Raw genomic sequence first — 224,197 nt, 5'->3', positions numbered from 1 at the left:
CCGGCATCGGCGGCGCCACGATCGCCTCCGGTCTGGCCGGCAGCGGCGCCTCGATCCTGATGCTGGAGCGCGGCGAGCCCCTGCCCGCAACGCCGCATGCGCGCGACACGCGCTCCATCTTCGTCGACGGCCACTACCGGCCGAAGGAGATGTGGCGCGAAGCCGGCGGAGCCGCCTTCAATCCTGGCAATTACTATTATGTCGGCGGCAATTCGAAATTCTACGGGGCGGTGCTGATCCGCTACCGCAAGGAAGATTTCTCCGCCATGGAGCATTTCGGCGGAGTCTCTCCGGCATGGCCGTTTTCCTATGACGAGTTCGAGCCCTGGTATTCGAAGGCAGAGCAGCTCTTTCGCGTGCGCGGCACGCTGGGGGAAGACCCGACCGAGCCGTTCCACTCGATCCCCTACGCCTACAAGCCGGTGCCCGACGAAGCGCCGATCGCCCGCGCCCGCGCCGAACTCAAGGGGCTGGGCCTGCATCCGGCCTCGCTGCCGCTCGGCGTCGACATCGACACCTGGCTGAAAGGAGGCAGAACCGGCTGGGACGCTTTCCCAAACACCGGTCAGGGCAAGATGGACGCCCAGACGGCACCGCTCGCGGCAGCGTTGAAGGACAGCAACGTCCGGCTCGAGACCGGCTGCTATGTCGAATATCTCGAAGCGGCGCCCGATGCTAAAAACATCGCCGCCATTCATTACCGGCAGAATGGCGAGGCGAAGAAAGTCACGCCAAAACTGGTCATCCTGTCCGCCGGCGCGGTCAATTCCGCCGTCATCCTGCTGCGTTCGCCGTCAGCCAACAACGGCAAGGGCGGCAAGGGCCTTGCCAACCGCTCCGACCAGATCGGCCGCAATTTCATGAACCACAATTCCAGCGCCATGCTGGCCATCGACCCGCGCCGCAGAAACGATGCCGTCTACCAGAAGACGCTGATGCTGAACGACTACTATCTCTCGGACGGCAAGGGCGGCAAACCACTGGGCAATGTCCAGTTGCTCGGCAAGATCGACGGCAACATGCTGAAGGCCAATGTCAAGACGATGCCGAGATTCGCGCTCGATTACATGGCCGGCCACGCTGTCGACTGGTACCTGATGTGCGAGGACCTGCCGGATCCCGAAAGCCGCATCATGGTCGACGGCAACGACATCGTCATGCAATGGCGGCGCTCCAACATGCAGTCGCTTGACGGCCTGACCAGGGTGATGCGCGAAAACTTCCGCGCCTGCGGTTATCCCATCGTGCTCTCGCGCCCCTTCGACAAACGCACCCCCTCGCACCAGTGCGGCACGGTCAAGATGGGCGACGATCCGGCGACTTCACCGCTCGATCCGTTCTGCCGGTCGTTCGACCACCAGAACCTGTTCGTCGTCGACGCCAGTTTCCTGCCCAACTCGGCTGCCGTGAACCCGGCGCTGTCGATCGCAGCTCAGGCGCTGCGCGTGGCCGACCATATCCGCAAGTCGGACCTCGTGGCATGACCCGCCCGTCGGCCATCGTCACGGGCGGTGCGCGCGGCATCGGGCTAGCCTGCGTCGAGGCGCTGGCGGATTCAGGTTTCGACATTCTGGTCGCTGACCTCGCTGAACAAGCGCCGGACAGGCTTGCCGCCGACATCGCCGGGCGTGGTGGGAAGTTCGCCTACATCAAATGCGACATCGCAAACCTCAACGATCACCCTGTGTTGGTCGATGCCGCCATGCGCGCCTTCGGCCGCATAGATTGCCTTGTCAACAATGCCGGCGTCGGTGCCGTGGTACGCGGCGACCTGCTGGAGCTGAAACCGGAGAATTTCGACCGTACGCTCGGCATCAATCTGCGCGGCACGGTGTTCCTCAGCCAGGCGGTCGCCAAGGCGATGCTGGCCGCACCGGGCGATCACAAAAGATCGATCATCACCATCACCTCGGTCAGCGCTGACATGGCCTCGCCGGAACGCTCCGACTACTGCATCTCCAAGGCCGGCCTTTCCATGTGGGTGAAGAACCTGGCGCTCAGGCTTGCCCCGGAGAACATCGGCGTGTTCGAGCTGCGGCCGGGCATCATCCGCACCGACATGACGGCAGGCGTGAGCGCCAAATACGATGCCTTGATCGAGGCCGGGCTGGTGCCGGCCAAGCGCTGGGGCGAAGCAACCGACATCGGCGCGGTGGTGGCGACGCTTGCCGCCGGCAAGCTCGGCTTTTCGACCGGCTCGATCATCAATGTCGACGGCGCGCTCTCCGTGCCGCGATTGTAAGTGGAAACGACATGACCGATTACATCATCGTGGGCGCCGGCCCGGCCGGCTGCGTTCTGGCCAACCGGCTGAGCGAGGATCCGGCGAATTCGGTGCTGCTGCTCGAAGCCGGCGGCAAGGACTGGCATCCCTACATCCATATGCCGGCGGGCTTCGCCAAGATGACCAAGGGCATCGCGTCCTGGGGCTGGTCGACCGTGCCGCAGAAGAACATGAAGGACCGCGTCTTCTGGTACACGCAGGCCAAGGTGGTCGGCGGCGGCTCCTCCATCAACGCCCAGATCTACACGCGCGGCAACGCCCGCGACTACGACGCCTGGGAGAAGGAAGAGGGCCTCGCCGGCTGGGGCTATCGCGATGTGCTGCCCTACTTCAAACGCGCAGAGAACAACCAGCGCTACGCCAACGATTTCCATGGCGATCAGGGGCCGCTGGGCGTATCGAATCCGATCTCGCCGCTGCCGATCTGCGAGGCCTATTTCCGCGCCGGCCAGGAGATAGGTATTCCCTTCAATCCGGATTTCAACGGCGCCAGCCAGGAAGGCGTCGGCTATTACCAACTGACGCAGAAGGACGCCCGGCGCTCATCCGCTTCGGTCGCCTATCTCAAGCCGATCCGCGCGCGCAAGAACCTCACCGTCCGAACCGACGTGCTGGTGACCCGCATCGTTGTCGAGAAGGGCCGCGCCATTGGTGTAGAGGTCGTCGACCGCCCCGGTGGCGAGAAGAAAATCCTGCGCGCCGATCGCGAGGTGATTGTCTCGTCCGGCGCCATCGGCTCGCCGAAACTGTTGATGCAATCGGGCATCGGTCCGGCCGATCATCTGAAATCGGTCGGCGTCACGCCGGTGCACGACCTGCCCGGCGTCGGCTCCAACATGCAGGACCATCTCGATCTGTTCGTCATTGCCGAGTGCACCGGCGACCATACTTACGACAACTACGCCAAGCTGCACCGCACGGCCTGGGCTGGCCTGCAGTACCTGCTGCTCAAGAAGGGGCCGGTAGCCTCCAGCCTGTTCGAAACCGGTGGCTTCTGGTACGCCGATCCGACCGCCGCCTCGCCCGACATCCAGTTTCACCTGGGTCTCGGCTCCGGCATCGAGGCCGGCGTCGAGAAGCTGAACAATCCCGGTGTCACCTTGAACTCGGCTTTCCTGCGGCCGCGCTCGCGCGGCACGGTGCGGCTGAAGAGCGCCGACCCGGCCGACCATCCGCTGATCGACCCGAACTACTGGTCCGATCCCTACGATCGGGCCATGTCGCTCAAGGGGCTGCGGCTGGCGCGCGAGATCATGCGGCAGAAGGCGCTTGCCCCTTACGTGCTGCGCGAAGTGCTGCCCGGCCCGTCGCTGGCCAGCGATGACGAGCTGGTCGACTATGCCTGCCGCACCGCGAAGACCGATCACCATCCTGTCGGCACCTGCCGCATGGGCCACGATGACATGGCCGTGGTGACACCGGACCTGCGGCTGCGCGGTATCGAAGCCTTGCGCGTCTGCGACGCCTCGGTGATGCCGCGCGTGCCCTCCTCCAACACCAATGCACCCACGATCATGGTCGGCGAAAAGGGCGCCGACCTGATTCTCGGTCGCGAACCGCTACCGCCGGCGGTGTTTTCCGGAAACCGGGCTGCTTGAAAGGAAAGAAATGATCAGGCACTGTGTCTTCGTCAGGTTTCGCGATGATGTCCCCGACAGCGAGCGCGCGGCGATCCATGCCGACCTGGAAGCGTTGCGGCAGGTGATCGACGGCATGGACACCGTCCACTTCTGCGCCAATGTCAGCCCGGAGCCTTTCGGGCGCGGCTTCAATCATGGCTTCACCATCGATTTCCGCGATGCCGCCGCGCGCGACGCCTATCTCGTGCATGAAGCGCACCGGCGTGCCGGCGCGAGACTGGTCGCCGCACTTGAAGGCGGCACCGATGGATTGATGGTCTTCGATCTCGATCTTACGAAAAAGTGACCAGCGGCTCTTCGAAAGCCGGCTGATCGCTGTTCTCTTTTGCGAGCAGGGCGACATATCGTTCCTTTGGGGGGACCAAAGGAGGATGCCTTGAATCTCACTGCCGAGCAGAAGAAAACCGTTCTGGCCTCATTTCTGGGCTGGACGCTCGACGCTTTTGATTTCTTCCTTCTGACATTCCTGCTCACCGATATTGCAAGTGAATTCCACACGGATGTCCCGGCAGTCTCAAAGGCACTGTTCCTGACCTTGGCGACGCGCTTCATCGGCGCGTTCTTCTTTGGCATGCTCGCCGATAAATATGGGCGCAAACCCATGCTCATGCTCAACATCGTCAGCTATTCGGTGATCGGCGCGCTCGCCGCCTTCTCGCCCAATCTCGGTATTTTCCTGGCGCTGCGCGCTCTGTTCGGCATCGCCATGGGCGGCGAATGGGGGCTCGGCAGTTCGCTCGCCATGGAATCCATCCCTCCGAGTGCCCGCGGCATGGTCTCGGGCATCCTGCAATGCGGCTATCCGGCAGGCTACCTGCTGGCGGCGGTGGTCTACGGCCTGCTTTATCAGCAGACCATCGGCGGCTATACGATCGGCTGGCGCGCCATGTTCCTGCTCTCCTTCGTGCCGGCGCTCATCGTGCTCTTCATCCGCTCGCACGTGCCGGAATCGCCCGCTTTCGTCGAGGCGCGGAAATCGGTGAAGCCGGGGCTGCTGGAAACGCTGCGGAAGCACTGGGGCGTCGCGCTCTATGCCGTCGTCCTGATGATGTTCTTCAACTTCTTCAGCCACGGCACGCAGGATCTCTACCCGACCTTCCTGAAGAAGCAGCACGGCTTCGACCCGCACACGGTGAGCTGGATCACCATCGTCGCCAATCTCGGCGCCATTGTCGGCGGCCTGGCATTTGGCGCGCTGTCCGAGAAGATCGGCCGCGTCAACGCCATCACGCTGGCCTGCCTGATCGCCCTGCCGTCGATCCCGCTCTGGGCCTACAGCACCACGCCCTTCATGCTGGCCATCGGCGCCTTCGTCATGCAGGTCGCGGTCCAGGGCGCCTGGGGCGTCATCCCGGTGCATCTCAACGAGCTTTCGCCGGGCGCGGTCCGGGCGACCTTGCCCGGCTTCATCTATCAGGCCGGCAATCTTGCCGCCTCCTATGGCGGCCCGTACCAGGCGGGAATCGCCGAGGCGCCCGGCGGCAGCTATGGCTACGCGCTGGCGCTGTTCGCCGGCGTGGTCGCCGTCTGCATCATCGTCGTCATCCGCTTCAGCCCGGAACGACGCGGCCAGGTGATGACGGTGCTGGGTTGACGAGGGCTAGCTAGAGCAATTCCAGGAAAAGTGTGAGCGGTTTTCCGTCCGGAATTGCGTCAAAACAAGGAGTTAGAGTGGTTCGCCGTTTCCGTGAAACGGTGAATTGCTCTAGCCCAGTCTGAGGGCGATGACGCCGGCGACAATGCTGAGCGCGGCCGCGCCGCGCCAGCCCGTCATCTTCTCGCCGAGCGCGTAAACCGAGATCATCATGGCGAACAGGATCGAGGTCTCACGCAGCGACGCCACCGAGGCGATCGGCGCCTTGGTCATCGCCCACATCACGATCCAGTATGCCGCACCGCTGAGCACGCCGGTGAACAGCCCGGTCTTCCAGTCGCGCGCCAGGACGGGAAGCGCCTTGGGGCCACGAAAAATCAGGCACAGCACCAGCGCGCCAAAAGCATCGCAGACGAACAGCCAGGCGGCGTAGCTCTGCGCCGTTGCCGCCAGCCGCGCGCCGCTGCCGTCGGACAAGGTGTAGCTGGCGATGAAGACCGAGGTGCCGAAGGCGAAACCGACCGCGCGCAGATTGAGCTTCTCCAGATGCGCGCCGCCGCGAAACGACATCACCAGCGTGCCGGCCGACAAAAGCAGTATGCCGACAATGGCAAGCGGCGCGGGTACTTCGGCGACGACGAACATGCCGCCAATCGCGGCCAGCAAAGGGGCCGTGCCGCGCGCCAGCGGATAGGTCTGGGCGAAATCGCCCGCTTGGTAGGCGCCGATCAGGAAGGTGCGGTAGCCCATGTGGAAGATGACCGAGGCGATGATGTAGGGCCACACCTCGGCCTTCGGCACTTCGACGAAGGGGAGCACCACGAGTGCGGCGGCGCCCATGCCAAGCGTCATCAGCGTGATCGACAGGAAGCGGTCGAGATGGACCTTGACCAGCGCGTTCCAGATCGCGTGCATGGCGGCGGCGGCAAGCACCGCGAAGAAGACGAAAAGCGTCATTTCAGGCTTATCGACCTCCCAAGCCGAAGGGCGTCTCGAGATCGACATCGATCCAGACCGGGAAGTGGTCGGACGCCACCTCGCCTATGTCGGATCCCACCGAGCGCACCCGTCCGGCGAACACCCCGCCGACGAAACAATGGTCGAGCCGGCGCTTTGCCAATCTGCCGTCGATGATCTTCTCATGCGTGTGGAAATCGGCGGCCGGTTCGCCGGCGACGGAAGCCGCATCGACGAAGCCGTCGAGATAGGCGGCACCGCGATGATAGGGCGTGCTGCCGACGATGCGGCGGTATTCGTCGCTGCCCGGCTCCATGTTGAAATCGCCCATCCAGATCGCCGCCAACGGATTTTCGGGCTCGGCCTCGCCGCTGGTCCAGTTTCGCGAAGGTTCATCGTCAGTGCCGCTCCACGGCCCGCCGTCGGACGGCGCGCGGCGATGCTCGGCCAGCAGATAGTCGATCTGTTCAAGCCGCTCTTCCGCGGCGATATGGGCGAGATGCAGGGAAAACACCCGCACCGGACCGGCGGGCGTGCGGATCATGCATTCGAGTGCCGCGTTGCGGGTGTTGAGCGGCCGCAGCGTCCGGCGCATCGGCAGCGCATGCAGCCGAGACCAGACGATCGGCAGCCTTGACAGCACCATGGTGCCGAATTGCCGGCGCCGGTTGATCAGGCGGCCGTCGCGCCGCTCGCTCGCATCCATGTCGAAGGCCGGCCCGTAAACCCAGTGATAGTCGGGCAGCAGGCGCGACAGCAGTTCCGGCTGGTCGTCGAAATTGCTGCGCTGCCAGTGGCGTTCAACCTCCTGAAGCGCAATGATGTCGGCGCCCTCGACGACCCGCGCCGCGCGCGAAAGATCGTAGCGTCCGTCGCCGCCGAACCCGTACTGGATGTTGTAGCTGACCAGCTTCATTGCTTATCCGGCTCACTTTCGGCGATGGCAGTAGCGGTTCGGTGGATCGGTTGCAATGTGCAGGAGAATGGCAGCGGCTTGGGCCAGAAGCCTCCCCTGCCCCTGCTGTGCGATCATGCACCGATTCCGGATCGCTTCGGTATTCTCCGCGCGCCGGAAAACGCCGCGAGGCGTCTCCTGCCAACGCCCCGGGGGTCAGGTCCGGCGGTGGACCGTCCTAATCCGTCGTCAGCGGCTGGAACCGGCCCGCAGGCGACGCCGCCAACTCCGCCCAGTCGATCTCTTCCTCCAGCCGATGATAGGCCTCGTCGCCGATCGTGCCGTTGCGGCGCAACTCCTCCAGCGTGTCGCGCTGGCGATTGATGGCGTAGAGGCGCAACCGGTCGTATTCGGTTGCCGCCTGTGCGTCCTCCGGGTTTTCGGCGATAACACGCTGGGCCTCGTACTGCTCGCGCACGACAGCCGCGGCCGCCGAATTCTTGCGGCTCAACACGTCGAGTGCCGCCTGCATGATCGCGACGCGAGCCTGGGCCACCTCGCGGTCTATCGTGGTATCCCGTTCGAAGTTGAGTATCCGCAGCAGGGGTTTCAGGCTCATGCCCTGCAGCACCAGCGTGCCCAGGACCACAGCGAAGGCGGCAAGCACGATCGGATCGCGGCCGGGAAAACCCGCCGGCAGGGCAATGGCCACCACCAGCGTCACAAGCCCGCGCATGCCGCACCAGCCGACGAGCACCGCGCCGCGATACGTCGGCACGTCCCGCCTCCGGTCTTCGCCGCCGAAGCGGGCGAACCACCGGATGATCGCAACGTAACTCGCCACCCAGACGAGACGTGCCACAATGACGACAACCAGCACCGTCGCGGCAAAGAGAAAGGCTTCACCCTGCCCTTGGCCGGAGAGCCGGCCGACGATCGAACGTGCCTGCAGACCCATCAGCACGAAAGCCAGCACGTTGAGCACGAACACCGCCGACTCCCAGACCGAATAGGTGCTGACGCGGCGTCTCGCCGACATGCGGCGCGGCGCCCGGCGCGCGATGGTGATGGCGTAGACGACGATGGTGATGATGGCGGAAAGACCGAGCCTGTCGGCCAGGATCCACACGCCGAATGTGCCGGCAAACTGCACCACGGTGCTGCTCGCCGCATCCTCGATGCGGGTGAGCGTCAGCAGCGAGAAGCGACCAAGCACATATCCCGCGACCAGGCTGCCAATGGTCGACAGCAAGATCGTCGGAATGGCGTTGCTCAGCATGATCGAGCCGAGCGCCGACGAAACGGCCAGCCGGTAGATCAGGAGGGCCGTGGCATCGTTGAGCAGGCTCTCGCCCTGCAGGATGGCGGTGATGCGGTGCGGCACCTTGAATTGCCCCAGTACCGCGGATGCCGCCACCGCGTCCGGCGGCGCGACGATGGCGCCGAGCGCGATCGCCGCCGCTATTGGCAGGCCGGCCATCTTCCAGCCGACGAAGGCGACGACGACAGTGGTGAAGACAACGGCGCCAAGCGCCAGCAGCACCAGCGACAGCCTGTAGCGCTTCAGGTCGCGCAGCGAGGTGTCATAGGCGGCATCGAGAAGCACCGGCGCGATGAACAGCGCAAGCGCCAGCTCCGGATCGATCTCGATCATTGGCGCACCGGGCACGAAGGCGATCGCAACCCCGGCCAGGGCCAGCAGCGATGGATAGGGTATCTCCAGCCGCCGCGACAGCGCCGTCAGCGCGACGGCAGTCAAAAGCAGGACAAGCGTCAGTTCGAAAAGAGCCATGAGCGGTACTTCCGTGAGACGGGATTGCCGGCGCGGATATGCCTGCAGGATGCGGTGGATTGGCCATCAAACTCAAGCCCTCTGGCAGTAGGCGTCAAACCACCTCCCGCTTAAAAGACCGGTATGATCCTCATCGGCCAATATGACTCGCCCTTCGTGCGCCGTGTCGGCATCGCGCTGACCATGTATGGCATCTCCTTCGAGCACCGTCCCTGGTCGGCCTTCGGCGATGCCGAGAAGATCCGTCCCTACAATCCGCTGACGCGCGTGCCGACCTTGGTGCTGGACAATGGCGAGGTGCTGATCGAAAGCCATTTGATACTCGACTATCTCGACAGCCTTGTTCCGGCCGATCGCAGGATGTTTCCGGTGAGCGAGCCCAAGCGTCATCAGGCGCTGAAGGTCTCAGCCCTGGCCACCGGGCTCGGCGACAAGGCAGTCAGCCTGTTTTACGAGAAGCGGCTGCACGAGAAACTCTCCGAGCTCTGGGTCGGGCGCTGCCGCACGCAGATAGAGGCGGTGCTCGCCGTGCTGGAGGCCGAACGGGCCGAACGTCCGACAGCGTATTGGTTCGGCGACCATATCGGTCATGCCGATATCGCGGTCGCCGCGGTGCTGCGTTTTATCGGCGAGGCGCATCCGGGACTGGTGTCGCTGGCCGATTTCCCCGCCCTCGGCGCACACGCCAAGCGTATGGAGGCCTTGGCTGCCTTTCAGGAGATATCGCAGCCGTTCATTGCGCCGGCTTGAGGTCCGCGCTCAACGGCATTTTCAATGAAGGACCAGCATATCCCCCGACGAGAACGAAATCTCGGCCTTTTCGCCAACGGCGGGCGGCGGTGTGGCCGGACTGTTGAACGTATCGAGCGACACCGTGTTGCCGCCAATGCCGACACGAACCCGGATCACCGAGCCGAGGAAGTGCACTTCGGAAATTTCGCCGGACAGGCTGGAATCGCGGCCGGGCTGGCGGCCGAGCGAAATCGCTTCCGGCCGCAGCGCCAGCGACAGCGTGTCGCCGGACTTCGAGCCGTTGAGCTTGCCCTTGAGCGAGACTTCCTGCGTGTTGACCTGAACCGTGCCGGCCGCGGCGTCGGTGACCTTGCCTTCGAGCACGTTGAGCGTGCCGACAAAATTGGCGACGAACTTGGTCGCCGGCCGGTTGTAAATCTCGAACGGCGTGCCCACCTGCTCGGCCTTGCCGCCATACATGACGGCGATGCGGTCGGAGATCGACAGCGCCTCTTCCTGGTCATGGGTGACGAAGATGGTGGTGATGCCGAGCTTCTTCTGGATGGAGCGTATTTCCTCGCGCAGCGACACGCGCACCTTGGCGTCCAGCGCCGACAGCGGCTCGTCGAGCAAAAGCAGCTTCGGTTTCGGCGCGATCGCGCGCGCCAGCGCGATGCGCTGCTGCTGGCCGCCTGAGAGCTGGTAGGGATAGCGGTCGGCCATCTGCGGCAGCTTAATCATGTCGAGCATCTCGGCGACGCGCTTGTCGGCATCGGCCTTCGACATGCCGGCGACCTTCAGCCCGAAAGCGATGTTCTGTGCCACGGTCAGGTTCGGGAACAGCGCGTAGGCCTGGAACACCATGCCGACATTGCGCTGGTTGGGCTTCAGGCGCGTAATGTCCTTGCCGGCCACGACGATCTTGCCGGCCGACGGCTCCTCGAAGCCGGCGACCATGCGCAGCACCGTTGTCTTGCCGCAGCCGGACGGTCCAAGGAACGAGACGAATTCGCCCGGCTCGACATCGAGGCTGAAATCCTGGACCACGGTGTTGGAACCGTAGGACTTTCGCACATGCTGGATGGACAGAAATGGCTCGGCCATGGCTTTTTCTCTCAGGTCAGTTCGGTCGGTTCGCCGATTTCGGCGCGAAGCGGGACAGGATCTGGATGAGCGACATGCAGCCCCAGGTAATGGCGAAAGCGATGATGGCAAGAGCCGCGGGCTCATAAGCACGGTTGGCGCCGATATTCTGCAGATAGGGGCCAAAGGCCGGGCGGTTGAGCAGGCTCGCCATGGTGAACTCGCCGATGACGATGGCAAAGGTGAGGAAGGCGCCCGACAGCACGGCAATCAGAACATTGGGCAGGATGACACGGCCAATGATCGTGCCCCAGCCGGCACCCAGGATCTGGGCCGCTTCCGTCAGCGTGCGCACATCGATGGTGCGCAGGCCGGTGTCGACGGCGCGGTACATGTAAGGCAGCGACAGCGTTGCATAACCGATGACCAGCAGGGCGTTCGCACCCATATTGCTTCCCAGGAACGGCAGCGGCGAATTCGAGCCGTACATCCTGATATAGCCGAAAACGATGACGATGGCCGGAATGACCAGCGGCAGCAAGGTGATGAATTCGACGATCGGCCTGAGCTGCGGCAGACGCAGCCGGATCCAATAGGCCGCCGGCACCACGATCAGCACTCCGAGTATGATGGTGAAGATGGCCGCGATCACCGAATACAGGAAGGTCGACTGGAAGCGCGCGTCGCCGAGCACGATCCGATAGGCGTCGAAGGAATGAACGCCGCGGCGCATGCGCAACGAGAACTCGACCGTCGCCATCAGCGGTATGAAGAAATAAGCCGCGCCGACAATGAAGATGACCCAGGCCCAGAACTTACCCGACTTCATTTGAGCCACCTTTCGGAGCGAGTCCGGAACCAGATGTAGAAGACGTTGGCCAAGCCCGTGATGACGATCATGCCGAAGGCGATGGCATAGCCAAGCTGCGGATTGTGCAGCACGTCACCATTGATCTGCGAATAGAGCTTGATGGGAACGATGTTGAGCGCCGGACCGGCAAAGGCGTAAGCCGTGGCGATGGCGCCGAACGCATTGGCGAACAGGAGGATGACGGTGCCGAGGAAACTCGGCCATATCACCGGAATGACCACCATGCGCCAATACTGCGACTGCGTGGCGCCAAGCGTGGCCGCCGCCTCGCCCCATTCCTTCTTCAATCCGTCGATGGCCGGCACGATGATGACCACCATCAGCGGGATCTGGAAGAACAGATAGACCGCGATCAGGCCCGAAGTGGTGAGGAAATTGAAGCCCATCGCATAGATATTGATATTGAGGACGTCACGCAAAAGCGTGGTGACGATGCCGACGCGGCCAAGCGTTGCCAGGAACGCGAACGCCAGCGGCAAGCCGGCAAAATTGGAGGCGACACCCGAAAAAGTCAGGGTTGCGGAGCGCGTCCAGCCTGGCAGGCCGCCACGCACGATGGCGATGGCTATTGCGAGGCCGGCAAAGGCGCCGATGATGGCCGACCAGAAACTGATCTTGATCGAAACCCAATAGGAGGCGCTGATCGACGGGTCGGTGACCAGCTGCAGGATGTTGTCCAGGGTGAAGGAGCCGTCACCGCGTTGAAACGCGCCCAGCACGAGATAAAGCGTGGGCAGGATCAAGAACATCAGGGCAAAGATGAAGAAGGGCGCCACGCCGATCCATTGCGTCGGCAGGCGGAAGGCGGTCGCCTCGTTCGGCGGCGCGGGCTTGGTGGCGAGTGCCTGATTTGAAAGCGTAAGATCGGTCATGCGCCGGCTACCGTCTTCGAGGGAAAACCGGGCGGCCTCGCGGCCGCCCGGTGGATTTCAAGTCTTACTTCACGTTGGCGCCGACAACGGCGTCCCAGTTCTTGCTGATCGCTTCCTTGGCCTTGCCCTGCTCGTCGAGCGTCGGGAACGCGGCCGAGGCATAGGATTCCGCCGGCGGCAGCTTGGCCAGCACGTCCGCGGGGATCTTGCCGTTCTTGGCGAGATCGTTGAAGCGGATCGGGTGGCAATAGCCCTTCAGCCAGCCGATCTGGCCTTCGTCGGAATAGAGGTATTCCATCCACAGCTTGGCTGCGTTCGGATGCGGCGCATAGGCGCTGATCGCCTGCACATAGACGCCGGCGACCACACCGGTCTTCGGCACGATGACGTCGACGGGCGGGTTGCCCTTCAGCGTATCGCGGCCGGCGAGCGCATTGTAGTCCCAGTTGATCAGGATCGGGGTCTGGCCCTGGGCGAGCGTTGCCGGCTTGCCGACGACCGGAACGAAATTGCCGGCGGCGTTGAGCTTCTTGAAGAAGTCGAGGCCGGCGGTGCCGGCGGCTTCACCAGCAGCCGCGCCACCGGAAAGGCCGGCGGCGTAGACGGCCTGGATGGCCTGGTTGGAAGCGCGCGGATCACCGGCAAGCGCGACCGAATTGGCGAATTCCGGCTTCAGGAGATCGGCCCAGTCCTTGGGCGATTCCTTGACCAGGTCCTTGTTCACCATGAACGAGAGAACGCCATAATAGTCACCGTACCAGGCGCCATCGGCATCCTTGGCGCTGTCCGGGATCGAGTCCCAGGTCGACACCTTGTAAGGCATCAGCAGGCCGTCGGCCTTGGCGGTCGGGCCGAAGGACAGGCCAACGTCGATGACGTCGGGTGCCTGCGGGCCCTTGTTGTCCTTGTTGGCCTTGATAGCCTCGACCTCGTCGCCGGAGCCGGCATCGGGGTTGAGTTCGTTGATGGTGATTTCCGGATACTTCGCCTTGAAGCCGGCGATGACGTCGCCGTAGCCGCACCAGTCATGCGGCAGCGCGATGGTGGTGAGTTGGCCCTCGGCCTTCGCCGCCTTGACGAGATCGTCCAGCGAAGCCGCGGACGAAATCACCGACGACACCATAAGGGTCGCGGCCGAAAGGGAAAGCACCTTCCCCGTGAATTTGAACATGTGTTCTCTCCGTTGAACTGACGCTGTTGAACGCCTGCGATGCGGTATCGTTTTCATGTGACAGCCAGATGAAAGCTTTGTGAAACCCTTGGCCGGCAGCAGAAAAAGTTAACTCTTTTTAACCGACTGTAGCAATTAGCCGTCACTTATTTTTCCGGCTAAACACTTTCTGCCTTGCATTTCATCCTTTCCCCCTTGGTTCGCCCTGATTTTCCAGATCAATTTTCTGGCAGTCATACGCCGTCAGATCGTGCCGGCGATAGCGTTTTCCAGCAGCGTCAGCGCCGCCTTCTTGGTGAGCTTGACCGGGTTGCCGCCGGCCGTGGGATCGACCACCGCCATGTCCGCGATCAGCGCCTTGCGTTTCTTGTCCATGTCGAGCCCCTTGATCAGGCCCGGAAGCGCGTGCGGCACCTTCAACTCCTTGCGCAGCTTGATGATGGCCTTGGCAAAGCCATCGAAGCCTCCCTTGATGCCGCAATAGGCGGCGAGCCGGGCAATACGCTCCTCGATGGAGTCGCGATTGAAGGCGAGCACATAGGGCATGAACACGGCATTGGTCATGCCGTGATGGGTATCGTAGAGCGCGCCGACTGGATGCGACAGCGAGTGGATGGCGCCCAGCCCCTTCTGGAAAGCGGTGGCGCCCATGGCGGCCGCGCTCATCATATGGGCGCGCGCGACGAGGTCCTTGCCGTTGGCGAAGGCCTTCGGCAGGTTCTCGAACACCAGGCGAATGCCCTCCACAGCGATGCCATCGGCCATCGGATGGTAGCCCGGCGCACAATAGGCCTCGAGGCAGTGGGCAAGCGCATCCATGCCGGTGCCGGCGGTGATGAAGCCAGGCATGCCAACCGACAGCTCCGGATCGGCGATCACGATCGCCGGCAGCAGCTTCGGATGGAAGATGACCTTCTTGGTGTGCGTCTCCTCATTGGTGATGACGCCGGCGCGGCCGACCTCCGATCCGGTACCAGCCGTGGTCGGAACCGCGATGATCGGAGCGATGGCGTCGGAGTTGGCGCGCGTCCACCAGTCGCCGACATCCTCGAAATCCCACACCGGCCGCGTCTGGCCCGCCTGGAAGGCGATCAGCTTGCCGAGATCGAGCGCCGAGCCGCCGCCGAAGGCGATGACGCCATCATGCTTGCCCTTCTTGAACACGGCAATGCCGGCGGTGAGGTTGGACTCGACCGGGTTCGGTCTCACCTCCGAGAAGACGCCGTAGGGCACCTTGGCATCGTCGAGAATCTTCAGCGTCGAGGCGACGACCGGCAGTTTCGCCAGGCCCGGATCAGTGACGAAGAGCGGCCGCTTGATGCCGGTGGCCGCCAGGACCTCCGGCAATTCCTTGATGCGCCCGGCGCCGAAGCGGACGGTGGTGGGGTAGTTCCATTTGGAGATCAGCTTGGACATTGCTTGTCTTTCGAAAAATCAGATGGCTTCGCGCAGGTGGAAGGATTTCGGCCGGGTCAGATTATCGTAACCGATGGCTGACAGTGCCGCACCCTTGCCGGTGTCCTTGACGCCGGTCCAGACCAGGGCCGGATCGAGATAGTCGCAGCGGTTCATGAACACCGTGCCGGTCTCGACGCGGTTGCCGATCGCCACCGCATGCTCGGTATCCCTGGTCCAGATCGAGGCCGTCAGCCCATAGGGGCTGTCGTTCATCAGCGCGATCGCCTCCTCGTCGTTGCGCACCTTCATGATGCCGACGATCGGGCCAAAGCTCTCCTCGCGCATGACGCTCATCTGATGGTCGACGTGGGTCAGCACCTCCGGCGCCAGATAGGGCGAGCCCGCCCTGTCGTTAGCCACCTTCATGTTGATGTGCGCCTTGGCGCCCTTGCGCAACGCCTCTGCCTTCTGCTCGCGGATCAGGTCGGCGAAGCGCGCCTGCGCCATCGGCCCCATAGTCGTGGCCTGCTCCAGTGGATTGCCGACGACGTAGTTCCTGGTCTCGGCGATGAAGCCCTCGACGAACTCGTCATAGACCTTCTCGTGCACATAGACGCGCTCGATGCCGCAGCAGCACTGGCCGGAATTGTAGAAGGCGCCGTCGACCAGGTTGGCGACAGCATGATCCATTTTGGCGTCGGGCAGCACATAGGCCGGATCCTTGCCGCCAAGCTCGAGGCCGAGCGTCATGAAGGTGCCCGCCGCCGCCTTTTCGATGGCGCGGCCGCCGCCGACCGAACCGGTGAAATTGACATGGTCGATCTTGCCAGAACCAAGCAGCTTTTCGGTCTGGGCGTGGTTGAGCACGATGTTCTGGAACACGCCCTTGGGCAGGCCGGCCTTGTCGAAGGCCTGCTGAAAGCGCTCGCCGACTAGCAGCGTCTGCGCCGCATGCTTGAGGATGACGGCGTTGCCTGCCATCAGCGCCGGCACGATCGTGTTGACGGCGGTCAGATAGGGATAGTTCCAGGGCGCGATCACCATGACCAAGCCGAGCGGATCCTTCTTCACATAACGCCGAAAGCCGTCCTTCGGGTTGGATGCCGGCACGGATTTCAGCGCCGCCTCGGCGATCTCGACCATGTAATTGGTGCGTTCCTTGACACCGCCGAACTCGCCGCCATAGCGCACCGGACGCCCCATCTGCCAGGCGATCTCGGGCACGATCTCGTCGGTCATCGCGACCAGCGCTTCGAGCATCGCCAGCATGTACTTGCCGCGCTCGACGATCGGCGTTTCGGCCCATTTCTCCTGCGCCGCCTTGGCGCGCTCGACAGCGGCATTGATCGCCTGGTCCGTTGCCACGGGCCGCTCGGCATAGATCGAGCCGTCAATGGGGGTAATGAGTTTGACCGTTTCGGTCATTTTGCAAGTCCTCGTACTTTTACAACAATCGAAAATCACACGGTTTGGCGCTACCCTCATCCTCCGCATCTTCTCCCGTGGAAAGGAGAAGGGAAGCGCTCCGACGGTGGCGCCCTTCCCATTCTCGCCGGGAAAGGGTGGGGGCAGCGCCGACGTTGGCTGCTACCCTAGTACCGCTCGAACCCTCTGTGCAGTTCCCAATCCGTAATGCGGCGGTCGTATTCGAACTGCTCCCATTTTGCCGTGTGGACATAATGTTCGAGCACGTCCTCGCCGAGCGCCTGCTTCAGCATCTTCGACTTCGCCAGCGTCTCGGTCGCATCGCGCAACGTCTTCGGGATCTCCGGCAGGCGAGATGCCTGATAGGCATCGCCGACGAAAGGCTTCTGCAACTCCAGCTTCTCATCGATGCCGGCAAGGCCGGCGGCGATCAGCGCGGCGAAGGCGAGATAGGGGTTGAGGTCGGCGCCGCCGATGCGGCACTCCATGCGGATGCCCTTGGTGCCCTCGCCGCACAGGCGGAAGCCGGCGGTGCGGTTGTCCTCGCTCCACATGATCTTGGTCGGCGCGAAGGTGCCGGCCTGGAAACGCTTGTAGGAGTTGATGTAGGGCGCCAGGAACCAGGTGAATTCCTTGGCGTATTTCAGTTGCCCTGCCGCCCATTGCTGGCCGAGCGTCGACAGCGTCCAGTCGGCCTTCTTGTCGAAGAACAGCGGCGTCTTGCCGTCGGCGCTCCACAGCGAATTGTGGATGTGGCTGGAATTGCCGGCGAGCCCGTAATTGTACTTGGACATGAACGAGATCGCCTTGCCTTCGGACTCGGCGATCTCCTTGGCGCCGTTCTTCAGGATGACGTGCCGGTCGGCCATGTCGAGCGCTTCGGCGTAGCGCACATTGATCTCTTCCTGGCCCGGGCCCCATTCGCCCTTGGAGTTCTCGATCGGGATACCGGCCGCTTCCATCTCGTTGCGAAGCCGGCGCATGACACCTTCTTCCTTGGTGGTGATGCCGATCTGGTAGTCACCGATATAGGGCGAAGCGGTATCAAGGCCCTGCCAGTGCTTCTTGCGTGCGGAATCGTAGGTCTCGTTGAACAGATAGAATTCGAGTTCGGAAGCGAAGTAGCCGATGTAGCCGCGCTCCTGCAGCCGCTTGACCTGCTTCTTCAGGATCGCGCGCGGCGAATGCGGCAGGTCGTCATGGGTGTGGTGGTCAAGCACGTCACAGATCACCAGCGCGGTCTTTTCCAGCCAGGGAATGCGCCGCAGCGTGGCAAGGTCCGGCTTCATGACGAAATCGCCATAGCCCTTCGACCAGCTCGCCGCCTTGTAGCCGGGCACCGGCTCCATATCGATGTCGGCGGCCAGGAGATAGTTGCAGCCATGCGTTTCGTCATGCGCGGAATCGACGAAGTACTGCGCCAGGAACCGTTTTCCCGCCAGCCGGCCCTGCATGTCGACGATGCAGGCCAGAACCGTGTCGATCTCGCCGCTGGAGACCGCTTTCTTCAACTGATCGAACGAGAAATTTCCGGCCATTCCTTCGGCACTCCAGTGCTTGGTCATTGAAAGGGATAAACGAAACCATGGCCGGCTCGATGCCGGCCATGGCCTTGATGGTCGAGGTCAGTGGCCGGTTTCGCCGACCGCCTGTTCCGCCGCCTTGATCGCCGCCTGACGCGCCGCGATGATGTCGCCGAGCGGCGGCCCCTGGAAGCGGTTGCGTTCGAAGGCGAACCACACGATCGCCGTCAGAACGAAGAAGCCCACGGTGATGTAGAGCGCCCAATCGTTCGGCGGCTGGATGCCGATGATGAAGATCAGGATCATCGACACGATCGACAGGAAGGCGAACAGCATGAACACGCCGCGCCCCATGTTCCAAGGCCCCATCTTGTCCCACTTCGGCGTGCCCCAGGCCAGCATCCCGAGCACGATCGGCACGGTGAAGGACAGGAACAGGAAGATGACGGTGCAGGACACCACGATGGTGTAGGCCGAGGTCCCGGCGACCGAAACCAGCGTCGAGCCCCAGACGAACAGCACCGACAGGATGGATGCCGTCCAGATCGCCGCCACCGGCGTGCGATAGGTCGGGCTGACCTTGGCGAGTGCCGCCGAGCCGGGCAGGCCGCCGTCACGCGAGAAGGCGAAGATCATGCGCGACGCCGAAGTGACGGTGGCGAGACCGCACAGAAGCTGCGCGATGAACACGACGAGGTAGACGAACTCCTTGAGGCCGGGGCTGACGCGCTGGTCGAAGGCCCAGAAGAATACGTTCCAGCCCTGCTTGGCGGCATCGTCCATATTCGGGATCATCAGCACGAAAGCGGCCAGGAACAGATAGCCGAAAACGGCCGACCAGATCACCGACATGACCATGGCGCGCGGCACCGAGGAAGCCGCCTTGATGGTTTCCTCGGAGGTGTGGGCCGAAGCGTCGTAGCCGGTGATCGTGTAGATCGGCAGCAAGAGGCCGAGTGCGAACACCCATGCATTGGAGACGGACGGCCAGACACCGGCGCCGGCGTCGCCCGAATAGTTGTGGAAGGTGAAGAGACGGCTGAAATCCCAGGTCTCGGCGGAGAACAAGCAGACGACCGCGATCAGGATCGAGCCAAAGAAGATCAGGTAGCCCGAGAAGTCGGTCAGCTTCGCCGTCAGCTTGATGCCGAGATGGTTGATCAAGGCTTGTGCGCCGGTGATGATGACCAGGAAGATCATCTGGTTGGTCAGCGAGCCGTCAATCCCCAGCGCTGGCCCGAAGGCGCCGACGAAGAACGTCCAGGTGCCGACATTGATGGCGCCCAGCACGGTGATCAGGCCGAGCAGGTTGAGCCAGGCGGTCACCCAGCCGGTGCCGCGATTGCCGAGGATCGAACCCCAGTGATACAAGCCGCCCGCCGTCGGATAGGCCGAGCTGATCTGCGACATGGCAACGGCAAAGGTCAGCGACACGAAGCAGCCGACCAGCCAGCCGATGCCGATACCGATGCCGCCGGCGCCGGAGGTTGCCTGGGCCAGCGAATTGATACCGCCCGACAGGATGCAGATGATCGAGAAAGAAACCGCGAAATTCGAAAAGCGGCTTAGCCGCCGCTCCAGTTCCTGGGCATAGCCCATGCTGTGGAGGTGCTTGACGTCCTCCGCCTTGTCAACGTCTGTATAACCCGGTGCTGCCATTGGAAGTCCCCTGTTTGTTTTTCAGCTGGCCGATTGGACTGACTTTCTGACTGAATGCGATCTGGGCCGCGTGGCCTCCTCTGGTTCCAGATCCGAAAAAATGCCCGTGAGCAGATCCGCCCATTTCCGCTGCCCGGTCTCGCCGGAGATTTCATCGTTGCGGATTTCGATCATCGCGCAGGGTAGCCCGCGCGAGCGCGCATGCCGTTCCAGCGTGAAATAGACGCGGTCGGCTGGCGAATAGGGTTCGTTGACGCCGACGGTGATGCCGGCAAGCCGCCTGAGCGCCGATATCAGCGGCGAGGCCAGCCGACGGTCCTCATCGTGGATGATGCCGATATGCCAGGGCCGGTCGCGGCCCTTGTAGACGGGCGTGAAGGAATGCACGGAAACCAGCCGGGTCTCCTGGCCGCGCGCCAGCCGTTCCTCGACGATGCGCTCGATGGCGCCGTGAAACGGCTGCCATGACAGGGCGACCCGCGCCGCGCGCTGTTTTTCCGACAGGCCGGCATTGCCGGGAATGACCGTCGTTTCGCTGACCGGCGGCACAAGGTCCGGCGCATCGAGCGGCCGGTTGCAGTCGACGACGAGGCGCGAAATTCGGCTTTCGACCAGCGTCGCATCGAGCGCCTGCGCCATGCGCAGCGCAACCGGCAGCGCGCCGGGATCCCAGGCGATGTGGCGGGACAGGTCCTCGGCGGCAAGGCCGAGCGTACCGAATTCGGCGGGCAGGAAGTTGGAGGCGTGATCGCAGGTGAGCACGAAGGGGCTTGATCCGCCAGGGTTGGTCACCCCCACGGTATCAGACGATGCAAGGCTGGCGGGCCGTGCTTTCTCCATAGTCTGCCGTCCCCGGGGAGCGCTGTATCGTATGTTACGTATTTTGCCTCATTGCGTCCCTATGGATGATTTCATACAGTTTGCCCGGCTTTGTCAAATGCGATCTCGTGGGCGGGGCCAGCGGGTGGGGGAAAACATGATTTCCAGCATTGCCGAACTGATCGCCGACCGGATTGGCGCGATGCCGGCCGGCGAACGGCGCGCGGCCCAGACGCTGATCGCGAGCTATCCGATGATCGGCCTGAAGACGGTCGCCGAATTCTCGGCCGCGGCCGGTGTCTCCTCGCCGACGATCCTGCGCTTCGTGGCCCGGCTCGGCTTTCAGAACTATCCGGAATTCCAGTCGACCCTGCAGGACGAACTGGCGGCGCAATTGCAATCGCCGGCGATACGAACCCTCAACCCGCCCTCGCCCGGCGGCGGCACGGTCTCGCCGATGCTGGAAGCCACGCTCGACAATATGCGCGAGACCTTCCGCCACCTCTCCGACAAGCAGCTTGCCGACATAGCCGCACGGCTTGCCGACCGGCGTGGCAAGACATTTCTGATTGGCGGCCGCTTCACCGACCCGCTGGCGCGCTACATGGCCGCCCATCTTGCCGTTATCCAGCCCGATGTCTTTCACCTCGCCGGCCAGGAGAGCATGTGGCGCGATCGGCTGATCGACATGGGCAAGCGGGATGTGCTGGTGATCTTCGATATCAGGCGCTACCAGGACAGTCTCGTCCGCTTCGCCGAGAAGGCGCACCAGCGCGGCGTCCAGATCGTGCTGTTCACCGATCAGTGGCTGTCGCCGATCGCCCGGTTTGCCCGCCATGTCATCGCCGGACGAACCGCCGTGCCCTCGGCATGGGATTCTTCGGCGGCACTTTTCGTCGTCGCCGAAACATTGATCGGCGCCGTCACAAGACAACTCGAGGCCGACGGCGCCCGTCGCATCCGCGAGATGGAAGGGCTGCGTTAGGCCAATCGCATCCGCTCCAACCGGGCGTCGCGGATTTCACGTTACCGAGATTTAATGTGCACGATTGCGTGATAATTGCCATAAACCGGTGATATCGGGTGTGGCGTGGCCGGTGTTCGCTGCCAGCCCGTATCGTCGCTGCATCCTCTTCAATCTGGAACCGGCAGACGATTCTTGCCGCTGGAGTATCGATGCCGAGCTGGAAACAGATTGTCCTTGCGTTTGTGATCGTGGTCGCCGCAGCGGCCGCATGGGCGCGCTTCTACCCCGGCGCCCCGCAGGTGCTGGCACGCTGGGGTATCGACTGGGCCTATGGCGCGACACCTCCAACGAAAGAAACGGTGGCGGGTGGCTCCCGGCAGACGGGGGGCAACCGCGCCCAGATTGCCACCATCGTTGCATCGCCGGCCGCCTCGGCTGTTATCAACGATCGCCTGCAGGCGATCGGCACTGGCCGCGCCAACGCATCGGTGACCGTCAATCCCTACAGTTCCGGCCGCCTTGCCGAACTGCTGGTCGAGTCCGGCAGCCATGTCGACAAGGGACAGATCATCGCGACGCTCGATTCCGAAACTGAGATCATCGCCCAGAACCGGGCGAAACTCGCTTTGCAGGACGCGCAATCCAAGCTCGATCGCGTCAAGTCGCTGCGCGCCTCGAATGCCGCCACCCCGGTGGCGGTGGCCGACGCCGAGGTGACCCTGTCGAATGCCAAGCTGGCGCTCCAGGACGCCGAGCTTGCGCTGCAGCGCCGCTCCATTCTGGCACCGATCGCCGGCACTGTCGGCATCCTGCCGATATCGGCAGGCAACTATGTGACCAACCAGTCGGCGATCGCCACCCTCGACGACCGCTCCTCGATCCTGGTGGATTTCCAGGTGCCCGAGCGCTTCGCCGCCGCCGTCAAGGTCGGCGCTCAATTGACCGCGACGCCGATCGCCAATCCCAGCAACGCCTATACCGGCACGGTTTCAGCCATCGACAACCACATCGACGAGAAGAGCCGCACGCTGCTGGTCAAGGCCAAGATCGCCAATCCGGCTGATTCGCTGCGCGCCGGCATGTCGTTCTCCATCACCATGAAATTCCCCGGCGAGACCTATCCGGCCGTCAGCCCGCTGGCGATCCTGTGGGGGTCGGACGGCGCCTATGTCTGGCAGATCGAGGACGGCAAGGCCAGACGCGTGCCGGTGCGCATCATCCAGCGCAACACCGAGACCGTGCTGATCGACGCGGAGATCGACAGCGGCGACATGGTGGTCACCGAAGGCACCCAGAGCGTCAGCGAAGGCGGTGAGGTCCGCATCGCCGGCCAGGAGCAGCGCGCCGCCAACACCGCCGAAGGCTCATGACCGCGCCCGCCAACGCCGCCAGCGATACCGGCTTCACCGCCCTGTTCATTCGCAGGCCGGTCATGGCCTTCGTGCTCAACGTGCTCATCGCGGTTGCCGGGCTCGCGGCCTTTTACGGCGTCGAGATCCGTGAATTGCCCGACGTCGACCGCGCGGTGGTCACCGTTTCGACCACTTTCGAGGGGGCGGCCGCCGAGACCGTCGACCGCGAACTGACCGATACGATCGAAGGCGCCGTTGCCCGTGTCTCCGGCGTCAAGTCGATCTCTTCTTCCTCCTCCTTCGGCTCGAGCCGTGTCACCATCGAGTTCAACGACGGTGTCGACCTCAACGTCGCCGCCTCCGACGTGCGCGATGCCGTTGGCCGCGTCGCCAATCAGATGCCGGACACGGCCGATCCGCCCCGCATCGTCAAGGCCGATGCCAATTCCGACGCAGTGATGCGCTTGGCGGTGACCTCGGACAACATGTCGATCCAGGACATGACCGTGGTGGTCCAGGACCAGATCGAGGACGAACTGGCCGCCGTGCCTGGCGTCGCCGACGTCCAGGTCTATGGCGACCGCGACAAGATCTTCCGCATCGATGTCGACCAGAACAAGCTCGCCAGCCTCGGTTTCACCGTGGCCGACCTCAGGGCGGCCCTTGCCTCGGTTGCTTTCGATTCGCCCGCCGGTTCGATCACCACGACCAACCAGGACCTGATCGTCCGCACCACGGCCGACGTGACCACGCCCGAGGAATTCGAAAACATCATCATCGGCGGCACGACGCGCATCCGCGATGTCGCCACCGTCACGCTCGGCCCCGATGTCGGCCAGACCACGTTGCGTTCCGATGGCAAGACCGGCATCGGTATCGGCATCATCCGCCAGGCGGAATCGAACACGCTGGATATTTCGACTGGCGTCCAGGCCGCCGTGGCCAAGCTGCAGGAAAACCTTCCCAAGGGCATGGCAATCAAAGTCACCAGTGACGACGCCGTCTTCGTCAAGGGCGCCGTACACGAGGTCGAGATCGCGCTCGGCCTGTCGGTCACCATGGTGCTGATCGTCATCTACGTCTTCCTGCTCGACTGGCGCGCGACGCTGATCCCGGGCCTGTCGATGCCGGTCGCCATGATCGGCACCATCGCCGCCATCTACCTGGCCGGCTTCTCGGTCAACATCCTGACGCTGCTCGCCCTCGTGCTGGCCACGGGCCTTGTCGTCGACGACGCCATCGTCGTTCTGGAAAACATCGTGCGACGGCGCAACGAAGGCATGGGACCACGCGCTGCCGCCGTGCTCGGCGCCCAGGAGGTGTTCTTCGCCGTCGTCGCCACGACGCTGACGCTGGTCGCCGTCTTCGTGCCGATCTCGTTCCTGCCGGGCCAGACGGGCGGCCTGTTCCGCGAATTCGGCTTCGTGCTCGCCATGTCGGTGCTGCTGTCCTGCGTGGTGGCGCTGACGCTTTGTCCGATGCTCGCCTCGCGCATGCTGACGAACGCATCGCTCCATCATGAAGGCGGCCAGGGCATCGGCGCCCGTATCGGTGGTGCGTTGAATGCCGCCTACAAGCGCGCGCTGCACGCCTGCCTCGATGCGCCCTGGATCGTGGTTCTGGTCGCTGTGCTGTTTGCCGGCACCGCCTTCACCCTGTTCGGCACCATCCGCCAGGAACTGACGCCGACCGAGGATCGCGCGGCGGTGCTGCTGCGCATCAATGCCCCTCAAGGCGTCAGCCTCGACTACACGACGCAGCAGATGCAGAAGATCGAGAAGCTGATCCAGCCGATGCGCGATTCCGGCGAGATCCGCTCAACCTTCGAGAATGCCGGCCAGAACGGCTCCTACAATTCCGGCTTCATGGTGATGACGCTCGCCCCTTGGAACGAGCGCAGCCGCAGCCAGCAGGAGATCATGGCCGAGATCAGCCAACTGACCAAGCAGGTGCCGAGCGTGCGCATCTTTCCGGTTCAGCCCAACAGCCTTGGCATCCGCGGCGCCGGCAACGGCCTGCAGTTCGCGCTCGTCGGCAACGACCGCAAGGCGCTTGGCGACGCGGCGGTCAAGATCATCGCCGAGATGCAGAAGGACCCGCGCTTCCAGACGCCGCGCCTGTCGATCGACCCGACGCAGCCGCAGCTGGCCGTCGCCATCGACCGCGAGCGCGCCTCCGACCTCGGCATCGACATCACGGGGCTCGCCAACACCATGCAGGCCATGCTTGACGGCAATGATGTCGTCGATGTCTACATCGCCGACCGCAGCTATGGGGTGAAGCTGGTCTCCACCACCAATCCGATCAACGATCCGACCGATCTGGAAAACGTCTTCCTCAAGACGGGCGACGGCCGCTTCGTGCCGATGTCGACCATCGCCAGGCTGACCGAACGCGCCGTGCCGCCGTCGCTGTCGCGCGAGCAGCAGCAGCCATCGGTGGCCATCACCTCCAACCTCTTGGGCAATTTCGCGCTTGGCGACGCGCTGAGCCGCGCCGAGGAGATCGCCGCGCCGCTCTTGCCGCCGGGCAGCCGCATCCTGCCGCTGGCCGAGGCCGCGACGCTGGGCGAGACCAACAGCGCCATGGTCACCATCTTCGGCTTCGCGCTGGTCATCATCCTTCTGGTGCTGGCCGCGCAGTTCGAGAGCTTCGTCAGCGCCGTCATCATCATGGCGACCGTGCCGCTCGGCCTCGCCTGTGCGATCTTCGCGCTGCTCTTGTCCGGCACCAGCCTCAACGCCTACAGCCAGATCGGCCTGGTGCTGCTGGTTGGCGTCATGGCCAAGAACGGCATCCTGATCGTCGAATTCGCCAACCAGCTGCGCGACCGCGGGCTCGGCGTGCGCGAAGCGATCGAGCAGGCTTCGACCATCCGCCTGCGGCCGGTTATGATGACCATGATCTGCACCATACTTGGCGGCGTGCCGCTGGTGCTGGCCGCCGGCGCCGGCGCCGAGGCGCGCGTGGCGCTCGGCTGGGTGATCGTCGGCGGGCTGGGACTGGCCACCATCTCGACGCTGTTCCTGACGCCCGTCGCCTACCTCCTGCTTGGCCGTTTCGTGACGCCAAAGACCCATGAGGAGGCACGCCTCAAGCGTGAGCTCGAGGAAGCCGCCTACACCAATATGGAGCCGGCGGAGTAGGCAATATCCGGGAAACGGGATGGCTGTTTTCCGCTCGCGGCTTCGTCAGGGAAGACCGTACCGCTATTTCAGCAGCCGGCCCTCGATCGACCAGCGCGCGGCGAGGAAATTCAGCACTGCCGCCACGATGACACCGCCGATCTTGGCCGGCCACACGCCGGCGATGCCAGCGAAGAGTGCGATCGACAGGCTGGAAACGCCGAGCGAAATCAGCGCCCCAAGCGAGACGAAACGCAGGAAAGCGTCATGCAGCCGGATAGCGTGGTTGCGCTCGAACGACCAGAAGCCATTGGCCACGAAAGAGAAGACGACGGCGATGGACCACGAGACGACATTGGCCGGCAGCGGCGAGACATGCAGCTTGAGCAGGAGGAAAAAGCCGGCAAGGTCGATGGCCGTGTTCGCCAGCCCGACAATGGCAAAGCGCACGATCTTGCTGCCGGTCGAACGGCGGGGCTGGTCCGCGCCGCTCATCCCTTGCCGCCCATGATCTCGACACCGGCGCGGGCCAGGCTCGCGCCGAACGCGTCCGAGGCCAAGACCGAGAATTCCACCTCGCGCACGCCTTGCATCGGGTCGCGTGCCCGCAGCGTCTCGTCGACATGGCCGGGATGGCACATGAACAGGCCCCGTTGCGGCAGTGCTTCGACCGAGGCTTGCAGAACCGGAGCAAATCTTTCGGGTTGCCGCCAGTCGTAGATGCCCGCGAGCGGCTCGAAAACGATGAAGCCGGCGCGCGCCATCGACCGGTTGAAGCCGGCGGCCAAGGCAGCGATTGCCGCGACTTTAGGCGCCACCGCGGCCCCGCCAATTGCCGGGGCACCACGCAGCGCCGGCCTGCCGCCTTCGGAAAACCGCGCCCGCAGCCATGTGCGCACGGCCGGCAGGAAATGCACGTGCTGGTGCCCGTCGATGAAGTCAGGCTGGCGGCCCAACGCCTCGACGAAGCGGTTGTACTGCGCGTCGAGCTCGGCATGGACGTCCCGCGCGTCGACGCGGCCGCGCAGGACCGGCAATGCCAGCGAACGCAGCGGCGGCAGCCGGCCGTCCGGCGCCAGGCTCGACCGGCCGGTGATGGCCGGCTGGTCGGTGAGGGTCAGGTGCAGACCGACCGCCGCGCGGCCGCACAGCGGCTTGATACGCGCCGCCGCGTCAGGCCATTCCGGAAAGCCGGTCATGCAGCTGGTGCCGGTCAGGCGTCCGCGATCGAGCAGGTCGAGAATCCCGGTGCAGACGCCGGGTGCCAGGCCGTAATCGTCGGCGATCAGGCGGATGCGCCGCGTCATGTTCCGGAAGCGCCCGGCGGCCTGTCAGGGGCCATCTCGCCGCGCATGACATCGCGCACGATATAGACCGGCCGGTCCTTGCTTTCCGAGAGCGTGACCCAGACATATTCGCCGATCAGGCCAAGCAAGGTGAGGTTGAGGCCGCCGAGCAGGACGACGGCGACCATGAGGCTGGGATAGCCGGGAACGGCGATGCCGTAGAACATCACCTCGAAGAAGACCTTGGCTCCGTAGACGAGGCCCGCCAATGCCGCCAGCATCCCGCTCAGGCTGATGATGCGCAACGGAATGACGGAAAAGGAGGTAAACCCTTCCAGCGAGAAGGCGATCAGGTTGAGCCGGCTCCATTTCGACGTCCCGGTGGCACGGCTCTCGGGCGAATATTGTATGGCTTTCTGGCGGAAGCCGGCCCAGGCGAACAGGCCCTTGTTGAAGCGCCGCTTGTCGCGCAGGCTCGTCAGCGCGCGCACCACGGCACCACGCATGACGCGAAAATCTCCCGCATTCTCGGGAATGTCGAAACGCTGGCTGCTGTTGATCAGGCTGTAGAAAAGCCGCGCCAGCTGGGAGCGCCGCCAGCTCGCCTCCCGGCGGTCGTTCTGCGCGTAGACGACATCGATATCGGGGTTTTCCACCAGCTCCGCGATCATCTTCAGGCTGGTGTCCATCGAATGCTGGAGGTCGGCATCCATGACCAGCGCCATGTCGCCGCGCGACCGGTCGAGGCCGGCGAGCACCGCGACCTCCTTGCCGAAATTGCGGCTGAGCCGCACGATCTCCCAGGAACCCGACAGCGCCCGCGAAAACCGCTCGGCGCCATCGTCGCGACTGCCGTCATCGACCAGGATCTTGTGGACGTCCATGCCGAAAAGCTGCGCCACCGCGGCTTCAAGCTTGTCGAGCAATGCGGCAAAAGCCGATGCCGATTGCGCCTCGTTCAAGAACGGCGCCACGATATCGAGAACAGGCCGCGACTCAGCCATTTGCGACAGGCCTCTCATTCATCATCTTGTCTCGCGTCATCATGTCTCGCGCCCTCTTGTTGCCGGATCTCGCCCAAAACCACCAGATCAGCGAACCGGCGATAAGGGTGACCGCGATCGGCCGGAACCAGGGGTACGTGAAATCCTGGATATGGCGCTCGACGCCCGTCAAGCCTGTCAGGAGCAGCATCACGGACAGCACCGAGGCCAACATGCCGCCTCGTTCCTCGCGCCACAACAGGGCAATAGCGAGACCGGCTGGCACGGCGATCATGGCATAGGTGTTGGGCTCGACGCGCGGGTTGAAGACGCACATGTAGAACGTAGCCGTCAGGAAGATGGCGAGGCCGGCCGTTCCGCGTTCGAGCTTGCGGTCAAACCAGATGACGGCTGAAAGCGTAAACAGGGCCATGACGATGCGCACGATCGTGGCGCCGGATTCCGGGATGGGCAGCCCCATTTTGGTGAACGGCGCCGTGAAGTCAGTGGGGACAAAATGGCTGGTGTTGTCGACCGCCATCGAGGTCAGCATCCCGGCGAAATCACGATATTGGTCGTTGAGATAGCCGGCGGGCGCGAAAGCGTAGGGTAAGGCGAGCACGAACAGCACCGCCAGCACGAGCACCGGTATCAGCCGGAAACGCAGGGCTCCCACCAGCAACAGCATGATGACCGCGGTCGGCTTGGCTATGATGGCAAGCGAAGCCCAGAAAAAGGTTTCGGCGCGCCGTCCTTCGAGCGCCGACAAAGTGAGAAGCCAGCAGGCACCGGTCAAAAGGATAGTCGCCTGGCCGTTACGGATCGCACCCAACGCCATCGGCAGGGCAAGGAACAGCCCGAAGGAAAGCAGCCATGGCAATTCCCCGCCGCCGAGTTTGCGCACCTGCCGCATCGCGGCAAAGGTCAGCGCCGCGAAACCGATAGTATGCCATACCAGGCCGCCCAGATGCGGGCCGAGCTTGACCATCGGAACATAGAGCGCGGCAAAGGCCGGCGCATAGAGATATCCCATCTCGGACTGGATATTGTAGAGCGGCCGGCGGGCCAGCAGCGCCTCGCTGCCGTCTATATAGGCTTGCCAGACCGTCCGCGTATGGGGCGACCACAAGACCAGGACAAGAACGACCAGGAACGCTCCGATCCACAGGCCAAGTCCCAAACGGTCGAAAACCGGCTTGGACATCGTCATCAAGACACCCCAACAACATCCGGGACAGGCTCAGTCGGGCACTGTCCCGGTATTCGATGGCGGCGGCATATCACGGACAAAGCAGCACGGCATAGGGGGCTGAAAGACGCGGCCATCAACTTCGCGGGACGTCGCGGATGGTCAGGCATTGCAACGACCTCGCTGGGAAAGGTGTTCGGAAAGCCTTCTATTTCGCGCTCCCGCACTCCTTCGAACGGCATCAAGGCCGAATGAACACCTTGCCATTGGGCTTGGCGAGCTCCGCCGGCACCCGCGCGATTGCCTCGGCGAGCGGCACGACGGCCGTGACGTCGGTCGACCAGCGTCCGTCGGAAAAACGCTTCTGCGCTTCCAGGATCGCGGGAGCGCGCCGCTCCTTGAATTGCCGCATCCATTCGCTCAGCCAAAAGCCTTCGATATGCTTGTGCTGGAAGATCAACTGGCCGGGCTCGCGGATGACCGTGGCGTCCGTGTCGAGCCGGCCATAGATGATCCAGCGCGCCCGTTTCGGCATGGCATTGAAGATGGCGGAAGCCAGCGGCCCGGTGACAGCATCGAGGAAGATGCGCGGCTGTTCGGCTTTCATCACCTCGCGCAGCGTGGCCTCGAAATCCGGCGCCTTCTCGTTGAGCACATGGGTAGCGCCGATCTCCTTCAACAGCGCGATCTGCTCGTCGCGCCGCACGGTGACGACAGGGCGGAAGCCTTCCTCCTTGGCGAGGCCGATGATCAGCTTGCAGAGCTGGCTGGCGCCGGCGGTCATGACGAAGGCCTTTTCGCCCTCCTGTTTGACGATGTCGAACATGGCGATCGCGGTGAGCGGATTGACGATCATCGCCGCGCCGTCCTCGTCGCGCACCGTGTCGAGCAGCGGAATGCAGGCCGCTGCCTCGGCGACGGCGTATTCCGCCCACGAGCCCCAGTTGCTGAGGCCGGTGGCGAAGGCGACGCGCTTGCCGACGAGGTTTTTCGGATAAGGTTCGTCGCCACCGGCAACGATGGTGCCGACCCCCTCGAAGCCAGCCGGACGGCCCTTGACGCGCGGCTGGCCGTACTGGCCCTTGATGAAGGCGACGTCGGAGGGATTGATCGAGGCCAGGCTGACCTTGATCAGCACCTGGCTCGGTCCAGGCGCCGGCACCGCGATGCTACCCCGTTCGAGATAGGGCTCCATCGCCTCGAGCACGCTGCCGCTCGGCGTCCTGGTGTAGCCGTCACCGACCAGGAGCAGCGCCTTCATTTCGGAGGGAATGGTCATTGTCACACTCCTTGGTTGTCAGCGAAATCCGCGAATGCGGCGGGCCGAGCTGCTCAAATCTTCTCCTGCGTGTATTTCCTCAGCTCAGTCCGCGCCACCTGGCGGCGATGCACGGCGTCGGGCCCGTCGGCGAGACGCAGCGTGCGCAGATGCGTCCATGAGCGCGCCAGCGGCGTATCCTGGCTGATGCCTTGCGCGCCGAACATCTGCACCGCCTCGTCGGTGATCCTCAGCGCGACGCGCGGCGCGATAACCTTGATCTGGCTGATCCAGGGGGCGGCCGCGCGCGCATCGCCCTGGTCGATCATCCACGCCGCCTTGAGGCAGAGCAGCCGGGCCATCTCGATGTCCATGCGGCATTCGGCGATGATATCGAAATTGGCGCCGAGTTTCGCCAGGGGCTGGCCGAAGGCCTCGCGTCGCACCGAACGCTGGCACAGCATCTCCAGTGCCATTTCGGCCTGGCCGATGGCGCGCATGCAGTGATGGATACGGCCGGGGCCGAGCCGTCCTTGCGCGATCTCGAACCCCCTGCCCTCGCCAAGAACGAGGTTCGAGGCCGGGACCCGGACATTGTCGAAGCGAAGGTGCATGTGGCCATGCGGCGCGTCATCGTCGCCATAAACCTGCATGGCGCGAACCTTGGTCACGCCCTTTGTGTCCGAAGGCACCAGGATCATCGAATGGCGGCGGTGCCGCGGTTCCTCGTCGCCACCGGTCCGCACCATGACGATATAGATGGCGCAGCGTGGGTCGCCGGCGCCCGACGCCCACCATTTTTCGCCGTTGAGGACGTAGTCGTCGCCCTGCCGCTCGCAACGCATCGAAATGTTGGTGGCGTCGGATGATGCCACGTCAGGTTCGGTCATCAGATAGGCCGAGCGGATCTTGCCCTCGAGCAACGGTTCCAGCCACGTTTTCTTGTGGTCGGCCGAACCGTAGCGTTCCAGCACTTCCATGTTGCCGGTGTCGGGCGCCGAGCAGTTGAAGGTCTCGGCGCCCAAATGCGCCTTGCCCATCTCCTCGGCCAGATAGGCGTATTCGACAGTGGAAAGGCCGTAGCCGCGATCCGAGCCGGTCAGCCAGAAGTTCCACAGGCCGCGCTCCCTTGCGGTCTTCTTCAGCCCTTCGAGGATCTCGCTTTGGCGCGCGCTGTAGACCCAGCGGTCGCCTGCCTTGCCCACTTCGCCCAGGAATTCCTTGTCGAGCGGCATGATCTCGTCGCGCACCATGGCCGCGACGCGGGCGTGGATCGGCTTCAGCCGCTCGGTCATGCCGAGATTCATCTCCGTCATCGGTCGCTAACCCTTCATGCAGGCCGGGCATTTTACCCGTGGCAAGGATGACCGTACTTCGGATAGCCTTGTCAACGCGAACTCTTTGCCCGACGACGAGGCGAAGCGTGGAGGATTGGAATGGCCTATCTCGACGAGCTGTTTTCCGTGGCCGGCAAGACAGCGCTGGTAACGGGAGCGGCAACCGGCATCGGCCGCATGGCGGCAACGGCGTTGGTGAGAGCCGGCGCCGGCGTGATGATCGCTTCGCGCAAGGGCGAGGATTGCATCAAGGTCGCCGCCGAACTGAACGGGCTTGGCGCGCCAGGCCGGGCCGAGGGCTTTGCCGGCGACGTCTCGAGTGAGGCTGGCATCGCCGCACTCGTCGCCGAGGTCAAGGCGCGGACCGGAAAACTCGATATTCTGATCAACAATGCCGGCGTTTCCTGGGGAGCGCCGCTGGAAAATTTCCCTTATTCGGCATGGGCGAAGGTTTTCGGCGTCAATGTCACCGCGGTCTTCCATCTGACGCGCGAATTGCTGCCGCTGCTCGAAGCCGCCGCCAGCGATGGCGATCCGGCCCGGGTGATCAATCTGGGTTCCGTGATGGGCACGCAGCCGCTGGCCGACGATGCCTATTCCTACACGGCGTCCAAGGCCGCGGTGCATCACCTGACGCGTACGCTCGCGCTTGAGTTCGCCGCCCGCCGCATCACCGTCAATGCCTTTGCCCCCGGCCCCTTCCAGAGCCGCATGACGGCTTTTGCCACCGGCACGGATGAGCAGGCCAGGCATGTCGGCAGCCACGTTCCGATCGGCCGTATCGGCGCACCGGATGACATTGCCGGCGCAACGCTCTATTTGTGCAGCCGTGCAGGCAGCTATGTCACCGGCGCCATCCTGCCGATCGACGGCGGGCAGTCGGTGCAGCATGGATTGACCTTGTTCAAGGAATGACATTTTCCGGCCGCAGAAGCCGGAGGTGAACTGGAGGACATGAGCGTGGAACCAATCAGTCTCGATGTGCTTCTGGCCAGTGTCGGCAAGGAAGTCGGCGTCTCACCGTGGCGGGTGGTCACGCAACGCATGATCGACCAGTTCGCGGACGCCACCGACGACCACCAGTTCATCCACTGCGACCCCGAGCGGGCCAAGCGCGAGACGCCGTTCGGCGGCACCATCGCGCATGGCTTCCTGTCGCTGTCGCTGCTTTCAGCGATGACGTTCGAGACCATGCCGCCGCTGGAAAACGGCAAGATGGGCGTCAACCATGGCTTCGATTCGCTGCGCTTCCTGGCCCCGGTGAAGACCGGCGCGCGCATCCGCACCCGTTTCGTGCTGGCCGACGTCAAGGTGAGGCCCTCGGGTTGGGTGCAGACGGCGCACGACGTGACGATCGAGATCGAGGGCTCGAAGAAGCCGGCGCTGACAGCCCGCTGGCTGACGCTGACCCTGATCGAACGCCAGCCCGAGACCGCATGAGCGACGCCAACGCGCTCGACCAGACAGCGCTTGCGCCTTATCTCGAGGCGGAAATCCCGGGCTTTTACGGGCTCGCGTCAATCGAGAAGTTCAAATCCGGCCAGTCCAACCCGACCTATCTCCTGACGGCGGCCAGCGGCCGCTACGTGCTGCGTGCCAAGCCGCCCGGACAATTGCTGAAATCGGCGCATCAGGTCGACCGCGAATTCCGCGTGATGGAGGCGCTGGCCGGCACCGCCGTGCCGGTGCCCCAAATGCTGCATCTGTCGGCGGAGGACTCGCCGATCGGCCGCATGTTCTACGTCATGGATTTCCTCGACGGCCGCATCCTCTGGGATCCGGCCCTGCCCGAGGCGCGCGACAATGACGAGCGCGCCGCGATCTACGACGCCATGAACTCCACGCTCGCCGCCCTGCACGATGTCGAGGTCGAGGCCGTGGGTCTCGCCGATTTCGGCCGGCCGGGCAATTATTTCGAACGGCAGCTGGCACGCTGGACCGGGCAGTATCGCGCCTCGGAAACCGGCACCATCGCCGACATGGACCGGCTGATCGCCTGGCTCGAAACGCACATGCCCGCGGATGACGGCCGTGTCTCTCTTGTGCATGGCGACTACCGGCTGGACAATCTGATCTTCGCGCCGGACCAGCCAAGGGTACTGGCGGTGCTCGACTGGGAACTGTCGACATCAGGCCACCCCTTCGCCGACATAGCCTATCAATGCATGCAATGGCGTCTGCCGCATGCTTCCGGCTTTCGCGGCCTGGGCGGTATCGACCGCGCCGCGCTCGGGTTACCCTCCGAAGAGGCCTACGTCGCCGCTTATTGCCGCCGGCGAGGGCTGGATGGCATCGGCAACTGGACCTTTTTCCTCGCTTTCTCCTTCTTCCGGTTGGCGGCGATCTGCCAGGGTGTCTACAGGCGCGCGCTGGATGGCACTGCCTCCAACCCCGAAAAGGCCAGGACCTATGGCGAGGCGGTGAAGCTGCTTTCGCGTCTCGCGGCGGAACTGATCGACGAGCAGAGATGATGGGGAGCCATGATGGGCCGCTTTGACGGAGCAACGGTGCTGATCACGGGTGCCACCGGCGGGCTCGGTCGTGGTGCCGCGAAAGGCTTCGCCGCCGAGGGAGCGCGGCTGGTGCTGTCGGACATCGACGAAAGGGCGCTCGCCGATCTCGCCGCGACGCTGCAGGCCGAAACGGCGACGCTTGCCGGCGACATCGCGGACGAGAAACTGTCCGAGGATCTGGTCGGGCTGGCGGTCGGGAAATTCGGCCGGCTCGATGTCGCCGTCAACAATGCCGGCATCGTCCAGAGTTTCGTGCGCCTGCCACAGGTGCCATCGGACGAAGCCCGCCGCGTGCTGGAGATCGACCTGCTTGGCGTCTTCTACGCCATGAAGCACCAGATCCCTCAGATGGAACGACAGTTCAGGTCCACGGCCAAGGGTGGCGCCATCGTCAACATCGCCTCGGCCGCCGGCCTGTCCGGCGCACCGAAACTCTCGATCTACGCCGCCGCCAAGCATGGCGTCGTCGGCCTGACCCGCTCGGCAGCGATCGAATATGCCAGCAAGGGCTTGCGCATCAACGCCGTCTGCCCGGCGCATACAAGGACGGCGATGGTGGACGGCTTCGTGCGCATCTCCGGCGCACCGGAGGCGGAGGCCCTGGCCGAGCTGACACGGGGCGTACCGATGAGGCGCGTGGCCGAGGTCGACGAAATCATCACCGCCATCCTGTTCGCCGCCGACCCGGCCAACTCGTTCATGACCGGCCATGCACTGGCCGTCGACGGCGGTGTCGGTGCCATCTGAAGCCTGCCGTGTGGGAACCTGTGACGCCCTTGTCCGTTTCCGTACAGCGTATATAATTTAGCCACGCACCAACCCAAGGAAGGCACGGAATCTTGCCGCCGAGCGTCCAGACACGCCGCGAAAAACAAAAGGCCGAGCTGCGCTCTGAACTGGTCGAGGCCGCGCACAAGCTTGTCCAGGAAGAAGGCTATGAGGGCCTGACCATCCGCAAGCTGGCCAAGCGGGTCGGCTATGCGCCGATGTCGGTCTATTCCTACTTCGCCGACAAGCAGGACATCCTGTTCGCGCTGGCAGAGGATGCATTCGAGACCCTTGCCCGCCGCATCGAGGAGCATCCGTCCGACGATCCGATCGAGGCTTTGCAGGCGGTGATGACCGAGTATGCAGCCTTCGGGCTCGGCAACCCCAATGAATACCGCACCGTCTTCATGACCGAAAAGACCAGGCCGCCGGAAGGTCGGAGTTTTGAAGAAATGCACGAGGCCAACCCGGCGATGAAGGTGCTGATCACGCGGGTCGAAGCCTGCGTCGCCGCCGGAAAATTGCAAGGCGATCCACGCGCCATTGCCACCATGCTGTGGGCGGTCGGCCACGGCACGATCTCGCTGCTGATCACCTTTCCCTTCTATCCCTTCGGCGACCCGCATGCTTTCGTGAAACGCATGTGCGATTTCCAACTGGCCGCACTCAGCACGCAGAACGTGCCGCCACTGACCGACACACCGGTCAACTGCTGAACGACATCTCCTTCCTTTCCATGCTTCCTCGCCACCCTTTCGAACCAACCGAGGGTAGATTCTTGGTTACCAAAAGATTTATTGTACACGTACGATCTTGACTTGAACTTCGCGATCGGCGGGCGTATTTGTACGAAATAGCGTACATGTACGGAAAAAAATTCAACCGTCGAAATCGGAGACTGACGATGAAAAAGACGCTCCTCACCCTCGCCGCAGTGCTGGCCCTTTCCGGCTCCGCCTTCGCCGCCGGTGCCCCCCAGCCGGTCAAGCACCTGCCGGCCACGACCTGCATCGACACCAGGACCAATGTGAAGCTCGATTGCGCATCGACCGGCTCGGTCGAGAAGAAGGCCGCCACGGAAAACAAGGCCGAAGACAAGGGCCCGCGCCTCGGCATCAGCATCAATCCCTGGATCGTGCCCAGCACGTTCTAAGAGCAATTCCAGGAAAAGTGTGCAGCGGTTTTCCCGGGACAAGCGCGTAGCGCTTGCCCTTGGGAATTGCGTCCAAACAGAGAGTTACGCCGAAGCGCGCCTGGCCGGCACAAGCCGGTCGGGAGGCCATGTCAGCCTGTTGTAATCGGCAGCTTGGCGGCTGAACTCTCGAAGGCGGCATCGATCAGCCTCTGCATGTCGGCGGCGCGCCGGAAGGACGGATCGCCGTTCTGCCGGCTATCCAGCGCATCGGCGAAGCGGCGCGCGTTGCGCTTGACGTCAGGCGGCGCCAGCGTGCGCCAACGCTGCTGGTCGACATCCGCGCCAAGGCACGCCGACAGGCTCGATATTTTACCGTCGGTCTCGACCTTGACGGCCCCCTTGGTGCCATGCAGCGCCAGCGACAGATCATTGGCATGTCCGGTCGTGTAGCGGCTCGCCACGATCGTGGCGAGTGCGCCGGACGTCAGCCGCGCCGTCATCGCCACGCTGTCATTGGCGTCGAGCACGTAGTCGCCGATCTGGTCGCCCTCGGCCTTCGGAAACGTCACCAGATCGGCATGCAGACTGAGGATATCCTGGGCGGCGCCATAGGTGGCGAAGTCGAGGATGTGGATGCCGACATCGCCCAGCACGCCGGTCGAACCGTGCCGGCTCGACAGGCGCCACAGCCATTTGTCCTCGACCCGCCAATCGCCCCAGGATTTACTGACCAGCCAGCTCTGCCGGTAGCTCGCCTCGACGTGGCGCAACTCGCCGATCTTCCCGGCCTGCACCATGCGCCGCGCTTCCTGGATCGCCGGCGAATTGCGGTACGTCAGGTTGACCATGTTGACGACGCCGGCCGCCTCGGCCGCTTCCGTCATCGCCAGCGCGTCGGCATGGTTTGGCGCCAACGGCTTTTCGCAGAAGACGTGCTTGCCGGCGGCCAGCAGCGCCAGCGTCGTTGCCTTGTGCACGCCGTCCGGCGTCGCGTTGATGGCGGCGTCGAACGCGCCCCAGGCGATCGCCGCCTCCAGGCTCTCGAAAAAGTCGCCGATATTGTTTGCAGCAGCGAATGCAGCCGCGCGGCCCGGCACCTGATCGACACAAGCGACGATGATGCAGCCGGGTAACGTTGCGAATTCCTCGACATGATGCCCGGCAATACCGCCGGTGCCGAGCAGGAGAAGTCGATGCATCAGCCCAGACCTCTAATCAACTAAGCCCCTTGTCGCCATCGGCATGCAGGCGCAGGCCCTTCTGCACGATCTTCTCCTTGGCCTTGTCCGTCGGCACGTTGGGCGCATTGGTGATGCCCGACCATGCGGGCGCCGGATTGTGTGCCCAGTGCACGGCGTTGCGCAGCACCTGCTGCACGCCCTCATTGTGATAGATCGGATAGGTCTCGTGGCCGGGCGAGAAATAGAAAATGCGGCCCGCGCCGCGCTGGTAGGTCAGCCCGGACCGGAACACCTCGCCACCCTCGTACCAGGAGATGAACACCGTCTCCAGCGGCTCCGGCACCGCGAACGGCTCGCCATACATTTCCGTTTCGCCGATCTCAAGGCATTCGCCGATGCCTTGCGCGATCGGGTGGCCGCGGTTGATCGCCCAAACGCGCTCGCGTTCGCCGGCCTCGCGCCATTTCAGCGAACAGGGCGTGCCCATCAGGCGCTTGAAGATCTTCGAGTAGTGGCCGGAATGCAGCACGATCAGCCCCATCCCTTCCCAGACCCGCTTCTGCACCCGCTCGACGATCTCGTCCTTGACCTCGCCATGCGCGGCATGCCCCCACCACAGAAGCACATCGGTGGCGGCGAGGCGCTTCTCGCTCAAACCGTGTTCAGGTTCCTGCAGAGTTGCGGTGGTCGCCTCGATGCCCTGGTCCTGGTTGAGCGCCGCGGCAATCGTGCCATGCATGGCCAGTGGATAGAGGTCGCGCACGGCGGCATTGGTCTGCTCATGGACGTTCTCGCCCCAGACAACAGCTTTTATCGGCATTTTCCCTCTCCAAAGCGCTTTGAATATCGCATCCACAGAGGCCTTGGGAAGATGCCTCGCGACCAAAATTACGGGAAATCAGGGCTTGCGGGTTTTCCGGCCAGGCACGGTCTTGGCCTTGCCGGGCTTGGCGGGCGCGCCGGGGATAGCCGAGCTGGTGATCGACACCGGATCGCTGGCCGGAAAAGTATCCTCCAGGCCTTCCTCGAGTTCCTCTTCGGCGTCGGCCTCACGCCGCTCATGTTCGAGCGAGCGGACCGCCGCGGTCTTGGCTTTGGGCTGCGGCGACTTCGGCGCGGACTTCGACGGCATCGGCGTTTCTCCCTCGAGCTGTCGCCGCACAACGGACGCGGGCGGCAAAACGTTCCGGATCAGCCAGCCGCGTCGCGGGCTCCCTCGGAGAGGAAAGTAAAGACATAGTCCGAGAAGGAACGCCAGCACTCGACCCGGAAGGCGTCATCGGCGGTGCGCAACAGCACGATCTCGGCCTTGCCCAGGATGGTGCGCGACGCCGCCCCGACCGGGAAGGCTTCGAGCGACAGATCCTGCGGGCAGCCTGAGTTGATCGCGGCTTCGGCGGCCGGGCCGGCGACGGAGATCGCGACGTTGCGGTGCGAGATGCCGACCGCCGAATGCAGCGCGGCAACCCCTGCGCAATCGGCTAGCGGATCCTTGCCTGCCTCGTCGATGACAAGCCATTCGTCGGGGCCGAGCCACAGAGCGGTGCGGCCCGCCTTCGACACCGAGGTCTTCGGCTTCTTCGGCAAGGTCAGGCCAAGCGCCTTCGAAAGCGCCGCCAATGAAGCTTCCGGCGCACGCAGCGAGATGCGCTCTGCCGGCGGCAGCACTTCAACCTTCACGCCGGTCGCCGATGTGGCGCGACCGGCCAATGCCGGGCGGCGGTCCACCGAAGGCGATGCGGCCTCAGCCGTCTTCTTTGCAGCAGCCTTAGCCATTGAGGCGGCCTCCCGTCTCGTCGAAGAACACCATGCCGGTAACCTCCACTTCGATCACCCCGTTCGGCATCGGCACATAGAGCGTGTCGCCCATGCGATCACGGCCGCCGGCGACCAGCGCCAGCGCGATCGAGCGGCCGCAATTCTGCGACCAGTAGCTGGAGGTGACATGACCGATCATCTTCATCGGGATCGCCTGCTTGGGATCCTCGACGATCTGTGCGCCTTCCTCCAGCACCACCTTGGGATCCTTGGTTTTCAGGCCGACCAGCTGCTTGCGTCCCTTGGCGACCAGATCCGGCCGCGCCATGCCGCGGATGCCGACGAAATCGGTCTTTTTCTTGCCGACCGCCCAGTCAAGACCAGCATCGTTCGGCGTCACAGTGCCGTCCGTATCCTGGCCGACGATGATGTAGCCCTTTTCGGCGCGCAGAACGTGCATCGCCTCGGTCCCGTAGGCGGTGGCGCCATGCTTCTGGCCCTCGGCCCACAGCGCCTCCCAGACGGCCTGGCCATAATCGGCCGGCACGTTGACCTCGAAGCCGCGCTCACCGGTGAACGACATGCGGAACAGCCTTGTCGGCACACCGCAGATCCTGCCTTCGCGCACCGACATATGCGGCAGCGCCTCATCCGACATGTCGATGCCTTCGACCAGCGGCGCGATGATGTCGCGCGACTTGGGTCCTTGCACCGCGATGACCGCCCACTGTTCGGTGATCGAGGTCAGCCAGACATTCAGATGCGGGAACTCGGTCTGGAGATAGTCCTCCATGTGGTTCATGACGCGCGGCGCCCCGCCCGTCGTCGTCGTCACATGGAAGCGGTCCGGCGCCAACCTGCCGACGACACCGTCATCATAGATGAAGCCGTCCTCGCGCAGCATGATGCCATAGCGGCAACGGCCGGGCTCCAGCTTCTCCCACGGATTGGTGTAGAGCAGCTCCATGAATTTGGCCGCGTCCGGCCCGACCACTTCGATCTTGCCGAGCGTCGAGGCGTCGAACAGGCCCGCTGTCGTGCGGACCGCGACGCATTCGCGGTCGACCGCCGCATGCATGTCTTCGCCCGCCTTGGGAAAATACCAGGCGCGCTTCCACTGGCCGACATCCTCGAACACGGCGCCCTGCGCTTCGGCCCACGGATGCGTCGCCGTCCTGCGTGTCGGATCGAACAGCGGACCACGCGCATGGCTGACGATCGCGCCGAAGGTCACCGGCGTATAGGGCGCGCGGAAGGTCGTCAGGCCGACTTCGGGGATCGGCTTGCCCAGCGTCTCGGCGGCAATCGCCAGCCCGTGCATGTTGGAGGTTTTGCCCTGGTCGGTGGCCATGCCGTTGGTGGTGAAGCGCTTGACGTGCTCGATCGAGCGCATGCCTTCATGCACCGCCTGGCGTATGTCCTTGGCGGTGACGTCGTTCTGGAAATCGACGAAGGCCTTTACCGTCGTGTCCGGCCCGGCGCCGGGTGCCGCACCCAGCATGCCGCGCGACCAGCTTTCCGAGGTGTCGACCTTCGGCTTGGTCCCCTTGGCGGTCTTCGCTCCATAATTCCTGGCATTGGCATCCTTGGCCGCCTTGGTGCCAGCCGCATAGGCTTCGTCAACCGTCGCCGAGAGGCCGTCGGTGCCATTGCAGGCGCCGACCGAGACGCAATCCTGCGCATAGATGCCGGGCACGAAGCGCTTGGTCTCGTCGTTGAAAGCAACCTTGCCGCGCGACTGCGAGAACAGATGCACCGAGGGTGTCCAGCCGGCCGACATCAGAATCGCGTCGACGGGAATGGTGCGCTCGCCGCCGCCATTCTTCGGCTGCACCGTCATCGACGACACCCGCAATTTGCCGCCGGCGCGGATCACGGCGCGGCCGAAATTGATCTCGATGCCAAGCGCCCGCGCCTCGTCGATCACCGGCCCGGTCGGATTGTCGCGCAGATCGACGATCGCCGCGACGTTGACGCCGGCCTTCTTGAGGTCGATCGCCGCCGCATAGGCTGAATCATTGGCGGTGTAGACGCCGACATTCCTGCCGACCGCGACGCCATAGTGGTTGAGGAAGGTGCGCGCCGCGCCCGCCAGCATGATGCCCGGCCGGTCATTGTTCGCGAACACCATGTGGCGTTCGATGGCGCCGGAGGCCAGCACGACGCGCCTGGCACGGATCTGCCACAGCCGCTCGCGCGGCAGGTCATGGCCGGGGGCTTTCAAATGATCGCTGACGCGCTCGACCAGGCCAACGAAATTCTGCGCGTAGTAGCCAAAGGCCGTCGTGCGCGAGAGCACGCGGACATTGTCCATGGCGGCGAGCTTCGCCACCGCCGCTTGAGCCCAGGTAAAACCGTTCTGTCCGTCGATCTTCGCGCCGGTCTCGAAACGCAGGCTGCCGCCGAACTCGGCCTGCTCGTCGGCGAGGATGACGCGCACGCCGGTTTCGGCCGCGGCCAAAGCCGCCGCGATGCCGGCGGCACCACCGCCCAGCACCAGCACGTCGCAATGCGCGTAGCGCGAAGAATAATGGTCGGGATCAGACTTGTCCGGAGAAACACCAAGGCCGGCGGCTTCGCGGATCTTGGGCTCGTAAAGGCTCTTCCAGGCTGCCTTCGGCCACATGAAGGTTTTGTAGTAGAAGCCGGCCGAAAACATCGGCGACGCCAGGTCGTTGACCGCGCCGACGTCGAAGGACAGCGACGGCCAGCGGTTCTGCGAGTTGGCGGCGAGCCCGTCATAGAGCTCCTGCACGGTGGCGCGCACATTCGGCGTCTTGCGCGCATCGTCCCGCACGATCTGCACCAGTGCGTTGGGCTCTTCCGCGCCGGCCGACAGGAAGCCGCGCGGGCGGTGATACTTGAACGAGCGGCCGACCAGATGCACGCCATTGGCAAGCAACGCGGATGCCAGCGTGTCGCCCTCGATGCCGGTATGGGACTGGCCGTCGAAGCTGAACCGCGCGGTCTTGGCCTGGCTGAGGCGACCGGCGCCCGGAATGCGGAACGCGCCGCTCATTTGGCAACTCCCGGCAGCTTGGCGGGTTTGGGTTCGCCGGCCTTGTAGGTTATGACGAACTTGTCGGTGACGGTGTCGCGCACGGCATTGAAGAAGCGCGCGCAGCCATGCATGTGCCGCCACCGCTCATAGATGATGCCCTTGGGGTTCGAGCGGATGAAGAAGAATTTCTCGAAGTCGTCGTCGCTCTCGCCGGCAATGTTGGCCGAGCGCGCTATATGCGCCTCGCCGGCGTTGCGGAATTCGAGTTCCGGACGCTCTTCCTCGCAATAGGGGCAGCGGATGAGAAGCATTCTGTTCGTTCCTACAATTCGCCGTGGCCGACGCGGGCGCCGGGGGGTTGGTCGCAAAGCTTCTGGCCCATGGTCACGAACGGCGCGACGAGCCGCAGCCGCTCCTCGACATCAGAGGAGGCGCGGAACAAAGCGCGGTTGGCCATGTTGCCGAGCGTCAGTTGCACGGGGTCGGTCGTGACGATGACGCCACGCGGTTTGAAATCTTCGTCTTCATCCAGGCCCTTCGGCCGGCTTTCAAAGAACATCACAACTTTCTGGCCGGCGCTCCACACACAGGCAAGCGTTCCCTCATCAACCGAAAACGGCCATCCCGCCTCGTTGCCCGCGCGCGTGATCGGCTGCAGCCGCACCTCTTCCGCCGACGGCAAATGGAACATGCCCTGTTCCCCCGCCAGCATCAGCGGCATCGCTACAGCCATTTCGGCCATCATCATCAGTGCGCCACCGCCGCCGCGGCCGCCTCGTCGATCAGGCGGCCGGTGCGGAAGCGTTCGATGGTGAAGGGCGCGTTGATCGGATGCGGATCGTCCTTGGCGATGGTGTGGGCAAAGACATGGCCCGAGCCAGGTGTGGCCTTGAAGCCGCCCGTGCCCCAGCCGCAATTGACATAGAGACCGGGCACCGGCGTCTTGGCCAGGATCGGCGAGCGGTCGGGCGTCACGTCGACGATCCCGCCCCAGGAGCGTAGCATCTTCATGCGCGTGAAGATCGGGAACATCTCGCAGATGGCGTCGAGCGTATGCTGCAATATGTGCAGGCCGCCGGTCTGCGAATAGGAGACGTACTGGTCGGTGCCGGCGCCGATCACCAGTTCGCCCTTGTCGGACTGCGAGATATAGGCGTGCACCGTGTTGGACATCACCACGCAGGGCACGATCGGCTTGATCGGCTCCGACACCAGCGCCTGCAGCGGATAGCTTTCCAGCGGCATGCGCACGCCGGCCATGTTCATGATGACCGAGGAATGGCCCGCGGCGACGACGCCGACCTTCTTGGCGCCGATGAAGCCGCGTGTCGTGTCGACCCCCATGACCGCGCCGTTCGGCGCGCGCTTGACGCCGGTGACCTCGCAATTCTGGATGATATGGACGCCGCGCGCCGAGGCGCCGCGCGCATAGCCCCAGGCAACAGCGTCGTGGCGCGCCGTGCCGCCGCGGCGCTGCAAGGCAGCCCCGACGACCGGGTAGCGTGCGTCCTTCGAGATGTTGAGCGGCGGGCAGAATTCCTTCGCCTGCTCCGGTGTCAGCCACTCATTGTCGATGCCGTTCAGCCGGTTGGCATGGACATGGCGCTTCAGCACCTGGATGTCGTGCACATTATGCGCCAGCATCATGACGCCGCGCGCCGAATACATGACGTTGTAGTTGAGCTCCTGGCTGAGCCCGTCCCACAGCTTCAGCGCGTGGTCGTAAATGCCGGCGCTCTCGTCATAGAGATAGTTGGAGCGGATGATGGTGGTGTTACGGCCGGTGTTGCCGCCGCCCAGCCAGCCCTTTTCCAGCACAGCGACATTGGTGATGCCGTGCACCGTGGCGAGGTAATAGGCGGTGGCCAGGCCGTGGCCGCCGGCGCCGACGATGATGACGTCGTATTCCTTCTTGGGCTCGGGCGAGGACCATTGCTCCTCCCAGCCCTTGTGGCCGCGCATGGCCTCACGGGCGATGGCGAATACCGAATATTTTTTCAACGTCCCAGCCTCGCGCCAACAGATCTCGCGGATTGCAGCCGGGCTTTTGTCAGGCCCGGCGCGCGAGGTGTATCACTAGCGAAACAGCGCTTCCACCCTTGCGCTGTTTGCGACGGCGCTTGCCGTTTTGCGCCACGACGAAAAAGACCCATGCGAGACGTCAAGACATTGGCCGGTTCGGCGGCCTCCGTCGATCAACCGGACGTGAAGGGTTTTTGCCGCCAACAGGCCTGTTCGTCCAAGTGACGCAGCTCGCCGGTCTTGCTTTTTCCACGCGATTTGGCGATTCCGTTTCCTGTCGAAACGGGTCCCGAAACCATGATGCTGATCCGAACCTATGTCGCCGCGAGCGCAATCGAGGGCGTTGGCATGTTCGCCGCCGAACCGATCCGGAAAGGCGCCTCGATCTGGCGGCTCGACCCGGATTTCGACCGGCTGATCCCGATGGACAAATACGAGGCCGCACCCCCGCCTCTCAAGGAGTTGCTCGACCGTTACGCCTATCCGAGCCCTGATCGGCCGGGTTTCATGGTCTATGAGGTCGACAATGGCCGCTTCATGAACCATTCGGCGACGCCGAACACCGACTTTTCGCAGTATGGCGGAGCGACCGCGACGCGCGACATCGCCGCCGGCGAGGAGATCACCTGCGACTACGGCGAATTCTTCGAGGATTTCGAGCGACTGCACCTGGCCACGGCGTAGTCGGCGCCCTATCTCGGCGCTACCGTGGCAATTTGGCAAACGTCCTTCATTTCGACTGTGGACAGAGCGGCCTGATTCTGCTATCAGCCGCCACAATTCGTGGTGTCGACCGCCGCGGAGGCTAGTGGCTATGGCCACTTGCCTGTTGATATCAAACCCGAAAGACAGGATTGCCCGTGCAGGTACTCGTCCGCGACAATAACGTTGATCAGGCGCTTCGCGCGCTCAAGAAGAAGATGCAGCGCGAAGGCATTTTCCGCGAAATGAAGATGCGCGGTCACTACGAGAAGCCTTCCGAGAAGCGCGCCCGCGAAAAGGCAGAGGCCGTCCGCCGCGCTCGCAAGCTGGCCCGCAAGCGCGCTCAGCGCGAAGGCCTGCTGCCGATGACGCCGCGTCCCGTTCCTGCCGGTGGTGCTGCTGGTGCAGCGCGTCCGCCGCGCTGATCATCGCCAATATTTCGTCCTTTTCGAAGGATACCAAGGTGGCGCGATGCGGAATCGCCGCCACCTTTTTGTTTAGAGCGACTCGCGCCCATCCGGGCGCACAAATCACGCTCTGACAGTTTATGACATTGTGACCCGGCCCGGAGGGGGGAACCGGACCTGAACGACGGCGCAAGTGAGGACAGGGCAGACATGAACGCAACGAGCGTGGAGCGCGGGACCGCATTGCGTGGTTTCGCCCTGACAGCGGCCCTGCTTTCCGGATTGGTGCTTGCCGGCTGCCAGACATCGGGCCCGACCGGCGAGTTCAACAACATCGACAAGGCGCAAGGATCGAGCGAGAACATCTCCTCGCTGTCGGCGGTGATCCAGCGCAATCCCCAGGATCCCGAAGGCTACAATGTGCGCGGTTCGGCCTATGGCCGCGGCGGCCAGTACCAGGCGGCGCTCAAGGACTTCAACCAGGCCATCCAGCTCAACCCGAATTTCTACCAGGCCTACTCGAACCGGGCGCTTATCCAGCGCTTCCTCGGCAATCAGGCGGCCGCGCTCGACGACTACAACAAATCGATCCAGATCAACGGCAATTATGATGCCGCCTATATCGGCCGCGGCAATCTCTACCGCAAGGCGGGCCGGACCCAGGATGCCTTCAACGATTTCCAGAAGGCGATCCAGCTCGACACGACCGATGCCCGCGCCTACCACAATCGCGGCCTGATCTATCAGAGCCAGGGCCAGCACAAATTCGCCATCGAGGACTTCTCGACCGCCATCTCGCTGGCGCCGGATGCGGCAGAGCCCTACAACGGCCGTGGTCTCTCCTACCTGGCGACGGGCGACGAGGATAATGCCTTCTCCGACTTCAACATGGCCATCAAGCTCGACAGCAAGAACGCCGAGGCCTGGGCCAATCAGGCGCTGATCTACGAGCGGCGCGGCGACAAGGCCAAGGCGGCGAAATCCTATCGCGAGGCCGTGCGCCTCGACCCCACCTATCAGCCGGCCAAGGATGGTCTGTCGCGTGTCGGCGTCGGCGCCAGCTGACATCGGCTTCGGCAGATCCGGCTAACCATTGCGGCTGTTTGCGTGTCCAAAAGGACACGCCGCGCTGAATATCGTCGCCAATGCGGCAACCCGGCGTTAACCCCCGCGACAAGCCGTCGGCGCTTGCCTTGTTCGCGCCAAGTTTTCGACGGAACGGTCTGGCCATTGAAGCCGTTATTCAATGGCAATTGCGAAAGGACGCTCCCATGATCAAGAAACTCGCCTGTGCCGCTGCCCTCGCCGCGACGGTGTTCGCCGCTGCCCCGGCCAGCGCCGGCAAGCTGCAGCTCGGCACGCTCGACTGCACCATCGACGGCGGCACATCCTTCGTCGTCGGCTCCAACAAGGGCGTGTCCTGCGTCTTCCGCCCCTACCACCACGGGCCGTCGGAGATTTACACCGGCGTCATCTCCAAGCTTGGCGTCGATCTCGGCCAGACGCATCAAGGCCAGCTGATCTGGGCGGTCTTCGCCGCGACCCGCGACCGTGATGCCGGCGACCTTGCCGGCAGCTACTACGGCGTCAACGCCGAGGCGAGCGTCGTCACCGGCGGCGGCGCGAACCTGCTCGTTGGCGGCTTCGACAGCGCCTTCATGCTCGAGCCGCTCAGCGTCCAGGCTCAGACCGGCGTCAATCTCGCCGTGGCTGTGACCTCGCTTCAGCTGATCCACTCGCTCAAGTGATCGCAAGGAGCCAAGCGCTCCTCTCTACCTTGCGGCGCGGAACCATACAGGATGGTTCCGCGCCGTTTGATTTTTCGAGCAATTCCAGGAAAAGTGTGAAACGGTTTTCCGTCTGGAATCGCGTCAAAAAAGATAGAGCGGTTCCGAACCGCTCGGGGAACGCCATGCCGAAGACAGCCATCGCCGCTGCCGTGATTGCATTCGTGCTTGGCGTGGCACCGGCGCAGGCGCAGGACCGCGGCATCGAACTCGGCACCCTTGAATGCGCCATATCAGGCGGCACCGGCTTCATCTTCGGTTCGTCCAAGGACCTCAGCTGCACCTTCACCCCGACCGACAGGACCTTCGCGCCGGAAGCCTATTTCGGCGCCGTCAACAAATACGGCCTCGACATCGGCACGACAAGCCAGGCGGTGATGCAATGGCTGGTGCTGACGCCGCTGAAGAACATCTACGCGCCCGGTGCGCTGGCTGGCGACTATATTGGCGCCAGCGCGGAAGTCACGGCGGCCGTCGGAGCCGGCGCCAATCTTCTGGTCGGCGGCTCTTCGCAGGCTTTCACGCTCCAGCCACTCAGCCTGCAGACCCAGACCGGCGTCAATCTCGCCATCGGCGTCAGCCAGTTCCAGCTGCGCAGCACCGAGAATTGACCTCTTGAAAAACCGCTTGTCCTCAACCGCGGTTGAGGTCCTACAAGCCACCCCGACCGGACCGGCACCTCGATAGGCACGTCATCCGGGACCACGGCCGCGCATGGTCCTGCCGGAAAGCCTTGCTGGCTTCTGGTGCCGTACGCCGTGATCGAGATATGCAAAGCATAGGGTGGATATGACTGAAATCAGCACAAACAGGGTCGACTGGCGTGCATTGTGGGCGAGCGGCGATCTGGCGCGCTTCTGCTTCATCAGCCTTGGCATCCTGCTGCATGCCACCAATGAAACGATGGTGGCCACCGTCATGCCGGCCATGGTCGGCGAACTCGCCGGCGTGCAGCTCGTCGGCTGGTCGCTGGCGATCTACGAACTTGGCGCCATCGTCGCCGGCGCCGCCGCCGGACGGCTGGTGAGCTATGTGGCGCTGCGCACCAACATGGTGGTGGCGGCCCTGCTCTACGCGGCCGGCGCGCTGATCTGCGCCACGTCGCCTTCCATGCAATTGTTCCTCGCCGGCCGCCTGATTGAAGGGCTGGGCGGCGGCGCGCTGGTGTCGCTGGCCTTCGTCTCGGTCGAGCGGCTGTTTTCACGCGCCATCTGGCCCCAGCTTTTCGGCATCATGTCGGCGATCTGGGGCGTCGCCGCCTTCAGCGGCCCGTTGCTGGGCGCGATCATGACCGAGCTTTTGTCGTGGCGCTGGGCCTTCGGCGTCTTCACGTTCGGCGGCACGGCCATGGCTCTGGCCAGCTTCCTCGTGTTGAACACCCCGGAAGCGAAGCGACCCATCGCAGGAGCGGGCAAGGCTCCTCCCTTCCCGTTCGCCGCGCTTGGCTGTCTTGCCGTCGCCGTGGTGCTGATCGCCTCGGCCGGCGTCGATATCGCGCTGCTGCGCTCCTCGCTGCTGATCGTGCTGGGCCTGGCCGGCCTGGCGCTGTTCTTCTACGTCGACGCGCTGAAGCCGCGCTCGCGGCTTTTTCCGGCGCGGCTGTTCTCGTGGCGGACGCCGGTGGGCGCGGGCATGACCATGGTCGCGGCCTTTTCCATCGCGACCTGTTCCTTCGGCGTCTACGGACCGCTGCTCTTGACCAGCCTGCATGACATTCCGCTGCTGACCACCGGCTACATCATCGCCGCTGAATCGATCGCCTGGTCGATCCTGTCGATCCTTGTCGCCAACGCCCCGCCACAGCGCGAGCGGCTGATCATTGTCTGCGGCGCATTGATGATCGCGGCGGGCATCGCCGGCTTCGCCTACACGATACCGCTGGGCTCGATCCCGCTGATCCTGGTCTGCGCCCTGCTGCAAGGCGGCGGCTTCGGCATCGCCTGGCCGTTCCTGACCCGCGTCATAGTCGCCTCCGCCCCGGACGACGAACAGACCATCGCCTCGGCCGCCGTGCCGACCATGCAGCGCATCGGCTATGCCGTGGGCGCGGCTCTCGCCGGCATCGTCGCCAATGCCAGCGGCTTTTCGCAAGGGCTGAACCATGACGCGGCGGCCAATGTCGCGAGCTGGCTGTTTCTGGCCTTCGTCCCGCTTGGCATTCTCGGCTGCCTGGCGGCCTTGCGGGCCTCATCGGCGGCAAACCGGCCGCTGGAGGCCATTGGCTGACGCGGGCTCAATCGAAGGAGATCGGCCTACTCGACCCGCAAACGATAGCCAACGCCGGTCTCGGTGGTGATGTAGCGTGGCTGGTCCGGGGTCTTCTCGATCTTCTGCCTGAGCTGCCTGACATAGACCCTGAGATATTGGACATCGGTCGAGTCCCCCCAGATCTGCTTCAGGATGAAATGATGGGTCAGCACCTTGCCGGCATGCTGCACCAGGATGCGCAATATGTCGTATTCCTTCGGCGAGAGCTTTATCTCCTTGCCCTCGACCTTGACGATGCGCTTGACCAGATCGACGCTGAGGTCGCCGCTCTGGAAAACCGGCTTCTCGCCCTGCTGCTGAAATTTGTGCCGCAGCGCCACGCGGATGCGCGCCACCAGTTCGTTCATGCCGAATGGCTTGGTGACATAGTCGTCGGCGCCGAGTTCCAGCGCGTTGACGATACCGGCCTCATCGGTGCGGCTGGAGAGGATGACGACGGGAATGTCGACGCCCTCGTCACGCCATTTGCGCAGGAGATCGTGCCCGCCCATGCCGGGCAGGCCGAGGTCGAGCAGCACCAGGTCCGGCTTTTCCTGTTCCATCAGCTCGATCGCCACCTTGGCGTTCGGCGCCTCGCTGACCGAATAGCCCTGGCTGCCGAGCCCGACCCGCAGCAGCTTGCGGATCGGCGGCTCGTCATCGACAACCAGTATCCTGACATTCGAGTTGGTCATCACGGCTGATCCATACTGCCTTCTTCGCCACGATTGTCGGCATCGGGCCCCTCCGCCGGCACCGGCATCCTGATGGTGAACGCGGCACCGGGGCGGTCGGTCCGGTTGGCGGCCGAGATCGTGCCACCCATCGATTCGACGAAGCCACGGCAGATCGACAGGCCAAGCCCGGTGCCGGCGCGCACCTGGTCACCCTTGCGCACCCGATAAAAAGTGTCGAAGACGCGTTCCAGGTCCTGCGCCGGGATGCCCGGTCCCTCATCGATGATCTGCACGATGACGGACCCATTGTCTGCCCACCCCTGCACGCGGATCGTCGAGCCGGGCGGCGAATATTTCGACGCATTGTCGAGAAGATTGAACAGAACCTGTTCGAACAGCACGGGATCGAGCTTCAGCATCGGCAGATCGGATGGAATGTCGACCTCGATCTTGTGTTCACTGGTGATCTTGCGGGCGCGGTTGAGCGCCGTGCCGACGATATCGCCGACATAGTGGAGGGCGTAATTCGGCTCCATCGCACCGGATTCGATCTTGGTCATGTCGAGCAGGTTGGCGATGAAGCGATTCAGCCGCTCCGATTCGTCGATCACCGTCGACAGAAGCTCCGCCCGGTCCTGCTCGGGCAGATCGGGCGCGAATTCCTTGAGGGTGCCGGCCGCTCCCATGATGGCTGAGAGCGGCGTTTTCAGATCATGCGAAATCGAGGTCAGCAAAGCCGAGCGCAGCCGGTCGGCTTCGGCCGCGAGCTTGGCCCGATCGACATCGGCGACGAGCTGGATGCGTTCGATCGCCACCGCCGCCTGGTCGGCCAGCGCATCGAGCAGGCGCTGTTGCTCGGGCGTCAGCAGCGGGCCTTGCTTGTCATTGTCGAGGCCGACGACACCGATCGCGGTGCGCCCCGTGCGCAAGGGAAGGTAGAGGCGCTTGGCGCCGGGCAACGTGTCGGCGCCGCGCCCGGCGGCGCGGTTGTGCTCCCATGCCCAGCGGGCCGCGGCAATGTCGGCCTCCGCCAGCGTGTCGTCGGGCGGATAGCCGGCCTTGACGGTGATCGAGCCGTCTTCCGGCAGCAGCAGCACCACGCGCAGCTTCAGCATCGAGGCGATCTGGAAGGCGGTGGCCCACAGCACATCGTCGAGCGTGCCGGCGCCGGCGAGCTTCTTGGAGAAGAGATAGATATCTTCCGTCGCCCGCGCCCGTGAGCGGGCGGCGACCGCCTGGCGCTGCACGCGCGCCGTCAGGTTGGAGGCGATGACGGCTACGACCAGGAACACGCCAAGCGCGACAATGCTCTCCGGATCCCGGATCGTCAGCGTATAGCGTGGCTCGAGGAAGAAATAGTTGAAGGCAAGGGCGCTGGCGACACAGGCATAGAGAGCCGGCCAGAGACCGCCGGTCACCGCCGATGTCAGCACCCCGATGAGGAAGATGATGGCGAGGTTGCGAACGTCGAGAAACTGGTCGAGCAGGGCGGCGAAGGCGAGCGAGCCGGCGACAAACCCCGTAGCCTTGAGATAGGGCCATATCTGGAATTGCCATTGCTCGTCGGCCGCCCTGACGCTTCTCGAACTAGCCTCGGCATCCCGCTCGGTTCCCGAAATGACGTGGACGCTGATGTCGCCGGCATTGCGGATCAGGTCATAGGTAAGCGAGCCCTCGATCAGCTCGCGCCAACGCGACCGCGTCGGCCTCCCGACCACGATATGGGTGAAATTGTTCGCCGTCGCATGGCGCACAATATCCTGCGCGACATTCTGGCCGGGAATGGTCGTCACCTCGGCGCCGAGTTGCTCGGCAAGGCGCAGGAGCGTGGCGAGCCGGTCCTTGTCTTCCTCGGACATGCCGGCCGAGCGAGGCGTATCGACATGAAGCGCCGTCCATGGCGCGCGAAGCCGGTCGGCCAGCCTGCGTGCGTAGCGAATGCGGGCCGCGCCGCCCGGTCTTGCGTCGACGCAGACGAGCACCCTCTCGCCCGCGGCCCAGGGGCCCTGGATGGCATGGGACTGCATGTGATTGAGCAATTGCTCGTCGACGCGCTGGGCCGTGCGGCGCAGCGCCAGTTCCCGCAGTGCCGTCAGATTGCCTGACGAGAAATAATTCTCGATGGCGCGCTGCGCGGTGTTGGGAAAATAGACCTTGCCCTCCTCCAGCCGCTTGATCAGGTCGTCGGGCGTCAGATCGATGATTTCGACATCATCGGCCTGGTCGATGATGGAATCGGGAACCGTTTCACGCACCCTGACCCGCGTGATCTGCGCCACGACGTCATTCAGGCTTTCGACATGCTGGATGTTGAGCGTCGTATACACGTCGATGCCTCGCGCCAGGATCTCCTGGACGTCGAGATAGCGCTTGGGGTGACGGCTGCCCGGAGCATTGGTGTGGGCGAGTTCGTCGACGAGAACCAGCGCCGGACGCCGGGCCAGGATGGCGTCGATATCCATCTCCTCGAGGATGCGCCCCTTGTAGTCGACCTTGCGGCGGGGAATGACTTCATACCCCTCGACCAGGGCCTGGGTTTCCCTGCGGCCATGCGTCTCGACGATGCCGATCACCACATCGATGCCGTCGGTCAGCCTGGCGCGGCCCGACATCAGCATTTCGTAGGTCTTGCCGACACCGGGCGCGGCACCGAGGAATATCCGCAGACGGCCGCGCCCCTCCCGCTCGGCATGCTCGAGCAGCGCGTCGGGGGAAGGTCTGTTTTCGCTGCTTCTTTCTTCCGGCATCAAGAACCGATCATGAATGGCGCCGGGGATGCTGTCGATCCCCGGTGCCGGCCATCACTTATTTCGCCGCATCCAGCGCCATGTTGAGCGCCAGCACATTGACCGCCGGCTCTCCCATGAAACCGAGTTCCCTTGCCTCGACCTGGCCGTCGACAAGCGCCTTGACCTTGGCCTCGTCGAGGCCCCTGGCCTTGGCCACGCGCGGCACCTGGAAATAGGCGGCCAGCGGGCTGATCTGCGGATCGAGGCCGCTGCCGGACGTCGTCACCAGGTCCATCGGCACGGGCTGGTTCGGATTCTCCGCCTTCAGCTTCTCGGCATCACCCTTGATGCGCTCGATCAGCTTCGGGTTGGTGGGGCCGAGATTGGAACCGCTGGAGGCGCCGGCATCATAGCCGTTGCCAGCGGCCGAAGGCCTGCCATGGAAATATTTGTCGCTGGCGAAGGCCTGTCCGATCAGCTCGGAGCCGATGACCTTGCCGTCCCTCTCGATCAGGCTGCCATTGGCCTGTCGCGGGAACAGCGCCTGGGCGATGCCGGTCATGCCCAGGGGATAGACCAGGCCGGTCAGCACGGTGAAGAAGACGATCATGATGATCGCGGGTCTGATTTGCTTGAGCATCGGAATGATCCTTATGCGAGGCCAAGGGCCGTGACGGCCATGTCGATTATCTTGATGCCGACGAACGGCACGATGATGCCGCCAAGGCCGTAGACGAGAAGGTTGCGGCTGAGCAGCGCTCCGGCGCCGATCGCCCGGTATTTGACGCCGCGCAGCGACAGCGGGATCAGCGCGATGATGATCAGCGCGTTGAAGATGATGGCTGACAGGATGGCACTCTGCGGCGTTGCCAGATGCATGATGTTGAGCGCCTGCAGCGGGCCGGTCGTCTGGCCGGGCGCGACGTAGAAGACGGCGAACATGGCCGGGATGATGGCGAAATACTTGGCCACGTCGTTGGCGATCGAGAAGGTGGTCAGCGAGCCGCGCGTCATCAGCAGCGCCTTGCCGATCTCGACGATCTCGATCAGCTTGGTCGGATCGCTGTCGAGGTCGACCATGTTGCCGGCTTCGCGCGCCGCCACCGTGCCGGTGTTCATGGCGACGCCGACATCGGCCTGCGCCAGCGCCGGCGCGTCATTGGTGCCGTCGCCGCACATGGCAACCAGCTTGCCCTTGGCCTGCTCGTCCCGGATCAGCTTCAGCTTGTCCTCTGGCGTCGCCTGGGCAAGGAAATCGTCGACGCCGGCCTCCGCCGCGATTGCCGCCGCCGTCATCGGGTTGTCGCCGGTGATCATCACCGTGCGGATGCCCATCTTGCGCAGCTCGGCGAAACGCTCGCGGATGCCGCCCTTGACGATGTCCTTGAGGTGCACGATGCCGAGCAGGCGCCCGTCCCGCTCGACCGCCAGCGGCGTGCCGCCGGACTTGGCGACCTCGTCGGCGATCGCCTGCAGATCCCTGATCGTGTCGCTGTTCGGCCGCGTCGCGTGGCTGGCTGACGACGACTGGTTGACATGGGCAAGCACGGAATCGACCGCGCCCTTGCGAACCGAGGAGCCATCGATGTCGACGCCGCTCATCCGGGTCTGCGCGGTGAAGGGCACGAAGGTGGCGTGCAAGGTCGCCATGTCGCGGGCGCGGATGGCGTATTTCTCCTTGGCCAGCACGACGATCGAACGGCCTTCCGGCGTCTCGTCGGCGAGCGAGGCAAGCTGCGCGGCGTCGGCCAGTTCCTGTTCGGTGACACCCTTGACCGGGCGGAATTCCGTCGCCTGGCGGTTGCCGAGCGTGATCGTGCCGGTCTTGTCGAGCAGCAGCGTGTCGACGTCGCCGGCGGCCTCCACGGCACGGCCAGACATGGCGAGCACATTGAAGCGCACCAGCCGGTCCATGCCGGCAATGCCGATGGCCGACAACAGCGCACCGATTGTGGTCGGGATCAGGGTGACGAACAGGGCAACGAGCACGGTCACCGAGATGTAGCCGCCGGAATAGGAGGCAAAGCTCGGAATCGTCGCCGTGGCCAGAACGAAGATCAGCGTCATGCCGACCAGCAGGATGTTGAGCGCGATCTCGTTCGGTGTCTTCTGGCGCTCGGCACCTTCGACCAGCGAGATCATGCGGTCGAGGAAAGTGTGGCCGGCTGCGGCGGTGATGCGCACGCGGATCCAGTCGGACAGCACCTGCGTGCCGCCGGTTACCGCTGAGCGGTCGCCGCCGGATTCGCGGATGACCGGCGCGGACTCGCCGGTTATCGCCGCCTCGTTGACCGAGGCGACGCCTTCCACCACTTCGCCGTCGGACGGGATGATGTCTGCGGCCTCGACCAGGACAATGTCGCCGACCTTCAGGCTGGTGCCGGGCACCAGCCTGAACTTGGCGCGGTCCTCGCCGGCCAGAAGCTTGGCCTGGGTCTCGGTGCGTGCCTTGCGCAGCGAATCCGCCTGGGCCTTGCCGCGCCCCTCGGCGACGGCTTCGGCGAAATTGGCGAACAGCACCGTGAACCACAGCCAGATGATGATCTGCAATGTAAAGCGCAGATCGCCGCCGCCGATGATGAGATCCCTGATGAACAACACCGATGTCAGCGCCGAGACGACGGCGACGACGAACATCACCGGATTGCGAGCCAGCGTGCGCGGGTCGAGCTTGCGGAAGGCACCGCCAATGGCGGGCCAGAGAATGCCGGCATCCATGATGCTGGCCGATTTTGTGTGACTCATTTTGAAGCTCCGGCTTCAGTGTTGGTGGGCGGCACCGGTCGGTTGGATGCCGAAAAGGGTGGGCCGTAGACCAGCAGCCAGATCACGATCATGACCGCCGCAATGCCCAGGAATGTGGACACGGTCGGGAAGGGAGGAGGCTTCGCCTCCCCCTCGCTGCCGGCTGGCGGCCGGGTCCTGCGGCGCATGGTGTTGAACCAGGGCATGATCGCCTCAGAAGGTCTGCCCGTGGATCATCGCCAGGTGCTCGACGATCGGTCCGACGGCAAGCGCCGGGAAGAAGGTCAGGCCGCCGACGATGACGATGACGCCGACCAGCAGCCCGACGAACAGAGGACCGTCTGTCGGGAACGTGCCGGCCGAGGCGGGCACCGTCTTCTTGGCCGCCAGCGCGCCGGCGATGGCAAGCGCGGGGATGATGACCAGGAAGCGGCCCATCAGCATGCCGATGCCGATGGTGATGTTGTACCAGGGCGTGTTGCCGGTGAGGCCGCCAAAGGCCGAACCGTTGTTCGCCGCGGCCGAGGTGTAGGCATAGAGCACTTCGGAGAAGCCGTGCGGGCCGCCATTGGCCATCGAAGCCACGGCGCTGGGCAGGACAACGGCGATCGCCGTGAAGATCAGCATCGCCAGCGGCAGGCACAGTATGGCCAGCATCGCCATCTTGACCTCCTTGGCCTCGATCTTCTTGCCGAGATATTCGGGCGTGCGGCCAACCATCAGGCCGGCAACGAAGACGGCGACCACGATGAACATCAGGATGCCGTAGAAGCCGGCGCCGACGCCGCCGACGATGACTTCGCCGAGTTGCATGTTGATGAGCGGGATCATGCCGCCAAGGGCGGTGAAGCTGTCATGCATGGCGTTGACGGCACCGCATGATGCGGCCGTCGTGACGACAGCGAACAGCGCCGACAGCGCGATGCCGAAGCGGGTTTCCTTGCCTTCCATGTTGCCGCCGTCGATGCCCAGCGCATGGACCAGCGGATTGCCCGCGGCCTCCGCCCAGTAGCAGACGGCGACGCCGACGATGAACAGCACGCCCATGGAGGCGAGGATCGCCCAGCCCTGGCGCTGGTTGCCGACCATGCGGCCGAAGACGTTGGTCAGCGCGGCACCCAGCGCGAAGATGGTCACCACCTGGATCAGATTGGAAATCGCGTCGGGATTTTCGAACGGATGGGCCGCATTGGCATTGAAGAACCCGCCACCATTGGTGCCGAGCATCTTGATGGCAACCTGGGAGGCGACCGGGCCGAGAGCGATCGTCTGCTTGGCGCCTTCCAGCGTGGTGGCGTCGACGTAAGGCCCAAGCGTCTGCGGCATCCCGAGCCAGACATAGACAAGCGTCAGCACGATGCACAGCGGCAGCAGCAGGTAGAGCGTGCAGCGGGTCATGTCGACCCAGAAATTGCCGATCGACTTGCCGGAGGCACGAGCAAATCCGCGGATCAGTGCAACCGCAATCGCGATGCCGGTGGCCGCCGAAACGAAATTCTGAACGGTCAGCCCGGCCATCTGCACGAGATAGGACATGGTGCTTTCGCCGCCATAGTTCTGCCAGTTGGTGTTGGTGACGAAGCTGGCGGCGGTGTTGAAGGCCAGCGCCGGGTCGACCGCGCTCATGCCGGCCGGGTTGTAGGGCAGGCTGCCCTGCAGGCGCTGCAGGAAGTAGAGCACCAGGAAGCCGGCAAGGTTGAAGAGCAGCAGGGCCACCGCATAGCTGGTCCAGTGCTGTTCCTCGCGTTCGCTGGTTCCGCAAATGCGGTAAAGCCCGCGCTCGAGCGGGCCGAAGATCGGTGAAAGCAGCGTGCGATCGCCGTTGAAGACGCGGTGCATGTAGAAGCCAAGCGGCTTCGTCAGCAAAGCGATGATCCCGCAGAAGACCAGGATCTGTATCCAACCGTTGAGTGTCATGGCTGTGGCTTTCCGTGCCTTCAGAAGCGTTCTGGACGAACCAGGGCGTATGTGAGGTAGGCGAGCAGGAACAAGGTCACGCCGCCACCGAGGATGTAATCGAAAAGCATGATCCGACCCTTCAGCTCAAATTCTGTCGCAGGCTTTGACGTAGACTAGGGACAGGGCAAAGAACAAAACCCCTATCCCGATAACAATGATGTCCATTATGCTTCTTCCTTGCTTCCATTTTTTCCACTGCTCGCCTGCTGGAGCAGGTGGACAATTACGTGAAACGGAGCGCCTTCACTTTGAGCGGTGACGGCGTTCGACGTTTTCCAATGCGGAATATGGACCCGATCGCCATAAAGGTTCGAGACGGCCAAGGGCGAAAAGAAATAGGAATTTTATAAAGGTTTTCCGTTTGCAACGGCGGGAACGAATCCTGCGGCCGGAGATTGTCGACCTTGAGGGGATCACCAAAGGAGATGACAATGGCAAAGCAGAAAATGCTCGACGACCTCTTTCACGACACGTTGAAGGACATCTATTTCGCCGAAAAAAAGATACTGGCGACGCTGCCGAAAATGGCGAAGGCCGCGCAGAGCGCCGAATTGAAGGCCGCCTTTGAAAAGCACCGGACCGAGACCGAGGGCCATGTTGCGAGGCTGGAGAAAGTCTTCGGCGTCATCGGCAAGAAGCCGGTCGGCAAGACCTGTGCGGCCATCATGGGCATCACCGAGGAAGGCGCCGAAATCATGGAGGAGTACAAGGGATCGCCCGCGCTCGACGCCGGTCTGCTGGCCGCCGCGCAGGCGGTCGAACACTATGAGATCTCACGCTATGGCACGCTGAGGACGTGGGCCGGTGAACTCGGCCTGAACGAAGCCGTGGCACTCCTTGAAGCAACGCTGAAGGAAGAGAAGACGACTGATGAGGCGTTGACGCAGATTGCGGAGTCGGCGGTCAACGTCGCGGCGGAAGCAGCATAGACCCCCAAGGATCGGAGGCAGCCCCGAGGCGTGGGAGATTACCCGAGGGTGTGAGATTAAAGGTCAGGCCGCGCCGAAAGCGGTGGTTTTCGAGAACCGGGGCGGAGCGTGCTTGAAGCACTTGGGCACCGGGAGCGCTGAAAGCCATCCTTTGCAGGCCGGCCTCACCTGGACATCGACATGCCTTTAGCGCGGTTCCCGCATCATGCTGAGGTAGGTTGGATCGAACTCGGCGATCTCCTGCAGCCGGTGCCAGTCGAGAATGGTCACCGTGTGGTTTGCCCAGCTGACAACGCCGACCTTTCGCAGAGCGCCGATGACCCGGTTCATGTGCACCACCGACAAGCCAAGCACGTCGGCCATCTCTGCTTGCGAGAGCGGCAGGTGGAAGCTCATTCCGTTGGTCCGCTGCACCACTTGCAGCCGAACGAAAAGCTCACAGACGAGATGGGCCAGATGCGAGGTCTTGGAGCGCCGCCCCATGGCGACGATCCATTCGCGGTGGATGGCGCCGTCGACCAGCGTGTCCAGCCATAACAGCCGTGTCAGGTGCGGCGCCTGCTCGGTGATGGTGCGAAGCCGGGCGTGATCGGCGAACATGACATGGCAAGGCGACAACGCGACGATGCCGTGATCCATGGTCTTCAGCAGGAAGGCGTGAAGATCGACGAAGTCGCCGGGCACCTGCAACGAGGTGAACTGCCGGCCGCCATTCTCCAGCACCTTGTAGCGCGCCGCCAGCCCGTCAAGGATTAAAGTCGAGTAGGTCGGCCGCGACCCGGAAGCGACGATGTCCTGGCCGGTGGCGAAATGCCGTTCGAAGGTCATGGCGCCGGCCAGCAGCGCCTTCTCGGCGTCTGACAGTGCGTCATGCTGGCCCAGGTTGAGGTAGAGGGATTCAAGCACCGCAATCTCCGGCGAAAGGGCTTCAGAAGCCGATCGCCACGTGTTCTGTCGGGAGCAAAGGCGGCTCGGGATGCACTAAGCCTTTGGCCGCTGTCAGGCATTAACATTTGTTAGGGCCGCTTGTTCCACGGCAAATGCCGCCGCTGATGGAACAACTGCCCAGTCTGCGAATTGTCGATTGAATATCTCGCCATTTCATCAGCCTGAGGTCCACCCCATCATGCCTCGATATTATCTTGACCTCTACAATGGCGATGGTCTCACGGTGGATGATGACGGCCAGGTCTTCGAAACGCGCGAGCGCATGCGGCGCGAGGCAATCCGCATCCTGCCCGACATCGTCCGCGACGAGATTATCGAAAACGACCACACCGCCATCACGGTCAAGGTACGCGACGAAGGCGGACGCCAGATCTTCCAGGCGTCACTCGTCGTCTCGTCCGGGTGGTGTGACTGACAGCTCTCGGCTTCAGGCATTGATGGCAAAAAGTGTACCGACCATCATTTGTAATCGCGACCCTGGCCGCAACGCTGCACCATGCGGAGCCGGCAGATGATGGAGGCGGCGATTGTTCCGAACCAACGCCCCGTGGGATGGAGGTAGCAGCACATGGTCCGTGCAAAGGTCGACACCCAGCGTGACGAGCGCGCCAAGCGCGAATCGCAGATCGTGATTGACGCCGAGCGCGCGGCTCGCGAGGCAAAGACAGCCAGGTTGAGAGAATTGCGTCTTGCGGCGCAGTCAGCGCCGGGGCCCGATTTGGCGAGGCCCAAGCCGACGCGCCGGGACGAACATTCGAAAGGTTGATGCACGAAGGCGCCGCGCGACCTTAATCGATGAATAACTGTGATCTTTGCGATCTTCGCGTGGCAAAGACGAAAGCCCGGCTCGGGAGGGCCAAGCCGGGCTTTCCATGATGATCCATGCGGAATTGGCCACCATAACGGAGGCGGCCTCGAACTCAGGCGGCGTAGCCGCCATAGCCGCGCGCGACGGCGCGCGCCACGATGACCGGCTCGATCTCCGGCCAGAGGATGCCGGTGGCTTTCGCGAATTCGACGAGCGCATGGCGCGCCTCATCCCTGGTGATACAGCCTTCCAGCGCGAGGCCGCACGCTTCCACCGCATTGCGATGGAGGGGACCGCGGCGCGAGGTTGTCCAATTGGTCAGGAAATCGTGCATTTCGGCCAACGAGGCAATCTCGCGCTTGAAGCCGAGGCCGACGGTCAGTGCGACCGGTGAATGAAACAGCTTGTCGTGCATGAAGCGGGCTCCTGATTGTCGCAGCGCCAGGAGAGTTATCCGGGCTGGTCCACGAATGGGACGCCATGAAACGCGCGGAGGGCCAAGAGGTTCCGGGGGCAGGAATTGCCGGTCGAAAAACGGCGGTTGCCCGCTTGCCGCTTGTCGCCAGCCACCGTTCGCGCCGGTCAGGCGCGATGCCCCCCACCCCAGTATGCGAACCTCCGCCCAACTGGCCTGGCCCGTACACCCGGTTGAGATGTCGCCAGCTATCGGCTATCGACAACCATGAGGGACTTTCAGGCTTGGACAATTTCCGGGTTTTGCCCGATTTGCCAGAAAAACACGGAATTTGTGGCAAAGGGCGCCTGGCTGCGTGACAATTTGGTTTGCACTTCCTGCCCGCAGGGATCAATCCCACGGGAACGAGCACTGGCGCTCGTCCTCAACGAGCAAAGACCCGACTGGCGGGGTTTGCATATCCATGAGTCTTCGCCCGTAAGCAGGGGCATATCGGTGGTCATGAAACGTGACGCACGACACTACATTGCGTCTCAATACTTCCCGGACCAGCCATTTGGCTCGATGCACAAGGGGGTCCGCAACGAGGATCTCGAAAATCTGACTTTTGATGATTGCAGCTTTGATATCACGGTGACGCTCGACGTGATGGAGCACGTATATCATCCGGACAAGGTAGTTTCCGAGGTCTTCAGAACTCTGAGACCCGGCGGAATTTACATCTGTACCTTTCCGGTCCGGAAGTCTCAGACCAGCGCGTGGGAACGGAGGTTCATCCAGCATGGGGATGGAACGAGAGAGCATTTGAAGGAGCCGGAAATCCACGGAAATCCGGTTAGCAACGAAGGTTCGATCGTGACCGTCGACTATGGCTACGATCTGCATCTGGCCATCGCGGAATGGGCGCCATTCGACGTTCGCGTGTATCGTTTCGCCGATCGCACGCACGGCATCCTTGGCGAATACACGGACCTGATCGTCTGCACAAAACCTGCGTCGGCCAAGGCAGACAGGACGGCAATCCAACCAACGCGGCCGGAAACGAGGTTTGATCGCTGGCTTGCTCGCTTTGCCAAACGGGCTCGCTCCCTTGATCGCTGATCAACCGGCCAGGCGTCAGATGGCCCACGCGTATCCCCAACATTGACCGAGGAGCCAACCCCTTTCGGCTGACCTGCGACGATATCACAAGCGTGAAGAATGGTGCTGCTAAGGCCATCTGGCGCGCACTGCGGGTAGCACCTCACATCATCTGTTCAGGTAGCCAATTTTCGACCGCGAACCATATCGCCAGCGCGATCAGCGCAATGATTGCCGCGTATTCCATTAGACGACGAGGAGCAGGCATGAACGACGCTCGGGCTGAATAGGACTGCTTGGAGACATAGGCCTGCATGCCGAAAGGGGAATGGCCGATTCGGCTTGTTGGGTTGCGGTGGTAGTGGCAACCAACTCCTCGGCGGCTCGTTGACATATGCTGGTTGATCCCAGCACTCAGACCCTGGCCCGCTGCCATTACCTATCCGGCAGCGGGCCTTTTTGACGCTTGTTGACTCGGGAAGCCGGGGCAACGATTTTGCTCCGCTGCGGGCAGGGACATAAAAATGGCCTCATACGTCAGGCAAAGACTTGCGGAAATCAGGGCAAACCCCGCTCTGCGGTGGCGCCGGACCAAACGCCTTACGCTCCGCAAGCAGGCGGGCGTCGCGGCACGGTGGGTTGCTGTCCTGGCGCAGGACAAGCGCCTGTTGATAGTTATTCATCTGGTGGATCAGGAAAGAACGGTGACCGACCTGGTCTCCCGGGTGGGCGGCAGTCAGACCACCCTTTCAAAACATCTCAGCGTGCTTGTCGAACACGGGATTGTGGAATGCCGCGCCGAAGGCACCTGGCATTACTATTCCTGCAAGTCGGAGGACGCCAAGGCTGTCATCCGGCTGCTGGATAACCTAGCCCGAAACGACATGCTTCCCGGGACACCCTCAAATCCGGCGGGTTGACAATTTTGGTTGGAGCAAGGCACGTTGCCGGCTTGAGGGATAAACGGGGGATTCCCATGAAGAAAGCTTACGAGAAGCCGATACTGACCAAACGTGAGCGTTTGGCGGCGGTAGCCGCGCAGGCAATTTCACCGACGTCCAAGGGGTTCTAGGAATGAGGAAAATCTACGAAAAGCCCGTGATCACGAAACGTGAGCGCCTTTCGATCGTCACTGCCGCATCGGGCCCTTCGATCACACCGCCGGTTGGCTGACCGCCGAAAGCAAGCCATTGAAGGCCCGCCGGCTCCGGTCGGCGGGCCTTTTGCGTTTTTGGGCTGCTATTGATGCTTGCTGCTGGCGGCTTCATCACGGTTGGCGCGGATTTCCGGCCGAAGGCAATGCCTGGAATTGCCAAGAGCCGCGCTCGCGGTATCGATCATTCACAGCGAAGCTCGAATTCTTGGTGGGACCGAAACACCGTCTACTTCGACGGCCACGGCTCGCGGTTCCTGTGGAATGGCGGAGAGAGCGGGATTCGAACCCGCGTTACGGTCTCCCGTAAACACACTTTCCAGGCGTGCGCCTTCAACCACTCGGCCACCTCTCCGTCCTTGCCTTCGCGCCGGCCGGTTTCGCCGCGCGGGTTGGGGAGATGCTCTCCCTTGGGGCTTCGGTGCGGAATGTCCGCGCCATGGATGCCGCCCAACCAGTGGACATCCTTCCCGGCACCTGAGCCGTCAAAGCAACAGGCGCGGGGCTCATCTAGTCGATCCCGCGCCGAATGCCAAGCCATAACGGCAGTCTATTCGCTTTGCCGGCCACATGGTGTTTCGCAAGGCCGCTGTCGCTCCCGTTTTCGGGACGCCCGCGCCGCGAATGATGTGCACAGGCAAGGCAGTAAGGCTGGCCGTGCTTGACTTCGCCGCCGGCCGCCTGTCGAGTGAAGCAGAGGCTTTGCGGGGGGGGGGGGGCATCGTCCGGACATGACATCAGCCGAGCAACCGGGCAGTGGACAGATGCCGGCCGGGCGCCCGGGCAACGACCTGTCCTACGTCCCCGTGGGCTGGCTCATCTTCGTCATGGCGTGGTCGGTCTATGGCCTGGCGTCGGCCTGGTGGCTGGTCGGAAATTCCGGCCTGCCGGACAAGATCTTCTATTTCCTCCTTGGCGGGCTTGTCGCCAATGTCATCACCATCCTGTGGGGGCTTTATCTGCTCGGCCTCGCCCTTGGCCGTTCGGCGCGATTTCCACGCCATTTCACCATCTGGCAGGCCGCCACCATCGTCTGGCTGCTGGCAAGGCAGGCCTATGTGCTTACCGTGCCGGATTTCGTCTTCTCCGCCAGGGGCCTGAGCATCACCGCCATCGAGATCGGCATCGGCCTGCTTTGCATCTACCTGCTGCGCCGCGGCTCCGGCGCCGAGACCGTTTATGCCAAGCCGCAAACCGAGGCACCGCCGGTCTTCGTTTCGATTGTCGCCGCCTTGCTCGGCATCATCCTCGGCGCCGTGGTCGGCGCCCTGGGCGGCTTCTTCGCCGGTTCTGTGATCGCCGAGGTCGCCGAGGTCAGCTGCTTCGAGGGTGGCTGCGGCTATTTCGCCGCCTTCATCGGCCTGGCCGGGCTGGTGGTTGGCGCGATCGGCGGCGGCATTCTCGCCGTCTGGTTCGTTCACCGGCGCAGGCGCAAGCCCATGGCGTAGGGGGCGGCAGGCCCGAACCTTCAAATTCGCGTATCGCGGTTGCGGGCAAGTCGCGCGCATTCTATTTCTCGTTTCGGGACACGTGCCGGAGATCCCAGGCAAAGCGTCTGGGATCGGCCGGGGGAGAGCTTGATGTTTCGATTCATTTTTCGTCTTGCCGCCATGGTCGCGCTGTCGGTCTCCGTCATCATGGCGGTGCTCGACACGACGCGCACGGTGGCGGCTTCGGCCCTTGTGCTGACCCCGCTCAACGCCAGCTGGCTGGCCGTCTCGCCGGACACGCGGGCGGCGGCCGAAACCTTTGTCCGCGCCAAGGCCGGCCCGCTTCTTTGGGATGGCGCCGTCGCCTGGGTGCTCAACCAGCCGGGCTTTGCCGTGTTCGCGGTGCTGGCCTTCCTGCTTTACGCCATCGGCTACAGGCGCCAGCGGCGCACGGGCCAGTTCGCCGCCAATTGATCGATTTCCCGCATCACTCCCAAGGGAAGGAAGGCCGCGCATGTTCTTTCTGAGCGACATGCTGAACCGGAAACTCAATCTGCCGAAGCCGTCCGAGGCGCTGCCCGGCCGCGCCAAGGCGATCGCGACCGCGCCCAGGCACTTTGTTTCCAAACGGCCGCTCAAGGGCCCCTATCCCGATGGGCTGGAGACGGCGATGTTCGGGCTTGGCTGCTTCTGGGGCGCGGAGCGCCTGTTCTGGCAGACCGACGGCGTCTGGGTCACGGCGGTCGGCTACGCCGGCGGCATCACGCCCAATCCGACCTATCAGGAGACCTGCACCGGTCTGACCGGCCATGCGGAAGTGGTGCTGGTCGTCTTCGACCCGCAAACCGTCTCCTATGCCGACCTTCTGCGGCTGTTCTGGGAAAGCCACGACCCGACCCAAGGCATGCGCCAGGGCAATGATGTCGGCACCGCCTACCGCTCCGCGATCTATACATCGGGCGATGCGCAATTCCAGGCGGCGGGCGCCTCGCGCGAGGCCTACCAGGCCTCGCTGCGGAATGCCGGCCACGGCGGTATCACCACCGAGATCGCGCCGACGCCCGCCTTCTACTTCGCCGAAGCCGACCATCAGCAATATCTGGCGAAAAACCCTCACGGCTACTGCAACCTCAAGGGCACCGGCATCGGCTGCGCCATGCCGGCCGCCACTTCCTGACGGCCAGAGCAATTCCAGGAAGTGCGAGGCGGTTTTTCCCAGGCAAAGCGCATGGCGTTTTGCCTGGGAATTGCGTCAAAACAAAAAGTTAGGGCGGTTCGGCGTATCCGTGAAACGGCGAACCGCTCTATCGCGCAAGGATCGGACCGCGGCACGGCCTGCCCGTGGCACGCTTTTCCAAAAGGTCAAAATTCCGCGTGAATTTTGTTTCGGGCCGTGCCAGATTGCCGCCGAGCGGGAGGAAATACACTCCTGGCTGACGTCGCATGCCTGCCGCGGAACCGGGCGGGCAGGCGGGGCGTAACGGAAAAAATAACCGACAGGGTGTGGATCACATGAAACGTATCGTTCTCGGCCTCCTGGCCGCAACCGCAATGGTTCTTCCGGCTTTCGCCGCCGATGTCCAGCCTGCCATCCTTTATGATCTGGGCGGCAAGTTCGACAAATCCTTCAACGAGGCTGCCTACCATGGCGCCGAGAAGTTCAAGACCGAGACCGGCACGCCCTATGTCGAGTTCGAGGTGTCCAACGCCTCGCAGCGCGAGCAGGCGCTGCGCCGCTTCGCCGAGGACGGCCACAACCCGATCGTCATGGCCGGCTTCGCCTGGGAGGACGCGCTGAAGAAGGTCGCGGCCGAATATCCCGATCTCAACTTCGCCATCATCGACGATGCCGTCGACCTGCCCAATGTCCGTTCGCTGGTATTCAAGGAGAACGAAGGCTCCTACCTCGTCGGCATCATGGCTGCGATGGCATCGAAATCCAAGAAGGTCTCCTTCATCGGCGGCATGGACATCCCGCTGATCCGCAAGTTCGAATGCGGCTATGTCGGCGGCGCCAAGGCGGCCGGCGCGACCGAAGTCATCCAGAACATGACCGGCGACACGCCGGCTGCCTGGAACGATCCGGCCAAGGGCGGCGAAATCGCCAAGACGCAGATCGATCAGGGCTCCGACGTGGTCTACGCCGCGGCCGGCGGCACCGGCGTCGGCGTGCTGCAGGCGGCGGCTGATGCCGGCAAGCTCGGCATCGGCGTCGATTCCAACCAGAACGGCCTGCAGCCCGGCAAGGTGCTGACCTCGATGATGAAGCGCGTCGACGTTGCCGTCTACACCGCCTTCATGGACGGCAAGAACGGCACCTTCAAGGGCGGCCTCGAGAACCTCGGCCTCAAGGAAGGCGGCGTCGATTACGCCATGGACGACAACAACAAGGCGCTGGTGACCGACGAGATGAAGGCCGCCGTCGAAAAGGCCAAGGCCGACATCATCGCCGGCAAGATCCAGGTGCACGACTACACGGCCGACAACGCCTGCCCCTATTGATCGGCAGACACCAATTTGCGAACCGCCGGGCCTTGTCCCGGCGGTTTTGCTTCTGGAAGACCCTGACGGGCGCACCGAGGCAAGAGTGACGCCGATCATGGAACCCATGACCGAGCGCGGGTCGATCGGTGCGGAGAGGCTCTGCCTCTGTAGCCGGAAGCGCGTGAATTCTGCGCCGGGCTCGGTTGGGTAGGGGTCGAGGTGCTCGAGCAGGACGGTCACCCAGTGCTGCTTATGGCGCGAACTCGGCCTATAGTTGGCCCAGCAGATAGCCGAGCGCGAAGACAACGATCAGCGCGATGGCGGTGACGATGCCGCGCTGGTCGCCAAGCGAATGCAAGCCAACGCCGTAAGGCCTGCGCTCCAGCCCGCGGATCATCGCCGAAGGTTTTGCCTCGTCATGACCGCGCATCTGCGGCAGTTCGGCAATGCGTTGCGAGACCAGCCGCCACCGATCGTCGCCGCCCGGCGGCGTGGCGCGGTCGAAGATATGCATGCGTTCGGCAAGCCGCACCACCGCGTCGCGGAAGGCAGGATCGATCTCCAGATCGCGCTCTGCCCGTTCACGCTCGGCATCGTTCATCAGGCCGAGCACATAGTCGCCGGCCCGTGCGATGCGATCGCTTTCACTGGCCATGGCTCCCGCCCCTCCCCTACCAATGCGGCGGCTTGGTCACGGGCACGTCGGGCGCCGCCTGTTCCTCCAACGCCAGGAAACGCTCGGTCAGGGCATCGAGCTTGCGCTGCATGCGCTCGATCACCGTCCACTGCTCGGCGATCTGGCCCGACAATTCCTCGATGGTCTTCTCCTGCTCGGCGGCGCGGATTTCCAGCGTCGTCAGCCGGTCGGCGGGCATGGTCATGCAAAGTCCCCAGTTCTGTACCGCGATGCCTTGCGCCACAAGTGTCAAATCGGCTTCGCCATATTAGCGAATGTGAGAGCGTCGGCCACGTTCGAAATTGACAAGCGCGCGGGGATTTGTCGAGAGTGGGCTCCGCTCGGGCCAATTGGCATGAGCGGAGCGTCATGCTAGGCATTTTGACCAAGCGATAAAAAAATAAGAGTGGGACAAGGCTGCATGGTGCAAGCGGCAATCGAACTGATTGGCATCAACAAGAGTTTTGGCGCGGTTCGCGCCAACCGCGACATCAATCTGGAGATCGCGCGCGGCACCATCCACGGCATTGTCGGAGAGAACGGCGCCGGCAAGTCGACGCTGATGTCGATCCTCTATGGCTTCTATCAGGCCGACAGCGGCGAGATCCATGTCGGCGGCAAGCCGGCTTCGATCAAGACGCCCAATGACGCCATCGCGCTCGGCATCGGCATGGTGCACCAGCATTTCATGCTGGTCGACAACTTCTCGGTGCTGGAAAACATCATCCTCGGCGCGGAGAACGATGCGCTTCTGAAGAGCAGCATCGCCAAGGCGCGTTCGGAACTGGAGCGGCTGGAGCGCGAATACGGGCTGGAGGTCGATCCAGACGCCATCATCGAGGAACTGCCGGTCGGCCTGCAGCAACGCGTCGAGATCCTCAAGGCACTCTATCGCGGCGCCGAGATCCTGATCCTCGACGAGCCGACGGGCGTGTTGACGCCGGCCGAGGCCGACCACCTGTTCCGCATCCTCAGGCAGTTGAAGGAACAGGGCAAGACGGTGGTGCTGATCACCCACAAGCTGCGCGAGATCATGGCCATCACCGACACCGTGTCGGTGATGCGCCAGGGCACGATGGTGGCGACCAGGGAGACGAAGAAGACCACTGTCGAGGAACTGGCCGAACTGATGGTCGGGCGGCGCGTGCTCTTGAGGGTCGAGAAGGGCGAGGCGCAAGCCGGCGCCGTCAAGCTCGCGGTCGACAAGCTGACGGTCAAGGATACGCGCGGCGTCACCATGGTCGACGACATCTCCTTCGACGTGCGCGCCGGCGAGATCGTCGGCATTGCCGGTGTCGCCGGCAATGGTCAATCCGAACTGCTGGAGGCGATTTCCGGCATCAGGCGCGCCGTTTCCGGCTCGGTCATGCTCGACGGCAAGCCGATCGACCTGACCGGCGCGGCCGATCCGGGCGAACTGCGCGACCGGGGGCTGGCCCACGTGCCGGAGGATCGCCACCATGTCGGCCTGGTGCTGGCCTTCGAGGAGCACGAGAATTCGATCCTCGGCTATCACGACGACCCCCGCTATCTCAAAGGACCGTTCCTCAACGTCGATGCCATCATGGCCGATGCCAGGGACAAGATCGAGAAATACGATATCCGTCCGGGCAATCCGCGCCTCAAGACCGCCAATTTCTCCGGCGGCAACCAGCAGAAGATAGTGCTGGCGCGGGAGATGGAACAGGATCCCGGCGTGCTGATCGTCGGCCAGCCGACGCGCGGCGTCGATGTCGGCGCCATCGAATTCATCCACAAGCGCCTGATCGCCATGCGCGACCAGGGCAAGGCGGTGCTGGTTGTGTCGGTCGAGCTCGACGAGATCCGCTCGCTCTCCGACCGCATCCTGGTGATGTTTGCCGGCCGCATCGTCGGCGAGCGCGGTCCGGAGGCGACCGAGGGTGAGCTTGGCCTGCTGATGGCAGGTGTCGAGCAGGAGGCCGCCGCATGAGCACGCCTTACGCCAAACTGCCGGCCTGGGCCGACTATGGCCTGATCCCGGTGATCAATCTCTTCGTTGCCTTCGTCGTTGCCGGCTTCGTCGTGGTTCTGGTCGGCGAAAACCCGTTTCGCGCCGCGGTCATCCTGGTCGAGGGCGCTTTCGGCAAGGGGACAGGCATTGCCTTCACCCTGTTCTACGCCACCACCTTCATCTTCACCGGGCTTTCGGTGGCGGTGGCGGCGCATTGCGGCCTGTTCAACATCGGCACCGAGGGACAGGCCTACATTGCCGGTCTCGGCATCGCCATCGTCTGCCTGTCCTTCGACAGCGTGCTGCCCTGGTGGCTGACCTTCCCGCTGGCCATCGTCGCATCGGCGCTCGTGGGCGCCCTGTGGGCGCTGATTCCCGCCTATCTGCAGGCCAGGCGCGGTTCGCACATCGTCATCACCACCATCATGTTCAACTTCATCGCCGCCTCGATCATGGTCTACCTGCTGGTCGGGCCGTTGAAGCCGGCCGGATCGCAAGCTCCGCAAACCCGCAACTTCCTCGCCGGCGCCGAACTGCCGAAGCTCAACTGGATCATCGAACTGTTCGGCGCCAAGATCCGCTCGGCGCCGCTCAACGTCACCTTCCTGCTGGCGCTGGTCATGGCCTTCCTGGTCTGGCTGCTGATCTGGCGCACCAGGCTCGGCTACGAGATGCGCACCTATGGCCACAGCCCCAAGGCGGCGCGCTATGCCGGCATCTCGGAAACCCGCATCATCATCACCGCGATGATGATCTCGGGCGCGCTGGCCGGCATGATGGCGCTCAATCCGGTGATGGGCGACCAGCACAATGTCGCCATCGACTTCGTCTCCGGCGCCGGCTTCGTCGGCATTGCCGTGGCGCTGATGGGGCGCCTGCACCCGGTCGGCATCGTGTTGGCGGCGATCCTGTTCGGCATGCTCTATCAGGGCGGCGCCGAACTCGCCTTCGAGATGCCGGCGATCAGCCGCGACATGATCGTCATTATCCAGGGGCTGGTGATCCTGTTCGCCGGCGCGCTCGAACACATGTTCAGGCCCTACATCCAGGCGCTGTTCGCCTCGTTCAGTCCGCGGTCGGTCGGCATGGAAGCGGTCAAGGGAAAGGGCGCCTGAGATGGATCTTCTCAACGCTGTCGTCCAGGTCCTCGACTCCACCATCCGCCTTTCGGTGCCGCTGCTGCTCGCCTGCCTTGCCGGCCTCTTCTCCGAGCGGTCCGGCATCTTCGACATCGGTCTGGAAGGCAAGATGCTGGTCGGCGCCTTCGCCGGGGCCGCCGCGGCCTCGGTCTTCCATTCGGCCTTTCTCGGCCTTGGCATGGCCATCCTGATCTCGGTCGCCTTCGCCATGGTGCACGGCTTCGCCTCCATCACCCATCGCGGCAACCAGATCGTGTCCGGCGTGGCCATCAACTTCATCGCCGCCGGATCGACCATCATCCTGGGCCAGGCCTGGTTCCAGCAGGGCGGGCGCACCCCGGCCCTGCAGCCGGGCGAACGGTTTGAATCGATAACGGCTGATGTGATCTCGAACTTCCTGTCCACCTACAGCTTCAGCACCGCAAGCCTCGCCGATGTCCTGGCTTCGATCCGTGGGCTCATCCTTTACCTGCCGGCGCTGCTGTTCGATGCGCTCGCCAGGATCCCCGGCTTCGGCCCGGTGTTCGCCGAGCTTGTGCTTGGTCATTCCATCCTCGTCTATTTCGCCTTCGCGATGGTGCCGTTCACCTGGTGGGTGCTGTTTCGCACCCGCTTCGGCCTCAGGCTGCGCGCCGTCGGCGAAAACCCGGCCGCAGTCGACACCGCCGGCATCTCGGTCGCCTGGCTGCGCTATCGCGCGCTGATATGCACCGGCGTCCTGACCGGCGTCGCCGGCGCCTATCTGTCGATGGTGCAGAATGGCGGCTTCGTGAAGGACATGACCGCCGGCAAGGGCTACATCGCGCTCGCCGCGCTGATCTTCGCCAAATGGAAGCCGGTCAACGCCATGTTCGCATGCCTGCTGTTCGGCTTCCTCGATGCAGCGGCAATCCGCCTGCAGGGCTCGCCGCTGCCGATCATCGGCAAGGTGCCGGTGCAGTTCATGCAGGCGCTGCCCTATATCCTCACCGTCATCCTGCTCGCCGGCTTCATCGGCAAGGCAATCCCGCCACGCGCCGGCGGCGTGCCCTATGTCAAGGAGCGCTAATGCATGTCGCCCAAGAGTGACCTCGGTTTTGGGAGAACGACATTGCATAAGACAAAGAGTTGAATCGCGTCGCCTGGATCCGTTTCGACGCGACGCGCTTTAAGGAGCGACGGCTCGGCGCAAGGACGCGCCGGGTTTTGGACACGATCATCGGAGAGAACAACTGAAATGTCGCATGATCTGTTCGAAGCGGCCAGGACCGCCATGGCCAAGGCCTATGCGCCCTACTCGAAATTTCCGGTGGGTGCCGCCTTGCGCACCGAGGACGGACGCGTCTTCACCGGCGCCAACATCGAGGTTGCCTCCTATCCGGAGGGCTGGTGCGCCGAGACGACGGCGCTAGGCCACTACATCATGGCTGGCGGCGGCAAGATCGTCGAAATCGCCGTCCTTGCCGAGCGCATGGCCAAATGCTCGCCTTGCGGCGGCTGCCGCCAGCGGCTGGCCGAGTTCTGCCGGCCGGACACAAGACTCTACCTCTGCGACAACACCGGCGTCGTCGAGACCGTGACCATGGGCGACATGCTGCCCTATGGTTTTCGCGGCGACATCTTGAAATGACGGGCTCGCTGCAATGACAGAGAAGGCGGTGGACCATCTTATCGAAAGGCTGGACGGGCTGGCGCCGTCGACGGCGCTGGTGCTGGGTTCGGGCCTCGGCGGCCTTGTCGACCGCATCGAGCACCCGGTCCGCGTCTCCTATGCCGACCTGCCCGGCTTTCCCGGGAGCGGCGTTAGCGGCCATGCCGGCGAGGTGGTGGCAGGACTGTTTGCCGGCACGCCGGTGCTGATGCTGTCCGGCCGCGCCCACTACTACGAGCATGGCAACGCCGCGGCGATGCGCCCGGTGCTGGAAGTGCTCGCCGGCATCGGCATCACCAAACTGATCCTCACCAATGCCGCCGGTTCGGTCGATCCCGATATGTCGCCGGGATCGGTGATGCTGATCACGGACCACATCAATTTCTCGGGCACCAACCCGCTGATCGGCGAACCGAGCGACCGCCGCTTCGTCGGCCTGACCGAAGCCTATGATGCCGGCATCCGCAAGGCCATCGAGCGCGCGGCGAAGGCGACCGGCACCGCGCTGCACAAGGGCGTCTATATGTGGTTTTCCGGCCCGTGTTTCGAAACGCCGGCCGAAATCCGCATGGCGCGCATCATGGGCGCCAACGCCGTGGGCATGTCGACCGTGCCGGAAGTCATTCTCGCCCGTTTCCTCGGGCTGCGCGTCGCCGCCTGCTCGGTCATCACCAATCTGGCCGCCGGCATGACCGGGGCCGAGCTTTCACACCAGGAGACCAAGGATATGGCGCCGATTGGCGGGTCGCGGCTGGCAACGGTCCTGCAGCGCGTGTTCCGCGACGGACTGCTGGAGAGCTGATGCTTCCCCAGGAAATCATCCGCCACAAGCGAGACGGCCAGAGGTTGCCGGCTCGCGAAATCGCAGCCTTCATCGACGGTGTGACATCGGGCGCCGTCACCGATGGCCAGGCCGCGGCTTTCGCCATGGCTGTGTTCTTCAACGGCATGAACCGCGACGAGGCCGTGGCGCTGACGCTCGCCATGCGCGATTCCGGCGACGTGCTGGACTGGTCGGACCTGCCGGGGCCTGTCACTGACAAGCATTCGACAGGCGGCGTCGGCGACAATGTCTCGCTGATGCTGGCGCCGATCGTCGCCGCCTGCGGCGCCTATGTGCCGATGATCTCGGGCCGCGGCCTTGGCCATACCGGCGGCACGCTGGACAAGATGGATGCGATCCCCGGCTATGTCAGCCAGCCCGATATCGCGCTGTTTCGCCAGGCGGTGCTGGAAACGGGCTGCGCCATCATCGGCCAGACCGGCGATCTCGCGCCTGCCGACCGCCGGCTCTATGCCATCCGCGACGTCACCGGCACCGTGGAATCGGTGCCGCTGATAACCGCCTCGATCCTGTCGAAGAAGCTGGCCGCCGGCCTGGGCTCGCTGGTGCTCGACGTCAAGGTCGGCAATGGCGCCTTCATGGAGAAGTCGCGCGACGCGACCGCGCTCGCCAACAGCCTCGTAGAGGTCGCCAGCGGCGCCGGGCTGAAGGTTTCGGCGCTGATCACCGGGATGAACGAACCGCTGGCCTCGGCGGCCGGCAATGCCGTCGAGGTCCGCAACGCCGTCGATTTCCTGACCGGCCGTCTGCGCGAGCGGCGCCTGGAGGATGTGACGCTGGCGCTGGCCGCCGAAATGCTGCAGTCGGCGGGACTGGTGTCGTCCAACCAGGATGGCCTGCGGCGCGCCACGGAGACACTTACCAGCGGCCGCGCCGCCGCCACCTTCGCACGCATGGTGGCGGTGCTCGGTGGCCCCGCCGATTTCATCGAGAAGCCGGAAAAATATCTGCCGGAGCCGGCAACCGAATTCGCGGTCAAGGCAACGGCGCACGGCTTCGTCACCGGCATCGCCACCCGCGACATCGGCCTAGCGGTGGTTGGTCTGGGCGGCGGGCGCACAAGGCCTGACGACAGGATCGACCCCAGCGTCGGCATCACCAGGCTGCTGCCCATAGGCGCGGAAGTGCATGCCGGAGATGCCCTGGCGCTGGTACACGCCCGCTCGCCCTCTGACGCGGAGGCGGCCGCCGCGACTGTGGTTTCGGCCTATGCGATTGGCACTTCGAAACCACCGGCGGACAAAACCGTCATCCGGCGGATCCTGCCGCGCGGCTGACTACTGGACGAGCAGCAACGTGCCGTTCTCGGCCTGATATTTGCCGAGCCGGGTGAGAAAGCTCATGCCGATCAGGTTGGTGCGCAACGCCTTGTCGTCGAGCACGATGGCCTGCACGTCGTTGACGCTGATGCTGCCGATCTGCAGGCGATCGATCATCACCACGGCCGCCTTGATCGAGCCGTTGGCGGTGCTGACCTCATGGCTGAAATCGGACGGGTTGAGCGACAGCCCGATCCTGCGCGCCGTCGACATGTTGACCGCGACCAATGTCGCGCCGGTGTCGATCATGCCGTCGACCTGACGGCCGTTGAGTTTGAAGGTCGACGAGAAGTGTCCGCGCCCGTCCGCGGCGACCACGACCTTGCGGCCGATTGGCAGCGGCGCCACAGGCTTGTCGGGAACCGACGCCAGGTTGACATCCGGTTGCGTCCGCGTCTCGGGCCTGGCCGTCACCGTCGATTTCAGCAGGTTCTCGAAAATCCGCGGATTCGATTGATAGACGACAGGGATCGATGCCGACGTACCGGCAAAGATGCTGAGGATGAGAAGCTTGCGCAGCATGGATCGGCCTTTGTTACGGTCGATCCTTTAGCGCCGGATGGTGTTTGCCGCTTTAACGCACGGCGAAACCATGTCTTTGCGTAAACGCTTGGTAAATCCTATCAGGCAGCTTTGCCTGTATTATTTCGTCCCGTACATGCGATCGCCGGCGTCACCGAGACCCGGCATGATGTAGCCCTTCTCGTTCAGTTGCCGGTCGATGGACGCGGTGAAGACCGGAACGTCCGGATGTGCCTTGGTGAAACGCTCGATGCCTTCGGGTGCCGCCAGCAGGCACAGGAAGCGGATGTTGGTGGCGCCGCGTCCCTTCAGCTTGTCGATCGCCGCGATCGCCGAATTGGCGGTCGCCAGCATCGGGTCGACCACGATCACCAGCCGGTCGGCGAGATCGCTTGGCGCCTTGAAGAAATATTCGACCGCCTCCAGCGTCTCATGGTCGCGATAGAGGCCGATATGGGCAACGCGCGCCGCCGGCACCAGGTCGAGCAGGCCTTCCAGCAAGCCGTTGCCGGCGCGCAGCACCGAAGCGAAGACCAGTTTCTTGCCCTCCAGCGTCGGCGCTTCCATGGTCTCGATCGGCGTTTCGATGGTCGTCGTCGTCAGTTCGAGATTGCGCGTGACCTCATAGCCGAGCAGCAGCGATATCTCGCGCAAGAGCCGCCGGAAGCCGGCCGTCGAAGTCTCCTTCTTGCGCATGATGGTCAGCTTGTGCTGGACAAGCGGGTGGTCGACGACGGTGACGCCCTTCATGATGTTCTCCTGATGCGTGTCGCCCGAAACCGCGCGCATGATCCTTTCGGACGTGTCGCGCTTCAAGCTACCTGGCCGAACCCTAGCGACAATGGACCGGCCAAGGAACCGCTTGGCCGCCACCGACCACAGCTTTGTCGGAACAAAATCAGCGCGCCGCGCCGTTCAGCCGGGCCAGAAGTGCCGCCTTGGTCTTTCTGTCGACGAAGGCGGCCTCGATGGCGGTCCTGGTGACGGCTGTCAACGCCTTCTCGTTCATCGAGAAATGCTCCGCCGCGATATCGTATTCGCGCTTCAGCGAGGTCCAGAAATAAGGGGGATCGTCGGAGTTCAGCGTCACCTTGCAGCCTGCCGCCTGCAGGGCGGGAAACGGATGATCGGCAAAACTGTCGAACACCTTGAGCGCGATGTTGGAGCCGGGACAGCACTCCAGAACGATGCCTTCGTCGGCGATACGCCGGACAAGGTCCGGATTCTCGATGGCACGCACACCGTGGCCGATCCGAGAGGGCTTGATATGGTCGAGCGCCGCCTGCACGGTTTCCCACCCCGTCAGCTCGCCGGCATGGACGGTGATGCCGAGCCCAGCCTCGCGAGCGATCTCGAAAGCCCTGACATAGTCCTCCATGTCGCCCATGCGCTCGTCGCCGGCGACGCCGAAGCCGGTGACCAGCGGATGCCCGCAGCGCGCCGCGAAGCGCGCCGCCTGTTCGATCGACTCGACGCCGACATGGCGCACGCCGGTGACGATCATGCGGCCCTCTATGCCGGTCTTGGCCTTGGCGCGAAGCATGCCTTCGCCGAGCGCGTCCGTATAGGCCTTGGGCGACAGTCCGGCTTTCGTCGCATGGTCTGGCGAAGTGAACACTTCGGAGTAGATCGCTCCGTCGCGGGCAAGGCTGGTCAGATAGTGGTCGGCCAGCCGCGCATAGTCCTCCTCGGTGCGGAACAGGTCGGCGGAAAAGTCATAAGCCGCGAGAAACGAGGTAAAGTCGTGCCAGACGAAGGAACCGTTCTGGATATAGGGTGAAGTGTCCTTGCCGTATTTCTGCGCCTGCCGGATGACGAGTTCGGGCGCCGCTGCCCCTTCGACGTGGCAGTGCAATTCCGCTTTCAAAGGCATTCAAACATCCCGTCGGTCAGTCCAGGTCTCGAAAACCCACCACCTGGAAGCGCGGCTGAACACCGCGCCTTAAACAATAGCGCCCACAGCATCGATCGGCTATGGTCCCGCCGGTTTTATGACGGATCAAAAAAATGTCAGTTGAGAGAACCACGGCCGCGGGCGGCATGGAAACCTCCTATGGTTTCAAGCGTGTGGGGGAAGGCGAGAAGCAGTCCCTGGTCAACGATGTTTTCCACAAGGTCGCCAACCGCTACGACTTGATGAACGACCTCATGTCGGGTGGCCTGCACCGGCTGTGGAAGGACGCCATGGTCACCTGGCTCAATCCGCCGAAGCGGGCGGGCTGGAAAGTCCTGGATGTGGCCGGCGGCACCGGCGACATCGCCTTCCGCATCGTCGATGCCAGCCATGGCAACGCGCATGCGACGGTGCTCGACATCAACGGCTCGATGCTCGCCGTCGGCCGCGACCGGGCGCAGAAAAAGGGCTTGTCCGGCAACACCGATTTCGTCGAGGCCAATGCCGAGGAATTGCCCTTCGCCGATGCCACATTCGACGCCTACACCATCGCTTTCGGCATCCGCAACGTGCCGCGCATCGATGTCGCGCTGAGCGAAGCGTTCCGCGTGCTCAGGCCCGGCGGACGGTTCCTGTGCCTTGAATTTTCCGAGGTCGAGATGCCGCTGCTCGACAAGGCCTACGAAGCCTGGTCGTTCAACGCCATTCCCAAGATCGGCAAGATGGTTACCGGAGACGGCGAACCCTATGCCTATCTGGTTGAATCGATCGCGAAATTCCCCAACCAGCAGAACTTCGCGGCAATGATTTCACGCGCCGGTTTCGATCGCGTTTCCTTCCGCAACTATTCCGGCGGCATCGCGGCACTGCATTCGGGCTGGAAGCTTTGAGGCTGCACCGCATTTCCCATCCTCGCCATGACCTGTGCCGGTTCGAAGAGCCGGCGGGATCGGTCCATTCATGAGCACGGTCAGCGCAGGATTCCGGCTGGTGCGGGCCGGCTGGGTGCTGGTGCGCGAAGGCGTCGTTGCCGCCTTGCCCGGCGAGGAACTCTCCGGCCTGCCGAAATTCGGCTGGCGGCTGGCGCGGCTGTTCACCCGCCGCCGCGCACTGGACTATGAGCGCAGCGACCGCTTGGCCAAGGCCGTGGTCCGGCTCGGGCCTTCCTATGTCAAGCTCGGCCAGTTCCTGGCGACACGGCCCGACGTCGTCGGCAACGACATGGCACTCGACCTCGCCATGCTGCAGGACAAGATGCACACCTTCCCGAAGGCCGAGGCGGTGGCGGCGATCCAGGCCTCGCTCGGGCGCAAGGTGGGCGATCTCTACGCTGAATTCGGCGACCCGGTCGCCGCCGCTTCCATCGCCCAGGTCCATACCGCCGAAACCATCCATGACGGCGCCGCGACCAAGGTGGCGGTGAAGGTGATCCGGCCTGGCGTGCGCCGCCGCTTCTTCCAGGACCTCGAAAGCTATTTCCTCGCCGCCCGCCTGCAGGAGAAGTACATCCCCTCCTCGCGCCGGCTGCGGCCTGTCGAGGTCACCGAGACGCTGGCGCAGACCACCAAGATCGAGATGGACCTGCGCCTCGAGGCGGCGGCACTCTCCGAACTCGGTGAGAACACGAAGGACGATCCCGGCTTTCGCGTGCCATCCGTCGACTGGGAACGCACCGGCCGCGACGTGCTGACCATGGAATGGGTCGACGGCGTCAAGATGAACAACATCGCAGGCCTCGAAGCCGCCGGCCACGACCTCAAGGCGATCGCCGCCAACCTCATCCAGTCGTTCCTGCGCCACACCTTGCGCGACGGCTTCTTCCACGCCGATATGCATCCGGGCAATTTGTTCGTTGAAGCCAACGGTACCATCGTTGCTGTCGATCTCGGCATTGCCGGCCGCCTCGGCAAGAAGGAGCGCCGCTTCCTTGCCGAAATCCTCTACGGCTTCATCACGCGCGACTACCTGCGCGTCGCCGAAGTGCATTTCGAGGCCGGCTACGTGCCGCGCCAGCACAATGTCGCGGCCTTCGCGCAGGCGATCCGCGCCATAGGCGAGCCGATCCACGGCCAGCCGGCCGAGACCATTTCGATGGCCAAGCTTCTGACGCTGCTGTTCGAGGTGACCGAACTCTTCGACATGGCGACACGGCCTGAACTGATCCTGCTGCAGAAGACCATGGTGGTGGTCGAGGGCGTCGCGCGCACGCTCGACCCGGCCTTCAACATGTGGAAGACGGCCGAACCGGTGGTTGGCGGCTGGATCGCCGGCAACCTTGGCCCGCGCGGCATGATGATCGACGCGCGCGATGGTGCCAAGGCGCTGCTGACGCTCGCCCGTCAGATACCCGAGCTTGCGGCGCGCACCGACCGGCTGTCGCGCGAGATCGACCTGATGGCCGAGCACGGCCTGCGCTTCGACGAAACCACCGCCCACGCCATCGGCAAGGCCGAGGCGCGCTACAGCCGCTCCGGCCGCGTGGCGCTGTGGGTGATCGCGCTGACGCTGGTCTATATCGCGTGGAAGATTCTTTAGGCCCGACCGTCGAGGCCTGGTCCGCAACTTGCAGCGATTTGATCGCATTGCTATCATTGCTATCGATAGAGATGAGCGGAGTGCAATCAGATGGCAAGCATCACGATCCGCAACCTTGATGACGAGGTCAAGGACCTGCTGCGCCGGCTGGCGGCGGAAAATGACCGTTCAATGGAAGAACAGGCGCGGGTGATGATCCGGGCCGCCGTCGACGGCCAGATCGGACCCGGCCGTATCGACCAGATCGAAAAGACCCTTCGCGAACTGACCAGCACGCACGGTACGGCGGCGCCGGTGGCCTCTCCGGCAGGCAGGATATTCCCGCGAGGCACGCTTTCCGGCAAGCGCATCCTGCTCATCATCGGCGGCGGCATTGCCGCCTACAAGGCGCTCGACCTGATCCGCCGGTTGCGCGAGCGCGGCGCGGCTGTACGGGTAGTGATGACATCGGCGGCGCAGGAATTCGTCACCACGCTGTCCGCCGGCGCGCTCTCGGCCGATCATGTCTTCACCGAACTGTTCGACCGCAACGACGAACACGATGTCGGCCATATCAGGCTGTCACGCGAGGCCGATCTGCTGGTGGTGGCGCCCGCAACCGCCGACCTGATGGCCAAACTCGCCAACGGCCATGCCAACGATCTTGCCTCGACCGTGCTCATCGCCACCGACAAGCCGGTGCTGATGGCGCCGGCCATGAACCCCAGAATGTGGGCGCATCCGGCCACCCGCCGCAATCGCGCGACATTGGGCAAGGACGGCGTCGGCTTCGTCGGCCCGGCCAAGGGCGAGATGGCCGAGAGCAATGAGGCCGGCGAAGGCCGCATGGCCGAACCGCTGGAGATCGTCGCCGCGATCGAGGCGCTGCTCGATGCCGGCCCCAGGCCGCTGGCGGGGCGCAAGATCATCGTCACCTCCGGCCCGACGCATGAGCCGATCGACCCGGTGCGCTATATCGCCAACCGTTCGTCCGGCAAACAGGGCCACGCCATCGCCGCGGCATTGGCAAGACTTGGCGCCGACGTGCATCTCGTCTCCGGTCCGGTCAGCATCGCCGATCCCGTCGGTGTGAAAACCATCCATGTCGAGCGTGCGCAGGAAATGCGCGATGCGGTCGAACAGCTTCTGCCCGCTGAAGCCGCGGTGTTCGTTGCCGCCGTCGCCGACTGGCGCAGCGAGAATTCGGCCGGTGAAAAGATCAAGAAGGTGGCGGGTGAAGGCCCACCGGTGCTGCGCATGGTGGAGAACCCCGACATCCTTGCCGGCGTCGGTCATCACAGCCAGCGGCCTGGCCTTGTCGTCGGCTTCGCCGCCGAGACGCAGGATCTCCTGCGCAACGCCGAGGCCAAGCTCAGGAAGAAAGGCGCCGATTTCATCGTCGCCAACGACGTGTCGCACGAAAGCGGTATCGGCCCTTCAGGCGTCATGGGCGGTGACCGCAACCGGGTGCGGATCGTGTCGAAGGCCGGTGTCGAGGAATGGCCCGAAATGACCAAGGACGAGGTGGCGGCGCGGCTCGCCGCCTTGATTGCCGAGCGGCTCAAAACAACAGTCGTTTGACGCGCAACGGATAAGATGCGCGGGCGCCTGTTGGACGCCGCGTGTCAGATTCCGCCCTGAGCCGTCAGTTTGACAAGAGTTCCGCTGTGCGGGCGAGCGCCCCGCTGAAGCCGTTGAGCGGAATGGAAAAGCTCACGGCTTGCCCGGTGTCCGCCGCGAAGGCGTCGATCTTCAGCGTGGTGCCGTTCTTGAGCAGTGGCGTGACATTGCCATCGAACGCCACCGGCACCAGGCAGCCGACCACCTGACAGGTGTTGAAGGCCAGGCTGCCGTCCAGCATCTGGTCGTCGATGGTCAGGGTGACGCCCTTGGCGAGCGCCAGTCCAAACGGCAGGGCGAGCGTGCCGGTCGCATCGTCGCCGGTCTTGCTCGACAGCTCGATCGCCAGCAGCCGCTGGTTGCTCTGCTTGTTGAACTGCTGATGCGACAGGCTGCAGACCTTGTTCGTGCCCGCTATCTGGCAATTGACCGTCCAGTCGCCATGGGTTTCGGACAAGGCCGATGCACCACCCGGCAGTTGCGGTGCATCGGCGGCGGGCGGCTTCGCCACCACCTTGTCACCCTTGGTCTGCGCGGCCATGGCCGGCAAACCGACAATGCAGGCCGCCCCCAGCACTGCCGCGAAATACGCGTATTTCCTCATCAAGCCCCCTGCCCGGCTCGGTCCCGGGCCAGCTAGAAGCTGACCCTGAGAGACGCGCCGACTGCGTTTTGTTTCACGATTTCGCCGAAGGCGCCGTTGTACCTGACGGACATGCCGACGCCATTGACGCCATTCAGCTCAAGCCCGGCGCCAACCCGATAGAGCGGCGAATCGACCGTTTCCGTCAAGTGCAATGCGGGGTGCCGGGCAGATTCTGCGTCGCCGCGAACTGCCTTCGATTTCCCAGTCCTTGTTGGAGAACTCCACCCCCGCCCTGGTCAGCCCACGCAATAAAATGCCGGCATCCTGCAATAAGTTTCGATGCATCGAGCCCAGCATATCCGCATTCCCACTTATGGAGTTCTGGCTCAATTAGACTGTATTGACTTGTGCCGGGTGAGATCGAAAACTTGCGTAAGGGACGCTGGCCAAGCCTCCAGCCTTTCATAGCCGTCATATGACGGCAACCTGCGGTCACGGACCGGATGACGGTATGATTGATTTTTGGGAGATCCATGCATGGCCATGGCATCGCCTGACAGGCCGCCCTATATGTTGGGAATGAACAAGATCTTTTCGCACAATGGGCGCGTGTTCGCGCGTAGACCAGCGTTGATTCTGGCATCGGCGGCGCTGGCCACGATGGTTCTGGCCGGGCTTGGGTTGCCCGCCTCCGCGCAGGTGCTCAATCCCGCCGCCAAAAGTAACGCGCTGATCCAGCAAAATGACCTGCAGACCTTGCAAAGCAGGATTCAGCGGCAGCAATTTCAGCAACAGCAACAGCAATATCGTGCCCAGGATCGGGTGATCGTCCAACAGCCGCAGCCGGTGGTCCCGCAAGTCAGGCCGAGTTGCCAGACGCAGATAATCGGCACCACTGCCGTGAGCACCTGCCGCTGACAGGCGGACTACCCTTTTATTTAGCCGACTTACATGATAGGGGCGTTCGAGTACCCTGCGGCAGTTTGGGGTTTTGCAAAGGCGCCGTATCAAGCTATGGGGCACTGCACCGACTGGATTTTTACGAATGGCAGCCACCAAGAAAAAGGCCGTGCGCAAGGCCAAGAAAGGCGAGCGAATCCGCCAGGTCGCGGCGATCCCCTTTCGGTTGACCGCGGGCGGTGATTTCGAAGTCATGCTGGTCACGTCGAGAACGACGAGGCGCTTCATCGTTCCCAAGGGTTGGCCTATGAAAGGCAAGAGTGGACGCAAGGCGGCCACCATCGAGGCGCAGGAGGAAGCCGGCGTGCTCGGCAAGGCGCTGAGGGAGCCGGCCGGCACCTATTCCTACTGGAAACGGCTGGCCAACCGCTTTGTCCGCGTCGACGTCATCGTCTATCTGCTTGAAGTGACCGAAGAGCTTGCTGATTGGCAGGAAGCCAAACGCCGCCAGCGCGCCTGGCTGGCGCCGGCCGACGCGGCGATGCTCATCGATGAACCCGATCTGTCGACGCTGGTGAAGACCCTGAAGCTTCCCGAACCCTTGCCGCCGGGCCAAGCATAGGCAATTCCAGAAAAGCGTGGAACGGTTTCCCGGGAAAAGCGCATGGCGTTCCCCTGGGGATTGCGTCGAAGCAAAAGACCCTGGGTGTCAGTCGCCAGTCTCATTCTCGCCGGGGAATGGTCGCAGCGGCGTGCCGGTATAGGCCCACAGCCACTCACGCGGCAGGGGCCCCTTGTTGCGCTCACCCTGTTGCGACTGTTCCCAGGCATGCGCCAGGATGCCGACGGAGCGCGACAGCACGAAGAGCCCGCGCGTCAGCGGCGGCGGAAAGCCGAGTTCGCCATAGATGACGGCGGTCGCGCCATCGATGTTGAGCGGGATCTTCCTGCCCTTGCGCCGCGCGACCTCCGCCTCAACAGCCCCGGCGATGTCGGCGAACCGTCCATTGACCACCCCACGCGCGGCAAATGCGCGGGTCAGTTCCAGCAGGCGCGGCGCACGTGGATCGATCGGGTGAAAGCGGTGGCCGAGCCCTGGCACATACCCTTTTTCCTCGGCGAAAAACCGGTCCAGACGTACCGAGACCGCCTCATCCAGCACTGTCCCGCCATCGATCGACACGGCGATATCGCCGTAGAAAGACAGCGCCTGCTCGCCGGCACCACCATGCACGTCGCCGAGCACATTGATGGCCGAAGCCATGGCACTGTTGATGCCGACACCGCAGGTCGCGGCCATGCGGGCGATGGCGATGGATGGTGCCTGCGGCCCATGGTCGACGGCCGCGCCCAGCGCAATGCCGAGCAATGCGGCCTGGTCCTCGCTTGGCAATTCGCCACGCAGCATCAGCCAGATCATCGCGGGGAAGCTGACGCGACCGATCAGGTCCTGTATTTCATAGCCGCGCAGCCGGATGACGCCGGGGCTCATCTCGATGATGCCGGTCTGCCACCACTCCTCGCCGCGTTCACGGCCTGACTTCTTCCCGGAACTGCTCATGCCCGTGCCTTGGCCTTGGCGCGCGGCGGCAGGAGGGCGAAAACCTCGTCCATATGCTCACCGAGCACCGGTGGCGGCTTTGTCGGCAAAGGCGCCTTGCCGTCGACCATGAAACCGCCGCGCAGAACGGTCAGCGGCCTGTCCATCCCGGCGACATCGTCAAAATTCGCGGTCACCTGCCGTTCCAGTACCTGCGGTTCGCCCAGCACTTGCGGGATCGTCAGCACCCTGCCCGCCGGGACGCCCGCCCGATTGAGCGCCTCTTCCCAGGCCGCCGCCGACGCGCCTGCCAGGGCCTCCTCGATCTCGACTTTCAGCGCCGCGCGGTTGCGCTTGCGTGTCTCGCGCTCCGCAAAGCGCGGGTCCAAGGCCAGCTCCGGTCGCCCGATCAGCCGGCAAAGCGTTACGAACTGCTCCTGCTTGTTGGCGGCGATATTGAGCAGCCCGTCGCCGGTGCGAAAGGCGCCGGAGGGTGCCGCCGTCATGTTCTCATTGCCCATCGGCTTGGGATCGACCCCGGCCGTCAGATAATTCGACACCGGCCAGCCGAGCGCGGAAAGCGTGCATTCGAGCATTGAGACGTCGAGGAAGGCACCCTCGCCTGAGGTCTTCTGCTTGACCAGCGCCGATGCAATCGCGAACGCACCGACCAGCCCGCCCAGCGTATCGGCGACGGGATAGCCGACACGCAGCGGCGCCGTTTCCGGCGTGCCGGTAATGCTCATGATGCCTGACAGGCCCTGGATGATCTGGTCATAGGCGGGATTGTCGCGCATCGGCCCGGTCTGGCCGAAGCCCGATATCGCGCAATAGACAAGGCCGGGGCGGACCGCCTTGAGCGCCTCGTAGCCAAGGCCGAGCCGATCCATCACGCCGGGGCGGAAATTCTCTACCAGCGCGTCTGCACTGGCGACAAGGTCGAGGAAGCGTTCACGATCGGCTTCTGTCTTCAGATCGAGCATGACGGATCGTTTGCCGGCATTCTGCGCCAGGAACGAGGCGCCCATGCCGGCTTGGTTGAGCCTTGGCGAACCGCCGAGCTGGCGCGCCAGGTCGCCGCCATGCGGCCCCTCGACCTTGATCACGTCAGCCCCCAGCAGCGCCAGCTGATAGGCACAATAAGGCCCGGCCAGAACATTGGTCAGGTCGAGGACGCGGATACCGGAAAGCAGGTCAGTCATATCTTCTCAAATCGGTCAGGCATCGCCCGGCACGTGCTCTGGGCCACGCCGCCGGCGATGCTCGATGAAGGCCCAGATATGCGGCCCGACCAGGCCGATGAAGGCGAGCGTCAGCAGCGTCAGCGACAGCGGATGCTTGTAGAACACCGACCAGTCGCCATTCGAGATGGTCATTGCCCGGCGGAACTGGGTTTCGGCGAGCGGCCCCAGGATCATGCCGATGATGACCGGCGCGGTCGGGAAATCGAAGCGCCGCATCAGGAAGCCCGCCGCCCCCAGCAAATAGAGGATGACCAGATCGATGGGCGATTGCGAAATGCCGTACGTGCCGACGGTCGCGAACACCAGTATGCCTGCATAAAGCTGCGGCGCCGGGATCTTCAGCAGCCGCACCCACAGCCCGATCAACGGCAAATTGAGGATGACGAGGATCACGTTGGCGATGAACAGGCTGGCGATCAGGCCCCAGACCAAATTGGCCTGCGTCGTCAAAAGCAGCGGCCCCGGGTTGATGCCGTAGCTCTGGAAGGCGGACAGCATGATCGCGGCCGTCGCCGAGGTCGGCAGGCCAAGCGTCAGCATCGGCACCAGCACGCCGGCTGCGGACGCGTTGTTGGCTGCCTCGGGACCGGCGACGCCCTCGATGGCGCCGACCGTGCCGAACTCCTCCTTGTGCTTCGACAGCTTCTTTTCGATGGCATAGGACAGGAAGGTCGGGATTTCCGCGCCGCCGGCCGGCATGGCGCCGATCGGGAAGCCGATCGCCGCACCGCGCAGCCAGGCCTTCCATGAGCGGCCCCATTCGGCCGCGGTCATGTAGAGCGAGCCTTTCAGCGGTACGATCTCGTCCTTGCCGGCATAGCGGCGCGAAGCCATGTAGAGCGTCTCGCCGACCGCGAACAGGCCGACGGCTGCGATGATGACGTCGACGCCGTCGAGCAGTTCGGTCGTGCCGAAGGTGAAGCGCGGCTGGCCGGTCTGCAGGTCGACGCCGATCATGCCGATAACAAAGCCGGCAAACAGGCTGGTGAGCCCGCGCACCGAGGAGGAGCCGAGCACGGCCGAAACCGTGATGAAGGCCAGCACCATCAGCGAGAAATATTCGGCCGGTCCGAAGGCCAGCGCGAACTTCACCACCACCGGCGCCAGGAAGGCGACGCCCAGCGTGCCGAGGGTGCCGGCAACGAAGGAACCGATCGCCGAGGTGGCAAGGGCAGCTCCGCCACGGCCGGACCGCGCCATCTTGTTGCCTTCCAGCGCGGTGACGATGGTGGCGCTTTCACCCGGCGTGTTGAGCAGGATCGAGGTTGTCGAGCCGCCATACATGGCGCCATAATAGATGCCGGCGAACAGGATGAAGGAGGCTTCCGGCGCCACCTGATAGGTGATCGGCAGAAGCAGCGCGATGGTCAGCGCCGGCCCCAGGCCCGGCAGCACGCCGATGGCGGTGCCGAGCGTGGTGCCGAGCAGGCACCACAGAAGATTGACCGGGGTGAAGGCGACCGAGAAGCCGTGGGCGAGTTGTTCAAGCGTGCTCATGGCCTCACGCTCCAAACCCGCCGATGATCGCGTCGATCACCGTGTTCAGCTGGCTCTCGATGAAACCGGCACCGATGTTGACGCCGAGCGCCCTGGCGAAACCGAAATAGGCGGCCAGCGCCAGGACAAGGCCGGTGAGCGCGTCGCGCAGCGTATGCCTGCTGCCGAAGCCGTAGCAGACGAGAACGAACATGATGACCGATGCCGCCGTGAAGCCAAGCGGCCGAATAAGCAGCAGGTTGGCGACAAGGCCGATGACGACGAAGCCCATCGCCTTCCAGTCGGTCGGCGTTTCCTTTTCCTCCTCCGGTTGCCAGCCGCCACGAAACGCGGCGAGGATGAGCAGCAGCGAGAGCACCACCAGACCGACCATGGTGAGATAGGGAAAGACGGTCGGCCCGACCTTGGAATAGAGCGGCGACACCGGGATCGCCAGCGTCTGCCAGGCAACGGCGCCGGCGCAGGCGAGAAGGCCGATGCCAACAAGCAATTCCGGCACGGCAAGGCGCGGGGGCGCCGTCGGCTGGTTGATGGTGCTCATGAAATGTCCTCCCCAGGATTACGGGCCAAGACAGCTGTCATCGGCCCTCTCTGCCAGCCATGACCGATCTCATCCGCGATGCGATCGATGGACTTGAGAATTGGGGGACGGCTTGCGCCATCCCCCTGGGGAGATCAGGCGAGGCCGAGATCCTTGAGGATGGCTTCGATACGCGCCGAGTCCTCGGCGACGAATTTCGCATAGTCGTCGCCGGTAAGCAGGATGGGCGTCCAGTTGCGGTTCTTGCACTCCGTGGCCCAGGCATCGCTCTTGGCCATGGTCTCCACCAGCGTGATCATCGCCGCCTTGTCGGCATCGGACACGCCGGGAGGCGCGAAAACGCCGCGCCAGTTGAACAGTTCGACATCGATGCCGGCTTCCTTCAGCGTCGGCGCGTCGATGCCGTCCTGGCGCTTGTCGGCCGAGATGGCGAGCAGCCTGAGCGCACCCGCCTTGACCTGTTCGGAGAATTCGCCAAAGCCGGAGATGCCGGCCGCCACCTGGTTGCCGAGCAGCGCCGACAGGGCCTCGCCGCCGCCGGCGAACGGCACGTAGGAAAGGCTGGTTGCCGGAACGCCAACGGTCTTGGCGATCAGGCCGAACAGGATGTGGTCGGAGCCACCGGCGGAGCCGCCGGCCACCGGAACCTTCGTCGGATCGGCTTTCAGCGCGGCGACGAAATCGGCGGCGGTCTTGAATGGCGATTCCGCCGGCACCACCAGCGCTTCGAATTCACCGGTGAGACGGGCGACCGGCGTGACCTGCGTCAGATTGTTGGCGGCCTTGTTGGCGATGATGGCGCCGACCATGACCATGCCGGCGACCATCAGCGAATTGCCCTTGCCGTTCCATTGGCTGATGAACTGCGGCAGCCCGACCGTGCCGCCGGCGCCGCCGACATTGGTGATCTGCGAGCCGGAGATCAGCTTCTCCGAGCGCAGCACCTGGTCCATCGTGCGCCCTGTCTGGTCCCAGCCGCCGCCGGGTGCCGCCGGCACGAAAATCTGGATCTGCGGTGCGCCTTCAGCGAAAGCGGGAGTGAGATGAAGTCCTGCAAGGCCGGCAGCGCCTGCCGAGGCCGTGCTCATCAAAAATCTGCGTCTGTTCAGCATGGGATTCCTCCAAATCACGACACCTCCTCCGGTGCCTGCCAAACGTGCCTGCATTCACAGACCCGTGATCGAGTTCAAGCAGATGTTACCAAGTTCTGTCAACGGGAACGATATTCTGCTGGACAGAACGGTCTGGGAGCGCGACAGAGTGACCCCGCTCGGGTTTCTCCGAACTGGGACTGCAAATGGACTCACCAAACAAACCGGCGGATACAGAGCTTCGGCGTAGATCGGCCGAAGGTGTCGCGGCACTTGATCGAGCGATTGCGATCCTCGATGCCTTTACAGCCGCCGACCGCTCGCTCAGCCTGGCCGAGATCGCGGCGCGCACCGGCCTCTACAAGAGTACGATCCTGAGGCTGGCGAATTCACTGCTGCGCGGGCAGTTGCTCGAGCGCCTTGACGATGGGCGCTACCGCGTCGGGCCCGCCGCCTTCCGGCTCGGCGCCCTCTATCAGCGTTCGGTCGTGGCGGTCGACATCCTGTTGCCGATCATGCGCGACCTCTCGGAGCACAGCTGGGAGAGCGTCGCATTCTATGTCCGCTCGGGTGACGTCCGCACCTGCCTCTACCGTGTCGAATCCAAGCATCCGATCCGCTACACCATACGCGAGGGCGACGTATTGCCCTTGCTTGTCGGCTCCGGCGGACGCGTGCTTGCGGCGTTTTCCGGCCAACCGGGGGAACCCTACGAGACCATCCGAAGAACCTGCAACTGCCTCGCCATCGGCGACCGCGACCCCGAGACGGCGGGCGTCTCGGCACCGGTGTTCGGGCCGGGGCGCAACCTGCTCGGCGCGTTGACGCTGGCGGGTCCGAGCACGCGCGTCGATGCCGCCTTCCTTCAGCGTATGAAACGTCCGCTGCTCGAGGCGGCGGCCCGCGCCACCCGTGCCTTCGGCGAGGACGCCTCCCTGCTCGAACAGGCAAGTCTTGCGGCGGAGGCGCTGCCCTGACCCGCGGTTACGAGCCCGAAAAGGATCGATAAGCGTCGAATACAAACTGATTCAACTTGAAGCAGTCACTTGACGTTGCGTAATATTCAGCCACCCAAATCAAGAAATGGCTTTATAGAGAACGGAACTATTTATTTGCTGTTAAGCCCCCCGTGATACCCGGTTGCTGTCGCCATTTGCGCGACATGAGGGGAAGAAAATCGTCTCAACCGACGGATGAAACAGTCGGACAGACACGCTGACAGGATCATGGCACGTCCGTGAATTCGAAGAAGCCGTCATCGATGGACGCCAGCCCCCGTCTTCTCGGGCTCGTCTGGCCGTTCATCGCCGTCGTGCTTATCCAGGCGCTGGTCGCCAGCCTCAGCCTGTACACGCTTTCGGCGGTTCGCGCCTATGTCGGCGGGGAAAGCCAATGGTCCAAGGGGCAAAAGCACGCCATCTATTTCCTCAGCCTGTATGCGGACACCGGCAATGAGGAGTTCTTCACCGAGTATCGCGAGGCGATCGCCGTTCCGCTGGCCGATCGCTCGGCGCGCCTGGCGCTCGAGCAGCCCGAGCCCGATACAGAGGCAGCGCGCACAGGCTTTCTGCAGGGCAGAAACCACCCGGACGACGTCACCGGGCTGATCTGGCTGTTCCAGAATTTCCGGAAGTTCAGCTATCTCGATACCGCTATTCGGCACTGGGCGGCGGCCGACACGATGATTCTCGCCATCCAGCGGCTCGGCGACACCATGCATGCGACGCTCAGCAAGGTGCCGGCGTCGGCAGCCGAGATCAGTGCCTGGAAAGCGGAAATCCATCGGCTCGATCGTCAGGTCAGCCCACTGTCCAAGGCCTTCTCGGACAGTCTGGGCGAGGGATCGCGCTTCATCCGCACGCTGCTCACCTTGGCCAATCTCGTCACCGCCGCCTTGCTGATCCTGCTGGCCGTATGGCGTACCCGCAAGCTCCTGGCGCAGCGCCAGGCCTTCCAGCTGGCGCTCAATGCCGAGCGCGAGCGCGCGCAGGTTACGCTGGCTTCGATCGGCCAGGCTGTCATCAGCACCGGCCGTGACGGGCGGCTGGACTACATGAACGCGGTGGCCGAGAAACTGCTGGCCTGCCCGCTCGGCGCTGCCAGGGGCAAACCGGTCGCATCGCTGTTTCGCCTTGTCGACAAGGATACCAGCGTCGAGGATCCGCAGCTGGTCGAGCGTCTGCTGGCCGGTGAACCGCGCCGTTCCAGCGCCCGTCCGCAATTGCTGCAGCGGCTGGACGGCTCTGTTGTTCCCGTAGCGCTGACCGGCGCGCCGCTGATCGTTTCCGGTGAAATCGTCGGCGCGGTGCTCGCCTTCCACGATATGACGCGCGAAGAGGACTATATCGAGCGGCTTTCATGGCAGGCCTCGCATGACGCATTGACTGGGCTCGCCAACCGGCGTGATTTCGAAAGCCGGTTGGAAAGGACCATCGTCGAACTGCAAGGCAAGCCCCGGCAGCACGCCTTGATGTATCTCGATCTCGACCAGTTCAAGCTGGTCAACGATACGTGCGGTCACGCCGCGGGTGACCAGTTGCTGCGCCAGATTTCCTCACTGCTGACCCGCGAATTGCGGTCCGGCGACGTACTCGCCCGGCTGGGCGGCGACGAGTTCGGCGTGCTGCTCGTTGATTGCGATGCCACCAACGCAGCCGATATCGCCGAAAGGCTGCGCGCGGCGGTGCAGGACCTGCATTTCGCCTGGGACGGAAGACCCTTCAACACCAGTGTCAGTATCGGCATGGTGGAGATCGCCAACGCGCAGGTGACGATCGAGGAGACGCTGCGGGCCGCCGACGTCGCCTGCTACATGGCCAAGGAAAAGGGCCGCAACCGCGTCCAGATCCACAGCGATGGCGACATGGCCTTGCGTGAGCGCTTCGGCGAGATGGCCTGGGTACAGCGCCTGCACGCCGCGCTGGAGCAAAACCGCTTCAGGCTTCACGCCCAGGAAATCTGGCCGCTCAACGACGACGTCGTCGAGGCGGGAGCGCATATTGAGATCCTGCTGCGGCTGGCCGACGAAGACGGCAGCTTCGTCACCCCGCAGAGCTTCATTCCCGCTGCCGAGCGCTACGGCCTGATGCCGTCGATCGACCGCTGGGTGGTGCGCAACACCTTCCGCATCCTGGCCGCCCGGCAGGCCGATCCGCGCACGCCACCGATCGCCACATGCGCCATCAATCTTTCCGGAGCGACTTTCGGCGACGAGACGTTTCTCGGCTTCCTGCGCGAGCAGTTCCTCATCCACGGCATTTCGCCTGCCATGATCTGCCTGGAGATCACCGAAACCAGCGCTATCGCCAATCTCACCAACGCCATGCGCTTCATTGCCGATCTGCGCGGCCTGGGCTGCCGCTTCGCGCTCGACGATTTCGGCTCCGGCATGTCATCCTTCGCCTATCTGAAGCACCTGCCGGTCGACTACCTCAAGATCGACGGCAGCTTCGTCAAGGACATGCTTGACGACCGCATCGACCGCGCCATGGTCGAGATGATCCACCACATCGGCAAGGTCATGGGCAAGCGTACCATCGCCGAGTTCGTCGAGAGCGACGATATCGCCGCCGCTCTGAAGATCATCGGCGTCGACTATGCCCAGGGCTATGGGATCGCCAGGCCGACGCCTTTCGATGTCTCGACGGTGCTGCTGGGCCGGAGCTTGACGCCGGCCGCGCAGAGCGCCGATCCATGGGCCGACCTTGCGCGGAAACTGCGCCGCAAGGCGGGGTAGAGGCCCAATTCCAGCTCAGGCGAGCCGCTCCAGCAGCACTGTCGGGGCGTCATGATAAGTGGTCCGCAACACTTCGCGATAGCCGACCTTGCCAGCGACATTCAACGATGCGGTGTTCTCCGGATCGATGATGCAGACGGTTTTCGTACGTCCGAAGGTTTCTTCTCCCCAGGCCAGCACGCGGCCGACGACCTCGGTGGCGAGACCGGCGCCGTGCACGGCCGGAGCCAGTGCCCATCCGGCCTCGGGAATGCCTTCGATCGACGGTTGCATGTCACGCTTGAGGTCGTGAAAACCGGCCTCGCCGACGAAGCGGCCCGTCGCCTTCTCCTCGATCGCCCAGAAGCCGTAGCCGAGCAGCGACCACAGGCCGGCATGGCGCAAGAAGCGCATCCAGCTTTCCTCGCGCGTGCGCGGCTTGCCGCCGATGAAGCGGGTGACGGCCGGGTCTGCCCACATCGTGGCATAGGCGTCGAAATCCTCCAGCCGGTGCGCCCTGAGAATGGTTCGCTCCGTCTCGATGACCGGAGCGCCGTGCGGATTGTTCATGGGATTGCCTCGCTGAAATTATCCGCGCTTAGCAAATAGCCCCCGCTGTGCAAGGGCCAGCGCGAAACGCCCCATCATCCAGAAAAGCCGCATGTCCGGTTCCGTGGCTCCGCTATGGGAATTCCGCCCGACGGTGTTATTTTCCCGGCAGGCTGATGTCAGCACATTGCCACGCGATCTTCTCCGACGCGGGCTGGTGCTCAAACCCAAGGGAAGAAGCATGGACACGACCGACCTTGTGCTTGCCATTGTCCATCATCTGCTGGTGTTTTCCCTGGCGGGGATCATCGGCGCCGAATTCGTGCTGATCCGCGGCGACCTGCCCGCCGCGACGCTCAAGCGGCTCGCCGGCATCGACCGCCACTATGGCATCATCGCCGCGCTGATCATCATCGTCGGCATCGGCCGCGTCTTCTGGGGCCTCAAGGGGTGGGAGTTCTACGTCTCCAACTGGGTGTTCTGGGCCAAGATGGTGGCCTTTGGCATTGTCGGCCTGCTGTCGATCGTCCCGACCGTGCGCTTCATTTCCTGGAACAGGCAGGCCAGCGCCAACCCCTCCTTCGCCGTGCCGGCGAGCGAACTGGCCTCGGTGAAGACCTACATCCGCGCGGAAGCCTTCGTCTTCCTGCTGATCCCGGTCTTCGCGGCGGCGATGGCGCGCGGTTACGGCTACTGATCGTCAGCTGGTACGGTTTCAAGTGGGGCGATCGGCACCAGGGGTGCTGGAATGCTGGTCGTCTTCTCCTCGGCCTTGCAGATATCGGCGATGACGCAGGCCGGGCAGTCCGGCTTGCGCGCCTTGCAGACGTAGCGGCCATGCAGGATCAGCCAGTGATGCGCATGGCGCATATACTCGTCCGGGATGATCTTCAGCATCCCCTGCTCGACCTGCTCGGGCGTCTTGCCGGGCGCCAGGCCTAGCCGATTGCCGATCCGGAAAATATGCGTATCGACCGCCATCGTGTGCTGGCCGAAGGCCATGTTGAGCACGACATTGGCGGTCTTGCGCCCGACCCCCGGCAGCCTGACCAGCTCATCGCGGTCATCAGGGACCTCTCCGCCATGGTCGCGGATCACCGCCTCCGACAATGCGATGACGTTCTTGGCCTTGTTGCGCCAGAGGCCGATGGTCCTGATGTATTCGCCGACCTTGGCTTCACCCAGCGCCACCATCTTCCGTGGCGTATCGGCGGCCTTGAACAGCGCCCGCGTCGCCTTGTTGACGCCGGCATCGGTCGCTTGCGCCGAAAGCACCACCGCCACCAGCAGCGTGAAGGCGTTGACATGTTCAAGCTCACCCTTCGGTTCCGGCCGCTGCACCGAAAAGCGCCGGAAGATCTCATGCACTTCGGCCGGAGTATAGCGTGACGTCCGCCGCACCGGCCGTGGACGCGGCTTGGCGTTCGATCCGTCACGTCGTCCGGCCGGTAGCTTTTTTTCGGGCATGGAAGAATCTTTGGACTTGGGGCTCGCCATTTCCCTCCTATAATATCCTGTCATGAGCTACACAAACGCCTCGTTCCAGGCTGACGAGCCCTTCTTTCACGCATTGCTGACCCCACACCGGTCGCTGGGCAGGACAGGTTTCCTGGTCCTGATGGGCGCGCTGCTGTTCGGCTGGCTGGTGACGGGCGCGTTTTTCCTGTCGCGTGGTGCGTGGCCGGTGTTCGGCTTCTTCGGCCTCGACGTGGTCGCCGTCTACATCGCCTTCCGCGCCAACTATCGGGCCGCCCGCGCCCGCGAGGAGGTGTCGGTGTCCCGCACCAGCCTCGATATTCGCAAGACAGCCCCTTCGGGAAAATCGGAAGCGCACCGCTTCAATCCGTTCTGGGCGCGGTTTTCGGTCGCCCGTCACGCCGAGATCGGCATCACCAGAATGACCGTGGAAGCGCAAGGCCAGAACGTGCCGATCGGCGGCTTTCTCGACCCCGATTCCCGCGAGAGCTTTGCCACCGCCTTTTCGCGCGCTCTCGCGACCGCAAAGGCGCGCTGAATCTAGAAGCGATAGCGCAGAAGCCTGCCTACTTTTCGCAGCGCCGGAATGTGTTTCCAAAGCCGAACGAACAGTTTGGCGGACCAGCCCATGCGGGCGGCGTGTTCAGGCTTGTAGGCGGAAATATCCTCGACGAACCGCAGTTTCGGAACCGCCAGTTCCAGCTCGTGCGGATCATCGATCGCCCAGTGGACCTCGGCACCCGTGACCTTGATGGTCGGATTGAGGCGAAGCAGCGTCAGCCCGAAACGGCTGTAGGCGTCGAACATCAGTTCGCCGCCGGCAAGATGCGAGACAAGCCGCGAAACCAGGCGCAGCCCCTCGTCGGCGGGGAGATAGGGTGTCAGCCCTTCCGCCACCACCATGGCCGGGCGGTTGCGCGGCACTGCAGCCAGCCAGCCGGCCTCGGTCACCGACGAAGCGATGAGATGGTAGTGGTCGCGGGACGGGTAGAGCCTGCGCCTGAGTTCGATGACCTGGGAGTAGTCGACATCGAACCAGTCCACGCCTGGCGGTGGATCGACACGGAAGACGCGCGTATCGAGCCCGCAACCCAGGTGCAGCACGATGGCGCCGGGGTTCCTGGCCAGGAAATCCTCGACACGGACATCCAGTGTCTTGGCCCGGATCGCCAGGCCGATGCCGAGATTCTCGTCGACCTTGAGCCTGGAGAAATCATAGTCGATCTTGCGCACCGCCTCGTCGGCGAAATGATCCGCAAGCAGTGAATGGGGCAGCCGGCTCTCCAGCGCCTTGCCGTAGAGCGTCATCAGCAAGGTTTCCTTCGCCCCGGTCAGGTGCACTTTCTCGCCAGCCATGAGCGACTCCTGGGCATGAATCCCGAATCTATCTGGACATGCGCGGCAAGAAGGCAAGTTTCGGGTGGCGATCGGCGCCCCAAGGGGCGATATTCCCGGCCAAGGAGACGGTTCGATGAGCACACACACAGCAGTCCTCAAGAAGGACATCACGCCGCAAGGCAGCGACTACGAGATCGTGCGCCGCGCCATCGAGAAGATCAGCCTCGACTACCGCGACCAGCCCTCGCTCGAGGAGCTTGCCGAGGAGGTCGGCGAGACGCCGACCGGCCTGCAAAAACTCTTCACCCGCTGGGCCGGCCTGTCGCCAAAAGCCTTCCTGCAGGCGGTGACGCTCGACCACGCCCGCCGGCTGCTCGATTCCGGCATGCCGCTGCTCGAAACCTCGTTTGAACTGGGCATGTCCGGACCCGGACGGCTGCATGACCTGTTCGTCACCCATGAGGCGATGTCGCCAGGCGACTACAAGACGCGCGGCGCCGGCCTCACCATCCGCTACGGCTATCACCCCTCGCCCTTCGGCACCGCCCTGATCATGGCCACCGACCGTGGCCTTGCCGGCCTCGCCTTCAGCGACCCGGGCGAGGAACGTGCGTCGTTCGCCGACATGTCCGGCCGCTGGCCGAACGCCGTCTACGTCGAGGACATGGCTGCCACCGGCCCTTACGCCGCGCGCATCTTCGATCCGACATTGTGGCGGCCCGACCAGCCGCTGCATGTCGTCATGATCGGCACCGACTTCCAGGTGCGGGTATGGGAGGCGTTGCTGCAGATTCCGATGGGCAAGGCCCGCACCTATTCCTCGATCGCCGCCAGCATCGGCGCGCCGAGCGCCAGCCGCGCGGTCGGTGCCGCCAATGGCGCCAACCCGCTCTCCTTCGTGGTGCCTTGCCATCGCGCCATCGGCAAGTCCGGCGATCTCACCGGCTATCACTGGGGCCTGACCCGCAAGCGCGCCATCCTGGGCTGGGAGGCGGGGCAAGTGTCGTCGTAAAATATCGATTTTCCAGTTATTGTCCATAGAAATCTACATATCTTTATGAATTAGAAGTATTGATAACAATTGTGTGGCGGTTTTCTTCCCTACAACCAACGACAACCCACCGGTTGCACGACAACTACTTCAACTAGCTATTTTAGTTTACCCTAAATTAACCACGATAAAGCGATGATGACCCATGTTAATTCGGGCGATCCGGCTTAATAGGAGGTCTCGATGAGGTTGTTTCGCACTGTCGTCGGTGCAGCCATGCTGGTCGGCTGTATGGACCAAACGGCGTTGGCCACGACGCAGAATGTCATTTTCAACGGCACGATCACCGCGACCTGTACGCTGGTGGTCGCCACCAACGGTACGATGACGGTGAGCCCCGATCTCCAATCATTGAGCTCGCATAACAGCGGTGGCTCGGCGGGGACGGTCACGCTCACCACCACCGGAGGTGTGTCGCTAAGCGTCGACCCGGTCACCACCACCACGGTGCCAGCCGCCGACACCACGGCCATCACCTGGACGCCAACCTATTCGGCGAGCGGTGCCCACACGATCGCGGAGACAGGCTCGGCCACCAGCCTGACCACGCCCGGCGCCGATCTCGTCACGGTCCACCTCGCCGGCACCAAGGGCGGCAGCAACCGCTTCGCCGCCGGAAACTATCAGGCAACCGTGACAGTGCGCTGCGAATAGCCCTCGGGAAGGAGGCATCCTTGACATTTTCTGAAACCTTGGCGACGGCGCTGGCCGTCGGCCTGATCCCTGTTGCCGCGGCGGCTCAGTCGATGTCGCCGATGCGCGGCGAGGTCAACAGTTTCACTGACGTCTTCGCGGTCCGCGTTTTCCCGGCCAATCCCTACGACCAGAAGATCAAGATCGAAGTCCACGTCTATGATCAGGATTTTCAACCAGTGGAAGCCAAAATCTCTCCCAGTGTCTTCCAGCTGGCTTCGCAGGCTTCCCGTCCCGTGCTTGTGGTCGTGCCCTTCGACGGCGCCGCGGACCGTAAAGTGCGTATCTGTACCGAAAGCATCCCCTTTCCCAATCAGCAGACCCAGATAAAGGCACAGATATGCGGAAAGTTCTTTGGACATCGCAAGTCCTGACGCTGGCACTCGCGGTTACCGTGGCAAGCGCTGCGCCGGCTCTGGCCCAGGATGTCTACAACCTCAACCAGAACGAGACCGGATTCAATCTGCCCGGCGTCACCTTGCCCCAGGGGCAAGACGAGGTGCACGCTGCCGATGGCACCACCTGCCGCTCGGCGGTTTCCGGAAGCGGCGCCTATCTCGATCTCGGCGTCATCAGGGGCAACAACCAGTCGAACAATGACGTCGCCACCTATGGCCGGGTGGTGATCCCGATCGGCCGGACACCAAGGCGTCTCGACTGCAGCCGGCTCTATGAACTCGAGGTGCAGCGCCTGCAAATGGAACTGAAGCTGTTGAAGATGGGCGTCAATGTCGACGGCGGCACGACGGCAAGCGTTGCCACCACTGCTCCGACGGCCGCATCACCCGGATGGGCCAACGAGGGCTGGAGCCTCAGGACCGGAAATAGCGATGGCAAGAAAAAGAAGAAGAAGAAATAACCGCGCGCTGCTTGCGATGGCAGCATTTGCCGGCTTCTGTGTTCCGGCGCAAGCGGCGATCATCGGCACCTGCACCATCATGGTCGGGGCATCGGGAACGATGACCGCAAATCCCGCCATCAGTATACTGGGGTCCAAGCAGGCAGGCGGATCGAGCGCCAGTGCCACCGTGGTGGCGAACTCGCTGCTGTGCTCGATACTTAACTTGCTTGATTGTTATTCTGTTTCGGCGCCGCCACCTGCCGCGTTCTCGTCCGCGCCGAGCGGCGGCAGCACCAATGTGACCTTCGCCTCGGTCTTCCGCCTCGATGGTTCGGGTGTCGATATCAACGGCAGCGTGCCGCAAAGGGTCGTCAACGGCACCCACCCCATGCAAGTCGATCTAACCGCCACGAAGTCGAGCGGTATCTTTCCCGCCGGCAGCTATCAGGGCACCGTCACCGTGCGTTGTGAATAGCGCACGATACCACAAATCGAGCTGGACCATTCGCGTGGTCTGGCAAGCCGCGACCTTACAGGCTAGCTTCCCGCGCGATTGGAACGGCCCGTCTTCGCCCCCACGCACCGTGGACGTTCCGGAACCTTGAATTCATACCGGCAGGAGGCCTTGCTTGATTATCGTCATCGGCTCAATCAACCTCGACCTTATCGCCAAAGTCGACCGCCTGCCGAGTCCCGGCGAAACGGTGAGCGGCTCCGGTTTCGCCACGGCGCCCGGCGGCAAGGGCGCCAACCAGGCGCTGGCCGCCGCACGCGCCGGTGCCCCGGTGCGCATGGTCGGCGCCGTCGGCAAGGACAGTTTCGCCGGCGAGGCGCTGGCATTGCTGCGCGAGGCCAAGGTCGATCTGTCGGGCGTGGGCGAAACCTTTGCCTCGACCGGCACGGCGCTGATCATGGTCGGTGACGACGGCGAGAACATCATCGCCGTGGTCCCCGGCGCCAATGCTTCCGTGGTGCCCGGCGACCTTTCCAAGGCCTTCCTGAAAAAGGGCGACGTCGTGCTGCTCCAGCACGAGATCCCGCTGGCGACCGTCGATGCCGCGCTCGACCAGGCGCGGGCGGCCGGCGCCGTCACCGTGCTCAACACCGCTCCTTTCCAGGGCGACGCGGCGGCTTTCCTCGGCAAGGCCGATTATGCCGTCGCCAACGAGACCGAGTTCGACCTCTATGGCGAGGCGCTGGCGCTGAACGGCCGCGACCGTGCGGCACGCATGCGCGACTTCGCCGCGAAAACCGGCCGCACCATCGTCGTCACGCTCGGCGGCGACGGCGTCATGGCGGCGACGCCGACCGACTTCCTGACCGTTCCGGCAATGAAGATCACCCCCGTCGACACGGTCGGCGCCGGCGACACCTTCTGCGGTTACTTCGCTGCCGGCCTGTCGTCCGGCCTCACGCTCGAAAAGGCGCTGGCGCGCGCCGGTACGGCTGGCTCGCTGGCCTGCCTGAAGCCGGGCGCTCAACCGGCGATCCCGCTGGCCAAGGATGTCGATCAGGCCTTGCAGAAAGTCAGCTGATGATGCGTCCCCGGACCAAACATGCGGTGCCTTCGGCCGGCGACATCTGCCGCCTGTCCGCAGTCGAACTGGCCGACGCGATCCGCCACAGGAAGCTTTCCGTACGTGAGGTGGTGACGGCCTTCCTCGACCGCATCGAAGCGGTCAACCCGCTCGTCAACGCCATCGTCTCGCTGCGCGACCGCGGCGACATCCTGCGCGAGGCCGACGCGGCCGATAGCAGGCAGGCGAGCGAAACCGGAACGCTCTTCGGTCTGCCCATCGCCATCAAGGACCTTGCCTCGACCATTGGGCTCAGGACCTCCTTCGGCTCGCCGCTCTTCGCCGATTTCGTGCCGCAGGAAGACGATTTCTTCGTCGAGCGCATCCGCGATGCCGGCGCCATCATCATCGGCAAGACCAATGTCCCCGAATTCGGGCTCGGCTCCAACACCTACAACAACGTTTTCGGGCCGACGCTGAACGCTTTCGATCCGGCGCTCACCGCCGGCGGGTCGAGCGGCGGTGCGGCGGTGGCGCTGGCGCTCGACATGGTTCCCGTCGCCGACGGCAGCGACTTCGGCGGCTCGCTGCGCAACCCGGCCGCCTGGAACAATGTCTACGGCTTCCGCCCGTCGCAGGGGCTCGTGCCCGCCGGGCCGGATTTCGAGGTTTTCCATGCGCAGATGGGCGTCGAGGGTCCAATGGGCCGCAACGTCGCCGACATGGCTCTGCTGCTCGACGTGCAGGCGGGTTATCATCCGCGGGCCCCACTGTCCTATGAGAAACAGGGCTCGTTCCTCGCAGGGCTCGCAACGCCCTCGACTGGCGGCCGCGTCGCCTGGCTCGGCGACCTCGGCGGCCACTTGCCGGTCGAACCCGGCATCCTCGGTCTGTGCGAGGCAGCGCTCGGCCGGCTCGCGGGCCAGTCCTTCGTGATTGAACCCTTGCTGCCGGATTTCGACTTCGAGGCGCTGTGGCAGGCCTTCGTGAGGCTGCGCCAGGCCAGCAGCGGCTGCGCCCTCCAGGCCCATTACGACGATCCCGCCAAGCGCGACCTTCTGAAACCTGAAGCCATATGGGAAATCGAGAACGCAATGCGGCTGACGGCGCCGCAGATCCGCGCGGCCTCGGTCATCCGCACTTCCTGGCATCGTACGCTGCTGTCGATCTTCGACCGCTTCGATCTCATCGCGCTGCCGACCGCGCAGGTCTTTCCTTTCGATGTCACCACGCACTGGCCAAGCGAGGTTGCCGGACGGCCGATGGACAGCTATCACCGCTGGATGCAGGTTTCCGCCTTCGCCACTCTGGGTGGCTGCCCGGCGGTCAACGTGCCGGTCGGCTTCGACGAAAAGAGCCGGCCAATGGGCATGCAGTTGATCGGCCGTCCGCGCGGCGACCTCGCCGTGCTAAGGGCGGCGGCTGCCTATGAGGCGACACTGCCCTGGCAGGCCGGCGCTTGACCCGCGTGCCACGACGCAGCGATTCGCGGATGTCTTGCGCGGAGGCTATTGTCATGCATTGATTATCCCCTGTTGCGCCGCGTCGGCGGCAAGCCAAGGGAAAAAATCATGTCGCTGGAACTCTATGCCGCCTATGTTCTCGCTTGCATCGTCATCATCCTGGTGCCGGGACCGACGGTCACGCTGATCATCGCCAACAGCATCCGCCACGGAACCCGCGCCGGCCTCGCCAATGTCGCCGGCACGCAGGCTGGCCTTGCCATCATGATCGCCATTGTCGGCATTGGCCTCAACACGCTGATCTCGGGCATGGGCCACTGGTTCGAATGGGTCAGGCTGATCGGCGCCGCCTACCTGATCTGGATGGGCGTGCAGATGTTCCGCTCCAAGGGCACACTGAACGCCGACGGAACGGCGCGGAAGCCGCGCGGTGGCTTCTTCCTGCAGGGCCTGCTGGTGGCGCTGAGCAACCCCAAGACGCTGGTGTTCTTCGGCGCGTTCTTTCCGCAGTTCATCGCGCCGCAAGGCAACTACTCGCTGCAGATCGTCGTCATGGGCCTCACCGCCATGATCTTCGCCGCCATGTCGGATTCGACCTACGCACTCGCCGCCGGCCGCGCCGGGCGCCTGCTGTCGGCCAGCCGCATCAAGCTAATGTCCCGGATCAGCGGCAGTTTCCTGGTCGGCGGCGGCCTTTGGCTGGCGTTTTCAAGGTCGAAGTGACATCGCCCCTTCCCTCGCCCCGTTTGCGGGGAGAGGGTGGTCGCGAAGCGATCGGGTGAGGTCAGCGCCGAGGACGCAAGGCAAAATATCAGCGTTTGTGCCGGCCTCATCCCCCTGCCGGGATCTTCTCCCGCGACCGGGGAGAAGGGAGTTTTCACAACCGACCCAGCCTCTCCACCAGCAGCGCGAAGAAGCCGTCATGGTCGATGTCGCGCATCACCATGGCGTTCTTTTCCCGCTTGGTCACGCCCCACCAGTCGATCACGGTCATGCCCATGGTCAATTCCGAGGCGGTTTCCACGCTGACATTGCAGTTGCGGCCTTTGAACAGGTCCGGCTTCAGCAGATAGGCGATGACGCAGGGGTCGTGCAGCGGGCCGCCATCGGTGCCGTACTTGCCCTCGTCGTAGCGTTCGAAGAATTCCAGCATCTCGGCGGTCGCGATGCCGACCTTGGTGCCGAGCTTGCGGAAGGCCTGCGTGCGCTTGGCGGTGGTCAGCGCCTTGTGGGTGACGTCGAGCGGCATCATCACGATCGGGATGCCGGACTTGAACACCAGATCGGCGGCCTGCGGATCGACATAGATGTTGAATTCGGCCGCCGGAGTGACGTTGCCGCCCTCGAAGAAGCCGCCGCCCATCAGCACGATTTCCTTGATGTGCCGGGCGATGCGCGGTTCGCGGATCAGCGCCAGCGCGATGTTGGTCAGCGGCCCGAGCGGGCAGAGCGTGATGGTGCCGCTCTCTTCCTTCATCAGCGTCTCGACGATGAAGTCGACGGCATACTGCTCCTGCAGCTTCATCGTGGGTTCGGGCAATTGTGGCCCGTTGAGGCCCGTCTTGCCATGCACTTCCTCGGCGGTGACCAGCTGGCGCGCCAGGGGACGGATGGCCCCGGCATAGACCTTGATATCGGGCCGGCCGGCCAGTTCGCAGATCCTGCGGGCATTCTTCTCGGTGAGCTTCAGCGGCACGTTGCCGGCAACGGCGGTGATGCCGACGATCTCCAGTTCACTGCTGCCAAGCGCCAAGAGAATGGCGACGGCATCGTCCTGGCCGGGGTCGGTGTCGATGATGATCTTGCGTGGTTGGGGCATTTCAATTCCTTGTTTGGCTGGCCGTGGGCTCACCGGGCCGATCGCATGCGTTTAGGGCGCCGAACCGGCTGCAAGCTGCCGAAGCGACCAACCGGGAACGGTCCCGGCCCCAGCGCTTCTCCCTGCATCCGCGCGTCGCTTCAAGCGCCATGTCGATTATTCCTGTGAGTCCAAGGCCTGGTCTTTTTGGGCGGGTCTTCAGGTGGCTTGAACTTGGTCGCGGAGCGGACCATATCAAGGGCATCGGGAAAAATGCCATCCGGGTTTTTCCAGTTTATGTCGCTCTTGAGAGGACAGTGTAACATGAGCCGAATGACGCCTTTCTCCAGCCCACTTCTCCTTGGTTTCGATGCCATGGAAAAGACCTTGGAGCGCTTGGCGAAATCCGGTGACAGCTACCCTCCGTACAACATCGAGCGCCTCAGCGGCACTGACGGCAACGCCGAAAGGCTGCGCATCACGCTCGCCGTCGCCGGTTTCGCCGAAAACGATCTCGATGTGACAACGGAGGAAAACCAGCTGGTCGTGCGCGGCCGTCAGACCGACGACACCGAGCGCGAATTCCTTCATCGCGGCATCGCCGCGCGCCAGTTCCAGCGCTGTTTCGTGCTGGCCGACGGCATGCGGGTTATCGCGGCGGAGCTGAAGAACGGCCTTTTGTCGATCGACCTCGATCGGCCGGAGTCCGAACGGTTGGTACGGAAAATAAACATATCGGTGAAAGACTGATCTTCACCGATGGCTCTCATGCGGGATGGCCTTCAGCGGCGTCCTCGCGCCAAGGAGGCTTGAAATGACCAGAACTGAAGAGAATATCACCATGACCAGCGGTGAATTCGCCCATCTGGGCGAGGGCTCGGTCGCATATCTGCGCAAGGTCTCGAGCGACGACCTGCTCGGCCGCTTCCCGAACATCGGTGAAATCGCGCCCGGCTTGGAGCTGTGGGCGCTGTTTGCGGCCAACGGCCAGCCGATCCTGCTTTCAGATGCGCGTGACCGCGCACTGGCCGGCGCCATGGAAAACGACCTGACCACCGTCGCCATTCACTAAACCGGCTTTTCACCGGGGCGATTGGCTGGAACGAAAAGGGCCGCTCACGGCGGCCCTTGCAGATTGCATTCAAAATGGCTTCAGGCCGCGTGCGAGGCCTGCGTGTCCGACAAAAGCGCGTGGATTGCCGTGGCGTCGCGCGTCCCCCTGATCTTGGCGACCGTATCGGCGTCGCGCAGCACGCGGGCAATGCGCGACAGGGCCTTGAGATGATCCGCGCCCGCTCCTTCCGGCGCCAGGAGAAGAAACACCAGATCGACAGGCTGGTCATCCAGCGACTCGAAATCGACCGGCGTTTCCAGCCGGGCGAAGACACCGGCGATGCGCTTCACGCCGGCGAGCTTGCCGTGCGGAATGGCGATGCCGTTGCCGACGCCGGTCGAGCCCAACCGCTCGCGCTGCAGGATGGTGTCGAACACTTCCCGCTCCGGAATGCCCGAAATCGCCGCCGCCCGCTCGGACAGCAATTGCAGAAGCTGCTTCTTGGAGTTCGCCTTCAACGCCGGCAAAATCGCCGGAACGCTGATAAGATCGCTCAGATCCATGCTTGAAAATCCCTTGTTCGCCTGCCGTCGCCAGTCCCCACCCCTCGTGCGGCTGGCTTTTATCCCTGCGCGACCTTGGTCGTGGACGGGTCGATCCAGCCAATGTTTCCGTCGGGCCGGCGATAGACGATATTGAGATGATCGGTTCCGGCGTTGCGGAAAACGAACACCGGACTGTCCTTGGTATCGAGCTCGATAACCGCCGAGGCCACCGACATGGTCTTCAGCGTCATGGTCGATTCGGCGACGATGGCCGGCGCGAAATCCTCCGGGATTTCCTCGTCGTCATCGGCAAGCGGCGCCATCACCGTATAGGCGATATCGGTCAACTCACCATTGCCATTGCCTGAATTGTGAGATTTGAGACGGCGCTTGTAGCGCCGAAGCCGGGTCTCCAGCCGGTCGGCCGCGGCCTCGAAGGCGAGCGTCGGATCCTGGGCGTCGCCGGTAGCCTGCAGCGAGGCGCCCGAATCCAGCCTAATCATGCAATCCGCCGAATAGCGCGAGCCCGATTTGATGACGGTGACGTGTCCCGCAAAGCCGCGATCGAAATATTTGCCGATCGCTTCGCCGACACGATCGTTGATGCGCGTGCGGAACGCATCGCCGATATCCATGTGTTTTCCCGATATGCGCAGATTCATCTGAAAACTGACCTTCCTTGCTCAGGCTTCAAACTGGCCTGAGTTTATACTTGTGGTCCGTGCGCACAAGCTTTGCGGCGTCACTGGCGCCGATTTAAATCCGAACTTTCCGGTTGATCACAAGCCGCCTTTTTGACCGTCCCGAGGCCATTGTCGTGACGGACCATCCGCTAGCGGGCATCGGGCCCGTCTCATGCGGGCGGGCTTCTAGCCACTTCCCCCGGGCTTGTCAATGAAGCTCGAAAGCTGTGGAAAATCAGGAGGGCATGGAGCGGTTCATCGTTTCACGGAAACGCCGACCCACTCCACCACTTTGTCTCGACGCAATTCCTGTCGGAAAACCGCTTCACGCTTTTCCTGGAATTGCCTTAGCGGCCGGCGCTGGCGAGCGCCCGCTTTTCGCGCCGGCGCTGCACGGAAGACGGAATATTCATGCCCTCCCGGTACTTGGCGACCGTGCGCCGGGCGATATCGACGCCGCTTTCCCTGAGCATATCGACGATCGCGTCGTCGGACAGAACGTCGACGGGTTTCTCCTCGTCGATCAGCTGCTTGATGCGATCCCGCACTGCTTCCGAGGAATGCGCGTCGCCGCCGCCCGACGCGGCGATCGAGGCGGTGAAGAAATAGCGCAGTTCGAACACGCCGCGCGGGGTCAGCATGTATTTGTTGGCGGTGACGCGGCTGACGGTCGATTCGTGCATGCCGATGGCGTCGGCCACCGTGCGCAAATTGAGCGGCTTCAGCTGGCGCACGCCATGGACCAGGAACGCATCCTGCTGGCGCACGATTTCCGAGGCCACTTTGAGGATCGTCTTTGCCCGCTGATCGAGGCTGCGCGTCAGCCAGTTGGCATTTTGCAGGCACTCGGCCAGAAAATCCCTTTCCGCCTGGTTCTTCGCATGCGGCGACACCTGGGCGAAATAGATATGGTCGACCAGCACGCGCGGCAGTGTTTCGGCATTGAGTTCGACTGTCCAGCTGCCGTCATTGGCCGCGCGCACCTCGACATCGGCGACGATGGCGTCGCTCGCACCGCCCGAAAATGCCATGCCCGGGCGCGGATCGAGGGCCCGGATCTCGGCCAGCATGTCGAGCAGATCCTCCTCGTCGACGCCGCAGATCCGCTTCAGCGTCTGGAAATCGCGCCGCGCCAGGAGTTCCAGATTGGCGACCAGGGCCTTCATAGCGGGGTCGAGGCGGTCGCGCACCGCAAGCTGCAGCGAAAGACATTCGGCAAGGTCGCGGGCGAACAGTCCGGCCGGCTCGAAAGTCTGGCACACCGCCAGCACCTTGGCCACGCTCGCTGCATCAGTGCCCAGACGCGTGGCGATCTCCGCGAGATCGACCCTGACATAGCCGGTCTCGTCCAGGCCATCGGCGAGTTCGCCCGCGATCAGCCGGGCCGCGGGATCGGCAAAGGCGAGTGCCACCTGCTCGCCGACATGGTCGCGCAAGGTGATGGCGCTCGCCGCCATGTCGCCGGCGTCGAGCCCCTCGGACGAGGAGCCGCCGCCGCTGCCCGAAGCCGACTTCCATTGCGCCGTCAGGTCAGGCCCGAGCCGCTCGCTGGTGCCGGGATCGTCGGGAAACAGGTTTTCCAGCGACGTATCGAGCTTTTCCGAAATCGCCTCGGCGCTCCATCCCGCCTCCTTGTCGAACCAGTCGCCATCGGCGGCCGCTTGCGGCTCCACGTCGATCTTCTGCGCCTGGTCGCTCGCGGCGTCGTCCTGCGGCTCGGCGCGCTCCAGAAGCGGGTTGCGCTCGATTTCCTCGTCGATGAAGTGCTCGAGCTCGACATGGGTGAACTGCAGCAGCCGAATCGACTGCATCAGCTGCGGCGTCATCACCAGCGACTGCGACTGTCGGAGCTGTAGTTTCGCCGCCAACGCCATGGTTCGGTTTCAAACGCCTCCTCTACGCGTCAGGACTTCCGGAAATGAATTTCACGGCCGACCATAGAAACTGGCCCGGCTTTTGCTTGTCAAGGCAAAGCCTAGCAAAAGCCGCTTACCGGAGCGTTATGCCGGAGCAAAATTGCCGAAAATCAGGCTGTAACGCGCAAAAAATCGTGTCAGGAAACAAATTTCACGCCCAAGGCGATTCCGGAAAGAAAACCGCGTCAGGGCTTCCCGTCCCGAATTGTGCGGGAAAAGTCAGAGCGTAAAACCCTCACCGAGATAAAGCCGCCGCACATCCGGGTTCGCCACCACTTCGTCGGCGCGGCCATGGGTCAGCACCTGACCGGCGTGGATGATGTAGGCGCGGTCGATCAGACCAAGCGTCTCGCGGACATTATGGTCGGTGATGAGGACACCGATCCCGCGCGCCGTCAGGTGGCGAACCAGTTGCTGGATATCGGCGACGGCGATCGGATCGATGCCGGCAAAGGGCTCGTCGAGCAGCATGTAGGCCGGGCGCGTCGCCAGCGCACGCGCGATCTCCAGACGCCGCCTTTCGCCGCCGGAAAGCGACATGGATGGCGCCTTGCGCAGATGGCTGATGTGGAACTCCTCGAGCAGTTCGTCGAGATTGCGCTCGCGCACTTTGCGGTCCTTTTCGACCACTTCGAGCACGGCGCGGATATTCTGCTCGACGTTGAGGCCGCGGAAGATCGATGCTTCCTGCGGCAGATAGCCGATGCCGAGGCGCGCGCGGCGGTACATCGGCATCGAGGTGACGTCGAAGCCATCGATCTCGATCGTGCCTTCATCCACCGGCACAAGGCCGGTGACCATATAGAAACAGGTCGTCTTGCCGGCGCCGTTGGGACCGAGCAGCCCGACGGCTTCGCCGGCACGCACGCCAAGCGTGACGCCACTGACCACCTTGCGGCCCTTGTAGCTCTTGGTCAGGCCCTTGGCGATCAAGGTTCCCTTGAACTTCGTCTTGTCGACGGTGATCGTGGCAGGAGCCGAAACCTTGCCTGCGGCTCGTCCCGGAAGACGCGCCGTCAGCGATGACAGGCTGGCCATCAGGGGTTCGTCGCTCCGGATTTCGACGCATCCGACTTCGGCGGTGGCGTGATCGACATCTGGACACGTTGCCCAGCGCATGGATCAACCTGGGCCAGCCCGCTTTTCATCTGCACGGTGAGCTTGCAGCCCACCAGGACGTTGTCGTTCTGAGACAGAACGACTTTTTTGCCCGAAAGCACCAGCACCTGGCTCTTCATGTCGAAGCTGCCCTGATCGCCGGTCGCGACCTGCTGATCCGACTTGATGTAGACCTTGTCGGAAATCTCCAGATGGTCGATGTTGGCCGAGCCGGTCATCGCCGCGCCGGCGGCTTCCGTGCCCTTGGCCGCGGCATTGGGATCCTTGATGTAATAGACCATCATCTTGCCGGCCTTCATCAGCGTCGGCCCCTGGACGACGGTGACATTGCCCGTGAAGATGGCGACGTTTTCGGCCTGCCGGACTTCCAGCTTGTCGCTTTCGATCTGGATCGGCTTATCGCCCGCCAGTTTCAGGCCCGACACCTGACTGGTGGCACCGGACTGTGCCAGCGACGGCACGAGGCCCAGCAGGAGCAGCGCCGAAGTTGCGGCCGCAAGCCGTGTCGAACTATTGAGCCACATTCGCTTCTTCGCCCTTTGCCTCAGCCGCCTTCAGAGCGGCGGGATCGATGTTGACGCGCACCCTGTTCTCGAACACCAGGACCTTGCCATTGTCCTGGACCGTCAGGGAATTCGCTGTGATCTGTGACCCGCCACGGCTGACATCGACGGGATCATCCGTCTTCATAGTGCCTTTGCCCATGTCGAGGAAGACCGATTTGAACTTGGCTTGCATGCCGTCGGTCGTGGTGATCTCGACGTCGCTGCTCAACTTCATCGTGTTGCCTTCGCGATCGTAGGTACCGCGCGACGCTTTGACCGCCGCCACATTGTCGGGACCGACCGGCACTTTGGCGTCTATGCCCTCGAGCTCGATGATGCCTTGCGTGCTGACGTCCTGTATCGCCCGCAGGGCCGTCATGGAATAGGGCTGCTTTTGCTTGGTGAACCCGTTGAGCTTGGGATTGGCCATCACCAGCTTGCCGTTGGAAAAAGCGGTGCCGTCCGCCTGCACCGCGACGGAGACGGGTGCGGCCAGATAGGAATAGACCGGGAAGGCGACGGCGATCAGCGCCGCGGCCAGGGGCACGGCGAATTTGAGCACGCGCACGCGGCGCGAATGACGCTGGGCGCGGTCGAACGCCTCGCCCCGCGTCCAGCCATCCGCCGGGGGAGCCAACTCCATCTCGGGGCTGGTCGGTTCATTCGATCGCGCTAACATGACTGCTTTCTTCTAGACCCCTGCCGCCAGGGAGCACCGCCTATAGGTGGGGGGCCGGCGCCTTCAAGCAAGCACAAGCCCACGAAAACCGCAAAAATGTGACAACTGTGGTTGTACAAACGAAAACGAGGTCAGCACAACAACCGATACTTCATAGCAGAAATGCACGTCCTTGCGCCGTTTTTTCATCACTGCCGTCTCTCCCCTTACCTTGCGTCCCTGGCGCAGGCCAGTCACAAAACAGATAGCGTCGGGATTGCCGAAGACGGAACTGCTTCCCGATAAGGACATCATGGTCTAAAAGCGTCTCTTCCCGCCGACTGTGAGGCTGACCATGGCATTGAGAGCCGACGACCTGATCGACCGCCGCCGCTTGCGGCGCAAGCTGACATTCTGGCGAGTGGTGGCCATCGGCATCGTGGCACTCGGGGTGATTGCGCTGTCGGCCTGGCTCTACGGCGACGATCTCGGCGGCTCGGCCGTCGACCATATCGCCAAGGTGAGGATCGAAGGCACCATCACCGAGGACGAGGAACTGATCAAGCGGCTGGAGAACATCCGCGAGTCGTCGAAAGTGAAAGGCGTGATCCTTGCGATCGATTCACCCGGCGGCACCACCGTCGGTGGTGAATCGATCTACGAGGAAGTGCGCAAGCTGGCCGCCGACAAGCCGGTGGTGGCTGAAGTCGGCACGCTCGCGGCATCGGCGGGCTATATGATTGCCAGTGCGGCCGACCACATCGTAGCCCGCAAGACCTCGATCGTCGGCTCGATCGGCGTGCTGATCCAGTACCCTGACGTCAGCGGCCTGATGGACAAGCTCGGCGTCAAGCTGGAGGAAGTGAAATCCTCGCCGCTCAAGGCTTCCCCCTCTCCCTTCAAGCCGACCAATGACGACGAGCGCGCCATGGTCCGCAAGCTTATCCTCGACAGCTACGACTGGTTTGTCGGCATCGTCGCCGAGCGCCGCAAGATGACGCACGAACAGGCGCTGGCGCTCGCAGACGGATCGATCTTCACCGGCCGCCAGGGTGTTTCCAACGGATTGATCGACGCCGTCGGTGGCGAGGCCGAGGCGATCGACTGGCTGGAGACCAAGGGTGTCGACGCCAAGCTCAAGGTGGTCGAGTGGAAGGACACGGGACGGCGCGGCGGTTTCCTGTGGTCAAAAGCCATGGTGAAAACGATCGGCAGCGCCCTCGGCCTGCCTGATTACAGCGGTGACGTCATCCACGAACTTGGGGCCGACCGCTTGTTTCTTGACGGCCTCGTTTCCGTCTGGCACCCTTGAGCGCCGTTTGGAACAGCTGAAAAAGCCAATAAAATCATCCTCATAATTTTGACCGAACTGCTTTCACGGGGACCCGTCTGATGATCAAGTCCGAACTTGTGCAGATTATTGCCACGCGCAATCCGCATCTTTTCCTGCGCGACGTCGAAAACATCGTCGGCGCGATCTTCGATGAGATCACCGACGCCCTTGCCGAAGGCAACCGGGTGGAGCTGCGCGGCTTCGGTGCTTTTTCGGTGAAAAACCGCCCCGCCCGCACCGGCCGCAACCCGCGCACCGGCGAATCCGTCGAGGTCGAGGAGAAATGGGTGCCGTTCTTCAAGACCGGCAAGGAACTGCGCGAAAGGCTTAACGGCGGCAAGTAGGCGCGGCGTCAGCGCCAGAAGGCCTTGTCCGGCCCGCTTGCACGGAAGAAATCATGCTCAATCGCTTCATTCTCATCGTGGTCTTCGTGCCCCTGGCGATCATTCTGATCGCGCTTGCCGTCGCCAACCGCGAACTCGTCGCTTTCACGTTGGACCCGTTCAATCCCGGCAATCCGAAGCTGACGCTTACCTTGCCGCTGTTTATTTTCCTCTTCCTGGCGCTCGCCATCGGCATGATCGTCGGCAGCCTGGCAACCTGGGCCAAGCAGGGCCGCTACCGCAAGCTGGCGCGCCAGCGCGGCGTCGAGGCGGAAAACCTGCGCCAGGCGATCAGTCGCGCGCCGTCGGCAACACAGGGACCGATCCAGGGTTCGGCCCAAGGCTCGGCGCAAGGTTCGGCATTGCCAAAGCCGACCAATTGAGCGGCCTCCCGGCGCCTTTCTTTCCACGGAGCTTTTCATGCTGACCATTTCGGCCGCCGAGGTCGACCGTGCGCTGACCTTTCCCGGACTGGTCGAGACGTTGCGCGCTGCTTTCCGTGACGGGGCGGTACAACCCGTCAGGCATCATCACGCGGTCGAACGGCCCGACGGCGAGGCCTCGACCCTGCTGCTGATGCCGGCATGGACCGATTTCAACGCCGCCGGCACGTCTTCCGGTGGCCATATCGGCGTGAAGATCGTAACCGTCTCACCCGACAACAACGCCATCGGCAAACCCGCCGTGATGGGGCTCTATCTCCTGCTCAACGGCAGCACCGGCGAACCGGAAGCCTTGATCGACGGCCAGCGCCTGACTCAGTGGCGCACGGCTTGTGCTTCGGCACTGGCGGCGTCCTACCTCGCCCGCGACGATGCCTCGCGGCTGCTTGTGGTCGGTGCTGGCGCCCTGTCGCCGTTCCTCGCCAAGGCGCATTCGGCGGTGCGGCCGATAAAAACCATCCGCATCTGGAACCGCACCCCCGCCAATGCTGAAAAAGTCGCGACCGATTTGTGCGCCGAAGGCTTCGCCGCCAGCGCCGCGACCGACCTCGATGCCGAGCTTGGCCAGGCCGACATCGTCTCTTCGGCGACAATCACCACCACGCCGCTGATCAAGGGCGCGCAGCTGCGGCCTGGAACCCATGTCGACCTGGTCGGCGGCTTCACCCCGACAATGCGCGAAAGCGATGATGACGCGATCGCGCGTGCCCGGGTCTATGTCGACACCCGCGACGGCGCCACCAAGGAAGCCGGCGACATCGTCCAGCCACTGGCCTCCGGCCTGCTGAAGCCGGACGCCATCGTCGCCGATTTGCACGAACTGGCGCGCGGCCAGAGGAACGGCCGCACAACCGCTGACGAGATCACGCTGTTCAAGTCGGTTGGCGCGGCACTCGAGGACCTTGCCGCCGGTATAGCCGTTTATAACGCGCTGAAGGTCTAGCTCACCGTCCCCCGCATTTCGGCGCCCATCGCGTCGGCGATCAGACGAAAATCGTGATCGGTGATTTCGAACAGGCCAAAGCGCAGCTGATATCCCCAGTTCGCCTTGCCGGCGGTGAAGTCCAGCCGTTCGAGCAGCGGCTTGATCGGCGCTTCTTCAGCCGCCATCCACTCAACGTCGCGGCGGAACGGCGTGAAGCCGCCGCCCATTTCGCCTTGATAGGGCTCTCCTTCCCGCACGGTGCCGATTGCGGTGAAGGCCTGCAGGCCATCCTTTTCGCCCAGAACCGTGGTCGGCGAATAGTAGATGACACCATCGCCGGGCTTGACGCGACGCAACGGCGCTGCCTTGCCGTGGTTGACCTGCATGAAGCCGTCCTTGCGGCCGCGCCGGACATGTTCCGCCGACGCCACAGCGATCCAGTACGCCCTCATTTATGTGCCCCATCCGACAGCCAGTAGACACGCAGGCGGTGATTGTCGGGATCGAGCGCAACGAAAGTGCGGCCGAAATCCAAGTCGGTCGGCGCCTGCAGGATCTTCAGGCCCCGCCTCGACCAGTCGGCATGGGTCGCGTCGACCGCTTCCGGCGTCTCCAGTGCGAACACGATCTCGGCACCGCCGCCCGCCGCTTCTGCCGCCGGCTCCACGGTATGGCGCGACCAGAGGCCGAGCTTGAAGCCGTTGTCGAGCACGAACAGCACGAAGGTCGGCGCGCTTTCGACCGGCTCGCGACCAAGCAGCGCGCTGTAGAAGGCACCGCTCCGCAGCGGCTGGTCGACATAGAGGATGACGAAATTCGGCGTGGTCATGTGTACTCTCCGCGGTTCAGCGTTTCGATGCCCCGAACCTAGAATAGGCTACTGTCAGATTCTGGCAGTAGCCTTATGACCCACGCGGCTTGTCGAGCGTCGCCCGCCATTCCATGAGCAGCACCTGGCGGCGACGCGGATAGCGCGTATCGATGGGATTGAGCCCTGATATGCGATCGGCGCGGAAATGCCGGAAATCCTGCCGCATCTCGCACCACGCCACCACCACCCGCACTTTGTCGAAGAAACCGAGCGCGAACGGCCAGACGACGCGTTGCGAAGCCACACCGCCGGCATCGCGGTAGAGAAAGCCGAGTTTTCGCTCGTTGCGGATGGCCTGCCGCACCATGCCGAGATCGATGCCCTCCATGGCGTGTGCCGGCGGCCCGACCAGCAGGGTGGAGGCGTCGAGATCCTCACGCAGATCATCTGGCAGCACGGCCGCGATCTTGGCCAGCGCATTGGCGGCTGCGGCCGAGAGACGCTGGTCCGGCTGCTTGGCGACCCAGCGCGAGCCGAGCACGATCGCCTCGATCTCGTCGTCGCTAAACATCAGCGGCGGCAGCATGAAGCCGGGCTTGAGCACGTAGCCCAGGCCCGCTTCCCCCTCGATCGGCGCGCCCTGCCCCTGCAGCGTGGCGATGTCGCGGTAAAGCGTTCGAATGGAAATCCCGAGTTCATCGGCCAGCGTCTGTCCGCTCACCGGCCGGCGATGCCGGCGCAGGCACTGGATGAGGTCGAGGAGACGTTCGGAGCGGGACATCCAGCAGATTTGCCTGTTTCTTTGACATCGGTCTATCTCGGACCGACATGAACAGGAGAGGCGGCAGCTCCGGACTTGGTTGCGAAGCTGGTTGCCCTATGCCAAAAGCGGCACGCCGCTCGGAGATGCCCCCGCTTGAAGTCTTTTCGCGACAAACGCCGCGACAGCCGCCCGCCCGCCAAGGGCGGAACCGGAGAGGTACGTCCGCACGAGGCGCGTGGCGCGGCACGGCCGGACGCCAGGCCGCGCGAAGCGCGTGACGTGAAGCCGGATAGCCAACCCGCACCGAAATCGGCGCCGCGCATCCTCGCCCGTCGTGACGGCGTCCTGCCGGCCGAGCAGCTGCCGCTCATCCTCGAAGTGGCGCCGAATGCCGATTATGCACTGCTCGACAGCGGTGCCGGCCAGAAACTTGAACAATACGGCCCCTACCGCATCGTGCGGCCCGAGGGGCAGGCGATCTGGCAGAAGGCCCTGCCAGCCAGGGACTGGGAACGGGCCGACGCCATCTTCACCGGCGACACCGACGAGGAAGGCATCGGCCGCTGGCGCTTCCCCAGGACGCCGCTTGGCGAGACCTGGCCGATGAAGCATGATGGCATCGACTATCTCGGCCGTTTCACCTCGTTTCGCCATGTCGGCGTGTTTCCCGAACAGGCCTCGCACTGGGACCACATGGCCGGGTTGATCGCGGCGGCCAAGCGGCCGGTCAAGGTGCTGAACTTGTTCGGCTACACTGGCCTTGCCTCCTTGGTGGCGGCCCGCGCCGGCGCCGAGGTCACCCATGTCGATGCCTCGAAGAAGGCGATTGGCTGGGCACGTGAAAACCAGGAGATGGCCGGACTCGGCAGCAAGCCGATCCGCTGGATCGTCGACGACGCGGTGAAATTCGCCGAGCGCGAGGAGCGCCGCGGCAGCCGCTACGACATCGTGCTTTTCGATCCGCCAGCCTATGGCCGCGGCCCCAAGGGCGAGGTCTGGCAATTGTTCGAGGATCTGCCGGCGCTCACCGACCTTTGCCGCGCGATCCTGACGCCGAAGCCGCTTGCCGTGGTACTGACCGCTTATTCGATCCGCGCCTCCTTCTTCGCCATCCACGCTTTGATGCGCGACACGTTTGCCGGCATGGGCGGCAAGGTCGAATCGGGCGAGTTGATCATCCGCGAAAAGTCCGCCGGCAGGGCGCTTTCGACCTCACTGTTTTCGCGTTGGGTGGCCTGAATGCCCCGGAGTCCTGAATGAACGAGCGGCACGCAGGCGCACCCGGCCAGGTGAAGGAAGTCACCAGCCTCGCCAACCCGCTGATCAAGGACATCAAGGCGCTCGCCCTGAAGAAATTCCGCGACCAGCAGAACGCCTTCATGGCCGAGGGGCTGAAGCTGGTCATCGATGCGCTCGACCTTGGCTGGCAGATCAGGACGCTTGTGTTCGCCAAGGCAGGGCGCGGCAATGCGGCCGTGGAAAAGGTCGCGGCACGTACGGTTGCCGCCGGCGGCACAGTGCTCGAAGTGTCGGAAAAGGTGCTTGTCGCCATCACCCGCCGCGACAATCCGCAAATGGTGGTCGGCGTCTTCTCGCAGAAATTCCTGGCCCTGAAGGACATCCGCGCCGACAATGGCGACGTCTGGGTGGCGCTCGACAGGGTGCGCGATCCCGGTAATCTCGGCACCGTCATCCGCACCGTCGACGCCGTCGGCGCCAAGGGCATCATCCTGGTCGGCGACACCACCGATCCGTTTTCCGTGGAAACGGTGCGCGCCACCATGGGCTCCATTTTCGCCGTGCCGGTGGCCAAGGCGACGACAGAGGCTTTCCTGGCCTGGCGCGGCGGGTTTTCAGGCCTCGTCGCCGGCACGCACCTGAAGGGTGCCGTCGATTACCGCTCGGTCGATTTTTCCCGTGGGCCGGTTCTGCTGATGATGGGCAATGAGCAGCAGGGCCTGCCCGAAAACCTGGCGGCGAGCTGCGACCGATTGCTCAGGATCCCGCAAGCGGGCCGTGCCGATTCGCTCAATCTAGCCGTCGCCACCGGCATCATGCTGTTCGAGATCAGGCGCGGCGCGCTGAAGCTCGAGCCGACCGCCGACCAGCAATGAAGGTTGCCAGCCCGTGAGATCATGGTCCCCCTACGCGATGCTCGTCGTCGCGGCCATAGCGCTCGATCAATGGATAAAGCATCTGGTCGAGACCGGCCTGCCGTTTCAGGAAAAGGTCGATCTGGTGCCGTTCCTGGCGCTGTTTCGCACCTACAACACCGGCATCGCCTTCTCGATGTTTTCCTCCTTCGGCGACACCGGCCTGGTGGTCATCGCCGTGCTGGTCGTTGCCTTCGTGCTCTGTCTCGCCACCCGCACGCCATCGGCCCATGTCATCGCCCGCACCGGCTTCGCCCTGATCATCGGCGGCGCGCTGGGCAATCTGATCGACCGCGCCGTCTACGGCCACGTCATCGATTACATCCTGTTTCACACGCCGGTCTGGTCGTTTGCCGTCTTCAATCTCGCCGACGCCTTCATTTCCGTGGGCGCGGCACTGGTCGTCTTCGACGAACTCATCGGTTGGCGGCGCGAGCCCAAGCCTTCGAACGCCAAGCCCTCCAAAGATTGACCCCGCGCGGCCATCGCCGCACAGTCCCAGACCGACAAGCAAGCTCGCGGAGAAAAAGATGTCCGAAACCTTCAAAGCCATCCTGATTTCGCGCGACGCCGACAAGAAACAGTCGGTCGCCGTGACGGATCTCACCGAAGCCGACCTGATGGAGGGCGACGTCACCGTCGCGGTCGAGGCGACGACGGTGAACTACAAGGACGGGTTGGCCATCACCGGAAAGGCGCCGGTGGTCCGCCGCTGGCCCCTGGTGCCGGGCATAGATCTTGCCGGAACAGTGATTTCGTCCTCCAATCCAGACTGGCGCAAGGGAGACAAGGTCATCCTCAACGGCTGGGGCGTCGGCGAAACGCATTTCGGCGCCTATGCCGGGCGCGCCCGCGTCAAGGGCGACTGGTTGGTGCCGTTGCCGGATGGCCTCAGCGCGCACGACGCGATGGCGGTCGGCACCGCCGGTTATACCGCCATGCTTTGCGTCATGGCGCTGGAGCGGCACGGCATCCTTCCCGACCGCGGCCCGGTCGTGGTGACGGGTGCCGCCGGCGGCGTTGGTTCGGTCGCGGTCTCCATCCTGTCCAGCCTCGGTTACCATGTCATTGCATCGACCGGCCGCAACGCCGAAAGCCCTTATCTGATCAACCTCGGCGCCGCCGAGGTGATTTCGCGCGACGAGCTCAGCCAGCCCGCCAAGCCGCTGGCCAAGGAGCGCTGGGCCGGCGGCATCGATTCGGTCGGCAGCCATACGCTGGCCAACGTCCTGTCGATGACCTCCTATGGCGGCGCCGTGGCGGCCTGCGGCCTAGCCGGCGGCATGGATCTGCCGTCGAGCGTCGCCCCCTTCATCCTGCGCGGCGTCTCGCTGCTTGGCATCGATTCGGTGATGGCGCCGAAGGCCGTGCGCCTCGAGGCCTGGCGCCGTATTGGCTCCGATCTCGACCTGCGGAAGCTTGCCAGCCTGTCCACGACCATCGGCTTCGACGGCATCGTCGAGACGGCACGCGACATCGTCGACGGCAAGATCCGCGGACGCGTCGTCGTCGACATGTAACGTCCTCGCGGATCAGTGGACTGAATTGCCAGATCCGGTGGCGAATCCGCCGCCACCAGGACAAAAACGCCCTATCCGCTAAAATTCGAACGATCCGCCGCAATTTTCCATAATCTCTGTCTGGCAAGGGTTTCGCATGATCGCGGAATCCGACAGCCGGCAGGCAAGCAAGGGCGACGACGTCGATGCGGTGGCCGCGCCGACGGCGGCGCGGCGCTTTATCGCCGCGCCGCCGCTGGTGCCCGAGCAGCGATTGGCCAGGCGCGAAGGACTGCCGCTGCTCACCTTCGTTGCCATCATTATACTGGCGGGCATTGCGCATCTGACCGGGGCGCCGATCTTCATCAGCCTCGCATTGCTGGCAACCGGCCTCGCCGGCCTTGCGCTGCATCTGCACGCCAGACGCAGCGTCCATCGCACCGCGGTGCTGCTGGACGAGACCACCGCGCGCAGCCGCGCCGAGATCGAGACGCTGGCCGACCGCATGTGGGAGATGCAGGAAAGCGAGGAGCGCTTTCGCGGTCTCATCGACGCGCTTGGCGATCTCGTCATCCATCGCGATCGCGACGGCAATATCGTCTATGCCAACAAGGTGTTCGCCGATCTCGTCGGAGCGGATCACCGCGACCTTGCCGGCAAGACCCTGGCCGAACTCGGCATCGAGGTCGGCATCGTTCCCGATGCCGCCTTTTCCGATCACGAGTGCCTGAGTTCCACCGATGTCGCCATCCGCACGCCGGGCGGCCCGCGCTGGTTCTCGTGGATCGAACTGTCGGTGCGCGACAAGGACAGCGGCGCGGCCTCGCATCGCGCCATCGCCCGCGACATCACAGCCCGCAAGCGCGCCGAATCCTCGCTGATCACAGCGCGCGAAAGAGCCGAATTCGCAAGCCAGGCGAAATCGCGCTTTCTCGCCACCGTCAGCCATGAAATCCGCACGCCGATGAACGGCATCATGGGCATGGCCAGGCTGCTCGCCGACACCAGCCTGTCGCCGGAGCAGCAGACCTATGTCGGCGCCATCTCGACCTCGGCCAGCGCCTTGCTCGCCCTGATCGAGGATCTGCTCGACTATTCCAAGATCGAGGCCGGTCGCTTCGATCCGGAACCGCAGCCGATGTCGGTGCGCGAGATCGCCGACAACATTATCGAATTGCTCGCCGCGCGCGCCTTCGCCAAGGATATCGGCCTCGGCTGCCATGTCGAGCCGGATGTCCCGCAGATGATCACCGCCGACCCGGGCCGGGTCAGGCAGGTGTTGCTCAACCTCATCGGCAACGCCATCAAGTTCACCGACAGCGGCGGCGTCCTGGTCAGCGTCGCGCGCGCCCGCACCGAGACCAGTGATCGCATCTGCTTCACCATCGCCGACACTGGTCCCGGCCTGCGCGACGAGGACATGGAGCGCATTTTCGAGGAGTTCGAGCAGGCCGACGGCACCTCGACGCGCACGCATGGCGGGGCGGGACTGGGACTTGCCATCTCCAAGCGCCTGGTGACTGCCATGGGCGGCACGATTTCGGTCTCCAGCCGGCTTGGCCAAGGGTCGGAATTCGTCTTCGAAATCCCGGCCACGGAGGCCACCGAGGCACCGCAGGGCCGGCAGAATGCGCTTGCCGGCAGGCACGCGGTGATCCTGTCCAGGAACGCCGTCGAGGCCGACGCCATCGCCCGCACCATCCGCGCCAATGGCGGTACGGCCGGTATCGCCGCCACCGCGGCGCAGGCCGCGTCCCTGGCCAACGGCTGTGACGTGCTCCTGGTCGACGCGGCCATGGAAGAAAGCGACGGGAGGCTGCTCAAGCGGCTGCGCCTAAGCGGCTTTTCCGATTGCGAAGCCGTCACGCTGATAGCGCCGACGGACCGCGGCATGCTTGGCGAGTTCCGCGCCAGCGGCTACGCGACGTTCCTTGCCCGGCCGGTGCGCGGGGGAACACTTCTGCGTGTCCTTTTGACCAGCCATGCGCCGGCGCTAGCGCAGCCGCAGCCGGAAAAGCGCCGCGCCCCGGCGCTTCGCACGTCGACTGGCCGACAGCAGGGCCTGTCCGTGCTGATCGCCGAGGACAACGACATCAATGCCATGCTGGCCCGCGCCACGCTGTTGAAGGCGGGACACCGCGTCAAGGTGGTCGGCAATGGCAAGGCCGCCGTCGAGGCCGTCACCAGCGCCGGGCACAAGCATCGCTTCGACGTGGTGCTGATGGACCTCCACATGCCGATCATGGATGGGCTGGACGCGATCGCCGCGATACGCCGCCACGAGGAGGAAACGTCGGTCCCGCCGGTGCCGATCATGGTGCTGTCGGCCGACAGCCAGGAAAAGACCCGCCATGCGGTGCTCGCCCACGGCGCCAGCGGCTTCGTCACCAAGCCGCTCGACCCCGATGCGCTGGTCAACGCCGTCGAGGGCCAGGTCGCCGCTTGAACCGGTTTTCTGGCGCGCGGCCAATGCATTTCAACCAAAAGTGACCCCTGGCTTTGCCGGCAGGACATGCATGAAAACAAGGAGCCTGGAGCGCATCGCCGCGCCCCGCGTGGGCGCGAGACGCTTCATGTTTTCTCATCTAGCGTAGCCGGTTGACCGTTTTCGCCAGCCGACGAAGTATTGCCCGCGACGCCGTATCACGGTACTGTCACAATCCTGTTGCACCTACACCGTATCCCCGTGCCAAGAGGGATGGCTCGAAGGAGAATCACTCGTGCATACAGTTATGCCGGAATGTGACACTCGGCCAAACGCCAGCAGCGCCTTGCTTGCCGGGCGTAATGTCGATTCCGTCATAAAAGGCGCGGCGCTCGGTCGTATCGGCAACCTCGAAGTGCGGCTCGCCCGCAACGAGGCCGAGATCGCGGCCGCGCAGGAAGTGCGCTACCGGGTATTTTACGACGAGCTTGGCGCCAGGAAGGACCTGTTCCAGGCGCAGGACCGTCGCGACGCCGATCGCTTCGATCCGCTCTGCGACCATCTTCTGGTGCTGGATACGACGCTTTCCGGCCCCGAACATCGCCGCATCGTCGGTACCTATCGCCTGCTGCGGCAAGAAATCGCGGCCACCGCCGGCGGCTTCTATTCCGAAGGCGAGTTCGAACTGACCAAGCTCATCGCCCGTCATCCCGGCCAGCGCTTTCTCGAGCTCGGCCGCTCCTGCGTTTTGCCGCAATACCGCTCGAAGCGCACCATCGAGGCGCTGTGGCAAGGCATCTGGGCCTACATCAACCACTACGAAATCGGCGTGATGACCGGCTGCGCTTCCTTCCATGGCACCGTGCCGGCCGCTCACGCGGAGGCGCTCACCTATCTCGCCCATCACTGCCGCACCAACTCCGCCTGGGACGTGCGCGCGGTTTCCGATCGCTACTGCTCCATGGATTTGATGCCGATCGAGGCGGTCAACGCCAAGGCGGCGATCGCGGCGATGCCGCCTCTGGTCAAGGGCTATCTGAGGGTCGGCGCCCGCATCGGCGACGGCTGCGTCATCGACCGTGAATTCTCGACGGTCGACGTGTTCGTGGTGATGCCGGTCAAGGAGATCGGCGCCCGCTACGTCAACTACTATGGCGGGGAAGCGCAGCGTTTCGCGGCTTGAAGCGAGTACGCCGCGACATCACGGACTGCCTGTTGACCACTGACTATTTCCTGCTCACTCACGGAATATCCTCCGGCCGCCTTCCCGGCCGGCTCCTGTACGACGGAAACGACCAGCCAAAACGCAGCGCGCCACCGCGCACGGCGAGCGCCACGACGAAGCCGGCCAACCCCGAGACAATCTGCGGCAATCCGGCGACATCGCCCAGAGTGAAGATGGCGGCGCCGGCCAGGGCCGCCGTGACGTAGATTTCCGGCCGCAGCAGCACGGAAGGCTCACCGGCCAGGAGATCGCGCAATATGCCGCCAAAGGTCGCGGTCAGCATGCCGGTGATGATCGAAACCACGGGCGAACCGGTGATTGCGAGGCCCCTTGCCGCGCCCATCACCGAAAAGGCGGCCAGCCCGATGGCGTCGAGCCACAGCAACAGCTTGTAACGGGATTCGACACGGTGCCCGGTGAAGAAGACCAGGACCGCAACGACAGCGCAGATGAGCACATAGTCGCGGTTTCCCACCCAGAACACCGGCACATTGAGGATGAGGTCGCGAAACGTGCCGCCGCCAATACCGGTGACGCTGGCCAGGAACAGGAAACCGATGATGTCGAGTTGCTTGCGCGACGCAGCCAACGCCCCGGTCGCCGCGAAAACGGCAACGCCGGCATAGTCGAGAAGGGCGATGGGATGCATGGCTAAGGCAGTAGGGGAGTAAGGAAATGGGGCAGTATCTATTATAGATAACACGAAGCCAGGCGATTGATACGGCTCTCAGTGTTCCCTACTGCCCTACTGCCCTACTGCCCTATCAAGCATCCTTCTCCGCCTGCTCATTCACCGGCCCCGGCTCGACCGGCGCCTCGGCGGCGATTTTCGGGCCGCCCTTGGCGACGCCGACCATGGCCGGGCGAAGCACCCGTTCGCCGATCGAATAGCCCGGCTGCACAACCTGGACCACCGTGTTGGCCGGAACGTCGGGATTGGGCACTTCGAACATTGCCTGGTGGAAATTGGGGTCGAACTTCTCGCCTTCCGGCGCGAGTTTCTTGACCCCGTGCCGTTCCAGCGCCGACAGCATGGCGCGCTCGGTCAGGTCGACGCCCTCGATGAGCGCCTTGAAGCCGGCATCACCCGACGCCTTGGCCTCGGCGGGAATGGCGTCTAGTGCGCGGCGCAGATTGTCCGACACCGACAACATGTCGCGGGCAAAATTCGCAACCGCATAGGTGCGCGCGTCGTGCACGTCGCGTGCGGTGCGGCGGCGCAGGTTCTCCATCTCGGCCGCGACGCGCAGCGCGCGGTCCTTCAGCTCTTCATTTTCCTTCAGCAGCCGCACAAGCGCTTCATAATCGCCGTCGATACTGCCTTCCGTGCGCTCGGCATTGGCCTCTGCCGCCTCGACTTCACTGGGCGCGCGTTCGTCTTTTGCCTGGTCGCTCATCGCCGTTTCCCGTCATCTCGAATGGTATGGATTTTGTGCCCGATATCGAGGTTTGGCGGCCAAAAATCAAGGGGTAAGCCACCGGACCGGCCTGAACCGCGACCAATGGCGTTACTTTGATTTTAATTCAAACTTTACCTTACCTGCCGGCTTCGCTTGCCACGGAAGCGTGATGCGGGAACCATTCCCTTGCTGGAGGAGTTTCGAAGCCGACACAGGATTTTGAAAATGATGACTCGCGACAAGGCAGAAAAAGGAGAAAAGCTCGCCACCGAAGTCAGGCGCCAGTTCGGTGCCGAGGCGATGACACGCTTTCTGCGCACCTTGCCGGCTTTCCGCGCCGAGGCCGACATTCCCACCCGGTTCAGCGAGTTGCTTGACCGGCTGGACCGGGTGGAGAGAAACAGCCTTGGTGACGGCCGCCGATAGCCATCTGGCAGGCTTCGCTGCATTGCGGAATTCGGAAGACCAGGCCGGGATGGCCTGTCGCGCGACAATTACACACAGTAATTTCGCGTGATTGCCATCTTGCGGGAGGGCAGCACCTCCGCCTATGCTTCCTGATGAACATGATTTCTCCTGACGCGGCCGCCAACAGCAAGCGAGCCTGGCTGAAGATCCTGGCACGCTACAAGAAGCCGGACCGGCGGCGCAGCGCCATAGAACTCGCGATCACCCTCATTCCTTTCGCCACGCTCTGGGCCATGTCCGCGGCCGCTTATGCCTACGGCCATTGGTGGGGGCTGATCCTGATCCTTCCGGCGGCCGGGTTCCTGGTGCGCATCTTCATGATCCAGCATGATTGCGGCCATGGGTCCTTCTTTGCCAACCGCTATGCCGACGACTGGATCGGCCGCGCGCTCGGCGTCCTGACGCTGACTCCATACGATTGCTGGCGGCGCGCCCACGCGACCCATCATGCCAGCGCCGGCAATCTCGACGAGCGCGGCATGGGCGACATCCTGACGCTGACCGTTGCCGAATACCGCCGATTGTCCTGGCGCGGGCGCCTTGGCTATCGTCTCTATCGCCACCCGCTGGTGATGTTCGGTCTGGGACCGATCTGGCTGTTCATCTTTTCGCAAAGGCTGCCCGTCGGCATGATGCGCGGCGGCTTGACGCCCTGGGTATCATCCATGACCACCAATCTCGCCATCACGCTTGCGTCGGCCCTGCTTATCTGGGCCGTCGGCCCCGGTGCGTTCCTGGTGGTCCATCTGCCGATCGTCGTTCTCGCCGGCTCGGCCGGCATCTGGCTGTTCTATGTCCAGCACCAGTTCGAGGAGACGCAATGGGCAAAGGATGACGATTGGGAATTCCAGCATGCCGCCCTGCATGGCTCGTCCTATTACGACCTGCCGCCGGTGCTGAACTGGTTCACCGGCAATATCGGCGTCCACCACGTCCATCACCTCTCCGCCAAGGTGCCTGGCTACCGGCTGCAGGAAGTGTTGCGGGATTATCCGGAACTGCGCGGCATTGGCCGCGTCACTCTGCTCGACAGCCTGCGCTGCGTCAAACTGGCATTGTGGGACGAAAACCGCCGCAAGCTGGTGTCGTTCGGTGAGGCACGAGCCTCGGCCTAGGCAATTCCAGGAAAAGTGTGAAACGGTTTTCCTGGGGAGGCGCGTGGCCGCTTTCCCCAGGGAATTGCGTCAAAACCAGAAAATAGCAAGACCGCCACGCGATGATGCGCGGCGGCCGTTTCCCTGTTCATGCTGCTTGGCGCTCATTGCGCATCAGGATCTCGCCGTGGCGGATCTCGGTGCCCAGCACCTTCAGGCACTCCCGGATGAAGTTGGACAGACCCGGCCAGCCCTTGGCTGAAACGAGATTGCCATCGACATGGGCACCGGTCGGCGCGACATCGATGTAGATGCCCCCCGCCAACATTACCTCCGGCTCGCAATAGTGCAGTGCCGCGACTTCCCTGCCCCGGACCACACCGTCGACAGCAATCAGGATCTGTACGCCATGGCAGATGGTGAAGATCGGCTTGCCGGCCTCGTGGAAATGCCGCACCAGCGCCTGCACGCGCTTGTCGATGCGGATGTATTCGGGACCGCGTCCTCCCGCTGCGTAGACGGCGTCGTACTTGGCCGGATCCACCTCGGAGAACGTCTTGTTGAGGATGTAGTCGTGGCCGGGCTTTTCCGTGTAGGTCTGGTGGCCTTCGAAGTCATGCAGCGAGGTCTTCAGCACATCGCCGGCCTTCTTGTCCGGGCAGACGACATGCACTGTGTGGCCGACGGCATGCATGGCCTGTTCAAAGACGAAGATCTCGTACTCCTCGCTGAACTCGCCAACGAGCATCAATATTTTCTTGCCAGCCATTCCCGGTTCCTCCCTTGTGGCCTTATTTATTTCGGGTCATGAAATAATAGCTTATCCTAAGGGCAGGACGACAAAAGGAAAAGCGCAAATCGCACAATTGGTACGACCAGTTTTCTTCCCGGAGGGCGGAGCAAGCCCTTCATGGCACACGAAAACAGTATCCCGGGTCGACCTGGACCGGAGTCAAGCGGCTGCTCTGATCATATCCGCCGCCTTTTCAGCGATCATGATGGTCGGCGCGTTGGTGTTGCCGCCAATCAGCGTCGGCATCACCGAGGCGTCGACCACCCGCAACCCCTGCAGTCCGCGCACCCGCAATTGCGGATCGACCACCGCCATCTCGTCGACGCCCATCTTGCAAGAGCCGGCCGGGTGATAGATCGTGTCGGCGCGGGCACGGATGTGGGACATCAACTCCGCGTCGCTCGAAGCACCGGCGGTGTAGATTTCCTTGTGGCGATATCTGGCCAGCGCCGGCGCCTCCAGGATACCACGCATCATCCTGGCCCCCTTGAGCAAAAGCTCTGCGTCGCGTTCGTCCGAAAGAAAGCGCGGATCGATGCGCGGTGGTGCCATGGGATCATGAGTCGACAGCCCGACCTCACCGCGCGAATGCGGCCGCAGCACGCAGACATGGCAGGAAAAGCCATATCCCATATGCAGCTTGCGGCCGTGATCATCGACGATGGCTATGCAGAAATGCAGTTGCAGGTCGGGCCGTTCCATCGCCGGATCGGATTTGAGGAAGGCGCCGCCTTCGGCATAGGGCGTGGCGATCATCCCGCCCCCATCTTTCCGCCAGCGCAGCATGTGCCGTAGCAGGCCAGGCAGGCCGCGCAGGCCGATGCCCATCATGTCGGCGTCCTTCGACGTCCAGCCCATGATGAAATCGAGGTGGTCCTGGAGGTTCTTGCCAACACCGGGCAGTTCATGAATGACCGGAATACCATGCATGGCTAGCTCGGCGGCCGGGCCAATGCCCGACAGCAGCAGGAGCTGAGGCGAACCGAAGGCGCCACCACAGACGATCACCTCGCGCCTGGCTTTCGCAACGGCTTCGCCCTTCCCCGTGCGATACCGCACGCCGGTGGCGCGCTTGCCGTCGAGGATGACCGCGGTGGCATGCGCTCCGGTGATGACGGTCAGGTTCGACCTTTTCATGGCCGGCTGCAGATAGGCAGCGGCCGCCGAGCAGCGCTCGCCATTGCGGCGTTCGCCCCAGAATTGCGTCACCTGATAAAGTCCGGCACCTTCCTGTTCGACTCCGTTGAAATCATCGTTGCGGCGAATCTGGTTTTCACCGCAGGCCTCGACAAAGGCCCGGGAGAGCGGACGTGGCTCTTGCTGCTCGGCAACCCGCAGCGGGCCGTCACCGCCATGCAGGGCATCAGCGCCGCGTTGATTGCCTTCCGCCCGCCTGAAATAGGGCAGCACCTCGTCCCATGACCAGCCGTCGCAGCCGAGGTCCGACCATTCGTCATAGTCGCCGCGGTGTCCGCGCGTATAGAGCATGGCATTGATGGCGCTGGATCCGCCCAGCGCCTTGCCGCGCGGCTGGTAGCCCTTGCGGCCGCCAAGCCCCTGCTGCGGCACCGTTTCGAACGCCCAGTTGTTGATCTTCGGCCGCCCCGGCAACAGGGCGATGATGCCTGCCGGCGCGCGGACAAGCAGGTTGCTGCCCGCGCCGCCGGCCTCGATCAGGCAGATCGTTGTCGATGGATCCTCGGACAGCCGCGCGGCAAGCGTGCAGCCGGCGGACCCACCACCGGCGATGACATAGTCGAAATCCATGACGTCCTCCCTTGCACCCGGCGGATGTTTCCGTCCGGATGCCCAAGAGAAAGCTCGATTACGGCCTATGTAAAGATGTGCGGAATTACCCCAACGTCAGCTGTTGCGAAGGCGCCGCCAGGAATATTTCGGGCCCTTGGGCTCCGGCACGGCGGCTGGCTGATAGTAAAGACCCAGCCCGCCGGTGCGGCCCTCTTCCAGGCGTTTCAGCAGCACCGGATTCGAGATCTCGAACTCGTCGAAACCAAGGCGCAGCATATGCGGCAGAGGATCGACCAGCACCTGGCCGGTGGCGCGAACGGCACCTTCGAAATGATAGCGGCTGCGCAGCAGTTCAGCCTTGGAGAAGGAGCGCCCATCGCTGAAGGCCGGGAAAACCAGCGCCACCAGCGACAGCTGGTCGAGCAGGTCGGCGATCTTCTCGAGCTGATCGCCTGGCTGCAGCACGACACCGAGCCGCTCCTTGGCGGACCGGCGCACCTCGGGATCAAGGTCAAGGAATGCCTGCAGCGGCAGGATGAAGCGGCCATTGCCGGAGAGCGCGTCCGCATTCTCGGCATGAGCCCATTCGTCCTCGCGGAACCCCTCCGGAGTCCAGAGCCGTGTCTCCGGTGTCGTCGTTTCGGTCATCAAGAATTCCTAAATATTCAAAGGAGCCAAGGATGTGTCGAGACTCAAGCCAGGCTGCACCGAGACGGCTTCCGAGAACCGGGGCGGAGCGTACTTGAAGTACATAAGCACCGGAAGCACGGGAAGCCTGGAAGGCCAGCCTCACCTGATTATCAGCATATCCTACAGGGATGCGTCGGTCAGCGACTTCTCCAGCCCCGACAGGTGAATGCCGCACTCGGTCTTGGCGTGACCCACCCAGCGGCCGCTGCGCGCGTCCTCGCCCGGCTGTACCGGCTGCGTGCACGGAAAGCAGCCGATCGACAGATAGCCATAGGCGACCAGCGGATTTTCGCGCAGCGCGTGCGCCCGCATGTATTCAGCCTGGTCCGATGTCGTCCAGTGCGCCAGCGGATTGATGCGGATGCGCGCGCCGACCGCCTCGAACACCGGCAGCGCCGCCCGCGTCGAGGCCTGGAAGCGCTTGCGCCCGGTCAACCAGGCCCGGAACGGTGCCACGCCGCGCGCCAAGGGCTCGACCTTGCGCACGTCGCAGCAGGCATCGGTGTTGCTCTGGTGCAGATTGCCTGTCGGGTCGATCCGCTCCAGTGCGGCTTCCTCGGGCTTGATCACCTGGATGTTGGTCAGCCCGAAATCGGCGACGAGCGCGTCGCGGTAGCCGAGCGTCTCCTCGAAATGCTTGCCGGTATCGAGGAAGATGACGGGCAGCGACCGGTCGACCTCGGCGATCATGTGCAGCAACACAGCCGAATCCGCGCCGAACGACGACACGGCGGCGATCTCGTCGTGAAACAGTTCGCGAACCGAGCGTTCGATGATCTCGAGCGGCTTCAGATGACCGTAAAGCGCATCGAACCCCGCCGCCTTGGCGGCGACGCCGTCATCGACAGCGGCGATACGGTCAAGCGGCCTTGGCTTCGCCAGCATAGAGCGCCTCCTTGAACGGCGCGGGACCGACACGGCGGTAGGCGTCGATGAACTTTTCCTGTGGGTTGAGCCGAAGGCCGAGATAGGTCTCGACGATCTGCTCGATGGCGTCGGTGATCTCTTCCGATGAAAAGCCCCGGCCGATGATCTCGCCGACCGACGTGTTCTCGTCGGCCGAGCCGCCCAGCGTCACCTGATAGAGTTCGGAGCCCTTCTTCTCGACGCCGAGGATGCCGATATGGCCGACATGGTGGTGGCCGCAGGCATTGATGCAGCCGGAGATCTTCAGCTTCAACTCACCGATTTCGCGCTGCCGTTCCAGGGAGGCAAAGCGTTGCGAGATTTCCTGCGCGATCGGGATCGAGCGTGCAGTGGCCAGCGCGCAATAGTCGAGGCCGGGGCACGCGATGATGTCCGATATCAAATTGGAATTGGCCGTCGCCAGCCCGATATCGACCAGCGCGTCATAGACCGCCTTGAGGTCGGCGCGCGCCACATGCGGCAGGATCAGGTTTTGCTCATGGCTGACGCGCAGCTCGTCGAAGGCGTATTTTTCAGCGATGTCGGCGACCGCTTCCATCTGGCTGTCCGACGCATCGCCCGGCACCTCGCCGATGCCCTTGAGCGAGATCGTCACCGCCGCGTAGTCTGGATGGCGGTGCGTCACCACGTTCTGGTCGAGCCATTCCGAGAAACCCTTGGAATCGAGACGCGCCAGCTTGACGGCGGCATCACCTTCCGGCCGCTCGGTCAGTTCCGGTGGCGCGAAATAGGCTTCGATGGCACGGATGTCGGCGTCCGGCAGCTTCAGCTCGGCGTCCTTCAACTCCTGCCACTCGGCCTCGACCTGACGGGTGATCTCATCGACGCCGGTCTCGTGGACGAGGATCTTGATGCGCGCCTTGTACTTGTTGTCGCGGCGGCCATAGAGGTTGTAAACGCGCAGGATCGCCGTGCAGTAGGACAGCAGGTCGGCTTCCGGCAGGAAGTCGCGGATCTTCCTTGCCACCATCGGTGTCCGGCCCTGGCCGCCACCGATATAGACGGCAAAGCCCAGCTCGCCGGCAGCATTCTTCTTCAGGTGCAGGCCGATGTCATGCGTCTGGATGGCGGCGCGGTCGCGTTCGGCGCCCGTCACCGCGATCTTGAATTTCCGGGGCAGGAACGAGAATTCCGGATGCACCGACGACCATTGCCGCAGGATTTCCGCATAGGGGCGCGGATCGGCGGCTTCGTCGGCCGCGGCACCGGCGAAATGATCGGCGGTAACGTTGCGGATGCAGTTGCCGCTGGTCTGGATGGCATGCATCTCGACGCTTGCCAGATCGGCCAGGATCGCCGGAATGTCCGACAGCGCCGGCCAGTTGAACTGGATATTCTGGCGCGTGGTGAAATGGCCGTAGCCCTTGTCGTACTTGCGCGCGATGTGGCCAAGCATGCGCAACTGCTTGCTGTTCAGCGTGCCATAGGGCACCGCGATGCGCAGCATGTAGGCGTGCAGTTGCAGGTAGACGCCGTTCATCAGCCTCAACGGCCGGAACTGGTCCTCTGTGATCTCACCGGACAGCCGGCGCTGGACCTGGTCGCTGAACTCGGCGACGCGGGCCTGGACAAAATCGTGGTCGAACTCATCGTAACGGTACATGCTTTGTCTTTCAGGGCGCGTCCGCCCGTTTCATCTAAATCCTGGCTATGCGGCCCGCTCGGCCTGCTTGCCGAGATCGCCGCGAATGGTCGGCCCGGCGGCGCGGATCTTCTCGCGCAATCGCACCGGCTCGACCACGCCGTCGACGACGTCCGCGTCGATCAGATTGACGTCGACCACTTCATTGTCGGCATAGGCCTTGGCGCCGATCGCCTCCAGGCGGTCCTCGGCCGCCTTGTCATGGGCAAGGTCGGCGTGGCGCACCGTCTCGGCCCAGCGGCCATCGGCATACCAGACGGCGATGCCATCGGTCAGGCGGTTGGCGGTCAGTATCTTCATGGCTGAACTCTCTCGGTGGCGGCTGTTGCCGCACTTTCGTGCCCCAAATCTTCGTGCCTGTGTGCCGCGAGCGGCTCGGACCGTTCGAAATTGGCGCCGGCGACGGCATCGCCGATAATGGTCATGACCGGCCCGGAAAGATCGCCGCGCGCTTCCAGCGACGGCAGGTCGGCCAGCGTGCCGTGGAACCGGCGCCGATTGGCAAGGCTGGCATTCTCGACCACGGCGACCGCCGTGTCCGGCGACAGACCGGCCTCGATCAGGCGGCCGGCGACTTCGGCCGCGACCGAGCGGCCCATATAGACGGCAACGGTGGCGCCGGAAATCGCAAGCTTGGCCCAGTCGGGCAGCGAATTGCCCTTGAGGTCGTGGCCGGTGGTGAACACCATCGACGAGGACACCCCGCGCAAGGTGAGCGGCAGTTCGAAATCGGCGGCGGCGGCAAAGGCGGCGGTGACACCGGGAACCACCTCATAGGCGATGCCGGCATCGCGCAGCGCCGCCATTTCCTCGCCGGCCCGGCCGAAGACCAGCGGATCGCCCGACTTCAGCCGCACGACACGCTTGCCCTGCCGGCCAAGTTCGACCAGCAGCGCATTGATTTCGGCCTGGCTCTTGGTGTGGCAGCCCTTGCGCTTGCCGACGCCCAAGCGCTCGGCATCGCGGCGGCCCATCGCAACCACCGCCTCCGGCACCAGCGCGTCATGGACGATGACGTCGGCCTCCATCAGCAGGCGGTGCGCCCGCAGCGTCAGAAGGTCCTCGGCGCCCGGACCGGCGCCCACCAGGGCGATGTGACCCGAAGCCGGCGCGTTCGACAACAGAAGATCCACGGCGGCGTCATGCGCCCGCGACAGCTGGCCGGCTTCCACCGCATGGGCAGGCGCACCCTGGAAAAAACTGCTCCAGAAGCGGCGGCGGGCATTGCCTTTCGGCAGCAATGTCTCGGCGGCGCCACGCAGTGAAGCGGCAAGCGTCGCCAGCGATCCAAGCGACGGCGACAGCATCTGGTCGATGCGGCCACGCAGCATCTGGGCCAGCACCGGGCCCGCACCCTCGGTGCCGATGGCGATGGCGACCGGCGCGCGGTTGACCAGGGCCGGGGTGAAGAAATCGCAGAGCTCCGGCCGATCGACGGCATTGACAGGAATGCCCAGTTTGCGCGCGTCGGCGGCGACGCGGCGGTCGAGCGTCTCGTCGCCGCTGGCGGCAAACACCATGACCGCGCCGTCGAGCTGCGAGGCATCGTAAGCCGCCGCGACATGGCTGGCGCCGGACTGAGCGATGAAGGCAAGCAGTTCCGGCTCGGCGTTCTCGGTGATGATGCGCAAGACTGCGCTCGACTGTCCGATCAGCCGTGCTTTGGCCAAGGCCTCCTCACCGCCGCCGACGATGGCCACGGCTTCGCCCTCGACCCGCACGAAGACGGGGAAGGCATTGAGCTTGGCATTGGCCTGCGGCATGTGAAAAGCAATCCGGGAACAGTGTCGCAGTTTTACGCCCGGGCGCGAAAAACCAGAAGCAAAGCACTCGCGCATCCTGTGATGGCAGGCAATCGCTTTTTCGCAACCGCGAAAGGCAGGAGAAAAATATTCCACATCCTTTGTATGGGCGAACTCAAGCGGCTGAGGCAGGCCTTGATTTCAGGTCTTTTTAGCCGCCGGCCCGCCGTCGCGCAAAACAGTTTTTTCTAATTTCTACCAATTTAGTAGATTAAAGCCGCCGGCCGACGATCATCGACCTCCGGCCTCGGGCAGCACGCGTTCAAGTGACCTTGGCGGCGGGAACATTACCGCTTCGCAAGGCGTTCCCGTCTCGTCCGCTATCCAAAACCGAAACCGCGGCGGGGTGCCGCGCAGGGCGTGACACAGCAGGGAAAGGAACCCGTCATCATGGGCACGATCAAGCTGAAGCACGGCATCTGGATCATGGTGGCCGATGGCGAAAAAGCGCTCTTCCTCAAGAATATCGGCGACAACAAGTTTCCCAACCTGGAGGTCGTGCAGATGATGGAGCAGGACAATCCGCCTACCCGCGAACAAGGGACCGACAGTCCAGGCCGGTACAATGACGGCCCGTCCGTGCATCGCAGCGCCGTCGAGGAGACGGACTGGCATCGGATTGGCAAGGAGCGCTTCGCCGATGACATTGCCGCCCGGCTCTACAAGCTCTCGCATGGCGGGGCGTTCGACGAGATCGTCCTTGTCGCACCGCCAATGGTGCTCGGGACCATGCGCAAGAAATTGCACAAGGAGGTCGAGGGCAAAGTGACCGCCGAAATTCCCAAGACGCTGACCAACCACGCCATATTCGAGATCGAGGCCTTGCTGCGGGCCGCCTGATCGCCGGCGGCCGACTAGCACGACACCGGGGCGACAACATTGCGGGACGTCCCGCAGGCCGGCTGCTTTTCAGCCGCCGGCCGAGTATTTGCCGCCGCACCGTCGATTTTCGCGGCCTGCGGGTTGCATCAACGTCACCCCTTCCACCATATTGCAAAACAGGCGACGGCTTCGGGCGGCGCACATCCGACATCGCTAGCTTGAAAGGCGCTCCATAGACAATGCCGCATGACACGCCCCTTATCGCCACCATCGTCGCCGGTCTGGGGCTGGCTTTCGTCTTCGGGGCTCTGGCCAATCGGTTCCGAATTCCACCGCTGGTCGGTTATCTCATAGCCGGCGTGCTGGTCGGGCCGAACACGCCCGGTTTCGTCGCCGATGCCGGCCTTGCCAATGAACTGGCAGAAATCGGCGTCATCCTGCTGATGTTCGGCGTCGGCCTGCATTTCTCGCTCAAGGACCTGCTGTCGGTGCGCGCCATCGCCGTACCCGGCGCCATCGTCCAGATCGGCTTCGCCACGGCGCTCGGCACCGGGCTGTCCTGGATGCTCGGCTGGTCGATGGGAGCGGGCCTCGTGTTCGGCCTCGCGCTGTCGGTCGCCTCGACCGTGGTGCTGCTGCGCGCGCTTCAGGAGCGCCGGCTTATCGAGACCGAGCGCGGCCGCATCGCCGTCGGCTGGCTGATCGTCGAGGATCTGGCCATGGTGCTGGCGCTGGTGCTGCTGCCTGCCCTTGCCGGCGTGCTGGGTGGCCAGGAACAGGCCGAAGCCCATGTCAGCGGCCTGCTGTCGTTGCCGGCCAGCTACGGCATCTGGGGCATCGTCGGCATGACGCTGGCCAAGGTCGCCGCCTTCGTCGTCGTCATGCTGGTGGTCGGCCGCCGGGTCATTCCCTGGATCTTGCACTACGTGGCCCATACCGGGTCTCGCGAACTGTTCCGTCTCTCCGTACTCGCAATAGCGCTCGGCGTCGCCTTCGGCGCGGCAAAACTGTTCGGCGTCTCGCTGGCGCTTGGCGCCTTCTTCGCCGGCATGATCATGAGCGAATCCGAACTCAGCCACCGCGCGGCGGAGGAATCGCTGCCGCTACGCGATGCCTTCTCGGTGCTGTTCTTCGTCTCGGTCGGCATGCTGTTCGACCCATTCAGCCTGATCAGCAACGGCCTGCCGATCCTGGCGACGCTGGCCATCATCGTCATCGGCAAGTCGCTGGCCGCGTTCGTCATCGTCGTCGCCTTCGGCTATCCCGTCGCCACGGCCCTGATGATTTCGGCAAGCCTTGCCCAGATCGGCGAATTCTCCTTCATCCTGGCCGAGCTCGGCGTCGGGCTGAAACTTCTGCCCGAGCAAGGCCGTGACCTGATCCTGGCCGGCGCCATCCTGTCGATCGTGCTCAACCCGCTGATGTTCCTGATCATCGACTGGATGAGACCTTGGCTGGAAGCCCGCGCCGCCAAGACGACACCATCGGCGGACGCAAAGCCGGTCGGCCCGGCGACGGAACCAGGCCAGGTGGCTTCGGTCGCCGCCGCCTCCAGGAAGGAAGACGGCCCGCCGCCGAGGACGACACTTGCCGGCCATGCCATCCTGATCGGCTACGGCCGTGTCGGCAGCCTTGTCGGTGCCGCACTGAAAGACGCTGCGCTGCCCTTCCTCGTCATCGAGGACGCCGACAAGACGCTGGCCAGGCTGAAAGCCGACGGCATCGAAACCGTCGCCGGAAATGCGGCCAACGCCGAAGTGTTCGCTGCCGCCAATCCCGAAGGCGCCAGCCGGCTGATCCTCGCCATCCCCAACGCGTTCGAAGCCGGCCAGATCGTTCTGCGCGCGCGCGCCGCCAAACCCGGCATCAACGTCGTCGCCCGCGCCCATTCCGATGCCGAGGTCGAGCATCTCAAAGGGCTCGGCGCCGACACGGTGATCATGGGCGAACGGGAGATCGCGCGCGGAATCGTGGAAGAGGTGCTCGGTCACAAGCCATTCGCGACTGAACCGTCCGCCGCCTGATCAGGCAGCGAATGCAGACCCGCCATTCCGTGCGATGCTGCTGAGATACCGTGCGGGAGGCTTGCCGAGCGCCTTTTTGAACATGGTAATGAAGGCGGTGACGGACTCATAGCCCAGATCGCCCGAAACCCGCTGAACGCTTGCCCCGGAAGCCAGCTCCCTTATCGCAACGATCAAATGCAATTGCTGGCGCCAGCGGCCGAAACTTAAGCCAGTCTCCTTTACGACGAGACGAGCAAGACTGCTCTCGCTGAGTGCGACGCGGTTGGCCCACTCCGCCAGCGTGCTGCGGTCAGCCGGATCGTCCGCCAACGCTTCGGCGATCTGCCGCAAGCGCGGCTCGGAAGATAGGGGCAGATGCAATTGCTGGCCCGGCATATCGGGCAGTTCGGCGAGCAGGACCTTTCCCAGGAAAGCGCACCTCGCGTCGTCAGGCGCGCAGTCGGACAGTTCGATGATGAGCTCGCGCAGCAGCGGCGAGATCGAAAGCGTGCAGCACCGATCCGGCAGTTCGGCAGCACCGGGCTCGATGTAAACGAAGAAAATCCGCGCATTGGCCGTCGCGATGTTGCTGTGCTGCATGCGGCTTGGCACCCACACGCCGCAATGTGGCGGCACCATCCAGAGGCCACTGGGAACGCGGCAGGTGACGCCACCGCCGAGCGCGAAGACGAGTTGCCCCTTGCGGTGCCAATGCTGCGACACCTCGGCCTTGGTCTCGGTTACGTCGACGCGCACGGCGATCGCCGGAGCAAGAACGTCATCGACATCGAAATCGAGCCATGGGTAGCTCAGAGGTTGTCTCATGATTGCCTATTTTTAGCGATTGATTGATTTTATATCTAGATTATTCGATCGCGCAAATCGGTAGGCTCGGGGTCGTTCTCGCCGCAATTGGCAAAGGTGTACCCCATGCTCGCGCTCACCGTCTGTTCCGACAACGCAGCCAGATTGAAACTTACCGAGGTGAACGAGCCACCCCCCTGCGCGAACGAAGCTCTTATCGCCGTCCACGCGACCTCGTTGAACCGCGGCGAACTGCGCCTGCTGACCATACGCCCGAACGGCTGGATACCTGGCCAGGACGTCGTTGGGATCGTGGAGCGGGCGGCGGCCGATGGCTCCGGGCCGGCCGTGGGCACAAGGGTCGTGGCCTTGGTCGACGAAGCCGGCTGGGCCGAACGTGTCGCCGTTCCGACCGACCGTCTCGCCGTCCTGCCCGATGAGATCGGCTTCGTCTCGGCGGCCACGCTTCCGGTGGCGGGCACGACGGCGCTGAGGACGCTGCGCCATGGCGGCGATCTCGCTGGCCTGAAGGTGCTGATCACCGGCGCGAGCGGCGCGGTCGGCCGGTTCCAGATCCAGATCGCCCGCGAACAAGGCGCCTCGGTGACCGCGATCGCAGCCGCCCGGCATGCAGGGGATCTCCGCGATCTCGGCGCCGAGCAGGTGGTCGAGGCGATCGAACTGGCCGAAGGCCCTTTCGCGCTGATCACCGAAGCGGTCGGCGGCGAAAGCCTCGCCCACGCGATCGAACGCGTCGCACCCGGCGGGACCATCGTCATGTTCGGCTCGAGCAGTGGCGAACTCACCCCGGTTGGCTTCCGCCAATTCGTTCCTGGCCACGAGGGAGCGAGGCTTCAGACCTTCGCCTACTACACATCCGGCTCGGGCATCGGCGCCGATATCGCCACGCTGCTCGCCCTGGTCGCGGCTGGCCGGCTGGAAACCCGTGTCGCCCTGACCGTGCCGTGGACTGATATCGCTCAGGCCCAGGACGCCCTACGGCAGCGCAGCTTCAGCGGCAAGGCCGTTCTCAACATCGCGGGATGAGCACCCGCCTCACACGTGCTGGCCACCATTGATGTGGATTTCCGAGCCGGTCACATAGGAGGCCTGCTGCGAGCACAGGAAGAAGATGATGTCCGCGACCTCGGCCGTGGTGCCGAGGCGTCTGAGCGGAATGGTCTCGACGATCTTGTCCGTGCCCGGCGACAGGATCGCGGTGTCGATCTCGCCCGGCGCGATGGCGTTGACGCGGATGCCGTGCGGGCCGAAATCATGCGCCATCTCGCGCGTCAGCGAGCCGAGGGCCGCCTTTGAGGTTGCATAGGCGGTGCCGGCAAAAGGATGCACGCGCGTGCCGGCGATCGAGGTGACGTTGACGATCGAGCCCTTGGCCGCCGCCAGTTCCTTGAACAGGCCGCGCGCCAGCATGATCGGCGCGAAGAAATTGACCTGGAAGACGTCGCGCCAGACATGCATCGGCGTGTCGATCGAGTTCATGCGGCTGTTGCCGTCCTTGAGCTTGGGCGAGATGCCGGCATTGTTGACCAGGGCATGCAGCTGGCCGCCATGCGCTTCCAGCCGGTGGCGGATTTCCGAGACGGCAATGCCTACATCTTCCTGGTCGGCGAGATCGACCTTGATGTGGTCTTCCGGGCCGGCAGGCCAGGGACAATCCTCGGCAAAGGCTTGCCGCGAACAGGTGATGACGCGCCAGCCCTCGCGCGAAAAGCGCTTGACCGTGGCGTGGCCGATGCCGCGGCTGGCGCCGGTCAGCACGATGGTTTTTCTGGTGTCGGGTTCAGCCATGTCACGGTCTCCGGGCCGGAGATGTAGCCGAACACCGTGGCGCTGGCGAGAGGCGGATTGACGCCGCTAGGGAAGACAGTCTCAGCCGCCGCCAAGAATATCCAGGATCGAGGTCTGCCGCTTCTTGAGCGGGCCGCCGACGCTGCCTGGCGGCACGGGATGGCCCACCGAAGCGGTGGTGCCGTCGTCCGCGGGCATGTTGAAGCCGTCGGCATCGACGGTCTGGGCAGGCCGCGCCACGCGGGCCGGCGCCGCCGGCTGCGCGGCCGGCGCCTGCTGGCCAACGGATACCGACGGAACCGGCGCCTGCTGGTTGTTGTCGGCCGAAGGTATGTCGTCGGGCACGATCGTATCGGCCGGCGTCGACTTCCAGGTGCCGGGCAGCGGCCGTACCGGTACGCCTTCATGCGCGGCGACCATGAACTCATGCCAGGCCTGCGCCGGCAGAGCACCACCGGTCACCTTCTTCATCGCCGTGCCGTCGTCATTGCCGAACCACACGCCGGTGGTGAGATTGGCGGTGTAGCCGACGAACCAGGCATCGCGCGAATTCTGGCTGGTGCCGGTCTTGCCGGCCGACGGCCAGGCGAAGGCCGCCTTCTTTGCCGAGCCGAACTCGACCGTGCCCATCATCATCGAATTCATCATGCCGACGATCTCGGGCTTGACGACACGCGGCGCGTTGCCGCCACCGCTGTCATAGAGCACCTTGCCCTCGGCGGTGGTGATGCGGCGGATGAAATGGATGTCCGGCTTGTAGCCGCCATTGGCGAACGGCACATAGGCCGAGGTCAACTCAAGCGGCGTCACTTCCGAAGTGCCGAGCGCAATCGAGGTGTTGGCCTGCAAATCGGACTGGATGCCCATGCGGTGCGCGGCCTCGACCACCGCGTTCGGCCCGACCTCCATCGTCAGCTGCGCGGCGACCGAGTTCAGCGATTTGGCCAGAGCCGTCGCCAGTGTCACCTTGCCAAAGTACTTGCCGCCGTAATTGTCGGGTGTCCAATTGCCGATCTTGATCGGCGCGTCGTTGCGCACACTGTCGGGCGTGCGGCCCGCCTCAAGGGCGGCCATATAGACAAACGGCTTGAACGCCGAGCCGGGCTGGCGGCGCGCTTCCGAGGCGCGGTCGAACTGGCTGGTCGAATAGTCATAGCCGCCGACCATGGCACGCACCGCGCCGGAATCGTCGATCGACACCAGCGCGCCCTGGGTGACGTTGAGCTTCTTGCCGCTGTCGTCGATCAGTTTGCGGATCGATTGCTCGGCAAGTTTCTGCAGGTTCAGGTCGACGGTAGAATCGATGACGATATCGCCGCGAACATCGCCGATCAGGTCGGGCAGTTCTTCCATGATGGCGTCGGCGACATAGTTTTCCGAGCCCGTCCAGTAGGACGGCGAGCGCGTCGCCGGCGCGCTGAGCGCCGTCTTCAGCTCCTTGTCGCTGATCTTGCCCTCCTCGCGCATGGCGGCGAGTACCAGTTGCGAACGCTCCTCGGCGGCCTTCGGATCGCGCGCCGGCGACAACCGCGACGGTGCTTTCAGCAAGCCGGCCAGCAGGGCTGCTTCCGACAGGGTGACGTCGCGCGCGCTCTTGCCGAAATAGCGGCGCGAAGCCGCTTCCACGCCATAGGCGCCGGAGCCGAAATAAACCCGGTTGAGGTACATTTCGAGGATCTGGTCCTTGGTGTGCTTGTGCTCCAGCCACAGCGCCAGCAGCACCTCCTGCACCTTACGCTCCAGTGTGCGGTCGGGCTTGAGGAACAGGTTTTTCGCCAATTGCTGCGTCAGCGTCGAGCCGCCTTGCGAGAAATGCCCGCCGAGCAGGTTCGTCACCATGGCGCGCGACAGGCCGATCGGGTCGACACCGAAATGCGAATAGAACCGGCGATCCTCGATGGCGATGACGGCTTCTGGAATATAGGGCGACATTTCGTGCAGGCCGACGGCTTCACCGCCGCTCATGCCGCGATTGGCGAGCAACTGACCATCGGCCGAAACAATCTTGATGTTGGGAGCGCGGTCGGGGATCGACCAGGTCGTGGCCGCCGGCATCTTGGCGCCGTAGTAGATGACGACGCCGGCCACCGCGATGCCGCCCCAGATGGCGAGCACGAAGCACCAGTAGAACAGCCGGCCAAGCACGCCGAACAGGCCGCGCCGGCTTCTGCCACGCCCACCGCGCGACGATTTCGCCTTCGACGATTTGCGTTTGGCGGAGGCTTTGCGGTTGCTTGGCACGACGCGGTCCTCCTCGCTCACCGAAAGACCCGGCTGGGATCGCGCCTGTGGCGGTCCCTCGAAACTGGGCTCGATGCGGCTGTCTCTGCGGTTCGCCATGCGCTGTGCTTGATATCCCCGGGGCCAATGGCGTCCGAGTTGAAGAGTAGATGCGGCGATTTAAGGGCGGGTTAAGTCGGAAAAATTCAAGGCGATTGATAATCAAATGCCTGGGGTCCGGCAGTCGGCGCTAGGTTCGAGGTCCTGATTTTGGCGCTGGCAACCGGCCCGCCGCGACAGAACAATCCTGGCGGGGCATTTTTTTCTGGGGCGCCAAGCCCAAGCCGCCCCCGACCGCGAGCCAAGCGGTCGCGGACATGTTCCTCGTTAGGGCGCGATCGCAATGGTTGCAACTTCGCGTTCGATCGCGCCCTAAATCACCCGGCACCAGGTGATCACCTGGTGGACATGCGTCAGCCGATCGCGGCACGAACCGAGAGCGCTGCCCTGGACGATTGCATAACCTCGCCGACATGGCAGTAGCAGACGATCTCGTGCAGTTGGTGGTCGGTCAGTTCGAAGAAGCGCTTGGCTTCACCATAGCTGTCGTCTTTCAGACCTTCGTCGTGCAATATCGGGTCCGTGAAGGCAACCGCTATCGGCGAGTCATCGCCTCGCATGACATCGCGCTCGGGCGGCGCACGGTATTCGGTCCCTGCAAGCGCGGTAAGCAGCCGGCTGGGCTCACGTTCAAGAAGCTCGGCCCAACGTACGAGACGTTGGGTTCGGCTCATTACCGGCTGTTTGTTGACCTCGGCCACTGCATGCAGCTGGTCCAGTGTTTGGTGTTTCATGGCAACCTCCTAGCAATAGGTTGGTTGACCCCAAACGCCCTGTGTCGACATCATAGCGCCGAAGCGCCGATCCGTCATCTAATTCCATATCGGGGTTTGATCACGCCTCCGGCACTACGCCGAAGCAACGGCCCCGCCTTGCCGGCAATTTTCAACGCCACCGCGCATCGACGGCAGCGCGAAAAAGGCCAGCGTCCGCTCCTCGCAGGTCATCGCCCTCCTCGATCGAGTCTGCCCGCCATCCGGAAATCAAGCGGCATGACGCATCCCAAATCGGCGGCTGGCTCAGTTCTGCTGGATCGAAATGCCCTTGTCGTCGATCTTGAGCTCGACGCCTTTCGGCTTCGTCTGCTCGCGGTAGACATAGGCGCCAAGCGCGATGACGACGACAACGAGCGCGCCAATGAGGAGGTAGAGTGTGTTCTGTTTCACGGCGCGCCCTTTGTCGTTTCGAGCCTCAGGCTCGCTTCAGAACCTTGACCAGCACCAAAAGGATGATGGCGCCGATCGTGGCATGGATGATGGAAGCGATGATGCCGCCGCCTATGGAGAAACCGATCCGCGGGAACAGCCAGCCGGCGATGAAGGCGCCGACGATGCCGACGATGATGTTGCCGATCAGGCCGAAGCCGAAACCGGAAACGATGAGACCGGCAAGCCAGCCGGCAATGGCACCAATGATGATGAAGACGAGAAGGCTTTCGACGCCCATGGCGATTTCCTCCGAGCAAGAGGGCGAGCGCGGAGCGGAAGGCTCCGAATCGGCCCCGATATCAACGGCTTCAGGCTATTCGAAAGCAGCTGGCCCCGCCAGCGGCGCTCATTGATCGTTGTCGTCGCCGGAAGTCGGCCGCCAGCTGGTCGGCTCGACCTTCTTTTGCGTATGGCTGTCGGTATAGACCCACCAGCCGTCATCGCGGTATTGCCCGATGGATTCGTTGAGAACGCCGTCGCCGTCCTTCCAGGTGATGGTGACCTTGGAGCCATCGGTCGGCGCGGTCGATATCGGCTTCCTGTCCACCATTTCGTCCCCCTTTTTCAGCCCACAGAACGCCACGGCCGGCATCTGGTTCCCAACCGTCCGTCAGGCGCGGATCGTCGCGAAGGCGGTCAGCTGTGTGCGAAGATATCCTCTTCGTCCCAGCCCATCAGGTCAAGCTTGGCCCGAGTCGGCAGGAAGCGGAAGCAGGCATCGGCTTCCTTGGCCCGCCCATCGCGCGCCAGCCGCCCGGCCAGCACGTCGCGCAGCCGGTGCAGATAGAGCACGTCGGAAGCGGCATATTCGAGCTGTTCGGGAGACAGCGTCTCGGCCGCCCAGTCCGATGATTGCTGCGCCTTGGACAGGCCGACGCCGAGCAACTCGAAGCAGATGTCCTTCAACCCGTGCCGGTCGGTATAGGTGCGTGTCAGCCGCGACGCGATCTTGGTGCAGAACACCGGCTCAGGCATCACCCCGAAGGCATTGTAAAGCACGGCGAGATCGAAGCGCCCGTAGTGGAACAGCTTCGTCACGCCGCGGTTCCTGAGCAGGCTGACGAGGTTCGGCGCCTTCTTCTGGCCGGGTGCGATCTGGATGACGTCGGCGCTGCCGTCGCCAGGCGAAATCTGCACCACGCAGAGCCGGTCGCGATGCGGGTTCAGCCCCAGCGTCTCGGTGTCGATGGCCACTGCCCCGACATTGTAATGCATGAGGTCGGGCAGATCATGCTTGTGGAAACGGATGTCGGCCATTGTCTTCTCCGGTCGCGGCGTATCCCGTCCTCGCCGCGATCCGGTGAAAAATCAACAGGAAAACGACTTTTCCGCGCTCAGCGCGTCAGCGCGTCCAAAATGCGGGCCCAGGAGCGCTGCCCCTTGTGGAAGGAGCTCAACTCGTATTTCTCGTTGGGCGAGTGGATGCGGTCGTCGTCGAGGCCGAACCCGACCAGCAGCGATTCCATGCCGAGATAGGTCTGGAAGTCGCCGACCACGGGAATAGAGCCGCCGCTGCCGGTCGTCACCGCGGGCTTGGGCCATTCGTCGGACAGCGCATCCTTGGCCTTGGCCAGGAAAGGCGAGTCGTAGGAAAGCTGGATTGCCGGCGAGCCGCCATGCGGATGGAATTCTACCGAGCAGTCGGCCGGAATTCGCTCCTCGACGAATTTCTGGAAGGCGGCGCGGATTTTCTTGGGATCCTGCTTGTGGACGAGGCGGAACGACACCTTGGCGGAGGCCTCAGCCGCGATCACTGTCTTGAACCCCTTGCCGGTGTAGCCGCCAATGATGCCGTTGAACTCGGCTGTCGGCCGCGCCCAGGTCAATTCCAGCACCGAGCGGCCCTTTTCGCCGGACGGGATGGACAGGCCAACGGGTCCAAGGAAGGTCTCGGCCGTCTCGCCCAGCGTCTCCCAGGATTTCAGCACCTGCGAAGGCGTCTCCTCGACACCGTCATAGAAACCCGGAATGGTGATGTGGCCATCCTTGTCGTGGATGTCGGCCAGCACCCTGGCCAGGATGCGGATCGGGTTGGCGGCGGCACCGCCATAGAGCCCCGAATGCAGGTCGCGGTCCGCGGCCTTCACCGTGATCTCCTCGCCGACCAGCCCGCGCAGTGCCACGCAGATCGACGGCGTATCGCGGTTCCACATGCCGGTATCGCAGACCAGCGCGAAGTCGGCCTTGAGCTCTTCGGCGTTGGCTTCGAGGAACGGTTTCAGCGACGGCGAGCCCGATTCCTCCTCACCCTCGAACAGGATGGTGATACGACACGGCAGATTGCCATGCACCTGCTTCCAGGCGCGGCAAGCCTCGACAAAAGTCATCAACTGGCCCTTGTCGTCGGCCGAGCCACGCCCTGTGATCACCTTGTGGTCGGGTCCAACCTCCTTGATCGCTGGCGCGAACGGATCGTTTTCCCAGAGTTCGATCGGATCGACCGGCTGCACGTCGTAATGGCCATAGAACAACACATGCGGCGAACCAGCCGGCCCGTCATGATGCGCGACCACCATCGGATGTCCTGGAGTGTCGCGCACGCTGGCATCGAAGCCGATCAGCTTGAGCTCCGCCACCAGCCATTCCGCCGCCTTATGGCAGTCGGCGGCATAGGCGGGATCGGTGGAGATCGACTTGATCCTGAGCAGGCCGAACAGGCGTTCCAGGCTCTGGTCGAGATTCTGGTCGAGGCGGTCGAGGACGGGGGAAACTGCGGACATTTGGCAAGCCTTTCGATTCAGTGCCGGAACCGTAAAGGCAGAGCGGCGAAACGAAAAGCCCGGGACCATTGGACCACGGCCCGCAACAGCCGCCGCAAGGCAAAAAAAGACCGCCGTGGTGGAGGGGGAACCACGGCGGCCTCATACTCGAAACGATGCGGCAGCCCGGAGAGGGGGGATAGGCTGCCGCAGGTGCCCGGGATAGGCGGGGGACGGGCCTTGCTCCGGACTTCGGCGAAAACTGCCGATGAGGTGTATTTGGGTCTGTGAAGGTGGCGATTCAAGGGCATCAACGTTACACTTTTGTAACGTGCCCGTGAGGGGAGCTTTATAAGCCAATCTGTCAGGGTGTTGACGGAACCGATATCCGCCGATGTCTTTGGCATGGACCAAGCCATCGCGCCGCGCTATCCCTGCCGGCATGAAAAAAGGCGACCATCTCTTCCTCATCGACGGTTCCGGCTACATCTTCCGGGCCTATCACGCCCTGCCGCCGCTGACCCGCAAATCCGACGGCCTGCCGGTCGGCGCTGTTTCCGGTTTCTGCAACATGCTGTGGAAGCTGATGCAGGATGCCCGCAACACCGATGTAGGCATCGTGCCGACGCATCTCGCGGTCATCTTCGACTATTCCTCCAAAACCTTCCGCAACGATCTCTACCCCGAATACAAGGCCAACCGTTCGGCGCCGCCCGAGGACCTGATCCCGCAATTCGGCCTGATCCGCCAGGCGACCAAGGCGTTCAACCTGCCATGCATCGAGATGGAAGGCTTCGAGGCCGACGATCTGATCGCCACCTATTGCCGGCTGGCATGCGAAGCCGGCGGAGACACCACCATCATCTCCTCCGACAAGGACCTGATGCAGCTGGTCGGCGATACGGTCGGCATGTACGACCCGATGAAGGATCGCCAGATCGGCATTCCCGAGGTCATCGAGAAATGGGGCGTGCCGCCGGAAAAGATGGTCGATCTGCAGGCGTTGACCGGCGACTCGGTCGACAATGTGCCTGGCGTGCCCGGCATCGGGCCGAAGACGGCGGCGCAGTTGCTGGAGCAGTTCGGCGACCTCGATGGCCTGTTGGCCCGTGCCGGCGAGATCAAGCAGGAAAAGAGGCGCGAATCGATCATCGCCAATACCGACAAGGCGCTGATCTCACGCCAATTGGTGACGCTGAAGAACGACGTGCCGGTGGCCGAGGGGTTGGACGATTTCGTCCTCCACGCGCCCGACGGGCCGAAGCTGATCGGCTTCTTGAAGACAATGGAATTCACCTCGCTGACCCGCCGCGTGGCGGAAGCGACCGGCACCGAGGCCGGCGACGTCCAGGCCGTCGCGGTGACCGTCGAGCGCGCCGACAACGCACATGGCCCCGATGTGGGCGCCGGATCGCCGGTTATGGCCCGGAGCGGTGCCGCCACGGGGCCAGGTCAAGCCGAGGACGCAACGGCGCCCGCGACGGACGTCGCGAAGCAAGGCGATACCCCTTCCCTGCTCTCGGCCTTGCGGCTGGAGCGCGCGGCAACCCGCAAGATCGACACCTCGGCCTACACCTGCATTCGCGATATCTCGACCTTGAAGGCATGGGTCGCAGAGGCGCGGGAGGCCGGCGTCGCCGCCTTCGACGTCAGGGCGACATCGGCCGATCCCATGCAGGCCGAACTGATCGGCATGGCGATAGCCACGGCGCCCGGCCACGCCGGCTACATTCCGTTCGCCCACAAAAGCGGCAATGGTGACCTGCTCGGCGGCGGCACGCTCGAGAACCAGATCCCGCTTCGCGAGGCGCTGGCGGTGCTGAAACCGCTGCTCGAGGACAAATCGGTCCTCAAGATCGCGCAGAACCTGAAATACGACCTGGTCATCACGAGCCGCTACGGCATCGACGTCGCGCCGTTCGACGACACCATGCTGATCTCCTATGTGCTCGACGCCGGCACCCCGCATGGCCACGGCATGGACGCGCTGGCCGAGAAATGGCTTGGCCACACCCCGCTCCAGCTCAAGGACGTCACCGGCTCCGGCAAGAGCTCGGTCGGTTTCGACCAGGTCGACATCGACAAGGCGACCGCGCACGCCGCCGAGGACGCCGACGTGACGCTGCGCCTCTGGCTGGTGCTGAAGCCCCGGCTTGCCGCCAAGGGCCTGGTCTCGGTCTATGAGCGGCTGGAGCGGCCGCTGGTGCCGGTGCTGGCGCGGATGGAACAGCGCGGCATCTCGGTCGACAGGCAGATCCTGTCCAGGCTGTCGGGCGAATTGGCGCAAGGTGCCGCCCGGCTCGAAGAGGAAATCTACCAGCTCATCGGCGAACGCATCAACATCGGCTCGCCCAAGCAGCTCGGCGACATCCTGTTCGGCCGCATGGGCCTGCCCGGCGGCTCCAAGACCAAAACCGGGCAATGGTCGACCTCGGCGCAGCTGCTGGAAGACCTTGCCGCCGAGGGCCACGAATTGCCGCGCAAGATCGTCGACTGGCGCCAGCTCACCAAGCTGAAATCGACCTATACCGATGCGCTGCCCGGCTTCATCCACCCCGACACAAAACGCGTCCACACCTCCTACGCGCTGGCCGCGACGACGACCGGGCGGTTGTCATCATCCGACCCGAACCTGCAGAACATTCCGGTGCGCACCGCCGAAGGCCGCAAGATCAGGACCGCCTTTATCGCCGACAAGGGCAACCGGCTGGTCTCGGCTGATTACAGCCAGATCGAACTGCGCGTGCTTGCCCATGTCGCCGAGATCCCGCAGCTGCGGCAGGCTTTCGCCGATGGCGCCGATATCCACGCCATCACCGCATCGGAAATGTTCAACGTTCCCGTGGACGGCATGCCTTCCGAGATACGCCGCCGCGCCAAGGCGATCAATTTCGGCATCATCTACGGTATCTCGGCCTTCGGCCTCGCCAACCAGCTGTCGATCCCGCGTGAGGAAGCCAGCAACTATATCAAGAAGTACTTCGAGCGCTTCCCTGGCATCCGCGATTACATCGAGGAGACCAAGGCCTATGCCCGCGAGCACGGCTTCGTCGAAACGATCTTCGGCCGCCGCATCCATTATCCCGATATCCGCTCGTCCAACCCGTCGCTGCGTGCTTTCAACGAGCGCGCCTCGATCAACGCCCGCCTGCAAGGCACCGCCGCCGACATCATCCGCCGCGCCATGGTGCGCATGGAGGAAGCGCTGGAGAAGGCCAAACTGTCGGCCCGCATGCTCCTGCAGGTGCATGACGAACTGATCTTCGAAACGGTCGAAGCGGAAGTCGACACGACGATCCCCGTCGTGCGCCACGTCATGGAGAACGCGGCGATGCCCGCGGTGTCAATGTCAGTACCGCTGCACGTCGACGCGCGGGCCGCCAACAACTGGGACGAGGCTCATTGAGGCTGTGAGGCGCCCGCGGCCACCAGGTCGCGTTCCTTCACATCCCTCTGCCCTGCCGGGCATCTCCCCCACAGGGGGAGATCGGCATCTTCGCGGGCAGCGCTTTTATTTCAGCATAGGGTAATTGGCGAAGGCAGAAACGACAGCTGATCTCCCCACTTGAGGGGGGAGATGTCCGGCAGGACAGAGGGGCTGCCCCTCCAGCATCGAAGATTTTCTTATCACTGACTAGACTTCAGGCAGCCTCGGCCCGGCACTTCGCACACACGCCACGAAACTCGATCACCGCCTTCTTCGCGGCAAAGCCCGTCGAACTGACCCATTCGTTCAGCCGGTGGTCGACGTCGTGATCCGACATTTCGGTCACCTGCCCGCACGTGTCGCAGATCGCGAAAGCGGTCATCGAATGACTGTGGTCATGCGGCTCGGCGCAGGCAACGAAGGAATTGATGCTTTCCAGCCGGTGCACAAAGCCGGACTTCACCAGCGTGTCGAGCGCGCGATAGACCTGCAGCGGCGCGCGGAAGCCGCGCTCACGCAACTGGTCGAGCAAGGTATAGGCGCTGAGCGGCCCGCTGGCGGTCTCGAGCTTCTCGAGCACGCACAACTGGTTTTTCGTCAGCACATCCCTCGCGGCCATGGTCCTGTTCCAACTTGTTCTGCGCCATCCCCAGGCTGTTTGCCGGTGCAAACGGCCCGATCCCATTCAAATAGCGACGAACCGTCGTCTTTGCTACTCTTCTGTTGTTGTCCGGGACCAATCGACGGCGTTCCGGCACATTTGATTATGGCAGGCCTGATCAGCGGCAACATTCAAAATACTGACAAAATCCTCGACGAGGGTAATCTCGCTTGGGAAATTCGATCGGGCTTGGGGAAGCAATATGATCAAATTGACACGCCGGACGCTGCTTGTCGGCACGTCCGCGCTGATAGCGGCCGCTACGGTTTCGTTCCGGGCCCTTGCGGCATCGCGCACCTATCATGCGCTGCTGGTGGCTTGCACCGAATATCCTGCCTTGCCGCAGAGGAACTGGCTGATCGGGCCGAAGAACGATGCCGGCCTGGTGCACGAGTATCTGCTGAAAAACGTGCCGGACCCGGTGCGGTTCGCGCCGGAGAACGTCACTCTGCTTGCCAAGGATGTGCCCGGCGCCAAAGGACTGCCGACCCATGCGGCGATCAAGGCGGCACTCGCCGACCTTGCGGCCAAGGTTCAGCGCGACGACTTCGTCTATCTGCATCTGTCGGGCCACGGTGCCCAGCAGCCTGAAATGGTCAAGGGCGACGAGACCGACGGGCTCGACGAGATTTTCCTGCCGGTCGACATCGAGAAGTGGGTCAACCGCGACGCCGGCGTGCCGAACGCGCTGGTCGACAATGAGATCGGCGACGCGCTCGACGCCATCCGCGACAAGGGCGCGTTTGTCTGGGCCGTGTTCGACTGCTGCCATTCCGGCACCGCGACCCGTGCCGTCGAGGTCGATGACGAGTTGGAGCGCAAGGTCGAATTCGCCGATCTGGTCGGCGGCGACGAGGCCGCAAGGGCGGCGGCCGTCAAGACCTATGAGGACACGGTCGCAAGCGCATCGCGCGGCCTTGACGAGAATGGCACGCGCAAGCCCGCCTTCAACCTGACGCCGACCGGCGCCGAGCCGATCACCAAGGGCAAGCTGGTCGCCTTCTACGCCGCTCAGACGGTGGAGACGACGCCGGAGATGCCGCTGCCCAAGGGTACGGCGGACGCGCCACGCTTTGGCCTTTTCACCTTCACCATCCTGTCGAAGCTCGCCGAAAACCCCAACGTCACCTACCGCCAGCTTGGCCAGGCCGTTCTGCAGCAATATTCCGCCGACAGCCGCACCCGGCCGACGCCGCTGTTCGAGGGCGAACTCGACGCGCGCGTCTTCGGCACCGACAAGACAGAAGCGGTCATGCAGTGGCCCATCGTCGTCAAGGACGGTGAGGCGACGATCGGCGCCGGGCTGCTGCATCGCCTGACGCCCGGCAGCAAGCTTGCCATCCTGCCCTCGGCACTGTCGTCGCTGTCCGACGCGGTCGGCTATCTCGAAGTGCGGTCGGCAAAGAACCTGGAGAGCCAGGTCAAGCCGGTCGAGTTCGAGAACAAGCCTGCGCTGAAGCTCGCCGACATTCCCGCCAACGCCTATGCGCGGGTGGCGGAGATCGCCGTCGACTACAAGCTCACCGTCGCGCGGCCGGCCGCGGCCAAGGAGCTGGAGAAGGAAACCACGCTGGTCAATTCGGTTCTGGACGAACTGGCCGCGGCCAAGGAAACCGGCTTCAATATAGAGCTGGTCGATCCCGGCAAGAGCGCCGAGTTGCGCTTCGCCGTGATGCGCGAGAACGCCATTGCAGGCGCCGCCGGGGACGCCACCGGCAAACCGGCGCTGTGGTTCCTGCCGGCGTCCGGTGACGTGACCTTGAAGGACGGCGGCAAGCCGCCGCTGGTCATCATCCATCGGGACGACCGCCAGAAGCTGGTCGACGCCACGACCAGGAATTTGCGCACCATCTTCCGCGCCACCGGCCTTTCGCGGCTGGCGGCGGCCTCCGACTACAAGCCCGAGGACGTCGACGTCCAGTTCCAGGTCAAACGCCTTGACAAGGATGGCCTGGAGCCGCTGCAGGCGTCGGTGGTGCCGCGCGTCTCGCCCGGCGATGAAGTGCATGTGCTGGCCAAAAACAGCTCGGACCAACTGGTCGACATCAACGTGCTCTATGTCGGCAGCGACTATTCGATCACCCACATCGTCGCCGAGCGCCTCGCGCCGCGGGCCACGCTGGAGGAAGGGCTGCTCGCCTTCACCGACACCAGCTTCGGCATGGAGCGGATGATCGCGGTGCTGACCGAGGCGCCGCCGGAAAGCGAAAAGGAAGATCTGAGCTTCCTGGCACAGGAGGGCGTCACGTCGATAACGCGCGGCCTCGGTCCCGCCAGCTTCTCCGACATGCTCGCCGATATCGGCATGGCGCCGCCGACCCGCTCGGTGATGCGGCTTGCCGACAAGGGCGGCCCGAAGGGCGCGGTGATGATCTTCCCGATGGAGACGGTGCCGCGCGCCTGAGCTCCGCCGCCGGGCCGCACGGCCCTGGTGCCGGCTCTTGCGTGATTGGCGCGATATGAGAACATTCCCAGCCGCAACCCAAGAGCCCAGCGGCAGGATGAAGCAGATAGGATCGATTGTGACGAAGTCTATTTTCTCCTGGCGCGGAACGGTTGCCGGACTTGCCGGCGGCCTGTTGCTGATTGCCAATGCCTCTGCCCAGGACAGCTGTGGCCTCTGCGCCAAGCAGGTGATCATCAATTCGGAACTGGCAACGTGCTTCCTCGACCAGTACGACCAGTTCGCCAAGACCAGCAGTGACGCGGTGGTGGTCGATCTCTCGAGCTGCGCCTCACGTGGCGTGGTCGAAGCCTTGCCGTCGCCCAACAAGGCGCCGGCGGAGCCGGACGTGCAGTTCATTGTTTCGCGCCCGCAGCTCGCATGCCTGAAAAAGCAGCTTGAGGCGCCCGGCATCGTGCTTGATCCCTCCGCCACCATCGAACTGGACAGCTGCAAATGAAGAAGCCGGGGGGCACGACGAAACAGACACAGGCGGCCGCGCCCGCCAAGGCGCCGGAGGCGAAGCAGACGCTGCCGGAGACCACGGAAGGTTTCCCCTGGCCAAGCAGCCATGAGATCAAGAAGGAGAGCAATCCCTTTACCGATCGCGACTGGCGCATGCTCGTCTATGCCTGGTCGGGCATGCTGGTGCGTTTCGCCATCATCTTCACCCTGGCATTCTCGGTCTACCAGTTCCTGGCCAACCAGGAACAGAAGCGCGTCGAACAGACCATGTCGCTGGTCGAGCTCTGGGAAACCAAGGACTACCAGCAGGCGCAGCGGGCCTTGAAAGATCGTCTCTCCGCCCTCAACGCCAAATACGACAATCTGCTCAGCGCCAACCCCTCGCCGACGGAAGAACAGGTTTTCCGGCAACGCATCGGTATCGAGGCGATGACAGCCTCCGGTGGCGACATGCCGCTCGCCGATTTCGGCGAGAATTTCGACCGCATCGTCTATTTCCTCAACCGTCTGTCCTTTTGCGTCGATGGCGACCTGTGCTCGCGCAAGGTGACCGATGCCTATTTTCGTGATTATGCCGTCTCGTTCTGGAGTTATTTTGCCGGCTATATCGACAAGCAGCGCAAGGCGGGTTCGCCTACTTTCGCCACGGCGATCGAGGCTTATGTTCGCAATGGGCAACCGGCGCCTGAAGCCAAACAGTGATGGGAAAAGCCAGGATCAGCGTCCGCCTCATGCGTGCCTGCTGCTGGTTGGCCATGGCTGGAGAGGAACTGCACCCGCTCCGCCCAGGCACCGCCGACAGGGGCGGGATCGGCAAAAACCATCGAAAGCATCAACGCGCCCAGCATTGATCCCCTGGATGCCTCGCCCCCTTGGCAAGCCACGCGTAATTGGCGAGCCTGCCTCGTGCAAGAGAAGCCCGTGCGGAACGATCGGCACGAGGCGACGGGATTGACCCGCCGCCTCTTTTTCACAGCCGCGCGGGCGCGTGTTATTTATACAGGCTGTTGATCCACTGGACGTTCGCGGCGTTCAGGCGCACGGCGGTATTCGCGTCGGGGCTTTCCGCCACGTTGACGCCGGTGATGATGCGCTGCTTGGAGTTCGTGTCATAGGCATAGACCGAGCTGCCGCTCGACCCCGGGAACGTATCGCAGTCATACTGGAAATATTCCGGAGCGATGTTCTCGGCACGCACTTCGCAGCTTGTCTTCCACATCGTGCCCATCGGCTTGTCGCCGGGGTAGCCGACGAGATTGGCGGTGAAGTCGCCGAGATCGTCATAATTGGCATAGCCAAGCCAGCCAAGGTTGGTGCCGACATCCTGCTTCAGCGTGATGATGCCCAGGTCCCACGGGATCACCGAGCCGTAATAGCCCTGGTAATTGTCGATGAAGCCCTGCAGCACATAGGCGCTTTCATAGGAGAAGGCACCGAAGGGGGCGTCGTCGGCAGTGCTGCCATTGAGGCCCGGCACGAACAGATATTCCGAGAGCCAGTCCTTGTCCTCATGGCTGTAGAGGCAGTGCGCCGCGGTGAGCACCGTGCGCGGGCCGATCAGCGTTGCCGAGCAGCTGCCATAGCTGCCGGTCTTTGGCGATTTGGCTTCGAGATAGCCGATTGCCGAGAACGGATAGGTCTTGGTGTTCCTGACCTGCTCTCGGTCATCAGGGCCGAAAACCTGTCGGCCGGCTTCGCCTTCTCCGAGCCCGGGATCTTCGGTCTTGCGCTCGACCCCATCCGCTCCATTGGCCGGAGCGTTCAGCTCCTTGATGATGAGATCGCGCAGAGCTTCGCTCGGCTCGATCTTGATCTCCTTGCCATCGGCGGACCGTCCGACGATGCCATAGGATTTGACAGCCGTCGCCTCATCAGCAAGCGGCGCGGCGCGGCTGTCTTCGTCGGTAAGCTTCGGCGTGGTGATCGGTTTTGCCCGACCGGCCTTGAAGTCGCCTGAAGATACATCCCGCATACTTTCGCCACTACCGGCACTGGCGGAGCCAGGATCGGCGGCGAAAGCCGGGACCGTCCACATTGCAGTGGAAAGCAATGCGGACACCATCATGAGGTTTGTCAGTTTTGTCATGGTGAGACTCTCCCAAAAGTCAGCAAGGGCTGGATAAAAATACAGAAATATTGTCGAGATCGTGGTGACGCCGGAAAAACGAGTTTGCTCGCCAGCATCTCCTGCGAGCGTTCTTCTAGGCTGTCATTTTCAAGGCCCCCGCCAAAAAAATTCTGCACGGATATACTGCCTAAAATAATCCAAGATCGGCAATGACAAATCGCTTCCACGTAGCCCGTGGGGGGCTATAGGATTTTGTGCGGGTTCTGCTCGCGGGCACGGTTAGCAAAAGTGGGATTCGGTTTTGTGACCGATCGCGCGCCGTTTCGATGCGGCGCGCATGCGGATCGTCGAACCGGCAACACCTCCTTGCACAATGCCCTGGGCCGATCCGCATGGGAGAGTTGCTCAGGAGGTTCAGGTGCACATCACAAATCTGTTCGGGCCAATCGCTGCCGCGTCGCTGCTCGGCGTTGCTGCTGCCGTTGCATTCATCAACACCGTCCGGGCGGACGAGAGCGCCGTCAGGCCGGAGGCGGCCGTCTCGCCGATGCAGCGGGTGACCGATGCCAGGGCCAAGGCAGCGGCGGAAAACCCCGACGGCGCCGACCGCGTCTATGGCGGCAACCAGGCCGAAAAGGGCGCCTATCCGTTCCAGGTCGCACTCCTCACCACCGCCAGGCTGGACGAGAACCCGGCCTCGCAGGCCAATGCCCAATTCTGCGGCGGCAGCTTGATCGCGCCGCAATGGGTGCTGACGGCGGCGCACTGCCTCAACGACAAGGGCGAGCCGATCTCGCCGGACTCGGTCACAGTGCTGACCGGCGCCACCGACCTCAGCGAAGGCACGCGCCACAAGGTGGTGGAGGTCATCGTCAACGAGGGTTACAGCGAGCAGACGCTCGACAACGACCTCGGCCTGCTCCGGCTTGCCGAGCCGGCCGACGCGCCAACCATCAAGCTTACGCGCGAGGCGACCCCCGACAACGGCAAGACCACCGTAACCGGCTGGGGCAAGATGCAGGACGGAACGTTCCCGACCACGCTGATGGTCGCCGATCTCGATCTGCAGCCGAACAGTACCTGCAACAGCGGCATCAAGGCCATCTACGCGCATGATCTGAAGGCGGCACTTGGCGATCTGTCCCACCGCATGCGCTATTCCGAAAAAGGCATCGATGCCGCCGCCGATGCGATCGCCGCCGACATGACCGATCCGCTGACCGGCAACATGATCTGCGCCGGTACCACCAGTGGTGTGCGTGATGCCTGCAACGGCGACAGCGGCGGCCCGCTGTTCATGACCGGCGCCGACGGCCCGGTCCAGGTCGGCGTCGTCAGCTGGGGCGAAGGCCCGGCCGACGGCAGCGCGGCCTGCGGCCACAAGGACGCCTATGGCATCTATACCCGGCTGGCCAATTACAGCGGCTGGATCGAGGCGAAGATGAAGACCGCGGCTCCCGCGCCGGCAAAGCCGAAGGCAGGGCTGGGTACGGCCCAGAAACCAGCGACGCCCTGAAGCCCGGCCATGTGCGTCAACGTGAAAACGGCGGGACATGTCCCGCCGTTTTGTTTGCCGGCTTGCCAGGCCAGCCTATCTCCTGGCGAGGCTACTTTCTCGCAGGGCCTTTGCGCTCGGCGGAGGCCGCCCACAGATTGATGTCGGATTCGCGCGCGTAGCTATCGATCTCGGCCAGTTCGGCATCGCTGAAGTCGAGCACCTTCAGCGCGCCGACGCAGTCCTCGACCTGTTCCGGCCGGCTGGCGCCGATCAGTGCCGACGTTACCTTGCCCTTGCGCAACACCCAGGCCAGCGCCATCTGCGCCAGCGTCTGGCCGCGCCTGCCGGCAATGACGTTGAGCGCCTTGATGTTGGTGACGGTCTTGTCATTGATGAAAGCGGTCTTCAGCGATTTGCCCTGCGTGGCGCGGCTGCCCTCGGGGATACCACCGAGATATTTGTCGGTCAGCATGCCCTGGGCCAATGGCGAGAACACGATCGAGCCGACGCCGAGCCCCTCAAGCGTGTCGAGCAACCCGTCTTCCTCGACCCAGCGGTTCAGCATCGAATAGCTCGGCTGGTGAATGACGCAGGGCGTGCCGAGCTGCCTCAATATGTCCGCCGCCTCGCGGGTGCGCTGCGAGTTGTAGGACGAGATGCCGGCATAGAGCGCCTTGCCTGAGCGCACCGCATGGTCGAGCGCCCCCATGGTTTCTTCAAGCGGCGTGTCGGGATCGAAGCGGTGCGAATAGAAGATGTCGACATAGTCGAGCCCCATCCGCTTCAGGCTCTGGTCGAGACTGGCCAGCAAGTATTTGCGCCCGCCCCATTCGCCGTAAGGCCCCGCCCACATTTCATAGCCTGCCTTGGTCGAGATGATCAGCTCGTCGCGGTAGCCGGCGAAATCGGTGCGCAGGATTTCGCCGAAGGCGGTCTCGGCCGAACCGGGCGGTGGTCCGTAATTGTTGGCGAGGTCGAAATGGGTGATGCCGAGATCGAAGGCCTTGCGCACGATCGCCTGCTTGGTCCGGTGCGGCGTGTCATTGCCGAAATTGTGCCACAGACCGAGCGAGATCGCCGGCAGCTTGAGGCCGGAGCGTCCGCAACGGTTGTAGATCATTTTTTCATAGCGATTTTCGGCGGCGACATAGGGCATGGGAAATATCCTCGAATCTGAACAGACCGGCCAGCCTCATCACACCGCGGTAAGCTGGCCCGGCGCCCTACCCTTTATTCTCTCCCCAAGAAAACGGGGAGAGGGACCGATCAAAATTATCGATAATCTCGTGACCTACTTCTTCTTCGCCAGCAGTTCCTTGGCTGCCTTGACGCCAAGCGCGGCCGGCCGCTCGCAGGTCGTCTGCATGACGACGAATTTTCCCGTCTCGCCGGAGCGCAGGATGCCGGTCATGACATCGACGGCGTGCAGCGCCAGTTCCATCGAACAGCGGTGCGGCCGCCCCTCGACGATCGCCAGCGCCATGTCGGCGAGGCCTGACGTGCGGTAATTGGCCATCATGCCCTGGCCGTGCATTTCATTCGGGACGCCAAGCGGGTGCTTCCATTTCGGCAGCTTCTTGACCGGCTTGCCCTCTTCGGTGAAGCGTACGTCGCCGCCGAAGAAGTTCGGATCCGGCACGAACACCGTGCCCGCCTCGCCATAGAGCTCCATCGGCGCGTGGTCATGGGCCCAGACATCCCAGCTGGTGTTGAGCGTCACCACGGCGCCGTTCTCGAATTCCAGAACGGCATGAATGGTGGTCGGCGTGTTGACCGGGATTTTTTCGCCCGCGCGCGGTTTCGATGAAATCGTCCGCTCCTTGGCAGGCGTCGTCGCGAAGGCCGCCACCTGCTTCACCGGCCCGATCAGCTGGATCAGATTGGTGATGTAGTACGGCCCGATATCGAGCACCGGTCCGGCGCCCGGCTGGAAGAAGAAATCCGGATTGGGGTGCCAGTGTTCCATGCCGTGGCCCATCACATGGCAGGTGCCGCTGGTGATCTTGCCGAGCTTCCCCTCATCGATCAGCTCACGCACCAGCTGGTGCGCGCCACCGAGGAAAGTGTCGGGCGCCGAGCCGATGCGCAGCCCCTTCTTCTCGGCGCGCGCCTTGAGGTCCTGGCCCTCCTTGAGCGAGAGCACGAACGGCTTTTCCGAATAGACGTGCTTGCCGGCGTCGAGCACCTGTTTCGACACCTCGTAGTGCACCGCCGGGATCGTCAGGTTGACGATGATGTCGATGTCTTCGGCCTTGAGCAGATCCTCGACAGTCTCGGCGCTCAGCTTGAACTCCTTCGCTCGCGCCCTGGCCGCGTCCATGTTGATGTCGGCGCATGCACGCATCTCGATGCCGCGGAACAGCGGCGCCAGCGTGAAATACGCCTTCGAGATGTTGCCGCAGCCGATAACGCCAATACCCAGTTTCTTTGCCATGGTGATCGGTCCTAGTAATTCTTGACGGTTGCGATCGAACGTCGGGCGAAACGCTCGATGTCGTTTGGATTGTCCTGTTCCATGACAAAGTATTTTGCCGCGCTGCTGGCCCGCAGCAGCTTGATCAGGCCGGCCCAGTCGATGGTGCCATGGCCGACATCCGACCAGCCGTCCTCATCCAGGCCTTCGCCCGGCCTGGCGATGTCCTTCACATGCACGGCGACGATGCGCTTGCCATGCTTTTCGATCCACGGCACTGGATCGGCGCCGCCGCGCACCACCCAGGCGAGGTCCATCTCCCAGCCGACACCGGGGGCGGAAGACAGGATGTGATCCTGCGGCACCGAGCCGTCGGCAAGTGCCTTGAACTCGAAATCATGGTTGTGCCAGGCAAAGCCATAACCGGCCTTTGAGGCCGCTTCGCCAACCCTGGCCAGGCGCTCGCCGAAGCCGCGCCAGCCGGCAGCGTCCGACGGCCTGCCCTCCGCAACCAGATAGGGGCAGATCAAAAGCTTGATGCCGAGCGCCTCGGCGATCCTGCGCACGCCGTCGAAATCCTTCTCCAGCGCATCGATGGAGAAATGCCCGGTCGGCATGGAAAGGCCATTCCTGTCGAGTTCGGCGCGGAAGGCCTTGGGATTTTCATAGACGCCGCCGAAGCCTTCGACTTGCGTGTAGCCGAGCTTGCCGAGTGTGGCGAGCACGCCCTCCCAGGGTTGGAAATTGCGGGCGCTGTAAAGTTGAAATGACCAGTTCATCGTCTCTGTCCGTTTGCTTGTGGAGTGTCTTTGGAAGGATGGCTTTGGAAGCTACATGCGGCCGCCGGATGGGGTGTCGAACAGCGAGGCGCGGGCCGGGTCGAAGCCGATCCGGACCGGATCGCCGGTGCGCAGCGTCTTTTCCGCCTCGACGCGGAAGGAAAAATTACGGCCGCCGAGCTTTGTCCACACCAGTGTATCGGAGCCCATCGGCTCGACGATCTCAACCGCCGACTCGGCCGTGAAAGGCATTGCCCTGGCCGCATCTCCAAAGGCTATGTGCTCGGGCCTGATGCCGAACACGCAGGACTTGCCGGCGCTGCCGCCATCCTTGTCGAACTCATATCGGTCGAGCGGTATCGAAACGCCATCGGCGGCGAATACAGGGCTGTCGCCCGCTTCCAGTTGGCCCTCGATGAAATTCATCGCCGGCGACCCCAGGAACCCGGCGACAAACCGGTTGACCGGCCGGTTGTAGATGGTTTGCGGCGCGTCCAGTTGCTGGATGACGCCACCCTTCATCACCGCGATGCGATCGGCAAGCGTCATCGCCTCGATCTGGTCGTGGGTGACGTAGATCATGGTGTTCTGCAATTTGCGGTGCAAGAGCTTGATCTCGACGCGCAGTTCCGAGCGCAGCTTGGCATCGAGATTGGACAGCGGCTCGTCGAACAGGAAGACGTCGACATCGCGCACCAGTGCCCTCCCGATCGCAACGCGCTGGCGCTGGCCCCCGGAAAGCGCGGAGGGCTTGCGTTGCAGCAGCGGCTCGATCTGCAGGATCTCCGCGGCACGCGCGATACGCCTGGCGATCTCGTCCCTGGGCACGCCTGCGACACGCAGGCCGAAGGACAGGTTCTTCTCCACCGTCATTTGCGGATAGAGCGCGTAGGACTGGAACACCATGCCGATGCCGCGATCCTTGGGCTCTTCCCAGGTGACGTTCTTGCCCTTGATGAAGACGCGGCCCTTCGAAATGTCGAGCAGCCCGGCAATGCAGTTGAGCAAGGTCGACTTGCCGCAGCCGGAGGGGCCCAAGAGCACGATGAACTCGCCCTCGGCGATATCGAGATTGAGGGTCTGCAGAACCGACACCGCGCCATAGTTCAGCGACAGATCCTGGATCGACACGCTGGGGTTTGCGATTTCGGCCATCCTTATCCTTTCACCGCGCCAGCAGCGATGCCACGCACGAAAAGCCTGCCGGAAATGAAGTAGATGACGAGCGGGACCAGCCCGGTCAGGATGGTGGCCGCCATGTTGACGTTGTATTCCTTCACGCCCTGCACCGAATTGACGATGTTGTTGAGCTGCACCGTCATCGGATAGGTGTCGGGGCGCGTGTAGACGACACCGAACAGGAAGTCGTTCCAGATGCCTGTCACCTGCAGGATGACGGCGACGACGAAGATCGGCAGCGACATCGGCAGCATGATCCGCAGATAGATGCCCCAGAAGCCGGCGCCGTCGACACGCGCCGCCCGGAACAGCTCCTCCGGCATGGAGGTGAAATAGTTGCGGAACAGAAGTGTCAGTATCGGCATGCCGAAAATCGAGTGGACGACCACCAGTCCGCTCAGGCTGCCATAGAGCCCGATCTCGCGCAGGATGATGACGATCGGATAGATCATCACCTGGTAGGGGATGAAGGCGCCGACGATCAGGATGATGAAGAAAGTGTCGGCGCCCTTGAAGCGCCAGTTTGCCAGGGCATAGCCGTTTACGGACGCAATCGCGATCGACAGGATCACCGAGGGGACGGTGATGCGGACGGAGTTCCAGAAGCCGCGCGAAAGCCCGTCGCAATTGAGGCCGGTGCAAGCCGTCGACCACGCCTTGACCCACGGCTCGAAAGTGATCTCGAGCGGCGGCGAAAAGATGTTGCCGAGGCGGATTTCCGGCATGCCCTTGAGCGAGGTGACGATCATCACATAGAGCGGCAAGAGGTAGTAGAGCGCCACGACGATGAGCGTGCCATAGAGAAAGATGTTGCGGCGAGAGAACATGTGGCGCGGCTTCGACCCGCTCGGCCCCGAGGCATCGGCGCGAATGGCGCCGGACGGCGCGGACAGGGAGACGGCATGGTCAGACACGCTTCCTGCCTCCGAATTCGAGATAGGCCCACGGGACGATGACGATCATCACCGAGAGCAGCATCATGGTCGAGGCGGCAAAGCCCTGGCCGAGATTCTGGGCGAAGAACATGTAGTCGTAGACATATTTTGCCGGCACTTCGGAGGCGATGCCCGGCCCGCCACTGGTCTGGGCGACGACGAGGTCATAGACCTTGACGATGCCCGACGCGATGATGACCAGCGTGGTGATGAAGACCGGCCGCATCATCGGGATGATGATGAACAGATAGGTCTTCCACATCGGTATCCCGTCCACCCGGGCGGCCTTCCAGATATCCTCGTCTATGCCGCGTAGGCCGGCCAGCATCAGGCACATGATGAGCCCGGTGCCTTGCCAGAGCGCCGCGATCGATATGCCGTAGATGACGATGCTGGAATCGTAGAGCGGATCGAAATTGAAGCTCGTCCAGCCAAGCCTTCGTATCACGCCCTGGATTCCGAAATCCGGATTGAGCAGCCATTGCCAGACAAGGCCGGTCACGATGAAGGACAGCGCGAAGGGATAGAGGAAGATGGTGCGAAACGTGTCCTCGAAGCGGATCTTCTGGTCGAGCAGCGCCGCCAGGATGAAGCCGATCACCAGCGAGAACACCAGCGAGATCACGCCGTAGATCAGAAGGTTCTCGATCGAAATCAGCCAGCGTGGCGTCGCCCACAATCGGTAATACTGGTCGAGGCCGACGAAATTCAGCCGCGGCAGCAGCTTCGAATTGGTGAAGGAATAGAGCACCGTCCACGCCGTGCCGCCGACGAACACCACCAGCGCGGTGAGGATCATCGGGATCGAAGCGATCTTCGCATTGAGATTGCGAAAAAGCTGGTTCGGGCGTTCGCTCTTGCTCATCTCGCCAGCCGCGTTGAAAAGGGAAAGGTGGTCACTCCCGGTCCTGCGCTTGCAAGACCGGGAGTCGGGAGGACCCCGGCGGTCAGTCAGCCGAGGCGATGATGGCGGCGAAGCGCTTCTGCGCCTCTTCCACGGTCATCTCCGGCTTGGCGAAGAACTCGGAGAACAGGTCCTCCTTCTGCTTCTGGCTGTCCTGCGAAAGCAGCTGGTCGGTCCAGGGGATGACCGCGCCCTTGGCCAGGATGGCGAGGCCTTTCTTCATGCAATCGTTGGCCGCGTTGAGGTCGACGTCGCCACGCACCGGCAGCGAGCCTTTCTTGAGGTTGAAGGCGACCTGGGTCTTGGGATCGAGCAAGGTCTCGGCCAGCACTTCCTGCGCCTTGGCCTTGTCGCCATCCTTGAGCAACGGGAAGTAGAAGGCATCGCCACCCGTGGCGATGACCTCGTTCAGGCCAAGGCCGGGAAGGCAGGTATAGTCCTTGCCGGCGGTCTTGCCGGCGACCTGGAACTCGCCTTGCGCCCAATCGCCCATGATCTGGCCGCCGGCCTTGCCGGTGATGACCATGTTGGTGGCCTGGTTCCAGTCCTGCACATTGGTGTTCTTGGCCATCTTGCGCGCATCGTCGGCCGCTTTGAACACCTTGGCGACTTCCGGACCGGCCGCGAACTTGGCGTCCTTGTCCTTGTAGACCTTGAGGAAGGTGTCGGTGCCGCCGACCGCGGCAAGCAGCACGTCGAAGGCGCCGGACGACTGCCAGGCCTGCCCGCCCACCGCCAGCGGGACAATGCCTGCCTTCTCCAGTGCCGGCGCGGCCGCCACATACTCATTCCAGTCCTTCGGCACCGGCACGCCCGCCTTCTCGAACGCGGCGTTCGACAGCCACAGCCACTGCCAGGAATGGATGTTGACCGGCACGCAGTAGATCTTGCCGTCGATGGTGCAGCTGTCGAGCAGGCTCTTCGGCCGCACGACCTCGGTCCATTTGCCCTTGGTGGCGACATCGGTCAGGTCGCGCATCAGGCCGGCCTGCACCAGTTCCTCCGCTTGCCGTCCGTGATTGAACTGGGTGGCGCCCATCGGGTCGCCGCCCGTGATGCGGCTGATCATGATCGGCCGCGCGGTGCCGCCGGACCCGGCAATCGCGCCGTCGACCCAGTGATTGCCGGTGGCATCGAAAGCCTTGGCGAGTTCGGCGACCGCCGCCGCCTCGCCACCGGAAGTCCACCAATGAGTGACTTCCAGGTCCGTCGCCGCTGCCGGGCCGGCGAACTGCAGCGCGGCCGTTGCCGCCAGCGCGGCGGTCAGAAATTTGTATCGCATTTCGGTTCCTCCCAGAATCTGAAACGTTACAGATTTTCGATACGGCAATTGCGCGGATGGCGCAACCCCAGGCGTGAAGCCGTCGGATATTTTTTCGAGTCGCGAATAAAATACCTCGATCGGCTGCTTCATTGTGCGTCGCAATATGAGCAATCGCAGAGCAAAACAGGCCGTGGCTCATGAAAATCGCCGGAAACATGCCGAAATGGCGTTTGACCTTGGATTCTCAAGGGAATTTCACGGCGTCCAAATTCGTCATCGGCGCAACGCGATTGGCAATCTGTAACGTTTCAGTATATTGACGCACTGCCGGGCTTGAAATCGTGCTTCGCGGCAATCGCGAAGATTGCCGGGCCGCCCGGCGACTGCTATGCGCCTGACGGGCGGGACGAATGGACAGACAGCGTACGGACAAGAACGAGGAAGCGTCGGCGCAGGAACGGCCGACGTTGAAGACGCTCGCCTTCATGACCGGGCTCGGCGTCACCACTGTGTCTCGTGCGCTGAAGGACGCGCCGGAGATCGGCGCCGAGACCAGGCGGCGTGTCCAGCTCGTCGCCAAGCAGATCGGCTACCGCCCGAACCGCGCCGGCGTCAGGCTCAGGACCGGCAAGACCAATGTGATCAGTCTTGTGCTGAACACCGAGCACGAGCTCATGAGCTTCGTCTCGGATATCATCTATGGCGTGACCGAGGTCATCGCCGACACGCCCTACCATCTGATCGTCACGCCATATTCGCGTTCGCAGGATCCGCTGGATCCGGTGCGCTATCTGGTCGAGACCGGCTCGGCCGACGGCGTCATCATCTCCCGCACGCAGCCGAACGATCCCCGGGCCCGCTACATGCTGGAGCGCGGCATTCCCTTTGCCACGCATGGCCGCACCGACATGGGGCTGGTGCATCCCTATCATGACTTCGACAACTACGCCTTTGCGAACGAGGCTGTGCGCTATCTCGCCGCCAAGGGCCGCAGCCGCCTTGCCCTTGTCACGCCGCCCGTTGGCCTCACCTATTACGGCCATACGGTGAACGGCTTCGTCGATGCTCTGAGTGAAGTCGGCGCCAGCGAGGTGCCGTTCAACACCGTTTCCATCGATCAATCGATCGAGCAGATCAGGATGAGGACCGCGCAGTTGATGCGGCGCAAGGACCGGCCGGACGGTTTTGTCAGCAGCGCCGCCGCCGCCACGCTCGCCATCGTGGCCGGCATCGAGGATTCCGGTCTCAAGCTCGGCCGCGACGTCGACGTGGTGTCGAAACAATCCTCGGAGCTGCTGCATTTGTTCCGGCGCGAACTGCTCGTCGTCAACGAGAGCTTCCGGCTGGCCGGCTCCGAGCTTGCCCGTGCCGTGCTCGGCTGGATCGGCGGCGCCGCACCCGGCTCATTGCAGACGCTGAGCAAGCCAAGCGAGGTTCTGCCCTATCGCGGCTGACTTGGCCCGACCTGAGCATCCGGCCAGGCCAAACCGCAATGTCCGGGCCGGCCCTGCTTCAGCCAGCCGCGCCGCTGCCCCAGGGACCGTGGAAGGCACCTTGCTCGCCGATGCGTTCGAAGCCGTGCGCGCCGAAGAAATCGCGCTGCGCCTGGATCAGGTTCGAGGTGCCGCGGCCCTGGCGATAGCTGTCGAAATAGGCAAGCGCGGAAGACAGTGCCGGCACCGGCGCGCCGGCTTCGGAAGCCCTTGCCACGATACGCCGCAGCGACGGATGCGCCTCCTGCATCAAGCCGATGAAAGCCGGCGCCATCAAAAGGTTGGTCGAAGCGCCGCCGCTGCTGAAGGCCTCCGCCATCGTATCCAGCATCTGCGAACGGATGATGCAGCCGGCGCGCCAGATCTTGGCGATGGTCGGCATCGGCAGGTTCCAGTTGAACTCCTTAGAGGCGCCGCTCATCACGGCAAAACCCTGCGCGTAGGCGGCGATCTTGCCGGCGAACAGCGCCAGTTCGAGGTCTTTCAGCAGCGCGTCCTTGTCTCCGGAAATCTTCGACACGCCGATAGCGCCATAGGCTTTTTCCGCCGCCAGCCGCTCATCCTTGATCGACGACAGAACGCGCGCCGCCACCGCGGCCTCGATCGCGGTTGCCGGAATGCCGAGCTGCTGTGCCTCGATGACGGACCATTTGCCGGTGCCCTTCTGGCCTGCGCGGTCGAGGATGATGTCGACCACGGGCTTGCCGGTCTTGGGATCGTCGGCCGCCAGCACCTTGGCGGTGATCTCGATCAGGTAGGAGTTGAGCCGGCCCTTGTTCCAGTTCTCAAAGACCGTGCCGATCTCCTTCGGCCCCATGCCCAGGCCGTCGCGCAGAATGCCGTAGATCTCGGCGATCATCTGCATGTCGGCATATTCGATGCCGTTGTGGATGGTCTTGACGAAATGCCCGGCACCGTCGGTGCCGAGCCAGGCGGCACAGGGCTCGTCCTTGAACTTGGCGGAGATGGCGGTCAGCACCTTCTCGACACGCTTCCAACTATCTTCCGTGCCGCCGACCATGATCGACGGGCCATGGCGCGCGCCCTCCTCGCCGCCGGACACGCCCATGCCGATGAAGGTCAGACCCGAGCCGGACAGCTCGGAGAAGCGCCGCATCGTATCGCGGAAATTGGCATTGCCGGCATCGATGACGATGTCGTTGTTGGACAGCACGCCGCGCAAGGCTTCGATCTGTTCGTCGACCGGCTTGCCGGCCAGCACCATGATGATGATCGGACGCGGCGGCCGGATCGCCGCGGCTAGTTCCTCCAGGCTGTAGCAGGGGACAACCATGTCCTTGAGCGCGCCGGCATTCTCGACGAAAGCGTCGGTGCGCGCCCGGGTGCGGTTGAAGACGGCGATGCGGTGCCCGTGCTCGGCGATGTTCAGCGCCAGGTTGGAGCCCATCGTGCCAAGGCCGATCAGACCGATTTCGGCTTGTTCCATCGTTTCTTCCCTGCTTTCGGATCTTGTTGGTTGGAGCCCGCGATTGGGTGGGATGTCCACTCTTTCCGAGATGCCCATTCTTCCCAAGATGATTGACGGGCCTTTCGGGCCGCGTCAACCGCCTCGCCTATTTGTGCTGCCTGCAAGACCGGGCCGCGTCGCAAGCGGCCATATAGACCGTCATGGCCTGATGTCCACCGGCGCTTCGATCTTCACGATCTCGAAGTCCGAGACCAGTATGTCGAGGCGCACCGTCCAGCGGCCGGGAATCGGGATGACGAGGTTGTCCACGCGCCAGCTGCCGTCGCCGGGTTTGGTCGCCGCGCGCTTCAGCGGTTCGATGCCGGAATCCGGTTTCGACAGCACCAGCGTCACCTCCTTGGCGTCAAGCGGCCCGAAATCGCCGGTCATGATGACCATCGAGGCGGCGACCGGACCGGCATGGCCCGGCGTGATGCTGAGATCGGCCATCGCCTGCAGCGTGTGGATGTGAATCGAGACCGGCTGCGCTGCCGCAATCGCCAGCGCGCGCGGTGGTGGCGTGAAGCGCCAGCCGGCAGCAACCCCGAAGATTGCCAGCACGATCAGCATTTCGGCGCCGATCGAGCGGGTGAGCCTGCGTTGCACCTCCGTTGATCCCGCCTCGGCCGAGGCGGTGAGCCTCCAGCGATTGATGGCGGCCAGCGTGAACAGGAAGATCAGCAGCACGAGCTTGACCAGCAGCAGCCGGCCATAGGCGGTGCCGATCAGCGCCGAGGGCGTCTGCACCTGGATGACGGCCAATACGATGCCCGCTACGGCGAGCATGGCCACGGCAGGCAGGATCGCCCGGGAGAAGCGACGCAGGAAACCGACAGCGTCGGTCGTCCGGTGCTTCAGCGCGAGACCGAGCGGCACCAGGGCGCCGGCCCAGAAGGCGATGCCGGCGCCATGCACAAACACCATGGGCCGCGTCAGCCATTGCGGCTCGGCCGCGCTGGCGTGGCCGCTGGCGGCGAGGGCGACGCCGACGCCGGCAAGGCCGGCAAGGGCAAACGGCTTGGCGGCCACACGCGGTCCGGCCAGCGACAGCAGACCGAGACCCAGCGCGATCAGGGCGACCAGCACGGTCCAGCCAAAGCTAGTGCCCAGCCCGTTTCGCCAGATCACCGGCTGCGCCAGATGGCTGAGCGGCGCTCCCAGCGCATCGAGCCCCTGAAAGCCGAGCGACAAGGGTGCCGCTACCAGCCCGAACAGGATCGCGGCCATGACAAATCGCTGACCGGCGCGGCCATCTCCGGCCAGCCAGGCAAGGGCAAAAGCGCCGCCGACACCGAGGAAAAGGCCCGCATAGAGGAGGACCTTGCCGATCCAGATCGCCGATCGCTGCGGCCAGTCGACCGCTTCGGACACGACGGGCGGCTCGCTTGGCGCGCCGACGGAAAACAAGAGCGAGCCGCCGACCGGATGGCCGTCGGCGGAAATGACACGCCAGCTCAGCACATGCGTGCCGGATTTGAGGGCCTGCGGATTGTCGACCTCGACCGTCTGGTCGCTGAGGCGGAAGGACGTCAGCGCAACCGGCGTGCCGTCGGGCTTCACCAGCGTCAGCACCAGGGGCGAAACCGGTTCGCTGAAGGTCAGCGAGAACTGCGCCGGAGCCTGCGCCAGCACCGCACCGTCTGCCGGGTCGGTCTTGATCAGCGCCGCATGGGCAAAGGCCTGACTTGTCGAAGCAATGACAATGAACGCCACGGCCAGCAGCCCGCAGGCAATCCAGCCTACGAGCCTGCTGGTGGTATCGGCCATCCGAAACGGTATTGCGGTCATGCCATGCCATGGGATGCGGTGCGATCCGGCAAGCAGAGCGCACCAGGGAAAGTTATTTCTTCGGCGTCAGCTTTATGCCGGGCGCCGGATTCTCCAGTGCGTCCTCATCCTGCCCAGCTGCCGGAATCTCGATCCAGCGGTCGGTGGCGCCGTCGCATTCCTGCACCACGGGGAAATAGAGCTTCTGGCCAACAGGCAGATCCGCCGTCAGCGTCGCGCGGAAGACGAACTCGTCGTAGAATTCATCCGGCAGATTGCCGCCGCTCCAGTCGACTTCCTTGACGCCGTCGCTCACCGCCTGGCCATAGAGCTGGTAGGATTTTTCATATTTGCCCTTCTTGGTCTGCAGCGTCCAGCCAGGCTTCGGCATCGGCTTCACCGCGATCACTCCTTCGGGAATCTGCACGCGTACGGCGGTCGTCGCCTTGCCGTCGCAGCCATGCGGCACGCGCAGCACTGCCTTGTAGGTCGAGCCGACTGGCGCCTCCTGGGTTTCGAGCGTGATATGCGCGAAGGCGGCATTCGTCCCCAGCGCGACAAGCGCGCCAGCCGCCAAGAGATACTTGTTCATGATGGTCCCTCTGATTTCAAAATTCTAGAATTGGACCGGTCAATTGGCGTGGTCGTCCATGCCGCCGCCCATGCCTTCCACTGCGAACTCGATATTGACCGTGCCGGCCTTCTCGAAGGTCAGCGTGGCGGCGAATTTCTCGCCTTGCTTGGGTTGCCGCTTCAGGCCGATGAACATCAGGTGATAGCCGCCTGGCGCCAGGGCCACCTTACCGCCGGCGGGGACGTCCAGGCCGCCGGTAACCGGCCGCATGGTCATGACACCGTCCTTGACGCCCATCTCATGCAGTTCGGCCTTGTCCGAAATGTCGGAGGAAATCGACACGAGGCGGTCCGGCGCGCTGCCTTTGTTGATGATGGTGAAATAGCCGCCGGCAACCTTGGCGCCTGCCGGCGTGGCGCGCGACCAGGGATGCTCGATCTCGAGATCGCCGACCTTGAACTCATGCGCTAGGACGGACTGGGCGCCGGCGAACATGATCGCAAAAGCCAGCGCGACACGGCCGAGATGCTCCCGGAAACGGGACAGAGTGCGGCCGAACAGAGTACCCGCCGCTTTGGGGGAAAAATGGGACATGGTTGCTCCATGAGGGGATGATCGCGCCGTCACCGGTCGCGAGCCGTTTGGTCTTTGGATGGGTGCGCCCGCGAAAGGTTCCGCCGGGCAAAAAGGCTCAGACGGCCAACGGCGGCGCGCGCGGGTTCGACGGCGAGCGTTCGCGCGCCAAGTCGAGATGAATGCTCGCCGGAAAAACGAAGGCGACCGTTTCAAAGGACAGGCCGCCCAGGGCCAGCCCGGCATTGGATGGCGGCGCGAAGGCCGATGAAAACATGCCGCAGCCAAGCGAGCAACAGGCCGGCAGATGGGACGGGTGCTGGTCACCGCCGGGGAGTTGGGTGGCGCCGTCGCGGGTACAGATGACGTTGCCGAAAGCGTCGAGCTGCGCGGCATTCGGGCCGGTGCCGAAGGCGAACGCGCCGAGCGTCGACTGGAGCAGCAGCAGACAGGCCGCAACAAGCGCGGCCGGCATGCTCCAGCGTCTCGCCTTCTTGCTCAAATGACTTGCCTGTTCAAACCATCTGCCTCTTCGAGCAGTCCTCGAAAGGATACCTATCACGCAACCGGCGACCGGAAAATCGCCAATTCGAGGCTGCGGCAACGCGGCGCGACTGATGCATGTCGCCCAAGAGCCCGCGCAGTGGTTTTAGGACAACGACACGCATAAACGGAAATTCGAGCCTTGATGCGGCCTTCAGCGCGGCTCAGGTTTTTGCGGCGAACGGCTTTCGGGAATCGAGGTCAGCAATGTCTGGCGCGCCGACTTCAGGTGCTTGCGGCAGGCGGCGTCGACCTTGCCGAGGTCGCGCGACTTGAGCGCCTCGATATAGGCAAGATGCTCGCCGACCGCGACTTCATTACGCTCGCGCTCCTGCGCCTTGTTCCACTGATAGTGGTAATGGAAGATCATGGCGATGACGTCGTAGAAATCGACGATGAAGCGGTTGCGCGAGGCGCGGTGGATCAGCCGGTGGAAGCGCTCGTCCAGTTCCGAAAACTCGTTGAAGCGCGTGGCGATCTCGCGTGCCAGCTGGCGATGTTCGTCCTCCAGCCTGTCCAGATCGGCCCACACCGAGCTGTCCGGCGGCAGAGCGGCAAAGGCTGCCGCCGAGCGCAATTCGAACATTTCGCGGATCTCGGTCAGTTCGAGCGCGAAGGCCCGCGTAAAGCCCTTCAGCACCCAATGGCTGTTGCGGCGCTTCTCGATCAGGCCGAAGCGCGAAAAACGGATCAGGAACTCGCGCACGCTGGTCGTGCCGACGCCGATCTCGCGCGCCAGTTCGAGCTCGTTGATCTGCATGCCGGCCTCGGCGCCGTCGGCGAGCAGCCTGCGCATGAACGATCGCTCGATGATCTCGGCCAGCGTGTCGGTCTCTTCCTCGGGGAAGAAATCGCCGGGGCCTGGGTCCCGCAGCACCGTCTTGGCGCGCTTGTTCCAGGCGATCAGCCCGGTTTCCTCCATGCGCGCCAGGATACTGCGCACGGTGGTGCGGCTGACCCCGAGCAGCGCGCCCAGTTCCGGCTCCGACGGCAGGCTGCGCGTCTCGTCAAGCAGCCTGAGGCACCTGTTATAGGCGTCCTTGTAGACGTTGTTGCTCTTCGACATCCCCTGACCCATTCATGCCGGCGCTTGCGGCGGCCGGCTTGAAGCGCAATATGACGTTCCCATGACCCTGAAAAGCAGGAATTGCTTTCGCCGGGATCCGATCCATTGTTTGCGGCGCTACCATTTGCCGAGGAGCACCCGGTACCGCCGCGAAAAAACAATTGACGCAAAATTGTTTTTTCACGATAAAAGACATTAACTCTTAACAGGCGCGTGTCAATCCGCGCGCATCCCAGGATCACCCAGGAAACCGCCCGTGAACGTGTCGAACACCATCCTTCTGTCCCCCGCCGACAATGTCGCCGTTGCCAATGGCCGCATCGAGATCGGCACCGTCCTGCCGGGCGGCGCGCTTGCCACCGCCCTCATCGAGCCCGGCCACAAGGTCGCGATCAAGCCGATTGCCGCCGGTGAAGCCGTGGTGAAATATGCCCAGGCAATCGGCCGCGCCACGCAGGACATCGCGCCCGGCGAGCATGTCCATTCGCACAATCTGGTTTTCGAGGCCGGCCGTTTGCCGGTGGTGCCGCCGAGCGAGGCCGAGCACGCGACCGAGGCCGATCGCGCTCGAACTTTCATGGGCTACCGCCGTGCCGACGGCCGCGCCGGCACGCGAAATTTCATTGGCATCATCGCCAGCGTCAATTGTTCGGCCACCGTCTGCCATTCGATCGCCGACACAGCCAACCGGACCTTGCTGCCGAAATATCCCGGCATCGACGGCTTCGTGCCGATCGTCCACGGCCAGGGCTGCGGCATGAGCGGCACCGGCGACGGCATGATGGTGTTGCACCGCACGCTCGCCGGTTATGCCCGCCATCCGAATTTCGGCGGCGTGCTGATGGTCGGCCTCGGCTGCGAGGTCAACCAGCTCACCCTTTACGGCCAGAAGGGCGTCGCCGCCGGCAAGCGCCACTTCAACATCCAGGACGCCGGCGGGTCGCGCAAATCGGTGGAAAAGGCGATGGGCGTGCTGGCCGAGATCGCCGAGGAAGTCGGCCAGTTGAAACGCGAGCCGATCCCGGTCAGCGAGATCGTCGTCGGCCTGCAATGCGGCGGCTCCGATGGCATGTCGGGCATCACGGCCAATCCGGCGCTGGGTGCTGCGGTGGACATACTGGCCGGCGTCGGCGGCATCGGCATCCTCTCCGAGACCACGGAAATCTACGGCGCCGAGCATCTGCTCGCCTATCGCGCGGCGACGCCAGAAATCGCCAAGAAGCTCGATGGCTATGTGAAATGGTGGGAAGATCACGTCGCCAAGCATGGCGCCTCGATCGACAACAACCCTTCGCCCGGCAACAAGCGGGGCGGCCTCACCACCATCCTGGAAAAGTCGCTTGGCGCGGTCGCCAAGGGCGGCCAGACGCCGCTCAACGGCGTGTTCGGCTATGCCGAAAAGGTCACCGGCAACGGACTGGTGTTCATGGACACTCCCGGCTACGACCCGGTCTCGGCCACGGGCCAGGTCGCGGGTGGCGCCAATGTCATCGTCTTCACCACAGGTCGCGGTTCCTGCTTCGGCTGCCGGCCGACCCCTTCGATCAAGGTCGCCACCAACTCCACCATGTATCACCAGATGGAAGAGGACATGGACGTCAATTGCGGCGTCATCGCCTCGGGTGAAAAGACCATCGCCGGCATGGGCCGCGAGATCTTCGAACTCATCGTCGAGACGGCCTCGGGCCGCAAGACCAAGAGCGAGGATTTTGGCTATGGCGACAACGAGTTCGTGCCCTGGCATCTCGGCGCGACGCTCTAACTCTTTGTTTCTGCGCAATTCCGGACGGAAAACCGCTACACACTTTCCCTGGAATTGCTCAGCATTCACCTGACATGTGGTAGACTGCCGGGCGAGACAGCGGCCGGCAACGGGGAGGGTTTGCATGGAAAAACGCCGCATCGGCCAGACGGCGCTCGAGGTCACCGAGGTCAGCTTCGGTGGCGCCGCGATTGGCGGCCTTTACCGCACCTGCTCGCGTGAGGCGGCGATGGAGACGCTGCAAGGCGCCTGGGAGGCCGGCTTGCGCTATTTCGACACCGCGCCCTTCTATGGTTTCGGCCTGTCGGAGCGACGCTTCGGCGATTTCCTGCGCTACAAGCCGCGCGATTCCTACGTGCTGTCCACCAAGGTCGGACGCCTATTCCGTCCGGTGCCTGAGGACCAGGTACCCGATCACTCCTATGTCGATCCGCTGCCGTTCGCACTCGACTACGACTATTCCTATGACGGCATCATGCGGTCGGTCGACTTCAGCTATGCGCGGCTTGGCCTGAACAAGATCGATATCCTGTATGTGCACGACATCGGCGTCTACACGCATGGCGTCGAGAAGACAAAACTGCACTTTCGCCAGCTGATGGACGGCGGGCTCAAGGCGCTCGAGGACCTGAAGCGGGCCGGCACGATTTCCGCCTATGGACTGGGCGTCAACGAAGTCCAGATCTGCCTTGACGTGATGCGCCGGGCGCCGCTCGACTGCATCCTGCTGGCGAGCCGCTATTCCCTGCTCGACCGCAGCGCGGAGGCCGAATTGCTGCCGCTATGCCGGGCGCAGCGGACGTCGCTGGTGATCGGCGGCGTTTTCAACTCCGGCATATTGGCGACCGGACCGGTGCAGGGCGCGCATTTCGATTACCAGCCCGCCAGCCGCGATGTGCTCGGCCGGGTCGATGCCATGGAGAAGATCGCCGGCGAAGGCGGTTATCCGCTGGCGGCCGCCGCCTTCCAGTTTCCCCTGCACGAGCCGACGGTCGCCACCGTGCTGACCGGGACCGCAAAACTTGCGAACCTGACACGCAACCTCGACCTGCTCGACATCGACGTGCCGCAGACGGAATATCAAAAATATCGTCCCTACACGGTGGTGCAGAGCCTGGCGTGACGCCGGCATCCATCAGCTTGATGGGAGGGGCTCCCCTTCACAAATCCGCGACATCGAAGAAAGAATGAATGTTCCATATTGACTAATACATGGAATTAATATTCCATGCGTTTACAGAACGGAACGGGAGCGTTGGCTGCGTCCGGGGAGGAGCGGCATGAGTCTGTGCCTGCCATTGGGAGGTCGGGCGCGAAACACCGCTTGCATCGTCCAGATCGATGCACTATCAAAACAGCGTAAATGTTTTTTATTGATAAAGTTCCGTTTGGGCCGCGCCTATCCGAACGGAACTTCCGTAACGTTCACCGGGCGACTTAGGGAGGAATCCTATGAAATTCGTGACCAGCATTCTCAACCGCCGTGCCGTGATGGCGATGGCAGCAGCCTCGATGCTCGCCGGCGTCATGCATTCGGCGCCGGTTTCGGCGGCGGATGTGACCATTCCGATCATCGTCAAGGACACCACGTCCTTCTATTGGCAGATCGTGCTCGCCGGTGCCCGCAAGGCCGGCAAGGATCTTGGCGTCAACGTGCCGGAACTCGGCGCCCAGGCTGAAACCGACGTCAACGGCCAGATCTCCATCCTCGAGAACGCCGTCGCCGGCAACCCGGCCGCCGTCGTCATCGCGCCGACTGAAGCCAAGGCGCTCGGCAAGCCGATCGACGAGGCAGCAAGCAAGGTCAAGGTCATCGGCATCGACTCCAGCGCCGACTCCAAGGCCTTCACCTCGTTCCTGACCACCGACAACGTCCAGGGCGGCCGCGTCGCCGCGGATGGTCTCGCGGCGGCCATCGGCGCGGCCAATGGCGGCAAGGTCGAAGGCAAGGTTGCGCTGATCACCGCACTGCCTGGCGCCGGCTCGCTCGAGCAGCGCGCCCAGGGTTTCAAGGAACAGCTCAAGGCCAAGTATCCCGGTCTCGAACTGGTCGCCGACAAATATGCCGACGGTCAGGCCACGACCGGCCTCAACATCGCGACCGACCTGATCACCGCCAATCCCGACCTGAAGGGCATCTTCGCCTCCAACCTGATCATGGCGCAGGGCGTCGGCCAGGCGATCGCTGAGAACAAGCTTGCCGGCAAGGTTGGATTGATCGGCTTCGACAGCGACGAGAAGCTGATCAAGTTCCTGAATGACGGTGTCATTTCCGGCCTCGTCGTCCAGGATCCCTACCGGATGGGCTATGACGGCATCAAGACCGCGCTCGCCGCTTCCAAGGGCGAGAAGGTCGAGGCCAATGTCGACACAGGCGCCAACCTGGTCACCAAGGCCAACATGAAGGATCCCAAGATTGACGCGCTGCTCAACCCGAAGCTCAACTAAGCCTAGGCGCAGCCGCACGGTTTCCGGGGCCTCGTGCCCCGGAAACGACAGCCATATCGCTTGGAAATCCGCCAGCCTGGGCTAGGCTGCTCCGGCGGGCGTTTTAAGAGCCTTGCCGCGCACCGGATTGTAAGACCAATCTGGGAGGCCAATCTGGGAGGATTGTCATGACATCGACGGCGCAAGACCTGCATCCTGCCCCCGTGCTGGAGCCCGGCAGGACGATCCTCGAACTGCGTGGCCTCGAGAAGAAATATCCGGGCACCCATGCGTTGAAGCCGGTGACGCTGGCCTTCAAGGCGGGCGAAATCCACGCCATCGTCGGCGAGAACGGCGCCGGCAAATCCACCCTGATCAAGCTCCTGACCGGCGTCATGCCGCGCACCTCCGGCGAGGTCGTCTGGGAAGGCAAACCGGCGGCGCTGGCGACCCCGCATGAAGCGATGGCGCTCGGCATCAACGCCGTGCACCAGGAAGTCGTGCTCTGCCGGCATTTGACCGTCGCCGCCAACATGTTCCTCGGCGAGGAGAATTCGCGCTTCGGCATCCTGCAGCAGCGCGCCATGGTCAAGGAAGCGCAGAAGATCATCGACGATCTCGGCTTCGATCTGCCGGCGCATGTCGTGCTCGGCGACCTCACCATAGGCCAGCAGCAGCTGATCGCCGCCGCCCGCGCCACCGTGCGCGGCACCAAATTCCTGATCTTCGACGAGCCGACCGCCTACCTCACCCGCAAGGAGGCCGACCAGCTCTTCACCCTGATCCGCCGGCTGAAGTCCGAAGGCGTGACCATCATCTACATCAGCCACCGCATGGAGGAAGTGTTCGAGCTGGCCGATCGCGTCTCCGTGCTGCGCGACGGCACGCTGGTCGGCACCAGGAACATCGGTGAGACCAACGACGCCGAACTGGTCAAGCTGATGATCAACCGTTCGATCGAACAGGTCTACCACAAGGAACATTTCACCCCCGGCGCCGTGATCGTCGAGGCCAGGAACCTGTCGGGCAAGGGCTTCGAAAATGTCTCGATGACGGTCCGCGCCGGCGAGATCGTCGGGCTGTACGGCCTGATCGGCGCCGGACGCAGCGAGTTCGTCACCACGCTCTACGGCCGCCATCGCAAATCGGCCGGCGAGATTTTGTGGGAAGGCAAGCCGGTTCAGATCAACTCCGAGCACGACGCCATCAAGCTCGGCATGGCGCTGGCGCCGGAAAGCCGCCGCGACCAGGGCCTCTGTCTCAACCTGCCGGTCGGCCTCAATCTCAACCTGCCGATCTACAAGCGCATCTCCAACAACCTGCTGATCTCCGGCGCGCAGGAAAAGACCCAGGCCGACCGCCAGATCGCCGATCTGCGCATCAAGACGCCGACACGCAATGCGCTGGCCTCCAGCCTGTCGGGCGGCAACCAGCAGAAGATCGTCATCGGCAAATGGCTGGCGCATGGCGCCAAGCTGTTCATTTTCGACGAGCCGACAGTCGGCGTCGATGTCGGCACCAAGGCCGAGATCTACCGCCTGTTCGGTGCGCTCTTGTCGAAGGGTGCAGGCATCATCCTGATCTCGTCCTATCTGCCCGAAGTCTATGAGCTGGCCGACACGCTGCATGTGTTCCGCCGCGGCAAACTGGTGGCAACACATGGGTTCCGCACCGCCGATCACGAGGAAATTCTCACACAGGCGCTCGCCGAGAAACAAGAAAAGCTGGGAGGAAAGATATGAGCACCGAGGCGATTCCTGCCGAAAAACCCAAGCGCAACTACAACGCCCTTTTCGGGCTGACGCTGCTGGCGCTGCTGGTACTGCTCTGGGTCATCCTGTCGCTGTCGACATCGAGCTTCGCCTCGGCCAACAACATCTCGAACCTTCTGCGTCAGGGTTCGATGATCGCCATCCTGGCGGTCGGTCAGACCTTCGTCATCATCACCGGCGGTATCGATCTGTCGGTCGGTGCCGTGGTCGGTTTTGCCACCGTCATCGCCGCGATGCTGATCAATGCCGGCATACCGGTTTTCCTCGCCATCCTGATCACGCTGCTGGTCGGCGTCGCTATCGGCCTGTTCCACGGCTTTGGCATCGTCAAGATGGGCCTGCCGCCCTTCATCATCACGTTGGCGACGTTGACCTCGCTGCGCGGCATCGGCCTTTTGATGACCAACGGCAATTCGATCTCCATCAACAACGATGCCTTCCAGGAATTCTCGCGCAACTCCTTCCTTGGCGTCCCCAATTTGTTCTGGATGGTGATCCTGGTCGGCATTCCGGCCTACATCTTCCTGCATCACAGCCGCTGGGGCCGCTATCTCTTCTCGGTCGGCTCCAACGCCGAGGCCTCGCGCCTTTCCGGCGTCAACGTCCAGCGCACCATCTACATGGCCTACACGCTGTCGGGCCTCTGCGCGGCCTTTGTCGGCGTGCTCCTGGCCTCGCGCATCGGCATCGGCAACCCGACCCAGGCGGAGGGCTGGGAGCTGCAGGCGATCGCGTCCTCGGTGATCGGCGGCACCTCGCTGTTCGGCGCTGTCGGCTCGGTGCACGGCCCGTTGCTCGGCGCGTTCATTCTCGCCACCATCAACAACGGCGCCAACCTGCTCAACGTCAACGCCTTCTGGCAGCGCATCATCACCGGCGCGCTGATCATCGTCATCGTCTATTTCGACGGTCTGCGCCGCCGCGGCGGTAAATAGCAACAAACCGAAAGCGATCGCCGGCCTGTCTGAAGCATTCCAGGAAAGTGTGAAACGGTTTTCCGTGCGGAATTGCGTCAATCGTTTCAGGCCGGCGATTTCATTGGAGACTGGATTGAAAACATGAAAGCCGTCGTCTGCCGCTCGCCCGGCGAACTCGTCCTGGAAGACCGTCCCGAGCCTGGCGCGCCACCGGCCGGCTGGGCGCTGGTCGCCGTCAGCCATGTCGGCATCTGCGGCACCGACTACCACATCTTCGAGGGCAAGCACCCTTTCCTCGCGTACCCCCGCATCATGGGCCATGAGGTGTCGGGAACCATCGTCGAGACCGGCGAGGGTGTCGACCTTCCCGTTGGCGAGCCGGTCGTCATCAACCCCTACCTGTCCTGCGGCAAGTGCATCGCCTGCCGGCACGGCAAGCCGAACTGCTGCGTCAGGATCGAGGTGCTAGGCGTCCACCGCGACGGCGCCATGTGCGAAGATATTCTCGTCCCGGCGCAGAATCTCTATCCGGCCAATGGCCTGTCGCTGGCCGACGCCGCCGCCGTCGAATTCCTGGCCATCGGCGCGCACGCCGTGCGGCGCGCCCGCGCCGATCCCGGTGCCCGCACGCTGGTTATTGGCGCCGGCCCGATCGGGCTCGGCACCGCCATCTTCGCCCGCATCGCCGGGCTTGACGTGACCCTGCTTGACATGAGCAGCGAGAGGCTCGCCTTCGCCGCAACCGAACTCGGCTTCAAGACCCTTGATGGCTCGCGCGGCGCGGCGCCGGATCTGGTCAGGGAAGCGACATCAGGCGAAGGCTTCGACGTGGTCTTCGACGCCACCGGCAACACCCAATCGGTGCAGTCGGCCTTCGCCCATGTCGCCCATGGCGGGACGCTGGTGCTGGTCAGCGTCGTCAAGGACGACATCGTCTTTTCCGACCCTGAATTTCACAAGCGTGAAATGACGCTGATCGGCAGCCGCAACGCCTTGCGCGCCGACTTCGACCATGTCGCTGCCTCGATCCGCAATGGTGCCGTGCCATTGGCCAAGCTCGTCACACACCGCACCACACTCGGCGGCACCCCGCGCGATCTCGCCCGCTGGGCGCACGAGAAATCCGGCCTGATCAAGGCTGTGATCGAGGTGGGGTAGCCCGCCGCCGTCGACTCACAGCGCCGACAGCTTCAACTCCACCCTCTCGGCCGGAAACCGCGATTCGGAAAACTGGATCGGCTGGCCGTCCGGGGTGACGTTGACGGCCACCGTGACCAGCACGATAGCGCCCGGTTGCAGGTCCAGGTCGGCAAGATCGGCGGCATCGGCATGGCGCGCCGACAGCACGGTCGATTGCCGGAGATAATCGTCTATCCCGAAACGAGCCAGCGACGCGGTGACAGACCCGGTCTCGGCCATCACCCTGTCGATGCCGGCGAAACGTCTGCCATCGAACCAGCCGGCAGCACGCGACACCGCCCGTCCATCGGCTTCACCGCGTGTCTCGAGCCGGATCACCTCGGCACCCCTGGCCAACCCAAGACCCTCGGCGACACGCTGGCTTGCGGGCTCGACCGATGAAGCGAGCAGCACGATATGCCGTTCCGATGTCTGCCCCTGCAGGCCTGTTGAAAAGCGCGTGCGCGCGCCGATCGGATAGGACAGCCGCTTGCGCGACAAGACGAAGGTGCCGCGCCCTTGCTCGGCCCGCAGCACCCCTTCCTGCACGAGCGTTGATATGGCGCTGCGCACCGTGTGACGGTTGACGCCATAGCGCTCGGCGAGCGCCACCTCCGGCGGCAGCGCGGCATTCTCGGCGAAATCCCCGGCGGCGATCGCCTGCAGGATCCTGTCGGCAATCTGGCGCCACAGCGAGACGCCGCTGCGCCGTTCGATACTGTCGGCTTCCTGTCGTCCGGTCATGAATTTGCCCCGCCCTTCATCGCCTGTCATCCACGCGTCATGGACTCGCGTTAGGTAATATGTATAATTTGTATAGTTGTCTATATCAATAGACAAATTTGGCAAAGAGGAATGCTGCTGATGCGAGGACAGGAAGCCCGCGACCAGGCCGAGCGCAAGGCCGCCATGGCGACTTTGGCGCAATCGAGCGGCGACGACATCGTCCGGCTCTGGAACGAGGCCGGCCTGCCCTCGCAGGCCGAACTGCTGCGTGGCCCCGAGACCGGCCTGGTGACGCTGCGCGGCCGTATCGGCGGCGGCGGTGCGCCCTTCAATGTCGGCGAGGCGACCGTCACCCGCGCCACCGTCCGGTTGCCGTCCGGTCAGGTCGGCCATTGCTACGCGCTTGGTCGCGACAAGCAGAAGGCAAGGCTGGCGGCAATAGCCGACGCGCTGTGGCAGGACCCTGCCAGCCGCGCCGAAGTCGAGACCAGGCTGATTGCGCCTCTGAGGTCGGCGCTTGCCGCTGCCAACGAAAAACGCCGCGCCGAGACGGCGGCAACGAAGGTGGATTTCTTCACCATGGTTCGCGGAGAGGACTGATGGATATCGCAGCACAATCGATCGAGGGCGGCTTCGCCGATCCGGTGTTCAACGCCCAGACCGTGTTCCGCGCAATCATGGATGCGATGGCGCGGCCAGGCAGCGTGCAGGCTTTGCCTGTCCTGGCCCGTCCGCCGGCGCCGCTCTCGGCAACGTCAGGCGCGGTGGCACTGGCGCTGTGCGACAACGACACGCCGCTCTGGCTCGACCCGGCCCTTCACACCTCCTCCGCGATCGGCTCCTGGCTTGGTTTCCACACCGGCGCGCCGCTCGCCAACACGCCGGCCGACGCGCATTTCGCGTTTGTCGCAACACCGGCCGAGATGATGGCGCTCGACGGCTTTGCGCAAGGCACGCAAGATTATCCCGACAGATCGACCACACTGATCCTCCAGGTCAGCGACCTCGCTTCAGGTGCGCCGCTCTTGCTTGAAGGCCCCGGCATCGAAACCAGCGCCGTGATCGCGCCGGCACAGATGCCGCGTCATTTCATCGAGCAGTGGAAGCAGAACAACAAGCGCTTTCCGCGCGGCGTCGACATCATCCTCGCCACATCGCAAGGCATAGCCTGCCTTCCGCGCACGACGCGTATCAAGACGATGGAGGCTTGAAGATGTATGTCGCGGTAAAGGGCGGCGAGGCCGCAATCGCCAATGCCCACAGCCTTCTCGCCGACCGCCGGCGCGGCGACCGTTCGGTGCCCGCCCTGCGCCTCGACCAGATCGTCGAGCAACTGTCGCTCGGCGTCGATCGGGTGATGAGCGAAGGCTCGCTCTATGATCGTGAACTGGCCGCACTCGCCATCGTCCAGGCGCGCGGCGACATGATCGAGGCGATCTTCCTGGTGCGCGCCTATCGCACCACGCTGCCGCGCTTCGGCTATTCGAAGCCGATCGACACCGGCACGATGCGGGTCGAGCGGCGCGTGTCGGCAACCTACAAGGACCTGCCCGGCGGCCAGCTTCTCGGCCCGACCTTCGACTACACCCACCGGCTGCTCGATCCCGAGCTTGCCGCCGGCGCCGATGTCGCCGAGCCGTTGCAGCGCGAGACGGAAGCGCAGGCCATGCCGCGCGTCTCGGCGATCCTTGCCCGCGAAGGCCTGATCGAACCGGATGGCGAGATGCCGCAGGACCACGTGCCTGGCGACATCACCCGCGAGCCGCTGGAATTCCCGATGGCGCGCGACATCCGCCTGCAGGCGCTGTCGCGCGGCGACGAGGGTTTCCTGCTGGCGCTCGGTTATTCCACCCAGCGCGGCTATGCCCGCAACCATCCCTTTGTCGGCGAAATCCGCATCGGCGAGGTTGAACTGGAACTCGACACTCCCGAACTGCCCTTCGCCGCCCCGCTCGGCACGGTGCGGGTCACTGAATGCCAGATGGTCAATCAGTTCAAGGGATCGGCCAAGGCGCCGCCGCAATTCACCCGCGGCTACGGCCTCGTCTTCGGCCAGAGCGAGCGCAAGGCGATGGCCATGGCGCTCTGCGACCGGGCTCTGCGCGCCTCCGAACTCGGCGAGGACATTGTCGCCGCCGCCCAGGACGAGGAGTTCGTCATCTCGCACTCCGACAATGTCCAGGCGACCGGCTTCGTCGAGCATCTGAAGCTGCCGCACTATGTCGACTTCCAGGCCGAACTCGACCTCGTGCGCCGTATGCGCGCCGAGTACGACGCTCGGGAGCACCCCACAAAGGTGGACGAAAAGCGGGAGGCCGCGGAATGATCGAAGGCCTGTCCCACATGACTTTCATCGTCCGCGACCTCGACCGGATGAGCGCCATCCTCGAGGGCGTCTTCGACGCGCGCGAGGTCTATGCCAGCGACGCCGACCAGTTCTCGCTGTCGCGCGAAAAATTCTTCCTGATCGGCGACATCTGGATCGCCATCATGGAAGGCGAGGCATTGCCGGAGCGCAGCTATAACCACATCGCCTTCAAGATCGATGACGCCGATTTCGACCGTTACGCCGAGCGTGTCGCCAAGCTAGGCCTCCACATGCGCCCGCCGCGTCCGCGCGTCGAGGGCGAGGGCCGCTCGATCTATTTCTACGACGACGACAACCACATGTTCGAACTGCACACCGGCACGCTTGCGGACCGGCTGGCGCGCTATGCCAAGGGATTGGAGATAGCATCATGACCGACATAGCCACCTACAACTTCGCCTATCTCGACGAGCAGACCAAAAGGATGATCCGCCGCGCGATCCTCAAGGGCATCGCCATCCCCGGCTATCAGGTGCCGTTCGCCTCGCGCGAGATGCCGATGCCCTATGGCTGGGGCACCGGCGGCGTCCAGGTCACCGCTTCGATCATAGGTCCGGATGATGTGCTGAAGGTCATCGACCAGGGCGCCGACGATACCACCAACGCGGTGTCGATCCGTGCCTTCTTCAAGAAGGTCGCCAATGTCGCTGTCACCACCGATACCGCCAGCGCCACCATCATCCAGACCCGCCACCGCATTCCCGAACATCCGCTGACCGCGGGCCAGGTGCTGGTCTACCAGGTGCCGATCCCCGAGCCGCTGCGCTTCCTCGAGCCGCGCGAGACCGAAACGCGAAAAATGCATGCGCTGGAGGAATACGGCCTCATGCATGTGAAGCTTTACGAGGACATCGCCAAGCATGGCCGCATCGCCACCACCTATGCCTATCCGGTGAAGGTCGAAGGCCGCTATGTCATGGATCCCTCGCCGACGCCGAAATTCGACAATCCCAAGATGCACCGCTCGCCTGCCCTGCAGCTGTTCGGCGCCGGTCGCGAAAAGCGTATCTACGCGGTGCCGCCCTTCACCGATGTTGTCAGCCTGGACTTCGAGGACCACCCCTTCGAGGTGCAGACCTTCGACCAGCCCTGCGCGCTGTGCGCCGCCGAGAACGTGTATCTCGACGAGGTCATCCTCGACGACCACGGCGGCCACATGTTCGTCTGCTCCGACACCGACCACTGCGAGAAGCGGCGAGCCGACGGCCATCGCGGCCACCTTGCCCCCGATGCCGATCATGCCTCGGAAAAAATGGAGCCGGCACAATGACCGACGAACCGTTGCTGCGCGTCTCGGCGCTCTCCAAATTCTACGGTTCGCGCGTCGGCTGCGACAACGTCACCTTCGACCTGTGGCCGGGCGAGGTCCTGGCTGTCGTCGGCGAATCCGGTTCCGGCAAGACGACGCTGCTCAACTGCTTGTCGACGCGGCTCTTACCTTCCTCCGGCACCGCCAGCTACCGCATGCGCGACGGCCAGTTTCGTGAGCTCTACCGCATGAGCGAGGCCGAGCGCCGCTTCTTGATGCGCACCGACTGGGGCTTTGTCCACCAGAACCCGGCCGATGGCCTGCGCATGACGGTGTCGGCCGGCGCCAATGTCGGCGAACGGCTGATGGCGGTCGGCGACCGCCACTACGGCAAGATCCGCGCCACGGCCGTCGACTGGCTGTCACGCGTCGAGATCGAGGAAGACCGCATCGACGACGAGCCGCGCGCCTTTTCCGGCGGCATGCGCCAGCGCCTGCAGATCGCCCGCAACCTCGTCACCGGCCCACGGCTGGTGTTCATGGATGAGCCGACGGGCGGCCTCGATGTCTCGGTGCAGGCGCGACTGCTTGATCTCCTGCGCGGACTGGTCACCGATCTTGGTCTCGCGGCCATCGTCGTCACCCACGACCTTGCCGTCGCACGTCTTCTCTCCCAGCGCATGATGGTGATGAAGGACGGCCGCGTCGTCGAAAGCGGACTCACCGACCGCGTGCTCGATGATCCGCGCGCGCCTTACACGCAGCTTCTCGTTTCCTCGATTCTGCAGGTGTAGCCGCATGATCCCGAAAAGTGGAAGCCGGTTTTCGGACCGGATCATGCGGCAAGACAAAGGACACTGATCATGCCAACCCCGCTCGTTGTTTCCGACGTCGCCAAGAGCTTCACCATGCACCTGCGCGACGGCATCAAGCTGCCCGTCGTCGCTGGTGTCTCATTCTCGATCAAGGCTGGCGAATGCACGGTGCTCGGCGGTCCGTCCGGTGCCGGCAAGAGCTCGATCCTGAAAATGCTCTACGGCAACTATGCCGCCGATGAAGGTCAGATCATCGTCAGTCACGAGGACGGGCTGATCGATCTCGCCAATGCCAGCCCGCGCACCGTGCTTGCCGTGCGCCGGCAAACGATCGGCTATGTCAGCCAGTTCCTGCGCACCGTGCCGCGCGTTTCGGCGCTTGATGTCGTCGCGGAGCCATTGGTCGAACGCGGCGAGGAGCGCGAGGCGGCCAGAGGCAAGGCGCGCGCACTGTTGGCAAAGCTCAACCTGCCGGAAAAACTCTGGGCGCTGCCGCCAGCGACCTTCTCCGGCGGTGAGCAACAGCGCGTCAACATCGCGCGCGGCTTCATCACCGAACACCCGATCCTGCTGCTCGACGAGCCGACCGCCTCGCTCGATGCCACCAACCGCGACGTGGTGATCGAACTCATCGCCGCCAAGAAGGCGGCTGGCGTCGCCCTCCTCGGCATCTTCCACGATCACGATGTGCGCGAGGCGGTTGCCGACCGCATCATCGACGTCACCGCCTTTGCTCCGGGAAAACTCGCCGCATGACCAGGAAATTGTCGGAGACGCCGCTGGTCCACCCGACGGCGGAGGTGCACAACTCGACGCTTGGCCGCTGGACCGAGATCGCCGACCGCAGCCGGGTTTCGGAAAGCGAGCTCGGCGATTATTCCTACATGATGCAGGATTGCGCCGTCTGGTGCGCGACGATCGGCAAGTTCGCCAACATCGCCGCAAGCGTGCGCCTCAACGCCACCAATCACCCGACCTGGCGGCCGACGCTGCACCATTTCACCTACCGCGCCTCGGACTATTGGGACGATGCCGAGCATGAGAGCGAGTTCTTCGCCCAGCGCCGCGCCAAGCGCGTCAGCATCGGCCACGACACCTGGCTCGGTCACGGTTCGACCGTCCTGCCCGGCGTTAGTGTCGGCGATGGCGCCGCGGTCGGCGCCGGCGCCGTCGTGTCGAAGGATGTCGCGCCCTACACCATCGTCGCCGGCGTGCCGGCAAGGCCGATCCGCGAGCGCTTCGACCGCCGCACCGCCGAACGCTACCAGGCGCTTGCCTGGTGGGACTGGGACCATGCCAGGCTGCGCGCGTCACTTGATGATTTTCGCGAGCTTTCGGCCGAGGCCTTCCTGGAGAAATACGAGGGGTAGGTGAATCCCCACATCATCGTCATCGGGGAGCCTGTTCACATCCTTGACACAGGACTCGGACAGGACGCCATCTCCCCAAGGAGATAGCCATGCCCGACACCCTCAGACCCTCGCTCGCCGGATTCTTTGCCGGCTCCAATCCGACCCCACCGACGCATCTCGGTACCCGGTACGACACATCGGGCAATTTCCTGACCGAGCCAGGCAACACCGTCGTCAGCCATCTGGTCGGAGGTTCGCCATCCGAGGCCGTGGTGCTTGGCGTGCGTGAGAAGATGCTGGCGATGCCTGACGCCCACCGGCTCGCCTTCACGCCCGTCTCCAGCCTGCACATGACGCTGTTCCAGGGCATCATCGAATATCGCCGCCGCCTGCCCTTCTGGCCGCACGACGTGCCGCTAGACACCAGCATCGATGCGATGACTCGCCTCTATCTGGAGCGCCTGAAGGGCTTCAAGGGCTTCGGCCCCTTCAACATCAAGGTGATCGAGGTCGTGCCGACCGGCCTCACCGTTGCCGGCGCGACGGACGAGGATGTGCGCATCATGCGTCAATGGCGCGATGCGCTGGCGGTGCCGTTCGGCTACCGGCATCCCGATCACGACACATACGTCTTCCACATCACCTTCGCCTACCAGATCCAGCGTCTCGCCGACGACAGGGCCGCGGCCTGGCAGGCACTGTTCGACGATTGCCTGGCGCTTTTCGCAAGGCAGGCTCCGATAATCGAGATCAAGGCGCCCGCCCTCTGCGCCTTCCGCGACATGAAGCATTTCGAGGAATTGCTGGTGCTCGGCTGATTGCCCGCAAGTCGCCGTTCGCCAAGCCTGTGGAGTGTAACAAAACTGACATGCTGGCGACACGGCAGGTTCATGTGGCTGCGTTAGGCGAATGCCTGACGATCAATATGGACCGGACTGGAACCAGCCCATGTCAGCAAGCCCTGCCACGCTCGAAATCCGCGGTGTCAGCCGACGATTTGGCAAGAACACCGCCGTCAGCGACGTCACCATCTCGATCCCGCAGGGTCAGATGGTCGGCGTCATCGGCCGTTCGGGCGCTGGCAAATCGACCCTTCTTCGCATGATCAACCGTCTCGTCGACCCCAGCCAGGGGTCGATTTGTTTTGACGGCGCCGAGGTCTCCCAGTTGCGCGGCTCACCGCTGCGGCGCTGGCAGCGCGATTGCGCCATGATCTTCCAGCAGTTCAACCTGGTGCCGCGCCTCGACGTGCTGACCAACGTGCTGCTCGGCAAGTTGAACCATCGTTCGACCCTGTCCAACCTTCTCGGCATGTTCTCGCGCGCCGAATGCGCCGAGGCGGTCGCGGCCCTGGAGCGGCTCGACATCGCCCGTACCGCCTTGCAGCCCGCCGGCACGCTGTCCGGCGGACAGCAGCAGCGCGTCGCTATCGCCCGCGCCATGATGCAGCAGCCCAAGGTTATCCTCGCCGACGAGCCGATCGCCTCGCTCGACCCGCTCAACGCCAAGGTGGTGATGGATTCCCTGCAGGACATCAATCTGCGCGAAGGCATCACCGTCGTCACCAATCTGCATACGCTCGATACCGCGCGCGCCTATTGCAACCGCATAATCGGCATGGCCGCCGGCAAGGTCGTCTTCGACGGTCCACCCGAGGAACTGAACCGCGAGGCCGTGCGCCTCGTCTATGGCGCCGACAGCAACGGCGCAGAGATATCGGAGGCCATCACCTCCACCAGCGTTGCCTTCAAGCAAAAGATCGCAGCATCCGCCGGACCGCTCGAACCTGCTTTCCCAGGTTACTGAGTTCAAGAAAGAGCGGCTGGATCGTCCGCCCGCGTCAAGGGCACTTGTCAAGATCAAGAACGCTGCCGGCGCGGGGCCGGAACTTACAGGAGAGACATCAATGTTCAGGAAGATGGTTTTGAGCGCCGTTTCGGTGCTCGCGATGGCGACCAACATGGCCCACGCGGCCGACATGAAGGAATTCCGTGTCGGTATCCTCGGCGGCGAGAACGAAACCGACCGCCTGCGCAACTACCAGTGCCTGGCCGATCACCTGAAGGCCGAATTCGGCTTCGAGAAGGTCTCGCTGTTCCCGGCCGCCGACTATGACGGCGTCATCCAGGGCCTGCTCGGCGGCACCCTCGACTTCGCCGAACTCGGCGCCTCCGGCTATGCCAGCGTCTATCTCAAGGACCCCAAGGCGGTCACCCCGATCCTCACCACCAAGCAGACCGACGGCTCCACCGGCTATTACTCGATCGGCCTGGCGCTGAAGACCTCGGGCATCACCGACATCAAGTCCGCGAAGGGCAAGAAGCTCGGCTATGCCGATCCGGACTCCACCTCCGGCTACCTGATCCCGCTGACCCAGATCCCGAAGGACACCGGCGCGTCGAACGAAACCTTCTTCGCCTCGACCCAGTTCAACGGCGGCCACGAGAACAACATCCTGGCCGTACGCGACGGCAAGGTTGACGTGGCGGTGGACGATTCCTCCGGCATCGGCGATTTCAAGAACGGCTTCACCTCGGGCACCTTCCACAAGGTCGTCGCCAAGGGCGCCGTCGACCCGAACGACTTCGTCGAAGTCTGGCGCTCGGGCCTGATTCCGAATGGCCCGCTGGTCGTGCGCACGGCGATCGGTGAGGACATGACCGCCAAGCTCGCCGCCTTCTTCACCGAACTCCCGACCAAGGACAAGGCTTGCTTCGAAGGCGTCGAAGGCGGCGATTTCACCGGCTATGTGCCGGTGAAGCCGGACTTCTACAACGTCATCGTCGAAGCCCGTAAGGCAGCCATCGGCGGCTAACGGCGAAATTGCAGGGGGCGGTACCTCAGGTACCGCCCTTTTTGCATCTCCGACCATGACCCTCTCCGTGACAGCCCCCTCTTTGACAACGCCGTCTGGCGCCGCCCATCAGATGGCCGATGCCTGGCGACGCCAGACGTCGCTGCGCCGGTTTTATACCGTGCTCGGCGTCGGCCTGCTTCTCGCCGCGATGCTGGCAAGCATGTGGTTCGCCGACGAAGCCAATGCCGGCCATTTCTTCGACCGGCTGCCGCATATTCTGGATTTCCTGAGCTGGCTCGTCCCCAAGGACTGGAACGACGTCTGGCGGGCGCTCTTCGATATTGCCTCGCCGCACGACAACGGCTCACAGGAATTCAACTTTCCGCTTGGCCGCGTCTATGTCTGGGGCGGTTTCTACGTCCCCGAATATTTCGAGCTTATGTTGACCACGGTCAACGTGGCGCTCGTCTCGACCGTCATCGGCTTCGTCCTCGCCGTGCCATTCTCCTTCATCGCGGCGCGCAACCTGACGCCGCACCCGCTGCTGCGGCTGGTCGTCAAGCGCGTCATGGAACTGCTGCGCGCCTTTCCGGAGATCGTCATCGCCGGCCTGTTCGCGGCAATCGTCTCCATCGGCCCGATCGCGGCCATCATCGCCATCGGCCTGCATTCGATCGGCGCGCTCGGCAAGCTGTTCTACGAGGTCAACGAAAACATCGACATGCGGGCCGAGGAAGGCCTGCGCGCAGTGGGCGCCAACTGGTTCGAGCGGGTGCGCTTCGCCGACCTGCCGCAGGTCCTGCCCAATTTCATGTCCTACACATTGCTGCGCGTCGAGATCAACGTCCGCGCCTCCACCATCATCGGCGCCGTCGGTGGCGGCGGCATCGGCGAGGAATTGAAGCTTTCCATCTCACGCGGCTTCGGCGCCAAGACGCTGGCGCTGGTGCTTCTCCTGTTCACCACCATCTTCATCATCGACCAGTTTTCCGCCTGGCTGCGCCGCAAGCTGGTTGGCGAACAGGCCTTCATGATGGGCGCTTAGACCATGATCCCGAAAAGTGGCATCCGGCTTTCCCGGACAAACGGGAACCGTTTTGTCCAAGAGATCATGGTCAAATGGAAAGAGAAATCATGGCTTCCATGACCGCAGACGAGATCCTGTCGATCGAGGAGCGCTACCCTCAAGTGTTCCGGCGCCCGCTGTACAAGCGCTTCTCGCCGCTGTTCCTGTTCGCCGGCATCCTGCTTTACCTCGTCTATGTCCTCTGGTTCTTCAACCTGCCGCAGGTGCTGCGGGAGTCGCATTGGGAGCGCCTGCCGCTCTTCCTGACGCAGTGGATCAGCTACGACCTGCAGCCGGAATTCCGCCTCGACCAGCCTGAGATCACGCCGAAATATCCGCGCTTCTCGGCACTCGGCGAGAATCCCAACCCCGACTGGGTGATGAAAAATCCGGACGGCACCTATACGATCCTGATCGACGGGCCGGCGAAATCCGTCACTTTCGACAAGACTCGGGCGACGATCACGGCCAACGGCCAGACGGTTCCCGTCCTGTTGACCAGCGGTAAGCCGGTCGTCCAGGGTCCGGTGCCCGAATGGGTGACGGCGCATGACGACGAAGTGGTCGCTAAGATGGGCTTCGTCGGCGAGGTCCGCGTCACCGTCGACCGCGTCAAGGTGCGCAAGCGCTTCCTCGGCTGGGCGAACTTCGTTTTCGACACCCGCTCACCCTTCTTCGGCAAGCCGGCCGGCGAGGTGATCTCGCTCCTCATGTCCGGCCCCGAACTCAAGCCCGGCACCTCGAACCTTGCGCTCGCCGCCGACAACATCTGGAACAATGCCCAGTGGCAGCATGGCGACGTCTGGACGAAGCTGCTGCAGACCATCGTCATGGCGTTTCTGGGCACGCTGCTCGGCGGCATCGTCGCCTTTCCGCTTGCCTTCTTCGCCGCCCGCAACATCACGCCGAGCGGCGTGCTCGGCCAGGTCCTCAAGCGCTTCTTCGACTTCATGCGCTCGGTCGACATGCTGATCTGGGCCTTGTTCTTCACCCGCGCCTTCGGCCCTGGCCCGCTGGCCGGCAGTGCGGCGATCTTCTTCACCGAGATCGGCACGCTCGGCAAAACCTATTCCGAGGCCCTGGAAAATATCGACGACAAGCCGCGCGAAGGCGTGGTTTCAACCGGCGCCAACGGCCTTCTGGTGCAGCGCTACGGCGTCATGCCGGAAGTCATCCCCGTGTTCATCAGCCAGACGCTTTACCAGTGGGAATCCAACACCAGGGGCGCCACCATCATCGGCGCGGTCGGGGCCGGCGGCATCGGCCTGAAACTCTGGGAAGCCATGCGCACCAACTCCAACTGGGCCAATGTCTTCTACATGGTGCTTTTGATCCTGCTGGTCGTCTTCATCTTCGACAACATCTCGAACTTCCTGCGCCGGCGGCTGAGCCGCACCATCCACGACTACAACCGGATCCAGGCCGAGCAGGGGTAGCGATCTCGGCATCTCAGGCATGTTGAGATTCGGGTCAGGCCGCGTCGAAAATGCTGGGTTACGAGAACCGGAGCGGAGCGTACTTTTGGGTACGTGAGCAGCGGAAGCGCAGGAACCCCGCATCTGCAGGCCGGCCTCACCCGAATATCGACATGCCCTAAGCGGCCTTCTTCCACCCGTTCCTGATATGCTTGTAGCCCTCGCGATAAACCGCTTCCGGCGTTTCCGAGAAATCGCGCCACACCTTGGTCGCGGCCGCCAAATCCTTTAGCGAGCGGCCGAACGACTCGATCGTCAGCCAGTCGTCATAGCCGCTCTTGCGGATCGCCGCGAACGTCTCTTTCCACGGAATATTGCCGCGCCCCGGCACGCCGCGATCGTTTTCCGATATGTGGATGTGCACGACATTCCTGCGGTGCTTCGTATAGGCGCCGATCGGATCGGCCTCCTCGATATTGGCGTGGAAAGTGTCGTACATCGCCTTGATGTGCGGCCGGTCGATGGCGTCGATGTGTTCCGAGAGATCGGCCATCGTGTTGAGGAGATAACATTCGAAGCGGTTCAGCGCCTCGAGCCCGATGGCGACATTCTTCTTGCCGGCATGGTCGCCGATGGTGCGCTGCGAGGAAACCGAGCGCTTCTTCTCCGCCGCCGTCGGCCCGGAACCCGAAAAGGCGCCGAGTGTCGAATGCAGCGGCCCGCTCAGCGTCCTTGCGCCAAGCGCATCGGAGCAATCGATGGCCCATTTCATGTAATCGACGCCGGCCCTGCGCGTCGCGGCGTCGGCTGAGATCAGGTTCATCGAGGGATCGCCCATGGCGGAGACGGCCGTGCGTTCCAGACCGATGCGATCGAGCAGGTCGCCGAGCTTCTTGTAGTCGTCCGGCGCACCGACGAAGATGGGTATCTCAACGCCGTCGAAGCCGGTTGCCTTGATGTCGCGCAGCAGCGGCTCGTGCTTCTTCGATACGGCCGTGGTCCACAAAAACATGCACATGCCGATTTTCATCGACGCCTCCCCTTTTTGATGGCGCGCCGGCTGTTGCCTCCAGCTCTGCGCCAGGCAGTCCCCTCATCCGGCCGTTTCGCGGCCACCCTCTCCCGAAGGGAGAAAAGACTTGGCACTGGCGCCGGTCACCTCCTCTTCCGTGGGGAGAGGTCGGATTGCCCCGAATTACCCTTTGCAATTCGGCTGGCAATCAGCGTGAGGGGCGCGCGCCTAAAGCTTCGTCCACGCCCCATTCTTCTTGGAAGACTTCACGCAGGCCTCGATGAAGGCCATGCCTTCGACGCCATCGTCGATGGTCGGGAAGACGACCTCCTTGCCCGGCTTGCCACCCTTCTTGCGCGCCGCGCGGATGGCGCGCGCGGCTTCCTGGTAGATGTTGGCGAAGCCTTCGAGATAGCCCTCGGGATGGCCCGACGGCACGCGGCTGACACGGCCCGCCACCGGCAGCGCGCCGGCGCCATTGCGGGTGATCAACTGCTTGGGCTGGCCGAACGGCGTGTACCAGAGATAGTTCGGATCGGCCTGCACCCATTCCAGCCCGCCCTTCGAACCATAGATGCGCAGCTTCAGCCCGTTTTCGTGGCCCGGCGCCACCTGGCTGGCCCAGATCATGCCCTTGGCCGGATGCGCCTTGCCCGGCGCCTTGAAGCGCAGCATGACGTTGACATTGTCGTCAAGCTGCCGCCCCGGCACGAAGGCGTCGAGATCGGCCGACAGCGAATCCAGCTCCAGTCCGGAAACGAAGCGGGCGAGATTGTAGGCATGCGTGCCGATGTCGCCCAGCGCGCCGCCGGCGCCCGCCTGCTTGGGATCGCCTCGCCATGACGCCTGCTTCTGGCCTGTCGCGGCAAGGTCCTCGGTCAGCCAGTCCTGCGGGTACTCCGATTGCACGATGCGGATGTCGCCGAGCACGCCCTTGGCCACCATTTCGCGCGCCTGCCGCACCATCGGATAGGCGGTGTAATTGTGGGTGAGCACGAACACCTTGCCGGTCTTCTCGACGATCGCCGCCAGCTTCTTCGCTTCGGCCAGTGTCGTTGCCAGCGGCTTGTCGCAGATGACGTGGATGCCGGCCTCGAGAAAGGCCTTGGCTGCAGGCACGTGCACGTTGTTGGGCGTGACGATGGCAACCGCCTCGATGCCGTCGGGGCGCTTCGCCTCGGCCTTGGCCATCTCGGCGTAGGACGCGTAGCTGCGCTCCGGATCGAGGCCGAGTTCGACCGCCGACGCCTTGGCACGCGCCGGGTCGGACGACAGGGCGCCCGCGACCAGCACGAAATCATTGTCCATGCGCGCCGCGATGCGATGCACCGCGCCGATGAAGGCGCCCTGCCCGCCACCCACCATGCCGTAGCGGATCGGGCCGCCTCCCGCTTCCGCCTTCGATGCGCCGACCATGTCTCTCTCCCTCGTGCTATTACCTCTCCTCGAGGAGGGGTCGATCCGCGCAGCGGATCTGATGGGTCGTAAAAGGCGGAGTTCGGGATGAACCGACCCAGCCACTCGGAGCACCCTCCCCTCGAGGGGGAGGGAAAAGTCGCGCTAGATGCCCATCATCGAGCGCAGCAGCTTCTTGTCGGTGGTGCCGCCGGCAAAGTCGTCGAATGCCTTTTCCGTCACGCGGATGATGTGGTGCTGGATGAAGGGCGCGCCTTCGGCCGCGCCGTCTTCCGGATGCTTCAGGCAGCACTCCCACTCCAGCACCGCCCAGGAATCATAATTGTACTGCGTCAGCTTGGAGAAGATGCCACCGAAATCCACCTGCCCGTCACCAAGCGAGCGGAAGCGGCCGGCGCGGTTGGTCCAGCTCTGATAGCCGGAATAGACGCCTTGCCGGCCGGTCGGGTTGAACTCGGCATCCTTTACGTGGAACGCCTTGATGCGCTCGTGGTAGATGTCGATGAATTCGAGATAGTCGAGCTGCTGCAAGAGGAAGTGCGACGGGTCGTAGTTGATGTTGCAGCGCTTGTGGCCGCCGACCGCATCGAGGAACATCTCGAAGGTGGCGCCGTCGAACACGTCCTCGGAAGGATGAATTTCGTAGCCGACATCGACGCCATTGTCCTCATACACATCGAGGATCGGCTTCCAGCGTTTGCCGAGTTCGCCAAAGGCCTCCTCGATCAGTCCGGCCGGCCGCTGCGGGAAGGGATAGAGGTAAGGGAAAGCCAGCGAGCCGGTGAACGACACCGAGGCATTCAGCCCGAGATTGCGCGATGCCTTGGCGCCGAACTTCATCTGCTCGACCGCCCATTTCTGCCGCGCCTTGGGATTGTTGTGGACCGAGGCCGGCGCGAAGCCGTCGAACTGCGTATCATAGGCCGGATGGACCGCCACCAACTGCCCCTGCAGATGCGTCGACAGTTCGGTGATCTCGACGCCGGCATCGGCACAGATGCCCTTGACCTCGTCGCAATAGGTCTTGGAAGAAGCTGCCTTCTTGAGGTCGAACAGGCGCCCGTCCCAGGTCGGGATCTGCACGCCCTTATAGCCGAGACCGGCGGCCCATTTGGTGATCGAGGCCAGCGAATTGAATGGCGCCGCATCACCCGCGAACTGCGCCAGAAACAGCCCAGGGCCCTTCATTGTCGTTGGCATCGGCATCCTCCCTCATTTTGTCGCGACCAAGCATAGCGCCGATTGGAAGCAGGGCCAGCCATTTTGGTCTTTCGCACCAGGCGCTTTGGAGGCACTGCCATTCTGGTATTACCAAATAGCGGAATTTGGTCAAGCCTCGCAACGTATCATCAAAGCCGTCGGCAAGCTCGAAATATCGCCATATATCACAATACAATCAATGGAATAATTCGCACACGAAGTTGCGCTTCCGCGCTTCTTGCCGTTCCAGGAAATTTGCTGTAGACCTCACTTCAGGCCCAATTGGTCGAACCAGTTTGCAGGAAAAGGCTGGGGGTGCCTTGGGGAGGAACCCTTGCGTCGCCTTTCGGCGATGCATGTCGCAGGCAAACCATACGGACGAATTGGGAAGGACAGACCATGCATCTTTCGACGCACAACTGGATGCGCGCGGAACCCTTGGAGACGACCCTAAAGCGCATCAAGAAGTTCGGCTATGAGTCGATCGAGATTTCCGGTGAGCCCGAACAGTACAAGACCAAGGAGACGCGGGCGCTGCTGAAGGAGCATGGCATCCGCTGCTGGGGCGCGGTGACCTTGATGCTGGGCGAACGCAACCTTGCCGCCAAGAACCAGGGCCAGCGCGAGCGCTCGGTGCAGTACGTCAAGGACGTCCTGACCATGGTCAGCGAACTCGACGGCGAGATCATCACGCTGGTTCCGGCAACGGTCGGCAAGGTAGTGCCGGACGGCACCGAGGAAGAGGAATGGAAGTGGGTGGTCGACGCGACCCGCGAGTGCTTCACCCATGCCAAGAAGGTCGGCGTCAAGATCGCGGTCGAGCCGCTCAACCGCTTCGAGACCTACCTGTTCAATCGTGGCGCCCAGGCGCTGGCGCTGGCCGATGCCGTGAGCCCCGAATGCGGCGTCTGCCTCGACGCCTACCACATCCACATGGAGGAATTTAACGTCTACGACGCCATCCGTAAGGTCGGAAAGCGCCTGTTCGACTTCCATGTCGCCGACAACAACCGCTTCGCCGCCGGCCTTGGCCAAATCGACTGGCCGAAGATCGTCGCCACCTTGAAGGAAGTGGGCTACGACGGCGCGCTGACCAACGAGTTCGTCGCCCCGGTCGACCGCACGCCGGCGGCGCCCTATCCCGAAATGGTCGAGCGCCACCCGGTCGATATCTCGCCGGAGCAGCTGAAGTTCATCCAGGATCACGGCTCCAGCGTGCTCACCGAGAAATTCTACACCGACCAGATGCGCATCACCGCCGAAACGCTGCTGCCGCTGATCAAGTAGTCGATAGCTTTTGGGAAATTTGCCCTTCCGCCCTGACCGGCGGCAGGGCTGGGGAAAGACATGCGCATCAAGACCGTCCAAGCCTGGTGGGTCCGCATCCCGATCGAAGCCGCTCGGCAGCACCGCAGCGATTTCGGCCAGGTGACGACCTTCGACGCCGCCATCCTGCGCATCGAAACCGATGACGGGCTGGTCGGCTGGGGCGAAGGCAAGAACGCCGCCGGCAGCGCCGGCAGCTACGGCGCCCTCGTCCACATGCTGAACCATGAGGTCGGTCCGCAGCTGATCGGCCGCGATCCGGCCGATATCGGAATCATCTGGGAGATGCTCTACAATGGCGTGCGCCACGACAGTGCCGCGCGCACCGGCCACGCCATGCCGCAGCTGGCCCGGCGCGGCATGAGCATCGCCGCCATCAGCGCGATTGACATCGCGCTCTGGGACATCCTGGGCAAGTCGCTCGGCGTGCCGGTCTGGCGGCTGCTCGGCGGCCGCAAGGTCGACCGCATGCAGGCCTATGCCTCGGGCGGCTGGGCGTCCGCGGATGCCATCGGCGAGCAATTGAAATCCTACATCGCCCGGGGCGGCTTCAAGGCGCTGAAGATGCGGGTCGGCGCCATGGATGGGGCAGCACACGTCTCCGCCGCGCGTGTGCGCGCCGCACGCCAGGCGCTCGGCCCCGATGTCGAACTGATGGTCGACGCCCACGGCACCTATACGGTGGCGGAAGCCAAGCGCTTCATTCACCTTGTCAACGACCTCGATCTCGCCTGGTTCGAGGAGCCGATCATTGCCGACGACAAACCGGGCATGGCGGAAGTGCGGGCCTCCGGCGCTGTTCCGATCGCCACCGGCGAGAGCGAGGCGACGCGTTATGCCTTCCGCGATCTTGCCGTGCTCAAATCAGCCGATATCTTCCAGCCCGATCCCGCCTTCTGCGGCGGCATCAGCGAGGCGATGAAGATCGGCACCATCGCCAGCGCCTTCAACCTGCGCTTTGCGCCACATCTGTGGGCCGGCGCGCCGTGCTTCTTCGCCGGCTTGCATGTCTGCGCCGCCTCGCCGTCGAGTTTCATCGTCGAATATTCGCTAGGCGCCAACCCGATGATCCATGATCTGATCGAAGAGACTGTCGAAGCAACGGACGGTATGATAGCGATCCCGGAAAAGCCCGGATTGGGGTTCACCATTTCGGAGCGATTCCTAGAGGCGCACGCGCAACGCAGTTGACGATGAAAGAAAAGAACCTCCTCGCGGAACTCGCCGCCTATCTGTTCTCCCACTCGGACAGCGAGACCGGCCGCACGCCGTCGGAGCGTGAACTGGCCGAGCATTTCGGCGTCAGCCGCGGCCAGATCCGCGAGGCGCTGGCCATTCTGGAAGCCATGCGCATCGTCGAGCGTCGGGCGAAGTCCGGCATCTACATCGACACCAAGCAGGCGAGCGTCGAGGCGTTGGCCCTGTTCGCGCGCGCCGGGCTGCCGCTCGATCCGTTGCAGATCTACGAGACGGTCGAGTTGCGCAAGATCCATGAGATCAAGGCCGCCGAGCTTGCCTGTTCGCGCGCCACCGAGGAGAATTTCGAACGGCTGCGCGAGATCCTCAAGGCTTCCGAGGAGCGCATCGCCGCCGGCGAAGGCCTCGCCAAGGAAGACCGCGAGTTCCACCTCGAGATCGTTCGCGCCACCAAGAACAGCGTCTTCCACAACATCTGCAGCGTCTACTATCTGATGGGCGAACAGCGCCTGCCGATCTACTTCAACGATCCCGAACGCAGCGTGCGCTCGCATGCCGAGCATGTGCAGATCTACGAGGCTTTGCTGCGCCGCGACGGCAATCTCGCCCAGGCGCTGATGAGTGCCCACCTTCAAGGCGCGGAGAGCTATTGGAAGGGACTGATCGAGGGCGGCAACGCGGTTGCCGCGAGCCCGGCGCTCGAAAAGGCCTGACCGTGGTCCAGTCCGTGCCAAAGATCCTGTCGACCCATCCGCTGCACCCGCGCGCCTCGGCCAAGCTCGCCGGCGCCGGTCAACTCGTCATCGCTTCGGCCCTCGATGCCGCCACCTTGACCCGGGAGGCGAAGGATTCCGACATCGTCATCGTGCGCGCGCCGCTGCCACCAGCCCTGTTCGAGGGTGCCTGGAAGCTGCGGGCGGCGATCCGCCATGGCGCCGGGCTCGACATGATACCAATGGAAGCGGCGGCCGCCGCCGGCGTGCTGGTGGCCAACGTGCCGGCGGTCAACGCGCGCTCGGTCGCGGAGCACGTCATGTTCACCGCGCTGGCGCTGCTGCGGCAATTCCGCAGGGTCGACCGCGACCTGCGCGCCAAAGGCTGGCTCGCCGGACGCGAGCATGCCAACACCAATGTCGAGCTTGCCGGCAAGACCATCGGGATCGTCGGCCTCGGCGCCGTCGGCCAGGCCGTCGGTCATATCGCGGCGCATGGTTTCGACCTGAAAGTGGTGGCAACGACGCGCAGCATGCAGCCGGCGCCGGACAAGGTCGGCTTCCTGTCGATCGACGCGCTGGTCGAGCAGAGCGACATCATCGTGCTCTGCTGTCCGCTGACGCCGGAGACGCGTGGCCTGATCAGCCGCGAGCGTATCGCGCGCATGAAACCCAACGCGCTGCTCATCAACGTTTCGCGTGGGCCGGTCGTCGATGACGACGCCCTGATCGAGGCCTTGCGGGAGCGCCGCATCGGCGGCGCCGCGCTCGACGTGTTCTCGACGCAGCCGCTGCCGTCCAATCATCCCTATTTCGGCTTCGACAACGTCATCATCACCCCGCATATGGCAGGGATTACCGAGGAATCGATGATGCGCATGGGCGTCGGCGCGGCGGGCGAAGCCTTGCTCGTGCTGGCCGGCAAGCTGCCGGTCAATCTGCGCAATCCGGAAGTTGTCGATCATTACCGGAGACGGTTTCCGGTCGATATCTAGAGCATCGCGGTTTCGCCGCAATTCTTCGTGACGGTGCGGCCATGTCCGGTGTTCGCCTTGCATTTCTTGGTCTTGCCGCATGTTTGACTGCGGGCTTGCCCGTGCTCGCTGCGGCACAAAGCAGCGATTATGTCTACTGCAGCAATGGGATCGTCTGCATCAGGGACCCCTGCCCGTCGGGCAATGCACTCGACTTGGTCACTGGCAAGATCATCAAGGGCGTGGCGCTGAACACCACCGAATTGTCGCCGCTGAACAGATCCGAACCTGGCTTCTCCGACAAGCTCCATGCGGGAAAGCTCGTCATCCGAGGATCCATCCAGCATCGCGGTGAGCCAAACGACCCGCCGATGCTGGTCGTTACCAATGTCGAACGCGCTTCCAAGACAGGCGAACGCAAGCGCTGCGCGGCGCACTGATTGCCTATCTGAGGCACACCGCCCCGTCAGAACAGGCGCTCCACTTCGGCGGCAATCCGCAGCAGATGCCGGTCGTGGCCATTGCGCGCGACCAGCATCAGTCCGGCCGGCAGCGCCATATCAGGCATCGGCAGCGAGATCGCGCAGAGGTCGAACTGGTTGGCGACCTGTGTGTTGCGCAACAGCAGGCCTTCGACGTGGTCGCGCAACTCGGCATTCTCAGCCATGGAGACGATGGTCGGCGCCGTCACCGGCGTGGTCGGCAGCACCAGCACATCGACCGACGCCAGCCGCTCATCCATGGCGGCGACAAGCGCGCGGCGGCGGCGCAAGGCCCTGATGTAGACCGGCACCGGCAGCATTGCCGCTCGCGACAAAGGCCCGCTGACGTGCGGGTCGACCGGCACCGATGCGCCTGTCGCCAGCCAGTCGGCATGCACCTCGGCCCCCTCCATGGCAGCGATCGAGCCACGTTTGGTCGCCGCGCGCAGATCGGCGATCATGTCGTCGATCGACAGATCCGCAATGCGCGCGCCAGCCTGCTCGATCTTGCCGAGACAACGCTCGAACGACGTCATGACCTCACCGTCCGTGTCGCCGAAAAGAACGCCCCGCGGCACACCAACGCGAAGTCCCGCGAGCGACATGGCCACCAGCTCGGTCGGCGCCTCGCCGGCCATCACGGCGTCGGCGGCGGCGCATTGCACGACGGTTCGGGCAAGCGGCCCGATCGAATCCAAGGTGCCAGACAGCGGAAAGGCGCCGGCCAGCGGCACGCGCCGCGCCGTCGGCTTGAAGCCGACGACGCCATTGAGCGCGGCGGGAATGCGGATCGACCCGCCGGTGTCGGATCCGATCGAGATGTCGCTCGTTCCCTCGCCGACGGAAACGCCGGCGCCGGACGACGAGCCGCCGGGGATGCGTGCGGCGTCAGCGGCATTGCCTGGCGTGCCGTAGTGCATGTTGTCGCCGATCGCGGTGAAGGCGAATTCGGTCATGTTGGTCTTGCCGATGATGACCGCACCGGCCTGCCGCAGACGAAGGACAATGGCGGCGTCACCCGAAGCGGGCGCGCCGGTTCCGAGCATCAGCGAGCCGGCCCTGGTTGGCTCGCCGGCGACATCGAACAGATCCTTGATCGAGACGACGGTGCCGTCGAGCGGTCCGAGCGTCACACGGGCGCGCTTACGGGCGTCGCTGGCGTCCGCCGCGGCCCGCGCGGGTTCGACATAGAGCCTGGTGAAAACCATCTCGTCGGCAGCACGATTGGCAAGACGTGACAGGATGATTTCGAGACGGTCGCGGATGGATTGCATGTCGATGTCGGACTCCGTCAGAATGCAACGTCTTTAAAGCAATTTCAGGAAAAGTGCGTGCGGTTTTCCCCGGGCAAAGCGCATGGCGCTTTTGCCCTTCGGAATTGCGAAAAAACAAGGACTTAACGCAGCCGGTTGGGCCTGCGAAAGGCATAGCCCGGCTAGCGTGCCTTTGCACCTGCCAGCGATAGGAAGATACTGATGCTGTACAAAGGCAGCTGTCACTGCGGCAAGGTCGGCCTCGAATTCAAGGCGGAACTGACCGGTGCCATCAGGTGCAATTGTTCGATCTGCTCACGCAAGGGCGCCTTGCTGTGCGCCATCCCGCATGAGAGCCTGACCGTCCTGGCCTGGGGCGATGATCTGGGCACTTACACATTCGGCAACCACACCATGGCGCACCGCTTCTGCCGCACCTGCGGCATCCACCCTTTCGCCGAGGATATCCGCGAAAGCGGTGAACGCACCGCCTACATCAACCTCAACTGCGTCGCCGATATCGACCCGTCCACCTTGCCGGTCTTCGATTTCGACGGGCGTTCGGCCTGAGCGCTCCCATGCCGCATCACCGGTAGCCCGTTGCGTCGGCTGGCTTGCCGGCGTCCTGGACCTCCGGCACGTAGCGCCAGGCATCGGGCCGCGAACCGTCGAGATCGGTAAAGCCGTAGACCTGCGCCAGCCCGCCGCTGGACAGCGACTGCCCGTTCCAGCGTGAGCGATTGGGATCCGCAGCCAACGCGGCAACGGCGCGCCCAACGAAGCGCGGCGTCTCCGAAATGACGAAATGCGGCACCGTCGCGGTCGCATCACGCCAGTTCTCCTCGCGCACCCCGAAGGCTTCCAGCATCATCTCCGACCGTAACCAGCCGGGCGTCAGCGAGACTGAGGTGGCTCCGTGTTTCGCAAGGTCCTTGGCATGGGCCCAAGCCATGCGGTTCACGGCGACCTTGGCGAGATCGTAGAAAGGCGACAGGCGGTAGTGATCGGCATTGTATTCGGCGGTGCCGTCCGTGACTTCGACCAGCAGCCCGCCTGGCTGCTCGATCATGAGAGGTAGCGCATGGTGGGCGGTGATCAGATGCGTGTCTATGGCCAGACGCAGCATGCGCAAACCGTTCTCCAGATTGTGGTCCCAGACTGGCTTGTCCCATTCGAACAGCTTTTCACCGCCCCAGATGTCGTTGACCAGGATATCGAGACGGCCCTGTTCGGTGCGGATGCGCTCGACCAGACTGCGCACATCGTCGGCCACGAGATGATCCACCTGCACGGCGATGCCCCTGCCGCCGCTCGCCGTAACCATTTCCGCCGTCTCCTCGATTGTTTCGGGCCGGGCATACTCGGATTGCCGCGCGCGCGTGCTTCGCCCAGTGACATAGACAGTGGCGCCGGCAGCGCCGAGCTCGACCGCTATGCCGCGCCCGGCACCTCGTGTGCCACCGGCAACCAGGGCAACTTTTCCTTGCAACGTCATTGAACGCTCCCAAAAACAGCACCATCGATCAAATGGGGATGGCTTGCGCCACGTCCATCATATATAAATGATCATTCGGTTATATTGGAATGTCAAGATGACCCGCCCCAAGACCCAATCCGACGAGCAGGTGCTGGAGAGCGCATTGCGGCTGATCCACGAGCATGGCCCGGAGGCGCTTACCTTCGAGCGTCTGGCAAAGGCCTGTGGCCTCTCCGGTGCAACATTGGTGCAGCGCTTTGGAAATAAGGCGCGGTTGAATCAGCGCACTTTGCTGCATGCCTGGGACGGTCTCGACGACAGGACCAGGACGCTGGCCGCCAGCGTGCCCAAGACCCCGGCCGGCGCCATTGAATTGCTGGTGGCTCTGTCGCAAGGTTATGGCGGCATCGAAGCCTATGCCGAAGGCCTGCTCGTCTTGCGCGAGGATTTGCGTGACCCCGTGCTCAGGACGCGCGGCGCGGCCTGGAAGACAGCCCTTTGCAAGGCACTGGCGGCTTGTTTCGTGGCAACGCCCACACCGCCCCCGGACATCGGCCTGCTGATGGCGTCGCACTGGCAAGGCGCCCTCCTGTGGTGGAGCTTCGACCCGACGACTGAAGTCGCCACCTATATCGAGGACAGTCTCAACCGCTTCGTTGCCGCCATCACAACGGCAGCGGCCCGAGAACCATAATGGCTCTCGGGCCGCTGGGCAGGTCAGGGATGGGAGATCATTCGGCCCGCTTCGGGCCGCGCAGGAACACGACGATCGCCGCCAGCAGCGTTGCAATGCCGCAATAAGCGAAGGCGCTGGCCACGCCGGTATGGTCGACCAGCAAGCCGCCGAAGACGGCGCCCAGCGCGATCGCCACCTGGAAGGTTGCCACCATCAAGCCGCCGGCACTTTCGGCCTGGTCCGGTGCTGCCCGCACCAGCCAGCTCTGCAGCCCGACCGGCACCGCGCCGAAGGCAAAACCCCAGGCGGCGACGGCGGTGGCGGCAATCGTCGGCGAGGCGCCAAAGATCAGCATCGAGGCGGCGGCCAGCGCAATCAGCAAGGGCGCCAGGGCAACGGCCGCCTTGAGATTACGCTCCGCCAGGATGCCGCCGGCGATATTGCCGAAGAAACCGCCGACGCCATATGCCAGCAGCACCAGCGAGATCGTCTCGATGTCGAGCACCGGCACCTTTTCGAGGAACGGGCGCACATAGGTGAAGCCGGCAAAATGCCCGGACGCGACCAGCAGCACGACCAGCAGGGCCACCCGGATCGACGGCCGCTCCAGCACATCGAGCAAGGTGCGGAAGCTTGCGACGCCCACCGGTGGCAGCTTTGGAATGGTGGCCAATTGCACCAGCAGCGCCAAGGCGCCGACGATGGTCGCAATCATGAACGCCGTGCGCCATCCCCAGATGTCGCCAACATAGGCGCCGACCGGAGCGGCGGTGACGGTGGCCAGCGAGACGCCGGTGAGGATGATCGACATGGCGCGCGGCATCAGCCGCATCGGCACCAGCCGCAAGGCCATTGCCGCCGACATCGCCCAGAAACCGCCTAGCGCAACGCCGAGCACGACGCGGGCAAGCAGAAGCATGGACAGCGATGAGGCAAAGGTTGCCAGGAGGTTGGACAGGATGAGGAATGCCGTCAGCATCCACATGACAAGCCTGCGGTCCATGCGCCTTGTGATGATGGCCATGGTGGGCGCTGCGATGGCGCCGACTATGGCTGTTGCCGTCACCGCTTGACCGGCCACGCCTTCGCTGACACCGAGATCGCGCGCCATCGGCGTCAGCAGGCTGGCGGGCAGGAATTCGGCGGTGACGAGACCGAAAACGCCAAGCGCCAACGAAACCACCGCACCCCATGCCGGCTCGGCTCGTTCATCGGATTCTGTGGAGTTCAGAAGTGCGGCGTCGATGACGCCTGTCGCGGGTTCGGCCATGGTCAGTCTCCGATTTGTTTGCAGCGCAACATTTGGCTGCGATGCAACATAGGGAGTGACGGGTTGGAGTTTCCATGCTAGAAACCCCATCATGCATGACCATTCGTCCAAAATCCCGATTACCGGCGACCCACTGACAGACATATTGCGGGGCCTGCGTCTCGACGGTGTCGAGTATGGCCGCTGCGAAATGAAGGAGCCTTGGGGTATCCAGTTCCCGGCTCAGCCCGGAGCCCGGTTTCATTTCATCGGCCGCAAGGGCTGCTGGCTCAAGCAGCCATCCGGCGAATGGGTGCAGCTCAATGCTGGCGACGCTGTGCTGCTTCCACGAGGCGAGGCGCATGTGCTGGCCAGCGAACCCGGAGCGCAGGCCTGGCCGATCCATGGCTACGAGCTCGAGGAGGTCTGCAAGGACGTCTATTGCACGTCAAACGCGGAGATGTGCGACAAGAATTGCCAGCCCGGAACGCTGCTGTTCTGCGCCGCGATGTATTTCAACATCGACGGCCTGCACCCCCTGCTCGGCATGATGCCGGACGTGATGCGCACGCACGAGCTGGAAGCCTACGAGCCCGGCATTCCACATTTGCTGGAGTCCATGGCGCGCGAAGTGACGATGGAGCGTGTCGGCTCCGGCGGCATCCTGGCACGGCTGGCCGATGTGCTTGCCGCCACCGTCATCCGCTCCTGGGTCGAACGTGGTTGCGGCGATTCCTCCGGCTGGATCGCCGCGGTCAAGGACCGCGACATTGGTCGCGTGCTGGCCGCCATCCATCTCGAACCTGACCATGACTGGACGGTCGAGTCGCTTGCCCGGATGATGGGCGCCTCGCGCTCGGGCTTTGCCGAACGCTTCGCCACCATCGTCGGCGAAACGCCGGCAAGATATGTCACCCAGGTCAAGATGCATCAGGCGCGTCAGTGGCTGGTCCGCGACCGGATGAAAATATCAGTCGTTGCGGCCCGCCTTGGCTATGAATCGGACGCCGCCTTCAGCCGTGCCTTCAAGCGCGTCATCGGCGCGGCGCCCAGCCATCTGCGCGCCGAGGAACAGGCCGAAATCCGCCAGGCCAGTTGAGCCGATGTCCTTCGTTGCAAGGCTACCCGGCTGATCAGAAACAGCGCTTCACCCGGCGTGGCGCAAGCTGACACCGCTGCCCTTGTCGAACAGCACCACCTTGTCCGGGTTCCAGGCAAAACGCACCGGCTGTTCGATCGCGACATCGGTCCTGGCCGGCACCGTGGCGCGCAGTGTTGTCTCGCCGACGCGCAGCGTCAGGATCTTCTCGACGCCATGATTTTCCACGTCATGGACACGCGCCTCGACCGGAGCGCCGCTTTCCAGATAGACATCTTCGGGACGGATGCCGAAGACGAGCGGGCGACCGTCGGTCGCCGCACTCGTCTTGGCTCCCCCAGAAAGCGGCAGCTCGAAATTCATCGGCGCCATCACCGCGCGGTTGTTGACCAGCCTGCCATCGATGAGGTTCATCGGCGGCGAGCCGACGAAGCTCGCCACATAGGTGTCGCGGGGATTGTTGTAGATCTCGTGCGGCGTGCCGGTCTGGACGATGCGGCCATGGTTGAGCACGCCAACCTTGTCACCCATCGACATCGCCTCGATCTGGTCGTGGGTGACGAACAGGAATGTGGCGCCCAGCTGTATCTGCAGGTTCTTCAGTTCCGTGCGCAGCGCCTCGCGCAATTTGGCATCGAGCGCCGACAGCGGCTCATCCATCAGGAACACACGCGGCTTGCGCACAATGGCGCGGCCGATCGAGACACGCTGCATCTCGCCGCCGGACAGGCGGTCGGTCTTGCGGTCGAGCAGGTGCTCGATGCGCAGTGTGCGGGCAGCGCGGTCGACGCGGTCCTTGATCTCGGCATCGGGCAGCCGGCGGATCTTCGGCTTCAGCGGGAATTCGAGGTTTTCCCGCACCGTGTAGCGTGGATAGAGCGAATATTGTTGCAGCACCAGCGCCACGTCGCGTTCGGCCGCGCCCCAGTCGGCCACGTCGACGCCGTCGATGACGACCTGACCTTCGCTCGGTTTCTCGAGGCCCGCGATCAGCCGCAGCGTCGTCGTCTTGCCGGCGCCCGTCTCGCCGAGCAGCACGAAGAACTCGCCATCGGCGATGTCGAGATCGAGCCCGGTCAGGGCCGTGTGATTACCGAAACTCTTTGAGATATTCTTGAGCTGGATATGGGCCATCACAATCTCACTTCCAGCGACTTGCCGCTTGCCTTGTCGAAGAAATGCGCCTGCGTCGGATCGATCCGCGCAAAGACCTTCTCGCCAGGCCCCGAGATGAAGCCGCTCTTGGTACGCGCGCGCAGCATCTTGGAGCCGACCTTCAGGTCGACAATATCGAAGGACCCGAGCGGCTCGACGATCTGCGTCTCGACGGCCATGAAGCCGTCGGCCGCGTCACGGCGAATGAGCACGCCTTCCGGACGGATGCCGAGCGCCAGCTGGCCGCCGGCATGGCCGTTGAGCTTCGACAACAGCACGCGCGGAAACTCGAAGCCGGTGGCCGCGTCGCCGACCGTCACCGATGCGGACGCGGCTTTTTCAGCCACCGCCGCGTCGGCGACATTCATCACCGGGCTGCCGACGAATTGCGCCACGAACAGATTGGCCGGGCGCGAATAGACCTCGTCGGGCGTGCCCACCTGCTGCAGCACGCCTTCATGCATGATGACGATGCGGTCGGCGAGGCTCATCGCCTCGATCTGGTCGTGCGTGACATAGATCGTGGTTGAGCCCTGCTTGATGTGCAGCCGCTTGATCTCGGCCCGCATCTCCTCGCGCAGCTTGGCATCGAGCGCGCCGATCGGCTCATCCATCAGCATCGCCTTGGGCCGTCGCACCAGCGCCCGGCCGATGGCGACGCGCTGCATGTCGCCGCCCGACAGCGCCGATGGCTTCTTGCCAAGCAAATCCGATATCTGCAGCGTCTTGGCGACCGAGCGCACCTCGCTGTCGATCTCGGCCTTGCTCTTGCGCGTGGCGCGCAAGGGAAAGGCGATGTTCTCGTAGACGCTCATATGCGGATAGAGCGAGAACGACTGGAACACCATGGCGATGTCACGGTCGGCGGCCTTCAGATGCTGGACCGGCTTGCCGTCGATGAGGATGTCGCCCTCGTCGATCGTCTCCAGCCCGGCGATCGCGCGCAGCGTCGTCGTCTTGCCGCAGCCCGATTGGCCGAGCAGCACGATGAACTCATTGTCGGCAATCTTGAGGTTGAGGTCCTTGATGACCTGGACGGCGCCGAAGAATTTCTGGACGCCGCGAAGCTCGATCTGGGTCAATGCTCTGCTCCCGGATTTCGCACTGCATGCCCGGTGCCGGCCTCCTCCTCAGGCGCGATCTTCGAGGTGATGTTGAAGCCGATCAGCCCGATCAGGATGATGGTCAGGCCGTATGTGTGCAGCAGCATGTTCCAGGGCTGGCACAGTGCCACGATGCCAAGCACCATGAGCACCTGCGAACCAGGCTCCAGATATTTCTGATTGATGGCGCGAAAGCTCATTTGCGGATCGCTCCGAAGGACATGCCGCGCAACAGATGATTGCGGAGCAGGAAGGTGAAGATCGCGACCGGCAGCAGGAACAGGAACGTCCCGGCGGCGATCACCGTCCAGTCGGGCAGGCCGGAGCCGACCTGGCTGGGGATGAAGGGCGGCGCTGTCTGCGCACGGCGATTGGTCATGATCAGCGCGAAGGCATACTCGTTCCATGCCGTGATGAAGCAGAACACCGCGGTGGCGGCGATGCCTGTGGCGGCCTCCGGCAGCACGATCTTGAAGAAGGCCTCCATGCGCGTATAGCCGTCGACGAGGGCCGCTTCCTCATATTCTTTCGGGATCTCGTCCATGAACCCCTTCATCAGCCAGACCGAGAAGGACAGGTTGAAGGCGGTGTAGAGGATGATCAGGCCGATATGGGTGTCGTTGAGGCCGACCGCTCGGTACATAAGGAACATCGGGATCGCCACCACCACCGGCGGCAGCATGCGTGTCGACAGGATGAAGAAGAGCAGATCCGCCTCCCCCTTCACCTTGAAGCGCGAGAAGCCGTAGGCGGTGAACGTTCCCATGCCGACCGCCAGCACCGTCGAGGTGATGGCGATGATCAGCGAATTCAGGAAACGGCTCGGATAGCCCGACCACTGCACCTGGCCCTTGCCGTCGCGCACGATCTTCTCGCCGCCATCGAAAACAACCCGCTCCCACCATGGCGCCGCCGCATACTCTTCGGGCGTCGGCGGACTGCGCAATTGCGAGCGCTTGGTGAACAGCTTCACGAAAGGCGAGATTTCCGGCTGGAAGACGACCGTCGGCGGGATGGTCGTGGCCAGGTTGCGCGGCTTGAATGCCGTCGAGGCGATCCAGTAGATTGGAGCGAGGAAGATGATCGTCACCACCAGCACGGCGACGATGGCGACGCGGTTGAAGCCGATCTCGGAAGAGGTGCGCACGGCAGCCATCTCAGCGCTCCTTCACCTTGTTGAGGTATTTGACGTAGATGTTGGTGATGGCCAGCACCATGATCAGCACGATGTAGGCCATCGCGCAGGAGCGCCCGGTCTGCCATTCCTGGAACGCCATCTTGTAGAGCCGGATCGAGATCAGTTCAGCCGTCGGCTGGCTGGTCAGGATGTAGGCGAGGTCGAAAGTCTTGAACGCTTCCATGGTACGGAAAATGACCGCGATCATCAGGATCGGCGCCACCAGCGGCAGCGTGATGCGGAAGAACGTATAGAACGGCCCGGCGCGGTCGATCGCGGCGGCCTCGTAGAGATGCTTCGGCACCGCCGAGAGTCCTGCCAGCGACAACAGCATGACGAAGGGCGACCACATCCAGATGTCGGTCAGCGCGACGGCGTAGAGCGCCATCTTGGGATCGGCCAGCCACTCGAAATTGCCGAGCCCGAGCGCATAGTTGATGACGCCCCACGACGGGTCGTAGAGAAGCTTCCAGAACAAGCCGACAACAGCCATCGACAGCATCATCGGCAGCAGCAGCAGCGTGGTGATAAGGCCCTTTAGCGGGATGTCGCGGTTGAGCAGCATCGCCACGCCGAAACCGACAAGCAGCTGACCGGCGACCGAGATGATGACGTATTTCGCCGTGATGGCGAAGTTGGACCAGACATAGGGATCGTTGAGCAGGTCGCGATAATTCTGCAGCCCGACGAAATTCGCCGGCGCGTTGGTCGAGGCCCGGAAGTCGGTGAAGGAATAGCCAAGCGAATAGATCAGCGGAAAGATGTTGAAGACGATCAGGAACAGGACCGTCGGAACAATGAAGAGGTTGCGGATCGAAATGTCGCTCAGGCCGCGCGTGGCCGCCCGCGAGGACCTGTCCAGCGTTGTGATCATCGTGGTCGCCAAGACCCCTCTCCCATTTGCAGAAAAAGAAACGGAGGAGGCACCACCGCCCCCTCCGTGAGGCATGATTGTTACTGAACGCGGCCGTACTTCTTGAACGTCGCGTTCCAGTCTGCGGCCAGCGCGTCCAGCGTTTCCTTGGCGGTACCGTCGCCGCCGATCATGTAGGGGTAGATGCGCTGGTTGAGCTGCTGCAGCAGTTCGGCGTATTCCGGCACAGCCCAGAAGTCCTTCACCTTGAACATGGTCTCGTAGAAGGCCTTGTTGTAAGGCGTTGCGCTCTGGAATTCCGGCGATTTGAGCACCGCCGCGCTGCAGGTGTAGCCGCCAAGGGCCGCCCACTTCTTCTGGGTCTCGTCCTTGATGAACCATTCAAGGAACTTCATCGCCTCGTCCTGCTTCTTCGAGTACGAGATGACGGAGATGCCCTGACCGCCGAGTGCGGCGAACTGGTCGCCATTCGGTCCCGGCGGGTTGGCGAAGAAGCCGGTGTTCTTGGCGTTCGGGTTCGAGGCCTCGTTGATCAGCGAGGGGAAGAAAGCGAAGAAGTTCATGCTCATCGCCGCCAGGTTCTCGGTGATCGCCTGGTTGTCCTCGACGAAGAACGATTTGGCCCAGCCGGGAGGCGTGAACTTGTAGAGTTCCTTGTAGGCGTCGAGCGCGGCTACGGCCTTGTCGGAATTGATGTGGCCATCGACCTTGTAGGTCGCATAGTCACCCAGCTCGCCGCCGTAGGAGAACAGCGCGTTCTCGAAGCCCATTGCCATCGCGTCATAGGAATTGTCGGTATAGATCGCGATGCCGTAGCGCTTCTGGTCGGGCCGATGGAAGAACTCGGCTATGTCGCGCAGCGCCTTGAAATCCTTCGGCACATCGAGGTCGTAGCCATACTTGGCCTTGAACGCTTCCTTCTCCTTGGGATCCTCGAACCAGTCCTTGCGGTAGGACCAGCCGACGGCGTCGCCTTCGAGCGGAATGGCCCAGTACTTGCCGCTGTTGCCGGGATATTCGGCGTAATATTTCACCGTCGCCGGCGCCATGACATTGCCGAGATCGTGCTTCTTGAAGAAGTCCGTCAGGTCGACATAGTGGCCACCGGTCGAGCCGGCGCCCAGCCATTGCGAGTCGCCGACGACCAGGTCATAGGCGTCGCCATGGGCGTTGAACTCGGTGAAGGCCTTCGTCTGGAAGTCGGCCCACGGCGTGGTCTCCACCGTGATCTTGACGCCGGTTTCCTTCTCGTACTCGTTGCCGAGTTCCTGCAGGTAATTGGCCGGATCCCATTCCGCCCAGAAGATGGTGAGCGACTTTTCCTGCGCGTAGACGGACGTTCCGCAGGCAAGCGTTAAGCCGATACCAGCAAGCATGCTGGTCACTAACTTGCGCATAATGATTTCCTCCCTTGTGCGCATTCTACCTTGTCGTACGAGCCGGCGACGAAGCCGGCCCTGGTAGTTCCTCCCGTGATCGCACCTTTCCGGTTCCGGGCCTCCTCGCCCTGCCGGAAAATGGATCGCAGCCCTCACTTGATCCACTTTTCTTTTCTAATCTGGTATTACCAATTTTGCGTCGTCGTCAAGCCCTTTCTTGGAAGACGGGGCTGGCCATTCCGACGGAATCCAGGCTTTATCTGCCTGTTTTCCAATGATTTTCCTACTCAATGATACGCAAGGGTGTTGCACAGCTCCCTGCGTCAGGGATAATATTGATAGTCGACATGCAAATCTGGTCGAACCAGATAGATCCTACTTCATGGCCACCCCTGAGCCGTCGTCGCCTCCATCACCAATCGATTCCGCCACCGCCGCGCGCACCAGGGCGCCTGCCGCCCATTGCGCGACGGACCGCGTCTTGCGGCTGTCCAGACCCCAGATATCCTTGAGCACGATCAGCACCTCGACGCCGAAGATCAGCGACAGCGCCTGCGCCAGACGCTTGAAGTCGCGCGGCGGCAAATGGCCCTTGAGCGGCGCGATCGCCTGCTGCAGCAAATCGACGCGATGACCGCGCGTGAAGGCCGGCTCGCCGCCCAGCGTACCGGCCTGGCGTCGCGCCCATTGATCGAGCGACAGTTTCAGCGCCGCCTTGAACGTCGCCTCAAAAGCCTCGATGCGCGGCATCGCCGTGTCGAACAGGTCCGCGACCCTGCGCTCGGCGTCGGCAGAGGTCGATTGCCAGGTCAGGATTGGTCCCAGCCCCTCGTCGACGACGGCCTGCACCAATGCCGCCTGGCTGGGGAAATAGCGGTAGGCCGTGGCGCGGGAAACCTGCGCCGCTTCCGCCACCTCGCTCACCGACGGCGTGACGCCCGCCTGCATCAACCGTATCGCCGTCTCAAGCATCAGGCGTTTCGTGCGCGCCCGGGGTCCACGCTCGGCGGCCTGGCCGCTTCCCCGCTCCGTGTCGTCGCGTGCAGTGGCTCGTTGACGTGAGATATCCATATCAATATGATACGCGCGTCTCAAAAATTTGCAATGACCTGGGAACCGCCCATGAAGCGCATCTACGTCGTGGGCACCGCCGACACCAAGGGCGAGGAACTTGCCTTCCTGGCGGACGCTATCGCCGCCACGGGCGCTGCCGTTTCTCGCGTTGATGTCGGAACACGTGCTTCAAGCGTTCCCGTCGACATCAGCGCGAAGCAGGTGGCCGGTCATCATCCTGACGGCAGCGCGGCCGTGCTCGGCGGCGATGACCGTGGCGCCGCGGTTGCCGCCATGGGCACCGCCTTCACCCGCTTCGTCCGATCGCGAAGCGACATCGCCGCCGTAATCGGCATAGGCGGCGGCGGCGGCACCTCAATCATCACGTCGGGCATGCGTGCGCTGCCGCTCGGTCTGCCGAAACTCATGGTCTCGACGCTCGCCTCCGGTGACACGGCGCCTTATGTCGACGTCTCCGACATCATCATGATGCCATCGGTGACCGACATGGCGGGGCTGAATAGGCTTTCCCGCGTCGTGCTGCACAACGCCGCCCAGGCGATATCGGGCATGGCGACAAGCCCGGCGCCGGCGCCCGACGGCAAGCCGTCGATCGGGCTCACCATGTTCGGCGTCACCACGCCTTGCGTGACGGCGATCGCGGGCCAGCTGCGCTCCGGATATGATTGCATGGTCTTCCACGCCACCGGCACCGGCGGCCGCAGCATGGAAAAGCTGGCCGACAGCGGCCTGCTGTCCGGTGTCATCGACATCACGACGACCGAGGTTTGCGACCTCCTGTTCGGCGGCGTGTTGCCGGCAACGGAGGATCGCTTCGGCGCGATCGCCCGCAGCAAGCTACCCTATGTCGGTTCGGTCGGCGCGCTCGACATGGTCAACTTCTGGGCGCCGTCGACCATACCGGAACGCGATCGCGGCCGGCTTTTCTACGAGCACAATCCCAACGTCACGCTTATGCGCACAAGCGCGGACGAATGCCGCGCGATCGGTGAGTGGATCGGCACCAGGCTCTCCCTCTGCGAGGGGCCGGTGCATTTTCTCATTCCTGAAAAAGGCGTCTCGGCACTCGACATCGAGGGCGGTGCCTTCTTCGATCAACAGGCCGACGCTGTGTTGTTCGAAGCCATCGAGCGCTCGATCAAGCCAAGCGCCAACCGCCGCGTCACGCGCTTGCCATTGCACATCAACGACCCCGAATTCGCCAGGGCCGCGGTCGCGGCTTTTCTCGAAATAGCCAGACACTGAGGTTCCAAGAAATGCCCGCAATACCGCGCAAGGACATACTGAAGAAATTCCGTGGAATGATCGACAAGGGCGTGCCGATCGTCGGCGGCGGCGCCGGCACCGGCCTGTCGGCCAAGGCCGAGGAAGCCGGCGGCATCGACCTGATCATCATCTACAATTCCGGCCGCTATCGCATGGCCGGTCGCGGCTCCGCCGCCGGCCTGCTTGCCTATGGCAATGCCAACGAGATCGTCAAGGAAATGGCCTATGAGGTGCTGCCGGTGGTCAAGAAGACACCGGTGCTGGCCGGCGTCAACGGCACCGATCCCTTCGTCATCATGCCGCTGCTTCTGGCCGAGCTGAAGACGATGGGCTTTTCCGGTGTGCAGAACTTTCCGACCATCGGCCTGTTCGACGGCACCATGCGGCAGAGTTTCGAGGAAACCGGCATGGGCTTCGGGCTCGAGGTCGACATGATCGCCGAGGCGCACAAGCTCGACCTCTTGACCACGCCCTATGTCTTTAACCCCGACGAGGCCCGCGCCATGACCAAGGCCGGCGCCGACATCGTCGTTGCCCATATGGGCGTGACGACGGGCGGCTCGATCGGCGCCACCTCGGCCAAGTCGCTCGACGACTGCGTGGTCGCGATCGACGCCATCGCCGAGGCGGCACGCTCGGTGCGCAAGGATGTCATCCTGCTTTGCCATGGCGGCCCGATCTCGATGCCGGATGACGCCCGCTACATTCTGTCTCGCGCCAAGGGCCTGCATGGCTTCTACGGCGCGAGTTCGATGGAGCGGCTGCCGGCGGAAGCCGCGATCGCCAGACAGACGGCCGATTTCAAGGCTGTCACACTGGGCGACACAGCGACCACGAAGAAAAAGAAGGGATGAGAGAGATGACGGACAAGAGCAAGGTGTTTGTCTATCCGAAGGACGTCAGCGCCTTCGGCTTCGACTGGGGCAGGCTGGCGCTGACGGTGGCACCGGAAGTGAATGGCGCTACCCGCTTTTCCGGCGGCGTCGTCGACCTGCCTTCCGGCAAGGGCCACACCCGCCACAACCATCCGGGCGCGGAAGAAATCATCTTCGTCATCTCGGGCCATGGCGAGCAGATGGTCGAGGACGAGAACGGCAATCCGGTGGTGGCGAAGGTCGGCCCCGGCTGCACCATCTATGTGCCGGAAAGCCGGTTTCATTCGACTCTGAACACTGGCGATGAACCGATGCAGCTCTTCGTTGTCTATTCACCGGCTGGGCCGGAACTGGTGCTGCGTGAGTTGCCGGATTTCAGGCTGATCCCAGCGGGGCAACTGACCGACTAGATTTATGCGAGGGCAGCGCTGCCCCTCATTGTCCTGCCGGACATTTCTCCCCGTATAGTGACTGTGAGAAAGCGCTGCTATCGACGCTGCACCCTTCTCCCGTTCTACGGGGAGAAGATGGCGGCAGCCAGATGAGGGGCGGCGGCGGCGTTCGACGTTAAAGACCACCCCGGTTCCATCCCCTGCCGCGATCACCGAACATCACATAGCCAGCGTCCGTCACCGCAAGCGTATCCTCCAGCTTGATGAAGCCGCGTGTCGGGTGAAGCATGGTCGTCTCGACCGACAGCACCATGTTCTTTTCCAGCGGCTTGGCCGCATAGGTGCCTTCATAGGTCACCGGATGGTTGGTCATCAGGAATGGCGCCTCATGCGTGATCAGGCCCATGCCGTGGGCGAAGAAATCCGTATAGGCCGCGACCTTGGATTTCTTCAGCACGCCTTCGGCATGCGAAATCATGTCACCGCCCAGCGTGCCCGCTCTGACCTTCGAGAACGCCGCCTGCTGCACCGCCTCGACCTCGGCCAGCAGATCCTCCAGTTCGGCGTCCGGTTCACCCAGAATGCCCATCCGGCAGAGGTCGCCGATATAGCCGTGGTAATTGCCGCCGGAATCGATCGACAGCACCTCGCCCTTCTTCCAAGCCTGCGGTGAGGCGGCGCGGTTGTGGCTTGAACCCAGCGTCAGCAGGCAATATTCGAAATGCGCGCCGCGATTGGTTTCCTCGCGCCGCAAATGTTCGATCATCTCGACCTTGGTCGTGCCTTCGCGCGCCCAGCCGATGGTCGCCAGCATGGAATCGGTGATCAGTTCGGAGGCGGTGCGCAACTTCTCCAGTTCGGCGTCGGTCTTGATGGCGCGCATGCGTTCCAGCATGTCGGTCGCGTCGATCAGCTTCGCTTCCGGCAGCGCCTTGCGGATCAGCGTGTAGGCATCCGACGGCAGGAAGCCGGGCTCGATGCCGATGCGGGCACCGGCCTTGCCGATCTTTTGCAGATGTTCGACGGCAAGATTGGCGGCGTCCAGCGTGCCCCAGCAGGCGGCGTGCAGCGTCGGTGTCCAGAACGGATGGTTCTGGTGCTCGCCGCCTTCCATGCGGTTGCCGATATAGGCCGCGTGATCCGGGCCGCCCTTTTCGTAGACGACGATGGGCAGGTAACGGCTGTGGCCGATCGCATCCATGGCGGCGAAGAAGATGAACTTGTAGCCGCCGAGCAGGTACTGGGTGTTGTGCTTGGAAGTTGCGAGCAGCACATCGATGCCGGCCTCCTCCATCAGCCGGTCGACCCTCGCCTGGTCAAATGGGATATTGCTGACGGCATTCTTGCCCGGCGCAATATTCATATCTCTCTCCCTGAATTTGCCTGGGATCGATGCTGTTTCGCCCATATCCCTTGGCTGCGGATCAAATCTGCACCATTTTGCCCACTCTGGTCTAGCCAGAAATACGTGACCGGCGCTGCCGGACGGTCACCAACTCGTCATCTGTCGCATATGCGCCAAATCTGGTCCTACCAGATTGGTGAACCTGGATCCGTTCTGTCAAACTGGTCCAGCGGACGAAAATTTCAAAGCCAAGCGAGGATGCGCCAATTCCGTCTCTGGCGAAACCCTCGGCAAGGCTCATAATCGCCGCCGCAAGGATGCCGACGCCGGCATTCGAGGGGTGTTGTCGCGCCCGAAGGGGTCGCGGAGAGGACGGAGTTCGATCATGCCAGGTTCCACGATTTCCAGACGCACGATGCTTGCCGGCTCGGCGATGCTTCTGGCCTCCACGGCCATGCCGACATTGGGCTGGACGCAGACGCCGAAGAAGGGTGGACGGCTGGTATTGGCCGCGGACTCCGAACCGCGCAACCTCAACCCGGCGATCGTCGCCTCCAACGGCGTCTTCTTCATCTCCAGCAAGATCGTCGAAACGCTGGCCGAAGCCTCCTTCGATGGCAAGGACGGGCTCGCGCCACGCCTGGCGCTGAGCTGGGAAGGTTCCGCCGATGGGCTCTCGGCGACGTTCAAACTGCGCGAAGGCGTCAAATGGCATGACGGCAAGCCGTTCACCTCCGCCGACGTCGCCTTCTCGGCGCTGCAGATCTGGAAGCCGCTGCAGAACCTCGGCCGCACCGTGTTCAAGGACCTTGCCAGCGTGGAGACGCCTGACGATCTCACCGCCGTCTTCAAATTCGCCAGGCCGACCCCGTTCCAGCTGATCCGCAACGCATTGCCGGCGCTGAGCAGTGTCGTGCCGAAACACGTCTACGAAGTCGGCAAGATCGAGGACAACCCGGCCAACACCGCCCCCATCGGCACCGGCCCGTTCAGGTTCGGCGAGTACAAGGCCGGCCAGTATTATCGGCTGATCAAGAACACCGATTACTGGGGGAAGGACGAGCCCTATCTCGACGAGATCATCTACCAGGTTCTGCCCGACCGCACCTCGGCGGCGAGCGCGCTCGAAGCCGAGGAGATCCAGCTCGCCGCCTTCTCCGCCGTGCCGCTGGCCGACCTCGACCGCATCTCCAAGGTGCCCGGCCTGAAGGTGATCTCCAAGGGCTATGAGGGACTGACCTATCAGCTCGTCGTCGAGATCAACCATCGCCGCAAGGAACTGGCCGATCTGAAAGTGCGCCAGGCCATCGCGCACGCCATCGACAAGGACTTCGTCGTCAAGACGGTGTTCCTCGGCTATGCCGCGACTGCCACCGGTCCGGTGCCGAAGAACGATCCGCAATTCTACACCGCCGACGTGCCGACCTATGCCTTCGACGTCGCCAAGGCCAACGCGTTGCTCGACGAAGCCGGCTACAAGAAAGGCCCGGACGGCAAGCGCTTCACGCTGAAACTTTTGCCGGCGCCCTATTTCAACGAGACCAAGCAGTTCGGCGACTATCTGCGCCAGGCACTGGCAGCCATCGGCATCGACGCGCAGTTGGTCAACAACGATTCCGCCGCGCACATCAAGGCCGTCTACACCGACCATGCCTTCGATCTCGCCGTCGGCCCGCCCGTATTCCGCGGCGACCCGGCGATCTCGACCACCATCCTGGTGCAGAGCGGCATTCCCGATGGCGTGCCGTTCTCCAACCAGGGCGGCTACAAGAACGATGCGCTCGACGCGCTGATCACCAAGGCCTCGGAAACGCTCGACACCACGGCCCGCACCGACCTCTACAAGGAGTTCCAGAAGGAGGTGACAGCCGACCTGCCGCTGATCAACGTCGCCGAATGGAGCTTCATCAGCGTCGCGCGCGACACGGTGGGCAACATCGCCAACAATCCGCGCTGGGCTGTCTCGAACTGGGCGGACACATATCTGGCTGGCTAGCGTTCCCTGCAGGCTTGCGCGTCGCAAATCCGGGTGCTCAAGGTTCGAGAATGAGAGTTCCTTCGTGCCCCCCTCTGTCCCGCCGGACAGCGCCAACCTCACCCTCCCCCTTGTGGAGAGGGTAAGGCGACCATGACCCGCGCCCTCACCCTCATCCGCCGCCGCCTCCTCGGCAGTGTCTTCGTGCTGCTGATCGTCGTCATCGGCACTTTCCTCTTGCTCGAGGCCGCACCCGGCGATGCGGTCGACGCATACATCGTCTCGACCGGCGGCGACGCCGGCATGATCGAATTGCTGCGTCATCGCTGGGGTCTCGACCAGTCGGAACTGACGCGGCTCGCCAACTACCTCTGGGCGCTGCTGCATTTGGATCTCGGCCAGTCGGTAACCTTCTCCAGGCCGATCCGCGACGTCATCCTCGAGCGTCTGCCCAACACGCTTCTCTTGATGGTCAGCGCCACCGCGCTGTCCTTCGGCCTCGGCTCGACACTGGGGATCTATGCCGGTGCCCGCCCCGGCAGTTTCCGCGACCGCTTCCTCTCGATCGGCTCGCTGGCGCTCTATGCCGTGCCGGGTTTCTGGCTCGGCCTGGTGCTGATCGTGATATTTGCCGTCGACCTGCGCTGGCTGCCGATCGGCGGCATTGAGAGCCTCGCCTCCGACAAGACCGGTCTCGACCGTGCGGCCGACATCGCCGTCCATCTTGTCCTGCCGGTTTGCGCCCTTGGCTTCATCTATCTGGCGCTCTACCTGCGCATGATGCGCGCCGGCATGGCCGAGGCCTGGCGCCAGGATTTCGTGCTGGCCGCCCGCGCCAGGGGGCTGTCGCGCCGCCGCATCGTGCTCGCCCACGTCGCCCGCAATGCGCTCTTGCCGCTGGTCACCATGCTTGGCCTGCAATCGGCGCAGATGCTCGGCGGCAGCGTTGTTATCGAGAGCGTCTTTTCCGTGCCCGGCCTCGGCCGGCTGGCGCAGGAAGCGGTGGCTTCGCGCGATACGCCCCTGCTGCTCGGCATCATCCTCACCAGCGCCGTCCTGGTCATCATCATCAACCTTCTCGTCGACATCGCCTATGCCTTCCTCGACCCGCGCGTCGGTGCTGGCGAGGCCAGCGCATGAACCCGCTGCGCCGCTTCCTGCGCACGCCCGAGGCCGTCGCCGGTGCCATCCTTCTGGCCGCGCTGATTGCGATGGCGCTCTTCTCGCCGCTGCTGTTTCCCGGCGACCCGCAAGCCATCGCCGGCCCGGCGCTGCTGCCACCCTTCCAGGATTGGTCGCTGCCGCTCGGCACTGACCGGCTCGGCCGCGACGTGCTGGCGGAGCTTTTCCATGGCGCCCGCACCTCCCTGGCCGTCGGCCTTGCAGCAGCGGCGGCGGCACTCGCCATCGGCGCGGTGATAGGCACTCTGGCAGGCTTTGCCGGTGGCCTCGCCGACGAGGTTCTGATGCGCATCACCGACGCCTTCCAGACCGTGCCGAGCTTCCTGCTCGCGCTGGCCTTCGTCAGCGTCGTCGGACCATCGCTCGGCATTGTCGTCGCGGCGATAGCGCTCGGCACCTGGACCGGACCGGCTCGCATTGCCCGCGCCGAAGTCCTCTCCATTCGCGAGCGCGATTATGTCGCCAGCGCCCGCGCCATCGGCATGCATCCGCTGGCGATCGCCTTTCGCGAGGTGCTGCCCAACGCCTTGCCGCCGGTTCTGGCAATGTCCTCGGTGATCGTCGCCGCCGCGATCCTCACCGAGGCGGCCTTGTCCTTCCTCGGCCTCGGCGATCCCAACCTCGTCACCTGGGGCGGGATGATCGCGGAAGGCCGCGCCGTGCTGCGCACCGCGCCCTTCCTGTCGATCGTCCCAGGAATAGCGCTGGTGTTGACGGTACTCGGCGTCTATCTGGCCGGCGAAGGCATCGTCGAAACGACGGCGGTCAGAAGAGGCCTGTCGTGACCGTGCTGGCGTCGATCCGCGACCTGACGGTGACTTACCGCCGCGACGGCAGCGAGGTGGCGGCGCTGAAGGACGTCAGCTTCGATATTATGGCCGGCGAGCGCCTTGCCATCATCGGCGAAAGCGGCTCCGGCAAGAGCACGCTGGCGCTGGCGATCGCGGGGTTGCTGCCGGCTTCATCATTGGTTGGTGGGAGACTTGAATGGCCCGGCCATGGCCAACCTCCCCTCGGCGGTCGCGACATCGGTTTCGTCTTTCAGGACCCTTCCGCCAGTCTCGATCCTGTCATGACCGTCGGCAAACAGATCGCCGAAGTCGCCCGCACTCATCTCGGCCTTGCCTGGCCTCAGGCATACGCGAAGGCAAGAACCTTGCTCCAACGCGTCCACTTGCCCGACCCGGACTCGGCCCTGCGTGCCTTTCCGCATCAGCTCTCCGGCGGCCAGAAGCAGCGCGTGGCGATCGCCGCCGCGATCGCTGCCGGACCGAAGCTGCTGATCGCCGACGAAGCGACCAGCGCGCTCGACACCATCGTGCAGGCCGAGATCGTCGCTTTGATCCGCCGGCTGGCGGCCGAGGACGGCATGACGCTGCTGTTCATCAGCCACGACATCGCCCTGGCGGCAGAGCTCGCCGAGCGCATCGCCGTCTTCCGCCACGGCCAGCTGGTCGAGCTTGGCGCGACGGCACGGATTGTCGGCGCTCCAACTCAAACTTACACCCGCGCCTTGCTCGACGCCCATATCGGGCTCGACGCTGAACCGCTACTGAATCGAAGCGAGCTCCACGGATGAGCTTGCTCTCGGTGTCCAACCTCACCAAACGCTACCGTCGCGGCGGCAAGACCGTCATCGCGGCCGACGATATCTCTTTTCATATCGAACCCGGCGAAACACTGGCATTGGCCGGCCCCTCCGGCAGCGGCAAGTCGACGATCGCGCGGCTGGTGCTGCGCCTGATCGAACCGGATGCCGGCCGCATCGAATTCGAGGGCGATGACTTCCTGGCCTTGCGCGGAGCGACACTGAGAGCACGCCGCGCTCGCCTGCAAATGGTGTTCCAGGATCCACTCGCCGCCTTTAACCCGCGCGCCACGGTGGCGCGTGTTCTCGATGACCCCTTGCGCATCCATGGAGTCGCCTCCCGCACCGAGCGCCCGCGGCGCATCGCCGCCTTGCTCGAGCGCGTCGGGCTGACGGCCGATCTGGCGCCCCGCGCCATCCATGAAATTTCCGGCGGCCAGCGGCAGCGTGTGGCCATCGCTCGCGCCATCGCCACGAAACCGTCGTTGATCGTGCTTGACGAAGCGGTCTCGGCGCTCGACGTCTCGGTGCGCGGACAGATCCTCGATCTGTTGCTTGACCTGCAAAGGCAGGAACGGATCGCCTATCTCTTCATTTCCCATGACCTCGGCGTCGTCCGCGCCGCCGCCCACCGCGTCATCCTTCTCGATGCCGGACGGATTGCCGAGAGCGGCGACGCCCGTGCCGTCATCGATGCACCGCAATCGGCCATCGGCAAGGCGCTGGTGGCGGCGGCGCCGAGATTGAACAGGACCAGACCATGATTCGAAAGTGGGACCCGGTTTTCTCGGACAGACGGGAACCGTTTTGTCCAGAGATCATGGTCAAACAACAAACCAGGACACATCATGACTGATCCGCAAGCCAGAGCCGAGAAACTGTCGCGCGAACTCGATACCGCCTTCCGCAACCGCGCCGATCTCTATCGCCTTTTCCTCGACGAACTGACCGGAGAGCTGGGCCCGGAAAGGGCGGAGGCGATCATGATCCGCGCCATCGAACAGCGCGGCAAGGAGGTGGCGGCCGCGGCCTTCGCCAGCTTCGGCGCTAATGACGCGCGCGCCATCGGCGAGGCCTTCCTGGCCGTCAGCCCTGATGGCGGCCAGATGTATCCGACCGATGTCGAGCGCGGCGATGACCGCATCGCCTTCAAGGTTAAGCGCTGCCCGCTGAAGGATGCCTGGGTCGAGGCCGGCGTTGGCGATGAAAAGCTCGCCACGCTCTGCCGCATCGCCGGCGCCTTCGACCGTGGCCTGTTCGAGACGACCGGCGTGCGCTTCGACAACGTCACCTGGACGCCCGGCCACGGCTCCTGCTGCTGCCACATCGCATTGACCAACCGCGATGCCGGCTAGGCGATCCAGAGTCTAAGGGGCGGCGGGATTCAGGTCAGGCCGAGCGTTTGCAGGCGGAGGCCTCGGCCGGGCGGCACACGCAGAACTCGGCCGCGCGCCGGCGCTGGCGCCCAGGTATCAATGTCAGGTCGAACCCGCCCAGCTCGGCGACGACGCCGGTGTGGTCGGCGCTGGCCTGCAGGCGCTGGCGGCGGGGCCGCAAGCGATTCCGGTTTAGCCCTTGGCCCTGTCCAGTCACGCCAGGCTCGACCGGCGCCCGCCGGCCATCCCGGTGCGGCCTATATCCCCGAACTGATCGAACTCGCCAAGCGCGCCAAGCCGCTGCGGCGCGGGCCGCTCTTCGACGTCGACACGACCAGGCCGATCGACTTCGACGCCATCACGGCCTGGCTGCGACCCAAATTGCTGGCGACGCATTAGATAGTCGGACGGCCCCGTTCAGCCGCCGCCCAGGACGTGGAGTTCCGTCCCAGCCGCTTCGATGACGGCGCGTAGCGCCGGCTGCGGCTCGCGATCGGTGACGATGTCGGAAAGCTCGCCGATTGCGCATACGCGTTCGAGGCTGTTGCGACCGAACTTGTCGTGGGTCACCACAAGCGCTGTCGACAGCGCTCGTGCGATCATTGCCCGTTTCACGGCGGCCGCCCCCGAGATCATGTCGCTGGGCCCGTCCACGGACAGGCTCGAGGCGCCGATGATCGCAACATCGGCATTGTAGCGCCTGACGAATTCCACCGTGTCCTCGCCGAGCACGCTGGCTTCGCGACTGTCATAGGTGCCGGGGCACAGGATAACCCGGAAGGTTGGATTGGCGCCGGCCACCGAGGCCACGCCGATGGAGTTGGTGATGATGGTCAAGTCGCGCCTCAGCTGCGAGAGATTGCGCGCCGCCTCGTAAGTCGTCGAGCCGCCGTCGATCATCACGACCTGGCCTTTCTCAACCAGTCCGGCCACGCCACGCCCGATACGGGCGCGCTCCTCGATCATGGTCTGGCTGCGCTCGGCGATTACCGGCTCGGACGTCACCAGCGAGATCGTCGCGCCGCCATAGGTTCGATTGAGCAGCCCCGCGTCGCCGAGCTCGATGAGATCGCGCCGAATCGTCTCGCCGGCGACACCAAGGCGAGTCGCGAGCCTGGAGATACGGATGGAGGCCGAGCGCCGCACTTCCGACAGAATGAGCTCATGCCGCTCCTTCTTCGATAGCCGGCTTTGTTCCATGATCGATCCTCCGCGAAGTCGACACTATTAACCATGCCGAAGCAGATGGGAAAGAGTCTCGCGAGGCCCGGCTGATTTGCCTCGATTCGAACGGGTCAAGCCGGATGCCGGCTGACAAGCGCAAGCGCTGCTGATCAGATGACGATTCTGACGAATCGTCGCAAAATGACGGAGATCGCAATGCATGTCGTGACATTGCTGAAGGCTGATATGTTCGACGTCGAGATCGATGGCAAGCCCGCTTCGATCTCGCAGGCCTTGCCGGACTGGACCCCGCATGACCGGTTCGGCCTGGTGATCGACGATGCGCTTGGCGGCATCGGTGCCACCCATCTGCTGCAGATCGCCATCACCTCCTTCTACGACATCAAGCCAAGCCGGCGCACCGAACTCACGGTCTATCCGGAGATCTATGCCTTCCACATCGGCAAGGGCTATGGCGCGCATGCACCGTATGATTTCTGGCCGGCCAGGCGTGAGGTGATCACCTCGCGTGATCATCGCGAGGTGCTCGACGCCATCAATGATCGCGGCATCACAAGGCTGGCCGTTCCCGACCGCCCGCCGCGCGAGGTAGTCCATCGGCCGAAGGAAGTCGATGCCGCGCTGGACCGCATCGCCTCGGCATTCGTCTACAGTCCGTCGGGCCGGGTCCCGGATCCCGACCTCGTCATTTCTGGCAACGACAAGCGAACCGAATACAACCCCAACAGTGCCTTGCGACCGCGTTACACCGGGAGCCGGCCGGCTTCTTTTTCAACGGCGGCCAAGCCGGTCAAGGAACTCGACTCGTCTTACCAGGACTGGCTTCGCAAGCGCGAGCACGATTTGACCGCCGAGGAACGCACCTTTGTCGAACGCCGCCGCCAAGAGTTGAGACGGGACGGCCTCGTCACCGAAACCTATCGGCGCGTCGATGTCCGTGAAGCCTTGATGCGACTGGCATCGGCCGGGCTCCGTTAGGCCCGGCTTTCCGCCCTTGCCTGAGGCGAGAAGCGTGACGCTGTCGCCGTCTTGGAGCTTGGATTGCGATTGTTTGGGTGGGCCGATCTTCTGGTTCTCCGCGCGGTGAAGGCGGGAGGGAAAGACCCTGAGCGGCTAGATTCGTCTGGGCTTGGTTTGGGATGGTCGCTCTGATTCGGCTTTCGCCGTTGGGTCGGGCGTTGGGTCCGGCTTCGGAAGGGTCTGCGCTTTGCGGCGGCGTCAGCGGAGGCTGAGCACCCGGATCCGGGGAGCGGATTGATGGCGGCGGCCGCCTTCCAGGACGGGAGCGGCCCGCGGGCTGTGAGCCAGGCGGGCTGATTTGGGTGTTGTGGTTCATCCGGATAGCAAAACGGCCCGCCGGCGGGATGCCGGGCGGGCCGTTTATTGTCTGGTTTTGGGGACGGGATTTGGGTTTCTGTCCCGCGGCGTCGGCTTTGCCGCCTTGCGGGGCGATGATGACGGGTTAAATCGGTCGGCCACCACGGCCAAATACAAAAGAGCCCGCACAAGGCGGGCTCTTTTGTATTTGGTTGCGGGGACAGGATTTGAACCTGTGACCTTCAGGTTATGAGCCTGACGAGCTACCGGGCTGCTCCACCCCGCGTCAACCCTAGGCAAGCGTTTGCTTGCCGAACTGAGCAAGCGTTTGCTTGCTGATCCGAGCAAGCGTTTGCTTGCTTTGGCGGTAAGCGCACACCTACGAATAGGATGGCCTACAGATAGGTAGATGGCTCACCAAATGAAAGGGCCGCTTTCGCGGCCCGAGATCCCGTTGGCGGGCCTGTTCATAAAGAGAAGATTTCTCTGCGTCCGGATCATTTTGATCCTGGATGAGAGACGAACGTGCGTTTAGCAGACCTGGCAGCGACCTACTCTCCCGCGTCTTGAGACGAAGTACCATCAGCGCTGGAGCGTTTCACGGCCGAGTTCGGAATGGGATCGGGTGCAGCCGCTCCGCCATAACCACCAGGTCGGCAAAACGCACGTTGTTCGAGAAGCTTTTTGAGCGAAGAAGCATAGAGAGACGTCGGCAGCGGAGCTGTCGGTCGCCTCTCGGGGCTTTTTCGCTGGTCTTGTTGTGCCTTCATCGTCCCGATTGGGAGTGATGAGCATAAGGAATGAGAACGATCAAGCCGATCGAACTATTAGTACCGGTAAGCTTCAAGCGTTGCCGCTCTTCCACACCCGGCCTATCAACGTGGTCGTCTTCCACGGTTCTCAGGGAATACTCGTTTTAAGGTGGGTTTCCCGCTTAGATGCCTTCAGCGGTTATCCCGTCCGGATATAGCTACCCTGCTATGCGGCTGGCGCCACAACAGGTCCACCAGAGATCCGTCCATCCCGGTCCTCTCGTACTAGGGACAGATCCTTTCAATATTCCTACACCCACGGCAGATAGGGACCGAACTGTCTCACGACGTTCTGAACCCAACTCACGTACCGCTTTAAATGGCGAACAGCCATACCCTTGGGACCTGCTCCAGCCCCAGGATGCGATGAGTCGACATCGAGGTGCCAAACAACCCCGTCGATATGGACTCTTGGGGGTCATCAGCCTGTTATCCCCGGCGTACCTTTTATCCGTTGAGCGATGGCCCTTCCACGCGGGACCACCGGATCACTATGACCGACTTTCGTCTCTGCTCGACTTGTCAGTCTCGCAGTCAGGCAGGCTTATGCCATTGCACTCAGCGAACGATTTCCGACCGTTCTGAGCCCACCATCGCGCGCCTCCGTTACTCTTTAGGAGGCGACCGCCCCAGTCAAACTACCCACCATACATTGTCCCGGACCCGGATAACGGGCCGCGGTTAGACATCCATAGTAATAAGGGTGGTATTTCAAGGGTGGCTCCACCTGAGCTGGCGCCCAGGTTTCAAAGCCTACCACCTATCCTACACATGCCACTACGAATGCCAATGTAAAGCTATAGTAAAGGTGCACGGGGTCTTTCCGTCTAACCGCAGGAACCCCGCATCTTCACGGGGAATTCAATTTCACTGAGTCTATGCTGGAGACA

222 protein-coding genes, 2 tRNA genes and 2 rRNA genes (2 of these 226 running past the window's edge) are annotated in these 224,197 nt (G+C 63.6%); 113 read left to right on the top strand and 113 right to left on the bottom strand.

What is annotated here, in order from left to right; all coding sequences use genetic code 11:
• From EB815_RS10100 to EB815_RS10080, 5 genes are all read left to right on the top strand, one after another.
• Positions 1-1,484, top strand: the 3' portion of a protein-coding gene (locus EB815_RS10100) for an FAD-dependent oxidoreductase (RefSeq protein WP_056577583.1). 31 nt of this gene lie to the left of the window's left edge; 1,484 of the gene's 1,515 nt are visible here — the last part of the coding sequence; its start codon lies off the left edge, out of view; the stop codon is at positions 1,482-1,484.
• Complete coding sequence (locus EB815_RS10095; protein ID WP_056577586.1) at positions 1,481-2,242, top strand: 3-ketoacyl-ACP reductase; 762 nt, start codon at positions 1,481-1,483, stop codon at positions 2,240-2,242. The genes EB815_RS10100 and EB815_RS10095 overlap by 4 nt, the downstream gene beginning before the upstream one ends.
• An 11-nt stretch (positions 2,243-2,253) precedes the next feature.
• The gene (locus EB815_RS10090) at positions 2,254-3,882 is read left to right on the top strand and encodes a GMC family oxidoreductase (RefSeq protein ID WP_056577588.1); all 1,629 of its coding nucleotides are present in this window, start codon (positions 2,254-2,256) and stop codon (positions 3,880-3,882) included.
• A gap of 10 nt (positions 3,883-3,892) precedes the next feature.
• A complete protein-coding gene (locus EB815_RS10085) occupies positions 3,893-4,210 on the top strand; it encodes a Dabb family protein (RefSeq protein ID WP_056577595.1) in 318 nt (105 codons plus the stop codon).
• A gap of 90 nt (positions 4,211-4,300) precedes the next feature.
• Complete coding sequence (locus EB815_RS10080) at positions 4,301-5,518, top strand: MFS transporter (RefSeq protein WP_056577599.1); 1,218 nt, start codon at positions 4,301-4,303, stop codon at positions 5,516-5,518.
• A 111-nt stretch (positions 5,519-5,629) separates the two neighbouring features.
• On the opposite strand, the gene EB815_RS10075 is transcribed toward EB815_RS10080, so the two are convergent.
• The 3 genes from EB815_RS10075 to EB815_RS10065 form a co-directional block, all read right to left on the bottom strand.
• Complete coding sequence (locus EB815_RS10075) at positions 5,630-6,475, bottom strand: EamA family transporter (protein ID WP_056577602.1); 846 nt, start codon at positions 6,473-6,475, stop codon at positions 5,630-5,632.
• A 7-nt stretch (positions 6,476-6,482) separates the two neighbouring features.
• Positions 6,483-7,391, bottom strand: a complete 909-nt coding sequence (locus tag EB815_RS10070) for an endonuclease/exonuclease/phosphatase family protein (RefSeq protein WP_056577604.1) — start codon at positions 7,389-7,391, stop codon at positions 6,483-6,485.
• A 217-nt stretch (positions 7,392-7,608) separates the two neighbouring features.
• Positions 7,609-9,162, bottom strand: a complete 1,554-nt coding sequence (locus EB815_RS10065) for a cation:proton antiporter (RefSeq protein WP_056577606.1) — start codon at positions 9,160-9,162, stop codon at positions 7,609-7,611.
• 123 nt (positions 9,163-9,285) lie between these two features.
• Here EB815_RS10065 and EB815_RS10060 point away from each other — a divergent pair, with 123 nt between their 5' ends.
• Entirely contained in the window at positions 9,286-9,912 is a 627-nt protein-coding gene (locus tag EB815_RS10060) for a glutathione S-transferase family protein (RefSeq protein WP_056577608.1), read from the top strand.
• A gap of 21 nt (positions 9,913-9,933) precedes the next feature.
• Here the strand turns inward: EB815_RS10060 and EB815_RS10055 are convergent, their stop codons facing one another.
• From EB815_RS10055 to EB815_RS10015, 9 genes are all read right to left on the bottom strand, one after another.
• Positions 9,934-10,998 (bottom strand): ABC transporter ATP-binding protein, encoded by a 1,065-nt coding sequence (locus EB815_RS10055; protein ID WP_056577610.1) that lies wholly within the window; start codon positions 10,996-10,998, stop codon positions 9,934-9,936.
• A 16-nt stretch (positions 10,999-11,014) separates the two neighbouring features.
• The gene (locus EB815_RS10050; RefSeq protein WP_056577612.1) at positions 11,015-11,806 is read right to left on the bottom strand and encodes an ABC transporter permease; all 792 of its coding nucleotides are present in this window, start codon (positions 11,804-11,806) and stop codon (positions 11,015-11,017) included.
• Entirely contained in the window at positions 11,803-12,720 is a 918-nt protein-coding gene (locus EB815_RS10045) for an ABC transporter permease (RefSeq protein ID WP_056577616.1), read from the bottom strand. Before EB815_RS10045 ends, EB815_RS10050 begins: the two co-directional genes overlap by 4 nt.
• Before the next feature lie 64 nt (positions 12,721-12,784).
• Entirely contained in the window at positions 12,785-13,891 is a 1,107-nt protein-coding gene (locus EB815_RS10040) for an ABC transporter substrate-binding protein (protein ID WP_056577620.1), read from the bottom strand.
• Positions 13,892-14,134: 243 nt separating this feature from the next.
• On the bottom strand, positions 14,135-15,307 hold the full coding sequence (locus tag EB815_RS10035) for an iron-containing alcohol dehydrogenase (protein WP_056577625.1): 1,173 nt from the start codon (positions 15,305-15,307) through the stop codon (positions 14,135-14,137).
• 18 nt (positions 15,308-15,325) lie between these two features.
• The gene (locus tag EB815_RS10030) at positions 15,326-16,714 is read right to left on the bottom strand and encodes an aldehyde dehydrogenase family protein (protein ID WP_056577627.1); all 1,389 of its coding nucleotides are present in this window, start codon (positions 16,712-16,714) and stop codon (positions 15,326-15,328) included.
• Between the two features lie 167 nt (positions 16,715-16,881).
• On the bottom strand, positions 16,882-18,252 hold the full coding sequence (locus EB815_RS10025; RefSeq protein WP_056577936.1) for a glutamine synthetase family protein: 1,371 nt from the start codon (positions 18,250-18,252) through the stop codon (positions 16,882-16,884).
• Between the two features lie 87 nt (positions 18,253-18,339).
• Positions 18,340-19,896, bottom strand: a complete 1,557-nt coding sequence (locus EB815_RS10020; protein WP_056577630.1) for an amino acid permease — start codon at positions 19,894-19,896, stop codon at positions 18,340-18,342.
• A 21-nt stretch (positions 19,897-19,917) separates the two neighbouring features.
• Positions 19,918-20,736, bottom strand: coding sequence for an N-formylglutamate amidohydrolase (locus EB815_RS10015; protein WP_056577632.1), 819 nt, complete (start codon positions 20,734-20,736; stop codon positions 19,918-19,920).
• Between the two features lie 136 nt (positions 20,737-20,872).
• On the opposite strand from EB815_RS10015, the gene EB815_RS10010 reads away from it, so the two are divergent.
• The 3 genes from EB815_RS10010 (at position 20,873) to EB815_RS10000 (ending at position 26,180) form a co-directional block, all read left to right on the top strand.
• Positions 20,873-21,700, top strand: a complete 828-nt coding sequence (locus EB815_RS10010; protein WP_056577634.1) for a MurR/RpiR family transcriptional regulator — start codon at positions 20,873-20,875, stop codon at positions 21,698-21,700.
• Positions 21,701-21,891: 191 nt separating this feature from the next.
• Entirely contained in the window at positions 21,892-23,052 is a 1,161-nt protein-coding gene (locus EB815_RS10005; RefSeq protein ID WP_056577636.1) for an efflux RND transporter periplasmic adaptor subunit, read from the top strand.
• Complete coding sequence (locus EB815_RS10000) at positions 23,049-26,180, top strand: efflux RND transporter permease subunit (RefSeq protein ID WP_056577639.1); 3,132 nt, start codon at positions 23,049-23,051, stop codon at positions 26,178-26,180. Before EB815_RS10005 ends, EB815_RS10000 begins: the two co-directional genes overlap by 4 nt.
• Before the next feature lie 63 nt (positions 26,181-26,243).
• On the opposite strand, the gene EB815_RS09995 is transcribed toward EB815_RS10000, so the two are convergent.
• From EB815_RS09995 to EB815_RS09970, 6 genes are all read right to left on the bottom strand, one after another.
• Complete coding sequence (locus tag EB815_RS09995; RefSeq protein ID WP_056577641.1) at positions 26,244-26,654, bottom strand: GtrA family protein; 411 nt, start codon at positions 26,652-26,654, stop codon at positions 26,244-26,246.
• On the bottom strand, positions 26,651-27,466 hold the full coding sequence (locus tag EB815_RS09990; protein WP_056577643.1) for a ChbG/HpnK family deacetylase: 816 nt from the start codon (positions 27,464-27,466) through the stop codon (positions 26,651-26,653). The genes EB815_RS09995 and EB815_RS09990 overlap by 4 nt, the downstream gene beginning before the upstream one ends.
• Entirely contained in the window at positions 27,463-28,449 is a 987-nt protein-coding gene (locus EB815_RS09985; RefSeq protein WP_056577646.1) for a glycosyltransferase family 2 protein, read from the bottom strand. Before EB815_RS09985 ends, EB815_RS09990 begins: the two co-directional genes overlap by 4 nt.
• A complete protein-coding gene (locus EB815_RS09980; protein WP_056577648.1) occupies positions 28,442-29,638 on the bottom strand; it encodes a glycosyltransferase family 87 protein in 1,197 nt (398 codons plus the stop codon). Before EB815_RS09980 ends, EB815_RS09985 begins: the two co-directional genes overlap by 8 nt.
• A 220-nt stretch (positions 29,639-29,858) precedes the next feature.
• A complete protein-coding gene (locus tag EB815_RS09975) occupies positions 29,859-30,896 on the bottom strand; it encodes a zinc-binding dehydrogenase (protein WP_056577650.1) in 1,038 nt (345 codons plus the stop codon).
• Between the two features lie 53 nt (positions 30,897-30,949).
• The gene (locus EB815_RS09970) at positions 30,950-32,191 is read right to left on the bottom strand and encodes an acyl-CoA dehydrogenase family protein (RefSeq protein ID WP_056577651.1); all 1,242 of its coding nucleotides are present in this window, start codon (positions 32,189-32,191) and stop codon (positions 30,950-30,952) included.
• 120 nt (positions 32,192-32,311) lie between these two features.
• On the opposite strand from EB815_RS09970, the gene EB815_RS09965 reads away from it, so the two are divergent.
• The 6 genes from EB815_RS09965 to EB815_RS09940 all read left to right on the top strand — a co-directional run bounded on the left by EB815_RS09965 (position 32,312) and on the right by EB815_RS09940 (position 36,646).
• Positions 32,312-33,127 (top strand): SDR family oxidoreductase, encoded by an 816-nt coding sequence (locus EB815_RS09965; protein ID WP_056577652.1) that lies wholly within the window; start codon positions 32,312-32,314, stop codon positions 33,125-33,127.
• Between the two features lie 39 nt (positions 33,128-33,166).
• Positions 33,167-33,652 (top strand): MaoC family dehydratase, encoded by a 486-nt coding sequence (locus EB815_RS09960; protein WP_019861112.1) that lies wholly within the window; start codon positions 33,167-33,169, stop codon positions 33,650-33,652.
• Positions 33,649-34,683 (top strand): phosphotransferase family protein, encoded by a 1,035-nt coding sequence (locus EB815_RS09955; protein ID WP_056577654.1) that lies wholly within the window; start codon positions 33,649-33,651, stop codon positions 34,681-34,683. Before EB815_RS09960 ends, EB815_RS09955 begins: the two co-directional genes overlap by 4 nt.
• A gap of 12 nt (positions 34,684-34,695) precedes the next feature.
• Positions 34,696-35,472, top strand: coding sequence for an SDR family NAD(P)-dependent oxidoreductase (locus tag EB815_RS09950; RefSeq protein WP_056577938.1), 777 nt, complete (start codon positions 34,696-34,698; stop codon positions 35,470-35,472).
• A 92-nt stretch (positions 35,473-35,564) separates the two neighbouring features.
• A complete protein-coding gene (locus EB815_RS09945) occupies positions 35,565-36,209 on the top strand; it encodes a TetR/AcrR family transcriptional regulator (protein ID WP_056577656.1) in 645 nt (214 codons plus the stop codon).
• A gap of 188 nt (positions 36,210-36,397) precedes the next feature.
• Positions 36,398-36,646 (top strand): DUF680 domain-containing protein, encoded by a 249-nt coding sequence (locus EB815_RS09940; protein WP_056577659.1) that lies wholly within the window; start codon positions 36,398-36,400, stop codon positions 36,644-36,646.
• A gap of 131 nt (positions 36,647-36,777) precedes the next feature.
• On the opposite strand, the gene EB815_RS09935 is transcribed toward EB815_RS09940, so the two are convergent.
• From EB815_RS09935 to EB815_RS09900, 8 genes are all read right to left on the bottom strand, one after another.
• On the bottom strand, positions 36,778-37,827 hold the full coding sequence (locus EB815_RS09935) for a Gfo/Idh/MocA family protein (RefSeq protein ID WP_056577661.1): 1,050 nt from the start codon (positions 37,825-37,827) through the stop codon (positions 36,778-36,780).
• A 16-nt stretch (positions 37,828-37,843) separates the two neighbouring features.
• Positions 37,844-38,629 (bottom strand): ThuA domain-containing protein, encoded by a 786-nt coding sequence (locus EB815_RS09930; protein WP_056577662.1) that lies wholly within the window; start codon positions 38,627-38,629, stop codon positions 37,844-37,846.
• 78 nt (positions 38,630-38,707) lie between these two features.
• Entirely contained in the window at positions 38,708-38,941 is a 234-nt protein-coding gene (locus EB815_RS09925) for a hypothetical protein (RefSeq protein ID WP_081295178.1), read from the bottom strand.
• A 59-nt stretch (positions 38,942-39,000) separates the two neighbouring features.
• Positions 39,001-39,585, bottom strand: coding sequence for a sarcosine oxidase subunit gamma (locus tag EB815_RS09920; protein WP_056577664.1), 585 nt, complete (start codon positions 39,583-39,585; stop codon positions 39,001-39,003).
• Positions 39,578-42,586, bottom strand: a complete 3,009-nt coding sequence (locus EB815_RS09915; protein ID WP_056577666.1) for a sarcosine oxidase subunit alpha — start codon at positions 42,584-42,586, stop codon at positions 39,578-39,580. Before EB815_RS09915 ends, EB815_RS09920 begins: the two co-directional genes overlap by 8 nt.
• Positions 42,583-42,879, bottom strand: a complete 297-nt coding sequence (locus EB815_RS09910; RefSeq protein WP_056577668.1) for a sarcosine oxidase subunit delta — start codon at positions 42,877-42,879, stop codon at positions 42,583-42,585. The genes EB815_RS09915 and EB815_RS09910 overlap by 4 nt, the downstream gene beginning before the upstream one ends.
• A gap of 11 nt (positions 42,880-42,890) precedes the next feature.
• The gene (locus EB815_RS09905; RefSeq protein WP_056577940.1) at positions 42,891-43,313 is read right to left on the bottom strand and encodes a hypothetical protein; all 423 of its coding nucleotides are present in this window, start codon (positions 43,311-43,313) and stop codon (positions 42,891-42,893) included.
• Positions 43,314-43,315: 2 nt separating this feature from the next.
• Positions 43,316-44,569: a sarcosine oxidase subunit beta gene (locus EB815_RS09900; RefSeq protein ID WP_056577670.1), complete on the bottom strand. Its 1,254-nt coding sequence runs from the start codon at positions 44,567-44,569 to the stop codon at positions 43,316-43,318.
• A 318-nt stretch (positions 44,570-44,887) separates the two neighbouring features.
• Here EB815_RS09900 and EB815_RS09895 point away from each other — a divergent pair, with 318 nt between their 5' ends.
• The 6 genes from EB815_RS09895 to EB815_RS09870 all read left to right on the top strand — a co-directional run bounded on the left by EB815_RS09895 (position 44,888) and on the right by EB815_RS09870 (position 49,712).
• Positions 44,888-45,274: an SET domain-containing protein gene (locus tag EB815_RS09895; protein WP_056577942.1), complete on the top strand. Its 387-nt coding sequence runs from the start codon at positions 44,888-44,890 to the stop codon at positions 45,272-45,274.
• A 176-nt stretch (positions 45,275-45,450) separates the two neighbouring features.
• Positions 45,451-45,717 (top strand): 30S ribosomal protein S21, encoded by a 267-nt coding sequence (gene rpsU / locus EB815_RS09890; protein ID WP_027056687.1) that lies wholly within the window; start codon positions 45,451-45,453, stop codon positions 45,715-45,717.
• Between the two features lie 192 nt (positions 45,718-45,909).
• Positions 45,910-46,764: a tetratricopeptide repeat protein gene (locus EB815_RS09885; protein ID WP_056577672.1), complete on the top strand. Its 855-nt coding sequence runs from the start codon at positions 45,910-45,912 to the stop codon at positions 46,762-46,764.
• A 206-nt stretch (positions 46,765-46,970) separates the two neighbouring features.
• Positions 46,971-47,447 (top strand): DUF992 domain-containing protein, encoded by a 477-nt coding sequence (locus EB815_RS09880; RefSeq protein WP_056577674.1) that lies wholly within the window; start codon positions 46,971-46,973, stop codon positions 47,445-47,447.
• Between the two features lie 164 nt (positions 47,448-47,611).
• The gene (locus EB815_RS09875) at positions 47,612-48,097 is read left to right on the top strand and encodes a DUF992 domain-containing protein (protein WP_056577678.1); all 486 of its coding nucleotides are present in this window, start codon (positions 47,612-47,614) and stop codon (positions 48,095-48,097) included.
• 178 nt (positions 48,098-48,275) lie between these two features.
• Complete coding sequence (locus EB815_RS09870) at positions 48,276-49,712, top strand: MFS transporter (protein ID WP_056577680.1); 1,437 nt, start codon at positions 48,276-48,278, stop codon at positions 49,710-49,712.
• Positions 49,713-49,738: 26 nt separating this feature from the next.
• Here the strand turns inward: EB815_RS09870 and EB815_RS09865 are convergent, their stop codons facing one another.
• From EB815_RS09865 to kdpF, 7 genes are read right to left on the bottom strand one after another with little or no spacing between them, the layout of a single operon-like run.
• Positions 49,739-50,428: a response regulator transcription factor gene (locus tag EB815_RS09865; protein ID WP_056577682.1), complete on the bottom strand. Its 690-nt coding sequence runs from the start codon at positions 50,426-50,428 to the stop codon at positions 49,739-49,741.
• Positions 50,428-53,157, bottom strand: coding sequence for a sensor histidine kinase (locus EB815_RS09860; protein ID WP_056577683.1), 2,730 nt, complete (start codon positions 53,155-53,157; stop codon positions 50,428-50,430). The genes EB815_RS09865 and EB815_RS09860 overlap by 1 nt, the downstream gene beginning before the upstream one ends.
• Positions 53,158-53,215: 58 nt before the next feature.
• Entirely contained in the window at positions 53,216-53,779 is a 564-nt protein-coding gene (gene kdpC, locus EB815_RS09855) for a potassium-transporting ATPase subunit KdpC (protein ID WP_056577685.1), read from the bottom strand.
• Between the two features lie 11 nt (positions 53,780-53,790).
• Positions 53,791-55,884 (bottom strand): potassium-transporting ATPase subunit KdpB, encoded by a 2,094-nt coding sequence (gene kdpB, locus EB815_RS09850; protein ID WP_056577687.1) that lies wholly within the window; start codon positions 55,882-55,884, stop codon positions 53,791-53,793.
• The gene (locus tag EB815_RS09845) at positions 55,881-56,090 is read right to left on the bottom strand and encodes a hypothetical protein (protein WP_056577689.1); all 210 of its coding nucleotides are present in this window, start codon (positions 56,088-56,090) and stop codon (positions 55,881-55,883) included. Before EB815_RS09845 ends, kdpB begins: the two co-directional genes overlap by 4 nt.
• A gap of 7 nt (positions 56,091-56,097) precedes the next feature.
• Positions 56,098-57,801, bottom strand: coding sequence for a potassium-transporting ATPase subunit KdpA (gene kdpA, locus EB815_RS09840; protein ID WP_056577691.1), 1,704 nt, complete (start codon positions 57,799-57,801; stop codon positions 56,098-56,100).
• A 20-nt stretch (positions 57,802-57,821) separates the two neighbouring features.
• Positions 57,822-57,911, bottom strand: a complete 90-nt coding sequence (kdpF, locus tag EB815_RS09835; RefSeq protein ID WP_019861144.1) for a K(+)-transporting ATPase subunit F — start codon at positions 57,909-57,911, stop codon at positions 57,822-57,824.
• Positions 57,912-58,274: 363 nt separating this feature from the next.
• Between kdpF and EB815_RS09830 the strand changes: the two genes are divergently transcribed.
• Positions 58,275-58,772 carry a ferritin-like domain-containing protein gene (locus EB815_RS09830; RefSeq protein WP_056577945.1) on the top strand — a complete coding sequence of 166 codons (498 nt, stop codon included), beginning with the start codon at positions 58,275-58,277 and terminating at the stop codon, positions 58,770-58,772.
• 186 nt (positions 58,773-58,958) lie between these two features.
• On the opposite strand, the gene EB815_RS09825 is transcribed toward EB815_RS09830, so the two are convergent.
• Positions 58,959-59,678, bottom strand: a complete 720-nt coding sequence (locus tag EB815_RS09825; protein ID WP_056577693.1) for a Crp/Fnr family transcriptional regulator — start codon at positions 59,676-59,678, stop codon at positions 58,959-58,961.
• A 220-nt stretch (positions 59,679-59,898) separates the two neighbouring features.
• Between EB815_RS09825 and EB815_RS09820 the strand changes: the two genes are divergently transcribed.
• Positions 59,899-60,135: a DUF6894 family protein gene (locus tag EB815_RS09820; RefSeq protein WP_056577695.1), complete on the top strand. Its 237-nt coding sequence runs from the start codon at positions 59,899-59,901 to the stop codon at positions 60,133-60,135.
• 505 nt (positions 60,136-60,640) lie between these two features.
• Here EB815_RS09820 and EB815_RS09815 read toward each other — a convergent pair.
• Entirely contained in the window at positions 60,641-60,943 is a 303-nt protein-coding gene (locus EB815_RS09815; protein WP_056577699.1) for a DUF982 domain-containing protein, read from the bottom strand.
• Positions 60,944-61,444: 501 nt separating this feature from the next.
• Between EB815_RS09815 and EB815_RS09810 the strand changes: the two genes are divergently transcribed.
• Positions 61,445-62,044 carry a class I SAM-dependent methyltransferase gene (locus EB815_RS09810; RefSeq protein ID WP_196772403.1) on the top strand — a complete coding sequence of 200 codons (600 nt, stop codon included), beginning with the start codon at positions 61,445-61,447 and terminating at the stop codon, positions 62,042-62,044.
• Positions 62,045-62,186: 142 nt separating this feature from the next.
• Here the strand turns inward: EB815_RS09810 and EB815_RS09805 are convergent, their stop codons facing one another.
• Positions 62,187-62,459 (bottom strand): hypothetical protein, encoded by a 273-nt coding sequence (locus EB815_RS09805; protein ID WP_155772548.1) that lies wholly within the window; start codon positions 62,457-62,459, stop codon positions 62,187-62,189.
• A gap of 88 nt (positions 62,460-62,547) precedes the next feature.
• Here EB815_RS09805 and EB815_RS09800 point away from each other — a divergent pair, with 88 nt between their 5' ends.
• Entirely contained in the window at positions 62,548-62,943 is a 396-nt protein-coding gene (locus EB815_RS09800; protein ID WP_056577700.1) for an ArsR/SmtB family transcription factor, read from the top strand.
• Positions 62,944-63,441: 498 nt separating this feature from the next.
• Here EB815_RS09800 and EB815_RS09795 read toward each other — a convergent pair.
• Positions 63,442-63,531, bottom strand: a tRNA-Ser gene (locus tag EB815_RS09795).
• 409 nt (positions 63,532-63,940) lie between these two features.
• On the opposite strand from EB815_RS09795, the gene EB815_RS09790 reads away from it, so the two are divergent.
• The 4 genes from EB815_RS09790 (at position 63,941) to EB815_RS09775 (ending at position 67,108) form a co-directional block, all read left to right on the top strand.
• Entirely contained in the window at positions 63,941-64,624 is a 684-nt protein-coding gene (locus EB815_RS09790; protein ID WP_244494147.1) for a hypothetical protein, read from the top strand.
• Between the two features lie 132 nt (positions 64,625-64,756).
• Positions 64,757-65,080: a hypothetical protein gene (locus EB815_RS09785; protein ID WP_056577703.1), complete on the top strand. Its 324-nt coding sequence runs from the start codon at positions 64,757-64,759 to the stop codon at positions 65,078-65,080.
• Positions 65,081-65,120: 40 nt separating this feature from the next.
• Positions 65,121-65,783, top strand: a complete 663-nt coding sequence (gene msrA / locus EB815_RS09780) for a peptide-methionine (S)-S-oxide reductase MsrA (protein WP_056577705.1) — start codon at positions 65,121-65,123, stop codon at positions 65,781-65,783.
• Positions 65,784-66,118: 335 nt separating this feature from the next.
• Positions 66,119-67,108: a BMP family lipoprotein gene (locus tag EB815_RS09775; RefSeq protein WP_056577707.1), complete on the top strand. Its 990-nt coding sequence runs from the start codon at positions 66,119-66,121 to the stop codon at positions 67,106-67,108.
• A gap of 250 nt (positions 67,109-67,358) precedes the next feature.
• Here EB815_RS09775 and EB815_RS09770 read toward each other — a convergent pair whose 3' ends face one another.
• Together EB815_RS09770 and EB815_RS09765 are read right to left on the bottom strand one after the other, a co-directional pair.
• Positions 67,359-67,745 carry a hypothetical protein gene (locus EB815_RS09770; protein WP_056577709.1) on the bottom strand — a complete coding sequence of 129 codons (387 nt, stop codon included), beginning with the start codon at positions 67,743-67,745 and terminating at the stop codon, positions 67,359-67,361.
• A 16-nt stretch (positions 67,746-67,761) separates the two neighbouring features.
• Positions 67,762-67,971: a SlyX family protein gene (locus EB815_RS09765; protein WP_056577711.1), complete on the bottom strand. Its 210-nt coding sequence runs from the start codon at positions 67,969-67,971 to the stop codon at positions 67,762-67,764.
• A gap of 216 nt (positions 67,972-68,187) precedes the next feature.
• Between EB815_RS09765 and EB815_RS09760 the strand changes: the two genes are divergently transcribed.
• From EB815_RS09760 to deoA, 6 genes are all read left to right on the top strand, one after another.
• The gene (locus EB815_RS09760; protein ID WP_056577713.1) at positions 68,188-69,717 is read left to right on the top strand and encodes an ABC transporter ATP-binding protein; all 1,530 of its coding nucleotides are present in this window, start codon (positions 68,188-68,190) and stop codon (positions 69,715-69,717) included.
• Positions 69,714-70,853, top strand: a complete 1,140-nt coding sequence (locus EB815_RS09755; protein ID WP_056577715.1) for an ABC transporter permease — start codon at positions 69,714-69,716, stop codon at positions 70,851-70,853. Before EB815_RS09760 ends, EB815_RS09755 begins: the two co-directional genes overlap by 4 nt.
• Position 70,854: 1 nt before the next feature.
• Positions 70,855-71,925: an ABC transporter permease gene (locus EB815_RS09750; protein WP_056577717.1), complete on the top strand. Its 1,071-nt coding sequence runs from the start codon at positions 70,855-70,857 to the stop codon at positions 71,923-71,925.
• A 168-nt stretch (positions 71,926-72,093) separates the two neighbouring features.
• The gene (gene cdd, locus EB815_RS09745) at positions 72,094-72,486 is read left to right on the top strand and encodes a cytidine deaminase (RefSeq protein WP_056577719.1); all 393 of its coding nucleotides are present in this window, start codon (positions 72,094-72,096) and stop codon (positions 72,484-72,486) included.
• Positions 72,487-72,499: 13 nt separating this feature from the next.
• Entirely contained in the window at positions 72,500-73,309 is an 810-nt protein-coding gene (locus EB815_RS09740) for a purine-nucleoside phosphorylase (RefSeq protein ID WP_056577721.1), read from the top strand.
• Positions 73,309-74,628, top strand: coding sequence for a thymidine phosphorylase (gene deoA / locus EB815_RS09735; protein ID WP_056577723.1), 1,320 nt, complete (start codon positions 73,309-73,311; stop codon positions 74,626-74,628). The genes EB815_RS09740 and deoA overlap by 1 nt, the downstream gene beginning before the upstream one ends.
• Here deoA and EB815_RS09730 read toward each other — a convergent pair whose 3' ends face one another.
• The 3 genes from EB815_RS09730 to EB815_RS09720 form a co-directional block, all read right to left on the bottom strand.
• Positions 74,629-75,192, bottom strand: coding sequence for a TIGR02281 family clan AA aspartic protease (locus tag EB815_RS09730; RefSeq protein ID WP_056577725.1), 564 nt, complete (start codon positions 75,190-75,192; stop codon positions 74,629-74,631).
• A 120-nt stretch (positions 75,193-75,312) separates the two neighbouring features.
• Entirely contained in the window at positions 75,313-75,942 is a 630-nt protein-coding gene (upp, locus tag EB815_RS09725; protein WP_010911460.1) for a uracil phosphoribosyltransferase, read from the bottom strand.
• A 148-nt stretch (positions 75,943-76,090) separates the two neighbouring features.
• Positions 76,091-77,065 (bottom strand): adenosine deaminase, encoded by a 975-nt coding sequence (locus EB815_RS09720; protein ID WP_056577727.1) that lies wholly within the window; start codon positions 77,063-77,065, stop codon positions 76,091-76,093.
• Between the two features lie 134 nt (positions 77,066-77,199).
• On the opposite strand from EB815_RS09720, the gene ubiE reads away from it, so the two are divergent.
• From ubiE to coaBC, 3 genes are all read left to right on the top strand, one after another.
• Positions 77,200-77,976, top strand: coding sequence for a bifunctional demethylmenaquinone methyltransferase/2-methoxy-6-polyprenyl-1,4-benzoquinol methylase UbiE (ubiE, locus tag EB815_RS09715; protein WP_056577729.1), 777 nt, complete (start codon positions 77,200-77,202; stop codon positions 77,974-77,976).
• A 70-nt stretch (positions 77,977-78,046) separates the two neighbouring features.
• Positions 78,047-79,621, top strand: a complete 1,575-nt coding sequence (ubiB, locus tag EB815_RS09710; RefSeq protein ID WP_056577733.1) for a 2-polyprenylphenol 6-hydroxylase — start codon at positions 78,047-78,049, stop codon at positions 79,619-79,621.
• A 90-nt stretch (positions 79,622-79,711) separates the two neighbouring features.
• Positions 79,712-81,181, top strand: coding sequence for a bifunctional phosphopantothenoylcysteine decarboxylase/phosphopantothenate--cysteine ligase CoaBC (gene coaBC, locus EB815_RS09705; RefSeq protein ID WP_056577735.1), 1,470 nt, complete (start codon positions 79,712-79,714; stop codon positions 81,179-81,181).
• Positions 81,182-81,245: 64 nt separating this feature from the next.
• On the opposite strand, the gene EB815_RS09700 is transcribed toward coaBC, so the two are convergent.
• Entirely contained in the window at positions 81,246-81,824 is a 579-nt protein-coding gene (locus EB815_RS09700; protein WP_056577737.1) for an invasion associated locus B family protein, read from the bottom strand.
• A gap of 519 nt (positions 81,825-82,343) precedes the next feature.
• On the opposite strand from EB815_RS09700, the gene EB815_RS09690 reads away from it, so the two are divergent.
• Together EB815_RS09690 and EB815_RS09685 are read left to right on the top strand one after the other, a co-directional pair.
• Complete coding sequence (locus tag EB815_RS09690) at positions 82,344-82,724, top strand: hypothetical protein (RefSeq protein WP_413814141.1); 381 nt, start codon at positions 82,344-82,346, stop codon at positions 82,722-82,724.
• Between the two features lie 127 nt (positions 82,725-82,851).
• Positions 82,852-83,328, top strand: a complete 477-nt coding sequence (locus EB815_RS09685) for an NUDIX hydrolase (RefSeq protein ID WP_056577739.1) — start codon at positions 82,852-82,854, stop codon at positions 83,326-83,328.
• Positions 83,329-83,415: 87 nt separating this feature from the next.
• Here the strand turns inward: EB815_RS09685 and EB815_RS09680 are convergent, their stop codons facing one another.
• The 5 genes from EB815_RS09680 to EB815_RS09660 form a co-directional block, all read right to left on the bottom strand.
• Positions 83,416-84,267 (bottom strand): citryl-CoA lyase, encoded by an 852-nt coding sequence (locus EB815_RS09680; RefSeq protein ID WP_065005687.1) that lies wholly within the window; start codon positions 84,265-84,267, stop codon positions 83,416-83,418.
• Entirely contained in the window at positions 84,264-85,448 is a 1,185-nt protein-coding gene (locus tag EB815_RS09675; RefSeq protein ID WP_056577743.1) for a CaiB/BaiF CoA transferase family protein, read from the bottom strand. Before EB815_RS09675 ends, EB815_RS09680 begins: the two co-directional genes overlap by 4 nt.
• A gap of 15 nt (positions 85,449-85,463) precedes the next feature.
• On the bottom strand, positions 85,464-86,987 hold the full coding sequence (locus EB815_RS09670; RefSeq protein WP_056577744.1) for a tripartite tricarboxylate transporter permease: 1,524 nt from the start codon (positions 86,985-86,987) through the stop codon (positions 85,464-85,466).
• 4 nt (positions 86,988-86,991) lie between these two features.
• Complete coding sequence (locus EB815_RS09665) at positions 86,992-87,528, bottom strand: tripartite tricarboxylate transporter TctB family protein (protein WP_056577745.1); 537 nt, start codon at positions 87,526-87,528, stop codon at positions 86,992-86,994.
• Between the two features lie 134 nt (positions 87,529-87,662).
• Positions 87,663-88,640: a Bug family tripartite tricarboxylate transporter substrate binding protein gene (locus EB815_RS09660; RefSeq protein WP_056577746.1), complete on the bottom strand. Its 978-nt coding sequence runs from the start codon at positions 88,638-88,640 to the stop codon at positions 87,663-87,665.
• A gap of 185 nt (positions 88,641-88,825) precedes the next feature.
• On the opposite strand from EB815_RS09660, the gene EB815_RS09655 reads away from it, so the two are divergent.
• The gene (locus EB815_RS09655) at positions 88,826-89,596 is read left to right on the top strand and encodes an IclR family transcriptional regulator (RefSeq protein ID WP_056577748.1); all 771 of its coding nucleotides are present in this window, start codon (positions 88,826-88,828) and stop codon (positions 89,594-89,596) included.
• A gap of 284 nt (positions 89,597-89,880) precedes the next feature.
• On the top strand, positions 89,881-92,355 hold the full coding sequence (locus tag EB815_RS09650; RefSeq protein ID WP_056577752.1) for an EAL domain-containing protein: 2,475 nt from the start codon (positions 89,881-89,883) through the stop codon (positions 92,353-92,355).
• Between the two features lie 15 nt (positions 92,356-92,370).
• Here EB815_RS09650 and EB815_RS09645 read toward each other — a convergent pair whose 3' ends face one another.
• Positions 92,371-92,904: a GNAT family N-acetyltransferase gene (locus tag EB815_RS09645; protein ID WP_056577753.1), complete on the bottom strand. Its 534-nt coding sequence runs from the start codon at positions 92,902-92,904 to the stop codon at positions 92,371-92,373.
• 220 nt (positions 92,905-93,124) lie between these two features.
• Between EB815_RS09645 and EB815_RS09640 the strand changes: the two genes are divergently transcribed.
• Positions 93,125-93,580 (top strand): DUF2214 family protein, encoded by a 456-nt coding sequence (locus tag EB815_RS09640; RefSeq protein WP_056577949.1) that lies wholly within the window; start codon positions 93,125-93,127, stop codon positions 93,578-93,580.
• Here the strand turns inward: EB815_RS09640 and nth are convergent.
• Entirely contained in the window at positions 93,574-94,380 is an 807-nt protein-coding gene (gene nth / locus EB815_RS09635) for an endonuclease III (RefSeq protein WP_056577755.1), read from the bottom strand. The genes EB815_RS09640 and nth overlap by 7 nt on opposite strands.
• A gap of 22 nt (positions 94,381-94,402) precedes the next feature.
• On the opposite strand from nth, the gene EB815_RS09630 reads away from it, so the two are divergent.
• Positions 94,403-94,897 carry a DUF2244 domain-containing protein gene (locus EB815_RS09630; RefSeq protein ID WP_056577756.1) on the top strand — a complete coding sequence of 165 codons (495 nt, stop codon included), beginning with the start codon at positions 94,403-94,405 and terminating at the stop codon, positions 94,895-94,897.
• Between the two features lie 2 nt (positions 94,898-94,899).
• On the opposite strand, the gene EB815_RS09625 is transcribed toward EB815_RS09630, so the two are convergent.
• Positions 94,900-95,715 carry a class I SAM-dependent methyltransferase gene (locus EB815_RS09625; RefSeq protein WP_056577759.1) on the bottom strand — a complete coding sequence of 272 codons (816 nt, stop codon included), beginning with the start codon at positions 95,713-95,715 and terminating at the stop codon, positions 94,900-94,902.
• Positions 95,716-95,830: 115 nt separating this feature from the next.
• On the opposite strand from EB815_RS09625, the gene EB815_RS09620 reads away from it, so the two are divergent.
• From EB815_RS09620 to EB815_RS09585, 8 genes are all read left to right on the top strand, one after another.
• Positions 95,831-96,709 (top strand): methylated-DNA--[protein]-cysteine S-methyltransferase, encoded by an 879-nt coding sequence (locus EB815_RS09620; protein WP_056577760.1) that lies wholly within the window; start codon positions 95,831-95,833, stop codon positions 96,707-96,709.
• A 222-nt stretch (positions 96,710-96,931) separates the two neighbouring features.
• Positions 96,932-97,402, top strand: a complete 471-nt coding sequence (locus tag EB815_RS09615; RefSeq protein ID WP_056577762.1) for a hypothetical protein — start codon at positions 96,932-96,934, stop codon at positions 97,400-97,402.
• A 92-nt stretch (positions 97,403-97,494) separates the two neighbouring features.
• Positions 97,495-97,815, top strand: coding sequence for a hypothetical protein (locus tag EB815_RS09610; protein ID WP_244494149.1), 321 nt, complete (start codon positions 97,495-97,497; stop codon positions 97,813-97,815).
• Positions 97,782-98,300 carry a hypothetical protein gene (locus EB815_RS09605; RefSeq protein ID WP_056577766.1) on the top strand — a complete coding sequence of 173 codons (519 nt, stop codon included), beginning with the start codon at positions 97,782-97,784 and terminating at the stop codon, positions 98,298-98,300. Before EB815_RS09610 ends, EB815_RS09605 begins: the two co-directional genes overlap by 34 nt.
• Positions 98,272-98,757, top strand: a complete 486-nt coding sequence (locus EB815_RS09600) for a hypothetical protein (RefSeq protein WP_056577768.1) — start codon at positions 98,272-98,274, stop codon at positions 98,755-98,757. Before EB815_RS09605 ends, EB815_RS09600 begins: the two co-directional genes overlap by 29 nt.
• 154 nt (positions 98,758-98,911) lie before the next feature.
• Positions 98,912-99,817 (top strand): ribokinase, encoded by a 906-nt coding sequence (locus EB815_RS09595; RefSeq protein WP_056577771.1) that lies wholly within the window; start codon positions 98,912-98,914, stop codon positions 99,815-99,817.
• On the top strand, positions 99,817-101,262 hold the full coding sequence (locus EB815_RS09590) for an amidase (RefSeq protein WP_056577772.1): 1,446 nt from the start codon (positions 99,817-99,819) through the stop codon (positions 101,260-101,262). Before EB815_RS09595 ends, EB815_RS09590 begins: the two co-directional genes overlap by 1 nt.
• A 108-nt stretch (positions 101,263-101,370) precedes the next feature.
• Positions 101,371-101,985 (top strand): LysE family translocator, encoded by a 615-nt coding sequence (locus EB815_RS09585; RefSeq protein ID WP_056577951.1) that lies wholly within the window; start codon positions 101,371-101,373, stop codon positions 101,983-101,985.
• A gap of 154 nt (positions 101,986-102,139) precedes the next feature.
• On the opposite strand, the gene EB815_RS09580 is transcribed toward EB815_RS09585, so the two are convergent.
• Positions 102,140-103,081 carry a nucleoside hydrolase gene (locus tag EB815_RS09580; RefSeq protein ID WP_056577773.1) on the bottom strand — a complete coding sequence of 314 codons (942 nt, stop codon included), beginning with the start codon at positions 103,079-103,081 and terminating at the stop codon, positions 102,140-102,142.
• A 303-nt stretch (positions 103,082-103,384) separates the two neighbouring features.
• Between EB815_RS09580 and EB815_RS09575 the strand changes: the two genes are divergently transcribed.
• The gene (locus EB815_RS09575; protein WP_056577776.1) at positions 103,385-103,810 is read left to right on the top strand and encodes an Hsp20 family protein; all 426 of its coding nucleotides are present in this window, start codon (positions 103,385-103,387) and stop codon (positions 103,808-103,810) included.
• Between the two features lie 64 nt (positions 103,811-103,874).
• Complete coding sequence (locus EB815_RS09570; protein WP_056577953.1) at positions 103,875-104,132, top strand: DUF1150 family protein; 258 nt, start codon at positions 103,875-103,877, stop codon at positions 104,130-104,132.
• An 80-nt stretch (positions 104,133-104,212) separates the two neighbouring features.
• Here EB815_RS09570 and ptsN read toward each other — a convergent pair whose 3' ends face one another.
• The 6 genes from ptsN to lptC all read right to left on the bottom strand — a co-directional run bounded on the left by ptsN (position 104,213) and on the right by lptC (position 109,601).
• The gene (ptsN, locus tag EB815_RS09565) at positions 104,213-104,677 is read right to left on the bottom strand and encodes a PTS IIA-like nitrogen regulatory protein PtsN (protein WP_010911486.1); all 465 of its coding nucleotides are present in this window, start codon (positions 104,675-104,677) and stop codon (positions 104,213-104,215) included.
• A 59-nt stretch (positions 104,678-104,736) separates the two neighbouring features.
• Positions 104,737-105,321, bottom strand: a complete 585-nt coding sequence (gene hpf / locus EB815_RS09560) for a ribosome hibernation-promoting factor, HPF/YfiA family (protein ID WP_027043252.1) — start codon at positions 105,319-105,321, stop codon at positions 104,737-104,739.
• Positions 105,322-105,689: 368 nt separating this feature from the next.
• A complete protein-coding gene (rpoN, locus tag EB815_RS09555) occupies positions 105,690-107,216 on the bottom strand; it encodes an RNA polymerase factor sigma-54 (protein WP_056577778.1) in 1,527 nt (508 codons plus the stop codon).
• Between the two features lie 261 nt (positions 107,217-107,477).
• Positions 107,478-108,296: an LPS export ABC transporter ATP-binding protein gene (gene lptB, locus EB815_RS09550; RefSeq protein ID WP_056577780.1), complete on the bottom strand. Its 819-nt coding sequence runs from the start codon at positions 108,294-108,296 to the stop codon at positions 107,478-107,480.
• Positions 108,296-108,901, bottom strand: a complete 606-nt coding sequence (locus EB815_RS09545) for an LptA/OstA family protein (protein ID WP_056577782.1) — start codon at positions 108,899-108,901, stop codon at positions 108,296-108,298. Before EB815_RS09545 ends, lptB begins: the two co-directional genes overlap by 1 nt.
• The gene (lptC, locus tag EB815_RS09540; protein ID WP_056577784.1) at positions 108,888-109,601 is read right to left on the bottom strand and encodes an LPS export ABC transporter periplasmic protein LptC; all 714 of its coding nucleotides are present in this window, start codon (positions 109,599-109,601) and stop codon (positions 108,888-108,890) included. The genes EB815_RS09545 and lptC overlap by 14 nt, the downstream gene beginning before the upstream one ends.
• Before the next feature lie 334 nt (positions 109,602-109,935).
• On the opposite strand from lptC, the gene sppA reads away from it, so the two are divergent.
• The 4 genes from sppA to EB815_RS09520 all read left to right on the top strand — a co-directional run bounded on the left by sppA (position 109,936) and on the right by EB815_RS09520 (position 112,682).
• A complete protein-coding gene (gene sppA / locus EB815_RS09535; protein ID WP_056577954.1) occupies positions 109,936-110,892 on the top strand; it encodes a signal peptide peptidase SppA in 957 nt (318 codons plus the stop codon).
• Positions 110,893-110,972: 80 nt separating this feature from the next.
• The gene (locus EB815_RS09530; protein ID WP_006200394.1) at positions 110,973-111,257 is read left to right on the top strand and encodes an integration host factor subunit beta; all 285 of its coding nucleotides are present in this window, start codon (positions 110,973-110,975) and stop codon (positions 111,255-111,257) included.
• 53 nt (positions 111,258-111,310) lie between these two features.
• Positions 111,311-111,679, top strand: a complete 369-nt coding sequence (locus EB815_RS09525) for a hypothetical protein (protein WP_056577786.1) — start codon at positions 111,311-111,313, stop codon at positions 111,677-111,679.
• A gap of 37 nt (positions 111,680-111,716) precedes the next feature.
• Positions 111,717-112,682, top strand: a complete 966-nt coding sequence (locus EB815_RS09520) for an ornithine cyclodeaminase family protein (RefSeq protein WP_056577789.1) — start codon at positions 111,717-111,719, stop codon at positions 112,680-112,682.
• Here EB815_RS09520 and EB815_RS09515 read toward each other — a convergent pair.
• From EB815_RS09515 to EB815_RS09505, 3 genes are all read right to left on the bottom strand, one after another.
• Positions 112,679-113,116, bottom strand: a complete 438-nt coding sequence (locus EB815_RS09515; protein ID WP_056577791.1) for an EVE domain-containing protein — start codon at positions 113,114-113,116, stop codon at positions 112,679-112,681. The two genes, EB815_RS09520 and EB815_RS09515, sit on opposite strands and share 4 nt — an antisense overlap.
• Positions 113,113-113,493 carry a VOC family protein gene (locus tag EB815_RS09510; protein WP_056577793.1) on the bottom strand — a complete coding sequence of 127 codons (381 nt, stop codon included), beginning with the start codon at positions 113,491-113,493 and terminating at the stop codon, positions 113,113-113,115. The genes EB815_RS09515 and EB815_RS09510 overlap by 4 nt, the downstream gene beginning before the upstream one ends.
• A gap of 73 nt (positions 113,494-113,566) precedes the next feature.
• The gene (locus tag EB815_RS09505; RefSeq protein WP_056577795.1) at positions 113,567-114,256 is read right to left on the bottom strand and encodes a helix-turn-helix transcriptional regulator; all 690 of its coding nucleotides are present in this window, start codon (positions 114,254-114,256) and stop codon (positions 113,567-113,569) included.
• A gap of 135 nt (positions 114,257-114,391) precedes the next feature.
• On the opposite strand from EB815_RS09505, the gene EB815_RS09500 reads away from it, so the two are divergent.
• The 6 genes from EB815_RS09500 (at position 114,392) to EB815_RS09475 (ending at position 121,498) form a co-directional block, all read left to right on the top strand.
• Positions 114,392-115,477, top strand: coding sequence for a class I SAM-dependent rRNA methyltransferase (locus tag EB815_RS09500; protein ID WP_056577797.1), 1,086 nt, complete (start codon positions 114,392-114,394; stop codon positions 115,475-115,477).
• A 17-nt stretch (positions 115,478-115,494) separates the two neighbouring features.
• The gene (locus EB815_RS09495; RefSeq protein WP_056577799.1) at positions 115,495-116,352 is read left to right on the top strand and encodes a TrmH family RNA methyltransferase; all 858 of its coding nucleotides are present in this window, start codon (positions 115,495-115,497) and stop codon (positions 116,350-116,352) included.
• Positions 116,353-116,365: 13 nt separating this feature from the next.
• A complete protein-coding gene (lspA, locus tag EB815_RS09490) occupies positions 116,366-116,863 on the top strand; it encodes a signal peptidase II (protein ID WP_056577801.1) in 498 nt (165 codons plus the stop codon).
• 58 nt (positions 116,864-116,921) lie between these two features.
• The gene (locus EB815_RS09485; RefSeq protein ID WP_056577803.1) at positions 116,922-117,911 is read left to right on the top strand and encodes an MDR family oxidoreductase; all 990 of its coding nucleotides are present in this window, start codon (positions 116,922-116,924) and stop codon (positions 117,909-117,911) included.
• 136 nt (positions 117,912-118,047) lie between these two features.
• Positions 118,048-120,336: a hybrid sensor histidine kinase/response regulator gene (locus EB815_RS09480; RefSeq protein WP_056577805.1), complete on the top strand. Its 2,289-nt coding sequence runs from the start codon at positions 118,048-118,050 to the stop codon at positions 120,334-120,336.
• Between the two features lie 286 nt (positions 120,337-120,622).
• Positions 120,623-121,498: a GNAT family N-acetyltransferase gene (locus tag EB815_RS09475; RefSeq protein ID WP_056577807.1), complete on the top strand. Its 876-nt coding sequence runs from the start codon at positions 120,623-120,625 to the stop codon at positions 121,496-121,498.
• 58 nt (positions 121,499-121,556) lie between these two features.
• On the opposite strand, the gene EB815_RS09470 is transcribed toward EB815_RS09475, so the two are convergent.
• Positions 121,557-122,189, bottom strand: a complete 633-nt coding sequence (locus tag EB815_RS09470; protein ID WP_056577809.1) for a trimeric intracellular cation channel family protein — start codon at positions 122,187-122,189, stop codon at positions 121,557-121,559.
• A 115-nt stretch (positions 122,190-122,304) separates the two neighbouring features.
• Complete coding sequence (gene grpE, locus EB815_RS09465; RefSeq protein WP_056577811.1) at positions 122,305-122,937, bottom strand: nucleotide exchange factor GrpE; 633 nt, start codon at positions 122,935-122,937, stop codon at positions 122,305-122,307.
• Between the two features lie 228 nt (positions 122,938-123,165).
• Between grpE and EB815_RS09460 the strand changes: the two genes are divergently transcribed.
• Positions 123,166-123,366 (top strand): hypothetical protein, encoded by a 201-nt coding sequence (locus EB815_RS09460; RefSeq protein ID WP_056577812.1) that lies wholly within the window; start codon positions 123,166-123,168, stop codon positions 123,364-123,366.
• 134 nt (positions 123,367-123,500) lie between these two features.
• The gene (locus EB815_RS09455; RefSeq protein ID WP_056577814.1) at positions 123,501-124,523 is read left to right on the top strand and encodes a fatty acid desaturase; all 1,023 of its coding nucleotides are present in this window, start codon (positions 123,501-123,503) and stop codon (positions 124,521-124,523) included.
• A gap of 127 nt (positions 124,524-124,650) precedes the next feature.
• Here the strand turns inward: EB815_RS09455 and EB815_RS09450 are convergent, their stop codons facing one another.
• The 7 genes from EB815_RS09450 to cysG all read right to left on the bottom strand — a co-directional run bounded on the left by EB815_RS09450 (position 124,651) and on the right by cysG (position 132,066).
• Entirely contained in the window at positions 124,651-125,271 is a 621-nt protein-coding gene (locus tag EB815_RS09450; RefSeq protein WP_056577817.1) for a DJ-1/PfpI family protein, read from the bottom strand.
• Positions 125,272-125,454: 183 nt separating this feature from the next.
• The gene (locus EB815_RS09445; protein WP_056577819.1) at positions 125,455-127,062 is read right to left on the bottom strand and encodes a GMC family oxidoreductase; all 1,608 of its coding nucleotides are present in this window, start codon (positions 127,060-127,062) and stop codon (positions 125,455-125,457) included.
• Positions 127,063-127,158: 96 nt separating this feature from the next.
• Positions 127,159-127,692 (bottom strand): DUF934 domain-containing protein, encoded by a 534-nt coding sequence (locus EB815_RS09440; RefSeq protein WP_056577820.1) that lies wholly within the window; start codon positions 127,690-127,692, stop codon positions 127,159-127,161.
• Between the two features lie 162 nt (positions 127,693-127,854).
• Positions 127,855-128,619 carry a phosphoadenylyl-sulfate reductase gene (locus EB815_RS09435; protein ID WP_056577822.1) on the bottom strand — a complete coding sequence of 255 codons (765 nt, stop codon included), beginning with the start codon at positions 128,617-128,619 and terminating at the stop codon, positions 127,855-127,857.
• The gene (locus EB815_RS09430; RefSeq protein ID WP_056577824.1) at positions 128,594-130,264 is read right to left on the bottom strand and encodes a nitrite/sulfite reductase; all 1,671 of its coding nucleotides are present in this window, start codon (positions 130,262-130,264) and stop codon (positions 128,594-128,596) included. Before EB815_RS09430 ends, EB815_RS09435 begins: the two co-directional genes overlap by 26 nt.
• 45 nt (positions 130,265-130,309) lie before the next feature.
• Positions 130,310-130,603 (bottom strand): DUF2849 domain-containing protein, encoded by a 294-nt coding sequence (locus EB815_RS09425; protein WP_056577826.1) that lies wholly within the window; start codon positions 130,601-130,603, stop codon positions 130,310-130,312.
• Positions 130,600-132,066 (bottom strand): siroheme synthase CysG, encoded by a 1,467-nt coding sequence (gene cysG, locus EB815_RS09420; RefSeq protein WP_056577828.1) that lies wholly within the window; start codon positions 132,064-132,066, stop codon positions 130,600-130,602. The genes EB815_RS09425 and cysG overlap by 4 nt, the downstream gene beginning before the upstream one ends.
• Before the next feature lie 429 nt (positions 132,067-132,495).
• Between cysG and EB815_RS09415 the strand changes: the two genes are divergently transcribed.
• Positions 132,496-132,945, top strand: coding sequence for a host attachment protein (locus tag EB815_RS09415; protein WP_056577830.1), 450 nt, complete (start codon positions 132,496-132,498; stop codon positions 132,943-132,945).
• A gap of 221 nt (positions 132,946-133,166) precedes the next feature.
• The gene (locus tag EB815_RS09410) at positions 133,167-134,951 is read left to right on the top strand and encodes a cation:proton antiporter (RefSeq protein ID WP_056577832.1); all 1,785 of its coding nucleotides are present in this window, start codon (positions 133,167-133,169) and stop codon (positions 134,949-134,951) included.
• Here the strand turns inward: EB815_RS09410 and EB815_RS09405 are convergent, their stop codons facing one another.
• Entirely contained in the window at positions 134,952-135,758 is an 807-nt protein-coding gene (locus tag EB815_RS09405) for an AraC family transcriptional regulator (protein WP_056577834.1), read from the bottom strand.
• Between the two features lie 105 nt (positions 135,759-135,863).
• On the opposite strand from EB815_RS09405, the gene EB815_RS09400 reads away from it, so the two are divergent.
• Positions 135,864-136,784, top strand: a complete 921-nt coding sequence (locus EB815_RS09400; protein ID WP_056577836.1) for a zinc-binding dehydrogenase — start codon at positions 135,864-135,866, stop codon at positions 136,782-136,784.
• A gap of 9 nt (positions 136,785-136,793) precedes the next feature.
• Here EB815_RS09400 and EB815_RS09395 read toward each other — a convergent pair whose 3' ends face one another.
• The 8 genes from EB815_RS09395 to EB815_RS09360 all read right to left on the bottom strand — a co-directional run bounded on the left by EB815_RS09395 (position 136,794) and on the right by EB815_RS09360 (position 143,814).
• Entirely contained in the window at positions 136,794-137,546 is a 753-nt protein-coding gene (locus EB815_RS09395; RefSeq protein ID WP_056577838.1) for an SDR family NAD(P)-dependent oxidoreductase, read from the bottom strand.
• 81 nt (positions 137,547-137,627) lie between these two features.
• Positions 137,628-139,886 (bottom strand): transglycosylase domain-containing protein, encoded by a 2,259-nt coding sequence (locus tag EB815_RS09390; RefSeq protein WP_056577840.1) that lies wholly within the window; start codon positions 139,884-139,886, stop codon positions 137,628-137,630.
• A 353-nt stretch (positions 139,887-140,239) separates the two neighbouring features.
• On the bottom strand, positions 140,240-140,620 hold the full coding sequence (locus EB815_RS09385; RefSeq protein ID WP_056577842.1) for a hypothetical protein: 381 nt from the start codon (positions 140,618-140,620) through the stop codon (positions 140,240-140,242).
• Positions 140,621-140,905: 285 nt separating this feature from the next.
• On the bottom strand, positions 140,906-141,052 hold the full coding sequence (locus tag EB815_RS09380) for a hypothetical protein (protein WP_027031097.1): 147 nt from the start codon (positions 141,050-141,052) through the stop codon (positions 140,906-140,908).
• Positions 141,053-141,077: 25 nt separating this feature from the next.
• The gene (locus EB815_RS09375) at positions 141,078-141,332 is read right to left on the bottom strand and encodes a GlsB/YeaQ/YmgE family stress response membrane protein (protein ID WP_027056594.1); all 255 of its coding nucleotides are present in this window, start codon (positions 141,330-141,332) and stop codon (positions 141,078-141,080) included.
• 108 nt (positions 141,333-141,440) lie between these two features.
• The gene (locus EB815_RS09370; protein ID WP_056577956.1) at positions 141,441-141,644 is read right to left on the bottom strand and encodes a hypothetical protein; all 204 of its coding nucleotides are present in this window, start codon (positions 141,642-141,644) and stop codon (positions 141,441-141,443) included.
• Between the two features lie 86 nt (positions 141,645-141,730).
• Positions 141,731-142,351 (bottom strand): ribonuclease D, encoded by a 621-nt coding sequence (locus EB815_RS09365; protein ID WP_056577844.1) that lies wholly within the window; start codon positions 142,349-142,351, stop codon positions 141,731-141,733.
• Positions 142,352-142,428: 77 nt separating this feature from the next.
• On the bottom strand, positions 142,429-143,814 hold the full coding sequence (locus EB815_RS09360; protein ID WP_056577846.1) for a M20/M25/M40 family metallo-hydrolase: 1,386 nt from the start codon (positions 143,812-143,814) through the stop codon (positions 142,429-142,431).
• Positions 143,815-144,235: 421 nt separating this feature from the next.
• On the opposite strand from EB815_RS09360, the gene polA reads away from it, so the two are divergent.
• On the top strand, positions 144,236-147,199 hold the full coding sequence (polA, locus tag EB815_RS09355; RefSeq protein WP_056577848.1) for a DNA polymerase I: 2,964 nt from the start codon (positions 144,236-144,238) through the stop codon (positions 147,197-147,199).
• A gap of 235 nt (positions 147,200-147,434) precedes the next feature.
• Here the strand turns inward: polA and EB815_RS09350 are convergent, their stop codons facing one another.
• Positions 147,435-147,839, bottom strand: a complete 405-nt coding sequence (locus EB815_RS09350; protein WP_056577850.1) for a Fur family transcriptional regulator — start codon at positions 147,837-147,839, stop codon at positions 147,435-147,437.
• Between the two features lie 244 nt (positions 147,840-148,083).
• Here EB815_RS09350 and EB815_RS09345 point away from each other — a divergent pair, with 244 nt between their 5' ends.
• The 3 genes from EB815_RS09345 to EB815_RS09335 all read left to right on the top strand — a co-directional run bounded on the left by EB815_RS09345 (position 148,084) and on the right by EB815_RS09335 (position 151,491).
• On the top strand, positions 148,084-150,285 hold the full coding sequence (locus EB815_RS09345; RefSeq protein WP_056577852.1) for a caspase family protein: 2,202 nt from the start codon (positions 148,084-148,086) through the stop codon (positions 150,283-150,285).
• A gap of 118 nt (positions 150,286-150,403) precedes the next feature.
• Positions 150,404-150,784, top strand: a complete 381-nt coding sequence (locus EB815_RS09340) for a hypothetical protein (protein WP_056577958.1) — start codon at positions 150,404-150,406, stop codon at positions 150,782-150,784.
• Positions 150,781-151,491, top strand: coding sequence for a DUF4760 domain-containing protein (locus EB815_RS09335; protein ID WP_056577854.1), 711 nt, complete (start codon positions 150,781-150,783; stop codon positions 151,489-151,491). Before EB815_RS09340 ends, EB815_RS09335 begins: the two co-directional genes overlap by 4 nt.
• 289 nt (positions 151,492-151,780) lie before the next feature.
• Here the strand turns inward: EB815_RS09335 and EB815_RS09330 are convergent, their stop codons facing one another.
• On the bottom strand, positions 151,781-152,875 hold the full coding sequence (locus EB815_RS09330) for a trypsin-like serine peptidase (RefSeq protein WP_056577856.1): 1,095 nt from the start codon (positions 152,873-152,875) through the stop codon (positions 151,781-151,783).
• Between the two features lie 400 nt (positions 152,876-153,275).
• Between EB815_RS09330 and EB815_RS09325 the strand changes: the two genes are divergently transcribed.
• Positions 153,276-154,373, top strand: coding sequence for a S1 family serine peptidase (locus EB815_RS09325; RefSeq protein WP_056577857.1), 1,098 nt, complete (start codon positions 153,276-153,278; stop codon positions 154,371-154,373).
• 91 nt (positions 154,374-154,464) lie between these two features.
• Here the strand turns inward: EB815_RS09325 and mgrA are convergent, their stop codons facing one another.
• From mgrA to EB815_RS09290, 7 genes are all read right to left on the bottom strand, one after another.
• Entirely contained in the window at positions 154,465-155,511 is a 1,047-nt protein-coding gene (mgrA, locus tag EB815_RS09320) for an L-glyceraldehyde 3-phosphate reductase (RefSeq protein ID WP_056577860.1), read from the bottom strand.
• A 135-nt stretch (positions 155,512-155,646) separates the two neighbouring features.
• On the bottom strand, positions 155,647-156,789 hold the full coding sequence (locus EB815_RS09315) for a Gfo/Idh/MocA family protein (protein WP_056577862.1): 1,143 nt from the start codon (positions 156,787-156,789) through the stop codon (positions 155,647-155,649).
• An 11-nt stretch (positions 156,790-156,800) separates the two neighbouring features.
• Positions 156,801-157,547 carry a sugar phosphate isomerase/epimerase family protein gene (locus EB815_RS09310; protein WP_056577864.1) on the bottom strand — a complete coding sequence of 249 codons (747 nt, stop codon included), beginning with the start codon at positions 157,545-157,547 and terminating at the stop codon, positions 156,801-156,803.
• A gap of 51 nt (positions 157,548-157,598) precedes the next feature.
• Positions 157,599-158,702, bottom strand: coding sequence for an ABC transporter ATP-binding protein (locus EB815_RS09305; protein WP_056577866.1), 1,104 nt, complete (start codon positions 158,700-158,702; stop codon positions 157,599-157,601).
• 2 nt (positions 158,703-158,704) lie between these two features.
• Positions 158,705-159,640 (bottom strand): carbohydrate ABC transporter permease, encoded by a 936-nt coding sequence (locus EB815_RS09300; RefSeq protein ID WP_056577868.1) that lies wholly within the window; start codon positions 159,638-159,640, stop codon positions 158,705-158,707.
• Entirely contained in the window at positions 159,633-160,526 is an 894-nt protein-coding gene (locus EB815_RS09295) for a carbohydrate ABC transporter permease (protein WP_056577870.1), read from the bottom strand. The genes EB815_RS09300 and EB815_RS09295 overlap by 8 nt, the downstream gene beginning before the upstream one ends.
• Positions 160,527-160,608: 82 nt before the next feature.
• Positions 160,609-161,847: an ABC transporter substrate-binding protein gene (locus EB815_RS09290; RefSeq protein ID WP_056577872.1), complete on the bottom strand. Its 1,239-nt coding sequence runs from the start codon at positions 161,845-161,847 to the stop codon at positions 160,609-160,611.
• 392 nt (positions 161,848-162,239) lie between these two features.
• Between EB815_RS09290 and EB815_RS09285 the strand changes: the two genes are divergently transcribed.
• Positions 162,240-163,283, top strand: coding sequence for a LacI family transcriptional regulator (locus tag EB815_RS09285; protein ID WP_056577874.1), 1,044 nt, complete (start codon positions 162,240-162,242; stop codon positions 163,281-163,283).
• Between the two features lie 58 nt (positions 163,284-163,341).
• Here EB815_RS09285 and gndA read toward each other — a convergent pair whose 3' ends face one another.
• The 6 genes from gndA to EB815_RS09255 all read right to left on the bottom strand — a co-directional run bounded on the left by gndA (position 163,342) and on the right by EB815_RS09255 (position 169,313).
• The gene (gndA, locus tag EB815_RS09280) at positions 163,342-164,769 is read right to left on the bottom strand and encodes an NADP-dependent phosphogluconate dehydrogenase (protein ID WP_056577876.1); all 1,428 of its coding nucleotides are present in this window, start codon (positions 164,767-164,769) and stop codon (positions 163,342-163,344) included.
• 180 nt (positions 164,770-164,949) lie between these two features.
• Entirely contained in the window at positions 164,950-166,578 is a 1,629-nt protein-coding gene (locus EB815_RS09275; protein WP_056577878.1) for a copper resistance CopC/CopD family protein, read from the bottom strand.
• Positions 166,579-166,630: 52 nt separating this feature from the next.
• Positions 166,631-167,149: a YcnI family copper-binding membrane protein gene (locus tag EB815_RS09270; RefSeq protein ID WP_056577881.1), complete on the bottom strand. Its 519-nt coding sequence runs from the start codon at positions 167,147-167,149 to the stop codon at positions 166,631-166,633.
• A gap of 39 nt (positions 167,150-167,188) precedes the next feature.
• The gene (locus EB815_RS09265) at positions 167,189-167,725 is read right to left on the bottom strand and encodes a copper chaperone PCu(A)C (protein ID WP_056577883.1); all 537 of its coding nucleotides are present in this window, start codon (positions 167,723-167,725) and stop codon (positions 167,189-167,191) included.
• Positions 167,726-167,822: 97 nt separating this feature from the next.
• Positions 167,823-168,179: a DUF2946 family protein gene (locus EB815_RS09260; protein ID WP_056577885.1), complete on the bottom strand. Its 357-nt coding sequence runs from the start codon at positions 168,177-168,179 to the stop codon at positions 167,823-167,825.
• A gap of 222 nt (positions 168,180-168,401) precedes the next feature.
• Positions 168,402-169,313, bottom strand: a complete 912-nt coding sequence (locus EB815_RS09255; protein ID WP_056577886.1) for a GntR family transcriptional regulator — start codon at positions 169,311-169,313, stop codon at positions 168,402-168,404.
• 256 nt (positions 169,314-169,569) lie between these two features.
• On the opposite strand from EB815_RS09255, the gene EB815_RS09250 reads away from it, so the two are divergent.
• The 6 genes from EB815_RS09250 to EB815_RS09225 all read left to right on the top strand — a co-directional run bounded on the left by EB815_RS09250 (position 169,570) and on the right by EB815_RS09225 (position 177,349).
• Complete coding sequence (locus EB815_RS09250) at positions 169,570-171,075, top strand: UxaA family hydrolase (protein ID WP_056577888.1); 1,506 nt, start codon at positions 169,570-169,572, stop codon at positions 171,073-171,075.
• A 124-nt stretch (positions 171,076-171,199) separates the two neighbouring features.
• Positions 171,200-172,198: an aldo/keto reductase gene (locus EB815_RS09245; RefSeq protein WP_056577890.1), complete on the top strand. Its 999-nt coding sequence runs from the start codon at positions 171,200-171,202 to the stop codon at positions 172,196-172,198.
• 329 nt (positions 172,199-172,527) lie between these two features.
• Entirely contained in the window at positions 172,528-173,523 is a 996-nt protein-coding gene (locus EB815_RS09240; protein ID WP_056577892.1) for an ABC transporter substrate-binding protein, read from the top strand.
• Between the two features lie 167 nt (positions 173,524-173,690).
• On the top strand, positions 173,691-175,244 hold the full coding sequence (locus EB815_RS09235) for a sugar ABC transporter ATP-binding protein (protein ID WP_056577894.1): 1,554 nt from the start codon (positions 173,691-173,693) through the stop codon (positions 175,242-175,244).
• Positions 175,241-176,209: an ABC transporter permease gene (locus EB815_RS09230; RefSeq protein WP_056577896.1), complete on the top strand. Its 969-nt coding sequence runs from the start codon at positions 175,241-175,243 to the stop codon at positions 176,207-176,209. The genes EB815_RS09235 and EB815_RS09230 overlap by 4 nt, the downstream gene beginning before the upstream one ends.
• 123 nt (positions 176,210-176,332) lie before the next feature.
• Positions 176,333-177,349, top strand: a complete 1,017-nt coding sequence (locus tag EB815_RS09225) for a zinc-binding alcohol dehydrogenase family protein (protein ID WP_056577960.1) — start codon at positions 176,333-176,335, stop codon at positions 177,347-177,349.
• A 15-nt stretch (positions 177,350-177,364) separates the two neighbouring features.
• Here the strand turns inward: EB815_RS09225 and phnF are convergent, their stop codons facing one another.
• Positions 177,365-178,114 (bottom strand): phosphonate metabolism transcriptional regulator PhnF, encoded by a 750-nt coding sequence (gene phnF, locus EB815_RS09220; protein ID WP_056577962.1) that lies wholly within the window; start codon positions 178,112-178,114, stop codon positions 177,365-177,367.
• Between the two features lie 120 nt (positions 178,115-178,234).
• On the opposite strand from phnF, the gene phnG reads away from it, so the two are divergent.
• The 13 genes from phnG to phnE (EB815_RS09155) all read left to right on the top strand — a co-directional run bounded on the left by phnG (position 178,235) and on the right by phnE (EB815_RS09155) (position 189,179).
• A complete protein-coding gene (phnG, locus tag EB815_RS09215; RefSeq protein ID WP_056577964.1) occupies positions 178,235-178,696 on the top strand; it encodes a phosphonate C-P lyase system protein PhnG in 462 nt (153 codons plus the stop codon).
• Positions 178,696-179,307, top strand: a complete 612-nt coding sequence (gene phnH / locus EB815_RS09210) for a phosphonate C-P lyase system protein PhnH (protein WP_056577898.1) — start codon at positions 178,696-178,698, stop codon at positions 179,305-179,307. Before phnG ends, phnH begins: the two co-directional genes overlap by 1 nt.
• A 2-nt stretch (positions 179,308-179,309) precedes the next feature.
• Positions 179,310-180,422: a carbon-phosphorus lyase complex subunit PhnI gene (locus EB815_RS09205; protein ID WP_056577900.1), complete on the top strand. Its 1,113-nt coding sequence runs from the start codon at positions 179,310-179,312 to the stop codon at positions 180,420-180,422.
• Positions 180,419-180,838 carry a FosX/FosE/FosI family fosfomycin resistance hydrolase gene (gene fosX, locus EB815_RS09200; protein WP_056577902.1) on the top strand — a complete coding sequence of 140 codons (420 nt, stop codon included), beginning with the start codon at positions 180,419-180,421 and terminating at the stop codon, positions 180,836-180,838. Before EB815_RS09205 ends, fosX begins: the two co-directional genes overlap by 4 nt.
• Complete coding sequence (locus EB815_RS09195) at positions 180,835-181,734, top strand: alpha-D-ribose 1-methylphosphonate 5-phosphate C-P-lyase PhnJ (RefSeq protein ID WP_056577904.1); 900 nt, start codon at positions 180,835-180,837, stop codon at positions 181,732-181,734. The genes fosX and EB815_RS09195 overlap by 4 nt, the downstream gene beginning before the upstream one ends.
• Positions 181,731-182,507, top strand: a complete 777-nt coding sequence (gene phnK, locus EB815_RS09190) for a phosphonate C-P lyase system protein PhnK (RefSeq protein WP_056577906.1) — start codon at positions 181,731-181,733, stop codon at positions 182,505-182,507. Before EB815_RS09195 ends, phnK begins: the two co-directional genes overlap by 4 nt.
• Positions 182,508-182,576: 69 nt before the next feature.
• Positions 182,577-183,284, top strand: coding sequence for a phosphonate C-P lyase system protein PhnL (gene phnL / locus EB815_RS09185; RefSeq protein WP_056577908.1), 708 nt, complete (start codon positions 182,577-182,579; stop codon positions 183,282-183,284).
• Complete coding sequence (locus EB815_RS09180; protein WP_056577910.1) at positions 183,281-183,898, top strand: DapH/DapD/GlmU-related protein; 618 nt, start codon at positions 183,281-183,283, stop codon at positions 183,896-183,898. The genes phnL and EB815_RS09180 overlap by 4 nt, the downstream gene beginning before the upstream one ends.
• A gap of 89 nt (positions 183,899-183,987) precedes the next feature.
• Positions 183,988-184,698, top strand: coding sequence for a DUF1868 domain-containing protein (locus EB815_RS09175; RefSeq protein WP_056577911.1), 711 nt, complete (start codon positions 183,988-183,990; stop codon positions 184,696-184,698).
• Between the two features lie 130 nt (positions 184,699-184,828).
• Complete coding sequence (phnC, locus tag EB815_RS09170; protein ID WP_056577913.1) at positions 184,829-185,686, top strand: phosphonate ABC transporter ATP-binding protein; 858 nt, start codon at positions 184,829-184,831, stop codon at positions 185,684-185,686.
• 100 nt (positions 185,687-185,786) lie between these two features.
• Positions 185,787-186,695: a phosphonate ABC transporter substrate-binding protein gene (gene phnD, locus EB815_RS09165; protein ID WP_056577916.1), complete on the top strand. Its 909-nt coding sequence runs from the start codon at positions 185,787-185,789 to the stop codon at positions 186,693-186,695.
• 112 nt (positions 186,696-186,807) lie between these two features.
• Positions 186,808-187,722, top strand: a complete 915-nt coding sequence (gene phnE / locus EB815_RS09160) for a phosphonate ABC transporter, permease protein PhnE (protein WP_413814142.1) — start codon at positions 186,808-186,810, stop codon at positions 187,720-187,722.
• Between the two features lie 89 nt (positions 187,723-187,811).
• Positions 187,812-189,179 carry a phosphonate ABC transporter, permease protein PhnE gene (phnE, locus tag EB815_RS09155; RefSeq protein ID WP_056577966.1) on the top strand — a complete coding sequence of 456 codons (1,368 nt, stop codon included), beginning with the start codon at positions 187,812-187,814 and terminating at the stop codon, positions 189,177-189,179.
• A gap of 157 nt (positions 189,180-189,336) precedes the next feature.
• Here the strand turns inward: phnE (EB815_RS09155) and EB815_RS09150 are convergent, their stop codons facing one another.
• The 3 genes from EB815_RS09150 to EB815_RS09140 all read right to left on the bottom strand — a co-directional run bounded on the left by EB815_RS09150 (position 189,337) and on the right by EB815_RS09140 (position 192,786).
• Entirely contained in the window at positions 189,337-190,188 is an 852-nt protein-coding gene (locus EB815_RS09150) for a sugar phosphate isomerase/epimerase family protein (RefSeq protein ID WP_056577920.1), read from the bottom strand.
• A gap of 210 nt (positions 190,189-190,398) precedes the next feature.
• Entirely contained in the window at positions 190,399-191,586 is a 1,188-nt protein-coding gene (locus tag EB815_RS09145; protein ID WP_171883279.1) for a Gfo/Idh/MocA family protein, read from the bottom strand.
• A 144-nt stretch (positions 191,587-191,730) separates the two neighbouring features.
• Positions 191,731-192,786 carry a sugar phosphate isomerase/epimerase family protein gene (locus tag EB815_RS09140; RefSeq protein WP_056568335.1) on the bottom strand — a complete coding sequence of 352 codons (1,056 nt, stop codon included), beginning with the start codon at positions 192,784-192,786 and terminating at the stop codon, positions 191,731-191,733.
• 399 nt (positions 192,787-193,185) lie between these two features.
• On the opposite strand from EB815_RS09140, the gene EB815_RS09135 reads away from it, so the two are divergent.
• The 5 genes from EB815_RS09135 (at position 193,186) to EB815_RS09115 (ending at position 197,436) form a co-directional block, all read left to right on the top strand.
• Complete coding sequence (locus EB815_RS09135) at positions 193,186-194,073, top strand: sugar phosphate isomerase/epimerase family protein (protein WP_010911615.1); 888 nt, start codon at positions 193,186-193,188, stop codon at positions 194,071-194,073.
• Between the two features lie 60 nt (positions 194,074-194,133).
• Positions 194,134-195,303 carry a mandelate racemase/muconate lactonizing enzyme family protein gene (locus tag EB815_RS09130; protein WP_056568326.1) on the top strand — a complete coding sequence of 390 codons (1,170 nt, stop codon included), beginning with the start codon at positions 194,134-194,136 and terminating at the stop codon, positions 195,301-195,303.
• 2 nt (positions 195,304-195,305) lie between these two features.
• Positions 195,306-196,022 (top strand): FadR/GntR family transcriptional regulator, encoded by a 717-nt coding sequence (locus EB815_RS09125; protein WP_056568322.1) that lies wholly within the window; start codon positions 195,306-195,308, stop codon positions 196,020-196,022.
• Between the two features lie 2 nt (positions 196,023-196,024).
• Positions 196,025-197,017, top strand: a complete 993-nt coding sequence (locus EB815_RS09120) for a hydroxyacid dehydrogenase (RefSeq protein ID WP_244494006.1) — start codon at positions 196,025-196,027, stop codon at positions 197,015-197,017.
• Between the two features lie 101 nt (positions 197,018-197,118).
• Positions 197,119-197,436, top strand: a complete 318-nt coding sequence (locus tag EB815_RS09115; RefSeq protein ID WP_244494007.1) for a hypothetical protein — start codon at positions 197,119-197,121, stop codon at positions 197,434-197,436.
• Positions 197,437-197,462: 26 nt separating this feature from the next.
• Here the strand turns inward: EB815_RS09115 and EB815_RS09110 are convergent, their stop codons facing one another.
• Positions 197,463-198,752, bottom strand: coding sequence for an amidase (locus EB815_RS09110; protein ID WP_056568317.1), 1,290 nt, complete (start codon positions 198,750-198,752; stop codon positions 197,463-197,465).
• A 201-nt stretch (positions 198,753-198,953) separates the two neighbouring features.
• On the opposite strand from EB815_RS09110, the gene EB815_RS09105 reads away from it, so the two are divergent.
• Positions 198,954-199,301 carry a GFA family protein gene (locus EB815_RS09105; protein ID WP_056568314.1) on the top strand — a complete coding sequence of 116 codons (348 nt, stop codon included), beginning with the start codon at positions 198,954-198,956 and terminating at the stop codon, positions 199,299-199,301.
• Between the two features lie 16 nt (positions 199,302-199,317).
• On the opposite strand, the gene EB815_RS09100 is transcribed toward EB815_RS09105, so the two are convergent.
• On the bottom strand, positions 199,318-200,226 hold the full coding sequence (locus EB815_RS09100; RefSeq protein WP_056568311.1) for an SDR family oxidoreductase: 909 nt from the start codon (positions 200,224-200,226) through the stop codon (positions 199,318-199,320).
• Between the two features lie 97 nt (positions 200,227-200,323).
• Between EB815_RS09100 and EB815_RS09095 the strand changes: the two genes are divergently transcribed.
• Complete coding sequence (locus EB815_RS09095; protein WP_196772388.1) at positions 200,324-200,902, top strand: TetR/AcrR family transcriptional regulator; 579 nt, start codon at positions 200,324-200,326, stop codon at positions 200,900-200,902.
• Positions 200,903-200,939: 37 nt separating this feature from the next.
• Here the strand turns inward: EB815_RS09095 and EB815_RS09090 are convergent, their stop codons facing one another.
• Complete coding sequence (locus tag EB815_RS09090) at positions 200,940-202,154, bottom strand: MFS transporter (protein ID WP_056568305.1); 1,215 nt, start codon at positions 202,152-202,154, stop codon at positions 200,940-200,942.
• 91 nt (positions 202,155-202,245) lie between these two features.
• Between EB815_RS09090 and EB815_RS09085 the strand changes: the two genes are divergently transcribed.
• Positions 202,246-203,232: an AraC family transcriptional regulator gene (locus EB815_RS09085; RefSeq protein ID WP_056568302.1), complete on the top strand. Its 987-nt coding sequence runs from the start codon at positions 202,246-202,248 to the stop codon at positions 203,230-203,232.
• A gap of 48 nt (positions 203,233-203,280) precedes the next feature.
• Here the strand turns inward: EB815_RS09085 and EB815_RS09080 are convergent, their stop codons facing one another.
• The 7 genes from EB815_RS09080 to EB815_RS09050 form a co-directional block, all read right to left on the bottom strand.
• On the bottom strand, positions 203,281-204,366 hold the full coding sequence (locus EB815_RS09080) for an ABC transporter ATP-binding protein (RefSeq protein WP_056568299.1): 1,086 nt from the start codon (positions 204,364-204,366) through the stop codon (positions 203,281-203,283).
• Entirely contained in the window at positions 204,366-205,469 is a 1,104-nt protein-coding gene (locus EB815_RS09075; protein WP_056568296.1) for an ABC transporter ATP-binding protein, read from the bottom strand. The genes EB815_RS09080 and EB815_RS09075 overlap by 1 nt, the downstream gene beginning before the upstream one ends.
• Positions 205,466-205,690, bottom strand: coding sequence for a hypothetical protein (locus EB815_RS09070; protein WP_056568293.1), 225 nt, complete (start codon positions 205,688-205,690; stop codon positions 205,466-205,468). The genes EB815_RS09075 and EB815_RS09070 overlap by 4 nt, the downstream gene beginning before the upstream one ends.
• Positions 205,687-206,646 carry a carbohydrate ABC transporter permease gene (locus EB815_RS09065; RefSeq protein ID WP_056568289.1) on the bottom strand — a complete coding sequence of 320 codons (960 nt, stop codon included), beginning with the start codon at positions 206,644-206,646 and terminating at the stop codon, positions 205,687-205,689. Before EB815_RS09065 ends, EB815_RS09070 begins: the two co-directional genes overlap by 4 nt.
• Position 206,647: 1 nt before the next feature.
• Positions 206,648-207,553 (bottom strand): carbohydrate ABC transporter permease, encoded by a 906-nt coding sequence (locus EB815_RS09060; RefSeq protein ID WP_056568286.1) that lies wholly within the window; start codon positions 207,551-207,553, stop codon positions 206,648-206,650.
• A 68-nt stretch (positions 207,554-207,621) separates the two neighbouring features.
• The gene (locus tag EB815_RS09055) at positions 207,622-208,938 is read right to left on the bottom strand and encodes an ABC transporter substrate-binding protein (RefSeq protein WP_056568283.1); all 1,317 of its coding nucleotides are present in this window, start codon (positions 208,936-208,938) and stop codon (positions 207,622-207,624) included.
• 357 nt (positions 208,939-209,295) lie between these two features.
• Positions 209,296-209,991, bottom strand: a complete 696-nt coding sequence (locus EB815_RS09050) for a TetR/AcrR family transcriptional regulator (protein WP_056568280.1) — start codon at positions 209,989-209,991, stop codon at positions 209,296-209,298.
• Positions 209,992-210,042: 51 nt separating this feature from the next.
• Between EB815_RS09050 and EB815_RS09045 the strand changes: the two genes are divergently transcribed.
• From EB815_RS09045 to EB815_RS09035, 3 genes are read left to right on the top strand one after another with little or no spacing between them, the layout of a single operon-like run.
• Positions 210,043-211,239 (top strand): Tm-1-like ATP-binding domain-containing protein, encoded by a 1,197-nt coding sequence (locus EB815_RS09045; RefSeq protein ID WP_056568329.1) that lies wholly within the window; start codon positions 210,043-210,045, stop codon positions 211,237-211,239.
• 11 nt (positions 211,240-211,250) lie between these two features.
• The gene (locus tag EB815_RS09040; protein WP_056568278.1) at positions 211,251-212,114 is read left to right on the top strand and encodes a phosphoenolpyruvate hydrolase family protein; all 864 of its coding nucleotides are present in this window, start codon (positions 211,251-211,253) and stop codon (positions 212,112-212,114) included.
• Positions 212,115-212,119: 5 nt separating this feature from the next.
• Positions 212,120-212,545 carry a cupin domain-containing protein gene (locus tag EB815_RS09035; RefSeq protein ID WP_056568274.1) on the top strand — a complete coding sequence of 142 codons (426 nt, stop codon included), beginning with the start codon at positions 212,120-212,122 and terminating at the stop codon, positions 212,543-212,545.
• A 157-nt stretch (positions 212,546-212,702) separates the two neighbouring features.
• On the opposite strand, the gene EB815_RS09030 is transcribed toward EB815_RS09035, so the two are convergent.
• A complete protein-coding gene (locus EB815_RS09030; protein WP_056568270.1) occupies positions 212,703-213,890 on the bottom strand; it encodes a M24 family metallopeptidase in 1,188 nt (395 codons plus the stop codon).
• 367 nt (positions 213,891-214,257) lie between these two features.
• Between EB815_RS09030 and EB815_RS09025 the strand changes: the two genes are divergently transcribed.
• The 7 genes from EB815_RS09025 to EB815_RS08995 all read left to right on the top strand — a co-directional run bounded on the left by EB815_RS09025 (position 214,258) and on the right by EB815_RS08995 (position 220,392).
• Entirely contained in the window at positions 214,258-215,868 is a 1,611-nt protein-coding gene (locus tag EB815_RS09025; protein WP_056568267.1) for an ABC transporter substrate-binding protein, read from the top strand.
• A 132-nt stretch (positions 215,869-216,000) separates the two neighbouring features.
• The gene (locus tag EB815_RS09020; RefSeq protein ID WP_056568264.1) at positions 216,001-216,987 is read left to right on the top strand and encodes an ABC transporter permease; all 987 of its coding nucleotides are present in this window, start codon (positions 216,001-216,003) and stop codon (positions 216,985-216,987) included.
• A complete protein-coding gene (locus EB815_RS09015; protein WP_056568261.1) occupies positions 216,984-217,814 on the top strand; it encodes an ABC transporter permease in 831 nt (276 codons plus the stop codon). The genes EB815_RS09020 and EB815_RS09015 overlap by 4 nt, the downstream gene beginning before the upstream one ends.
• Entirely contained in the window at positions 217,811-218,608 is a 798-nt protein-coding gene (locus EB815_RS09010; RefSeq protein ID WP_065005527.1) for an ABC transporter ATP-binding protein, read from the top strand. Before EB815_RS09015 ends, EB815_RS09010 begins: the two co-directional genes overlap by 4 nt.
• Positions 218,605-219,381, top strand: a complete 777-nt coding sequence (locus EB815_RS09005) for an ATP-binding cassette domain-containing protein (RefSeq protein WP_065005526.1) — start codon at positions 218,605-218,607, stop codon at positions 219,379-219,381. The genes EB815_RS09010 and EB815_RS09005 overlap by 4 nt, the downstream gene beginning before the upstream one ends.
• Positions 219,382-219,465: 84 nt before the next feature.
• Complete coding sequence (locus EB815_RS09000) at positions 219,466-219,972, top strand: L-2-amino-thiazoline-4-carboxylic acid hydrolase (RefSeq protein ID WP_056568253.1); 507 nt, start codon at positions 219,466-219,468, stop codon at positions 219,970-219,972.
• Positions 219,973-220,092: 120 nt separating this feature from the next.
• A complete protein-coding gene (locus EB815_RS08995; protein ID WP_246740213.1) occupies positions 220,093-220,392 on the top strand; it encodes a hypothetical protein in 300 nt (99 codons plus the stop codon).
• An 18-nt stretch (positions 220,393-220,410) separates the two neighbouring features.
• Here EB815_RS08995 and EB815_RS08990 read toward each other — a convergent pair whose 3' ends face one another.
• Entirely contained in the window at positions 220,411-221,193 is a 783-nt protein-coding gene (locus EB815_RS08990; protein WP_056568248.1) for a DeoR/GlpR family DNA-binding transcription regulator, read from the bottom strand.
• Between the two features lie 165 nt (positions 221,194-221,358).
• On the opposite strand from EB815_RS08990, the gene EB815_RS08985 reads away from it, so the two are divergent.
• Positions 221,359-222,156 (top strand): hypothetical protein, encoded by a 798-nt coding sequence (locus tag EB815_RS08985; RefSeq protein ID WP_155772510.1) that lies wholly within the window; start codon positions 221,359-221,361, stop codon positions 222,154-222,156.
• Between the two features lie 548 nt (positions 222,157-222,704).
• Here the strand turns inward: EB815_RS08985 and EB815_RS08980 are convergent.
• The 3 genes from EB815_RS08980 to EB815_RS08970 all read right to left on the bottom strand — a co-directional run.
• A tRNA-Met gene (locus EB815_RS08980) sits at positions 222,705-222,781 on the bottom strand.
• 252 nt (positions 222,782-223,033) lie between these two features.
• Positions 223,034-223,148, bottom strand: a 5S ribosomal RNA gene (gene rrf / locus EB815_RS08975).
• A gap of 153 nt (positions 223,149-223,301) precedes the next feature.
• A 23S ribosomal RNA gene (locus EB815_RS08970) occupies positions 223,302-224,197 on the bottom strand (it continues 1,902 nt past the right edge of the window).

It is taken from the genome of Mesorhizobium loti, from assembly GCF_013170705.1.
Classification (GTDB): domain Bacteria; phylum Pseudomonadota; class Alphaproteobacteria; order Rhizobiales; family Rhizobiaceae; genus Mesorhizobium; species Mesorhizobium loti_D.
This window is presented reverse-complemented; position numbering and strand designations above follow the sequence as displayed.

Bases quoted from the DNA above. Each gene is read 5' to 3' on its own strand.
- EB815_RS10095 (WP_056577586.1), top strand. From the start codon at position 1,481: ATGACCCGCCCGTCGGCCATCGTCACGGGCGGTGCGCGCGGCATCGGG.
- EB815_RS10090 (WP_056577588.1), top strand. From the start codon at position 2,254: ATGACCGATTACATCATCGTGGGCGCCGGCCCGGCCGGCTGCGTTCTG.
- EB815_RS10085 (WP_056577595.1), top strand. From the start codon at position 3,893: ATGATCAGGCACTGTGTCTTCGTCAGGTTTCGCGATGATGTCCCCGAC.
- EB815_RS10075 (WP_056577602.1), bottom strand. From the start codon at position 6,475: ATGACGCTTTTCGTCTTCTTCGCGGTGCTTGCCGCCGCCGCCATGCAC.
- EB815_RS10070 (WP_056577604.1), bottom strand. From the start codon at position 7,391: ATGAAGCTGGTCAGCTACAACATCCAGTACGGGTTCGGCGGCGACGGA.
- EB815_RS10065 (WP_056577606.1), bottom strand. From the start codon at position 9,162: ATGGCTCTTTTCGAACTGACGCTTGTCCTGCTTTTGACTGCCGTCGCG.
- EB815_RS10060 (WP_056577608.1), top strand. From the start codon at position 9,286: ATGATCCTCATCGGCCAATATGACTCGCCCTTCGTGCGCCGTGTCGGC.
- EB815_RS10055 (WP_056577610.1), bottom strand. From the start codon at position 10,998: ATGGCCGAGCCATTTCTGTCCATCCAGCATGTGCGAAAGTCCTACGGT.
- EB815_RS10050 (WP_056577612.1), bottom strand. From the start codon at position 11,806: ATGAAGTCGGGTAAGTTCTGGGCCTGGGTCATCTTCATTGTCGGCGCG.
- EB815_RS10045 (WP_056577616.1), bottom strand. From the start codon at position 12,720: ATGACCGATCTTACGCTTTCAAATCAGGCACTCGCCACCAAGCCCGCG.
- EB815_RS10040 (WP_056577620.1), bottom strand. From the start codon at position 13,891: ATGTTCAAATTCACGGGGAAGGTGCTTTCCCTTTCGGCCGCGACCCTT.
- EB815_RS10035 (WP_056577625.1), bottom strand. From the start codon at position 15,307: ATGTCCAAGCTGATCTCCAAATGGAACTACCCCACCACCGTCCGCTTC.
- EB815_RS10030 (WP_056577627.1), bottom strand. From the start codon at position 16,714: ATGACCGAAACGGTCAAACTCATTACCCCCATTGACGGCTCGATCTAT.
- EB815_RS10025 (WP_056577936.1), bottom strand. From the start codon at position 18,252: ATGGCCGGAAATTTCTCGTTCGATCAGTTGAAGAAAGCGGTCTCCAGC.
- EB815_RS10020 (WP_056577630.1), bottom strand. From the start codon at position 19,896: ATGGCAGCACCGGGTTATACAGACGTTGACAAGGCGGAGGACGTCAAG.
- EB815_RS10015 (WP_056577632.1), bottom strand. From the start codon at position 20,736: ATGGAGAAAGCACGGCCCGCCAGCCTTGCATCGTCTGATACCGTGGGG.
- EB815_RS10010 (WP_056577634.1), top strand. From the start codon at position 20,873: ATGATTTCCAGCATTGCCGAACTGATCGCCGACCGGATTGGCGCGATG.
- EB815_RS10005 (WP_056577636.1), top strand. From the start codon at position 21,892: ATGCCGAGCTGGAAACAGATTGTCCTTGCGTTTGTGATCGTGGTCGCC.
- EB815_RS10000 (WP_056577639.1), top strand. From the start codon at position 23,049: ATGACCGCGCCCGCCAACGCCGCCAGCGATACCGGCTTCACCGCCCTG.
- EB815_RS09995 (WP_056577641.1), bottom strand. From the start codon at position 26,654: ATGAGCGGCGCGGACCAGCCCCGCCGTTCGACCGGCAGCAAGATCGTG.
- EB815_RS09990 (WP_056577643.1), bottom strand. From the start codon at position 27,466: ATGACGCGGCGCATCCGCCTGATCGCCGACGATTACGGCCTGGCACCC.
- EB815_RS09985 (WP_056577646.1), bottom strand. From the start codon at position 28,449: ATGGCTGAGTCGCGGCCTGTTCTCGATATCGTGGCGCCGTTCTTGAAC.
- EB815_RS09980 (WP_056577648.1), bottom strand. From the start codon at position 29,638: ATGACGATGTCCAAGCCGGTTTTCGACCGTTTGGGACTTGGCCTGTGG.
- EB815_RS09975 (WP_056577650.1), bottom strand. From the start codon at position 30,896: ATGACCATTCCCTCCGAAATGAAGGCGCTGCTCCTGGTCGGTGACGGC.
- EB815_RS09970 (WP_056577651.1), bottom strand. From the start codon at position 32,191: ATGACGGAGATGAATCTCGGCATGACCGAGCGGCTGAAGCCGATCCAC.
- EB815_RS09965 (WP_056577652.1), top strand. From the start codon at position 32,312: ATGGCCTATCTCGACGAGCTGTTTTCCGTGGCCGGCAAGACAGCGCTG.
- EB815_RS09960 (WP_019861112.1), top strand. From the start codon at position 33,167: ATGAGCGTGGAACCAATCAGTCTCGATGTGCTTCTGGCCAGTGTCGGC.
- EB815_RS09955 (WP_056577654.1), top strand. From the start codon at position 33,649: ATGAGCGACGCCAACGCGCTCGACCAGACAGCGCTTGCGCCTTATCTC.
- EB815_RS09950 (WP_056577938.1), top strand. From the start codon at position 34,696: ATGGGCCGCTTTGACGGAGCAACGGTGCTGATCACGGGTGCCACCGGC.
- EB815_RS09940 (WP_056577659.1), top strand. From the start codon at position 36,398: ATGAAAAAGACGCTCCTCACCCTCGCCGCAGTGCTGGCCCTTTCCGGC.
- EB815_RS09935 (WP_056577661.1), bottom strand. From the start codon at position 37,827: ATGCATCGACTTCTCCTGCTCGGCACCGGCGGTATTGCCGGGCATCAT.
- EB815_RS09930 (WP_056577662.1), bottom strand. From the start codon at position 38,629: ATGCCGATAAAAGCTGTTGTCTGGGGCGAGAACGTCCATGAGCAGACC.
- EB815_RS09925 (WP_081295178.1), bottom strand. From the start codon at position 38,941: ATGCCGTCGAAGTCCGCGCCGAAGTCGCCGCAGCCCAAAGCCAAGACC.
- EB815_RS09920 (WP_056577664.1), bottom strand. From the start codon at position 39,585: ATGGCTAAGGCTGCTGCAAAGAAGACGGCTGAGGCCGCATCGCCTTCG.
- EB815_RS09915 (WP_056577666.1), bottom strand. From the start codon at position 42,586: ATGAGCGGCGCGTTCCGCATTCCGGGCGCCGGTCGCCTCAGCCAGGCC.
- EB815_RS09910 (WP_056577668.1), bottom strand. From the start codon at position 42,879: ATGCTTCTCATCCGCTGCCCCTATTGCGAGGAAGAGCGTCCGGAACTC.
- EB815_RS09905 (WP_056577940.1), bottom strand. From the start codon at position 43,313: ATGATGGCCGAAATGGCTGTAGCGATGCCGCTGATGCTGGCGGGGGAA.
- EB815_RS09895 (WP_056577942.1), top strand. From the start codon at position 44,888: ATGATGCTGATCCGAACCTATGTCGCCGCGAGCGCAATCGAGGGCGTT.
- EB815_RS09885 (WP_056577672.1), top strand. From the start codon at position 45,910: ATGAACGCAACGAGCGTGGAGCGCGGGACCGCATTGCGTGGTTTCGCC.
- EB815_RS09880 (WP_056577674.1), top strand. From the start codon at position 46,971: ATGATCAAGAAACTCGCCTGTGCCGCTGCCCTCGCCGCGACGGTGTTC.
- EB815_RS09875 (WP_056577678.1), top strand. From the start codon at position 47,612: ATGCCGAAGACAGCCATCGCCGCTGCCGTGATTGCATTCGTGCTTGGC.
- EB815_RS09870 (WP_056577680.1), top strand. From the start codon at position 48,276: ATGACTGAAATCAGCACAAACAGGGTCGACTGGCGTGCATTGTGGGCG.
- EB815_RS09865 (WP_056577682.1), bottom strand. From the start codon at position 50,428: ATGACCAACTCGAATGTCAGGATACTGGTTGTCGATGACGAGCCGCCG.
- EB815_RS09860 (WP_056577683.1), bottom strand. From the start codon at position 53,157: ATGCCGGAAGAAAGAAGCAGCGAAAACAGACCTTCCCCCGACGCGCTG.
- kdpC (WP_056577685.1), bottom strand. From the start codon at position 53,779: ATGCTCAAGCAAATCAGACCCGCGATCATCATGATCGTCTTCTTCACC.
- kdpB (WP_056577687.1), bottom strand. From the start codon at position 55,884: ATGAGTCACACAAAATCGGCCAGCATCATGGATGCCGGCATTCTCTGG.
- EB815_RS09845 (WP_056577689.1), bottom strand. From the start codon at position 56,090: ATGCCCTGGTTCAACACCATGCGCCGCAGGACCCGGCCGCCAGCCGGC.
- kdpA (WP_056577691.1), bottom strand. From the start codon at position 57,801: ATGACACTCAACGGTTGGATACAGATCCTGGTCTTCTGCGGGATCATC.
- kdpF (WP_019861144.1), bottom strand. From the start codon at position 57,911: ATGCTTTTCGATTACATCCTCGGTGGCGGCGTGACCTTGTTCCTGCTC.
- EB815_RS09830 (WP_056577945.1), top strand. From the start codon at position 58,275: ATGGCAAAGCAGAAAATGCTCGACGACCTCTTTCACGACACGTTGAAG.
- EB815_RS09820 (WP_056577695.1), top strand. From the start codon at position 59,899: ATGCCTCGATATTATCTTGACCTCTACAATGGCGATGGTCTCACGGTG.
- EB815_RS09815 (WP_056577699.1), bottom strand. From the start codon at position 60,943: ATGCACGACAAGCTGTTTCATTCACCGGTCGCACTGACCGTCGGCCTC.
- EB815_RS09810 (WP_196772403.1), top strand. From the start codon at position 61,445: ATGAAACGTGACGCACGACACTACATTGCGTCTCAATACTTCCCGGAC.
- EB815_RS09805 (WP_155772548.1), bottom strand. From the start codon at position 62,459: ATGGCAGCGGGCCAGGGTCTGAGTGCTGGGATCAACCAGCATATGTCA.
- EB815_RS09800 (WP_056577700.1), top strand. From the start codon at position 62,548: ATGGCCTCATACGTCAGGCAAAGACTTGCGGAAATCAGGGCAAACCCC.
- EB815_RS09790 (WP_244494147.1), top strand. From the start codon at position 63,941: ATGCCGGCCGGGCGCCCGGGCAACGACCTGTCCTACGTCCCCGTGGGC.
- EB815_RS09785 (WP_056577703.1), top strand. From the start codon at position 64,757: ATGTTTCGATTCATTTTTCGTCTTGCCGCCATGGTCGCGCTGTCGGTC.
- msrA (WP_056577705.1), top strand. From the start codon at position 65,121: ATGTTCTTTCTGAGCGACATGCTGAACCGGAAACTCAATCTGCCGAAG.
- EB815_RS09775 (WP_056577707.1), top strand. From the start codon at position 66,119: ATGAAACGTATCGTTCTCGGCCTCCTGGCCGCAACCGCAATGGTTCTT.
- EB815_RS09770 (WP_056577709.1), bottom strand. From the start codon at position 67,745: ATGGCCAGTGAAAGCGATCGCATCGCACGGGCCGGCGACTATGTGCTC.
- EB815_RS09765 (WP_056577711.1), bottom strand. From the start codon at position 67,971: ATGACCATGCCCGCCGACCGGCTGACGACGCTGGAAATCCGCGCCGCC.
- EB815_RS09760 (WP_056577713.1), top strand. From the start codon at position 68,188: ATGGTGCAAGCGGCAATCGAACTGATTGGCATCAACAAGAGTTTTGGC.
- EB815_RS09755 (WP_056577715.1), top strand. From the start codon at position 69,714: ATGAGCACGCCTTACGCCAAACTGCCGGCCTGGGCCGACTATGGCCTG.
- EB815_RS09750 (WP_056577717.1), top strand. From the start codon at position 70,855: ATGGATCTTCTCAACGCTGTCGTCCAGGTCCTCGACTCCACCATCCGC.
- cdd (WP_056577719.1), top strand. From the start codon at position 72,094: ATGTCGCATGATCTGTTCGAAGCGGCCAGGACCGCCATGGCCAAGGCC.
- EB815_RS09740 (WP_056577721.1), top strand. From the start codon at position 72,500: ATGACAGAGAAGGCGGTGGACCATCTTATCGAAAGGCTGGACGGGCTG.
- deoA (WP_056577723.1), top strand. From the start codon at position 73,309: ATGCTTCCCCAGGAAATCATCCGCCACAAGCGAGACGGCCAGAGGTTG.
- EB815_RS09730 (WP_056577725.1), bottom strand. From the start codon at position 75,192: ATGCTGCGCAAGCTTCTCATCCTCAGCATCTTTGCCGGTACGTCGGCA.
- upp (WP_010911460.1), bottom strand. From the start codon at position 75,942: ATGAAGGGCGTCACCGTCGTCGACCACCCGCTTGTCCAGCACAAGCTG.
- EB815_RS09720 (WP_056577727.1), bottom strand. From the start codon at position 77,065: ATGCCTTTGAAAGCGGAATTGCACTGCCACGTCGAAGGGGCAGCGGCG.
- ubiE (WP_056577729.1), top strand. From the start codon at position 77,200: ATGTCAGTTGAGAGAACCACGGCCGCGGGCGGCATGGAAACCTCCTAT.
- ubiB (WP_056577733.1), top strand. From the start codon at position 78,047: ATGAGCACGGTCAGCGCAGGATTCCGGCTGGTGCGGGCCGGCTGGGTG.
- coaBC (WP_056577735.1), top strand. From the start codon at position 79,712: ATGGCAAGCATCACGATCCGCAACCTTGATGACGAGGTCAAGGACCTG.
- EB815_RS09700 (WP_056577737.1), bottom strand. From the start codon at position 81,824: ATGAGGAAATACGCGTATTTCGCGGCAGTGCTGGGGGCGGCCTGCATT.
- EB815_RS09690 (WP_413814141.1), top strand. From the start codon at position 82,344: ATGGCCATGGCATCGCCTGACAGGCCGCCCTATATGTTGGGAATGAAC.
- EB815_RS09685 (WP_056577739.1), top strand. From the start codon at position 82,852: ATGGCAGCCACCAAGAAAAAGGCCGTGCGCAAGGCCAAGAAAGGCGAG.
- EB815_RS09680 (WP_065005687.1), bottom strand. From the start codon at position 84,267: ATGAGCAGTTCCGGGAAGAAGTCAGGCCGTGAACGCGGCGAGGAGTGG.
- EB815_RS09675 (WP_056577743.1), bottom strand. From the start codon at position 85,448: ATGACTGACCTGCTTTCCGGTATCCGCGTCCTCGACCTGACCAATGTT.
- EB815_RS09670 (WP_056577744.1), bottom strand. From the start codon at position 86,987: ATGAGCACGCTTGAACAACTCGCCCACGGCTTCTCGGTCGCCTTCACC.
- EB815_RS09665 (WP_056577745.1), bottom strand. From the start codon at position 87,528: ATGAGCACCATCAACCAGCCGACGGCGCCCCCGCGCCTTGCCGTGCCG.
- EB815_RS09660 (WP_056577746.1), bottom strand. From the start codon at position 88,640: ATGCTGAACAGACGCAGATTTTTGATGAGCACGGCCTCGGCAGGCGCT.
- EB815_RS09655 (WP_056577748.1), top strand. From the start codon at position 88,826: ATGGACTCACCAAACAAACCGGCGGATACAGAGCTTCGGCGTAGATCG.
- EB815_RS09650 (WP_056577752.1), top strand. From the start codon at position 89,881: ATGGACGCCAGCCCCCGTCTTCTCGGGCTCGTCTGGCCGTTCATCGCC.
- EB815_RS09645 (WP_056577753.1), bottom strand. From the start codon at position 92,904: ATGAACAATCCGCACGGCGCTCCGGTCATCGAGACGGAGCGAACCATT.
- EB815_RS09640 (WP_056577949.1), top strand. From the start codon at position 93,125: ATGGACACGACCGACCTTGTGCTTGCCATTGTCCATCATCTGCTGGTG.
- nth (WP_056577755.1), bottom strand. From the start codon at position 94,380: ATGGCGAGCCCCAAGTCCAAAGATTCTTCCATGCCCGAAAAAAAGCTA.
- EB815_RS09630 (WP_056577756.1), top strand. From the start codon at position 94,403: ATGAGCTACACAAACGCCTCGTTCCAGGCTGACGAGCCCTTCTTTCAC.
- EB815_RS09625 (WP_056577759.1), bottom strand. From the start codon at position 95,715: ATGGCTGGCGAGAAAGTGCACCTGACCGGGGCGAAGGAAACCTTGCTG.
- EB815_RS09620 (WP_056577760.1), top strand. From the start codon at position 95,831: ATGAGCACACACACAGCAGTCCTCAAGAAGGACATCACGCCGCAAGGC.
- EB815_RS09615 (WP_056577762.1), top strand. From the start codon at position 96,932: ATGAGGTTGTTTCGCACTGTCGTCGGTGCAGCCATGCTGGTCGGCTGT.
- EB815_RS09610 (WP_244494149.1), top strand. From the start codon at position 97,495: ATGTCGCCGATGCGCGGCGAGGTCAACAGTTTCACTGACGTCTTCGCG.
- EB815_RS09605 (WP_056577766.1), top strand. From the start codon at position 97,782: ATGCGGAAAGTTCTTTGGACATCGCAAGTCCTGACGCTGGCACTCGCG.
- EB815_RS09600 (WP_056577768.1), top strand. From the start codon at position 98,272: ATGGCAAGAAAAAGAAGAAGAAGAAATAACCGCGCGCTGCTTGCGATG.
- EB815_RS09590 (WP_056577772.1), top strand. From the start codon at position 99,817: ATGATGCGTCCCCGGACCAAACATGCGGTGCCTTCGGCCGGCGACATC.
- EB815_RS09585 (WP_056577951.1), top strand. From the start codon at position 101,371: ATGTCGCTGGAACTCTATGCCGCCTATGTTCTCGCTTGCATCGTCATC.
- EB815_RS09580 (WP_056577773.1), bottom strand. From the start codon at position 103,081: ATGCCCCAACCACGCAAGATCATCATCGACACCGACCCCGGCCAGGAC.
- EB815_RS09575 (WP_056577776.1), top strand. From the start codon at position 103,385: ATGAGCCGAATGACGCCTTTCTCCAGCCCACTTCTCCTTGGTTTCGAT.
- EB815_RS09570 (WP_056577953.1), top strand. From the start codon at position 103,875: ATGACCAGAACTGAAGAGAATATCACCATGACCAGCGGTGAATTCGCC.
- ptsN (WP_010911486.1), bottom strand. From the start codon at position 104,677: ATGGATCTGAGCGATCTTATCAGCGTTCCGGCGATTTTGCCGGCGTTG.
- hpf (WP_027043252.1), bottom strand. From the start codon at position 105,321: ATGAATCTGCGCATATCGGGAAAACACATGGATATCGGCGATGCGTTC.
- rpoN (WP_056577778.1), bottom strand. From the start codon at position 107,216: ATGGCGTTGGCGGCGAAACTACAGCTCCGACAGTCGCAGTCGCTGGTG.
- lptB (WP_056577780.1), bottom strand. From the start codon at position 108,296: ATGGCCAGCCTGTCATCGCTGACGGCGCGTCTTCCGGGACGAGCCGCA.
- EB815_RS09545 (WP_056577782.1), bottom strand. From the start codon at position 108,901: ATGTGGCTCAATAGTTCGACACGGCTTGCGGCCGCAACTTCGGCGCTG.
- lptC (WP_056577784.1), bottom strand. From the start codon at position 109,601: ATGTTAGCGCGATCGAATGAACCGACCAGCCCCGAGATGGAGTTGGCT.
- sppA (WP_056577954.1), top strand. From the start codon at position 109,936: ATGGCATTGAGAGCCGACGACCTGATCGACCGCCGCCGCTTGCGGCGC.
- EB815_RS09530 (WP_006200394.1), top strand. From the start codon at position 110,973: ATGATCAAGTCCGAACTTGTGCAGATTATTGCCACGCGCAATCCGCAT.
- EB815_RS09525 (WP_056577786.1), top strand. From the start codon at position 111,311: ATGCTCAATCGCTTCATTCTCATCGTGGTCTTCGTGCCCCTGGCGATC.
- EB815_RS09520 (WP_056577789.1), top strand. From the start codon at position 111,717: ATGCTGACCATTTCGGCCGCCGAGGTCGACCGTGCGCTGACCTTTCCC.
- EB815_RS09515 (WP_056577791.1), bottom strand. From the start codon at position 113,116: ATGAGGGCGTACTGGATCGCTGTGGCGTCGGCGGAACATGTCCGGCGC.
- EB815_RS09510 (WP_056577793.1), bottom strand. From the start codon at position 113,493: ATGACCACGCCGAATTTCGTCATCCTCTATGTCGACCAGCCGCTGCGG.
- EB815_RS09505 (WP_056577795.1), bottom strand. From the start codon at position 114,256: ATGTCCCGCTCCGAACGTCTCCTCGACCTCATCCAGTGCCTGCGCCGG.
- EB815_RS09495 (WP_056577799.1), top strand. From the start codon at position 115,495: ATGAACGAGCGGCACGCAGGCGCACCCGGCCAGGTGAAGGAAGTCACC.
- EB815_RS09485 (WP_056577803.1), top strand. From the start codon at position 116,922: ATGTCCGAAACCTTCAAAGCCATCCTGATTTCGCGCGACGCCGACAAG.
- EB815_RS09480 (WP_056577805.1), top strand. From the start codon at position 118,048: ATGATCGCGGAATCCGACAGCCGGCAGGCAAGCAAGGGCGACGACGTC.
- EB815_RS09475 (WP_056577807.1), top strand. From the start codon at position 120,623: ATGCCGGAATGTGACACTCGGCCAAACGCCAGCAGCGCCTTGCTTGCC.
- EB815_RS09470 (WP_056577809.1), bottom strand. From the start codon at position 122,189: ATGCATCCCATCGCCCTTCTCGACTATGCCGGCGTTGCCGTTTTCGCG.
- grpE (WP_056577811.1), bottom strand. From the start codon at position 122,937: ATGAGCGACCAGGCAAAAGACGAACGCGCGCCCAGTGAAGTCGAGGCG.
- EB815_RS09460 (WP_056577812.1), top strand. From the start codon at position 123,166: ATGATGACTCGCGACAAGGCAGAAAAAGGAGAAAAGCTCGCCACCGAA.
- EB815_RS09455 (WP_056577814.1), top strand. From the start codon at position 123,501: ATGAACATGATTTCTCCTGACGCGGCCGCCAACAGCAAGCGAGCCTGG.
- EB815_RS09450 (WP_056577817.1), bottom strand. From the start codon at position 125,271: ATGGCTGGCAAGAAAATATTGATGCTCGTTGGCGAGTTCAGCGAGGAG.
- EB815_RS09445 (WP_056577819.1), bottom strand. From the start codon at position 127,062: ATGGATTTCGACTATGTCATCGCCGGTGGTGGGTCCGCCGGCTGCACG.
- EB815_RS09440 (WP_056577820.1), bottom strand. From the start codon at position 127,692: ATGACCGAAACGACGACACCGGAGACACGGCTCTGGACTCCGGAGGGG.
- EB815_RS09435 (WP_056577822.1), bottom strand. From the start codon at position 128,619: ATGCTGGCGAAGCCAAGGCCGCTTGACCGTATCGCCGCTGTCGATGAC.
- EB815_RS09430 (WP_056577824.1), bottom strand. From the start codon at position 130,264: ATGTACCGTTACGATGAGTTCGACCACGATTTTGTCCAGGCCCGCGTC.
- EB815_RS09425 (WP_056577826.1), bottom strand. From the start codon at position 130,603: ATGAAGATACTGACCGCCAACCGCCTGACCGATGGCATCGCCGTCTGG.
- cysG (WP_056577828.1), bottom strand. From the start codon at position 132,066: ATGCCGCAGGCCAATGCCAAGCTCAATGCCTTCCCCGTCTTCGTGCGG.
- EB815_RS09415 (WP_056577830.1), top strand. From the start codon at position 132,496: ATGGGCACGATCAAGCTGAAGCACGGCATCTGGATCATGGTGGCCGAT.
- EB815_RS09410 (WP_056577832.1), top strand. From the start codon at position 133,167: ATGCCGCATGACACGCCCCTTATCGCCACCATCGTCGCCGGTCTGGGG.
- EB815_RS09405 (WP_056577834.1), bottom strand. From the start codon at position 135,758: ATGAGACAACCTCTGAGCTACCCATGGCTCGATTTCGATGTCGATGAC.
- EB815_RS09400 (WP_056577836.1), top strand. From the start codon at position 135,864: ATGCTCGCGCTCACCGTCTGTTCCGACAACGCAGCCAGATTGAAACTT.
- EB815_RS09395 (WP_056577838.1), bottom strand. From the start codon at position 137,546: ATGGCTGAACCCGACACCAGAAAAACCATCGTGCTGACCGGCGCCAGC.
- EB815_RS09390 (WP_056577840.1), bottom strand. From the start codon at position 139,886: ATGGCGAACCGCAGAGACAGCCGCATCGAGCCCAGTTTCGAGGGACCG.
- EB815_RS09385 (WP_056577842.1), bottom strand. From the start codon at position 140,620: ATGAAACACCAAACACTGGACCAGCTGCATGCAGTGGCCGAGGTCAAC.
- EB815_RS09375 (WP_027056594.1), bottom strand. From the start codon at position 141,332: ATGGGCGTCGAAAGCCTTCTCGTCTTCATCATCATTGGTGCCATTGCC.
- EB815_RS09370 (WP_056577956.1), bottom strand. From the start codon at position 141,644: ATGGTGGACAGGAAGCCGATATCGACCGCGCCGACCGATGGCTCCAAG.
- EB815_RS09365 (WP_056577844.1), bottom strand. From the start codon at position 142,351: ATGGCCGACATCCGTTTCCACAAGCATGATCTGCCCGACCTCATGCAT.
- EB815_RS09360 (WP_056577846.1), bottom strand. From the start codon at position 143,814: ATGTCCGCAGTTTCCCCCGTCCTCGACCGCCTCGACCAGAATCTCGAC.
- polA (WP_056577848.1), top strand. From the start codon at position 144,236: ATGAAAAAAGGCGACCATCTCTTCCTCATCGACGGTTCCGGCTACATC.
- EB815_RS09350 (WP_056577850.1), bottom strand. From the start codon at position 147,839: ATGGCCGCGAGGGATGTGCTGACGAAAAACCAGTTGTGCGTGCTCGAG.
- EB815_RS09345 (WP_056577852.1), top strand. From the start codon at position 148,084: ATGATCAAATTGACACGCCGGACGCTGCTTGTCGGCACGTCCGCGCTG.
- EB815_RS09335 (WP_056577854.1), top strand. From the start codon at position 150,781: ATGAAGAAGCCGGGGGGCACGACGAAACAGACACAGGCGGCCGCGCCC.
- EB815_RS09330 (WP_056577856.1), bottom strand. From the start codon at position 152,875: ATGACAAAACTGACAAACCTCATGATGGTGTCCGCATTGCTTTCCACT.
- mgrA (WP_056577860.1), bottom strand. From the start codon at position 155,511: ATGCCCTATGTCGCCGCCGAAAATCGCTATGAAAAAATGATCTACAAC.
- EB815_RS09315 (WP_056577862.1), bottom strand. From the start codon at position 156,789: ATGGCAAAGAAACTGGGTATTGGCGTTATCGGCTGCGGCAACATCTCG.
- EB815_RS09310 (WP_056577864.1), bottom strand. From the start codon at position 157,547: ATGAACTGGTCATTTCAACTTTACAGCGCCCGCAATTTCCAACCCTGG.
- EB815_RS09305 (WP_056577866.1), bottom strand. From the start codon at position 158,702: ATGGCCGAAATCGCAAACCCCAGCGTGTCGATCCAGGATCTGTCGCTG.
- EB815_RS09295 (WP_056577870.1), bottom strand. From the start codon at position 160,526: ATGAGCAAGAGCGAACGCCCGAACCAGCTTTTTCGCAATCTCAATGCG.
- EB815_RS09290 (WP_056577872.1), bottom strand. From the start codon at position 161,847: ATGCGATACAAATTTCTGACCGCCGCGCTGGCGGCAACGGCCGCGCTG.
- EB815_RS09285 (WP_056577874.1), top strand. From the start codon at position 162,240: ATGGACAGACAGCGTACGGACAAGAACGAGGAAGCGTCGGCGCAGGAA.
- gndA (WP_056577876.1), bottom strand. From the start codon at position 164,769: ATGGAACAAGCCGAAATCGGTCTGATCGGCCTTGGCACGATGGGCTCC.
- EB815_RS09275 (WP_056577878.1), bottom strand. From the start codon at position 166,578: ATGACCGCAATACCGTTTCGGATGGCCGATACCACCAGCAGGCTCGTA.
- EB815_RS09270 (WP_056577881.1), bottom strand. From the start codon at position 167,149: ATGAACAAGTATCTCTTGGCGGCTGGCGCGCTTGTCGCGCTGGGGACG.
- EB815_RS09265 (WP_056577883.1), bottom strand. From the start codon at position 167,725: ATGTCCCATTTTTCCCCCAAAGCGGCGGGTACTCTGTTCGGCCGCACT.
- EB815_RS09260 (WP_056577885.1), bottom strand. From the start codon at position 168,179: ATGCCGGCCGCGCTTGTTGCGGCCTGTCTGCTGCTGCTCCAGTCGACG.
- EB815_RS09255 (WP_056577886.1), bottom strand. From the start codon at position 169,313: ATGTCGAAGAGCAACAACGTCTACAAGGACGCCTATAACAGGTGCCTC.
- EB815_RS09245 (WP_056577890.1), top strand. From the start codon at position 171,200: ATGGAAAAACGCCGCATCGGCCAGACGGCGCTCGAGGTCACCGAGGTC.
- EB815_RS09240 (WP_056577892.1), top strand. From the start codon at position 172,528: ATGAAATTCGTGACCAGCATTCTCAACCGCCGTGCCGTGATGGCGATG.
- EB815_RS09235 (WP_056577894.1), top strand. From the start codon at position 173,691: ATGACATCGACGGCGCAAGACCTGCATCCTGCCCCCGTGCTGGAGCCC.
- EB815_RS09230 (WP_056577896.1), top strand. From the start codon at position 175,241: ATGAGCACCGAGGCGATTCCTGCCGAAAAACCCAAGCGCAACTACAAC.
- EB815_RS09225 (WP_056577960.1), top strand. From the start codon at position 176,333: ATGAAAGCCGTCGTCTGCCGCTCGCCCGGCGAACTCGTCCTGGAAGAC.
- phnF (WP_056577962.1), bottom strand. From the start codon at position 178,114: ATGACCGGACGACAGGAAGCCGACAGTATCGAACGGCGCAGCGGCGTC.
- phnG (WP_056577964.1), top strand. From the start codon at position 178,235: ATGCGAGGACAGGAAGCCCGCGACCAGGCCGAGCGCAAGGCCGCCATG.
- phnH (WP_056577898.1), top strand. From the start codon at position 178,696: ATGGATATCGCAGCACAATCGATCGAGGGCGGCTTCGCCGATCCGGTG.
- EB815_RS09205 (WP_056577900.1), top strand. From the start codon at position 179,310: ATGTATGTCGCGGTAAAGGGCGGCGAGGCCGCAATCGCCAATGCCCAC.
- fosX (WP_056577902.1), top strand. From the start codon at position 180,419: ATGATCGAAGGCCTGTCCCACATGACTTTCATCGTCCGCGACCTCGAC.
- EB815_RS09195 (WP_056577904.1), top strand. From the start codon at position 180,835: ATGACCGACATAGCCACCTACAACTTCGCCTATCTCGACGAGCAGACC.
- phnK (WP_056577906.1), top strand. From the start codon at position 181,731: ATGACCGACGAACCGTTGCTGCGCGTCTCGGCGCTCTCCAAATTCTAC.
- phnL (WP_056577908.1), top strand. From the start codon at position 182,577: ATGCCAACCCCGCTCGTTGTTTCCGACGTCGCCAAGAGCTTCACCATG.
- EB815_RS09180 (WP_056577910.1), top strand. From the start codon at position 183,281: ATGACCAGGAAATTGTCGGAGACGCCGCTGGTCCACCCGACGGCGGAG.
- EB815_RS09175 (WP_056577911.1), top strand. From the start codon at position 183,988: ATGCCCGACACCCTCAGACCCTCGCTCGCCGGATTCTTTGCCGGCTCC.
- phnC (WP_056577913.1), top strand. From the start codon at position 184,829: ATGTCAGCAAGCCCTGCCACGCTCGAAATCCGCGGTGTCAGCCGACGA.
- phnD (WP_056577916.1), top strand. From the start codon at position 185,787: ATGTTCAGGAAGATGGTTTTGAGCGCCGTTTCGGTGCTCGCGATGGCG.
- phnE (WP_413814142.1), top strand. From the start codon at position 186,808: ATGGCCGATGCCTGGCGACGCCAGACGTCGCTGCGCCGGTTTTATACC.
- phnE (WP_056577966.1), top strand. From the start codon at position 187,812: ATGGCTTCCATGACCGCAGACGAGATCCTGTCGATCGAGGAGCGCTAC.
- EB815_RS09150 (WP_056577920.1), bottom strand. From the start codon at position 190,188: ATGAAAATCGGCATGTGCATGTTTTTGTGGACCACGGCCGTATCGAAG.
- EB815_RS09145 (WP_171883279.1), bottom strand. From the start codon at position 191,586: ATGGTCGGCGCATCGAAGGCGGAAGCGGGAGGCGGCCCGATCCGCTAC.
- EB815_RS09140 (WP_056568335.1), bottom strand. From the start codon at position 192,786: ATGCCAACGACAATGAAGGGCCCTGGGCTGTTTCTGGCGCAGTTCGCG.
- EB815_RS09135 (WP_010911615.1), top strand. From the start codon at position 193,186: ATGCATCTTTCGACGCACAACTGGATGCGCGCGGAACCCTTGGAGACG.
- EB815_RS09130 (WP_056568326.1), top strand. From the start codon at position 194,134: ATGCGCATCAAGACCGTCCAAGCCTGGTGGGTCCGCATCCCGATCGAA.
- EB815_RS09125 (WP_056568322.1), top strand. From the start codon at position 195,306: ATGAAAGAAAAGAACCTCCTCGCGGAACTCGCCGCCTATCTGTTCTCC.
- EB815_RS09110 (WP_056568317.1), bottom strand. From the start codon at position 198,752: ATGCAATCCATCCGCGACCGTCTCGAAATCATCCTGTCACGTCTTGCC.
- EB815_RS09105 (WP_056568314.1), top strand. From the start codon at position 198,954: ATGCTGTACAAAGGCAGCTGTCACTGCGGCAAGGTCGGCCTCGAATTC.
- EB815_RS09100 (WP_056568311.1), bottom strand. From the start codon at position 200,226: ATGACGTTGCAAGGAAAAGTTGCCCTGGTTGCCGGTGGCACACGAGGT.
- EB815_RS09095 (WP_196772388.1), top strand. From the start codon at position 200,324: ATGACCCGCCCCAAGACCCAATCCGACGAGCAGGTGCTGGAGAGCGCA.
- EB815_RS09090 (WP_056568305.1), bottom strand. From the start codon at position 202,154: ATGGCCGAACCCGCGACAGGCGTCATCGACGCCGCACTTCTGAACTCC.
- EB815_RS09085 (WP_056568302.1), top strand. From the start codon at position 202,246: ATGCATGACCATTCGTCCAAAATCCCGATTACCGGCGACCCACTGACA.
- EB815_RS09080 (WP_056568299.1), bottom strand. From the start codon at position 204,366: ATGGCCCATATCCAGCTCAAGAATATCTCAAAGAGTTTCGGTAATCAC.
- EB815_RS09070 (WP_056568293.1), bottom strand. From the start codon at position 205,690: ATGAGCTTTCGCGCCATCAATCAGAAATATCTGGAGCCTGGTTCGCAG.
- EB815_RS09065 (WP_056568289.1), bottom strand. From the start codon at position 206,646: ATGGCTGCCGTGCGCACCTCTTCCGAGATCGGCTTCAACCGCGTCGCC.
- EB815_RS09055 (WP_056568283.1), bottom strand. From the start codon at position 208,938: ATGCGCAAGTTAGTGACCAGCATGCTTGCTGGTATCGGCTTAACGCTT.
- EB815_RS09050 (WP_056568280.1), bottom strand. From the start codon at position 209,991: ATGGATATCTCACGTCAACGAGCCACTGCACGCGACGACACGGAGCGG.
- EB815_RS09045 (WP_056568329.1), top strand. From the start codon at position 210,043: ATGAAGCGCATCTACGTCGTGGGCACCGCCGACACCAAGGGCGAGGAA.
- EB815_RS09040 (WP_056568278.1), top strand. From the start codon at position 211,251: ATGCCCGCAATACCGCGCAAGGACATACTGAAGAAATTCCGTGGAATG.
- EB815_RS09035 (WP_056568274.1), top strand. From the start codon at position 212,120: ATGACGGACAAGAGCAAGGTGTTTGTCTATCCGAAGGACGTCAGCGCC.
- EB815_RS09030 (WP_056568270.1), bottom strand. From the start codon at position 213,890: ATGAATATTGCGCCGGGCAAGAATGCCGTCAGCAATATCCCATTTGAC.
- EB815_RS09025 (WP_056568267.1), top strand. From the start codon at position 214,258: ATGCCAGGTTCCACGATTTCCAGACGCACGATGCTTGCCGGCTCGGCG.
- EB815_RS09020 (WP_056568264.1), top strand. From the start codon at position 216,001: ATGACCCGCGCCCTCACCCTCATCCGCCGCCGCCTCCTCGGCAGTGTC.
- EB815_RS09015 (WP_056568261.1), top strand. From the start codon at position 216,984: ATGAACCCGCTGCGCCGCTTCCTGCGCACGCCCGAGGCCGTCGCCGGT.
- EB815_RS09005 (WP_065005526.1), top strand. From the start codon at position 218,605: ATGAGCTTGCTCTCGGTGTCCAACCTCACCAAACGCTACCGTCGCGGC.
- EB815_RS09000 (WP_056568253.1), top strand. From the start codon at position 219,466: ATGACTGATCCGCAAGCCAGAGCCGAGAAACTGTCGCGCGAACTCGAT.
- EB815_RS08995 (WP_246740213.1), top strand. From the start codon at position 220,093: ATGTCAGGTCGAACCCGCCCAGCTCGGCGACGACGCCGGTGTGGTCGG.
- EB815_RS08990 (WP_056568248.1), bottom strand. From the start codon at position 221,193: ATGGAACAAAGCCGGCTATCGAAGAAGGAGCGGCATGAGCTCATTCTG.
- EB815_RS08985 (WP_155772510.1), top strand. From the start codon at position 221,359: ATGACGGAGATCGCAATGCATGTCGTGACATTGCTGAAGGCTGATATG.